Source organism: Pseudomonas sp. DR48 (assembly GCF_019823085.1).
Lineage (GTDB): Bacteria > Pseudomonadota > Gammaproteobacteria > Pseudomonadales > Pseudomonadaceae > Aquipseudomonas.
In genome coordinates this window covers 2,146,270-2,375,759 of the sequence record NZ_CP081946.1, presented here as the reverse complement: position 1 = coordinate 2,375,759, position 229,490 = coordinate 2,146,270, and the positions used below count along the sequence as shown (strand labels likewise).

General features: G+C 58.9%; 210 protein-coding genes, 2 tRNA genes and 5 pseudogenes (1 of these 217 running past the window's edge). 104 read left to right on the top strand and 113 right to left on the bottom strand.

Annotated elements, in window-relative coordinates; all coding sequences use genetic code 11:
* Position 1: 1 nt before the first annotated feature.
* Genes K5K95_RS10870 through K5K95_RS10855 form a run of 4 tightly spaced genes read right to left on the bottom strand, consistent with a single transcriptional unit; the run spans position 2 to position 2,776 of the window.
* Positions 2-529, bottom strand: coding sequence for a pilus assembly protein PilP (locus tag K5K95_RS10870; RefSeq protein WP_222589433.1), 528 nt, complete (start codon positions 527-529; stop codon positions 2-4).
* Entirely contained in the window at positions 526-1,149 is a 624-nt protein-coding gene (pilO, locus tag K5K95_RS10865) for a type 4a pilus biogenesis protein PilO (protein ID WP_222589432.1), read from the bottom strand. Before pilO ends, K5K95_RS10870 begins: the two co-directional genes overlap by 4 nt.
* Positions 1,146-1,712 carry a PilN domain-containing protein gene (locus K5K95_RS10860; protein ID WP_222589431.1) on the bottom strand — a complete coding sequence of 189 codons (567 nt, stop codon included), beginning with the start codon at positions 1,710-1,712 and terminating at the stop codon, positions 1,146-1,148. The genes pilO and K5K95_RS10860 overlap by 4 nt, the downstream gene beginning before the upstream one ends.
* On the bottom strand, positions 1,712-2,776 hold the full coding sequence (locus K5K95_RS10855; RefSeq protein ID WP_222589430.1) for a pilus assembly protein PilM: 1,065 nt from the start codon (positions 2,774-2,776) through the stop codon (positions 1,712-1,714). The genes K5K95_RS10860 and K5K95_RS10855 overlap by 1 nt, the downstream gene beginning before the upstream one ends.
* 217 nt (positions 2,777-2,993) lie before the next feature.
* Here K5K95_RS10855 and K5K95_RS10850 point away from each other — a divergent pair, with 217 nt between their 5' ends.
* Positions 2,994-5,435 carry a penicillin-binding protein 1A gene (locus K5K95_RS10850; RefSeq protein WP_405046075.1) on the top strand — a complete coding sequence of 814 codons (2,442 nt, stop codon included), beginning with the start codon at positions 2,994-2,996 and terminating at the stop codon, positions 5,433-5,435.
* A 259-nt stretch (positions 5,436-5,694) separates the two neighbouring features.
* Here the strand turns inward: K5K95_RS10850 and K5K95_RS10845 are convergent, their stop codons facing one another.
* From K5K95_RS10845 to rpmE, 3 genes are all read right to left on the bottom strand, one after another.
* Positions 5,695-6,963 carry a malic enzyme-like NAD(P)-binding protein gene (locus K5K95_RS10845; protein ID WP_090176589.1) on the bottom strand — a complete coding sequence of 423 codons (1,269 nt, stop codon included), beginning with the start codon at positions 6,961-6,963 and terminating at the stop codon, positions 5,695-5,697.
* Between the two features lie 183 nt (positions 6,964-7,146).
* Positions 7,147-7,947 carry a thermonuclease family protein gene (locus K5K95_RS10840; RefSeq protein WP_222589428.1) on the bottom strand — a complete coding sequence of 267 codons (801 nt, stop codon included), beginning with the start codon at positions 7,945-7,947 and terminating at the stop codon, positions 7,147-7,149.
* A 14-nt stretch (positions 7,948-7,961) separates the two neighbouring features.
* The gene (gene rpmE / locus K5K95_RS10835) at positions 7,962-8,195 is read right to left on the bottom strand and encodes a 50S ribosomal protein L31 (protein ID WP_027922104.1); all 234 of its coding nucleotides are present in this window, start codon (positions 8,193-8,195) and stop codon (positions 7,962-7,964) included.
* A 290-nt stretch (positions 8,196-8,485) separates the two neighbouring features.
* On the opposite strand from rpmE, the gene K5K95_RS10830 reads away from it, so the two are divergent.
* The 10 genes from K5K95_RS10830 to K5K95_RS10785 all read left to right on the top strand — a co-directional run bounded on the left by K5K95_RS10830 (position 8,486) and on the right by K5K95_RS10785 (position 21,429).
* A complete protein-coding gene (locus K5K95_RS10830; RefSeq protein WP_222589427.1) occupies positions 8,486-10,705 on the top strand; it encodes a primosomal protein N' in 2,220 nt (739 codons plus the stop codon).
* A gap of 239 nt (positions 10,706-10,944) precedes the next feature.
* Positions 10,945-12,681 (top strand): arginine--tRNA ligase, encoded by a 1,737-nt coding sequence (argS, locus tag K5K95_RS10825; RefSeq protein WP_222589426.1) that lies wholly within the window; start codon positions 10,945-10,947, stop codon positions 12,679-12,681.
* A 1-nt stretch (position 12,682) separates the two neighbouring features.
* The gene (locus K5K95_RS10820) at positions 12,683-13,390 is read left to right on the top strand and encodes an SPOR domain-containing protein (RefSeq protein ID WP_222589425.1); all 708 of its coding nucleotides are present in this window, start codon (positions 12,683-12,685) and stop codon (positions 13,388-13,390) included.
* A gap of 231 nt (positions 13,391-13,621) precedes the next feature.
* A complete protein-coding gene (gene hslV, locus K5K95_RS10815) occupies positions 13,622-14,152 on the top strand; it encodes an ATP-dependent protease subunit HslV (protein WP_090176604.1) in 531 nt (176 codons plus the stop codon).
* Positions 14,153-14,207: 55 nt separating this feature from the next.
* Positions 14,208-15,548 (top strand): ATP-dependent protease ATPase subunit HslU, encoded by a 1,341-nt coding sequence (gene hslU / locus K5K95_RS10810; protein ID WP_208670444.1) that lies wholly within the window; start codon positions 14,208-14,210, stop codon positions 15,546-15,548.
* A gap of 81 nt (positions 15,549-15,629) precedes the next feature.
* Positions 15,630-16,007 carry a gamma-butyrobetaine hydroxylase-like domain-containing protein gene (locus K5K95_RS10805; RefSeq protein ID WP_222589424.1) on the top strand — a complete coding sequence of 126 codons (378 nt, stop codon included), beginning with the start codon at positions 15,630-15,632 and terminating at the stop codon, positions 16,005-16,007.
* 263 nt (positions 16,008-16,270) lie between these two features.
* Positions 16,271-17,950: a class II poly(R)-hydroxyalkanoic acid synthase gene (gene phaC / locus K5K95_RS10800; protein ID WP_222589423.1), complete on the top strand. Its 1,680-nt coding sequence runs from the start codon at positions 16,271-16,273 to the stop codon at positions 17,948-17,950.
* A gap of 148 nt (positions 17,951-18,098) precedes the next feature.
* Positions 18,099-18,953 (top strand): poly(3-hydroxyalkanoate) depolymerase, encoded by an 855-nt coding sequence (gene phaZ / locus K5K95_RS10795; protein WP_222589422.1) that lies wholly within the window; start codon positions 18,099-18,101, stop codon positions 18,951-18,953.
* A 113-nt stretch (positions 18,954-19,066) separates the two neighbouring features.
* Positions 19,067-20,749: a class II poly(R)-hydroxyalkanoic acid synthase gene (gene phaC / locus K5K95_RS10790; protein WP_222589421.1), complete on the top strand. Its 1,683-nt coding sequence runs from the start codon at positions 19,067-19,069 to the stop codon at positions 20,747-20,749.
* A gap of 59 nt (positions 20,750-20,808) precedes the next feature.
* A complete protein-coding gene (locus K5K95_RS10785) occupies positions 20,809-21,429 on the top strand; it encodes a TetR/AcrR family transcriptional regulator (protein ID WP_140680643.1) in 621 nt (206 codons plus the stop codon).
* A gap of 177 nt (positions 21,430-21,606) precedes the next feature.
* On the opposite strand, the gene K5K95_RS10780 is transcribed toward K5K95_RS10785, so the two are convergent.
* From K5K95_RS10780 to K5K95_RS10770, 3 genes are all read right to left on the bottom strand, one after another.
* A complete protein-coding gene (locus K5K95_RS10780; RefSeq protein ID WP_222589420.1) occupies positions 21,607-22,461 on the bottom strand; it encodes a phasin family protein in 855 nt (284 codons plus the stop codon).
* 10 nt (positions 22,462-22,471) lie between these two features.
* A complete protein-coding gene (locus tag K5K95_RS10775; RefSeq protein ID WP_222589419.1) occupies positions 22,472-22,894 on the bottom strand; it encodes a phasin family protein in 423 nt (140 codons plus the stop codon).
* Between the two features lie 225 nt (positions 22,895-23,119).
* Positions 23,120-23,395 (bottom strand): polyhydroxyalkanoic acid system family protein, encoded by a 276-nt coding sequence (locus tag K5K95_RS10770; protein ID WP_222589418.1) that lies wholly within the window; start codon positions 23,393-23,395, stop codon positions 23,120-23,122.
* A gap of 155 nt (positions 23,396-23,550) precedes the next feature.
* Between K5K95_RS10770 and ubiE the strand changes: the two genes are divergently transcribed.
* The 11 genes and pseudogenes from ubiE to K5K95_RS33550 form a co-directional block, all read left to right on the top strand.
* On the top strand, positions 23,551-24,321 hold the full coding sequence (ubiE, locus tag K5K95_RS10765) for a bifunctional demethylmenaquinone methyltransferase/2-methoxy-6-polyprenyl-1,4-benzoquinol methylase UbiE (RefSeq protein WP_007948968.1): 771 nt from the start codon (positions 23,551-23,553) through the stop codon (positions 24,319-24,321).
* Complete coding sequence (locus tag K5K95_RS10760; protein WP_222589417.1) at positions 24,321-24,944, top strand: SCP2 domain-containing protein; 624 nt, start codon at positions 24,321-24,323, stop codon at positions 24,942-24,944. Before ubiE ends, K5K95_RS10760 begins: the two co-directional genes overlap by 1 nt.
* Entirely contained in the window at positions 24,941-26,545 is a 1,605-nt protein-coding gene (gene ubiB, locus K5K95_RS10755; protein WP_222589416.1) for a ubiquinone biosynthesis regulatory protein kinase UbiB, read from the top strand. Before K5K95_RS10760 ends, ubiB begins: the two co-directional genes overlap by 4 nt.
* 171 nt (positions 26,546-26,716) lie before the next feature.
* Positions 26,717-27,118, top strand: a complete 402-nt coding sequence (gene hisI / locus K5K95_RS10750; protein ID WP_007899278.1) for a phosphoribosyl-AMP cyclohydrolase — start codon at positions 26,717-26,719, stop codon at positions 27,116-27,118.
* Positions 27,111-27,443, top strand: coding sequence for a phosphoribosyl-ATP diphosphatase (locus K5K95_RS10745; protein WP_007899279.1), 333 nt, complete (start codon positions 27,111-27,113; stop codon positions 27,441-27,443). The genes hisI and K5K95_RS10745 overlap by 8 nt, the downstream gene beginning before the upstream one ends.
* A gap of 25 nt (positions 27,444-27,468) precedes the next feature.
* Positions 27,469-27,747, top strand: coding sequence for a twin-arginine translocase TatA/TatE family subunit (locus K5K95_RS10740; protein WP_084322538.1), 279 nt, complete (start codon positions 27,469-27,471; stop codon positions 27,745-27,747).
* Positions 27,748-27,757: 10 nt separating this feature from the next.
* Positions 27,758-28,201: a Sec-independent protein translocase protein TatB gene (tatB, locus tag K5K95_RS10735; protein WP_222589415.1), complete on the top strand. Its 444-nt coding sequence runs from the start codon at positions 27,758-27,760 to the stop codon at positions 28,199-28,201.
* Complete coding sequence (gene tatC, locus K5K95_RS10730) at positions 28,198-28,992, top strand: twin-arginine translocase subunit TatC (RefSeq protein WP_090176639.1); 795 nt, start codon at positions 28,198-28,200, stop codon at positions 28,990-28,992. Before tatB ends, tatC begins: the two co-directional genes overlap by 4 nt.
* A complete protein-coding gene (locus K5K95_RS10725) occupies positions 28,989-29,696 on the top strand; it encodes a 16S rRNA (uracil(1498)-N(3))-methyltransferase (RefSeq protein ID WP_222589414.1) in 708 nt (235 codons plus the stop codon). Before tatC ends, K5K95_RS10725 begins: the two co-directional genes overlap by 4 nt.
* 109 nt (positions 29,697-29,805) lie before the next feature.
* A pseudogene (locus K5K95_RS33555) lies at positions 29,806-30,600 on the top strand (methyl-accepting chemotaxis protein); the annotation flags it as partial.
* Between the two features lie 24 nt (positions 30,601-30,624).
* A pseudogene (locus K5K95_RS33550) lies at positions 30,625-31,722 on the top strand (methyl-accepting chemotaxis protein); the annotation flags it as partial.
* Positions 31,723-31,878: 156 nt separating this feature from the next.
* Here the strand turns inward: K5K95_RS33550 and K5K95_RS10715 are convergent.
* The 20 genes from K5K95_RS10715 to hutC form a co-directional block, all read right to left on the bottom strand.
* On the bottom strand, positions 31,879-32,613 hold the full coding sequence (locus K5K95_RS10715) for an amino acid ABC transporter ATP-binding protein (protein WP_208670455.1): 735 nt from the start codon (positions 32,611-32,613) through the stop codon (positions 31,879-31,881).
* The gene (locus tag K5K95_RS10710) at positions 32,606-33,565 is read right to left on the bottom strand and encodes an amino acid ABC transporter permease (RefSeq protein ID WP_222589412.1); all 960 of its coding nucleotides are present in this window, start codon (positions 33,563-33,565) and stop codon (positions 32,606-32,608) included. The genes K5K95_RS10715 and K5K95_RS10710 overlap by 8 nt, the downstream gene beginning before the upstream one ends.
* A 174-nt stretch (positions 33,566-33,739) precedes the next feature.
* A complete protein-coding gene (locus K5K95_RS10705) occupies positions 33,740-34,537 on the bottom strand; it encodes a transporter substrate-binding domain-containing protein (protein WP_222590325.1) in 798 nt (265 codons plus the stop codon).
* A gap of 190 nt (positions 34,538-34,727) precedes the next feature.
* Entirely contained in the window at positions 34,728-37,298 is a 2,571-nt protein-coding gene (mdoH, locus tag K5K95_RS10700; RefSeq protein ID WP_222589411.1) for a glucans biosynthesis glucosyltransferase MdoH, read from the bottom strand.
* Complete coding sequence (locus tag K5K95_RS10695; protein ID WP_222589410.1) at positions 37,291-39,114, bottom strand: glucan biosynthesis protein; 1,824 nt, start codon at positions 39,112-39,114, stop codon at positions 37,291-37,293. Before K5K95_RS10695 ends, mdoH begins: the two co-directional genes overlap by 8 nt.
* A gap of 321 nt (positions 39,115-39,435) precedes the next feature.
* Positions 39,436-39,873: a D-aminoacyl-tRNA deacylase gene (gene dtd, locus K5K95_RS10690; RefSeq protein WP_090176657.1), complete on the bottom strand. Its 438-nt coding sequence runs from the start codon at positions 39,871-39,873 to the stop codon at positions 39,436-39,438.
* On the bottom strand, positions 39,870-40,841 hold the full coding sequence (gene pip / locus K5K95_RS10685) for a prolyl aminopeptidase (protein WP_208670458.1): 972 nt from the start codon (positions 40,839-40,841) through the stop codon (positions 39,870-39,872). Before pip ends, dtd begins: the two co-directional genes overlap by 4 nt.
* A gap of 104 nt (positions 40,842-40,945) precedes the next feature.
* Positions 40,946-41,863 (bottom strand): alpha/beta hydrolase, encoded by a 918-nt coding sequence (locus K5K95_RS10680; protein ID WP_222589409.1) that lies wholly within the window; start codon positions 41,861-41,863, stop codon positions 40,946-40,948.
* Positions 41,863-42,810: a choline ABC transporter substrate-binding protein gene (locus K5K95_RS10675; RefSeq protein ID WP_222589408.1), complete on the bottom strand. Its 948-nt coding sequence runs from the start codon at positions 42,808-42,810 to the stop codon at positions 41,863-41,865. The genes K5K95_RS10680 and K5K95_RS10675 overlap by 1 nt, the downstream gene beginning before the upstream one ends.
* Positions 42,811-43,034: 224 nt before the next feature.
* Entirely contained in the window at positions 43,035-43,838 is an 804-nt protein-coding gene (hutG, locus tag K5K95_RS10670) for an N-formylglutamate deformylase (protein WP_222589407.1), read from the bottom strand.
* Positions 43,839-43,848: 10 nt separating this feature from the next.
* On the bottom strand, positions 43,849-45,054 hold the full coding sequence (gene hutI, locus K5K95_RS10665; protein WP_222589406.1) for an imidazolonepropionase: 1,206 nt from the start codon (positions 45,052-45,054) through the stop codon (positions 43,849-43,851).
* A gap of 140 nt (positions 45,055-45,194) precedes the next feature.
* Positions 45,195-46,727: a histidine ammonia-lyase gene (gene hutH / locus K5K95_RS10660; protein ID WP_222589405.1), complete on the bottom strand. Its 1,533-nt coding sequence runs from the start codon at positions 46,725-46,727 to the stop codon at positions 45,195-45,197.
* Between the two features lie 118 nt (positions 46,728-46,845).
* The gene (gene hutH / locus K5K95_RS10655; RefSeq protein WP_222589404.1) at positions 46,846-48,369 is read right to left on the bottom strand and encodes a histidine ammonia-lyase; all 1,524 of its coding nucleotides are present in this window, start codon (positions 48,367-48,369) and stop codon (positions 46,846-46,848) included.
* Between the two features lie 173 nt (positions 48,370-48,542).
* Positions 48,543-49,373, bottom strand: coding sequence for a glycine betaine/L-proline ABC transporter ATP-binding protein (locus K5K95_RS10650; RefSeq protein ID WP_109627517.1), 831 nt, complete (start codon positions 49,371-49,373; stop codon positions 48,543-48,545).
* On the bottom strand, positions 49,370-50,221 hold the full coding sequence (locus K5K95_RS10645) for an ABC transporter permease (protein ID WP_010464518.1): 852 nt from the start codon (positions 50,219-50,221) through the stop codon (positions 49,370-49,372). The genes K5K95_RS10650 and K5K95_RS10645 overlap by 4 nt, the downstream gene beginning before the upstream one ends.
* 70 nt (positions 50,222-50,291) lie before the next feature.
* On the bottom strand, positions 50,292-51,260 hold the full coding sequence (locus K5K95_RS10640) for an ABC transporter substrate-binding protein (RefSeq protein WP_090176687.1): 969 nt from the start codon (positions 51,258-51,260) through the stop codon (positions 50,292-50,294).
* A gap of 75 nt (positions 51,261-51,335) precedes the next feature.
* Positions 51,336-52,805: a purine-cytosine permease family protein gene (locus tag K5K95_RS10635; RefSeq protein WP_222589403.1), complete on the bottom strand. Its 1,470-nt coding sequence runs from the start codon at positions 52,803-52,805 to the stop codon at positions 51,336-51,338.
* A 149-nt stretch (positions 52,806-52,954) separates the two neighbouring features.
* Positions 52,955-54,643, bottom strand: a complete 1,689-nt coding sequence (gene hutU, locus K5K95_RS10630; protein ID WP_090176693.1) for a urocanate hydratase — start codon at positions 54,641-54,643, stop codon at positions 52,955-52,957.
* 493 nt (positions 54,644-55,136) lie between these two features.
* On the bottom strand, positions 55,137-55,706 hold the full coding sequence (locus tag K5K95_RS10625; protein WP_222589402.1) for a HutD family protein: 570 nt from the start codon (positions 55,704-55,706) through the stop codon (positions 55,137-55,139).
* 10 nt (positions 55,707-55,716) lie between these two features.
* Complete coding sequence (gene hutC / locus K5K95_RS10620) at positions 55,717-56,427, bottom strand: histidine utilization repressor (RefSeq protein WP_177326944.1); 711 nt, start codon at positions 56,425-56,427, stop codon at positions 55,717-55,719.
* A gap of 146 nt (positions 56,428-56,573) precedes the next feature.
* Here hutC and K5K95_RS10615 point away from each other — a divergent pair, with 146 nt between their 5' ends.
* Positions 56,574-57,938, top strand: a complete 1,365-nt coding sequence (locus K5K95_RS10615; protein WP_222589401.1) for a formimidoylglutamate deiminase — start codon at positions 56,574-56,576, stop codon at positions 57,936-57,938.
* 119 nt (positions 57,939-58,057) lie between these two features.
* Here the strand turns inward: K5K95_RS10615 and K5K95_RS10610 are convergent, their stop codons facing one another.
* Complete coding sequence (locus tag K5K95_RS10610; RefSeq protein WP_222589400.1) at positions 58,058-58,627, bottom strand: lipocalin family protein; 570 nt, start codon at positions 58,625-58,627, stop codon at positions 58,058-58,060.
* A gap of 31 nt (positions 58,628-58,658) precedes the next feature.
* A complete protein-coding gene (locus tag K5K95_RS10605; protein WP_090176709.1) occupies positions 58,659-58,913 on the bottom strand; it encodes a hypothetical protein in 255 nt (84 codons plus the stop codon).
* Here K5K95_RS10605 and K5K95_RS33545 point away from each other — a divergent pair.
* Positions 58,912-60,186, top strand: a pseudogene (locus K5K95_RS33545) (cache domain-containing protein); the annotation flags it as partial. The gene K5K95_RS10605 and the pseudogene K5K95_RS33545 overlap by 2 nt on opposite strands.
* Positions 60,187-60,213: 27 nt before the next feature.
* Positions 60,214-61,092, top strand: a complete 879-nt coding sequence (locus tag K5K95_RS33540) for a methyl-accepting chemotaxis protein (RefSeq protein WP_409999723.1) — start codon at positions 60,214-60,216, stop codon at positions 61,090-61,092.
* Positions 61,093-61,209: 117 nt separating this feature from the next.
* Here K5K95_RS33540 and K5K95_RS10595 read toward each other — a convergent pair whose 3' ends face one another.
* The 5 genes from K5K95_RS10595 to K5K95_RS10575 form a co-directional block, all read right to left on the bottom strand.
* Positions 61,210-61,812, bottom strand: a complete 603-nt coding sequence (locus K5K95_RS10595) for a DUF924 family protein (RefSeq protein ID WP_222589398.1) — start codon at positions 61,810-61,812, stop codon at positions 61,210-61,212.
* A gap of 3 nt (positions 61,813-61,815) precedes the next feature.
* The gene (locus K5K95_RS10590) at positions 61,816-62,826 is read right to left on the bottom strand and encodes a class 1 fructose-bisphosphatase (RefSeq protein WP_090176717.1); all 1,011 of its coding nucleotides are present in this window, start codon (positions 62,824-62,826) and stop codon (positions 61,816-61,818) included.
* Between the two features lie 295 nt (positions 62,827-63,121).
* Positions 63,122-64,495, bottom strand: a complete 1,374-nt coding sequence (locus tag K5K95_RS10585) for a DUF3999 domain-containing protein (protein WP_222589397.1) — start codon at positions 64,493-64,495, stop codon at positions 63,122-63,124.
* A complete protein-coding gene (locus tag K5K95_RS10580; RefSeq protein ID WP_222589396.1) occupies positions 64,492-68,079 on the bottom strand; it encodes a DUF2339 domain-containing protein in 3,588 nt (1,195 codons plus the stop codon). The genes K5K95_RS10585 and K5K95_RS10580 overlap by 4 nt, the downstream gene beginning before the upstream one ends.
* A 221-nt stretch (positions 68,080-68,300) precedes the next feature.
* Positions 68,301-70,751: a glycogen/starch/alpha-glucan phosphorylase gene (locus tag K5K95_RS10575; protein ID WP_222589395.1), complete on the bottom strand. Its 2,451-nt coding sequence runs from the start codon at positions 70,749-70,751 to the stop codon at positions 68,301-68,303.
* A 259-nt stretch (positions 70,752-71,010) separates the two neighbouring features.
* Between K5K95_RS10575 and K5K95_RS10570 the strand changes: the two genes are divergently transcribed.
* Positions 71,011-71,451 carry a YkgJ family cysteine cluster protein gene (locus K5K95_RS10570; RefSeq protein ID WP_090188351.1) on the top strand — a complete coding sequence of 147 codons (441 nt, stop codon included), beginning with the start codon at positions 71,011-71,013 and terminating at the stop codon, positions 71,449-71,451.
* A 213-nt stretch (positions 71,452-71,664) separates the two neighbouring features.
* Here K5K95_RS10570 and typA read toward each other — a convergent pair whose 3' ends face one another.
* Complete coding sequence (typA, locus tag K5K95_RS10565) at positions 71,665-73,485, bottom strand: translational GTPase TypA (RefSeq protein ID WP_007907857.1); 1,821 nt, start codon at positions 73,483-73,485, stop codon at positions 71,665-71,667.
* Between the two features lie 139 nt (positions 73,486-73,624).
* The gene (thiI, locus tag K5K95_RS10560; RefSeq protein WP_222589394.1) at positions 73,625-75,079 is read right to left on the bottom strand and encodes a tRNA uracil 4-sulfurtransferase ThiI; all 1,455 of its coding nucleotides are present in this window, start codon (positions 75,077-75,079) and stop codon (positions 73,625-73,627) included.
* A gap of 330 nt (positions 75,080-75,409) precedes the next feature.
* Between thiI and glnA the strand changes: the two genes are divergently transcribed.
* From glnA to ntrC, 6 genes are all read left to right on the top strand, one after another.
* Positions 75,410-76,816 (top strand): glutamate--ammonia ligase, encoded by a 1,407-nt coding sequence (gene glnA, locus K5K95_RS10555; protein WP_010464555.1) that lies wholly within the window; start codon positions 75,410-75,412, stop codon positions 76,814-76,816.
* A gap of 179 nt (positions 76,817-76,995) precedes the next feature.
* On the top strand, positions 76,996-77,418 hold the full coding sequence (locus K5K95_RS10550) for a cupin domain-containing protein (RefSeq protein WP_222589393.1): 423 nt from the start codon (positions 76,996-76,998) through the stop codon (positions 77,416-77,418).
* A 25-nt stretch (positions 77,419-77,443) separates the two neighbouring features.
* Positions 77,444-77,953 (top strand): DUF4124 domain-containing protein, encoded by a 510-nt coding sequence (locus K5K95_RS10545; RefSeq protein ID WP_222589392.1) that lies wholly within the window; start codon positions 77,444-77,446, stop codon positions 77,951-77,953.
* A complete protein-coding gene (locus K5K95_RS10540; protein ID WP_261398144.1) occupies positions 77,950-78,570 on the top strand; it encodes a DUF4124 domain-containing protein in 621 nt (206 codons plus the stop codon). Before K5K95_RS10545 ends, K5K95_RS10540 begins: the two co-directional genes overlap by 4 nt.
* A gap of 230 nt (positions 78,571-78,800) precedes the next feature.
* The gene (gene glnL / locus K5K95_RS10535) at positions 78,801-79,886 is read left to right on the top strand and encodes a nitrogen regulation protein NR(II) (RefSeq protein WP_222589391.1); all 1,086 of its coding nucleotides are present in this window, start codon (positions 78,801-78,803) and stop codon (positions 79,884-79,886) included.
* Positions 79,883-81,319, top strand: a complete 1,437-nt coding sequence (ntrC, locus tag K5K95_RS10530) for a nitrogen regulation protein NR(I) (RefSeq protein WP_208670482.1) — start codon at positions 79,883-79,885, stop codon at positions 81,317-81,319. Before glnL ends, ntrC begins: the two co-directional genes overlap by 4 nt.
* 541 nt (positions 81,320-81,860) lie before the next feature.
* On the opposite strand, the gene K5K95_RS10525 is transcribed toward ntrC, so the two are convergent.
* A complete protein-coding gene (locus tag K5K95_RS10525) occupies positions 81,861-82,301 on the bottom strand; it encodes a hypothetical protein (protein ID WP_222589390.1) in 441 nt (146 codons plus the stop codon).
* On the opposite strand from K5K95_RS10525, the gene K5K95_RS10520 reads away from it, so the two are divergent.
* Complete coding sequence (locus K5K95_RS10520) at positions 82,300-82,755, top strand: tRNA (cytidine(34)-2'-O)-methyltransferase (RefSeq protein ID WP_008024914.1); 456 nt, start codon at positions 82,300-82,302, stop codon at positions 82,753-82,755. The genes K5K95_RS10525 and K5K95_RS10520 overlap by 2 nt on opposite strands.
* A 129-nt stretch (positions 82,756-82,884) precedes the next feature.
* Here K5K95_RS10520 and secB read toward each other — a convergent pair whose 3' ends face one another.
* The 3 genes from secB to K5K95_RS10505 are packed head-to-tail and all read right to left on the bottom strand — an operon-like array spanning position 82,885 to position 84,081.
* Entirely contained in the window at positions 82,885-83,370 is a 486-nt protein-coding gene (gene secB / locus K5K95_RS10515) for a protein-export chaperone SecB (protein ID WP_150702707.1), read from the bottom strand.
* Between the two features lie 41 nt (positions 83,371-83,411).
* Positions 83,412-83,666, bottom strand: a complete 255-nt coding sequence (gene grxC, locus K5K95_RS10510; RefSeq protein WP_222589389.1) for a glutaredoxin 3 — start codon at positions 83,664-83,666, stop codon at positions 83,412-83,414.
* 1 nt (position 83,667) lies between these two features.
* A complete protein-coding gene (locus K5K95_RS10505) occupies positions 83,668-84,081 on the bottom strand; it encodes a rhodanese-like domain-containing protein (protein ID WP_222589388.1) in 414 nt (137 codons plus the stop codon).
* 153 nt (positions 84,082-84,234) lie between these two features.
* Between K5K95_RS10505 and gpmI the strand changes: the two genes are divergently transcribed.
* The 4 genes from gpmI to K5K95_RS10485 all read left to right on the top strand — a co-directional run bounded on the left by gpmI (position 84,235) and on the right by K5K95_RS10485 (position 89,416).
* Positions 84,235-85,764 (top strand): 2,3-bisphosphoglycerate-independent phosphoglycerate mutase, encoded by a 1,530-nt coding sequence (gene gpmI, locus K5K95_RS10500; RefSeq protein ID WP_090176754.1) that lies wholly within the window; start codon positions 84,235-84,237, stop codon positions 85,762-85,764.
* A gap of 230 nt (positions 85,765-85,994) precedes the next feature.
* The gene (locus tag K5K95_RS10495; protein ID WP_222589387.1) at positions 85,995-87,293 is read left to right on the top strand and encodes a murein hydrolase activator EnvC family protein; all 1,299 of its coding nucleotides are present in this window, start codon (positions 85,995-85,997) and stop codon (positions 87,291-87,293) included.
* Between the two features lie 34 nt (positions 87,294-87,327).
* Entirely contained in the window at positions 87,328-88,647 is a 1,320-nt protein-coding gene (locus K5K95_RS10490; protein WP_222589386.1) for a S41 family peptidase, read from the top strand.
* Position 88,648: 1 nt separating this feature from the next.
* Positions 88,649-89,416, top strand: a complete 768-nt coding sequence (locus tag K5K95_RS10485) for a divergent polysaccharide deacetylase family protein (protein WP_222589385.1) — start codon at positions 88,649-88,651, stop codon at positions 89,414-89,416.
* Between the two features lie 146 nt (positions 89,417-89,562).
* Here the strand turns inward: K5K95_RS10485 and K5K95_RS10480 are convergent, their stop codons facing one another.
* The 7 genes from K5K95_RS10480 to K5K95_RS10450 form a co-directional block, all read right to left on the bottom strand.
* Entirely contained in the window at positions 89,563-90,318 is a 756-nt protein-coding gene (locus tag K5K95_RS10480; protein WP_222589384.1) for a substrate-binding periplasmic protein, read from the bottom strand.
* Positions 90,319-90,684: 366 nt separating this feature from the next.
* On the bottom strand, positions 90,685-91,455 hold the full coding sequence (gene hisF, locus K5K95_RS10475; protein ID WP_007897430.1) for an imidazole glycerol phosphate synthase subunit HisF: 771 nt from the start codon (positions 91,453-91,455) through the stop codon (positions 90,685-90,687).
* Between the two features lie 91 nt (positions 91,456-91,546).
* A complete protein-coding gene (gene hisA, locus K5K95_RS10470; RefSeq protein WP_090176772.1) occupies positions 91,547-92,296 on the bottom strand; it encodes a 1-(5-phosphoribosyl)-5-[(5-phosphoribosylamino)methylideneamino]imidazole-4-carboxamide isomerase in 750 nt (249 codons plus the stop codon).
* Between the two features lie 98 nt (positions 92,297-92,394).
* The gene (locus K5K95_RS10465; protein WP_222589383.1) at positions 92,395-92,649 is read right to left on the bottom strand and encodes a DUF2164 domain-containing protein; all 255 of its coding nucleotides are present in this window, start codon (positions 92,647-92,649) and stop codon (positions 92,395-92,397) included.
* Entirely contained in the window at positions 92,650-93,288 is a 639-nt protein-coding gene (gene hisH, locus K5K95_RS10460; RefSeq protein ID WP_090176778.1) for an imidazole glycerol phosphate synthase subunit HisH, read from the bottom strand.
* Positions 93,288-93,881 carry an imidazoleglycerol-phosphate dehydratase HisB gene (gene hisB, locus K5K95_RS10455; RefSeq protein WP_003218037.1) on the bottom strand — a complete coding sequence of 198 codons (594 nt, stop codon included), beginning with the start codon at positions 93,879-93,881 and terminating at the stop codon, positions 93,288-93,290. The genes hisH and hisB overlap by 1 nt, the downstream gene beginning before the upstream one ends.
* A 271-nt stretch (positions 93,882-94,152) precedes the next feature.
* Positions 94,153-95,817 (bottom strand): OFA family MFS transporter, encoded by a 1,665-nt coding sequence (locus tag K5K95_RS10450; protein ID WP_222589382.1) that lies wholly within the window; start codon positions 95,815-95,817, stop codon positions 94,153-94,155.
* 221 nt (positions 95,818-96,038) lie between these two features.
* On the opposite strand from K5K95_RS10450, the gene K5K95_RS10445 reads away from it, so the two are divergent.
* From K5K95_RS10445 to K5K95_RS10425, 5 genes are all read left to right on the top strand, one after another.
* Positions 96,039-96,443 carry an acetyl-CoA sensor PanZ family protein gene (locus K5K95_RS10445; RefSeq protein ID WP_222589381.1) on the top strand — a complete coding sequence of 135 codons (405 nt, stop codon included), beginning with the start codon at positions 96,039-96,041 and terminating at the stop codon, positions 96,441-96,443.
* Positions 96,444-96,521: 78 nt separating this feature from the next.
* Positions 96,522-98,750, top strand: a complete 2,229-nt coding sequence (locus tag K5K95_RS10440) for an AsmA family protein (RefSeq protein ID WP_222589380.1) — start codon at positions 96,522-96,524, stop codon at positions 98,748-98,750.
* A complete protein-coding gene (mutY, locus tag K5K95_RS10435) occupies positions 98,747-99,814 on the top strand; it encodes an A/G-specific adenine glycosylase (RefSeq protein WP_222589379.1) in 1,068 nt (355 codons plus the stop codon). The genes K5K95_RS10440 and mutY overlap by 4 nt, the downstream gene beginning before the upstream one ends.
* Positions 99,811-100,083, top strand: a complete 273-nt coding sequence (locus tag K5K95_RS10430; RefSeq protein WP_222589378.1) for an oxidative damage protection protein — start codon at positions 99,811-99,813, stop codon at positions 100,081-100,083. Before mutY ends, K5K95_RS10430 begins: the two co-directional genes overlap by 4 nt.
* A 103-nt stretch (positions 100,084-100,186) precedes the next feature.
* Positions 100,187-100,262: transfer RNA gene (locus K5K95_RS10425), tRNA-Phe, on the top strand.
* 174 nt (positions 100,263-100,436) lie between these two features.
* Here K5K95_RS10425 and K5K95_RS10420 read toward each other — a convergent pair.
* Together K5K95_RS10420 and K5K95_RS10415 are read right to left on the bottom strand one after the other, a co-directional pair.
* On the bottom strand, positions 100,437-100,898 hold the full coding sequence (locus K5K95_RS10420) for a carboxypeptidase regulatory-like domain-containing protein (RefSeq protein WP_222589377.1): 462 nt from the start codon (positions 100,896-100,898) through the stop codon (positions 100,437-100,439).
* Between the two features lie 216 nt (positions 100,899-101,114).
* Positions 101,115-101,564 (bottom strand): carboxypeptidase regulatory-like domain-containing protein, encoded by a 450-nt coding sequence (locus tag K5K95_RS10415; RefSeq protein WP_222589376.1) that lies wholly within the window; start codon positions 101,562-101,564, stop codon positions 101,115-101,117.
* Positions 101,565-101,826: 262 nt separating this feature from the next.
* Here K5K95_RS10415 and K5K95_RS10410 point away from each other — a divergent pair, with 262 nt between their 5' ends.
* The 4 genes from K5K95_RS10410 to K5K95_RS10395 all read left to right on the top strand — a co-directional run bounded on the left by K5K95_RS10410 (position 101,827) and on the right by K5K95_RS10395 (position 104,842).
* Complete coding sequence (locus tag K5K95_RS10410; protein WP_222589375.1) at positions 101,827-102,885, top strand: YhcG family protein; 1,059 nt, start codon at positions 101,827-101,829, stop codon at positions 102,883-102,885.
* 69 nt (positions 102,886-102,954) lie between these two features.
* Positions 102,955-103,929, top strand: a complete 975-nt coding sequence (locus tag K5K95_RS10405; RefSeq protein ID WP_222589374.1) for an alpha/beta fold hydrolase — start codon at positions 102,955-102,957, stop codon at positions 103,927-103,929.
* 37 nt (positions 103,930-103,966) lie between these two features.
* The gene (locus K5K95_RS10400) at positions 103,967-104,383 is read left to right on the top strand and encodes a hypothetical protein (RefSeq protein WP_222589373.1); all 417 of its coding nucleotides are present in this window, start codon (positions 103,967-103,969) and stop codon (positions 104,381-104,383) included.
* Positions 104,384-104,389: 6 nt separating this feature from the next.
* The gene (locus tag K5K95_RS10395) at positions 104,390-104,842 is read left to right on the top strand and encodes a hypothetical protein (RefSeq protein WP_090176806.1); all 453 of its coding nucleotides are present in this window, start codon (positions 104,390-104,392) and stop codon (positions 104,840-104,842) included.
* A 92-nt stretch (positions 104,843-104,934) separates the two neighbouring features.
* Here the strand turns inward: K5K95_RS10395 and gabP are convergent, their stop codons facing one another.
* Positions 104,935-106,326 (bottom strand): GABA permease, encoded by a 1,392-nt coding sequence (gene gabP, locus K5K95_RS10390; RefSeq protein WP_222589372.1) that lies wholly within the window; start codon positions 106,324-106,326, stop codon positions 104,935-104,937.
* Between the two features lie 562 nt (positions 106,327-106,888).
* On the opposite strand from gabP, the gene K5K95_RS10385 reads away from it, so the two are divergent.
* The 10 genes from K5K95_RS10385 (at position 106,889) to K5K95_RS33030 (ending at position 116,096) form a co-directional block, all read left to right on the top strand.
* Positions 106,889-107,662: an ABC transporter ATP-binding protein gene (locus K5K95_RS10385; protein ID WP_027922189.1), complete on the top strand. Its 774-nt coding sequence runs from the start codon at positions 106,889-106,891 to the stop codon at positions 107,660-107,662.
* A gap of 13 nt (positions 107,663-107,675) precedes the next feature.
* Positions 107,676-108,422: an ABC transporter substrate-binding protein gene (locus tag K5K95_RS10380; RefSeq protein ID WP_222589371.1), complete on the top strand. Its 747-nt coding sequence runs from the start codon at positions 107,676-107,678 to the stop codon at positions 108,420-108,422.
* 77 nt (positions 108,423-108,499) lie between these two features.
* Positions 108,500-109,195: an ABC transporter permease gene (locus tag K5K95_RS10375; RefSeq protein WP_090176818.1), complete on the top strand. Its 696-nt coding sequence runs from the start codon at positions 108,500-108,502 to the stop codon at positions 109,193-109,195.
* A complete protein-coding gene (locus K5K95_RS10370; RefSeq protein ID WP_222589370.1) occupies positions 109,192-109,881 on the top strand; it encodes an ABC transporter permease in 690 nt (229 codons plus the stop codon). Before K5K95_RS10375 ends, K5K95_RS10370 begins: the two co-directional genes overlap by 4 nt.
* Positions 109,862-111,091 (top strand): methyltransferase, encoded by a 1,230-nt coding sequence (locus tag K5K95_RS10365; protein WP_222589369.1) that lies wholly within the window; start codon positions 109,862-109,864, stop codon positions 111,089-111,091. The genes K5K95_RS10370 and K5K95_RS10365 overlap by 20 nt, the downstream gene beginning before the upstream one ends.
* Before the next feature lie 344 nt (positions 111,092-111,435).
* Positions 111,436-112,260 carry an FkbM family methyltransferase gene (locus tag K5K95_RS10360; protein WP_222589368.1) on the top strand — a complete coding sequence of 275 codons (825 nt, stop codon included), beginning with the start codon at positions 111,436-111,438 and terminating at the stop codon, positions 112,258-112,260.
* A 78-nt stretch (positions 112,261-112,338) separates the two neighbouring features.
* Positions 112,339-112,414, top strand: a tRNA-Thr gene (locus K5K95_RS10355).
* Positions 112,415-112,585: 171 nt separating this feature from the next.
* Positions 112,586-113,908, top strand: a complete 1,323-nt coding sequence (locus K5K95_RS10350; protein ID WP_222589367.1) for a tyrosine-type recombinase/integrase — start codon at positions 112,586-112,588, stop codon at positions 113,906-113,908.
* Between the two features lie 911 nt (positions 113,909-114,819).
* Positions 114,820-115,800, top strand: a complete 981-nt coding sequence (locus K5K95_RS10345; protein ID WP_085654468.1) for an integrase domain-containing protein — start codon at positions 114,820-114,822, stop codon at positions 115,798-115,800.
* The gene (locus K5K95_RS33030; RefSeq protein ID WP_085654470.1) at positions 115,797-116,096 is read left to right on the top strand and encodes a hypothetical protein; all 300 of its coding nucleotides are present in this window, start codon (positions 115,797-115,799) and stop codon (positions 116,094-116,096) included. Before K5K95_RS10345 ends, K5K95_RS33030 begins: the two co-directional genes overlap by 4 nt.
* A gap of 87 nt (positions 116,097-116,183) precedes the next feature.
* On the opposite strand, the gene K5K95_RS10340 is transcribed toward K5K95_RS33030, so the two are convergent.
* The 3 genes from K5K95_RS10340 to K5K95_RS10330 are packed head-to-tail and all read right to left on the bottom strand — an operon-like array spanning position 116,184 to position 120,482.
* Positions 116,184-118,526 (bottom strand): AAA family ATPase, encoded by a 2,343-nt coding sequence (locus K5K95_RS10340; RefSeq protein ID WP_222589366.1) that lies wholly within the window; start codon positions 118,524-118,526, stop codon positions 116,184-116,186.
* Positions 118,510-119,205 (bottom strand): ABC-three component system middle component 1, encoded by a 696-nt coding sequence (locus K5K95_RS10335; protein ID WP_222589365.1) that lies wholly within the window; start codon positions 119,203-119,205, stop codon positions 118,510-118,512. The genes K5K95_RS10340 and K5K95_RS10335 overlap by 17 nt, the downstream gene beginning before the upstream one ends.
* Positions 119,202-120,482, bottom strand: a complete 1,281-nt coding sequence (locus K5K95_RS10330) for an ABC-three component system protein (RefSeq protein WP_139831587.1) — start codon at positions 120,480-120,482, stop codon at positions 119,202-119,204. The genes K5K95_RS10335 and K5K95_RS10330 overlap by 4 nt, the downstream gene beginning before the upstream one ends.
* 779 nt (positions 120,483-121,261) lie before the next feature.
* On the opposite strand from K5K95_RS10330, the gene K5K95_RS10325 reads away from it, so the two are divergent.
* A complete protein-coding gene (locus K5K95_RS10325) occupies positions 121,262-122,071 on the top strand; it encodes a hypothetical protein (protein WP_222589364.1) in 810 nt (269 codons plus the stop codon).
* Between the two features lie 309 nt (positions 122,072-122,380).
* On the opposite strand, the pseudogene K5K95_RS10320 reads toward K5K95_RS10325, so the two are convergent.
* The 4 genes and pseudogenes from K5K95_RS10320 to K5K95_RS10305 form a co-directional block, all read right to left on the bottom strand.
* Positions 122,381-123,222, bottom strand: a pseudogene (locus K5K95_RS10320) (oxidoreductase).
* A 67-nt stretch (positions 123,223-123,289) separates the two neighbouring features.
* Positions 123,290-124,000, bottom strand: a complete 711-nt coding sequence (locus K5K95_RS10315) for an SDR family NAD(P)-dependent oxidoreductase (RefSeq protein WP_222589363.1) — start codon at positions 123,998-124,000, stop codon at positions 123,290-123,292.
* 46 nt (positions 124,001-124,046) lie between these two features.
* Positions 124,047-124,703 carry a DsbA family oxidoreductase gene (locus tag K5K95_RS10310; protein ID WP_222589362.1) on the bottom strand — a complete coding sequence of 219 codons (657 nt, stop codon included), beginning with the start codon at positions 124,701-124,703 and terminating at the stop codon, positions 124,047-124,049.
* Entirely contained in the window at positions 124,700-124,921 is a 222-nt protein-coding gene (locus K5K95_RS10305; protein ID WP_027922199.1) for a tautomerase family protein, read from the bottom strand. Before K5K95_RS10305 ends, K5K95_RS10310 begins: the two co-directional genes overlap by 4 nt.
* 223 nt (positions 124,922-125,144) lie before the next feature.
* Here K5K95_RS10305 and K5K95_RS10300 point away from each other — a divergent pair, with 223 nt between their 5' ends.
* Positions 125,145-125,468, top strand: a complete 324-nt coding sequence (locus K5K95_RS10300) for a helix-turn-helix domain-containing protein (protein WP_222589361.1) — start codon at positions 125,145-125,147, stop codon at positions 125,466-125,468.
* On the opposite strand, the gene K5K95_RS10295 is transcribed toward K5K95_RS10300, so the two are convergent.
* Entirely contained in the window at positions 125,465-125,812 is a 348-nt protein-coding gene (locus K5K95_RS10295) for a type II toxin-antitoxin system RelE/ParE family toxin (RefSeq protein ID WP_222589360.1), read from the bottom strand. The genes K5K95_RS10300 and K5K95_RS10295 overlap by 4 nt on opposite strands.
* An 814-nt stretch (positions 125,813-126,626) precedes the next feature.
* Between K5K95_RS10295 and K5K95_RS10290 the strand changes: the two genes are divergently transcribed.
* The gene (locus tag K5K95_RS10290; RefSeq protein ID WP_222589359.1) at positions 126,627-126,920 is read left to right on the top strand and encodes a DUF3077 domain-containing protein; all 294 of its coding nucleotides are present in this window, start codon (positions 126,627-126,629) and stop codon (positions 126,918-126,920) included.
* Positions 126,921-127,069: 149 nt separating this feature from the next.
* On the opposite strand, the gene K5K95_RS10285 is transcribed toward K5K95_RS10290, so the two are convergent.
* From K5K95_RS10285 to K5K95_RS10260, 6 genes are all read right to left on the bottom strand, one after another.
* Positions 127,070-127,849: a DeoR/GlpR family DNA-binding transcription regulator gene (locus K5K95_RS10285; RefSeq protein WP_222589358.1), complete on the bottom strand. Its 780-nt coding sequence runs from the start codon at positions 127,847-127,849 to the stop codon at positions 127,070-127,072.
* Positions 127,850-127,904: 55 nt separating this feature from the next.
* Complete coding sequence (gene pdxA, locus K5K95_RS10280) at positions 127,905-128,906, bottom strand: 4-hydroxythreonine-4-phosphate dehydrogenase PdxA (RefSeq protein ID WP_222590323.1); 1,002 nt, start codon at positions 128,904-128,906, stop codon at positions 127,905-127,907.
* A gap of 5 nt (positions 128,907-128,911) precedes the next feature.
* Positions 128,912-130,192: a four-carbon acid sugar kinase family protein gene (locus K5K95_RS10275; protein WP_222589357.1), complete on the bottom strand. Its 1,281-nt coding sequence runs from the start codon at positions 130,190-130,192 to the stop codon at positions 128,912-128,914.
* Positions 130,189-131,199, bottom strand: coding sequence for a 2-keto-3-deoxygluconate permease (locus K5K95_RS10270; protein ID WP_310504659.1), 1,011 nt, complete (start codon positions 131,197-131,199; stop codon positions 130,189-130,191). Before K5K95_RS10270 ends, K5K95_RS10275 begins: the two co-directional genes overlap by 4 nt.
* A gap of 448 nt (positions 131,200-131,647) precedes the next feature.
* A complete protein-coding gene (locus K5K95_RS10265) occupies positions 131,648-131,962 on the bottom strand; it encodes a type II toxin-antitoxin system YafQ family toxin (protein ID WP_222590321.1) in 315 nt (104 codons plus the stop codon).
* Complete coding sequence (locus K5K95_RS10260; RefSeq protein ID WP_090176867.1) at positions 131,928-132,218, bottom strand: type II toxin-antitoxin system RelB/DinJ family antitoxin; 291 nt, start codon at positions 132,216-132,218, stop codon at positions 131,928-131,930. Before K5K95_RS10260 ends, K5K95_RS10265 begins: the two co-directional genes overlap by 35 nt.
* Before the next feature lie 458 nt (positions 132,219-132,676).
* Between K5K95_RS10260 and K5K95_RS10255 the strand changes: the two genes are divergently transcribed.
* Positions 132,677-133,603 carry a LysR family transcriptional regulator gene (locus K5K95_RS10255; RefSeq protein WP_090176870.1) on the top strand — a complete coding sequence of 309 codons (927 nt, stop codon included), beginning with the start codon at positions 132,677-132,679 and terminating at the stop codon, positions 133,601-133,603.
* On the opposite strand, the gene K5K95_RS10250 is transcribed toward K5K95_RS10255, so the two are convergent.
* The 9 genes from K5K95_RS10250 to K5K95_RS10210 form a co-directional block, all read right to left on the bottom strand.
* Positions 133,520-133,837, bottom strand: coding sequence for an AzlD domain-containing protein (locus tag K5K95_RS10250; RefSeq protein ID WP_222589356.1), 318 nt, complete (start codon positions 133,835-133,837; stop codon positions 133,520-133,522). The genes K5K95_RS10255 and K5K95_RS10250 overlap by 84 nt on opposite strands.
* Complete coding sequence (locus K5K95_RS10245) at positions 133,816-134,532, bottom strand: AzlC family ABC transporter permease (protein WP_222589355.1); 717 nt, start codon at positions 134,530-134,532, stop codon at positions 133,816-133,818. The genes K5K95_RS10250 and K5K95_RS10245 overlap by 22 nt, the downstream gene beginning before the upstream one ends.
* A complete protein-coding gene (locus tag K5K95_RS10240) occupies positions 134,529-134,942 on the bottom strand; it encodes a GNAT family N-acetyltransferase (RefSeq protein WP_222590320.1) in 414 nt (137 codons plus the stop codon). Before K5K95_RS10240 ends, K5K95_RS10245 begins: the two co-directional genes overlap by 4 nt.
* A 46-nt stretch (positions 134,943-134,988) precedes the next feature.
* On the bottom strand, positions 134,989-135,738 hold the full coding sequence (locus K5K95_RS10235) for a 2OG-Fe dioxygenase family protein (RefSeq protein ID WP_222589354.1): 750 nt from the start codon (positions 135,736-135,738) through the stop codon (positions 134,989-134,991).
* Between the two features lie 226 nt (positions 135,739-135,964).
* A complete protein-coding gene (locus K5K95_RS10230; protein ID WP_222589353.1) occupies positions 135,965-137,251 on the bottom strand; it encodes an OprD family porin in 1,287 nt (428 codons plus the stop codon).
* A gap of 374 nt (positions 137,252-137,625) precedes the next feature.
* Positions 137,626-137,838 (bottom strand): hypothetical protein, encoded by a 213-nt coding sequence (locus K5K95_RS10225; RefSeq protein ID WP_222589352.1) that lies wholly within the window; start codon positions 137,836-137,838, stop codon positions 137,626-137,628.
* A gap of 246 nt (positions 137,839-138,084) precedes the next feature.
* Entirely contained in the window at positions 138,085-139,191 is a 1,107-nt protein-coding gene (gene aguA / locus K5K95_RS10220) for an agmatine deiminase (protein WP_222589351.1), read from the bottom strand.
* A gap of 4 nt (positions 139,192-139,195) precedes the next feature.
* Positions 139,196-140,074 (bottom strand): N-carbamoylputrescine amidase, encoded by an 879-nt coding sequence (gene aguB, locus K5K95_RS10215; protein ID WP_222589350.1) that lies wholly within the window; start codon positions 140,072-140,074, stop codon positions 139,196-139,198.
* A 314-nt stretch (positions 140,075-140,388) separates the two neighbouring features.
* Complete coding sequence (locus K5K95_RS10210; protein ID WP_222589349.1) at positions 140,389-143,301, bottom strand: aminotransferase; 2,913 nt, start codon at positions 143,299-143,301, stop codon at positions 140,389-140,391.
* Positions 143,302-143,446: 145 nt separating this feature from the next.
* Here K5K95_RS10210 and rfbC point away from each other — a divergent pair, with 145 nt between their 5' ends.
* From rfbC to K5K95_RS10190, 4 genes are all read left to right on the top strand, one after another.
* A complete protein-coding gene (rfbC, locus tag K5K95_RS10205; RefSeq protein WP_222589348.1) occupies positions 143,447-143,992 on the top strand; it encodes a dTDP-4-dehydrorhamnose 3,5-epimerase in 546 nt (181 codons plus the stop codon).
* A 105-nt stretch (positions 143,993-144,097) separates the two neighbouring features.
* The gene (locus K5K95_RS10200) at positions 144,098-145,906 is read left to right on the top strand and encodes an ATP-binding protein (protein ID WP_222589347.1); all 1,809 of its coding nucleotides are present in this window, start codon (positions 144,098-144,100) and stop codon (positions 145,904-145,906) included.
* Positions 145,903-147,297: a sigma-54-dependent transcriptional regulator gene (locus K5K95_RS10195; protein ID WP_222589346.1), complete on the top strand. Its 1,395-nt coding sequence runs from the start codon at positions 145,903-145,905 to the stop codon at positions 147,295-147,297. Before K5K95_RS10200 ends, K5K95_RS10195 begins: the two co-directional genes overlap by 4 nt.
* Positions 147,298-147,337: 40 nt before the next feature.
* Complete coding sequence (locus tag K5K95_RS10190; RefSeq protein ID WP_222589345.1) at positions 147,338-147,793, top strand: thioesterase domain-containing protein; 456 nt, start codon at positions 147,338-147,340, stop codon at positions 147,791-147,793.
* Between the two features lie 100 nt (positions 147,794-147,893).
* On the opposite strand, the gene cysQ is transcribed toward K5K95_RS10190, so the two are convergent.
* On the bottom strand, positions 147,894-148,721 hold the full coding sequence (cysQ, locus tag K5K95_RS10185) for a 3'(2'),5'-bisphosphate nucleotidase CysQ (protein WP_222589344.1): 828 nt from the start codon (positions 148,719-148,721) through the stop codon (positions 147,894-147,896).
* Complete coding sequence (gene nudE, locus K5K95_RS10180) at positions 148,718-149,284, bottom strand: ADP compounds hydrolase NudE (RefSeq protein WP_222589343.1); 567 nt, start codon at positions 149,282-149,284, stop codon at positions 148,718-148,720. The genes cysQ and nudE overlap by 4 nt, the downstream gene beginning before the upstream one ends.
* A 91-nt stretch (positions 149,285-149,375) precedes the next feature.
* Here nudE and yrfG point away from each other — a divergent pair, with 91 nt between their 5' ends.
* Positions 149,376-150,038 (top strand): GMP/IMP nucleotidase, encoded by a 663-nt coding sequence (yrfG, locus tag K5K95_RS10175; RefSeq protein ID WP_222589342.1) that lies wholly within the window; start codon positions 149,376-149,378, stop codon positions 150,036-150,038.
* A 126-nt stretch (positions 150,039-150,164) separates the two neighbouring features.
* Here yrfG and lysM read toward each other — a convergent pair whose 3' ends face one another.
* On the bottom strand, positions 150,165-150,605 hold the full coding sequence (lysM, locus tag K5K95_RS10170) for a peptidoglycan-binding protein LysM (RefSeq protein WP_222589341.1): 441 nt from the start codon (positions 150,603-150,605) through the stop codon (positions 150,165-150,167).
* A gap of 136 nt (positions 150,606-150,741) precedes the next feature.
* Between lysM and K5K95_RS10165 the strand changes: the two genes are divergently transcribed.
* From K5K95_RS10165 to K5K95_RS10150, 4 genes are all read left to right on the top strand, one after another.
* Complete coding sequence (locus K5K95_RS10165) at positions 150,742-151,629, top strand: LysR family transcriptional regulator (protein ID WP_222589340.1); 888 nt, start codon at positions 150,742-150,744, stop codon at positions 151,627-151,629.
* Between the two features lie 94 nt (positions 151,630-151,723).
* Positions 151,724-152,563, top strand: a complete 840-nt coding sequence (gene fdhD / locus K5K95_RS10160; RefSeq protein WP_222589339.1) for a formate dehydrogenase accessory sulfurtransferase FdhD — start codon at positions 151,724-151,726, stop codon at positions 152,561-152,563.
* Positions 152,560-154,908, top strand: coding sequence for an FdhF/YdeP family oxidoreductase (locus tag K5K95_RS10155; RefSeq protein ID WP_222589338.1), 2,349 nt, complete (start codon positions 152,560-152,562; stop codon positions 154,906-154,908). Before fdhD ends, K5K95_RS10155 begins: the two co-directional genes overlap by 4 nt.
* 343 nt (positions 154,909-155,251) lie before the next feature.
* On the top strand, positions 155,252-155,734 hold the full coding sequence (locus K5K95_RS10150) for a glycine zipper domain-containing protein (RefSeq protein WP_222589337.1): 483 nt from the start codon (positions 155,252-155,254) through the stop codon (positions 155,732-155,734).
* Between the two features lie 67 nt (positions 155,735-155,801).
* Here the strand turns inward: K5K95_RS10150 and K5K95_RS10145 are convergent, their stop codons facing one another.
* From K5K95_RS10145 to K5K95_RS10135, 3 genes are all read right to left on the bottom strand, one after another.
* Positions 155,802-156,221, bottom strand: a complete 420-nt coding sequence (locus K5K95_RS10145) for an acyl-CoA thioesterase (protein ID WP_222589336.1) — start codon at positions 156,219-156,221, stop codon at positions 155,802-155,804.
* Between the two features lie 172 nt (positions 156,222-156,393).
* Positions 156,394-157,620, bottom strand: coding sequence for a 3-hydroxyacyl-CoA dehydrogenase (locus K5K95_RS10140; RefSeq protein WP_222589335.1), 1,227 nt, complete (start codon positions 157,618-157,620; stop codon positions 156,394-156,396).
* Positions 157,621-157,722: 102 nt separating this feature from the next.
* A complete protein-coding gene (locus tag K5K95_RS10135; protein WP_222589334.1) occupies positions 157,723-159,657 on the bottom strand; it encodes an ATP-dependent DNA helicase RecQ in 1,935 nt (644 codons plus the stop codon).
* A gap of 263 nt (positions 159,658-159,920) precedes the next feature.
* Here K5K95_RS10135 and K5K95_RS10130 point away from each other — a divergent pair, with 263 nt between their 5' ends.
* The 4 genes and pseudogenes from K5K95_RS10130 to K5K95_RS10115 all read left to right on the top strand — a co-directional run bounded on the left by K5K95_RS10130 (position 159,921) and on the right by K5K95_RS10115 (position 161,545).
* The gene (locus tag K5K95_RS10130) at positions 159,921-160,067 is read left to right on the top strand and encodes a hypothetical protein (RefSeq protein WP_222589333.1); all 147 of its coding nucleotides are present in this window, start codon (positions 159,921-159,923) and stop codon (positions 160,065-160,067) included.
* A gap of 436 nt (positions 160,068-160,503) precedes the next feature.
* Positions 160,504-160,800 carry a hypothetical protein gene (locus K5K95_RS10125; protein WP_222589332.1) on the top strand — a complete coding sequence of 99 codons (297 nt, stop codon included), beginning with the start codon at positions 160,504-160,506 and terminating at the stop codon, positions 160,798-160,800.
* A gap of 135 nt (positions 160,801-160,935) precedes the next feature.
* Positions 160,936-161,091: pseudogene (locus K5K95_RS10120) on the top strand (YhfG family protein); the annotation flags it as partial.
* Between the two features lie 88 nt (positions 161,092-161,179).
* Positions 161,180-161,545 (top strand): DUF1493 family protein, encoded by a 366-nt coding sequence (locus K5K95_RS10115; RefSeq protein WP_222589330.1) that lies wholly within the window; start codon positions 161,180-161,182, stop codon positions 161,543-161,545.
* A gap of 131 nt (positions 161,546-161,676) precedes the next feature.
* Here K5K95_RS10115 and K5K95_RS10110 read toward each other — a convergent pair whose 3' ends face one another.
* Entirely contained in the window at positions 161,677-163,218 is a 1,542-nt protein-coding gene (locus K5K95_RS10110; RefSeq protein WP_222589329.1) for a phosphoenolpyruvate carboxykinase, read from the bottom strand.
* Positions 163,219-163,400: 182 nt separating this feature from the next.
* Positions 163,401-164,303 carry an Hsp33 family molecular chaperone HslO gene (hslO, locus tag K5K95_RS10105; protein WP_222589328.1) on the bottom strand — a complete coding sequence of 301 codons (903 nt, stop codon included), beginning with the start codon at positions 164,301-164,303 and terminating at the stop codon, positions 163,401-163,403.
* A gap of 102 nt (positions 164,304-164,405) precedes the next feature.
* On the opposite strand from hslO, the gene K5K95_RS10100 reads away from it, so the two are divergent.
* Positions 164,406-165,206 (top strand): phosphatase PAP2 family protein, encoded by an 801-nt coding sequence (locus tag K5K95_RS10100; RefSeq protein ID WP_222589327.1) that lies wholly within the window; start codon positions 164,406-164,408, stop codon positions 165,204-165,206.
* Positions 165,207-165,254: 48 nt separating this feature from the next.
* On the opposite strand, the gene K5K95_RS10095 is transcribed toward K5K95_RS10100, so the two are convergent.
* Positions 165,255-165,662, bottom strand: coding sequence for an RNA-binding S4 domain-containing protein (locus K5K95_RS10095; RefSeq protein WP_090176956.1), 408 nt, complete (start codon positions 165,660-165,662; stop codon positions 165,255-165,257).
* 116 nt (positions 165,663-165,778) lie between these two features.
* Between K5K95_RS10095 and K5K95_RS10090 the strand changes: the two genes are divergently transcribed.
* From K5K95_RS10090 to rimK, 3 genes are all read left to right on the top strand, one after another.
* Positions 165,779-166,558 (top strand): EAL domain-containing protein, encoded by a 780-nt coding sequence (locus K5K95_RS10090; RefSeq protein WP_222589326.1) that lies wholly within the window; start codon positions 165,779-165,781, stop codon positions 166,556-166,558.
* Between the two features lie 83 nt (positions 166,559-166,641).
* Entirely contained in the window at positions 166,642-167,055 is a 414-nt protein-coding gene (locus tag K5K95_RS10085) for an ATP-dependent zinc protease (protein WP_231997108.1), read from the top strand.
* Positions 167,052-167,957 (top strand): 30S ribosomal protein S6--L-glutamate ligase, encoded by a 906-nt coding sequence (gene rimK / locus K5K95_RS10080; RefSeq protein WP_007949201.1) that lies wholly within the window; start codon positions 167,052-167,054, stop codon positions 167,955-167,957. The genes K5K95_RS10085 and rimK overlap by 4 nt, the downstream gene beginning before the upstream one ends.
* A gap of 199 nt (positions 167,958-168,156) precedes the next feature.
* Here rimK and K5K95_RS10075 read toward each other — a convergent pair whose 3' ends face one another.
* Positions 168,157-169,470, bottom strand: a complete 1,314-nt coding sequence (locus K5K95_RS10075; protein WP_090176964.1) for an ATP-binding protein — start codon at positions 169,468-169,470, stop codon at positions 168,157-168,159.
* A gap of 115 nt (positions 169,471-169,585) precedes the next feature.
* Positions 169,586-170,326, bottom strand: coding sequence for a two-component system response regulator OmpR (gene ompR / locus K5K95_RS10070; protein ID WP_027922237.1), 741 nt, complete (start codon positions 170,324-170,326; stop codon positions 169,586-169,588).
* A 360-nt stretch (positions 170,327-170,686) separates the two neighbouring features.
* On the opposite strand from ompR, the gene K5K95_RS10065 reads away from it, so the two are divergent.
* From K5K95_RS10065 to tauD, 7 genes are all read left to right on the top strand, one after another.
* Positions 170,687-173,011, top strand: coding sequence for a Tex family protein (locus tag K5K95_RS10065; RefSeq protein ID WP_222589325.1), 2,325 nt, complete (start codon positions 170,687-170,689; stop codon positions 173,009-173,011).
* Positions 173,011-173,394, top strand: a complete 384-nt coding sequence (locus K5K95_RS10060; RefSeq protein WP_090176969.1) for a PaaI family thioesterase — start codon at positions 173,011-173,013, stop codon at positions 173,392-173,394. The genes K5K95_RS10065 and K5K95_RS10060 overlap by 1 nt, the downstream gene beginning before the upstream one ends.
* Before the next feature lie 258 nt (positions 173,395-173,652).
* Positions 173,653-175,236: a glutamate--cysteine ligase gene (gene gshA / locus K5K95_RS10055; RefSeq protein WP_222589324.1), complete on the top strand. Its 1,584-nt coding sequence runs from the start codon at positions 173,653-173,655 to the stop codon at positions 175,234-175,236.
* 221 nt (positions 175,237-175,457) lie between these two features.
* The gene (gene tauA, locus K5K95_RS10050) at positions 175,458-176,435 is read left to right on the top strand and encodes a taurine ABC transporter substrate-binding protein (RefSeq protein ID WP_208670555.1); all 978 of its coding nucleotides are present in this window, start codon (positions 175,458-175,460) and stop codon (positions 176,433-176,435) included.
* A 16-nt stretch (positions 176,436-176,451) separates the two neighbouring features.
* Positions 176,452-177,246 (top strand): taurine ABC transporter ATP-binding subunit, encoded by a 795-nt coding sequence (gene tauB, locus K5K95_RS10045; protein ID WP_222589323.1) that lies wholly within the window; start codon positions 176,452-176,454, stop codon positions 177,244-177,246.
* On the top strand, positions 177,243-178,076 hold the full coding sequence (tauC, locus tag K5K95_RS10040) for a taurine ABC transporter permease TauC (protein WP_222589322.1): 834 nt from the start codon (positions 177,243-177,245) through the stop codon (positions 178,074-178,076). Before tauB ends, tauC begins: the two co-directional genes overlap by 4 nt.
* 144 nt (positions 178,077-178,220) lie before the next feature.
* Positions 178,221-179,063, top strand: coding sequence for a taurine dioxygenase (gene tauD / locus K5K95_RS10035; protein ID WP_222589321.1), 843 nt, complete (start codon positions 178,221-178,223; stop codon positions 179,061-179,063).
* Positions 179,064-179,188: 125 nt separating this feature from the next.
* Here tauD and mgrA read toward each other — a convergent pair whose 3' ends face one another.
* Positions 179,189-180,226, bottom strand: coding sequence for an L-glyceraldehyde 3-phosphate reductase (gene mgrA / locus K5K95_RS10030; protein ID WP_222589320.1), 1,038 nt, complete (start codon positions 180,224-180,226; stop codon positions 179,189-179,191).
* A gap of 238 nt (positions 180,227-180,464) precedes the next feature.
* Entirely contained in the window at positions 180,465-181,355 is an 891-nt protein-coding gene (locus K5K95_RS10025; protein WP_222589319.1) for a LysR family transcriptional regulator, read from the bottom strand.
* 127 nt (positions 181,356-181,482) lie between these two features.
* On the opposite strand from K5K95_RS10025, the gene K5K95_RS10020 reads away from it, so the two are divergent.
* Positions 181,483-182,217: an SDR family oxidoreductase gene (locus tag K5K95_RS10020; RefSeq protein ID WP_222589318.1), complete on the top strand. Its 735-nt coding sequence runs from the start codon at positions 181,483-181,485 to the stop codon at positions 182,215-182,217.
* 151 nt (positions 182,218-182,368) lie between these two features.
* Positions 182,369-182,629, top strand: coding sequence for a hypothetical protein (locus tag K5K95_RS10015; RefSeq protein WP_222589317.1), 261 nt, complete (start codon positions 182,369-182,371; stop codon positions 182,627-182,629).
* A gap of 17 nt (positions 182,630-182,646) precedes the next feature.
* Here K5K95_RS10015 and betT read toward each other — a convergent pair whose 3' ends face one another.
* Together betT and epsC are read right to left on the bottom strand one after the other, a co-directional pair.
* The gene (betT, locus tag K5K95_RS10010; protein ID WP_222590319.1) at positions 182,647-184,602 is read right to left on the bottom strand and encodes a choline transporter BetT; all 1,956 of its coding nucleotides are present in this window, start codon (positions 184,600-184,602) and stop codon (positions 182,647-182,649) included.
* Between the two features lie 403 nt (positions 184,603-185,005).
* Positions 185,006-185,932 carry a serine O-acetyltransferase EpsC gene (gene epsC / locus K5K95_RS10005; protein ID WP_222589316.1) on the bottom strand — a complete coding sequence of 309 codons (927 nt, stop codon included), beginning with the start codon at positions 185,930-185,932 and terminating at the stop codon, positions 185,006-185,008.
* Positions 185,933-186,122: 190 nt separating this feature from the next.
* Between epsC and K5K95_RS10000 the strand changes: the two genes are divergently transcribed.
* The 13 genes from K5K95_RS10000 to K5K95_RS09940 all read left to right on the top strand — a co-directional run bounded on the left by K5K95_RS10000 (position 186,123) and on the right by K5K95_RS09940 (position 199,350).
* Positions 186,123-187,115, top strand: a complete 993-nt coding sequence (locus tag K5K95_RS10000; RefSeq protein WP_222589315.1) for a D-cysteine desulfhydrase — start codon at positions 186,123-186,125, stop codon at positions 187,113-187,115.
* Positions 187,116-187,413: 298 nt separating this feature from the next.
* The gene (gene tcyJ, locus K5K95_RS09995; RefSeq protein WP_222589314.1) at positions 187,414-188,214 is read left to right on the top strand and encodes a cystine ABC transporter substrate-binding protein; all 801 of its coding nucleotides are present in this window, start codon (positions 187,414-187,416) and stop codon (positions 188,212-188,214) included.
* Positions 188,214-188,879 (top strand): cystine ABC transporter permease, encoded by a 666-nt coding sequence (tcyL, locus tag K5K95_RS09990; protein ID WP_222589313.1) that lies wholly within the window; start codon positions 188,214-188,216, stop codon positions 188,877-188,879. Before tcyJ ends, tcyL begins: the two co-directional genes overlap by 1 nt.
* 4 nt (positions 188,880-188,883) lie before the next feature.
* The gene (gene tcyN / locus K5K95_RS09985) at positions 188,884-189,639 is read left to right on the top strand and encodes an L-cystine ABC transporter ATP-binding protein TcyN (RefSeq protein ID WP_222589312.1); all 756 of its coding nucleotides are present in this window, start codon (positions 188,884-188,886) and stop codon (positions 189,637-189,639) included.
* Between the two features lie 488 nt (positions 189,640-190,127).
* Positions 190,128-190,892: a hypothetical protein gene (locus tag K5K95_RS09980; protein ID WP_222589311.1), complete on the top strand. Its 765-nt coding sequence runs from the start codon at positions 190,128-190,130 to the stop codon at positions 190,890-190,892.
* Positions 190,893-191,268: 376 nt separating this feature from the next.
* On the top strand, positions 191,269-192,510 hold the full coding sequence (locus tag K5K95_RS09975; protein ID WP_222589310.1) for an SfnB family sulfur acquisition oxidoreductase: 1,242 nt from the start codon (positions 191,269-191,271) through the stop codon (positions 192,508-192,510).
* A 38-nt stretch (positions 192,511-192,548) separates the two neighbouring features.
* Positions 192,549-193,742 (top strand): SfnB family sulfur acquisition oxidoreductase, encoded by a 1,194-nt coding sequence (locus K5K95_RS09970; protein WP_222589309.1) that lies wholly within the window; start codon positions 192,549-192,551, stop codon positions 193,740-193,742.
* On the top strand, positions 193,739-195,097 hold the full coding sequence (locus K5K95_RS09965) for an LLM class flavin-dependent oxidoreductase (RefSeq protein ID WP_222590318.1): 1,359 nt from the start codon (positions 193,739-193,741) through the stop codon (positions 195,095-195,097). The genes K5K95_RS09970 and K5K95_RS09965 overlap by 4 nt, the downstream gene beginning before the upstream one ends.
* Before the next feature lie 129 nt (positions 195,098-195,226).
* Positions 195,227-196,036, top strand: a complete 810-nt coding sequence (locus tag K5K95_RS09960; protein WP_222589308.1) for a MetQ/NlpA family ABC transporter substrate-binding protein — start codon at positions 195,227-195,229, stop codon at positions 196,034-196,036.
* A 2-nt stretch (positions 196,037-196,038) separates the two neighbouring features.
* Positions 196,039-197,160 carry a methionine ABC transporter ATP-binding protein gene (locus K5K95_RS09955; protein ID WP_222589307.1) on the top strand — a complete coding sequence of 374 codons (1,122 nt, stop codon included), beginning with the start codon at positions 196,039-196,041 and terminating at the stop codon, positions 197,158-197,160.
* Positions 197,150-197,794 (top strand): methionine ABC transporter permease, encoded by a 645-nt coding sequence (locus K5K95_RS09950; protein ID WP_222589306.1) that lies wholly within the window; start codon positions 197,150-197,152, stop codon positions 197,792-197,794. Before K5K95_RS09955 ends, K5K95_RS09950 begins: the two co-directional genes overlap by 11 nt.
* Before the next feature lie 372 nt (positions 197,795-198,166).
* A complete protein-coding gene (locus tag K5K95_RS09945; protein ID WP_222589305.1) occupies positions 198,167-198,523 on the top strand; it encodes a DUF6124 family protein in 357 nt (118 codons plus the stop codon).
* Between the two features lie 197 nt (positions 198,524-198,720).
* Positions 198,721-199,350, top strand: a complete 630-nt coding sequence (locus K5K95_RS09940) for a class I SAM-dependent methyltransferase (protein ID WP_222589304.1) — start codon at positions 198,721-198,723, stop codon at positions 199,348-199,350.
* 113 nt (positions 199,351-199,463) lie between these two features.
* Here the strand turns inward: K5K95_RS09940 and K5K95_RS09935 are convergent, their stop codons facing one another.
* From K5K95_RS09935 to K5K95_RS09925, 3 genes are read right to left on the bottom strand one after another with little or no spacing between them, the layout of a single operon-like run.
* The gene (locus K5K95_RS09935) at positions 199,464-202,517 is read right to left on the bottom strand and encodes an efflux RND transporter permease subunit (protein ID WP_222589303.1); all 3,054 of its coding nucleotides are present in this window, start codon (positions 202,515-202,517) and stop codon (positions 199,464-199,466) included.
* Positions 202,514-203,581 (bottom strand): efflux RND transporter periplasmic adaptor subunit, encoded by a 1,068-nt coding sequence (locus K5K95_RS09930; protein ID WP_222589302.1) that lies wholly within the window; start codon positions 203,579-203,581, stop codon positions 202,514-202,516. The genes K5K95_RS09935 and K5K95_RS09930 overlap by 4 nt, the downstream gene beginning before the upstream one ends.
* Positions 203,578-204,681 carry an efflux RND transporter periplasmic adaptor subunit gene (locus tag K5K95_RS09925; RefSeq protein ID WP_222589301.1) on the bottom strand — a complete coding sequence of 368 codons (1,104 nt, stop codon included), beginning with the start codon at positions 204,679-204,681 and terminating at the stop codon, positions 203,578-203,580. Before K5K95_RS09925 ends, K5K95_RS09930 begins: the two co-directional genes overlap by 4 nt.
* Positions 204,682-204,876: 195 nt before the next feature.
* Between K5K95_RS09925 and K5K95_RS09920 the strand changes: the two genes are divergently transcribed.
* Positions 204,877-206,073 (top strand): AAA family ATPase, encoded by a 1,197-nt coding sequence (locus K5K95_RS09920; RefSeq protein ID WP_222589300.1) that lies wholly within the window; start codon positions 204,877-204,879, stop codon positions 206,071-206,073.
* A 135-nt stretch (positions 206,074-206,208) separates the two neighbouring features.
* Here K5K95_RS09920 and K5K95_RS09915 read toward each other — a convergent pair whose 3' ends face one another.
* From K5K95_RS09915 to K5K95_RS09880, 8 genes are all read right to left on the bottom strand, one after another.
* Positions 206,209-207,075 carry a transporter substrate-binding domain-containing protein gene (locus tag K5K95_RS09915; RefSeq protein ID WP_222589299.1) on the bottom strand — a complete coding sequence of 289 codons (867 nt, stop codon included), beginning with the start codon at positions 207,073-207,075 and terminating at the stop codon, positions 206,209-206,211.
* On the bottom strand, positions 207,072-207,854 hold the full coding sequence (locus K5K95_RS09910) for an amino acid ABC transporter ATP-binding protein (RefSeq protein WP_222589298.1): 783 nt from the start codon (positions 207,852-207,854) through the stop codon (positions 207,072-207,074). Before K5K95_RS09910 ends, K5K95_RS09915 begins: the two co-directional genes overlap by 4 nt.
* The gene (locus tag K5K95_RS09905) at positions 207,851-208,510 is read right to left on the bottom strand and encodes an amino acid ABC transporter permease (RefSeq protein ID WP_222589297.1); all 660 of its coding nucleotides are present in this window, start codon (positions 208,508-208,510) and stop codon (positions 207,851-207,853) included. The genes K5K95_RS09910 and K5K95_RS09905 overlap by 4 nt, the downstream gene beginning before the upstream one ends.
* Complete coding sequence (locus K5K95_RS09900) at positions 208,491-209,156, bottom strand: amino acid ABC transporter permease (protein WP_222589296.1); 666 nt, start codon at positions 209,154-209,156, stop codon at positions 208,491-208,493. The genes K5K95_RS09905 and K5K95_RS09900 overlap by 20 nt, the downstream gene beginning before the upstream one ends.
* Before the next feature lie 545 nt (positions 209,157-209,701).
* The gene (locus K5K95_RS09895; RefSeq protein WP_010464830.1) at positions 209,702-210,484 is read right to left on the bottom strand and encodes a MetQ/NlpA family ABC transporter substrate-binding protein; all 783 of its coding nucleotides are present in this window, start codon (positions 210,482-210,484) and stop codon (positions 209,702-209,704) included.
* A 163-nt stretch (positions 210,485-210,647) separates the two neighbouring features.
* Positions 210,648-211,580, bottom strand: a complete 933-nt coding sequence (locus K5K95_RS09890) for a sigma 54-interacting transcriptional regulator (RefSeq protein WP_208670578.1) — start codon at positions 211,578-211,580, stop codon at positions 210,648-210,650.
* 55 nt (positions 211,581-211,635) lie between these two features.
* Positions 211,636-212,217 carry an alpha/beta hydrolase gene (locus tag K5K95_RS09885; RefSeq protein ID WP_222589295.1) on the bottom strand — a complete coding sequence of 194 codons (582 nt, stop codon included), beginning with the start codon at positions 212,215-212,217 and terminating at the stop codon, positions 211,636-211,638.
* Between the two features lie 403 nt (positions 212,218-212,620).
* On the bottom strand, positions 212,621-213,694 hold the full coding sequence (locus K5K95_RS09880; RefSeq protein ID WP_222589294.1) for a fatty acid desaturase: 1,074 nt from the start codon (positions 213,692-213,694) through the stop codon (positions 212,621-212,623).
* 100 nt (positions 213,695-213,794) lie between these two features.
* Here K5K95_RS09880 and K5K95_RS09875 point away from each other — a divergent pair, with 100 nt between their 5' ends.
* Positions 213,795-214,799 carry an AraC family transcriptional regulator gene (locus tag K5K95_RS09875; RefSeq protein ID WP_222589293.1) on the top strand — a complete coding sequence of 335 codons (1,005 nt, stop codon included), beginning with the start codon at positions 213,795-213,797 and terminating at the stop codon, positions 214,797-214,799.
* A gap of 158 nt (positions 214,800-214,957) precedes the next feature.
* On the opposite strand, the gene K5K95_RS09870 is transcribed toward K5K95_RS09875, so the two are convergent.
* Positions 214,958-215,323 carry a response regulator gene (locus K5K95_RS09870; protein WP_222589292.1) on the bottom strand — a complete coding sequence of 122 codons (366 nt, stop codon included), beginning with the start codon at positions 215,321-215,323 and terminating at the stop codon, positions 214,958-214,960.
* Positions 215,324-215,400: 77 nt separating this feature from the next.
* Complete coding sequence (locus K5K95_RS09865; RefSeq protein ID WP_222589291.1) at positions 215,401-216,087, bottom strand: Crp/Fnr family transcriptional regulator; 687 nt, start codon at positions 216,085-216,087, stop codon at positions 215,401-215,403.
* Positions 216,088-216,171: 84 nt separating this feature from the next.
* Between K5K95_RS09865 and K5K95_RS09860 the strand changes: the two genes are divergently transcribed.
* Entirely contained in the window at positions 216,172-216,690 is a 519-nt protein-coding gene (locus tag K5K95_RS09860) for a DUF962 domain-containing protein (protein ID WP_222589290.1), read from the top strand.
* A gap of 81 nt (positions 216,691-216,771) precedes the next feature.
* On the opposite strand, the gene K5K95_RS09855 is transcribed toward K5K95_RS09860, so the two are convergent.
* The 6 genes from K5K95_RS09855 to dibA all read right to left on the bottom strand — a co-directional run bounded on the left by K5K95_RS09855 (position 216,772) and on the right by dibA (position 222,996).
* Positions 216,772-217,761: a sulfate/molybdate ABC transporter ATP-binding protein gene (locus tag K5K95_RS09855; protein ID WP_090177086.1), complete on the bottom strand. Its 990-nt coding sequence runs from the start codon at positions 217,759-217,761 to the stop codon at positions 216,772-216,774.
* 3 nt (positions 217,762-217,764) lie between these two features.
* On the bottom strand, positions 217,765-218,637 hold the full coding sequence (cysW, locus tag K5K95_RS09850; RefSeq protein ID WP_046031356.1) for a sulfate ABC transporter permease subunit CysW: 873 nt from the start codon (positions 218,635-218,637) through the stop codon (positions 217,765-217,767).
* Between the two features lie 13 nt (positions 218,638-218,650).
* Positions 218,651-219,469, bottom strand: a complete 819-nt coding sequence (cysT, locus tag K5K95_RS09845; protein ID WP_208670587.1) for a sulfate ABC transporter permease subunit CysT — start codon at positions 219,467-219,469, stop codon at positions 218,651-218,653.
* A gap of 70 nt (positions 219,470-219,539) precedes the next feature.
* A complete protein-coding gene (locus K5K95_RS09840) occupies positions 219,540-220,553 on the bottom strand; it encodes a sulfate ABC transporter substrate-binding protein (protein ID WP_222589289.1) in 1,014 nt (337 codons plus the stop codon).
* A gap of 69 nt (positions 220,554-220,622) precedes the next feature.
* A complete protein-coding gene (oscA, locus tag K5K95_RS09835; protein WP_007945260.1) occupies positions 220,623-220,805 on the bottom strand; it encodes a sulfur starvation response protein OscA in 183 nt (60 codons plus the stop codon).
* Positions 220,806-221,076: 271 nt separating this feature from the next.
* Positions 221,077-222,996, bottom strand: coding sequence for a phosphodiesterase DibA (gene dibA / locus K5K95_RS09830; RefSeq protein ID WP_222589288.1), 1,920 nt, complete (start codon positions 222,994-222,996; stop codon positions 221,077-221,079).
* Between the two features lie 147 nt (positions 222,997-223,143).
* Between dibA and desA the strand changes: the two genes are divergently transcribed.
* A complete protein-coding gene (gene desA, locus K5K95_RS09825; RefSeq protein ID WP_222589287.1) occupies positions 223,144-224,328 on the top strand; it encodes a delta-9 fatty acid desaturase DesA in 1,185 nt (394 codons plus the stop codon).
* A gap of 150 nt (positions 224,329-224,478) precedes the next feature.
* On the top strand, positions 224,479-225,468 hold the full coding sequence (locus K5K95_RS09820; RefSeq protein WP_222589286.1) for a GGDEF domain-containing protein: 990 nt from the start codon (positions 224,479-224,481) through the stop codon (positions 225,466-225,468).
* 136 nt (positions 225,469-225,604) lie between these two features.
* Here the strand turns inward: K5K95_RS09820 and K5K95_RS09815 are convergent, their stop codons facing one another.
* The 3 genes from K5K95_RS09815 to gabD form a co-directional block, all read right to left on the bottom strand.
* Positions 225,605-226,819 (bottom strand): response regulator, encoded by a 1,215-nt coding sequence (locus tag K5K95_RS09815; RefSeq protein WP_222589285.1) that lies wholly within the window; start codon positions 226,817-226,819, stop codon positions 225,605-225,607.
* 137 nt (positions 226,820-226,956) lie between these two features.
* A complete protein-coding gene (gene gabT / locus K5K95_RS09810) occupies positions 226,957-228,234 on the bottom strand; it encodes a 4-aminobutyrate--2-oxoglutarate transaminase (RefSeq protein ID WP_090177104.1) in 1,278 nt (425 codons plus the stop codon).
* A gap of 197 nt (positions 228,235-228,431) precedes the next feature.
* On the bottom strand, positions 228,432-229,490 hold the 3' portion of the coding sequence (gabD, locus tag K5K95_RS09805; protein WP_054050229.1) for an NADP-dependent succinate-semialdehyde dehydrogenase. Its footprint extends 384 nt past the window's final position; only the last 1,059 of its 1,443 coding nucleotides appear in the window; its start codon lies beyond the right edge, outside the window; it ends in the stop codon at positions 228,432-228,434.

The window sequence follows — 229,490 nt, the reverse complement described above, 5'->3', positions numbered from 1 at the left end:
ACTATGAGTGCTCTTTCAAAGGGATGGTCCGCGGTCGTTCCAGCCAGGCACCTTGGCCGTCGGGCACGATTTCGACCACATCGACTTGTGAGCCGCTGATGGCGACGATCCGTCCATCGTTACGCCCCAGGTAATCGCCGACTTTCAACCGATGCACACCGCCCGCCCCGCGCAACAGCGCAAAGGAGCCGGTCGCATTGGAGATCGTGCCGACCATTTCAAACTGCTCGATGTTGAAACCTTCGAGGTACTGCTTGGTGCGGTTGGGGTCGGGCTTGACGTTGCGCGAGCCATGCTTCTGGCCCGCCAGATCAACCCTGACCTGCCGGGAAAACGGGCTGCGCAGGTTGGCAGCGTTGTACGTGAACGTGGGGTAAGACCTAAAAGTCGGCGTTGGTTCAATCTTGCCGGGCGGCCTGAGGCGTACTTCATTCATGTAGGCATCGAGGTCACTGACGTCATTGGCGTTGCCACAGCCCGCCAGGCCAGCGAACAACATCGCCATCGAGAAACAACGAGCCGGGCTCATTTCTGCAGCCCCTTGTCGTTGTAGCGATAGGTCTTGGCAAGGATACTCATGCGCAGCTTGGGACCACTCTCGGGGTCGACCGGAGCGAGGTCGAAATCATGCAGCGTAACGATCCGCGGCAGCCCGGCCACGCCACTGACAAACGTCGCCAGGTCATGATAGGCACCGGTAACAGTGATCTGGATAGGCAACTCGATGTAGAACTGCTGCGTGACCTCCGGCAGCAATTTGATCTCTTCGAACTCCAGCCCGCTGCCCAACCCTGTACGGGTAATGTCTTCCAGCAGACCAGGCACTTCGGTGTCGCTGGGCAATTGCCGCAACAATACGCCGAATGAGTTCTCCATCTCCGTCATCTGCTGAGTGTACAGCTCGAGGTTCGCCGCCATGCGGGCCTTGGTCGCGAATTGCTCCTTGAGGGTCGATTCCTGTTCGCGCTTGAGTCCCAATTGATCTTCCAGATCGCTGAGGTAAAAGGAATAGCCCAGCGCCAGGACCAGAATCATCAGCAGAATCCCTGCCAGCGCCTTGATCGCTGGAGGCCAGGAGCCGATGTTGTTGGTGTCCAGATCGTTGATATCGATCTTGCGCAGCGCTTCGAACCATCCAGAAGGGTTCATTGACCCACCTCTACAACGGCGGGCTGCGTCTGACGGACGGTCAACAGAAAAACATTGGCCTGATCCAGCTGACCGGCGGTGGTCGCCTTGACCTCTGTGAGGCTGGGTGCGTCGAACCAATCCGAGGCGTCCAGATTGCGCATCAACTCCGACACTCGATTGTTGGACTCCGCCGCGCCGGTGATCGATAAGGTTTTTCCGACCATTTTCACTTCGGTGAAATACACCCCGTCCGGCAGTGTGCGCGCCAGTTGGTCGAAAATCCGTCCGCTGATGGGGCGATTGCCTTGCAGGTCCTGGATGATGCGCATGCGCTCCACCAGTTGCTGGCGACGGGATTTCAGGTCGCTGATCTGTTTGATCCGCTCGTCGACCACGGCAATCTGCTTGTCGATGTAATCGTTACGGGCCACTTGCCGGTCAATCGCACCGCTGATGATCTGGTCTGCAATGAGTACGGCACCCACGGAACCGACCAACACGCCGACCAGCGCCAGCAAAAAGCGTTTGCGGCGTGCTTCGCGCAGCTCCTCGCGCCAGGGTAAAAGGTTGATCCGTGCCATCAGTCGAAACTCCTGAGGGCCAGTCCACAGGCGATCATCAAGGCCGGCGCATCGCTCGCCAGGGCGCCCGCATTGACCTTGCTGCTCAGCGCCATATTGGCGAACGGATTAGCCACCTGGGTCGGCGTACCGAGCCGTTGTTCGATCAACCGGTCAAGCCCCGGGACCGACGCGGTACCACCGGCCAGCAGAATGTGATCGACCGCGTTGTATTGACCGGAGGCGAAGAAGAACTGCAATGAACGGGAAACCTGCTGCACCAGCGCATCGCGAAAAGGCTGCAATACTTCGCTGAGGTAGTCGTCCGGCAATCCACCCTGTTTTTTCGCAAGCCCGGCCTGCTCGAGGGTCAGGCCATAACGGCGCTGGATTTCCTCCGTGAGCTGGCGACCGCCGAACAATTGTTCGCGGGTGTAGATGATCCGCCCGTTATGGAGGACGCTGAGGGTGGTCATGGTGGCGCCAATATCGACCACTGCCACCGTCAAACGCTCCTGAGAGGCCGCCAGATGGGTTGCCAGCAAAGAATAGGAGCGCTCCAGCGCGTAGGCCTCGACGTCCACCACGCGAGCGGTCAGGCCGGCGAGGGCCAGAGCCGCTTCACGCACTTCGACGTTTTCCTTGCGACAGGCCGCCAACAGCACATTGACCCGCTCAGGGTTACGCACCGAAGCGCCCTGGACTTCGAAGTCGATGGCGACCTCATCCAAAGGGTAAGGAATGTACTGATCCGCTTCGATCTTGAGCTGGTTTTCCATCTCGTCGTCGGAAAGACCGGCGTCCATCTCGATGGTCTTGGTGATGACGGCCGAGCCGGCGACGGCCACGGCAACGTTCCGCAGACTGGTCTTGGCCTTTGCCAGCACGCGCGCGAGTGCCTGCCCCACGCCTTCGAGCTCGGCGATATTTTTTTCGACCACGGCGTTGGTGGGCAACGGTTCGACCGCATAGGCTTCAACCCGATAACGGTCGCCTTGGCGACTAAGCTCTAATAGCTTCACCGACGTGGAGCTGATGTCGATCCCCAGAAGCGTATTGGCTTTCTTGTTGAAGAGTCCTAGCACTACCAATTCCCTATGACAATCCGTGTCTTACGGACTCTGTAATATCCATTGCGTTCAAACCACCCGTCTTGACAGCAGCGCAAATGACGCTCTCGACGGAAAAATGCTTATAATGCCGAGCGATTTTTTCCGGTTTTTACTGCAAGCGCGGGTCGTTCCCTGTTTTCTGAACCCTGTTGCCTAATTCATTCTTTGCCCTGGATATCCCAAAGCCTTGATTCGTCTGCTGAAATTTTTCGGTTGGTCCATCGTCGCCGTTTTCTGCGGACTGCTTCTCGGTCTGAGCGGCGCGTATCTTTACCTTAGTCCCGGATTGCCGTCCGTGGAGGCTCTGAGAAGCATCCAGTTGCAGATTCCGTTGCGGGTTTACAGCAGCGACAACAAGTTGATCGCCGAATTTGGCGAAATGCGCCGTACGCCGATCCGTTTCGCCGACATTCCCCCCAATTTCATCAATGCGTTACTAAGTGCTGAAGACGACAATTTTGCCAACCACTATGGCGTCGACCCCAGCAGCCTGATGCGCGCAGCGACCCAACTGGTTAAAAGCGGGCACATCCAGTCCGGCGGCAGCACCATCACCATGCAGGTCGCCAAGAACTTCTTCCTGACCAGCGAACGCAGCTTCTCACGTAAAACCACCGAAATCCTCCTGGCCCTGCAGATCGAGCGGCAGTTGACCAAGGACGAGATCCTCGAGCTGTACGTCAACAAGATCTATCTGGGTAACCGCGCCTACGGCATCGAAGCCGCTGCGCAGGTTTACTACGGCAAGTCGATTCGTGACGTCAGCCTGGCGCAAATGGCGATGATCGCCGGCCTGCCCAAAGCCCCTTCGCGCTTCAACCCGCTGGCCAACCCGGCTCGCAGCAAGGAACGTCGCGACTGGATCCTCGGACGCATGTACAAGCTCGGGAAAATTTCCGAAGCCGACTACACCACCGCGATCAATGAGCCGCTGAACGCCAGCTACCACGTGCCGACCCCTGAAGTGAACGCGCCCTACATCGCTGAAATGGCCCGCGCCGAAATGGTCGGCCGCTATGGCAGCGACGCGTACACCGAAGGTTTCCGCGTCACCACGACGGTGCCGAGCAACTTGCAGGAAATGGCCAACACGGCGGTCCACGAAGGCTTGATGACGTACGACCAGCGTCACGGCTATCGCGGTCCCGAGTCGCGCCTGCCGGGCAAGACTCGCGAAGCCTGGGCAGTCGAGCTGACCAAACAGCGCACCATCAGCACCCTCGAGCCTGCGATCGTCACTCAAGTCGACAAGAACGGCCTGCAAGTAATGACTCGCACCGGTGACGAACACGTCAGCTGGGACAGCATGAAGTGGGCACGTCCGTTCTTGAACACCAACAGCATGGGCGCCAACCCGAAACAACCGTCGGATGTGGCCCAGGTCGGTGATCTGATCCGCGTTCAGCGCCAGCCGGACAACTCACTGAAATTCAGCCAGATCCCGCAAGCGCAAGGTGCCCTGGTGTCGCTCGACCCGCAGAACGGCGCCATCCGCTCGCTGGTCGGTGGTTTTGCCTTCGAGCAGAGCAACTACAACCGTGCCATGCAGGCCAAGCGTCAGCCGGGTTCGAGCTTCAAGCCATTCGTCTACAGCGCCGCGCTGGATAACGGCTACACCGCCGCCAGCCTGGTCAACGATGCGCCGATCGTGTTCGTCGACGAATACCTGGACAAGGTCTGGCGTCCAAAGAACGACACCAATACCTTCCTCGGGCCGATTCGCCTGCGTGAAGGTTTGTACAAGTCGCGCAACCTGGTCTCGATCCGCCTGGTGCAGGCGTTGGGCGTTGATCGCACCATCGACTACATCAGCAAGTTCGGCTTCAACAAGCAGGACCTGCCGCGCAACTTGTCGCTGGCGCTGGGCACCGCGACCCTGACGCCGATGGAAATCGCCACAGGCTGGAGCACTTTCGCCAACGGCGGTTACAAGGTCAGCCCGTACATCATCGATAAAATCGAAAGCCGCAACGGTGACACCCTGTTCGTTGCCAATCCACCGAGCGTGCCTCAGGGGGGCGCAGCCACCAGCGGTATCGCCGCACCGGTCGCCCAGACGTTTACGGTCAACCAGACCCCGGGCGAGGCTGCGGCCGCGCCAGGCACTACGCCACAAACGCCTGCGGTGGCTGAACGCATCATCGATGGCCGCACCACGTACATCCTCAACAGCATGCTTGAGGACGTGATCAAGCTTGGTACCGGCCGTCGCGCCCTGGCCTTGGGCCGCAGCGACATCGCGGGCAAGACCGGGACCACCAACGAATCCAAGGATGCATGGTTCTCGGGCTACAACGCCGACTATGTAACCACCGTCTGGACGGGGTTCGATCAGCCGGAAAGCCTGGGCAAGCGCGAGTTCGGTGGCACCGTGGCGCTGCCGATCTGGATGAACTACATGGCGGCAGCCCTTAAAGACAAGCCGCCTCATACGCAACCAGAGCCAGAAGGCATTCTCAGCCTGCGGGTCGACCCGGTCAGCGGCCGCGCGGCCAGTCCTGGAACGCCAGGGGCCTACTTCGAACTGTTCAAGGCCGAAGACACGCCGCCATCGGTGAATGAGCTGGGTAACGGCACAGCACCGGGCAGCCCGCTGCCAGCGGATGAGTCGGCGCCGATCGATTTGTTCTGATCGCGTAGCGACACCAAAAAGCCTCGCCTTCGAAAGAAGCGCGGGGCTGATCGTTCCCACGCTCCGCGTGGGAATGCAGCCTGGGACGCTCCGCGTCCCTTCCCCAGCCGAACGCGGAGCGTCCGTAGAGGCGTTCCCACGCAGAGCGTGGGAACGATCAAAACGCCATGCGCCCGCTTTCACTTGCAGCTTTTAGCTTGCCACTTGAAGCCCATAAAAAAACCCAGCACTAGGCTGGGTTTTTTTATGGGTGCTGCTGTTATCCGTTGAACACGTCATCCACGCTTTTCAGCGGGTAGTTCTTCGGATACGGCAGGGTCGCCACGCCGGTCTCGATAGCGGCCTTGGCCACGGCATCGGAGATCACGGTGATCAGACGTGCATCCATTGGTTTCGGAATGATGTACTCACGACCGAATTCCAGCTTGATGCCGCCGTAGGCGTCGCACACTTCCTGAGGAACCGGCAGCTTGGCCAGTTCACGCAGGGCGTTGGCCGCTGCCACTTTCATTTCTTCGTTGATGCGTTTGGCGCGAACGTCCAGGGCACCGCGGAAGATGAACGGGAAGCCCAGTACGTTGTTGACCTGGTTCGGGTAGTCCGAACGGCCGGTGGCCATGATCACGTCGTCACGGGTGGCGTGAGCCAGTTCCGGGGCGATTTCCGGATCCGGGTTCGAGCATGCGAACACGATCGGGTTGGCCGCCATGGACTTCAGGCCTTCAGCGCTCAGCAGGTTCGGACCAGACAGGCCGACGAACACGTCAGCACCGGCGAGAGCGTCAGCCAGGGTGCGCTTGTCGGTCGCGTGAGCGAAGACAGCCTTGTACTGGTTCAGGTCGTCACGGCCGGAGTGGATCACGCCGGTACGGTCGACCATGAAGATGTTTTCGATGTTGGCGCCCATGCTCACCAGCAATTTCATGCAGGAGATGGCGGCCGCACCGGCACCCAGGCAGACAATCTTGGCGTCAGCCAAGGTTTTGCCAGCGATTTCCAGGGCGTTGATCATGCCGGCCGCAGTCACGATTGCGGTGCCGTGCTGGTCATCGTGGAACACTGGAATGTCGCACTGCTCGATCAGAGCGCGTTCGATCTCAAAGCACTCAGGCGCCTTGATGTCTTCCAGGTTGATGCCACCGAAGGTGATGGAGATGCGCTTGACGGTGTCGATGAAGGCTTGTGGGCTTTCGGAGTCGACTTCGATGTCGAACACGTCGATGCCGGCGAAGCGCTTGAACAGCACGCCTTTACCTTCCATGACAGGCTTGGAAGCCAGTGGGCCGAGGTTACCCAGACCCAGAATCGCGGTGCCATCGGAAATGACTGCAACCAGGTTGCCTTTGCCGGTGTATTTGTAGGCCAGTTCAGGATCACGAGCGATTTCGCGTACTGGTTCGGCTACGCCGGGGCTGTAGGCCAGCGACAGGTCGCGGGCGGTAGCGGTGGCCTTGGTGAGCTCGACACTCAGCTTACCTGGACGAGGATGGGCGTGATATTCGAGAGCGGCAGTTTTCAGATCAGACATGGGGGCATTCCGCTTTTACTGTTGGACAGACTGGTCAGCGAGGATACGCGCCTCGCAAAATCCCCACAAGACTGACCAGTCACCCCTGTCAAGCGCCCTGCCTTACGACTTTGGGCCAAGAGCCACGGAACACAAGGGATAGACTGTTCACAATCCAATTTAAAAATGTCTACAATTTCTTTTTCAAGGCGTCATCTGCAACATCGACGGATCGGTCAGCGGCAGTAGCCAGCGCGCCTGGCCGGATTTCAAACCACCACGCCGCGACCGATCCACTACCCAGCCACGCGCCTCGATTTGCCTGCCTTTGAGCTTTTCCAGCTGTGCAACATCGAACTGCCCCAACAAATTGGGTGCAACGCGCAATACAACCGAATCCTGCAACTCGATCCAAACCCCGCCGCGATTGCGCTGAACCTTGCTGACACGCCCACTGAGCACGGCGAAGCCCGAGGTGCTGATCTGCTCCGCTTTCAGTACAGGGGATTGCCGCCACAGGCCAAGACCGGCCTGACGGGCACTGCGCTCGGCGGCTTGCTGGCAGCCGACCAAATCGACATTCGGCGCGACCGCGACTTGAAATCCAAGACCTTCGGCAAGCATCTGCGCTTCGAGATTGGCGCCATCGGCACCGTAGACATGAGCCAGCGTGCGACCGTAGTGATCCTTGCTCTCTTTACCCGGCAGCAAACCCACCCGCCCGTCGCTGGCAGCCACCAATGCTTCCAGGCGTTTGCGTGCCGCCACGGCGAACGGCTCGTCGGAACGGCCCTGCTTGCCCAGTTCAGGCGTATTAAGGCCGATCATGCGTACACTGCGGCCATCGCTCAGGCGCAAGGTGTCGCCATCGACCACTCGCTGCACCGCAACGGGTGTAAGCCCACTCGGCACCGGACAGAAGGCGTGGGCGCCGGACAGCCAAATCGCGGACACAAAAAAGGCGCCCACGAGGGACGCCTTTTTTAACAGCAAGGAAAAGCCCATAGGGCCCTTCAACCTTACTCTGCAGCAGCTGGAGCTTTGGTTTTGCCAAAAGCGCCAAAACGGTCTGCGAAGCGCTGTACACGACCGCCAGTATCCAGAGTCTTCTGCTTACCGGTGTAGAACGGGTGGCATTCGTTGCATACGTCGATCGCCAGAGGCTTGGCCAGGTTCGAACGAGTTTCGAACTTGTTGCCACAGCTGCAGGTAACTGCGGTGACTTCGTATGTTGGATGGATATCGGCTTTCATGGTGTCTTCCTCGGGCTAGCGTGCCGCCACTCAACACTATTGTTGAATACCGCACGTAATTAGGCCGCGGATTCTACCAGACATCGCCAATCACGCAAGCTGTCGCTTATACCGACCGTCTGCTAGGCTCCCGACCCAAAGCGCCGTCCCTTGTGGGAGTGAGCCTGCTCGCGATAGCGATCTGTCATTCACGTTTGTGTCGTCTGAAACACCGCTATCGCGAACAGGCTCACTCCTACAAGGTTATGTGCCTGAGCCTTTTTACCGCCTGCTGACCGAGATCCCCCCGCGTGCCCGACGCCATTTTGCGCCTCGCCCTGCCTTCGCCCCTGCGCCGCCTGTTCGATTACCGCGCCCCGGCCGGGGTCCTGCGCGCCCAGTTGCAACCGGGCATGCGCCTGCGGGTGCCCTTCGGCCGACGGGAGATGATCGGGATTCTGGTGGAAGTCACCGACACCAGCGAAGTGCCGGTGGAAAAACTCAAACCGGCGCTGGCGCTGCTCGACGTCACGCCGCCGCTGCCACCGGCGCTGTTCAAGCTGTGCCTGTGGACGTCCCAGTATTACCAGCACAGCCTCGGCGACACGTTGAGCTGGGCACTGCCGGTATTGTTGCGTCAGGGCGAACTGGCCGAAGCACGCCAGGAGCGCTTCTGGTCCGCCGCGCCCGGCGCCAGCCTCGATGACCCGCGCATCGCCCGCGCGCCCCGCCAGCGTGAAGCCCTGGCGACGCTTGCCCAACATCCTCACGGCGTCGCTCATCAATTGCTGAGCAAGCTGATGCTAAGCAAGGACAGCCTCGATTTACTGCTCGCCAAGGATCTGGTGCAGGTGGAAATCCGCAAGCACGCGCCTGGCGCTCGGCACGAACACTGGCTCGCGCAACCCGAGCTGCCGCTCAACCCCGAGCAGCGCGCTGCTTATGAAGCCATTCGCGCCGGGTTCGACAGTTATCACGCCTTCCTGCTGGCCGGCGTCACCGGCAGCGGCAAGACTGAAGTGTATTTGCAGTTGATCCGCGAGACGCTTGAGGCGGGCAAGCAGGCGCTGGTGCTGATCCCGGAGATCAACCTCGGTCCGCAAACCCTTGCGCGCTTCGAGCAGCGCTTCAATGCCCGCATCGCCCTGATCCACTCTGCAGTCAATGACCGCGAGCGCCTCGAAGCCTGGCTCGCCGCCCGGGACGGAGACGCCGACATTATTATCGGCACGCGCTCGGCGCTGTTCACGCCGATGAAAAACCCTGGCCTGATCATCATCGATGAAGAGCACGACGGCTCGTATAAACAGCAGGAAGGCCTGCGCTACCACGCCCGGGATCTGGCACTGGTTCGTGCGCGGCAGGAAAACATTCCAATCGTGCTCGGCTCCGCCACGCCGTCACTGGAAAGCCTGCACAACGCCTACACCGGTCGCTACGGACTCCTGCGTCTGAATGAACGAGCGGGTGGCGCCAAGCAGCCGCGGTTCCTGCGTCTGGATGTGAAAAGCCGTCCGCTGGACAGCGGCATTTCCGGGCCGATGCAACAAGCCATCGGTCAGACACTGGCTGCCGGTCAGCAAGTGTTGGTGTTCCTGAACCGCCGCGGCTTCGCGCCGACGCTGTTGTGTCATGACTGTGGCTGGATGTCCGAGTGCCAGCGCTGCGACGCCCGAATGACCGTGCACCAGCGCTCCGGCGAACTGCGCTGTCACCATTGCGGCTACGTCGAACGAGTACCTCGGCACTGCCCGAAATGCGGCAAGGTCGATTTACGGCCCGTCGGCGCCGGCACCGAGCGCGCCGAGGAGCGCCTGGGCATTTTATTTCCGGACGTCCCGGTGCTGCGGGTCGACCGCGACAGCACTTCGCGCAAGGACGCGATGAATCAGCTGTTCGCCACCATCCAGAAAGGCCATCCGTGCATCCTGGTCGGTACGCAAATGCTTGCCAAAGGGCACCACTTTCCACGGGTGACGCTGGTGTCGATTCTCGACGCCGACGGCGGACTGTTCTCCGGCGACTTCCGCGCCAGCGAGCGCATGGCTCAGTTGATCGTCCAGGTCGCAGGCCGTGCGGGCCGGGCCGAAGAGCCGGGCAAGGTGATTATCCAGACGCATTTGGCCGACCATCCACTGCTGGTGCAATTGACCGAACAGGGGTATTTCGCCTTTGCCGAGCAGGCCTTGAGCGAACGTCGTTCTGCAGGATTGCCACCGTTTGCGCATTTGGCGCTGCTGCGGGCAGAAGCGCATAAACCAGGACAAGCCGAAGGTTTTCTCGATGAGGCGTGCAGTGAGGCCGAGCGTTTGCTGGCTGAGCAGCAATTGACCGGAATCGAGCTGCTTGGGCCGGTGCCGGCCCCAATGGAGCGACGTGCCGGGCGCTATCGTGCGCAATTGTTGTTGCAGGCCACGGCTCGAGCGCCATTGCATCGATTGCTTGCCAGTTGGCTGCTGGTGCTGGAGCAGATGCCGAGCGGGCGAGCGGTGCGTTGGTCGCTCGATGTCGATCCCGTCGATTTGTATTGATATTAAGATCGCCATCGCGAGCAGGCTCGCTCCCACAGGTTTTTGGTAGTGGGCAAATAAAGTATCAACACCGCCGATCCACTGTGGGAGCGAGCCTGCTCGCGATGAGGCCCGAATAGTCACCACATATCCATAACCTGCCCGCTATAGTTGGCAAGCACGTCTGGGCCACGGATAATGCCCAGTTTTTCCACTAGCGCATCCAGGCGCCGCCGCGCTTGCGGTCGAAAGAGAACACCATGAAAGACACCATTCGCCAGCTGATCCAACAAGCCATCACCCAACTCGTCAACGAAGGTGTGTTGCCTGAAGGCCTGTCGCCGGCGATCCAGGTGGAAAACTCCCGTGACAAGAAAAACGGCGACTTCGCCAGCAACATCGCGATGATGCTGGCCAAACCGGCCGGCATGAAGCCGCGTGACCTGGCCGAGAAGATCATCGCTGCGCTGCCGGCTGACGAAAACGTCGCCAAGACCGAGATCGCCGGCCCGGGCTTCCTGAACTTCTTCCAGAATACCGATGCCCTGGCGTCACGCCTGGACGCCGCGCTGGCAGACGAACACATCGGCGTGCGCAAGGCTGGCCCGGTGCAACGCACCGTGGTCGATCTGTCGGCACCGAACCTGGCCAAAGAGATGCACGTCGGCCACTTGCGTTCGACCATCATCGGCGACGGCGTGGCGCGCGTGCTGGAGTTCCTCGGCGACGAGGTGATCCGTCAGAATCACGTTGGCGACTGGGGCACCCAATTCGGCATGCTGATGGCGTACCTCCAGGAAAATCCGATCACCAGCGACGAACTGTCGGACCTGGAGAACTTCTACCGCGCCGCCAAGCAACGCTTCGATGAATCCGAAGAGTTCGCTGACCGTGCCCGCGGCCTGGTGGTCAAGTTGCAGGCCGGTGATCCTGACTGCCTGGCGCTGTGGACCAAGTTCAAAGACATCTCGCTGTCGCACTGCCAGAAAATCTACGAACTGCTGAACGTCAAACTGACCATGGCCGACGTGATGGGCGAAAGCGCCTACAACGACGACCTGATCAACGTGGTCAATGACCTCAAGGCCGCCGGCCTGCTGGTTGAAAGCAACGGCGCGCAATGCGTGTTCCTCGACGAATTCAAGAACGCCGACGGCGACCCGCTGCCGGTGATCATCGTCAAGGCAGACGGCGGCTACCTCTATGCCACCACCGACCTGGCGGCGATACGCTACCGCAGCGGCAAGCTCAAGGCTGATCGCGCGCTGTACTTCGTCGACCAGCGTCAGGCGCTGCACTTCCAGCAAGTGTTCGCGGTCGCCCGCAAGGCCGGTTTCGTGACGCACCCGATGGAAATGGAACACATGGGCTTCGGCACCATGAATGGTAAAGACGGCCGTCCGTTCAAGACCCGTGACGGCGGCACCGTGAAGCTGATCGACCTGCTGACCGAAGCCCAGGAACGCGCCTACACCCTGGTCAAGGACAAGAATCCAGAGCTGGCTGATGACGAATTGCGCAATATCGCCAGGGTCGTCGGCATCGGCGCGGTGAAATATGCCGACCTGTCCAAACACCGCACCAGCGACTACAGCTTCAACTTCGATCTGATGTTGAACTTCGAAGGCAATACCGCGCCTTACCTGCTGTACGCCTACACCCGGGTGGCCGGTGTGTTCCGCAAACTGGGCAAGGACTTCAGCGAAGTCGAAGGCCAGATCGTCCTCGACGCGGCGCACGAACACGAGCTGGCGGCCAAGCTGGCGCAGTTCGGCGAAGTACTGAATAACGTTGGCGAAAAAGGCACACCGCACATCCTGTGCACCTACCTGTACGATGTCGCCGGTCTGTTCTCCAGTTTCTACGAGAACTGCCCGATCCTCAGCGCCGATACCCCGGCGCAAATGCAGAGCCGCCTGCGCCTCGCCGCGCTGACCGGTCGCACTCTCAAGCAAGGCCTGGAACTCTTGGGTCTGGAAACTCTGGAGCGTATGTAAGTTGGCTGCCAAGAAAAAACCTGCACCCAAGCGTGGCGCCAGCCGTTACCAAGCCCCTGCAAAGCAACCGATCCCGGGTTGGCTGTGGATGGCGATCGGCCTGACGGTCGGCGCATTCGTGGTGTTCCTGATGAAGCTGGAGCCGGGCAAGGGCAGCGAAAGCGTCAAGCGCGAGAAAATCGAGCAGCAGAAAGCGACGAAAATCGCCGAGGCCAACAAGACGCCGCCGAGCCCGACGCAACCGGTCAAGCCGAAGTACGACTTCTATACCCTGCTGCCGGAATCGGAAGTGATCGTGCCACCGGACGCCGTGCCGGAGAAAACCCTGCCGTCGCCGCAAGTGCCAGCCGTTCCGACCACGCCGGTCACACCGGAGCAGGCGGCGAAGATCGACACACAGCGAGCTCAGGCCGCATTGGCCGGGATCACACCGCCGCCAGCACCACCGGTGTCGAAGGCGGCGCCAGTGACCAAGTTCTTCTTGCAGGCGGGTTCCTTCCGCAAGCAGGCTGACGCGGACAAGGTTCGGGCGCAGATCATTCTGCTGGGCCAGGCAGTGGCGGTTGAATCCGGCACCGTTAAAGACGAAACCTGGTATCGGGTGTTGGTCGGACCGTTCAGCAACCGCGAACAACTGACCACCGCTCAGAAACAACTGGCCGGCGCCGGCTTCAGCAACCTGTTGTTACAACAACGCCAGAACCGCTGATTCCCTCAAGGTCACCGCGTCATCGTTCATCGCGAGCAGGCTCGCTCCCACAGAATATGCACCAACCCTGTGGGAGCGGGCTTGCCCGCGAAGGCGTCAGAACAAGCACTACCCTTCCGTTTGCGAAAACACCGCTCGTCCCCCGCCAAGTCCTACAGTTGAAATACGCGCCACCACCCCCATATGAGTTTGCATAAGGCATTTTCGCCCCGCTGCGTGGAGACTCTCCCTTTGACCACCATCGTTTCAGTTCGCCGCCACGGCAAAGTCGTCATGGGCGGCGACGGCCAGGTTTCTCTCGGCAATACCGTGATGAAAGGCAACGCGAAGAAAGTTCGCCGCCTGTACCACGGCCAGGTTATCGCCGGTTTTGCCGGGGCCACCGCTGACGCCTTCACGCTCTTCGAGCGTTTCGAAGGCCAGCTTGAGAAACATCAGGGCCACTTGGTTCGCGCCGCTGTCGAACTCGCCAAAGAATGGCGCACTGACCGCTCCCTCAGCCGCCTCGAAGCCATGCTCGCGGTCGCCAACAAAGACGCCTCTCTAATCATCACCGGCAACGGCGACGTGGTTGAGCCCGAGCAAGGCTTGATCGCCATGGGTTCCGGTGGCGGTTACGCCCAGGCTGCCGCCAGCGCCCTGCTGAAGAAAACCGATCTGTCGGCCCGAGAAATCGTCGAAACCGCACTCGGCATCGCCGGCGACATCTGCGTATTCACCAACCACACCTTTACCATTGAGGAGCAGGACCTCGCGGAGTAAGCCTGTTCCGGCCTTAGTGCCACGGCTCACTTTTGCTTGAGGACCGCCAATTACTATGTCCATGACTCCCCGTGAAATCGTCCACGAACTCAATCGCCATATCATCGGCCAGGACGATGCCAAGCGCGCCGTCGCCATCGCGCTGCGTAACCGCTGGCGCCGGATGCAGCTGCCTGAAGAGCTGCGCGTTGAAGTCACACCCAAGAACATCCTGATGATCGGCCCGACTGGTGTCGGTAAAACCGAGATCGCCCGTCGCCTGGCCAAACTCGCCAATGCGCCGTTCATCAAAGTCGAAGCCACCAAGTTCACCGAAGTCGGCTATGTCGGTCGCGACGTCGAATCGATCATTCGTGACCTGGCCGATGCAGCCATCAAACTGCTGCGCGAACAGGAAATGACCAAGGTTCGCCACCGCGCCGAAGACGCCGCCGAAGACCGCATCCTCGACGCCCTGCTGCCACCGGCGCGCATGGGCTTCAGCAATGACGACGCGCCGTCTTCTTCCGATTCCAACACCCGCCAGCTGTTCCGCAAGCGCCTGCGTGAAGGCCAGTTGGATGACAAGGAGATCGAAATCGAAGTCGCCGAAATGGCCGGCGTCGACATCTCCGCGCCACCGGGCATGGAAGAAATGACCAATCAGTTGCAGAGCCTGTTTGCCAATATGGGCAAGGGCAAACGCAAGAGCCGCAAGATCAAGGTCAAGGAAGCGCTGAAACTGGTGCGTGACGAAGAAGCCAGCCGCCTGGTCAACGATGATGAGTTGAAGGCCAAGGCCCTGGAAGCGGTCGAGCAGCACGGCATCGTGTTCATCGACGAAATCGACAAAGTCGCCAAGCGCGGTAACTCCGGCGGCGTCGACGTGTCCCGTGAAGGCGTGCAGCGCGACTTGCTGCCACTGATCGAAGGCTGCACCGTCAACACCAAGCTGGGCATGGTCAAGACCGACCACATCCTGTTCATCGCTTCCGGCGCGTTCCACTTGAGCAAGCCGAGCGACCTGGTGCCTGAGCTGCAAGGTCGTCTGCCGATTCGTGTCGAATTGAAGGCGCTGACGCCTGAAGATTTCGAGCGCATTCTCAGCGAGCCACACGCCTCGCTCACCGAGCAATATTGCGCCTTGCTGAAAACCGAAGGCCTGTCCATCGAGTTCCAGCCGGACGGCATCAAGCGCATCGCCGAGATCGCCTGGCAGGTCAACGAGAAGACCGAGAACATCGGTGCCCGTCGCCTGCACACCTTGCTCGAGCGCCTGCTCGAAGAGGTGTCGTTCAGCGCCGGCGACCTGGCCAGCGCCCACGACGACAAGGTGATCATGATCGACGCCGACTACGTCAACAGCCACTTGGGTGAATTGGCGCAGAACGAAGACCTGTCCCGCTACATTCTGTAAAGCGGCAAGTTGCAAGCCACAAGCTGCAAGTCGGTCACCTACCGCTTGCAGCTTGAAGCTTGAAACTTGTAGGCTGGCTCCATGAGCCAAATCCCTACCGATATCAAGCTGCACAAAGCCTCGAAAACCCTGTCGCTGAAATACGCGTCCGGCGAGGAATATCACCTGCCCGCCGAGTTCCTGCGCGTGCACTCTCCTTCCGCCGAGGTCCAGGGCCACGGCAAACCTATCCTGCAATTTGGCAAGATCGGCGTAGGCCTGACCAAGGTAGAACCGGCCGGTCAGTACGCACTGAAATTGACCTTCGATGACGGCCACGACAGCGGCTTGTTCACCTGGGAATATTTGTACGAACTGGGGCGACGCCAGGACGCGCTCTGGGATGATTATCTTGCCGAGCTCAAAGCGGCCGGGAAAACCCGCGACCCCAACCAGTCCGTCGTCAAGCTGATGCTCTAAGTCAAGCCTCTTGCTCGTTAGAGGGCATTTTCTAATTCCATCTGTTTGAATGCTCCGCTCCTGGGTCGCTGATTGGCCCGCTTGCGAAAAAAATTAAACTCGGGTAACCAATGGAGCTGGCAAGTTCCCTGCAGTGCTCTCTGCGATTGAAAAAAGCAGCGATGCAGAATTAACGGTCACCCGAGCAGTAGTACCTGGCCTTGGCTGTGTGCGACTACACAGCTGGACCCAGGTACTCGTCTCAGGACAATGGAGCGTCGTAGATGAGTAACAAGAATAACGATGACTTGAAGTATCAAGCCTCGGAAAACACCTTGGGGCTGAATCCTGTCGTTGGGCTGCGTGGAAAGGATCTTCTGGCGTCCGCTCGAATGGTGCTCAGGCAGGCCATCAAGCAACCGATTCACAGTGCAAAGCATGTCGCCCATTTCGGCCTTGAACTGAAGAACGTGTTATTCGGAAAATCCGAGCTTCAACCCACTAGCGATGACCGTCGCTTTGCCGATCCGGCCTGGAGCCAGAACCCGCTCTATAAACGTTATTTGCAAACTTACCTGGCGTGGCGCAAGGAACTCCACGCCTGGATCGACGACAGTAACCTGCCGCCCAAAGACGTCAGTCGCGGGCATTTTGTGATCAACCTCATGACCGAAGCCATGGCCCCGACCAACAGTGCGGCCAACCCGGCGGCGGTCAAACGCTTCTTCGAAACCGGCGGTAAAAGCCTGCTCGATGGTCTCTCGCATCTGGCCAAGGACCTGGTGCACAACGGCGGCATGCCGAGCCAGGTCAACATGGGCGCCTTCGAAGTCGGCAAGAGCCTGGGCGTGACCGAAGGTGCGGTGGTGTTCCGCAACGACGTTCTGGAGCTGATCCAGTACCGCCCGATCACCGAGCAGGTGCACGAGCGTCCGCTGTTGGTGGTGCCGCCGCAGATCAACAAGTTCTATGTATTCGACCTGAGCCCGGACAAGAGCCTGGCGCGTTTCTGCCTGCGCAACAATGTGCAGACCTTCATCGTCAGCTGGCGCAACCCGACCAAGGAGCAGCGCGAGTGGGGTCTGTCGACCTACATCGAAGCGCTCAAGGAAGCAGTCGACGTGGTGATGGCGATCACTGGCAGCAAAGACGTGAACATGCTCGGCGCCTGCTCCGGTGGCATCACCTGCACCGCGCTGCTGGGCCACTACGCCGCGATCGGCGAGAAGAAGGTCAACGCCCTGACCTTGCTGGTCAGCGTGCTGGACACGACCCTGGACAGCGACGTAGCACTGTTCGTCGATGAACAAACCCTCGAAGCCGCCAAGCGCCATTCCTACCAGGCCGGCGTGCTGGAAGGCCGCGACATGGCGAAAGTCTTCGCCTGGATGCGCCCCAACGATTTGATCTGGAACTACTGGGTCAACAACTACCTGCTCGGCAACGAGCCACCGGTGTTCGACATCCTGTTCTGGAACAATGACACCACCCGATTGCCCGCCGCATTCCACGGCGACCTGATCGAGATGTTCAAAAACAATCCACTGATCCGCCCCAACGCACTGGAAGTGTGCGGCACCCCCATCGACCTGAAGCAGGTCACCGCCGACATCTTTTCGCTGGCCGGCACCAACGACCACATTACCCCATGGAAGTCCTGCTACAAGTCGGCGCAATTGTTTGGCGGCAAGGTCGAGTTCGTGCTGTCCAGCAGCGGGCATATCCAAAGCATTCTGAACCCGCCTGGCAATCCGAAGTCACGTTATATGACCAGCACCGAAATGCCGGTCAAAGCCGAGGACTGGCAAGAAAACTCCACCAAGCACACCGACTCCTGGTGGCTGCACTGGCAGGCATGGCAAGCCGAGCGCTCGGGCAAACTGAAAAAGACCCCAACAAGCCTAGGCAACAAAACCTACCCGGCAGGCGAGGCAGCGCCAGGCACTTACGTACACGAGCGGTAACCGACACACCCCACCCACTGTGGGAGCGAGCCTGCTCGCGATAGCGTTTGATCATTCGGCATTGATGTCGACTGTTGCGGCGCTTTCGCGAGCAAGCCCGCTCCCACAGGGGAGATCGGGGATGAACTAACCCACAGGGCTTGAAGCCATGCCGCAATCTTTCATATTCCGTACCGTCGACCTGGATGGCCAGACCCTCCGCACGGCAGTACGTCCCGGCAAGCCTCATTTGACGCCCTTGCTTATTTTCAACGGGATCGGCGCCAACCTGGAGCTGGTGTTTCCGTTTGTAGCGGCGCTGGACCCGGACCTGGAAGTCATCGCGTTCGACGTCCCCGGCGTCGGCGGATCATCCACGCCCAATCGGCCATACCGCTTTCCGGGCCTGGCCAAACTCACGGCGCGGATGCTCGACTACCTCGACTACGGGCAAGTCAACGTCATCGGCGTTTCCTGGGGAGGCGCCCTCGCCCAGCAATTCGCCTATGACTATCCCGAACGCTGCAAGAAACTCGTGCTGGCGGCCACTGCGGCCGGCACCGTGATGGTGCCGGGCAAACCGAAAGTGCTGTGGATGATGGCCAGCCCTCGGCGCTACATCCAGCCATCCCATGTGATTCGTATTGCACCGATGATCTACGGCGGCTCGTTCCGGCGCGATCCGACGCTGGCCGCCAGCCATGCGGCGAAGGTGCGTTCGGCAGGCAAGCTCGGTTACTACTGGCAGCTGTTCGCCGGATTCGGCTGGACCAGCATTCACTGGCTGCACAAGATCAACCAGCCAACCCTGGTACTGGCCGGCGATGATGATCCCCTGATCCCGCTGATCAACATGCGCATGCTGGCCTGGCGGATTCCCAATGCCCAGTTGCACATCATCGATGACGGGCATCTGTTTTTGATTACCCGTGCCGAAGCCGTGGCACCGATCATCATGAAATTCCTTGAAGAGGAGCGGCAGCGCGCCGTGATGCACCCGCATCCGTCGCCATTGGGCGGTTAACCGGCCCATTGTCGGGCGGCAGGACGCCGCACCGCGCAACAACCCGTTACAGCGTCTATGGTGTTCTGGTTCGTGTATTTGTTTTTGGCCTGAAGACGAAGGAGTGTTGATTCATGCGCGAAAGACCAGCAAGGGACTTTTTGCCTACGCCCGCCGCGTTCATCAACGCACAGAGTGCAATTACCGGTCTGCGCGGCCGGGATCTTTTATCGACCTTGCGCAGTGTGGCATCCCACGGTTTGCGCCACCCGGTGCATAGCGCCCGCCATGCCTTGAAGCTGGGCGGTCAGTTGGGTCGCGTACTGTTGGGTGAAACCCTGCACCCCATCAACCCGCAGGACAGTCGTTTTGCCGACCCGGCGTGGAGCCTCAACCCTTTTTATCGCCGCAGCTTGCAGGCCTACCTGAGCTGGCAGAAACAGGTCAAAAGCTGGATCGACGAAAGCGGCATGGCGCCCGACGACCTTGCCCGCGCGCACTTTGCCTTTGCCTTGCTCAACGACGCCGTGGCGCCGTCCAACACCTTGCTCAATCCACTGGCGATCAAGGAAATCTTCAATTCCGGCGGCAACAGCCTAGTGCGTGGCCTCGGCCATCTGGTTGACGACTTCCTGCACAACGATGGCCTGCCCAGACAGGTCACCAAGCACTCTTTCGAGGTCGGCAAAACCGTCGCAACCACCACCGGCTCCGTGGTGTTTCGCAATGAACTGCTGGAGCTGATCCAGTACAAGCCAATGAGCGAAAAGCAGTATTCCAAGCCGCTGTTGGTGGTGCCTCCGCAGATCAACAAGTACTACATTTTCGACCTGAGCCCACACAACAGCTTCGTCCAGTTCGCCCTGAAGAACGGCCTGCAGACCTTCATGATCAGCTGGCGCAACCCGGATGTGCGGCATCGCGAGTGGGGCCTGTCGTCCTATGTAGAAGCCGTTGAAGAAGCCATGAATGTCTGCCGGGCGATCACCGGTGCGCGCGAGGTCAACCTGATGGGTGCATGCGCAGGCGGGCTGACCATCGCGGCCCTGCAAGGGCACTTGCAGGCCAAGCGGCAGCTGCGGCGGGTGTCCAGCGCGACGTATCTGGTCAGCCTGCTGGACAGTCAGATGGACTCTCCAGCGACGCTATTCGCCGACGAGCAGACGCTGGAAGCGGCCAAGCGTCGCTCTTATCAGAAAGGCGTGCTCGACGGCCGCGACATGGCCAAGGTGTTCGCCTGGATGCGCCCCAACGATTTGATCTGGAGTTACTTCGTCAACAACTACCTGCTGGGCAAGGAGCCGCCGGCCTTCGACATTCTCTACTGGAACAACGACAACACCCGCCTTCCCGCCGCCTTCCATGGTGATCTGCTGGACTTCTTCAAGCACAACCCGTTGAGTCATCCGGGCGGTCTTGAAGTGTGCGGTACGCCGATCGACTTGCAGAAAGTTACCGTCGACAGTTTCAGCGTGGCCGGCATCAACGACCACATCACGCCATGGGACGCGGTGTATCGCTCGACGCTGTTGCTGGGGGGCGAGCGGCGCTTCGTTCTTTCCAACAGCGGCCACGTGCAGAGCATCCTCAACCCGCCGAGCAACCCCAAAGCCAACTTCGTCGAGAGCGCGAAACTGAGCAGCGACCCAAGGGCCTGGTATTACGACGCCAAACAAGTCGACGGCAGTTGGTGGACGCAGTGGCTGGGCTGGATTCAACAGCGTTCGGGCGCGCTAAAGGAAACCCACATGGCCCTGGGCAACCAGAACTATCCACCGATGGAGGCGGCACCCGGCACCTACGTGCGTGTGCGCTGACGGACCACTCACCACGGCACACGTCTGCCGTGGCATGACTCGACCATTAAGAAGACTGGATGAAAACCCGCGACCGGATCCTCGAATGTGCCCTGCAGTTGTTCAATCAGAAGGGCGAACCCAACGTCTCTACCATGGAAGTTGCCAACGAAATGGGGATCAGCCCAGGCAACCTCTACTACCACTTCCACGGCAAGGAACCGTTGATTCTCGGACTGTTCGAGCGCTTCCAGGCCGAGCTTGCCCCACTGCTTGATCCCCCGGCCGATGTGGAACTGGCCCCGGAGGATTACTGGCTGTTCCTGCACCTGATCGTCGAACGGCTGGCTCACTATCGGTTTTTGTTCCAGGACCTGTCGAACCTGGCCGGGCGCTTGCCGAAACTGGCCAAGGGCATCCGCAATCTGCTCAATGCACTCAAACGCACGCTGGCTTCACTGCTCGCGCGGCTCAAAGCCCAAGGGCAGTTGGTCAGCGACACGCAAGCGTTGGGGCAACTGGTAGAGCAGATCACCATGACGCTGCTGTTCTCACTGGACTATCAGCGGATTCTGGATCGAGAGGGTGAGGTGAGGCTGGTGGTCTACCAGATCATGATGCTGGTGGCGCCGCACTTGCTGCCGCCGATCAAGGTCGCGACGGAGCAGTTGGCTTTGCAGTACCTCGAAGAACACGATTAACCCCTGTGGGAGCGGGCTTGCTCGCGAATGCGGTGTTTCAGTCAACATTATTGTTACTGACACACCGCATTCGCGAGCAAGCCCGCTCCCACAGGGATACTGCGGTGCTTTACGAACCGTGTACAAACAAAAACGCCCGACCTTTGCAGGCCGGGCGTTTTTTTGAGCCCTGAAAAATCAGGACTGACTGGTTGGCGTCGATGGAGCTGGCGCGGCAGTCGGGGTGACAGCAGGGGTCGGTGCGGCAGCCGAGTTCGATGCGCTGACCGGGGCTGCCGGTTTGGCGGCAGCCACTGCTGGTTTCGGTGCAGCCGCTTTAGGCGCTGCCGGTTTTTTTGCTGCGGCAGGTTTTGCCGCTGGCTTGGCCGCCGGTTTCGCTGCTGCGGTTTTTGCTGCAGGCTTGGCAGCCGGTTTAGCAGCTGGTTTAGCGGCGACCGATTTGGCTGCTGGCTTGGCTGCTGCTGGTTTAGCCGCGGCAGTCTTGGTAACGGACTTGGCAGCGGACGCGACTTTCGACGCGGCTTTAGCGACCGGCTTGGCGGCAGCTTTTGCCAGCGGCTTGGCAGCGGTTTTTGCCGCAGGTTTGGCTGCCGCGGTTTTCGCCGCTACAGGCGCAACCTTGGCACCGGTGAGTTTTTCGATTTGCTTGGTCAGGGTATCGACCTTGCTGTGCAGTGCTTTCACTTCATTGCGGCTTGGTACACCCAGGCGCGAAATGGCGCTGTTCAGACGCTTGTCGAAAGCGCCTTCCAGCTCATCCCACTTGCCCAGTGCACGGTCTTTAACGCCGCTGATACGCGACTTGGCCGACGAAGCGGTGTCCTTGGCGGCATCGACTTTCTTGCCGACAGCGCTTTTGGTGAGCTTCTCGGCTTTCTCGCCGTCTTTAACCAATGTATCGAAGAGCTTGCTGCCGTCAGTGTCGATCTTCGAGTACACGCCTAAACCAGCCAGCCAGATTTTGCGGGAGTAGTCTTCGACTTTCCCAATCCACGAGCTGCCTTCTTTTTCGGTGTTCTTTTTGCCAGCCATCCCGTTCTCCTTAAGATTTACGCGCGACGCGTTCGAGCAATGCCGTCAGCTCATCGAGCTTAGCAGAGAGTGTCTCAACGTCATGTTTAGACGGAATGCCGATACGATTCAAGGCACTTGCGACACGCGAGTCAAAAGCCTTCTCGACCTTGTCGAGTTGAAGTTCCACCTTGCCTTTGAAAGTGCTCACTTCACTCTTGGCTTCATCGATCTCTGAGTTAGCGGCTTCAAGTTTCTCGACCACTACTTTTTTGCCTTTCTTTTCAACGATTTGACCAGCCTTGATCAACTCTTGAAAGTATTCGCTGCCCTCGTGGCCGACCTTGGTGTAGGCACCCAGGCCTGCCAGCCAGATCTTGCGGGCATAGGATTTGACGTCGCTCAGAGCGGTTGTCGAAGCGTCGATTTTTTTCTTCAAAATAACTTTGGCCATGGTGCACCTCACGCGCAGAAGGTTTGAGGAACTGCCCGCGAAAGTGTCGGGCTCAGGCACAAAGTAGGGAGAAAAATTAGAAACGGCACCCTAACAACTGACACAAATCGTGTGATGCCTTATGGAAAAGATCGCAGCCTCGTTTCACTCGACAGCTCCTACAAAGGACGGCGGTGTACACCTGTAGGAGCTGTCGAGTGAAACGAGGCTGCGATCTCTTAAGAATCAGGCCAACGCTTTATCGAGGGCCTTTTCGATTTCCGATTTGATGGTGCCGCTCATGGCCGACATCAACAGACCCAGCTCGACATCAACCTTGATCGAATCCTCACCCACATGCACCGCCCCTTTAACACCGGAACGCTTGAGGTTCAGGGTGTCGCCGGACCACAGCGGTTCCAGGCCATATTGCTCGGACAGTTTCTGCGCCAGCTTCTCGGCCTTCTCGCGGGCAGCTTCCTTACCCAGGCCGTGGGCACGTTCAACACTAATACGGGCCATCAAATAACTCCTGCTTTATGAGTACTTTCCTGAAGCATCTTGACCGTCACTGCGGCAAAACGTCCCCGTGGCAGTCCATCTTACCTGCAGCCTTGCCAAGACAAAGCAGGCCACCGGGATTAGAATGTCCCGCATTCTCTTCTGGTGACAGCGATATGACTGATCAGCGCAAAGGCAGCGATGCCGAACCCACCACTCACTTCGGTTTCAAAAACGTTCCGGAAAGCCAAAAAGCGGAAAAAGTCGCTGAGGTTTTCCACTCGGTAGCCGCCAAATACGACTTGATGAACGACCTCCTGTCGGGCGGCATGCACCGTCTGTGGAAGCGTTTCGCGATCGAACTGTCGGGTGTTCGCACCGGTAATCGGGTGCTGGATATCGCCGGTGGCACGGGCGACCTGACCAAGAAGTTCTCGCACCTCGTTGGCCCGACCGGCCAAGTGGTGTTGGCCGACATCAACGAATCCATGCTCAAGGTCGGTCGCGACCGCCTGCTGGATCTGGGTGTGGCCGGCAACGTCGAATTCGTTCAGGCCGATGCTGAAAAACTGCCGTTCCCGGACAACCATTTCGATTGCGTCACCATTGCCTTTGGCCTGCGTAACGTCACCCACAAGGAAGATGCACTGCGCTCGATGCTGCGCGTGCTGAAACCGGGCGGTCGTCTGCTGGTGCTGGAATTCTCCAAACCGACCAACGCGCTGATGTCCAAAGCCTACGACGCCTACTCGTTCGCCTTCATGCCGCTGATGGGCAAGCTGATCACCAACGACTCGGAAAGCTATCGCTACCTGGCCGAATCGATCCGCATGCACCCGAACCAGGAAACCCTGAAGTCGATGATGGTCGAGGCCGGTTTCGACCGCGTGACCTACCACAACATGACCGCAGGCATCGTCGCCCTGCACCGCGGCATCAAACCCTGATGCTGCTGGCCGGCCTGCTCGCCAGCGTTGAACTCGGTCTGAACCGGGTGCTGCGTCTCGACAGCACGGCGCTGCCGCGACTGGCGCATTTGAGTGGCAGGGTGATTGCCGTCGATTGCCGCAGTCCGGCGCTGCAACTGTTCATCCTGCCCAGCGATGAAGGCTTGATGCTCGCCGCCCACTGGGAAACCGGCGCCGATTGCACCTTGCGTGCACCGGCCTCCAGCCTGTTGAAACTGGCGATGAGCAAGGACAAGACCTCGGTCCTGCACGGCCCTGAAGTCGAACTCGACGGCGACAGCGGCGTGCTGCTGGAACTGGCCGCGATCCTTCAGGACCTTGAACTGGACTGGGAGTACGAACTCTCGCGCTGGCTGGGCCCGGTCGCCACGCAACTGGTTGGCGGTCACCTGCGCAGCCGCGCACGCTGGTATCAGCAAGGGTTCGCCAGCCTCAATCAAAACCTGGGCGAATACCTGGCTGAAGAATCGCGCACTCTCGTCGGCCAGCGCGAAGCCGAAGCCCGTTTCAGTGAACTGGACCAGATCAAACTCGATCTGGAACGTCTCGAGGCGCGTTTCGAGCGCCTTTCCCGATCCCTCGACCCAAGCGATAACGCATGAAGCTGCTTGCCGTCCGCCGTTTGTTGCGCATCCAGCGCGTTGTGATTCGCTACCGCCTCGATGACCTGCTGTTCGCCCTGCCACTGCCCTGGTTTCTGCTGGCGCTGCGCTACGTGTTGCCGTGGCGCTGGTTCCCGCGCAAGACGCTGGACCTGAGCCGTGGCGCACGCTTGCGCCTGGCGCTGCAGGACCTGGGGCCGATTTTCATCAAGTTCGGGCAGATACTTTCAACACGCCGCGACCTGCTGCCGGAAGACATCGCCGATGAGCTGATGAAACTTCAGGACCGCGTGCCGCCGTTCGACTCACAGGTGTCGGTCAACCTGATCGAAGAACAGCTCGGCAAAAAGATCAGCGAAGTGTTCAGCCGATTCGATGTTGAGCCGCTTGCCTCGGCCTCGGTGGCGCAGGTGCATGCCGCGCAGCTGAAAACCGGTGAAGAAGTGGTCGTCAAGGTGATCCGCCCGGGCCTCAAACCGATCATCGCCCAGGACCTCGCGTGGCTGTTCATTCTCGCTCGCGCCGCCGAGAAACTCTCGGCCGACGCGCGTCTGCTGCACCCGGTGGACGTGGTCCAGGACTACGAAAAAACCATCTACGACGAACTCGACCTGCTGCGCGAAGCGGCCAACGCCAGCCAGCTGAAGCGCAACTTCGAAGGCTCGCCGCTGCTTTACGTGCCGCAAGTCTATTGGGACTGGTGCCGGCCGAAAGTGCTGGTGATGGAGCGCATCTACGGGATTCAGGTCACTGACCTCGCGACCCTGGCCGACCAGCGCACCGACATGAAAATGCTCGCAGAACGCGGCGTGGAGATCTTCTTCACCCAGGTTTTCCGCGACAGCTTCTTTCACGCCGACATGCACCCGGGCAACATCTTTGTCAGCACCGTGAACCCGTGGAGCCCGCAGTACATTGCGATCGACTGCGGCATCGTCGGCAGCCTCACCCCGGAAGACCAGGATTACCTGGCGCGCAACCTCTTCGCCTTCTTCAAGCGCGATTACCGTCGTGTGGCGCAATTGCACATCGATTCGGGCTGGGTGCCGGCGGAAACCAAACTCAACGAGTTCGAAGCGGCAATCCGTACCGTGTGCGAGCCGATCTTCGAAAAACCGTTAAAAGATATTTCCTTCGGCCAGGTGCTGATGCGCCTGTTCCAGACGGCTCGACGCTTCAACATGGAAGTGCAGCCGCAGCTCGTTTTGCTGCAAAAAACCCTGTTGAACATCGAAGGCCTGGGCCGTCAGCTGTACCCGGAGTTGGACTTGTGGAACACCGCCCAACCGTTCCTCGAACGCTGGATGCGCGAGCGGGTCAGCCCCAAAGCCTTGCTTGGCAACGTACAGAGCCAGTTCGAGCAGCTCCCGCATTTGGCCAACATGGCCCGCGACCTGCTCGAACGGATGTCCCAGCCTCATGCCTATGACCCGCCGCCACCGTGGCACCGGCGCCGGGATGAATGGTTCCTGCGATTGCTCGGCACCGCCCACCTGGCGGGTGGTGCGATACTCGCCATCGGCGGACCGCTGAACGAACTGGCTTACTGGCCGGCCGGAATCATGATGGCCGTCGGCTTGTATCTGGTCGTTCGCCGATAGCCGTATTGAGCTGCAAGCGATAAGCTTCAAGCTCCAAACGATATTCGCAGCGCTCACTTTTGGTTTATGGCTGTAAATTAGCAACGCTGCACAATATGAAAGCACGATACGGATTAGCTTTTACTTGTGGCTTAAAGCTTGAAGCTTGTCGCTGCCCCTCGGGAATCGAAGATGAAAAACTGGCTGGACGAGATCAAGTGGGATGCCGATGGCCTGGTGCCGGCGATCGCACAGGATCACAAGACCGGGCGCGTCCTGATGATGGCCTGGATGAACCGCGAAGCACTGGAATTGACCGCTGCCGAGAACCGCGCCATTTACTGGTCACGTTCGCGCGGCAAGCTGTGGCGCAAGGGCGAAGAGTCCGGTCATGTGCAGACGCTGCATGAGATGCGTCTGGATTGTGATGCCGACGTGATCATCCTGATGGTCGAGCAGATAGGTGACATCGCCTGCCATACCGGCCGCCAGAGTTGCTTCTACCGTGTCTTCGAGAACGGCGACTGGAAAACCGTCGACCCGGTGCTCAAGGACCCGCACGCCATCTATAGCGCAGGACACACCCATGAGTGACACGCTGACCCGTCTGGCCCAGGTACTGGAAGAGCGCAAAGGCGCCGCCGCCGACAGCTCGTATGTCGCCAGCCTGTACCACAAGGGCTTGAACAAGATTCTGGAAAAAGTCGGCGAAGAGTCGGTCGAAACCATCATTGCCGCCAAGGATGCCGCCATCAGCGGCGACTGCAGCGATGTGATCTACGAGACCGCCGATTTGTGGTTCCACAGCATGGTCATGCTCGCCCAATTGGGGCAGCATCCTCAGGCTGTACTCGATGAACTGGACCGTCGTTTCGGTCTGTCCGGACACGCCGAGAAAGCCTCGCGCCCGTCCGCCTGAACAATTATTAGAGAGGAGCAGCAACATGGGCATTTTTGACTGGAAACACTGGATCGTCATCCTGGTTGTTGTCGTACTGGTGTTCGGCACCAAAAAACTGAAAAACCTCGGCACTGACGTGGGCGAGTCGATCAAGGGCTTCAAGAAAGCCATGAGCGACGAAGACAAGCCGGTTGACCCGACTGTGACCCCGGCCCAACCGGTTCCACCGGTTCAGCCACAGACCACGCAGTCCGTGAACCAGCCGCACACCATCGATGTGCAGGCGCAAAAAGTCGAAGAGCCAATCCGCAAAGACGTGTGAGCACTGACTTATGTTTGGTATCAGCTTCTCTGAACTGCTGCTCGTCGGCCTCGTTGCCCTGCTGGTGCTGGGCCCCGAGCGTCTGCCGGGTGCTGCGCGCACCGCCGGCCTGTGGGTCGGCCGCCTGAAGCGCAGCTTCAACGCGATCAAACAGGAAGTTGAACGTGAAATCGGTGCCGACGAGATCCGTCGCCAACTGCACAATGAGCACATTCTGTCGCTGGAACAGGAGGCGCGGAAGATTTTCACGCCGACCCAGCAGGAAGCCACACCGGTCCAGCCGGTTGAGCCCGTGGCAGAGCAGACGATTCAGGCTCCAGCCGCTGCACCTGTTGCAGTGGCCGCCGAACCTGCGCCCGTTGTTGCAGCAACACCGGTTGAACCCGTTACGCCTGCGGCTGCGCCTGTTGCGCCGGCCCCTCATGACCCAACACTGCCGCCGCGAGCCCCATGAGCGATCTCCCTGAAAACGACCAGCACATGCCGCTGGTTTCGCACCTCACCGAGTTGCGTACCCGTCTGCTGCGCTGCGTAGCGGCGATTTTCATCATCTTCGCCGGGCTGTTTGCGTTTACCCAGCAGATCTACACCTTCGTCTCCACGCCACTGCGGGCGTACCTGCCGGCCGGCGCGACGATGATCGCCACCGACGTGTCGTCGCCGTTCCTGACGCCACTGAAGCTGACGATGATGGTCTCGCTGTTCCTGGCGATCCCGGTGATCCTGCATCAGATCTGGGGCTTCATCGCGCCGGGCCTGTACAAGCATGAGAAGCGCATTGCGGTGCCATTGCTGATGTCCAGCATTGTGCTGTTCTACACCGGCATGGCGTTCGCCTATTACCTGGTGTTCCCGCTGATCTTCAAATTCTTCGCCGCCGCCACTCCGGCCGGCGTGGAAATGATGACCGACATCACCAGCTACCTCGATTTCGTCATGACGCTGTTCTTCGCCTTCGGCGTAGCGTTCGAGATCCCGGTGGCCGTGGTCTTGTTGGTATGGATCGGCGTGGTCGACGTCAAATACCTGAAAAAAATCCGCCCATATGTGGTCATCGGCTGCTTCGTGGTCGGCATGATCCTGACGCCGCCGGACATCTTCTCGCAAACCTTGCTGGCGGTGCCGATGTGGCTGCTGTTTGAAATCGGCGTGCTGTTCGGCGGCTTGATCAGCAAACGCGGCGAGCATCCGGACGACCAGCCGGCGGACGATCACAACGACCAGCCGCCAGCGACCCAGCCGTGAACCTGCTGCTCCTCGAAGAGGCCGACTTCATTGCGGCCGACCGGGCGATCCTGCGTGATCGCCGGTTGACGCACATGCAGGAAGTCCATCGCTGCGCCGTCGGCGACAGCATGCGGGTCGGGCGTATCGGCGGGTTGATGGGCTCCGCCGAAGTGCTGCGCCTGGAGGCCGATGAAGCCGAACTGCGCGTCACCCTCGACCAGCCCCCACCGGCCAAGCTGCCGCTGACACTGGTGTTGGCCCTGCCAAGGCCCAAAATGCTGCGCAGGGTGTTTCAGACCGTAGCGGCCATGGGTGTGCCACGAATCATCCTGGTGAACAGCTATCGCGTCGAGAAGAGCTTCTGGCAAACGCCGTTCCTTGAACCCGAGGCGATTCGCGAACAATTGATCCTCGGCCTCGAACAGGCCCGGGACAGCGTATTGCCGGACATCGTTATCGAGAAGCGCTTCAAGCCGTTCGTCGAAGATCGCCTGCCCGCCATCAGCGAGGGCACCCTCGGCCTCGTTGGCCATCCCGGTCACTACCCGCCCTGCCCCCGCGGCCTGGACGAACCGGTGACCCTGGCGATCGGCCCCGAAGGCGGCTGGATCCCCTACGAAATCGACCTGCTCGGCAAGGCCGGCCTGCAACCGGTGCAACTCGGCGACCGCATCCTGCGGGTCGAAACCGCCGTGACCGCCCTCCTCTCACGCTTGTTCTGAATTCCCCCCCGGACGCTTCAGTTCTAGCGCGCCCTGCCGACACAGTGTCGTAACAACAAGAATCTGCGGCCAAGCCCGGCTTTCGTCTGTTCGCGATGGAGTGCTTCACATGTCTCGATGGTTAACCCAGAGAATGGGAAACGTGAGCGTCAGTCTAAAGCTTGGTATGGGATTCGGTCTGGTATTGCTACTGACCCTGCTGATTGCGACCACTGGCTGGATGGGTCTGAGCACCTTGATCGAGCGCGGCGAAAAGTTTGCGGCTATATCGCAGTTAAGTGAGTTGAGTAAAGACCTGCGTATCGCCCGCTTGAGTTTTGAACTGCAGAAAGGTCTTGAAGGCTCCGCTGAAATCGCTCGCATACGGGACAAGCTTGAACAGAGCGCGCAAGAACTTCGCCAGCTTCTGCAAGACCCGAAAGCCCGCGCCATGCTTGATGAAGAGTCTGTCTTGCTACGCGACTACAAAAACGACCTCAACAGCCTGATCGTGGCGATACAGAACCGCGAAACCAGCCGTAGCAACCTTGGCACCAACGCAGACCGCGCCGTCTTGCTGATTGGCGAGCTTGAAAAAACGCTATTGCAGAGCGAAAACATCGCGCAGTACAACAGCGTTATCGAACTGAGCAAACTCATTCAGCAAGCACGCTTCCAGGTTCGTGGCTACACCTACAGCGGCAAGACCGAAGCGGAACAACCAGCCCTGGATGCCATCGATCAGGCCCTGGCCAGCATCTCCAGCTTATCGGGCAAACTGCCGGAGCAATACGGCGCCAACCTGCAACAGGCTGGCGAAGCAATGAAAGCCTATCGTAGCGCCGTCGGCCAATACCACGACGCGCAGCTCAGCAGTACGCAAGCCTTCAAACAGATGGGTGAGAAGGTCATGCGTGTGTTCGAATTGAATACACAAATGAACGCAATACAAACCAGCAAACGCGACAACGAAGCCCAGCAGGCCAAGACCATGCTGAGCATCGCCGTCGCGCTTGCGCTGCTGCTCGGAGTTCTCGCCGCTTGGAGCATTACCCGGCAGATCGTCACTCCGCTGCAGCAGACCCTCCAAGTGGTCGAACGCGTGGCATCCGGCGATCTCAGCCAGAACCTCGACGTCCAGCGTCGCGACGAACTTGGCCAACTGCAACGCGCCATACAACGCATGACCGTCAGCCTGCGGGAGCTGATCGGTGGCATCAGTAACGGCGTCACGCAAATCGCCAATGCTGCCGAAGAGCTGTCGGCAGTCACTGAGCAGACCCGCGCCGGGGTCGACAGCCAAAAAGTCGAGACCGACCAAGTGGCCACCGCCATGAACGAAATGACCGCCACCGTGCAGGAAGTCGCGCGTAACGCTGAAGAAGCGTCCGAAGCCGCCGTCGCCGCCGACCAGCAGGCCCGCGAAGGTGACAAAGTGGTCGGCGAAGCCATCGCCCAGATCGAACGTCTGGCCAAAGAAGTCGGTAACTCCACCGAAGCCATGAGCCATCTCAAGCGCGAAAGCGACAAGATCGGCAGCGTGCTCGATGTAATCAAATCCGTGGCTCAGCAAACCAATCTGTTGGCGCTCAACGCAGCGATTGAGGCCGCCCGTGCCGGTGAGGCCGGACGTGGTTTTGCGGTGGTCGCCGATGAAGTCCGCAGCCTGGCCCAGCGCACCCAGAAGTCCACTGAAGAAATCGAAGAACTGATCGGCGGCCTGCAAAACGGTACCCAGCAAGTCGCCACTATCATGGACAACAGCCGCACCTTGACCGAAAGCAGCGTTGAACTGACCCGCCGCGCCGGAGGTTCGTTGACCAACATCACCCGTACCGTCTCAGCGATTCAGGCGATGAACCAACAAATCGCAGCAGCAGCGGAGCAGCAAAGCGCCGTGGCCGAAGAGATCAACCGCAGCGTGCTTAACGTGCGCGACGTGTCCGAGCAGACCTCGGCAGCCACTAAAGAAACCGCGGCGTCCAGCATTGAGCTGGCACGGTTGGGGACGCATCTGCAGATGCTGGTGGGCAGGTTCAAGGTTTGAGGTGATGCGAAGGCCTCGGTTCACTTTGGGACGAGGTGATGCCATCGCGAGCAAGCCCGCTCCCACAGGGTTCGGCGGTGTAACGCAAGTAGCGCAAACAACGAAATTACTGTGGGAGCGGGCTTGCCCGCGATGGCGGCCGTAAGGTCGCCGAAGTCAGAGAACCTGGCGCAAGAAGGCCTGCGCCCGTGGGTCTTTCGGCGCATCGAAGAACTCGGCCGGCGAAGCATCTTCCAGCAATTTACCGTGATCGAAAAATAACACCCGATCCGCTACTTCCCGCGCAAAACCCATTTCGTGGGTGACGCAGACCATGGTCATGCCTTCCACGGCCAGGGTTTTCATGACGTCCAGCACTTCGCCGACCATCTCCGGGTCGAGTGCCGAGGTCGGTTCATCGAACAGCATCACCTTGGGCTCCATGGCCAACGCACGAGCAATGGCCACACGCTGCTGCTGGCCGCCGGACAGGCGCGATGGAAACTCGTGGGCCTTCTGCGCAATACCGACCTTTTCCAGCAGCACCATGGCCTTGGCCTCGCGCTCTTTCTTGCCGCGCTTGCGCACGACTTTCTGGGCCAGGCAGAGGTTTTCCAGCACGGTCATGTGCGGGAACAGGTTGAAGTGCTGGAACACCATGCCGACTTCGCGGCGATAGGCGTTCACATCGGTTTTCGGATCGGCCAGTTGCAGCCCGTCGATGCTCACCGAGCCCGAGTCGAATGCTTCCAGGCCGTTGAGGCAGCGCAGGAACGTCGACTTGCCGGAACCCGAAGGGCCGATGACCACCAGCACTTCGCCCTTGGCCACCTGCGTGGTGACGTTATCCACCGCGCGAACCACCTGCCCACGGGTGTCGAAGACTTTTACCAGATTGCGGACTTCAATCACTTTGCGCGAGCCTCCGCTCAAGACGGCTGGCGATTTTCGACAGCGGCAGGTTGATCAACAGGTACAGCCCGGCCACGCAGAACAGTATTTCGAAGGGCGAGAACGAGGTGGTGATGACTTCGCGACCGCTTTTGAGCAGCTCGGTAATCGCGATCACCGACACCAGCGAGGTGTCCTTGACCAGGCTGATGAACTGCCCGGCCAACGGCGGCAGCACGCGCTTCAACGCCTGCGGCAGCACTACGTGGCGCATCGACTGGCCAGCGCTCAAACCCAGGGAACGCGCGGCTTCGTTCTGGCCACGGGCGATGGACTGCACGCCGGAACGGATGATCTCCGCCACATAGGCGCCGGTGAACAACGACAGCGCGGCGATCCCGGCGAACTCCCGGGACAGGTTCATCACCGTGCCGATGAAGAAGTAGAAAATGAAGATCTGCACCAGCAACGGCGTACCGCGCACCAGCTCAACGTAGATCGTCGAGAGATCGCGCAACGTCGGGTTATTCGACAGACGACACAGCCCCGTGGCGAGACCGATCAACAGCCCCAGCACGCCGGACACCACCGACAACCACAAGGTGGTCCACAGACCCCACATCAGCGGCCCTGCAGCCCAGTGACGGGTGACACCGATCACATCGCCTTCGGCAACGTCATCGCCTTGGGCAACTTGAAGACTGTTGTCGTCGACGGTCAGGTGCTGTTCATCGCCCGCGTCATTGCGCAGGGTGACTTCGGCTTTATCGCCCTTGCGCACCAGTTCGCTGACGGTAGAGATGTCGGCGGCGCGCTGGGACTCTTCGGCGTGGTAGGCGAAGTATTGCGGCACGCGGTTCCAGCGCCATTCGTAGGACATCAGCGAGGTGGCGTAATACAACGCGCCGGCCAGGCCGATCAGCACCAGCACGGTTAATACGTGCCACGGCCATTGGGCTTTTTTCTGTTTCATTTGCTTTGAAGCTTCCGAATTCTGTGTCGCCAGTGAGGGCCTCATCGCGAGCAAGCTCGCTCCCACAGGGTCTGTGCCGGACACTACAAATGTGTTCACACTGATCAACTGTGGGAGCGAGCTTGCTCGCGATTGCAGCGACGCGGTGTTACTGACACCGCGCCGTCAAAGGCGTTATTCCATGTCCTTGAGCCAAGCGGTGTCTTTGAACCACTTGTCATGGATTCGATCGTAGGTGCCGTCTTCGTGGATCTGGTGCAGGAAGTTGTTGATGAAGTTGATGCTGTCAAAGTCACCCTTCTTCAGACCGAAGGCCAGCGGCTCATAGGTGAACGGCTTGTCGAGGAACACCAGTTTGCCGGCACCGACCTTGTTCACCGCCACTACGTTGTACGGTGCGTCGTAGATGAACGCGTCCGCCTTGCCGTTGACTACATCGAGCACGGCTTCCTGTTCGTTGTCGTAGCCGTGGTACTTGGCTTTGGCGATCAGTTTTTTCGCGACCATCTCACCAGTGGTGCCCAGCTTGGAGGTGATGCGATAGTCAGCGGTATTCAGGTCTTTATAGGACTTGATGGTGCCTTCCAGCTCCTTGCGGATCAGCAGGGTCTGGCCAACCACAATGAAGGGTTCGCTGAAATTCAGGCGCAGGTTGCGTTCCTGAGTCAGGGTCATGCCGCTGCCGATCATGTCGAACTTGTCGGTCAACAGGGCCGGGATGATGCCGTCGTAGCCGGTGGACACCAGCTCCAGCTTGACGCCCATGGCCTTCGACAAGGCTTTGAGGATGTCGACTTCGAAACCGATGATCTCGCCGCGCTTGTTGGTCATTTCGAACGGCATGTAGGTCGGGTCCATGCCGACTTTCAGCGTGCCGCGCTTGACCGCGTCATCGATGGCACCGGCCTGCGCCGCGCCCGCTGCAACCAATGCCGTGACGCCGACCAGCAGCATCGACAGATACTTCTTCATCATCAAGTCCCCAAAACCATTGCGTTGTGAGGCGCGCAAACGGCGGTTTTTCTTTAGAAAACCAGCAGATACGAACAGAAAACTGTCCGGGCGCACCAATTCGGGGACGGATGCTAACCCACTCGGCCATTTGCACAAGGGGTTGGAAACGATCAGGCAAAAAAAAGCCCCGCTTTCGCGGGGCTTGTCATCAGGCCATCTGAGGTTGTGCGCTCAGTGGCTTGAGTGGCAGCAGCGGCGCATGGGGATCGGCTTTCACCGATTTGCGCCAGGCTCCCAGCCACTCAGGGTTACCTTCGTCCCAGACCTGTTCGTGCAAGCGAGCCAATGCCACCGGATCGCTCAGCAAGTACACACGCTCATTGTTGGTCAGCCCGTCAGGACCGACTTTCAATGCATGGCGAACCCGTTCGTTGCGCAGCCATTCGATCGGCTCGGCATGAGCATGACGCGAAGTCGCCAGCGAACACGCCAAGGCGTTCTGCTGTGGATCGACCACCGCGCGCACGAAGCCGTCATTCAGAGCATGCCAACGATTTTCGTGAGTGTACTGATCCGTCGCCAGCAACGCCTGCGGCGGATTGTATTCCTCAGGGATCAGGAACAGGCTCGCGTCGCGAGACTTGAGGCCCAGACCGACACGGCTGGAGATCACGGACACCGGGATCGACAGCATCAACGAACCGACGATCGGCACCAGCCACCACAGGAAACTCGGGTTCAGCCAGACCACCAGCAGCGCCCAGAAGAAACCCAGCAGGGTTTGCGGACCGTGGCGTTTGACCGCCTCGCTCCATGGCGTGGAGTCGTCGTCACGTTGCGGCGAGTTCCAGGTCGCAGCCCAGCCGAGGAACGCGGCGAGCACGAAACGGGTGTGGAAGATCATCCGCACCGGCGCCAGCAGCATGGAGAACAGCATCTCCAGCAGCATCGAGAAGGTCACCTTGAACTTGCCACCGAACTCTTTCGCGCCCTTGGCCCAGATCAGGATGATGCTCAACAGTTTCGGCAGGAACAGCAGCACGATGGTCGTCGAGAACAGCGCCACGGCCTTGTCCGGGTGCCATTGTGGCCACAGCGGATACAGCTGACGCGGCTCCATGAAGTACTGCGGCTCCATCAGCGTGTTGACCGCCAGCAGCGCCGTCGACAGCACGAGGAAGAAGAACCACAGCGGCGCCGACAGGTAAGACATCACGCCGGTCAGGAACACCGCACGGTGTACCGGGTGCATGCCCTTCACAAGGAACAGGCGGAAGTTCATCAGGTTACCGTGGCACCAGCGACGGTCACGCTTGAGTTCGTCCAGCAGGTTCGGTGGCAGCTCTTCGTAGCTGCCCGGCAAGTCGTAGGCGATCCACACGCCCCAGCCGGCACGGCGCATCAGCGCTGCTTCAACGAAGTCGTGAGACAGGATTGCACCGGCAAAAGCACCTTTACCGGGCAACGGCGCCAAAGCGCAATGCTCGATGAATGGCTTCATGCGGATGATCGCGTTGTGGCCCCAGTAGTGGGATTCACCCAACTGCCAGAAGTGCAGACCGGCGGTAAACAGCGGACCGTATACACGAGTCGCAAACTGCTGCATGCGCGCATAAAGGGTGTCCATGCCCGACGCACGTGGCGCGGTCTGGATAATGCCCGCATCCGGGGTCGCTTCCATCAAGCGCACCAGACTGGTCAGGCATTCACCGCTCATTACCGAGTCGGCGTCGAGCACAACCATGTACTTGTAGTCACCGCCCCAACGACGGCAGAAGTCGTCGAGGTTGCCGCTTTTACGTTTCACACGACGGCGACGACGGCGATAGAAGATCTTGCCGAAGCCCTTGGCTTCACGGCAGACGTCCAGCCAGGCTTGCTGCTCGGCAACGCAGATGTCGGCTTCATTACTGTCGCTGAGGACGAAGAAGTCGAAGCGATCCAGGTCACCCGTGGCCGCCACCGACTCGAAGGTCGCCCGCAAACCGGCAAACACCCGTGGCACGTCCTCGTTGCAGATCGGCATCACCAGTGCGGTGCGCGCATCCTTGGCAATCGGCTCGTTGCCGGCACTTTTACCGGAGATGCGGTATTTATCGTGACCGGTGAGCAACTCGAGGAAGCCCATCAATGCGGTCCAGAAACCGGCCGAAACCCAGCAGAACAGAATCCCGAACAGAATCAGGATGCTGGTTTGCAGCGCATACGGCAGTACTTGAGTAGCCGTTTGCAGCAGCGGTTGATGCAGCACTTCGTTCAGGTCGACGAACGACCAGCCCTGGTACGGCATGATGCCTTTCATGTACCAGCCGGCAACGATCGTCTGGCCCAGCATCAGCACCAGCAAAATGTAACGGCGGATCGAACCGACGGTGCGCCAGCGAGCCGCCGGCAACACGCGTTCATCCTTCGGCGGAGCCGGCGGATTGGTGCGACCGGTCAGACGACGCCAGCCACGCACCAGAATATTGGTACGCCACGGCTCCGGCACGACTTTGGTCCGACGGATCGGTGGTGTCGCTTTGAGTACGACACGACCGCTCGCGTCGACCCCCAGCATTTCCGCCTCTTCCAGCTCTTCAGCAGAATTCAGGAGCAGGCGCTTGCCCACCGAGGCTTGTGCAGCCTCGGTCGGCGCGTCGAACGTCGAAGATGACAGACGCTGGTGCAACTCGCTGAAGGACTTGCAGCCCGCGAGTTCCGCGCGCTGCTGGTCGGTCATCGGTAAATGCGCCAGATACTCGGCAAGAGTCTCTGGCTGTACTTGAGAATTACTCATCGGCAGGCAACTGGTAGCTCCAGGTCTCGGTCAGGACTTCTTCAGTCGATGCCGATTCCGGTGTGGCTGGGGCCGCGTCCGCAGCGACAGGCTGCTTGGCGTCTTTGTTGTCCTTGTTCTTGGCATCCGCAACTGGCTTGGCATCGGCCTGTTTGGCGTCAGCTTGCTTGGCGTCCTTGGCTTCCTTGTCCATCTTCTCTTGTTGCTTGGCGGCGACCTTGTCGGCCTTGGCAACAGAAGAATTGGAGGCTGGCAGCGATGTCTTGGCGAGGTCGGCAGGCACGATGTTTTCGACCAGTGCAGCACGCATCTCGGTAGGCTTGCCCGGATCCTTGATCTTCATCCGCAGAGTCAGGCGCCAGCCCTTGGTTTCCGGGTTGTAACGCACGCTGTTCTCGACCAGCTCGGCATTATCGCCAACGCTGACCTGACTGCGAACGTCCGCTGTTTCCGGCAGGGCCGCGAGGGACGGACCTTCAAAGTCCACCAGATAAGCCACGGTGCCGTCCGGCTGACGGATCAGGTTGGACTGTTTCACGTCACCTGTAGAGCGCAGGGTCTGTTGAACCCAGGCACTGTCCGGTGCATGAAGCGCGGCTTCGTCGATAGTCCAGTGCAAGCGATAAGCGACGTCCAGCGGCTGGCCAGGCTCCGGCAGTTTTTCCGGACTCCAGAAAGCAACGATATTGTCGTTGGTTTCGTCGGCAGTCGGAATCTCAACCAGATCAACGGAGCCCTTGCCCCAATCGCCTTTCGGTTCGATCCAGGCGCTTGGGCGCTTGTCGTAGCGGTCGTCGAGGTCTTCATAGTGGCTGAAGTCGCGGCCACGTTGCAGCAAACCGAAACCGCGCGGGTTCTCGATCGAGAAGTTGCTCACGGCCAGGTGTTTTGGGTTGTTCAACGGGCGCCAGATCCACTCGCCGTTGCCGGCATGGATCGACAGACCGCTGGAGTCGTGCAGTTCGCGACGGTAGTTCAGCACTTTCGATGGCTGGTTGGCGCCGAACAGGAACATGCTGGTCAGCGGCGCAACGCCAAGCTTGGTGACCTTGTCACGCAGGAACATCTGGGCCTTGACGTCGACAATGGTGTCGCTGCCCGGACGCAGGGTCAGGCGATAGGCACCCGTGGCACGTGGCGAATCCAGCAGCGCGAAGATGACCAGATGCTTGTCACCCGGCTTTGGCTGTTGAATCCAGAACTCGGTGAAACGCGGGAATTCTTCGCCGGACGGCAATGCGGTATCGATGGCCATGCCGCGAGCGGACAAGCCATAGGTGTGGCCCTTGCCGACAACGCGGAAGTAGCTCGCGCCCAGCATGGTCATGATTTCGTCTTGCTTGTCGGCCTTGTTGATCGGGTAAAGCACACGGAAACCGGCATAACCCAGTTGCTCGGTGGCTTTAGGATCGAACTTGACATCGCCGAAATCGAAACGACTTGGGTCGTATTTGATCTCTTCGACGGTGTTAGCCGTGATTTCGTTGATTTTCACCGGCGTGTCGAAATGCATGCCCTGGTGATAGAACGAAAGCTTGAACGGGGTTTTCTGGTCGGCCCACTCGGCTTTTTCGGTGCGGAAACGAATCTTTTGGTAATCCGCGAATTTCATCTCACGAAATTCGTTCGGCAGGTTACTGCGCGGGGCTTCGTATTTTTGCCCGGCCATCTCTTTTGCCTTGGCCGACACATCATCCAGATTGAACGCCCAAAGCTGGCCGGCGCTGAGCAGGCAAAAGAATGCCGAACCCGCTACAAGAGCGCTTCGCAACCGTTTGGCAGACAATTTTGGTGCATTACAGGGACTAACAATCACGAGCAACCCTCGCCGAAAACAGATCAAAAAACCAACGGCCAGTTAAAGGGCCTGTGAGGAATCCGGCATGAAAAAACCGACCCTACAGACCACTCTTGCCAAGTTGGCGAGCATTGTTCCGACTCCTATGGGGCTAAATGATTCCCCAACAGGTCCCGGACAAGTCTCTACCTAAGTCAAAATGGACCAACGAACGCCGATCCCCGTAGCGCGCGATTATCTAGTAGGCCGCGTTACAACGCATCAGGGCGAACAAAGTATTTATCGCGAAAAGCCCCTGTTTTCAGTCGAAAAGCCCTTAAAAAGGAGTTTCAAGGGCTTTCAGGTCTGTAACAGGAATGTCACCGGGCCATCGTTGACCAGATGCACTTGCATATCCGCGCCGAATCTACCTGATGCCACAGTGCCATGCACCTGTTTCGCTTTGCTTAATAGATAGTCGAAAAGCTCCTCGCCCAGGGCCGGAGGGGCCGCGGTCGAAAAACTCGGGCGCAACCCGCTTTTGGTGTCGGCGGCCAGAGTGAACTGCGAGACCAGCAGCAACCCGCCACCCACCTCCGCCAGGGACAGGTTCATCTTGCCCTCGGCGTCACTGAACACTCGATAGTTAAGCAGCTTATGCAGAAGTTTGTCGGCGCTGACACGAGTATCTTCCGGCTCGACAGCCACCAGCACCAGCAATCCCTGATCGACCGCACCGACCACCTCCCCCGCTACCTCGACTCGCGCGCCACGCACGCGTTGCAGCAGGCCCTTCATGCTTCTTCAGGTGGCAGGTCGAGCAGGCGACGAGCCATCTGGCCGGCGGCGCGTACCAGCGCATCGGTGATGCCCGGTTCGGAAGCGGCGTGGCCGGCGTCGCGGATCACCTGCAGTTCGCTGTTCGGCCAGTTCTGATGCAGTTCCCAAGCGTTGTCCAGCGGGCAGATCACGTCATAACGACCGTGGACGATCACACCCGGCAAATGCGCGATTTTGCCCATGTCGCGAATCAACTGGTTGGGTTCAAGGAACGCGTTGTTGGTGAAGTAGTGGCATTCGATGCGGGCGATGGACAAGGCGCGCTGAGGTTCGGAGAAGCGATCGACCACCAGCGGGTTCGGACGCAGGGTCGCGGTGCGGCCTTCCCAGGTCGACCAGGCCTTGGCGGCATGCATCTGCGCGATCTGATCGTTGCCGATCAGGCGTTTGTGGAAAGCGCTGAGCAAATCGTCGCGCTCGTCCAGTGGAATCGGTGCGACATAGTCCTGCCAGTAATCGGGGAACAGACGGCTGGCGCCACACTGGTAGAACCATTCGATTTCCTGCGGGCGGCAAAGAAAAATCCCGCGCAGGATCAGGCCGTGCACGCGCTCCGGGTGGGTTTGCGCATAGGCCAGGGCCAGTGTCGAGCCCCAGGAACCGCCAAACAGCACCCATTTTTCGATGCCCAGGTGTTTGCGGATCCGCTCAAGGTCGGCGACCAGATCCCAGGTGGTGTTGTTTTCGAGGCTGGCGTGGGGCGTGGAGCGACCGCAACCGCGCTGGTCGAATGTCACGATGCGATACAGGTTCGGATCGAAGTACCGGCGGCTCTGGGCATCACACCCGGCGCCCGGGCCGCCATGGATGAACACCACGGGCAAACCTTCCGGTGAACCGCTTTCGTCGACATACAGGGTATGGGTTTCATCGACAGCCAGATCGTGCCGGGCGTGGGGTTTGATCTGCGGGTACAAAGTCTGCATTGCGCGCTCCGTAAGGGGTCGAGGTCATCCCTGGGGGGACTTCTATTATTCTGCCGTCCGGCATCATAAACCCGAATTACGTCAATGAGCATGCCCTTGCTGAGTCAGAGTTTTGCCGCCAGAAATCCGAGCAGGGTTTCATAGAGCGCATCGACCTCGGCGACCTGGCCGCGCCCCCGCAAACAGCCGTGAACCAGCCCCTCGCCGTAATACAGCGTAGCGGCGACGCCCGCCGCATTCAGTCGCTCGGCGTAGCAGACACCGTCGTCACGCAGCGGGTCGAATTGCGCCACGGCGATCAGCGCCGGAGGTAAGCCAGCCAAATCCCCGGCGAGCAACGGCATCGCATAAGCGCTCGGCTTTCGCGAGCCGCGCAAGTACAGGGCGTGATAGCAATCCACGTCGCTGCTGCTGAGCAAGGGGGCGTCAATGCATTCACTGCGCGACGGCAACTGATGATCGCCCCCCAGCCCCGGGTAGATCAGGACTTGCGCCGCCGGCAATGGCTCGTTCGCATCCCGCAGCGCCAGGCAAAGTGCGGCGGCAAGGTTGCCGCCAGCGCTGTCCCCGGCTACCAGCGTTCGCGCGGGATCAAGCCGGAACGGGCCGCTTCGCAGCGCACGCCAGACACCCAGGCAATCGTTGAAGCCGGCCGGATACGGATGCTCCGGCGCCAAACGGTAATCGACAGCAACCACCAACACGCCAAGCGTGGACGCCAGTTCGCTGCAGATGAAGTCGTGGGAGTCCAGATCCCCCACCACCCAGCCGCCACCGTGCAGATACACAATGCACGGGCAACCGCCGGCAGGTGATGTCACTGACGGTTGATAGGACCGCACCGGCACGCCGGCCAATTCGAAATCGACCACATAAAGCCCGGCGGGACGTGGCGGGGTGAACGCCCGACACATCTCGCTGTAGGCCTGACGCAAACCGGGAAGGCTGGCGTCAGTGCTGTTGAAGCTGACGGTCTTCTCGACGAACGCCGTCATCTGCGCGGATAAAGGATAAGCCGTCATCAGGGTTTCAAACTGGCCTGAACGGTGGCGACGCCGTCCTTGCCATCGAGGCTGGTGACGCCTGACAGCCAGCGCGAAAGATCTTCCGGATGATCACGCAGCCACTGTTTGGCAACATCCTGAGGCGTCTTGCGCTCCATGATCGGCACCATCAACTGGCTTTCCTGGGCGGCGGTGAAGGTCAGGTTTTCCAGCAGTCGATACACGTTAGGGCAGCGCTGGGCATAGTCCGGTGCGGTTACGGTGGAGACGGTCGCAGCGCCTTCATTCGGGCCATAGACGTCTTCGCTGCCGGTCAGGTAAGTGATCTTCATGTTGATGTTCATCGGGTGCGGAGTCCAACCGACGAACACCACGAATTCCTTGCGGTTGACCGCCCGTTGCACGGCGGCAAGCATGCCCGCCTCACCGGACTCGATCAGTTTGAAATCCTTCAAGCCGAAGTGATTGGTCTCGATCATGGTCTTGATCGTGGTGTTGGCGCCGCTGCCCGGTTCGATGCCGTAGATCTTGCCGCCCAGCTTGTCTTTGAATTTGGCGATGTCAGCAAAGGTTCTCAGCCCCGCCGCCGCGACGTAGTCGGGCACAGCGAGGGTTGCCTGGGCGTCGGCCAGGCTCGGCTTGTCCATGACCTTCAACTGATTGGCGGCCACGAACGGGGCGATATTTTTGTCCATCGCCGGCTTCCAGTAGCCCAGAAAGATATCCAGGCGCTTGTCGCGGATGCCGGCGAAGATGATTTGCTGCACAGCACTGGTCTGTTTGCTTTCGTAGCCCAGCCCGTTCAACAGCACATCGGCCATGCCACTGGTGGCGATGACGTCGGTCCAGTTGACCACGCCCATGCGCACAGCCTTGCAGGAGGCGTCGTCGCTGGCCAGGACGCTGGTGCTCAGGAGAGCGGTGCCGCAGAGGATTGAGAGACAGCGGGTGAACAGTCTTTTCATCGGTAGGATCTCGTGCGGCAGATTATTGTGAGGTCGGTGTCTTCATGCACCGTGCCCCGAACATTACGCAGCGTCGAGAGGAGAAAAGCGAACTGTAGCGACCGAGATTTGCACAGTGGCGACTGTTCCATGTGGGAGCGAGCCTGCTCGCGATAGCGGTGGGTCAGACAACACTTGCGTCGACTGACACCCCGCCATCGCGAGCAGGCTCGCTCCCACAGGGGTTATGCGTTGTAGTGCTTCTGGCCCCAGGCCAACAGGCCTTGCAGCAATTCCTTGAGCACCACTTGCGTCGGCTCGGCCAGGTCCGGGCGATAACGGAACGGCTCGAACTCCTCCATGTACGTGCACTGGCCCAGTTCCAGCTGCACCGCATGGATGTTTTCAGCCGGGTTGCCGTAATGACGGGTGATGTGGCCGCCCTTGAAGCGACCATTGAGCACGTGGCTGTAATCGGTGTGCCTGGCGCAAATCGCTTCCAGTTGAGTGGCCAGCTGTGGATCGCAACTGGCGCCGTTGAAGGTGCCCAGGTTGAAGTCCGGCAGCTTGCCGTCGAACAGGTGCGGGATGATCGAACGGATTGAGTGCGCATCGAACAGCAATGCGTAACCGAATTCGGCTTTCAGTCGCGCCAACTCGTTCTGCAGTGTGCTGTGATACGGCGTCCAGACCTGCTCCAGATAGGTCGCACGCTCAGCCGCCGACGGCTCCATGCCCTCGCGGAACAACGGAATGCCGTCGAACAGCGTTGCCGGGTACAGGCCGGTCGTCGCGCCAACATACAAAGGCTTGTCGTCGGACGGCCGGTTCAGGTCGATGACAAACCGCGAGTATTCGGCAGCCAGGGTGCTGGCGCCGAGCTCGGCGGCGAATTCATAAAGCCGCGGGATGTGCCAGTCAGTGTCCGGCAGGCTTTTCGCGTCGGGGATCAACCCGGCTTCGACCGCCGGAGTCAGGCGCAGCCCCGCATGCGGCATGCTGATCAGCAGCGGCACGCGGCCTTGTTTGAAATTCAGAACCTTATCCACAACTGTTCTCCTAAACGCTCGTTTCGACGCCGTGACGCACGACGCGTTTTTCCAGGTCGCCGCCCAGCCAGTACGACAGGTCGGCGGGACGATCTATTTGCCAGGCGACGAAATCCGCGACCTTGCCGACTTCCAGCGAACCGTGAGTGTCGGCCATGCCCAGCGCGGTGGCGGCATGAATGGTTGCGCCGGCCAATGCTTCTTCCGGGGTCATGCGGAAACAGGTGCACGCCATGTTGAGCATCAAGCGCAACGACAGCGCCGGCGAAGTGCCGGGGTTGAGGTCGCTGGCGATGGCGATTTTCACGCCGTGCTTGCGCAGGGCCTCCATCGGCGGCAATTGCGTTTCTCGCAGGAAATAGAACGCACCGGGCAGCAACACCGCAACGGTGCCGGACTTGGCCATGGCGATGGCGTCGTCTTCGGTCATGAACTCCAGGTGATCGGCCGACAAGGCGTGATAACGCGCCGCCAGACTCGAACCATGCAGCGAGGACAACTGCTCGGCATGCAACTTCACTGGCAAACCGAGTTCCTGCGCGGTGATAAACAGCCGCTCGACCTGCGCTGGCGAAAACGCCAGGTATTCACAGAACGCGTCCACAGCGTCCACCAAACCCTCGGCAGCAAGGGCCGGGAGCATTTCAGCGCAGATGTGTTCGATGTAGTCGTCGGCGCGATCCGCATATTCCGGCGGCAAGGCGTGAGCAGCCAGGCAGGTGCTGCGCACGCTGACCGGCAGCTCGGCGCCGAGACGACGCGCGACCCGCAGCATTTTGCGTTCGTTGGTCAGGTCCAGGCCGTAGCCTGACTTGATTTCGACCGTGGTAACACCGTCGCGCATCAGGCTTTTCAGGCGCTTGGCGGCGCTGGCGAACAGTTCGTCTTCCGTGGCAGCACGAGTGGCGCGCACGGTGCTGGCAATGCCACCACCAGCCGCGGCGATTTCCGCGTAGCTGACGCCTTGCAGGCGCTGTTCGAATTCACCGCTGCGGTTACCGCCGAACACCGTGTGGGTGTGGCAGTCGATCAGGCCCGGGGTGACCCAGGCCCCTTTCAAATCGTTGACGGCCGGGTATTCGCCCGCCGGCAATTTATCGCGCGGGCCGACCCACTCAATGTGCGCACCGGACGTCACGATGGCCGCGTCTTCGATGATCGAGTAGACGCCTTGCGCCATGGTTGCGACGTGGCAGTGTTGCCAGAGAGTTTTCATCCCGAATTCCTCGTCTTGTTCAAATGATCGTTCCCACGCTCTGCGTGGGAATGCTTCAAGGGACGCTCCGCGTCCAGTGACGCGGAGCGTCACGGGCTGCATTCCCACGCGGAGCGTGGGAACGATCAGCTGGGGGGGGGTTAGAGGCTAGGCAGCAACTTCGCCGTGACCAGCTCGCTCAGGCAACGCGTGGCCAGCAACTCGGTCGCCGCATTTATGTCCGGCGCAAAGAACCGGTCCTTCTCATAGAACGGCACTTCATTACGCAAAATCGCCCGGGCCTTTTCCAGTTTTGCCGAGGTTTTAAGGCCTTCGCGCAGGTCCAGCCCTTGTGCGGCAGCCAACCATTCCACCGCGAGAACGCCGCGAGTGTTTTCGGCCATTTCCCACAAACGCTTGCCGGCGGCCGGCGCCATCGACACGTGGTCTTCCTGGTTCGCCGACGTCGGCAAGCTGTCCACCGAATGCGGATGGGACAGCGCCTTGTTCTCGCTGGCCAATGCCGCCGCCGTCACCTGGGCGATCATGAAGCCGGAGTTCACGCCGCCATTGGCCACCAGGAACGGCGGCAGTTGCGACATGTGCTTGTCCATCATCAGCGAGATGCGACGCTCGCTCAGGGAACCGATTTCAGCGATCGCCAGCGCCATGTTGTCAGCGGCCATGGCCACGGGCTCGGCGTGGAAGTTACCGCCGGAGATCACGTCGCCTTCAGCGGCGAATACCAGCGGGTTATCGGAAACGGCGTTGGCTTCCACCGCCAGCACTTCGGCGGCCTGGCGGAACTGGGTCAGGCAGGCGCCCATGACTTGCGGCTGGCAGCGCAGGGAGTACGGATCCTGGACCTTTTCGCAGTTCAGGTGCGAATCGGACACTTCACTGCGCTCGCCCAACAGATCGCGGTAAGCAGCAGCGGCGTCAATCTGGCCTTTCTGGCCACGTGCGGCGTGGATGCGTGCGTCAAACGGCGAGCGCGAACCCAAGACTGCTTCAACCGTCAGGGCACCAATAGCCACGGCCCCGGCGAACAGGTCTTCGCCTTCGAACAGGCCACGCAACGCGTAAGCGGTCGACACTTGTGTGCCATTGAGCAGCGCCAGGCCTTCTTTCGCGGCCAGGGTCAGAGGTGTCAGGCCGGCGACTTTCAGCGCTTCGGTCGCTTCCATCCATTCGCCCTTGTAACGGGCCTTGCCTTCGCCCAGCAACACCAGCGACATGTGCGCCAAAGGCGCCAAGTCACCGGATGCACCGACCGAACCCTTCAAAGGAATGTGCGGGTAAACCTCGGCGTTGATCAGCGCGATCAACGCGTCGATCACCACACGACGAATGCCGGAGAAACCACGGCTCAGGCTGTTGACCTTGAGCACCATGACCAGGCGCACCAGGGCGTCACTGATTGGCTCGCCAACACCGGCGGCGTGGGACAGCACCAGCGAGCGCTGCAGGTTTTCCAGGTCTTCGCTGGCAATGCGGGTCGAGGCCAACAGGCCAAAACCGGTGTTAATGCCGTAGGCGGTGCGGTTTTCGGCGAGGATCTGTTCCACGCAGGCAACGCTGGCTTCGATCTGGGCCGAGGCGCTGTGGTCGAGGGTGATTTTGACCGGGTGCTGATAAACATCACGCAGTTGGGCAAGGCTCAGTTGGCCGGGAATCAAATTAAGCGCAGTCACATCATTCTCCTTTTGAGAGCTTTTTATTAACTAACCAGACGCTCCGGAGATGTCCGTTGTCCGTCGCTTCCCATCTTTTTGAGAGGGCTGGCGCCTTGGCACGCTGGTGTTGTGGAAATCAGTTCAGGTTCGGTAAAGCCTTGTGCAGCAAAATCGGGTCTTTCAGCACGCCGGCCGCATCGGCGATATCAGGCGCCAACCAGCGGTCCTGGTCGTAGGCAGGAACCCGCTCGCGCAACAGACGCCACGCGGCATCGGTACCGGCGCCGAAACGTTGTTCCTTGAGGAACTCAAATGCCTGGGCCGCCAGCAGATATTCGATGGCGAGGATCTGCGTGCAGTTTTCCAGCGCGCGATGCAGCTTCAGTGCGGCGTTGGTGCCCAGGCTCAAGTGATCTTCTTGCAGGCCGGAGGTGACGTAGTTGTCGAGCACGGCCGGTTGCGCCAACTGGCGGTTTTCCGCGCACAGAGAAGCGGCCACATACTGGACGATCATCATCCCGGAGTTAACCCCCGGATTGGCCACCAGGAAGGCCGGCAAGCCGCTGACGTGAGGGTTGATCAAGCGGTCGAGGCGGCGTTCGGCGATGGAGCCGATTTCCGCCATGGCAATCGCCAGCAGGTCCGCTGCCAACGCGACCGATTGGCCGTGCGGGTTGGCCTGGGACATGACGCGGAAGTTGTCCGGCGTGCCCAGCAGCAAAGGGTTGTCGGTGCAGCTGTTGAGTTCGGTCTCGATCTGTTGGGTTGCGTGTGCAAGCTGATCGCGAGCGGCGCCGTGCACCTGCGGGATCGAACGAATGCTCAGCGCATCCTGCGTGCGGATGCCTTTGCTCGTTGCAATCACTTCACTGCCATCGAGCAACGCACGCAAATTGATCCCGACTTGCTGCATGCCCGGATGCGGCTTGAGCGCAATGATCTCGGCATCGAACGCCGCGATCTGACCGCGCTGGGCCTCAAAACTCATGGCGCCAATCACGTCGGCCCACTGCACCAGACGCGTGGCGTCGGCCAGTGCCAGGCAGCTCAGACCGGTCATGCACGGTGTGCCGTTGACCAGGCACAGGCCATCTTTGGCGCCGAGCTGGACCGGTTGCAGACCTTCTTCAGCCAGGGCTTGTTGCGCAGAAACGATCTGCCCGCGATAGCTGACATTACCGACACCCAGCAAGGCGATGCTGATGTGGGCCATGTGGGTCAGGTAACCCACCGAGCCCTGAGACGGCACTTGCGGGGTGATGCCGCGGTTGAGCAACGCCAACAGGGCTTCGACCACCCGACGATGAATGCCGGATTTGCCGTGACTGTAGTTGCGGATCGCCGCACACATGATTGCGCGGGTCTGCTCATCGGTCAGTGGAGCACCGACACCACAGGCGTGACTGAGCAGGGTGTTGCGCGACAGTTGGCTGAGTTGTTCGTCCTTGAGCGAGACGTTGCACAAGGCACCGAGGCCGGTGTTGACGCCATAGGCACGCTCGCCGCTGACGACGATGCGCTGGACAATGGCCTGCGCATTGTCGATCCGCGCCCAGGCCTGGGTCGACAGCTCAAGCTGTGCGCCATGACGGGCAACGGCCACCACATCCTGCCAACGCAACGGGGCATCGGCGATAACGATTTTTTCAGCCTGGGACATCATTAACCTCTTGAAGTTGATCGTTCCCACGCTCTGCGTGGGAATGCCGCTTGGGACGCTCCGCGTCCCGTTGTCAGGGCAAGACTCAAGCTCTGCGCATGGGTGACGCGGAGCGTCACGGGATGCATTCCCACGCAGACGGTTCGACGCCTCGACGTGGGAACGATCGACCTTTAAACCACCGCAGCCCGACGCTGCACGAACCGATCGACATACTCATCCGCCGGCGAATGCAGAATCTCTCGTGGGGTGCCGACCTGGATCAGGCGCCCGTCCTTGAGGATCGCAATGCGATTGCCGATGCGCACGGCCTCGTCGAGGTCGTGAGTGATGAAGACGATGGTCTTGTGCAGGGTCTTTTGCAGCTCCAGCAATTGGTCCTGCATCTCGGCGCGAATCAGCGGGTCGAGGGCACTGAACGCTTCGTCCATCAGGATGATATCGGTGTCCGCTGCCAGGGCACGGGCCAGGCCCACACGCTGACGCATGCCGCCCGAGAGCTGATGCGGGTATTTGTTTTCGTAGCCTTTGAGGCCCACGGTGTTGATCCAGTGCAGCGCGCGCTCGGAGCACATTTGCTTGCTCTCGCCACGCACTTTCAAACCATAGGCAACGTTATCCACCACGGTCTTGTGTGGCAGCAGGCCGAAGCTCTGGAACACCATGCTGATCTTGTGCCGGCGAAATTCGCGCAGGGCTTCCATGTCGTATTGCAGGATGTCCACGCCGTCCACCAGGATCGCGCCGCTGGTCGGGTCGATCAGGCGATTGAAGTGCCGCACCAGGGTCGATTTACCGGAACCGGACAGGCCCATGATCACGAAGATCTCACCGGTACCGATGCTCAGCGACAGATCGTTCACACCGACCACGCAGCCGGTTTCGGCCAGCACCTGATCCTTGGTCTTGCCCTGGCCAATCATGCCCAGCGCTTCCTTGGAACGGTTACCGAAAATCTTGAAGACGTTTTTGACTTCGATTTTGCTGATGGCTTCGTTGTTCATTTGCTCACCTCATGCCGTGGCCGACCATACGCCTGAGTAATGCGGTCGATCACCACTGCCAGAATCACGATCGCCAGACCGGCTTCAAGGCCACGTCCGACGTTGAGGGTCTGAATCCCCACCAGTACGTCTTCGCCCAGGCCACGGGCACCGATCATCGAGGCAATGACGACCATCGACAGGGCCATCATGGTGGTCTGGTTGATCCCGGCCATGATGCTCGGCAGGGCCAGCGGCAATTGCACGCCGAACAGTTGCTGCCAACGGTTGGCACCGAAGGCGTTGATCGCTTCCATCACTTCACCGTCAACCTGGCGAATACCCAGGTCGGTCAGGCGAATCAGCGGTGGGGCCGCGTAGATCACCGTGGCGAAAATCGCCGGGACCTTGCCCAGGCCGAACAGCATCAGCACCGGGATCAGGTAAACGAAGCTCGGCATGGTCTGCATGATGTCCAGCAATGGCATCAGCACCGAACGCAGGCGATTGCTGCGTGCCGAGAGGATGCCTAGTGGAATGCCGATCAGCACCGAAATGACCGTCGCCACCATCATCAGGGCCAGGGTCTGCATCAGCTTGTCCCAGAGGCCGACGGCACCCACCAAAAACAGCAGGCCGACAATTACGGCGGTGGTCACGACTTTACGGGTCGCGTGCCAGGCTACGCCTGCCACGATTGCCAGCATCAGCCACCAGGGCGCTGCACGCAGCAAACCTTCAAGATTGACGATGGCCCACAACAGGGTGTCGGAGATGTGCCGGAACACATCGCCATAGTTGGTGACCAGCGAATCGACCCAACCGTTGACCCAGTCGGCGATGGAAAAGGTAAAACTTTCGGGAAACATAAGAGACTCTCAATCAAGGGGTTGCGATTCAGCGTGCGACTGCCGCGTACGACAGTCGCAGAGGCTCAACCTACAAGGCCGCGTCGATTTTCTTGGCTGCGTCTTCGCTCACCCATGCGTGCCAGACTTCAGGATGTTCCTTCAAGAAGATCTTGGCCAGTTTTGGCGACTCGATCCGCTCTTTGGTCATGCGCCCAAGGTTCTGGTTCAGGATGTCGATGGGCACGTTGACCTTTTCCAGCACGGCCACCAGTTCCGGGGCTTGTTCGTGGAAAGTCTTGGACAGGCCGACCTTGATATCCACGGTTTTGTTCACGCCTGGTTTTTCTTCGAGTTTCACTGCGTCGATCTGGCCCATCAGCGGGGTTGGCGACCAGTAGTAGAACAGGATCGGCTCGCCACGCTTGTAGCTCGACAGCACGGCCGCATCCAGCGCCGGGCCGGTGCCTGGGCGGAAGTTGGTGTAGGTGCTTTCCAGGCCGTAGCTTTTCAGCATTTCGCTGTTGTCCAGCTCACAGGTCCAGCCGGCCGGGCAGTTGTAGAAACGGCCTTTGGATGGTTCTTCGGCGTCCTTGAAAATCGCTGAGTATTTGCCCAGATCGGCAATGTTTTTCAGGTCCGGCGCCTTCGCTTCCAGCTTGCGCTTGGCGTCGCCTTCAATCACGTAGCGCGGTACGTACCAGCCTTCGACTGCGCCAACGACTGGAGCACCGACGCCGACGACTTTGCCGGCCTTCTCGGCCTTGTTCCAGACTTCGCTGCGCCCGACCCACTCTTCGGCAAACACTTGAATGTCATTGCTGCTCAGGGCGTTTTCCATGGTGATGGAGTTGCCTGGCAGGCTGTCGGTCTTGCAGTCGTAGCCTTTTTCCAGCACGACTTGCAGCACGTCGGTTAGCAGCATGGCGCTTTCCCAGTTCAGACCGGCAAATTTCACCGGTTTGCCCGACTCACACCAGCCGGCAGCCTGAGTAGCGCCGGCACTGGCCAACAGGCCCATGGAAAGCAGTGTGGTCAGCAGGGTCTTGTTCGATTTCATTGTTGTGACGCTCCTAATCATGAATTGGCTTACGGCAGTCAAGAGGCATCCAGCCCTGTCTACGTCCAATCAGGCCTACGCAGTAGCAGCGCGGCCAGCCCCACTTGTTTTTGGTGCAATGACGCTGTCCTGCTCGATTGGCAGAATCAAGCGATCGGGTACGGCGCTGTGCCATTTTTTTGCGCACACGTAATACACGGCTGCGGGAAGCACCAGGCCGATGATCCAGGAAATATCCACATCGCCCAGGGCCGCCACCAGCGGACCGGTATAGAACTTGGTTGAAATAAACGGCAGCTGTACCAGCACACCGAACACATAGACGCTGATGCCGAGGATATTCCAACGGCCATAGCGACCGTTCGGATCGGCCAGCGCCGGCACGTCATAGCGCTCGCGAGTGATGCAGTAGTAGTCCACCAGGTTGATCGCGCTCCATGGCGTGAAGAACGCCAGCAGGAACAGGATGAAGGACTTGAACGCACCGAGGAACGAGTGCTGACCGAGCAACGCCATCAGGGTCGCAGCACCTACGATGACCAGCACGAAGGCCAGACGCTGCAAGCGCGATACTTTCAGATCACCACGAAAACCGCTGATGATGGTCGCGATGCACATGAAGCTGCCGTAGGAGTTCAGCGTGGAGATGGTGACCTTGCCGAACGCGATACTGAAGTAAAGCAGAGCAGCGGTGGCACCGGTACCGCCCAGGCCGACGATGTAGGCCACTTCATGGCCAGCGAACTGCCCGTTGGACGAAGCGGCGGCAAACACACCGAGGATCATCGCCACTTGTGCACCAATGACCGAACCGGCACCCGCGGCGAAAAAAGTTTTCACCGAGGAAGTCTTGCTCGGCAGGTAGCGAGAGTAGTCAGCCACGTAAGGACCGAAGGCGATCTGCCAGGATGCCGCGAGCGACACCGCCAGCAGGAAGCTGCTCCAGCTGAAGTGGCGAATTTGCAGGAGTGCACCCACGTCAGTCTGGCTCATCAAACGGCTGAACAGATAAACGAAGGCAATCACGCCAATGACACTGGCAACACGGCCGATCCAGTGGATTACCCGATAACCGAGCACTGTCACCAGCACAATGACACTGGCAAAAATAAGGATACCGATGCTGTCGCTGACACCGAACAACTGGCCCAGCGCCTGGCCGGAAAGCACGGTACCCGTCGCGGTGAAGCCGAGGTACATCAAACAGACCAGTACGATCGGGATGGCTGCGCCATACACGCCGAACTGCACGCGACTGGAGATCATCTGCGGCAGGCCAAGCTTGGGCCCTTGCGCCGCATGCAACGCCATCACACCGCCGCCGAGCAGTTGCCCGATCAGCAAACCGATCAACGACCAGAACACATCACCGCCCAGCACGACGGCCAGAGCGCCCGTCACGATGGCGGTGATTTGCAGGTTGGCACCCATCCACAGGGTGAACTGGCTAAACAGACGACCGTGTCTTTCCGCTTCCGGGATGTAGTCGATCGAGCGTTTCTCGATCAACGGTTTACTGCCTGCACGTTCGCTGTTAACAGCCATGATTCAACCTCTATGGATTGTTCCGGGTTTTGTTCTTGTTGTTGGCTTTTGTGGGAGTGAGCCTGCTCGCGATGGCGGTGTGTCAGTCAGCAAAATGCTGAATGTACTGACCACATCGCGAGCAGGCTCACTCCTACAGGTTTTTGCGTTTATTTGCCGGTAATCATCGGCAGGTTCAGACCCTGCTCCTTGGCGCAGTCGATAGCGATCTGGTAGCCCGCATCGGCGTGACGCATGACACCGGTCGCCGGGTCGTTGTGCAGCACGCGAGCAATACGCTCAGCCGCTTCGTCAGTACCGTCGCAGACGATCACCATGCCCGAGTGCTGGGAGAAGCCCATGCCGACGCCGCCGCCGTGGTGCAGGGAAACCCAGGTCGCGCCACTCGCGGTATTGAGCAGGGCGTTGAGCAGAGGCCAGTCGGACACAGCGTCGGAACCGTCCTGCATCGACTCGGTTTCGCGGTTCGGGCTGGCTACCGAACCGGAGTCCAGGTGGTCGCGGCCGATAACGATTGGCGCGGACAATTCACCGCTGCGCACCATTTCGTTGAACGCCAGGCCGAGCTTGGCGCGCAGACCCAGGCCAACCCAGCAGATACGTGCCGGCAGACCCTGGAAGCTGATGCGCTCACGGGCCATGTCCAGCCAGTTGTGCAGGTGGGCGTCGTCAGGGATCAGCTCTTTGACTTTGGCGTCGGTCTTGTAGATGTCCTCAGCGTTGCCCGACAGTGCAGCCCAACGGAACGGGCCGATGCCACGGCAGAACAGTGGACGGATGTAAGCCGGTACGAAGCCTGGGAAATCGAAAGCGTTCTCCACGCCTTCTTCCTGAGCCATCTGACGGATGTTGTTGCCGTAGTCGAAGGTCGGAATGCCCATTTTCTGGAATTCGAGCATCGCTTTTACGTGCACAGCCATCGATTGCTTGGCGGCTTTGACCACGGCAGCAGGCTCGGTCTTGGCGCGAGCGCGGTACTCTTCCCAGGTCCAGCCAGCCGGCAGGTAACCGTTGAGCGGGTCGTGGGCGCTGGTCTGGTCGGTGACCATGTCCGGGCGCACGCCGCGCTTGACCAGTTCCGGCAGGATTTCGGCCGCGTTGCCCAGCAGCGCGATGGAAATCGCCTTGCCTTCTTTGGTGTATTTGGCGATACGGGCCAGTGCGTCGTCGAGATCGGTAGCCTGCTCATCGACATAACGGCTGTTCAGGCGGAAATCGATGCTGACCTGCTGGCATTCGATGTTCAGCGAGCAAGCGCCGGCCAGGGTTGCAGCCAGTGGTTGAGCGCCGCCCATGCCGCCCAGGCCTGCGGTCAGGACCCAACGACCTTTCAGGTCATCGTTGTAGTGCTGGCGACCGGCTTCGACGAAGGTTTCGTAGGTGCCCTGGACGATGCCCTGGCTGCCGATGTAGATCCAGCTGCCGGCAGTCATCTGGCCGTACATGGCCAGGCCTTTGGCGTCCAGTTCGTTGAAGTGTTCCCAGCTCGCCCAGTGTGGCACCAGGTTGGAGTTGGCGATCAGTACGCGCGGGGCGTTGGTGTGGGTCTTGAACACGCCGACCGGCTTGCCGGATTGCACCAACAGGGTCTCGTCGTCGTTCAGGTTGGTCAGGCTTTCGACGATCTTGTCGTAGCATTCCCAGTTACGCGCCGCACGACCGATACCACCGTAAACCACCAGTTCTTTAGGGTTCTCGGCAACTTCCGGGTCGAGGTTGTTCATCAACATGCGCAGCGGCGCTTCAGTCAGCCAGCTCTTGGCGGTCAGCTTGTTACCGCGTGCGGCACGGATTTCTACGTTGCGGTACTTCGTAGGTTTCTGGGTATTGTCAGTCACGAAAAAGACTCCTCAGCGATCAATTCAAACCAACCCTGGCGGTGGGCAAGCCAGCCTGTGCGCGTCAACGCGTCACAAGCGAATCAGTGGACGCTGCGGAGAGTCTCGATCGACTCATACGCATACGTCTTTACTTGTACATACAAGCATATGCAATCAAGCGGCCAACTTGTTGGATGGGTGTTCAAGAAAAATGGCGCAAAGGGCTGTAAACCCTTTAGATCAAGGGTTTTGACGCAGATGATATTTTTCGGTGGGGATGTGCGGGGTCGGGCGTGGGAGTGTGGCGGCTGTTACTTAAGCGTGATTTTGCGCCACGCTGGGGCGTTCGGTAACAAGTTGGTGCGCAGTTTCGAATCAGATGATCGTTCCCACGCTCTGCGTGGTAACGCCTCTACAGACGCTCCGCGTCCGCTTCTTGCGACTGTGACGCGGAGCGTCACGGGATGCATTCCCACGCGGGAGCGTGGGAACGATCAGTGGAGGTGTTGGATCAGCGTGCAGTCAGTTCAATCACACAGCACGGGCCGCTAGTGGAGACTTGCAGCAGGCCAGCATTACCGTCAAGTTGCAGGCAATCGTGACGCCCCAGTTTTTCGTCACTGTTACCGGCCTTCACTTCAAGCAGCTCGGTGACGCTGAACACCAACACCGTCCCCGCTGAACTGAAAAACCGCTGCTCGCCGTCCAGCCATTGCAACCGTGCGTTGTAGCGCTGCGGCGCGTAGATCAGGTTGAAATCGCGAATTGCCCCACCGAGCAACGTGCAGGACACCTGACTCTCACCGCTGAAGGCAAACGGGTCCAGCGGTAACAACGGCCGCGTGTCCTGGCCATCAACGCGCAAGGTCATGCCCTCACCTTGCAGCACGGTAATCACTCGCTCGTAACCGGCGAACGTGGAAAACCCGCCCGACTCGCCAATATCGGCAATCGACAGGCGCCAGCCGAACCCTTCCAGGCCAGTGCCGGCATCACGGGTGATTTCTTCGGTGCTGCCACCGCCGTTTTTCCACGGCATGCGTGGGTAGTCTTTTGCGCGTAGAACCTTCGTTACATTCATTTATGGCTCTCTATTTATGAAACCGACCTTCCAGACGATGACGGGAACCGGGGTGGATCAAACGGGCGGCGGTCACTGGCTGACGGCCGGACCAGGTGCGACGGCGAATCAGCAGGCACGGCTCGCCCTTTTCAATCTGCAGCAACTTGCATTCGGACGCCTCGGCCAGAATCGCCTCAACCACGTGCTCGCCTTCAGTCAGCGGCGCGACCTGGTTCAGGTAGGCGTAGGGCGTTTGCAGGGTGAAATCCTGCTTGAGGTAGTCCGGCGCCACCAGCGCATTGACGAAACGGTCCTCGATTTGCACCGGGATGTCGTTTTCGAAATGCACGATTAGCGAATGGAACACCTTCTGGCCTTCGCGCATGTCCAGGGCCAGTGCGCGCTCCGAGCCGGCCGCCTCTTCTTCAAGGGTAATGACCTTGCACGTGTGACGGTGGCCGCGGGAGGCAATTTCGTCGGCGATGTTGTGCACTTCAAACAGCGCGGACTGGCTTTTCGGCTCGGCGACGAAGGTGCCAACACCCTGCATGCGCACCAACAGACCGTCGGCGGTCATCTCACGCAAGGCGCGGTTGATGGTCATGCGACTGAAGCCCAACTGGTTGACCAGTTCACTTTCCGACGGAACGCGGTAGTGCGGCGGCCAGTTTCCACTGTCGATTTGCTGGGTGATCATCTGTTTGACGCGGGCGTACAAGGGCGCCGGACTGTCGCCCATGTTCGCGGCCAACGGTGACACTGGGGGCGGAGTCGGCACGGTTAATCCTTGATCGTCTGTTAGAGGTTGCTAGCTTGCCGGAGTTTACCGAGCAGGCAAACGTCTGTATATGTATATACAAATAACACACGATGGGGTGCTGAACCATGTCCGCCTTCTTTGCCGAACGCGCGCTGCTGCCTAGTGGATGGGCCAACAATGTACGTCTTGAAGTCAGCGCCGACGGCGTTTTGACTCAAATCCAGGCCGATTCTCATGCAGATGGCGCAGAACGGCTAAGCGGTCCGCTGCTGCCGGGCATGCCCAATCTGCACTCCCACGCGTTCCAGCGGGCGATGGCCGGGCTGGCCGAAGTGGCGGGTAATCCGAACGACAGTTTCTGGACCTGGCGCGATTTGATGTATCGCCTCGTCGGAAAAATCAGCCCGGACCAACTCGGCGTGATCGCCCGTCAGCTGTACATCGAAATGCTCAAGGCCGGTTACACCTCGGTCGCGGAATTTCATTACGTGCACCACGACATCAACGGCCAGCCTTATGCAGATCCGGCCGAACTGGCACTGCGCATCAGCCAGGCCGCGAGTTCTGCCGGTATCGGTTTGACCCTTCTGCCCGTGCTTTACAGCCACTCCGGTTTCGGCGGCCAGGCCCCGAACGATGGCCAGCGGCGCTTTATTAACAGCACCGAAAACTACCTCAAGCTTCAGACGCGTTTGCAACCGATCCTGGCGCAGCAACCGGCGCAATCGCTGGGCCTGTGCTTCCACTCGTTGCGCGCAGTCACACCGCAGCAGATCAGCGAAGTGCTGGCCGCTAGCGACAAGCAATGCCCGGTGCACATTCACATCGCCGAACAGCAGAAGGAAGTCGATGACTGCCTGAGCTGGAGCGGCCGCCGTCCGCTGCAATGGCTGTATGAAAACACCGAAGTCGATCAGCGCTGGTGCCTGGTCCACGCGACCCACGCCAATCCGGAAGAAGTCACGCTGATGGCCAAGAGTCGCGCCATCGCCGGCCTGTGCCTCACCACCGAAGCCAACCTCGGCGACGGGATTTTCCCGGCGGTGGACTTCCTCGCTCAGGGTGGGCGCATGGGCATCGGTTCCGACAGCCATGTCTCATTGAGCGTGGTCGAAGAATTGCGCTGGCTGGAATATGGCCAGCGTCTGCGCGATCAGCGGCGTAATCGTTTGTATGGCGCGGATCAGCCGATGGTTGGGCGCACACTGTTTGACGCAGCGCTGGATGGCGGCGCCCAGGCGTTGGGGCAACCGATTGGTGCGCTGCAAGTGGGCAAGCGCGCGGATTGGCTGGTGCTGGACGGCAACGATCCGTACCTGGCGACCGCCAGTGGCGACGGGATTCTCAATCGTTGGTTGTTTGCTGGCGGTGATCGTCAGGTTCGCGACGTGCTGGTCAATGGCCAGTGGGTTGTGCGGGACGGGCGTCATGCCGGCGAAGAGGAAAGCAATCGCGCGTTCACCCAAGTTCTGCGCGATCTCCTGGGCTGACCCAAACTAAATGTGGGAGCGGGCTTGCTCGCGAAGGGGCCGTCAGATTCAACATCACTGTTGACTGACAGGCCGCCTTCGCGAGCAAGCCCGCTCCCACATGGGTTTTGCGTTAACCGTCAGTTCGAGGTCTTGGCCATCTGCTTATCCGATGCGCGCCAGATCAATCGCGTCGTGTCGTAACCCTGCTGACGCGCCTTGCTCAGCAGTTCTTCACGCACCACACCATTAACCGACGGCGTGCGGGACAACAGCCACAGATACTTGCGGCTTGGGTCACCGACGATGGCGGTCTTGTAATCGTCGCTGACGTACAGCACCCAGTATTCCCCCTTCGCCACGCCTGGCAGCAATCGCGAGAACCAGGTATCAAACTCGACCCACAATTTGTCGGTCTTGCCCGGTACCTGTGGATAAGCCGTGCCCTTGGCCTCTTCCCACTCCCAGTCTGCCGTCAGGCAGCGATTCAACACCTGGATGTTGCCATCAGGCTTGAGTGTGTAATGAGCTTCGGATTGCGCACAGTTGCGCTGAAAGTACATCGGCAGGCGGGCCAACTCGTACCAGGTGCCCTGGTATTTCTTGAGATTGACGCTGTTGACGGTCTTCGGTGCCAGTGAATCTTCGCCAGAAGTGGCGCAGCCGGCCAATACCAGGCCGGCAAAAAGCAGGATCAATAAACGCTTCATTATTTTTCTCCCGTAGGCGTATTGCCCCGGTTTACTTCAGGCCTTGGCCAGAAAACATCAGCACTTTGTCACCGGCATACTGCACGCTGATAAAGCTATTCTTGTCACCCCAGGTGCAACTGGACATGCCGAGCGCGCCCGAGCAATCAGTGGCTTTACCCAGCAAGGCTTCAACTTCTGCCTTGGGCATGCCGGCCGAGAGCTTCGAGTAGTTTTCCTGATTGATCTTGCTGCAAGCGGCCAAAAGCACGCAGAACGAAAGCAAGGCGATAGATCGCAGCGACATGGTGAAACTCCTGGTACGTAGGGGATTGGCACGGCTGCCAAGCAGAAGCTTAGAAGAGAAAACCCCCATCTGGTTCCCCACGCGCCCGGCTATTTATCGGGCCGCTCGTCTGCCGGTTTTTTTGAAAAATCAGCCACTTTCTCTGGCTATTGGGTATTTCGTCGGCTTTCGCAAAAAGACGCCTAATCTTTGGCGCTGGCCAGTCGACATAGAAGCAGCGCCAAGCCTCCTAGTGTGGCAAATTGACGCCCCCTCGCTGACCAGCCCCTCCGCGGTAGTGCATTCAATGACCAGAAACATGAAATTCAGCCACAAGATCCTGCTGGCAGCCGCCCTCGTGGTCGCCGTTGCGTTCGCCTGCTTTATCTTGTTCAACGACTACCGCCAGCGCCAGACCCTGCGCAGCAGCACCGAATCTTCGATGCAGGAACTCGGCAGCCTGACCACCAGTAACATCAAGACCTGGCTCGAAAGCCGTATTCAGTTACTGCAATCGCTGTCCCAGCAGATTGCCGTGGACGGCAGTGCCCAAGCCAACCTCAAACGCGCCATCGACTTGCCGGCCTACACCAGCAACTTCCAGCTCAGCTACTTCGGCGGCACTGATGGCGTGATGTTCTCGGTCCCTGCCGGCAATCGCGCCGCGGATTACGATCCCCGCGCTCGCGGCTGGTACAAGGCCGCCAACAGCGCGCAACAGACCATCGTTACCGAGCCGTACATCGCAGCTTCTTCAGGCAAACTGGTGATCACCGTGGCCACGCCGGTGCAGCATCAGGGCCAGATGATCGGCGTTGCCGGCGCGGACATCGACCTGTCCAGCGTCAGCGCGATCATCAACTCGCTGAACTTCGGTGGTCACGGCCATGCGTTTATCGTCAGCGCCGACGGTAAGATCCTGATCCACCCGGACAGCAAACTGGTGCTCAAAACCCTCGCCGAGGCCTACCCCAACGGTGCGCCGAACGTCAGTCCGGGCATGAAAGAGGTCGAACTCGACGGCAAGACCCAATTCATCTCCTTCACCCACGTCAACGGCGTGCCGTCAGCCGACTGGTACGTGGCGCTGGTGCTGGATCAAGACACTGCATTCTCGATGCTCAGCGAATTCCGCACCTCAGCGATCATCGCCATGGTCATTGCCGTGGTCATCATTATCGCGCTGCTGGGCATGCTCATCAGTTTCCTGATGCAACCGCTGCTGACCATGGGCCGTGCCATGCATGACATCGCCGAGGGTGAAGGCGACCTGACCAAGCGACTGACCATTCATGGCCACGATGAATTTGGCGCGCTGGGCATGTCGTTCAACCGCTTTGTGGAGCGTATTCACACCTCGATCCGCGAAGTCGCTTCGGCCACCGGCCAGGTCAACGAAGTCGCGCTGCGCGTAGTGGCTGCGTCGAACTCGTCGATGTTCAACTCCGATCAACAAGCTTCGCGCACCAGCAGCGTGGCCGCCGCCATCAACGAGCTGGGCGCCGCGGCTCAGGAAATCGCCCAGAACGCCGCCCTCGCCTCCCAGCATTCGAGCGACGCCCGCGAATTGGCTGAAGATGGCCAGCAAGTGGTGGATAAAACCATCGCAGCGATGCAGCAGCTCTCGGCGAAGATCAGCGATTCGTGCGGCAACATCGAAACGCTCAACAGCAATACCGTGAACATCGGGCAGATTCTGGAAGTGATCACCAGCATCTCGCAGCAGACCAACCTGCTGGCGTTGAACGCTGCCATCGAAGCGGCACGCGCCGGTGAAGCCGGCCGTGGCTTTGCCGTAGTGGCGGATGAAGTGCGCAACCTCGCCCACCGCACACAGGATTCGGCGCAGCAAGTGCAGAAGATGATCGAGGAACTGCAAGTCGGCGCCCGCGAGGCGGTCAGCACCATGACCGACAGCCAGCGTCAGAGTGAAAGCAGCGTTGGCATCGCCAATCAGGCGGGCGAGCGCCTGAGCAGCGTGACTCAGCGCATTGGCGAGATCGACGGAATGAACCAGTCGGTGGCCACGGCGACTGAAGAGCAGACCGCTGTCGTGGAGTCGATCAACGTCGACATCACCGAGATCAACACGCTGAACCAGGAAGGTGTGGAGAACCTGCAGGCGACCTTGCGGGCTTGCTCGGATCTTGAGCAGCAGGCGGCGCGGTTGAAGCAGTTGGTGGGTAGTTTCCGGATTTAAGCTGCTTTCACTGGACCCATCGCCAGCAGGCTGGCTCCCACAGGGGATTTGTGAACGACACAAACCAAATGTGGGAGCCAGCCTGCTGGCGATGGCGGCATCAGCTATAGCAGAAAACTAAAAGCGAGACCCAGGCCCCGAAAGAAACTCGATTTCCTCTGCCGTCGACTCCCGCCCCAATACCGCATTGCGATGCGGAAACCGCCCAAACCGCGCAATAACCTGCTGATGCTTCTCGGCATAGTTCAGGTAATCGGTAAACAGCGCTTGATCGGCTTCCGGCTGCTGTACAACAAGGTCGATGTATCGCGAAACCGCCTCGTTCTGCACCGCCAGATTCTCGCAATGCTCAAACACCAGGTAGATAAACACCCGCTGAATCGGCCGCAACTGGCGATCGAAATCCGCAGCAATGCCTTGCGCCACGAGTTTTTGGGCCCGTAGATCACCAGAGAACGATTTGGGAGTATCGCGATAGATCATGCGCGGGAGTTGATCGAGCAGCAGCACCAGGGCCAGCCAACCTTCGGGGCGTTGCGCCCAGTCAGTCAAACCGCCGGCCAGTGCCTGCTCGACCCAGTCCCCGAAACGCTCGCGCGCTTCGAGGTCCTGGCTGTCGCGCTTGCCGAACCATAACCTGCCCTTCTGCGCCGCTATCTCGCTGGGGGATTCGAAGTTTCCGAACCACCAGTCGAGCAACGGCTGCCAGGGCGCAGTCATGGTTTATTCCTTGTGGTAAGCCGTGACGCGTGCAACTTCTTCTTTCGAACCGAGGAACACCGCAACACGCTGGTGCAAGCCATCAGGCTTGATGTCGAGGATGCGCTGATGGCCATCGGTGGAAGCGCCGCCAGCCTGTTCAACCAGGAACGACATCGGGTTGGCTTCGTACATCAAGCGCAGTTTGCCCGGCTTCGAGGGTTCGCGGCTGTCGCGTGGGTACATGAACAGACCGCCACGGGTCAGGATACGGTGCACGTCGGCAACCATCGCGGCGACCCAGCGCATGTTGTAGTTCTTTTTCAGTGGACCTTCATCGCCAGCCAGCAATTCGCTGACGTAGCGCTGTACCGGCGCTTCCCAGTGACGCTGGTTGGACGAGTTGATCGCGAATTCCTGCGTGGATTCCGGGATCGTGATGTCTTCATGGGTCAGCACGAAGCTGCCCATTTCACGGTCGAGGGTGAAGCCTTTCACGCCATTGCCCAGGGTCAGCACCAGCATGGTCTGTGGACCGTAAATCGCGTAACCGGCGGCAACCTGCTGAGTGCCTGGCTGCAGGAAGGCCTTTTCGTTCAAAGGCTCGTTCTGGGTCAGATATTCATTCGGGCAACGCAGTACCGAGAAGATTGTTCCGACCGGCGCGTTGATGTCGATGTTCGACGAACCGTCCAGTGGGTCGAATACCAACAGGTAGGCGCCTTTCGGGTATTTGCCCGGAATCTGGTAGGCATTGTCCATTTCTTCGGACGCCATGCCGGCCAGGTGACCGCCCCATTCGTTGGCTTCGAGCAGGATGTCGTTGGACATCACATCAAGCTTCTTCTGCACTTCGCCTTGGACGTTTTCAGTGCCCATGCTGCCCAGAACACCGCCCAGGGCGCCTTTGGAAACGGCGTGGCTGATTTCCTTGCAAGCACGCGCCACCACTTCGATCAGGAAACGCAGATCGGCAGGGGTGTTGTTGCTACGGGTCTGCTCAATCAAATAGCGACTCAGGGTAACGCGGGACATGGAAGGCTCCGGTGGAATTGGGGGCTAAAAAACCCGCGCAGTTTAACGCGAGTCGAGGCGCATTTCCTCCTATCAGACGTGATCCGCCCAATAGAGTTCATGCGCCCGGTTGAGCGTAGTTCGAAACGGGGGAGATGTGAGTGGAGGAATTGTGGCAGTTCCGGGTTTTTTCTTCGGCTGACAGTCAGTCTTCGCGGGCAAGCCCGCTCCCACATTTGATCGCGTATTGCTGATACAACGCGATCACCTGTGGGAGCGGGCTTGCCCGCGATCTGGTGCGTAGCACCAGCAATCCTCAGGGTTTGACAGGCGGTTTTCGCAGCAAGCTGAACGCCATCGCCGCCAGGAACAAAACGCCCAGCAACAACACCGCCCACAGCCCGAATTTCTTCCAGTTGGTGTCAGTCGTCGCTGCCGCTGTCGCCGTGGAAGTGCTGCTCACCACTGCCGCGCCTTCGACCGAAGCCTTGCCCAACGTGGCAAACTTCGCGGCGCTGTAATCAGGAACAAGCGTCGACAACGGCAGGTTCGCCGCCTTCACCGTGGCGCTGCCCAGCGCCAGCGTGTAAGGGCCGGCGCCACGGGCCAGGAACACCACCTGCGTCGAGCGCACGGCAAACTTCAACGTCGGCGCTTGTGCGCCAAAGCCACCGCCGCGTTCGTCCACGACCAGCTTCAGTTGCTGCACGGTTTGCCCCGACAGCTGCAATTCGTTCTGCACCACGTCCTGACCATTCTGGGTCAGGCGATAGAGCAACCCGCTGCTCAGGGACTGCCACGGCAGGCTGCTCTCGCGCCGTCCGGACAACGTCACCGGCGCCAGGCTGTTGGGCTGACTCAATTCGACCTGCACGCGCTCGACATTCAGCCCCATCGGCAATTGCCAGGTGTATTCACCGCTCTTCACGCTGCTGCCGGCCAACGGTTGCGACCAGACCAACGGCAGCGGCAGGCTGCGCGTGCTGGCGCTTTCCAGTTGCGCCGACGTCAGCGTCGGCGCCGATTGCGATGAATTCCACAGCAAGCGCAGATACCGCGCCGGTTGTCCCGGAAGCCCCACCTCATGTTGCTCGACCCGTTCGTCGGCAAACGTCAGGCGCGCTACCTGCCCTTCGCCCCACGACTGCCAATGCTGCAAGTCGTCGCTGGCCTCAATGCTGAAACGCTGGAAGCCATCGCGCTCGCTGGTCCAGTCAAGGACCAGCTGCTGCAAGGGCGCCTTGATGCCGCTGGCGTCGAGCAACCAGCCACGCAGCACTTCCTCGCCCGCCTCCAGCTCAGTGGAGGGCTGCACTTCGACCAACGTGCCGCTCGCAGTCGATTGCACGCGTATACCCGGCGCGCGCTCCGTGGCGTCCGCGGTGTTGTACAGCGGGAACCATTTCACGTCGGTCAGAACGCGGCTCTCGCGGGTTGACGCTATTTCGCGAGCCAAGGCGTAGGCCTGGGCCTCGCCGGCGGCGTTGAACACACGAACATCGCTGAGATCCGTTTGCCGTGCATTGAGCTGCACGGCCAAGGGCAATTCCAGGCGATACCACGGACCCTCGCCGCTCACCGACAACGGCACTTGCGTGGCGAAGTCCGCCGGTTTTTCCTGGGCGTTGGCCGACAGCGCCACACCCAGCGCAACAGCGCCCAACCAGCCCAGGTTCAGCTTCTGACTCAAGACGACACTCCTTCGGTTTGCGGGGCCGGTTTTTCAGCATCCGGTATAGCCTCGGCGCGCTTGGGCGGCAGCGGAGCGAAGTAGCCCACTACCAACAGCAATACGCCGACGCCGATAAACGACACGATCCGCGCCAGGCCGCCGCGGTTACTCAGTTCGACAAAGAACAGTTTGGCCACCACCACGCCGATCAGCGCGGCGCCGATCAGCCAGACTTCGCGGCGATGCCGCAGATGGCCGCCGATCATCAGGCTCAGCGCCATCAGGGTCCAGACGATCGACAAACCGGCCTGCACCAGCATCGATTCGAGCAAGGCATCCAGCTCAAACGGCACGCCGCCCCAATGGTGAGCGGTGCGCATCACCAGCGCGGTAAAGAAGGCGAACAACGAGACACCGGCGATCAGTTGCGTGGCCTGTTCGGCGTAGTCCTTGCGAATCGCCAGTTGCGCCACGGCACTGCGGGACCAGACATAAACGCCGAACAGCGCAAACAGCAGGCCCAGCTCCAACGGGTTGATCAGCGGCACATAGGGCAGCGGCTCGGCGGTGCCGTCACTGGCGATGTTCGCCAGCCAGAACCAGCCAAGCATCAGCAACGCCAGCGGTGCCGCAGCGTAGACACGATACTCGCGAGCGTACGTCGACACCGGCCATGGCCAATTGCGCGGCGCTGCCATCAGCACCAGATACAGGCTCGGCAGGATCGCCCAACCCAGCCAGCGCCAGGCGTTGTACTGCTCGGACAACAGCAGCAAACCGTAACGCAGCTCCAGCGCCAGCACGCCGATCAACAGCCAGGCGCCGAGCACATGGGCGGTGCTCAAGGCGCGGGCCGGCAGCATTGGCGCCAAGCGTCGCAGGGAGACGAAATGCACGGCAAACACAGCCGTCCACACCAGCCAGCCAAAGTCGGCGGCCGGGTGATAACGCGAATGCCACGCGGCGAGCAACACAAGCGCGGCGGCGGGTATCAGCAAAGTGCAGAGCAGGCCGAGGGACGGCCATTTCAGGCGCAATGCCAACGCCGCCCACAGCGCCACGCTCACGGCCGTGACCGCCAGCAACCACGTCGCTTGCAGATTCAACGGCGCAAAGCGCAGCACTTCGCTGATCCACGCCAGCGCCCACCAACCCGCGCCCCACACCAGCAACACTTCAGATAATCGCTGCAAACTCAGCGCATCGAACGCCGAGCCGTGATTGCCGAGCTGCAAGCGCCAGGCCCCGACCAACGCGGCCAGGCCCAACACCAATGGCGTCCAGAAACCGCTGTGCGCCAGCGGCCTCAGACCTTCGCTGGCCAGCGGGCCAAGCAGGTCCGGCCCGGCCAGCAGAAACGCGCCGCCGCCGATGACCTGCAACAACAGGCCGAAGATGAAACTCACCCGTTGCTTGAGGTACAGACTGAGCCAAATGATGAACAAACCGCTGGCCGCCCACACCGCACTCGCGGTTTGCCAAGGCAGCACGAACAGCACGGCCAGATTGATCAGCACCAGACCGGCCAGCAGCACCACCGACAAGCCACGCAACAGTCGAACGTCGCTGCGCACCATGTCGTCACGCGCGGCGAGCAACATGCCAGCGATCAGCGCCAGGCCAATCAGGGACGCGCTGAGTAACCCGCTCCAGCCCGCACTGAACACGGCGCCGGACTCACCGCCAGCGCCCTGCAATCGCAGCAGGAACAACGCACCGCCGAGCAACTGCACGGCGAATGCGCTGAACAGGAACGTGCGCGATTGCAGGCGCAGGCCGACAAACAAGGTCGCCAGGCCCGCCAATGCCCAACTGATCGCAGTGCCCTGGGTGAAGAAGAACAACGGCGCCAGCAAATAGAGGAACGTCAGACCAAGACACGCCAGGACCGGCAATCCTTTGCGCTCCCAGTCTGACGTATGCTCAGGCAAGGCTTTGCGCAATTGGTAGAAGCTGAACAGCAACGCCGCACCGAGCATCAATGCACCCAGCGGAGCGCCGTCGAGCAGGCTGCTTTCGCCCGTGCGCAGCTCACTGAGAAACGCCAGCGCGGAACCGAGTTGCAGCAGCAAGGCAAACGTCCGGGCCAGCGGTCGTTGCTGACGCAGACCGAGCCAGAAAATCCCCGCACCTTCTACAGCCCAAGCGGCTGACGTCCAGCGAGCGTCGAGCCCCAGCGGAATCGCCAGGCTGGCGAAGATCACGCCCAGCGCCAGACAGGTTTCCGCCAGCAGCAACGCCCGCCCGCCCATCAGCAGACGAGCGAGCCCCATGTAGATCATGCCTAACGCCAATGCGCTGAACGCCGTGGCAAATTCCAGATGCTGAACCAGCGCGAACTGCAGACCGAAGCCCACCAGCGGCGGGCCGAACAACATCGTTGCGTCGACGTAATCGCCTTTAGCCGCCGACCAGCGCAGCAACGCCTCGCGGCTGTCGTCTTCGGGCGCGTCGCTCATTTCCAGCAGCTTGCGCCGGGTGAACAGCAGGCCGATGGCCAGGTACATCAGGAAGAACAGGATCAGGAACGGCTCGGTGCTCCACAGCAGTTCCGGCGTGTAGGAGCGCAGTCCCCAGGCGAAGCCAATGCCGAAGGTGCCGACAAAGCCAATCAGGTTGAGCAGACGCCAGGCCTTGAACCAGGCGATGGCGAGGATGCCGGCATTGAGCAAGGCGAAATAGCTGAACAGCGCGACATGGTTGCCGGTGCCGGTCGACGTCAGGATCGGCGCGGCGAAACCGCCCAGTGCGGCGACACACGCCAGCGCCAGGGAATCCTGGGTGATTGCCAGAATCGCAGAGAACACGGTCACCGCCACCAACAGGCCCAGGGCTGCCGTTGGATCAAGCAGCGGATGCAACCGCATGGCGGCGAACACCGTCAGGTACAACACGGCAATCCCGGTGCCTTGCAGCATCAATGCGTAATTGTTATTGCGATGGCGCAGCCACCAGCCCAACCCGAGCAAGCCCAGCGCAGCCGCTGCCACCCCGGCGTAACGCAGTTCAATCGGCACCACCATGCCTTCAGTGGCATAACGCAGCAAGAAGGCCAGGCCGAGAAACAACAGCACCACGCCGACCCGCAGCACGGTGTTGCCGCCGAACAGCCAGTTACGGGCGCCGCTGATGGCTCGGTCAATGAAATTGGGGCCACGAGGAATGGCGGGTTGTTGCGGCTCGCGAGCGACGGGCTCGGGTTTCCAGACATCGACTGGCAGCGGGCGACTGGTTTCAGTGGCTGCGGCAGTGACCGGTTGGAGTTCGGGTGGGAGATCCCAGATCAGCTCCGGGGCCTCGACGGGGATCTCGTCGAGTGTGAATTCAGGTGTCGGGGCGGGTTCGCTGATCACCGGCTCGCTGGTCTCAGGCGCCTTGAGGCCAGACACTTCGAGCAATGCCAAACGTTGCTGCACGGCATTGAGCGCAACCTGTGCCTGCTCCAGAAGAACGCGCTGCTCGGCGGTTTGTGAACCCAAGCGAGCGATACGGATGGCCTGGCCAATACCCAACCCGAGCAGCGCGCCCAACAGCGCATCGCTGAACGACTCGTCGAGTATCCAGCCCAGCACCAGCCCAATCAGCATGAAAATCCATTGCATGGTCGATATCCCTAAGCGGCCCATTGCCTTGTGGCGCCTACGCTGACGCCATCGCGGGCAAGCCACGCTCCCACAGGTCATATGTCGATCTTGCGACCCATGAAGTCCTGTGGGAGCGTGGCTTGCCCGCGATTGAGCGCGCAGCGCTCACTGAAACTGCTGCTTAGTATATCGATCAGGCCCAACAACCGTCGGGCCTTGCTCGCAATTATTGCTAAAAGTTACTCCAGAGCTTTCCAAATCTCCGTGGCGTACTCGCGAATGGTCCGGTCGGACGAGAACCAGCCCATCCGGGAGGTGTTCAACACTGCCGAACGCCACCAGGCTTGCGAATCGTGCCAATGGGCTTCCACGCGCATCTGCGCGTCCCAATAGGAATCAAAATCGGCGCAGACCAGGAAGCGGTCGTAGTCGATCAGCGAATCGATCAAGCCTGTGTAACGGGCCGGATCATCCGGCGAGAACACCCCGCCACGAATCGCCTGCAGCACGTCATTCAAGCGGTGTGATGCGGCAATGTCCGGCGTCGCATTGAACTCATGGTTCTGCTTGCGCGCTTCAACCTGCTGGGCGCTGAGGCCGAAAATGAACATGTGCTCGGCGCCGATGAATTCGCACATTTCGACGTTGGCGCCATCGAGGGTGCCGATGGTCAGCGCGCCGTTGAGGCCGAATTTCATGTTGCTGGTGCCCGAAGCTTCGAAACCAGCGGTGGAAATCTGCTCCGACAAATCCGCCGCCGGGATGATGCTCTCCGCCAGGCTGACGTTGTAGTTGGGCAGGAACACCACTTTGAGCAAACCACGCACGGTCGGGTCGTTGTTCACCACCCGGGCAATGTCGTTGGTCAGTTTGATAATCAGCTTGGCCTGGTGATAACTGGCCGCTGCCTTGCCGGCGAAAATCTTCACCCGCGGCACCCAGTCGATTTCAGGCTCGGCGCGAATCGCCTGATACAACGCAACGGTGTGCATCAAGTTGAGCAACTGGCGCTTGTATTCGTGAATCCGTTTGACCTGCACGTCGAACATCGCCGCCGGATTGACCGCGATCCCCAGTCGTTCATGAATCAGATACGCCAATGCTTTTTTACTGTGCAGCCGCTGCTCGGCGAAGGCTTTGCGGAACGCAGCTTTCTCGGCGAACGGCTCCAGATCCTGCAGGCGTGCTTCAGGGTTGTCCAGCAGGTCCGGGCCGAGAGCGTCGACCATCATTGACGTCAGCTCGGGGTTAGCCTGATAGAGCCAGCGTCGGAAGGTGATGCCGTTGGTCTTGTTGTTGATCCGCTCTGGATAGAGTTTGTGCAGTTCCGAGAACACGGTTTTGCGCATCAACTGCGTGTGCAGCGCGGACACGCCGTTGACGCTGTGGGAACCGAGGAACGCCAGGTTGCCCATGCGCACGCGGCGGCCATTGTCTTCTTCGATCAGCGACACCGCGCGCAGCACGTCGAAGTCGTGAATGCCTTTGGCGCGCAGCGAGTCGATGTGCTGGGCGTTGATCTGGTAGATGATCTGCATGTGCCGCGGCAGCATGCGCTCCATCAAACCGACCGGCCAGGTTTCCAGCGCTTCGGGCAACAACGTGTGGTTGGTGTACGAGAGCGTGTCGACGGTGACTTGCCATGCCGCATCCCACGCGACGTCGTAGACGTCAACCAGTTGGCGCATCAGCTCGGCCACGGCAATCGAGGGGTGGGTGTCGTTGAGCTGGATCGCTGCGTGATCGCCCAGTGTCAGCACGGAGGTGTGCATGTTGCGGTGGCGGCGCAGCAAGTCCTGCAAGGACGCAGCGACGAAGAAGTATTCCTGGCGCAGACGCAGTTCCTGGCCGGCTTCGGTACTGTCGGCCGGGTAGAGGACGCGCGAGATACTTTCCGCCCGGGCAACTTCGGCTACCGCGCCCAAGTGGTCACCGGCGTTGAAGCGTTCCAGGTGCAAATCTTCCACCGCCCGGGCACGCCACAGGCGCAGCGTGTTGACGCTCGCCCCACGCCAGCCGACCACCGGCGTGTCGTAAGCAATGGCGCGAACGGTTTCCACCGGGGTCCAGACCTGTTTGGTCTTGCCGGCTTCGTCGGTGACGGTTTCGACACTGCCGCCAAAACCGATCGGGTAAACCACCTCTGGTCGTTCAAATTCCCAAGGGTTGCCGAAATCCAGCCAGTGTTCGGTTTGTTCCTGCTGCCAGCCATCGACGATGGCCTGGCGGAACAAACCGTGTTCATAACGAATGCCATAGCCGTGGCCGGCAATGCCCAGGGTCGACATGCTTTCCATAAAGCACGCTGCCAGGCGACCGAGACCGCCGTTGCCCAGGGCCGCGTCGGGCTCCAGCAGGCGAATGCGTTCGAGGTCGACGCCCAGTTCGGTCAGGGCCTCACGGGCGACGTCCAGCAGGCCAAGGTTGCTCAGGCTGTCGTAGAGCAGCCGGCCGATGAGAAATTCCAGGGAGAGGTAGTAAACCCGTTTCTGACCTTTGCGGTAGATCTGCCGGGTGTGATCCATCCAGTGCTCGACCATGTGATCGCGCGCTGCCAATGCAATCGCTTCGAACCAGTCGTGGTCAAACGCGTGATCCGGGTCTTTACCCACCGCGTAGGTGAGTTTGGTCAAGACGGCGTCGCGGAATGCGGCCACCTCTGCTTCGCGAACAAGTGGTTCTTGAGTCATCGATAGGACCTCGAGCGAGCGTGAAGTTGTTGAGCCTAGACGGTCTGACCGGCCGCGGGGGCTCTGGTTCGGCAGTTTTTCCTGATAGTGCGAGATAGGCCGACATTACATTGTCATGTGCCTTAATCAATGCAGGGGCCGTGCCGGATTAACGGCGATATCGGACGGTTGTCGAAAAAAACTGGCGAAAGGTTGTTCAAAAATCCACCAGTCCCGGTATGATCGCGCGCCCTGATGCACACGCTGGTAACAACCGATGATGAAGTCCAACCTGATCGCCGCCGCCGAGATCGATCGCCTCGACACCTGGGCCAAGTATTCTGCGCCAATGTGCGGTTCCTGTGTGTCCAGCTGCTGCACACTGCCGGTCGAGGTCAAGATCAAGGATCTAATCCGTATCGGCATCGTCGACGAGTTCGAGCGCGGCGAACCGGCGAAGAACATCGCCAAGCGCCTGCAGAAGGAAGGGATCGTCGAGCGCTACAACCAGAAGTCCGAAATCTTCACGCTCCAGCGCATGAGCAACAACGATTGCCTGTACCTGGATCGTAAGAGCCGTCTGTGCACTATTTATGAAAAGCGCCCGGATACTTGCCGCAATCACCCCAAGATCGGCCCGCGTCCGGGTTACTGCGCTTACAAGCCCAAGGAAGTGGCGCGTGAGAGCAGCGAGAGCCGTCGCACGCTCGAAAAGTTCTGATCCAGGATCTCGCTGCCTGACCGGGCCTCATCGCGGGCAAGCCCGCTCCCACAGGGTTCGGCGCTGAACACAACTTATGTGAACACCCAAAATCACTGTGGGAGCGGGCTTGCCCGCGATAGGGCCAGCACAAACACTGCACAAACCCCAGACAAACAAAAACGCCCCCGACCTTGCGGTCGGGGGCGTTTTTTTTGCAGCTAACTAAATGACTTAGTTACCAGCTTTTTTCGCAGCGCGGGTACGCTCGCTTTCGCCCAGGATCTTCTTGCGAAGACGGATGGACTTAGGAGTGACTTCGCACAATTCGTCTTCTTGCACGAATTCCAGAGCCTGCTCCAGGGTGAAGCGGATAGGCGGAACCAGAGCGATGGTTTCGTCTTTACCCGAAGCACGCATGTTGTCGAGCTTCTTGCCTTTGGTTGGGTTGACGCCCAGGTCGTTGTCGCGGCTGTTGATGCCGACGATTTGACCTTCGTACACGTCTTCACCGTGACCCAGGAACAGTTTGCCGCGAGCTTGCAGGGTTTCCAGCGAGTAAGTCAGAGCCTTACCGGTAGCAACCGAAACCAGCACGCCGTTCTGACGGCCGGACATGTCGCCGGACTTCATCACGTCGTAACGGTCGAAGATCGAGGTCAGGATGCCTGCACCGGAGGTCAGGGTCAGGAACTCGTTACGGAAACCGATCAAGCCACGAGCCGGGATGTTGTACTCAAGGCGCACACGGCCCTTGCCATCCGGAACCATGTTGGTCAGGTCGCCTTTACGGATACCGATCTGTTCCATGATCGAACCTTGCGATTCTTCCGGCAGGTCGATGGTCACGTTTTCGTACGGTTCGTGCTTGACGCCGTCAACCATGCGGATGATCACTTCCGGACGACCAACACCCATTTCGAAGCCTTCGCGACGCATGGTTTCGATCAGTACCGAGAGGTGCAGCTCACCACGGCCGGAGACTTTGAACTTGTCGGCGGTGTCGCCTTCTTCAACGCGCAGGGCAACGTTGTAGAGCAGTTCCTTGTCCAGACGTTCCTTGATGTTACGGCTGGTGACGAACTTGCCTTCTTTACCGCAGAAAGGCGAGTCGTTTACCTGGAAGGTCATGGAAACGGTTGGTTCGTCAACGGTCAGCGGCTTCATCGCTTCGACGTTCAGTGGGTCGCACAGAGTGTCGGAGATGAACAGCTGGTCGAAGCCGCTGATGCAGACGATGTCGCCGGCAGCAGCTTCTTCAACGTCGATACGGTGCAGACCGTGGTGACCCATCAGCTTCAGGATACGGCCGTTGCGCTTCTTGCCGTCGGCGTCGATAGCGACAACCGGAGTGTTCGGCTTGATGCGACCACGAGCGATACGGCCAACGCCGATAACACCCAGGAAGCTGTTGTAGTCCAGAGCGGAGATCTGCATCTGGAACGGACCGTCACGGTCGACTTTCGGCGCAGGTACGTTGTCGACGATCGACTGGTACAGCGGGGTCATGTCTTCAGCCATGTCGGTGTGTTCCAGACCGGCAATGCCGTTCAGGGCCGAGGCGTAGACGACTTTGAAGTCCAGCTGTTCTTCGGTGGCACCGAGGTTGTCGAACAGGTCGAAGATCTGGTCCAGAACCCAGTCCGGACGCGCGCCTGGACGGTCGACCTTGTTGATGACCACGATTGGACGCAGGCCGGCTTCGAAAGCCTTCTTGGTCACGAAACGGGTTTGCGGCATAGGGCCGTCTTGAGCGTCAACCAGCAGCAGAACGGAGTCGACCATCGACATTACGCGTTCAACTTCGCCGCCGAAGTCGGCGTGGCCCGGGGTGTCCACGATGTTGATGTGGTAGCCGTTCCAGTTGATGGCGGTGTTTTTCGCCAGAATGGTAATACCGCGCTCTTTCTCCTGGTCGTTGGAGTCCATCACGCGCTCGTCGTTGAGCTCGTTGCGCTCCAGGGTGCCGGATTGACGCAAGAGTTTGTCTACCAGGGTGGTTTTACCATGGTCAACGTGAGCAATGATGGCGATGTTGCGTAGATTTTCGATCACTTGTGTATCTCGATCAGAGGATTCGGTGTGCTGACAAGTCTTGGCAGCGATTTACAGTAGAGTCAGGCCTTGCCGTTACAGCTTGACGGCAGAGTCGGGGGGCCGGTGACGCAGGCCACAGGCATACAGCCCCGGGCTCTTAGCTCGGTCGATAAACGCGCACATTGGCATGCCCCTCACTGAGCAAATGGTGGGCATGCAGGCGACTCATCACGCCTTTGTCGCAATACAGCAGGTACTGGCGAGTAGGGTCCAGTTCCTTGAAACGAGCGTTCAATGCATAAAACGGCATCGTTTGTACCTCAATGCCGGCGAGCTCCAGCGGGTCGTCTTCAGCGGCATCCGGATGACGGATGTCGATGATGATTTGCCCCGCCAGCGCTTCGCTGACTTCTTCGATCTGCAAGTCCTGGCCCAATTCGTCGATCACGCGATCGATCGGCACCAGTTTGGCGTTCTCGAGCGCACGCTCAAGGACTGCCATGTCGAACTGTTGTTCTTCGTACTCCACGCGCGGTCGCTTGGCGTGGGTTTTCGGGTTCACCGAAATGACCCCGCAGTATTCCGGCATGTGCTTGGCGAAGTCGGCGGTACCGATTTCGTTGGCCAGATCGATGATGTCCTGCTTGTGACTGGCGATCAGCGGACGCAAGACCAGCTTGTCGGTCACGCAGTCGATCACGGACAGGTTCGGCAACGTCTGGCTCGACACCTGGGAAATCGCTTCGCCGGTGACCAGCGCTTCGATGTCCAGCCGATCTGCAATACGGGAAGCAGCGCGCAACATCATACGCTTCAAAACTACACCCATATGACTGTTATCGACTTTACCGAGAATTTCTCCCAGTACTTCCTCGAATGGCACACTCACAAATAACACGCGTTGGGAGCTGCCGTACTTCTTCCAGATGAAGTGCGCGACTTCCATGACGCCCAGTTCATGGGCACGTCCGCCCAGATTAAAGAAGCAGAAATGGCTCATCAGCCCGCGACGCATGATCTGGTACGCAGCAACGGTGGAATCGAAGCCGCCGGACATCAGTACAAGCGTCTGTTCCAGGGCTCCCAGCGGATAACCGCCGATGCTGTTGTGCTGGCTGTGGATCACGAACAACCGTTTGTCGCGAATTTCGATACGAACTTCGATTTGCGGCTCTTTGAGCGAGATTCCGGCGGCGCCGCACTGTCGACGCAGTTGGCTGCCGACATATTTCTCGACATCCATCGAGCTGAATTCATGCTTGCCGGCCCGCTTGCAGCGCACCGAAAAGATCTTCCCGGCCAGCGCATCACCGAAGTGTTGCTTGCACTTGGCGACGATGTCATCGAAGTCGCCCAGCGGGTATTCATCGACCTGCAGGAAATGCGCGATGCCGGGCATGCAGCTCAGGCGTTCGGTCATCTCCTTCAAGGCCTTGGGCTCGCTGACGCGGGTTTCCAGCTCGAGATTGTCCCACACACCGTTCACCACCACAGCCGGGTCCAGGTCGCGGAGCACGGTACGGATATTTTTGGCCAACTGGCGGATGAAACGCATCCGTACCGGGCGGCTCTTGATGGTGATCTCGGGAAAGACTTTTACGATTAATTTCATGAAAACAGCGCGCGCAGGCCCAGCCGAAAAAGGGGGGCGCGGATTATAGCGGAAATTGCTCAAGGTTTAACCAGTTAATGTGCAGAAGGTTTCGCGCGCACCAAAACGGGTCATTTGCCGATTTAAACGCTACATTACAGGGCGTGATTTTCAGCTTTGCGCCGCTTTGCACCTTTATAAGCGTGAAATTGGGGCAAAAAACCCATGGTGGGGCACTGGCATGCAATTTGCTCCCTTGTGAGGCAGGTTGCCTTGGCAGAGTATTCGCGCCGGCATCACCCACATTCTAAGGGCATCCACTACTAAGCCCGAAGCCACCCGGAGGACACTATGTCGAAGTCGGTTCAACTCATCAAAGATCATGACGTCAAGTGGATTGATCTGCGCTTCACGGACACCAAAGGCACTCAGCACCACGTGACCATGCCGGCTCGCGACGCGCTGGATGAAGCTTTCTTCGAAGAAGGCAAAATGTTCGACGGTTCCTCCATCGCTGGCTGGAAAGGCATCGAAGCTTCCGACATGATCCTGATGCCGGACGACAGCACCGCTGTCCTCGACCCGTTCACCGAAGAGCCAACCCTGATCCTGGTTTGCGACGTGATCGAGCCTTCGACCATGCAAGGCTACGACCGTGACCCACGTGCGATCGCCAAGCGTGCCGAGGAATACCTGAAGTCGACCGGTATCGGCGACACCGTATTTGTTGGCCCGGAGCCAGAATTCTTCATCTTCGACGAAGTGAAGTTCAAGTCCGACATCTCCGGTTCCATGTTCAAGATCTACTCCGAACAAGGTTCCTGGATGTCCGACCAGGACGTGGAAGGCGGCAACAAAGGCCACCGTCCAGGCGTCAAAGGCGGCTACTTCCCGGTTCCACCGTTCGACCACGACCACGAAATCCGTACCTCCATGTGCAACGCCATGGAAGAAATGGGCCTGGTCATCGAAGTTCACCACCACGAAGTGGCGACTGCCGGCCAGAACGAAATCGGTGTGAAGTTCAACACCCTGGTTGCCAAGGCTGACGAAGTTCAGACCCTGAAATACTGCGTACACAACGTTGCTGATGCATACGGCCGCACCGCGACCTTCATGCCTAAGCCGCTGTACGGCGACAACGGTTCGGGTATGCACGTCCACCTGTCCATCGCCAAAGATGGCAAGAACACCTTCGCTGGCGAAGGTTATGCCGGCCTGTCCGACACCGCCCTGTACTTCATTGGCGGCATCATCAAGCACGGTAAGGCCCTGAACGGCTTCACCAACCCGTCGACCAACTCCTACAAGCGTCTGGTCCCAGGTTTCGAAGCTCCAGTAATGCTGGCCTACTCGGCTCGCAACCGTTCCGCTTCGATCCGTATTCCTTACGTGTCCAGCCCTCGCGCTCGCCGTATCGAAGCACGTTTCCCGGATCCAGCAGCCAACCCGTACCTGGGCTTTGCTGCACTGTTGATGGCTGGCCTGGACGGCATCCAGAACAAGATCCACCCTGGCGACGCAGCTGACAAAAACCTGTACGACCTGCCGCCTGAAGAGGCGAAAGAGATCCCACAAGTTTGCGGCAGCCTGAAAGAAGCCCTGGAAGAGCTGGACAAAGGTCGTGCGTTCCTGACCAAAGGCGGCGTTTTCAGCGACGACTTCATCGACGCTTACATCGCTCTGAAAAGCGAAGAAGAAATCAAGGTTCGTACCTTCGTACACCCACTGGAATACGAGCTGTACTACAGCTGCTGATCCGGTAGCGCTGCAACACGCGGCGTGAAAAAGAGAGGCCTCCTTCGGGAGGCCTTTTTTTTGGGGCAATTTCCGACAACGGCTTTCCCCATCTCCCCGGGCATTTACAGCATCGTCCGGCATAAACCTCTTTGAGTTGCTCGTAGCCTTGGGGCTGCTTTCACTCAAAGGATTGGACAATGAACCACCATTCTCTCAAGGCATTACTTCTCGCTCTCGTGCCCCTGGCTCTGCAGGCGTGTACCACTCCCTCCGCACCGACAGGAATAGAACGCAGCCTGCTACTTCAAAGCAGCGCGTCCTGGGACGGCACGCGTTACGCTCACTATCCCGACACCGCACCAGAACTGTCCCTGCTCAAACTCAAGATACCGGCCAACACCGAAATTCAATGGCACACTCACCCCATCCCCAACGCGGCGTACATTCTTGCCGGCGAGCTGACCATTGAAAGCAGGGACAGCGGTCAGACCCGACGCTATAAGCGAGGCGAGGCATTGGCCGAAATGGTCAACATTACCCATCGTGGGAAAACCGGTGACGAGCCGGTCGAACTTATTGTGTTCTATGCTGGCAGCCAGGGTATTCCACTATCGGAGTAATCCTCGCTGCTCACAGGGAGTCTGAATGCGGCCATTTTTAATGTTTATGCTGCTGTCTTTGGCTTTTCCCGTGATGGCCCGGATTTACAAATACACCGATGCCGACGGCAACACCGCCTATAGCAATCAGCCGCCTGATGGCGTCGCGGCGCAGGCGGTCGAGCTGCCACCGCTTAACAGTGTCGAGCCCCAGCCGCCTTCTGCGCCGCCCGGCGAACCCATGAGCCGCGAACAGCCCCATAGCGCTTATGAGGTGCTGGAGCTGACCAACCTGCCTACCACCGAAGCGTTGCGCGCCAACAACGGCACTTTTACCGTCAACGTGCTGATCAAACCCCGCTTGCAAGGCCCCCATTTACTGAGGCTGTTACTGGACAATCAGCCTTACGGCCAAGCGAGCAACGTGCCGATCCTGCAACTGGTCAATATTGATCGCGGCACACACAGCCTCGCAGTGCAGGTCATCGACGGAGAAAACATCGTGCAGCAAAGTTCCAACGTGACCTTCACCGTGCAACGGGTGCACAAGCCGTGAGGCTATGGCTTCTGCTCGCCTGCTTGTGTGCCCTGCCAGCGGCGGCCGAGGTTTTCACCTACATCGACGCCCAAGGCAATCGTGTCTACACCGACCAGCCAGGCTCCGGCAGCGCCAAACGCGTTCCGCTGGCAACAAGCAACCGCATGTCCGCCAAACCCGGCGGCGCAGCACCGGTGATCGCTGGCAAGAAGATGGAAACAACGCCGCTGTTCCACTACGACATGCTCAGAATACTGGTGCCAGAGCCCGACACCACGATTCGCAACAACGCCGGCGAGCTGATCGTCAGCGTCACCAGCGAACCCGGTCTGCAACACGGGCATCGCTACCGTTTGCTGCTCGATGGTCAACCCACCGCCGAACCAGGGCCGAGCCCGGTTTTCGCCCTGAATAAAATCGACCGTGGCAGCCACAATCTCTCCGTGGAAATCCTCGACGAGGACGGTCGCACTGTCGAACGCACCGCCAACCAGCCCTTCCACATGCTGCGTATCTCCCTGGCGCAAAAACGCCAAGTCAAACCTTGCGTCCTCGCCGACTACGGCCAACGACCGGAATGTCCGCTCAAGGACAAACCTGAAGAAGAAAAAAATCCCTTCTTGCGTTTCTTCTAACCTCGTTCAGGTTTGCGCACTATATTGGTGCAATAGATTGCACCGTACTCACATCACATCCCATTTTGGTTCGAAACTACCCGCAAAAGCTGGCAGAACGCCACGCAAACGAGCGTCAAGCGCCCGTTTCAGGCCTTAAACGCTTCTTTTCGGAGCCTTGGTTTGGTTTTTGCATTTTCCTCGTATCGGCGCGTTATTCATGCGCATGCCCTGCTCCAAAAGAGGTCCTGATGACCATTAGCGACGCACTGCATCGACTGCTACTCGACAACCTGACCACCGCCACCATCCTGCTCGACGCCGACCTGCGCCTCGAGTACATGAACCCGGCGGCGGAGATGCTCCTGGCCATCAGCGGCCAGCGTAGCCATGGGCAGTTCATCAGCGAGTTGTTCACCGAATCCACCGAAGCGCTGAATTCCTTGCGCCAGGCGGTGGAGCAGGCGCACCCCTTCACCAAGCGCGAAGCGATGCTCACCGCCCTCACCGGCCAGACACTGACGGTCGACTATGCGGTGACGCCAATCCTCGCCAACGGCGACACCATGCTGCTGCTCGAAGTCCATCCCCGTGACCGCTTGCTGCGGATCACCAAGGAAGAGGCGCAGCTGTCCAAGCAGGAAACCAGCAAGATGCTGGTGCGCGGCCTCGCCCACGAAATCAAGAATCCACTGGGCGGCATTCGCGGGGCAGCGCAACTGCTCGCCCGTGAGCTGCCCGAAGAAAGCCTGCGCGATTACACCAACGTGATCATTGAAGAGGCCGACCGCCTGCGTAATCTCGTTGACCGCATGCTCGGCTCCAACAAGCTGCCGTCGCTGGCCATGTGCAACATCCACGAAGTGCTGGAGCGCGTCTCTCATCTGGTGGAAGCCGAAAGCCAGGGCTGCATCACGCTGGTGCGCGACTACGACCCAAGCATTCCCGACGTATTGATCGATCGCGAACAAATGATCCAGGCGGTCCTGAACATCGTGCGCAACGCGATGCAAGCCATCAGCAGCCAGAACGAGCTGCGTCTGGGCCGCATCAGCTTGCGCACCCGCGCCATGCGCCAGTTCACCATCGGCCACGTGCGCCATCGCCTGGTGACCAAGATCGAAATCATCGACAACGGCCCCGGCATTCCCGCGGACCTGCAAGAAACCATTTTCTTCCCCATGGTCAGCGGCCGCCCGGACGGTACCGGGCTGGGCCTGGCCATTACCCAGAACATCATCAGCCAGCACCAGGGCTTGATCGAGTGTGACAGCCACCCAGGCCACACCACCTTCTCGATCTTTCTGCCACTGGAACAAGGAGCCACATCGACATGAGCCGTAGTGAAACCGTGTGGATCGTCGATGACGACCGTTCTATCCGTTGGGTCCTGGAAAAAGCCTTGCAACAAGAAGGCATGACCACGCAAAGCTTCGACAGCGCCGATGGCGTGATGAGCCGCCTGGCGCGCCAGCAGCCGGACGTGATCATTTCCGACATCCGCATGCCGGGCGCCAGCGGTCTGGACCTTCTGGCACGGATTCGCGAGCAACACCCACGGTTGCCAGTGATCATCATGACCGCGCACTCCGACCTGGACAGCGCTGTCGCGTCCTATCAGGGCGGCGCGTTTGAATACCTGCCAAAGCCATTCGACGTTGACGAAGCAGTCTCCCTGGTCAAGCGCGCCAACCAGCACGCCCAGGAACAGCAAGGCCTGGAAGTCCCGGTCGCCCTGACCCGCACCCCGGAAATCATCGGTGAAGCTCCGGCAATGCAGGAAGTGTTTCGTGCCATCGGGCGCTTGAGCCACTCCAACATCACCGTGCTGATCAACGGCGAGTCCGGGACCGGTAAAGAGCTGGTGGCCCACGCCCTGCACCGCCACAGCCCACGCGCGGCATCGCCTTTTATTGCGCTGAACATGGCGGCGATCCCCAAGGACCTGATGGAGTCCGAGTTGTTCGGCCATGAAAAAGGCGCATTCACCGGTGCAGCGAACCTGCGTCGCGGTCGCTTTGAGCAGGCGGACGGCGGCACCCTGTTCCTCGATGAAATCGGCGACATGCCGGCCGACACCCAGACTCGTTTGCTGCGCGTACTGGCCGATGGCGAGTTCTACCGCGTCGGGGGTCATGTACCGGTGAAGGTCGATGTACGAATCATCGCCGCAACCCACCAGAATCTGGAAACCCTGGTGCACGCCGGGAAATTCCGTGAGGACTTGTTCCACCGCCTCAACGTGATCCGTATTCATATTCCAAGGCTGTCGGACCGTCGCGAAGACATCCCGACCCTCGCCAAGCACTTCCTCAGCCGCGCCGCGCAAGAACTGGCGGTGGAGCCGAAACTGCTCAAAAGCGAAACCGAGGAATACCTGAAGAACCTGCCGTGGGGCGGCAACGTTCGACAGCTGGAAAACACCTGCCGCTGGATCACGGTGATGGCATCGGGTCGCGAAGTGCACATCAGCGATCTGCCACCAGAGCTGTTGAACCTGCCGCAGGATTCGGCGCCAGTGACCAACTGGGAGCAAGCGCTGCGCCAGTGGGCTGACCAGGCGTTGGCTCGCGGTCAATCGAGTCTACTCGACAGCGCCGTGCCGGCGTTCGAGCGAATCATGATCGAAACCGCCCTCAAACACACCGCCGGCCGCCGCCGCGATGCCGCCGTCCTGCTGGGCTGGGGACGCAATACCCTGACGCGCAAGATCAAGGAACTGGGCATGAAGGTCGATGGCGCGGATGAGGATGAGGGAGAAGAGGGTTAACTTTTACCGATCGTTCCCATGCTCTGCGTGGGAATGCAGCCCGGGACGCTCCGCGTCCCTGCCGAAGCGGACGCAGAGCGTCCATTGAGGCATTCCCACGCGGGAGCGTGGGAACGATCAACAGCCTTCCGTGCACCGCCTGAATGCACCGTGAACCGCAATCGAGCACGGCAACCGCCCCTGAATCCCGCCAGCTTTCGCAATCAAACCCGTATGAAATAAACACGAAAGCCCCGTAATACGGGGCTTTCAGCGTTTCAGTGCGGCTTTCTGTTTCAACTTGTTAAAACCTGGCACGCCCCCTGCAATAGTCCATTCAGTGATTCAGTTCACTACCCGGTTTCGGGGACCTTGGTACAGGCAGGCCGGGGATTCCCCTCTTTACATCGGGCTCACACCGCACTTGCGACGAGCCCAAACAGTTTTGGGGCCCTTGATACAGGCAGGTCAGGGGTTCCTTCTTTACACCGGGCTTGCGACGCAATGCGCAAGCCCCGCCGTTTTGGGAACCTTGGTACAGGCAGGCCGGGGATTCCCTCTTTTATTGCTCTCGGAGATGGATCTCCAGCCGCCAGCGGCCATCGACCTCGCTACCGGCCCACTCACCCTGCAGTGGCCGGGCCGCCACCACCGTCAGCAACAACCCTCCATCACTCAAACGCGTACGCCAGTTCACGACCTTGTCGTTGATTTTGAGCTGACCTTTCTGCGCCTTGCCTTCAGCCTCGAACAGCAGCCCGAGGCTGCCATCCACAAACTCACCGTGGGACTTGGGTTCGTTGTTGAACCACACCACCAGCCCATCGCCCGTGACCTCGACCTGTTGCAGTTCGCTGGGGTCGGGCGTCGTCAGACGGCCGATCATCAAACCCACCATCAGTCCGACAATCGCCAGTGAAGCCATCACGCGCGGTAATAGTTTCGAACGTGTATCGGCTGGCGGCGTAGAATGCCGCTCATCTTTACCTTCGGAGCCGTGCATGTTTCACGTCATCCTTTTCCAACCAGAAATTCCGCCGAATACCGGCAACGTTATCAGGCTGTGCGCCAACAGTGGCTGCCACCTGCATTTGATCGAACCGCTGGGCTTCGAGATGGACGACAAGCGTCTGCGCCGGGCCGGCCTCGATTACCACGAGTATGCCACCTTGCAACGCCATGCCGACCTTGCCAGTTGCCTGGAGAGCCTTGGCCATCCTCGCGTGTTCGCGTTCACCACCAAAGGCTCGCGTCCGTTCCACGATGCCAGTTTTGCCGAGGGTGACGCCTTCCTGTTCGGCCCGGAAAGCCGTGGCTTGCCAGCCGAGGTACTCGATGCCCTGCCCGGCGAACAACGCCTGCGCCTGCCGATGCGCGAAGGCTGCCGCAGCCTGAACCTGTCGAACACCGTGGCGGTTGCCGTGTACGAAGGCTGGCGCCAGCTCGGGTTCAAATAACACCGCATAACAAATGTGGGAGCGGGCTTGCTCGCGAAGGGGCCATAACATTCAACATCATCGTTGACTGTTACACCGCTTTCGCGAGCAAGCCCGCTCCCACATTGGACTTGCTTTGACTCAGGACCGTTACTGAACGGTCGGAGTCTCGCCAGCCGCTTGCATGCGTTGCAGTTCTTGTGCGTACAGCGCGTCGAAGTTCACCGGAGCCAGCATCAGGGCCGGGAACGAACCGCGGGTCACCAGGCTGTCCAGGGTCTCGCGAGCGTACGGGAACAGAATGTTCGGGCAGAACGCGCCGAGGGTGTGGCTCATCGAAGCGTCGTCCAGGTTCTTGATCAGGAAGATCCCGGCCTGTTGCACTTCAGCGATGAACGCCACTTCGTCGCCGTTTTTCACGGTCACGGACAAAGTCAGCACCACTTCGTGGAAGTCGCTTTCCAGCGCCTTCTGGCGGGTGTTCAGATCCAGACCGACGCTCGGTTCCCACTGCTGGCGGAAGATTGCCGGGCTTTTCGGGGCTTCGAAGGACAAGTCACGTACGTAGATGCGCTGCAAGGAGAATTGCGGTGCGGTTTCTTCTTCGCTAGCTGCAGTGTTCTGTTGGTCAGTCATCTCAGATCCTTTCTGATCTTGGGGTCTTATAGGGAAGGCGCTCAGGCCTTGAGCATGGCGTCGAGCTTACCGGCGCGCTCAAGCGCAAACAAATCATCACAACCGCCGATGTGGCGTTCGCCGATCCAGATTTGCGGCACGGACGTACGTCCGGCCTTCTGGGCCATGGCGGCACGCACCTGCGGCTTGCCATCGACCTTGATCTCTTCGAAGGCCACGCCTTTGTTCTCGAGCAGGTACTTGGCTCGCGAGCAGTAAGGGCAGTAATCGCTGGAATAGACGATGACGTTGCTCATATCACTTCACCAACGGCAGGTTGTCGCCTTTCCAGCTGGAAATACCGCCGGACAGCTTGGCGGCAGTGAAGCCGGATTTCATCAGTTCGCGGGCGTGGGTGCCGGCGGTCTGGCCCAGGGCGTCGACCAGTATGATGGTCTTGGCCTTGTGCTTTTCCAGTTCGCCGATGCGTGCCGCCAGTTTGTCGTGCGGAATGTTCAACGCGCCAACAATGTGACCGGCGGCGAAATCCTTGACCGAACGAATATCGACCACGATGCCCGCATCCTTGTTGACCAGGCCGGTCAGCTCACCGGTACTCAGGCTGCGGCCGCCGCCTTGCATCTGATAAGCGATCAGCAACGCCAGCAGTACGATGAAGATACCGACGAGCAGATAGTGGTTAGTGGCAAATTCAATCAGGTGAGCAACCATCGAAGGAGGTTCCAGGGCGTTAAAATGTCGGCCAGTATACACAGCCCCTATGGTGGGCCAAACCCCGTCTGGCGGTGACGCCGCAGGAACTTCGCTTTAAACTGCCACTCCCTTTTCCATCGCCCTCTTTTAATTCAGCCACGAGTGGAATCCATGACTACCACGCCTAAACCTTTGGTCCTGATTATTCTCGATGGCTTCGGTCACAGTGAGAGCCCTGAATCCAACGCCGTATTTGCGGCGAAGAAGCCCGTACTGGACCGCTTGTGGGCCACCGTGCCGAACGGCCTGATCTCCGGCAGCGGCATGGACGTCGGCTTGCCGGACGGCCAGATGGGCAACTCCGAAGTCGGCCACATGAACCTCGGCGCCGGCCGCGTGGTGTATCAGGACTTCACACGCGTGACCAAATCGATCCGCGACGGTGAGTTTTTCGAGAACCCGACCATCTGCGCAGCCGTCGATAAAGCCGTCGCCGCCGGTAAAGCCGTGCACTTCATGGGCCTGCTGTCCGATGGCGGCGTTCACAGTCACCAGGACCATCTGGTGGCCATGGCCGAACTGGCTTTCAAGCGCGGGGCTGAAAAAATTTACCTGCACGCCTTCCTCGATGGCCGCGACACGCCGCCGAAAAGCGCGCAGTCGTCCATCGAACTGCTCGACGCGACCTTCCAGGCCCTCGGCAAAGGCCGGATCGCCAGCATCATCGGTCGTTATTTCGCCATGGACCGCGACAACCGCTGGGATCGCGTGGCCCAGGCCTACAACCTGATTGTCGATGGCAACGGTGAATTCAACGCTGCCACCGCACAGGAAGGCCTGCAAGCAGCGTACGAGCGTGGCGAGAGCGACGAATTCGTCAAGGCCACTTCCATCGGCGAACCGGTGAAAGTCGAAGACGGCGACGCCGTGGTGTTCATGAACTTCCGCGCCGACCGCGCCCGCGAGCTGACCCGTGTGTTCGTCGAAGACGACTTCAAGGAATTCGAGCGTGCACGCCAGCCGAAACTGGCCGGCTTCGTCATGCTGACCCAATACGCCGCCAGCATTCCTGCGCCATCGGCCTTCGCGGCGGGCAGCCTGGAAAATGTGCTGGGCGATTACCTGGCGAAGAACGGCAAGACCCAACTGCGCATCGCCGAAACCGAGAAATATGCCCACGTGACCTTCTTCTTCTCCGGCGGTCGTGAAGAACCGTTCCCGGGCGAAGAGCGCATCCTGATCCCGTCGCCAAAAGTCGCCACCTATGACTTGCAGCCCGAGATGAGCGCCCCGGAAGTCACTGACCGCATCGTCGACGCCATTGAAAACCAGCGCTACGACGTGATCGTGGTCAACTACGCCAACGGCGACATGGTCGGCCACAGCGGTGTGTTCGATGCCGCGGTCAAAGCCGTTGAATGCCTGGACCTGTGCGTCGGCCGCATCGTCGAGGCCCTGGAAAAGGTTGGCGGCGAAGCGCTGATCACCGCTGACCACGGCAACGTCGAGCAAATGTCCGACGCCTCCACCGGTCAGGCCCACACCGCCCACACCACCGAGCCGGTGCCGTTCATTTATGTCGGCAAACGTGATTTCAAGGTGCGCGATGGCGGCGTACTGGCGGATGTCGCGCCGACCATGCTGATGTTGATGGGCCTGGAGAAACCGGCGGAAATGACCGGTACATCGATTCTGGTGTAACTCAACCTTCCAAACACCACCAAACCCTGTGGGAGCGGGCTTGCTCGCGAATGCGCAGTGTCAGCTAACATTGCTGTCGACTGACACTGCGCTTTCGCGAGCAAGCCCGCTCCCACATTGGTTTGTGGGTGTTTTTGGGTCCAGTCATCACACAGCCCCAATTGGGCATTTTTTTTGCGGCGCTTGGCGGGCATACTAGGCCGTCCCTTTCCCTGGTATCACCCGCCTCTATGCTTCGCGTCCTGATAGCCCTCGCTCTGACCTGCCTGCTCCAACCGGCCTTTGCTGACGAGCGCGCGCAAACCCAACAACAGTTGGACGCTACGCGTCAGGACATTGCCGAGCTGAAAAAAATGCTGGGCAAGCTGCAGGAAGAAAAATCCGGTGTGCAGAAGGACCTCAAGGGCACCGAGACCGAGATGGGCAAGCTCGAGAAGCAGGTCGAAACCCTGCAAAAAGAGCTGAAGAAAAGTGAATCCGAGCTGCAGCGACTCGATGGTGAGAAAAAAAAACTCCAGAGCGCACGCGTTGAACAGCAACGACTGATCGCCATTCAGGCCCGCGCGGCCTATCAGAACGGCCGACAGGAGTATTTGAAGCTGCTGCTCAACCAGCAGAATCCGGAGAAATTCGCCCGCACCCTCACCTATTACGATTACCTGAGCCAGGCTCGCCTGGAGCAGCTGAAGAATTTCAACGAAACCTTGCGCCAGCTGGCCAATGTCGAAAAGGACATCAACCTGCAGCAGGCGCAATTGCTGGTGCAGAAAAGCAGCCTGGACAGCCAGCGCGATGAACTCGACAAGGTTCGCAAGGAGCGCCAGCAAGTCCTGGCCAAGCTCAGCGATGACGTGAAGGCGCGCGATCAGAAACTCGCCGCCCGCGAGCAAGATCAGGCAGACCTGTCTAAAGTCCTTAAAACCATCGAAGAAACCCTGGCTCGCCAGGCTCGAGAGGCTGAAGAAGCGCGACAAAAAGCGCTGATCGCCCAGCAGGAAGCCGAAAAAAAGCGTTTACGTGAGGCCCAGGCGGCTGCAGACGCAGAGACCACCGACGCCCCACGCAAACCTGTTAAATCGACACCTGGCGCGCTGGTTTCAAGTTCAGGCGAAACCTTTGGCGGCCCTTTTGCGTCCTCCCGGGGAAAACTTCCCTGGCCTGTTGATGGTCGACTGTTGGCACGCTTTGGCGAAACCCGTGGCGACGATTCCCGGACCAAGTGGGACGGCGTGATGATCAGCGCTCCCGCCGGTAGCCAGGTCCATGCCGTGCATGGCGGTCGTGTGGTGTTTGCCGATTGGCTGCGTGGCGCCGGGCTGCTGGTGATCCTCGACCACGGCAACGGTTTTTTGAGTCTTTATGGTCACAACCAGACGCTGCTCAAGTCTGCGGGTGACGTGGTAAAAGCCGGTGAGTCCATCTCCACTGTCGGCAACAGTGGCGGGCAGGACACGCCAGCGCTGTATTTCGCTATTCGTCAGCAGGGTCACCCGAGTGATCCGGCGCAATGGTGCCGCGCGCAAGGATAGGCGTTGAGTCACCTACATTAGGAGTTCGTTCGACATGCTGCATTTGTCCCGCCTTACCTCGCTGGCCCTGACGATCGCCCTGGTGATCGGCGCGCCTCTGGCGTTCGCCGCTCAACCTGCCCCGGCTGTCGCGCCTGCGGGCACCGCTGCGACCACCAAGGCGCCATTGCCTCTGGAAGAGTTGCGCACCTTTGCCGAGGTCATGGATCGGATCAAGGCAGCCTATGTCGAACCGGTGGACGACAAGACCCTGCTGGAAAACGCCATCAAGGGCATGCTCAGCAATCTCGATCCGCACTCCGCCTACCTGGGCCCGGAAGACTTCGCTGAATTGCAGGAAAGCACCAGCGGCGAATTCGGCGGCCTGGGCATCGAAGTCGGCGCCGAAGACGGCTTCATCAAAGTGGTTTCGCCTATCGATGACACCCCGGCCTCCAAGGCTGGCATTCAGGCGGGCGACTTCATCGTCAAGATCAACGGCCAGCCGACCCGCGGCCAGAGCATGACCGAAGCCGTGGACAAGATGCGCGGCAAGATCGGCCAGAAAATCACCCTGACCCTGGTTCGCGACGGTGGCACGCCGTTCGACGTAGTCCTGACTCGCGCGATCATTCAGGTGAAGAGCGTGAAGGCCCAGCTGCTGGAGTCGGGCTACGGCTACATCCGCATCACCCAGTTCCAGGTCAAGACCGGCGAAGAGGTCTCCAAGGCCCTGGCCAAGTTGCGCAAGGAAAACGGCAAGAAGCTCAACGGCATCATTCTCGACCTGCGCAACAACCCGGGCGGCGTCCTGCAAGCGGCGGTGGAAGTGGTCGACCATTTCATCACCAAGGGCCTGATCGTTTACACCAAAGGCCGCATCGCCAACTCCGAGCTGCGCTTCTCCGCCACCGGCAAAGACGAAAGCGAAGCCGTGCCAATGGTTGCGCTGATCAACGGTGGCAGCGCCTCGGCCTCGGAAATTGTTGCCGGCGCCTTGCAGGATCAGAAACGCGCAGTGGTCATGGGCACCACCAGTTTCGGCAAGGGCTCGGTGCAAACCGTACTGCCGCTGAACAACGACCGCGCACTGAAGATCACCACGGCGCTTTACTACACGCCGAATGGCCGCTCGATCCAGGCTCAGGGCATAGTCCCGGACATCGAAGTGCGCAAGGCCAAGATCACCAGCGAACAGGACGGCGAGTACTTCAAGGAAGCCGATCTGCAAGGTCACCTGGGCAATGGCAACGGCGGCGCCGACAAACCGACCGGCTCCGGCAGCAAAGCCAAGGCCATGCCGCAGGATGATGACTACCAACTGGCTCAGGCTTTGAGCCTGCTCAAAGGGCTGAGCATCACCTCCGGCCGCTGAGATGCGCCTGCGGTTGCTGATCGGTCTGTTGTGCTGTCTGGCGGGAGTTGCTTATGCAGCGCCCGCCCCTCAAAAGGCCTACATCACTCTGATCATTGATGACCTGGGGCAGAACCTGCCCCGGGATCGCCGTGTGCTGGCCCTGCCTGGCCCTGTGACCACGGCAATCATGCCCGACACTCCCCACGCCACCGAATTTGCCCGCGAGGCCTATCGCGCCGGCAAGATCGTTATCCTGCACATGCCCATGGACCCGGCCACCGGCCCGTTCGCCTGGCACCCCGACTTACCCGTCGACGAGCTGGAAAAACGCCTGAACGCAGCGTTCAAGGTCGTGCCTTACACCGCTGGCATCAACAACCACATGGGCAGTCGCATGACGGCACAACCGGCGGCCATGGCCTGGCTGATGGCGGATTTGCAGCGCCGGCACAAGTTCTTTGTCGACAGCCGCACCAGCGCGCAGACAGTGGGGGCCGCCGAGGCACAGAAGATCGGATTGGCGAGCGTTTCGCGGGATGTGTTTCTGGACGATGAGCGAACTGAAGCGGCGATCCTGACGCAGTTGCAGACGGCGATCAGTTTGGCGCACAAGCAGGGTTCGGCGGTGATGATCGGGCATCCGTACCCGCAGACGCTGGCCGTGCTGGAGCGCGAGTTGCCAAGGCTGAAGGCTCAAGGGATTGAGTGGATCGACATCAAGCAGATGATCAGCGTGCGCAGCAATCGCGCGACGGCTGCGCATGGAAAGGACGGCGTCTACCGCTAATCCGCAACAACACAAAACCACTGTGGGAGCGGGCTTGCTCGCGAATGCGGTGTGTCAGTCAACATCATTGCTGCCTGATACACCGCATTCGCGAGCAAGCCCGCTCCCACATTTGATTGTGCATGGCACAAATCCAGTGCTGGCCGTTAGAGATACCGCGCCATGATTTCATCCACGACGCCTTCCTTGCGCAGTTGATCCAGTGCCGCCTGTAGCCTGGCGACCACGTCATCCGGTACATCCTTGTTCAAGGCCAGATACAGCTCCGCGCTGTTGAAGCGCAACACCGTCTTGAGGCCGTTAACCCCTTCCTGGCGCGCCAGATAACGACCGGCCGGATCACCCGTCGCCCACAAATCAATCTGGCCACTCTCCAGCTTTTTCGCGTTGTCCTGATCGCGCAGCACCACAATCGGATTCAACCCTTGCTTGGCCAGCGTCTCGGCGATTGCGTCACCCTTGTACGCGCCGATCTTGTATTTGCGCGCCTGTTCGAGCGACTCGATGCTGATCTTGCTGTCGTCCTTGGCCAGCATGATCCAGTCATCGGGGCCAATCGGGCCGACCCACTTGAAGAGCTTTTCGCGATCCGGCAAGCGCGCCATCACGAACACGCCGTAACCGGGTTTTTCGAGGGCGAGTTTGTAGATTCGCTCCCAAGGGAAACGCAGCGTCAAGCTGTAGGAGACTTCGGCGCGCTTGAACATCGCACGGACAATGTCGACGGCGATGCCGTTGATGTTCTCGTCCTGAGCGAAATTCTTGCCGTTCTTCGCCATGTTGTACGGTGGGAAATTTTCCGTCAGCAACACCAGGTCGGTGGCGGGACTTTCTTCGGCGTGCACGCCATTGATGAGCAATAGCGAAGCGCTGGCGAGGGCAAGAAGCAGGCGTTTGATCATGTCAGGCTACCGGAATCCATGGCGTGCCCAAGAGTGCCTTGAGCCTGCGATGATGTCTACTGGCACTTTGATAACACTGCTATCCGAACTGCAGAGCACAAGAGCTTCGCTGAGGTAAATAGTTACCGCCACTCCCCACCCTGCCCCTGATTAATTAGTGATGACCGGCAACAGCCTGGTTTTCCAGTCACGTATTCAGAGGCACCTGGCAAGCAGTCGGTCGCCTGGCAACCAACCTGGGCAACTGCACCGCATCGCTTATGACAAGTCGGGACAAGCGTCCGAACCCAGGATTGACGTGCTCAGCCGCGTGATTGAGGCGCAACAAGCCACATCAGCCGGGGCCGACGCGGCTCGTTGACAACGTTATCGCATGACGATGCCGCGATGCGCCATGTAGGCCTTGGCTTCCTGCACGGTGTATTCGCCGAAGTGGAAAATGCTCGCCGCCAACACCGCGCTGGCGTGGCCTTCGAGAATGCCGTCGGCCAAGTGCTGCAGGTTGCCGACGCCGCCGGAGGCAATCACCGGGATGCCCAGCGCGTCGCTGATGGCGCGGGTGACACCCAGGTCGAAGCCGTTTTTCATGCCGTCCTGGTCCATGCTGGTCAGCAGGATTTCGCCGGCACCGAGGCCTTCCATCTTCTTCGCCCACTCAACGGCATCGAGGCCGGTAGGTTTGCGACCGCCGTGCGTGAAGATCTCCCAGCGCGGGGTTTCACCCGGTCCCGAGACCTTCTTCGCGTCAATGGCGACGACGATGCACTGCGAACCGAAATGCTGGGCAGCCTCGCCAACGAATTCCGGGTTGAACACCGCCGCGGTGTTGATCGAGACCTTGTCCGCGCCGGCATTGAGCAGGTTGCGGATGTCCTGCACAGTGCGTACGCCGCCGCCCACGGTCAGCGGGATGAACACCTGGCTGGCCATGCGCTCGACGGTATGCAGCGTGGTGTCGCGACCGTCGACGCTGGCGGTGATGTCGAGGAAGGTAATCTCGTCGGCACCTTGCTCGTCGTAGCGACGGGCAATTTCCACCGGGTCGCCAGCATCACGAATGTTCTCGAACTTGACGCCCTTGACCACCCGGCCGTTGTCCACGTCCAGGCAAGGGATGATGCGTTTGGCCAGGGCCATGCTTAATCTCCGATTAAGAGTTGCAAGCTTCAAGCTTCAAGCTGCAAGAAAGAGCGGACCGCAGTCACGCTTCTAACTTGCAGCTTGTAGCTTACAGCTTGGAGCTGGTCGCGTAGCTATCGCAGAAAGCCTGAGCTTCTGCCACATCCAGCGTGCCCTCATAAATCGCGCGGCCCGTGATTGCGCCGATGATGCCTGGCGCCTTGGCGTCGAGCAGCGATTTGATGTCACCCAGATTGTGGATACCGCCGGAAGCGATCACCGGAATGCGCGTGGCAGCAGCCAGCGCAGCCGTGAACGGAACGTTGCAGCCCTGCATCATGCCGTCTTTGGCGATGTCGGTATAAACGATCGCGGACACGCCGTCGGCTTCGAATTGCTTGGCCAGGTCGATCACCTGAATGGTGCTGATCTCAGCCCAACCGTCGGTGGCGACAAAGCCGTCCTTGGCGTCCAGGCCAACGATCACTTTGCCCGGGAACGCGCGGCAGGCTTCGGCTACGAAGGCCGGATCTTTCACGGCTTTGGTGCCGATGATGACGTAGCTCACGCCCGCTTTGACGTAGTGCTCGATGGTTTCCAGGGAACGGATACCGCCGCCGATCTGGATCGGCAGGTTCGGGTAGCGCTTGGCAATCGCGGTAACGACTTCGCCGTTGACCGGCTGGCCTTCGAAAGCACCGTTCAGGTCGACCAGATGCAGACGGCGGCAACCGCCTTCCACCCACTTGGCAGCCATGCTCACCGGGTCATCGGAGAACACTGTGGAATCTTCCATGCGGCCCTGGCGCAGACGAACACAGGCACCGTCCTTGAGATCGATAGCGGGAATAATAAGCATGCTTTTCCTTCGTCAAAGAGCTGCAAGTTGCAAGCGACAAGCTGCAAGCGTGCGGCGACCAATTCTTGCAGCTTGAAGCTTTCGGCTTACAGCTGCTTCTATTCTTTCTCGAGCGCCCACAAGTCGCTTTCGATGCTTTCGAACCTCTCTTTGAGGTGCGTCTGCACATCGAAAATCGCCCTGTTGTAATAATGCGGCGCAATTTCACGGGTAAACAGCTCAAGGATTTCAGCCGCTTCGAACGAACCCAGGTCCAGTTCGAAGCGATCTTCCATGAAGCGTTTGATCTTCTGGTTCGCCTCGTTCTCCTGTTCGGGAGTGAGGGTCAGGATTGGTGGCTTCTTCTTGGCCATTTACCAGCGACCATCCCACGCGGCGAAGTTCTGCAGCAATTGCAGGCCATGGGTATGGCTCTTCTCCGGGTGGAACTGCACGGCGAAACGCGAGCCATCGGCCAGCGCTGCGGCGAAATCAACACCATAGTGACCGCCACCCACCACCTGCCGCGCATTGCCGGCGGCGATGTAGTAACTGTGCACGAAGTAGAAACGCGCCAGGTCCGGAATGTTGTGCCACAGCGGGTGACTCACCGTCTGTTTCACTTCGTTCCAGCCCATGTGCGGGACTTTCAGATGTTCGCCGTCTTCATGCAGGTCTTTGCCGAAGAACTTCACCGCGCCCGGGAACAGGCCGATGCAGTCGACGCCATCGTTCTCTTCACTGCTGTCGAGCAAGGCTTGCATGCCGACGCAAATGCCGAGGAACGGACGATCCTGGCTGACTTCGCGCACCAGCGAATCGAAGCCCAGGCGACGGATCTCCGCCATGCAATCGCGAATCGCGCCGACGCCGGGGAAAACCACCCGGTCGGCTTCGCGGATCACATCGGCATCGCTGGTGATCAGGACCTTGCCGGCACCAACGTGCTCGAGGGCCTTGGCCACCGAGTGCAGGTTGCCCATGCCGTAATCGATAACCGCGACCGTCTGCATTACAGAACGCCTTTGGTCGACGGCATCTGACCGGCCATGCGGTCATCGAGCTCGACGGCCATGCGCAGGGCGCGGCCGAAAGCCTTGAACACGGTTTCGATCTGGTGGTGGGTGTTGGTGCCGCGCAGGTTGTCGATGTGCAGGCTGACGAGTGCGTGGTTGACGAAGCCCTGGAAGAATTCCTGGAACAGGTCAACGTCGAAGCCGCCAACGGTGGCGCGGGTGTAGGGAACATGCATCTGCAGGCCTGGACGGCCGGAGAAGTCGATCACTACGCGCGACAGCGCTTCATCGAGCGGCACATAGGCGTGACCGTATCGACGGATGCCTTTTTTGTCGCCGATGGCTTTGGCAAAGGCCTGACCCAGGGTGATACCGACGTCTTCCACGGTGTGGTGGTCGTCGATATGCAGGTCGCCCTTGCTGACAATATCCAGGTCGATCAGCCCGTGACGGGCGATCTGGTCCAGCATGTGCTCAAGAAAAGGAACACCGATATCAAATCGGGCCTTTCCGGTGCCATCCAGGTTGATCGAGGCTTTGATCTGGGTTTCCAGAGTGTCGCGCTCGACTGACGCCTTACGTTCGGCCATCACCAGCTCCGCAAAATCATTGGGCGAAAAAGGCAACCATTATAGGGGCGCGGGCGCGAAACAGAAACACGGCAGGTGATATGACTGACGGAGTGAATTCCGTGCTGTCGGGGATAGACATGTCCATACAAGCCAGCAAAACACGGATTCTGTGTCTGGCGCAGATCAATGTGGGAGCGGGCTTGCCCGCGAAGAGGCCATCACATTCAACATAACCGTCGACTGTAAGACCGCTTTCGCGGGCAAGCCCGCTCCCACGGGGAGTTTTGCATTAGTGGAACAGGACAGCCGTTTTCTGCAGGGTCACCCAAACACCCCAAGCCAACGGAATGCCCACCACCAGCCACGCAGCGATCGCCAGTGGCTTGGTGCCCGGCGCGGCTTTCCATTCAAGAACGGTGGTCGCATCGGCACCTTTGTCGTGACCCAGTGCCTGCTCGACAGCCAGTTCAGCGTCGGTCATGAAGTACTTGTCGGCTACCGGACGCACCATCAGGTTGCACAGGAAACCCAGTACCAGCAGGCCTGCGAGGATGTACAAGGTGATGTCGTAAGCCGCGGCACGTTCAACGCCGATGCTCAGCTGATATTCACGCAGGTAGTTCACCAACACCGGACCCAACACGCCCGCCGCAGCCCACGCGGTCAACAGACGACCGTGGATCGCGCCGACCATTTGCGTACCGAACAGGTCCGCCAGGTAAGCCGGCACCGTCGCAAAACCACCGCCGTACATCGACAGGATGATGCAGAACGCCGCCACGAACAGCGCAACGTTGCCCAGGTGACCGAGGTTCGGGATCAGCGCATACAGCGCGAAACCGAGGGCGAAGAACACGAAGTAGGTGTTTTTGCGACCCAGGTAGTCCGAGAACGAAGCCCAGAAGAACCGACCGCCGATGTTGAACAGGCTCAGCAAACCGGTGAAACCGGCAGCAATCGCCGCAATCGAGGCCAGTTGCGAAGCATCCAGCTGACCGAACGTAAGGTTGTTGCCCAGCAATTTACCGGCAAACACTTCCTGCAACAGCGGCGACGCCATGCCAAGGATGCCGATACCGGCGGATACGTTCAGGCACAGCACCAGCCACACCAGACGGAATTGCGGAGTTTTCCACGCTACATTCACGTGGACGTGACGATGAGTGATCATCGCGTTCGAAGCTTTTTTCGCCGGGGCGGTCCAGCCTTCAGGCTTCCAGCCGGTAGGCGGAACGCGGTACGACAGTGCGCCACCGATCATGAACACGAAGTAGATCGCGGCCATCACCAGGAAGCTCTGCCACACGCCGACGCTGGTTGGCGAAGCGAAGTGGCCCATCAGGGCAGCGGCCAGCGGAGCACCGACCATCGCGCCACCACCAAACCCCATGATCGCCATGCCGGTGGCCATGCCACGCTTGTCCGGGAACCACTTGATCAAGGTCGAGACCGGCGAGATGTAACCCAGGCCCAGGCCGATACCGCCAATGACCCCGGAGCCGATCCACATCAGCCAGATCTGGTGGGTATACACCCCCAGCGCGGATATCAGCAGACCGCCACACCAGCACAGCGCCGACACAACGCCAGCCTTGCGCGGCCCGGCATGTTCCAGCCAACCGCCCCAGATCGCTGCCGAGCAGCCGAGGAAGATGAAAAACAGGGTGTAAATCCAGCCGAGCATCGAGATCGGCCAGTCGCATTGCGACGAGAAAACCTGCGAGATGAAGCTCATGTCCGGCGCGCAAGCCACTGGAGCGGTCACACCCAGGGCTTTGGACAGTGGCAACCAGAACACCGAAAAGCCGTAGGCCATGCCGATGCAGAGGTGGATGGCCAACGCGGCCGGTGGCACCAGCCAACGGTTGAAACCGGGCTTGGCGATGATGCGTTCCTTGGACAGGAACGCGGGCTGATCGGCGCTAAGGCCGTCCGCCGTGATGCTCGTTGTCATTGTGTATCCCCCAATTATTAGTAGAGTTCGCCAGCCATTCTTCCCCCTCAGCCTTTATGCGCACGCATGGCTGTTTTTTAGGGGAAGCTCCCTTTTGGTGCGACATCACGCCGCAGAAGGACGGACGAACTGACAGAGGTTAACATCTGTACGTGACAGAAAAACCAAAGTGATATCACCTTTTGTCTGTCATCTGTTCTCGTACCACTGAAGGAACCACCATGCCGATCATTGTCGAGCCGCTGAACGAAGCCACTTACCAGGATCAGCAAGATCTGCAGAAGATCTATCGCGATGCCCCGGACTGGCTGTTTGCCCCGTTTTCAGGGGACGTGCAGATGATTGAAGGCTGCCTGCGCGACGGTTCGCTGATCGCCGGACGCTTCAATGATCGACTGCTCGGCGCGGCTCGTTTGCAACGGCACCCTGGTGTCTGGCACTTGTCCCAAATATGCGTACGAAAAATCACCCGTCGTCGCGGTGTGGCTGAGCGCCTGGTGAATGAAGCACAGAAAATGGCGGCGCAATCGGGTGCGGTCCTGCGTTTGCTGGCACCGGCGGGGCATCTCGAAGTACAAGCGCTGGCCGCCAAGCTGAAGGTGGCGCTCGATGAATTGCCGGCGTGATCGCTGACCGGTCGTGCGCTTTGGAGCGCTATACTCCCCGGCTAAATTTCGAATTCGACTAAATACAAGGACTCGCCCATGAAAGCGTTCGGCAAAATCCTGGGTCTGGTACTTCTCGGGCTGTTGCTGATCATTGTGGCGCTGGGCTTTGCCCTGACCCACCTCTTCGATCCCAACGACTACAAAGACGAGATTCGCCAGATTGCCCGCGACAAGGCCCACATCGAGCTGACGCTCAATGGCGATATCGGCTGGAGCCTGTTCCCGTGGCTGGGCCTTGAACTGCACGAAGCCAGTGTCGCGACCCTGGCCAAGCCCACCGAGCCGTTCGCTGACCTGCAGATGCTGGGTCTCTCTGTCCGGGTTTTGCCGCTGCTGCGCCGTGAGGTGCAGATGAGCGATGTGCGCGTCGAAGGCCTGAACCTGCGCCTGAACCGCGACAAGGACGGTCATGGCAACTGGGAAGACATCGGCAAGGTCCCTTCCGCCGCACCGGCCACACCACCAGTCACCTCTGACCAACCTGCCCCTGCCCCGCAAACCACCGTCCCGGTAGAAAAGCCGCCGCAGCCGGCGCGCCTGGACATCGACAGCCTGACCGTAAACAACGCCCGCGTTGAATACAACGATGAGAAAACCGGCAAGCAGTTCAGCGCCGAAAGCATCCAGTTGAGCACCGGCCCGGTTCACGACTCGACCAACATCCCGGTCAAGCTCACCGCGTTCCTGGGCACTAACCAGCCGGTCTTGCGGGTCCGTACCGAGCTCAACGGCGAGTTGCGCTTCGAGCGCGCGCTGCAGCGCTACAAATTCGAAGACATGAAGCTCTCTGGCGAAGTCGCTGGCGACCCATTGCAAGGCAAAACCATGACCTTCGCCGCCCAGGGCCAGTTGCTGCTGGACAAAGCCGCGAACGTCGCCGAATGGACCGGCATCAAGATTTCCGCCAACCAGTTGCGAGCGCTTGGTGAATTGAAGGTCAACGACCTCGACAAGACACCGCAGATCAACGGCGCCATCTCGATTGCCCAATTCGACCTGGCAAAATTCGTCGACAGCATCGGCCAGAAACTCCCGGCCATGGCCGAAGGCAGCCTGAGCAAAGTCGAGCTGGTCAGCCGCGTGGCGGGTACGCCGACGAGCGTGTCCTTCGACAATATCAACCTGAAAGTCGATGACAGCAGCTTCAGTGGCCGCATCGCCGTCGAGGATTTCGCCAAGCAATCACTGCGCGCAGTGCTCAAGGCTGACACCTTCAACGCCGACCGCTACCTGCCGCCAAAATCCGCCGAAGCCAACAGCGCGACGCAGGTACGTCAGGCTGAAGTGGCCAACACCGAAGCCAGCGCCATGGCCGGTGCCGGCAGCACGCCGCTGCCCGAGGCACCGACCAAAACAGCGTGGAGCACCGAACGCCTGTTACCGGTAGAACGCTTGAGCAAACTCGACGTGGACGCTGACCTGACCTTCGGCGAGCTGACTCTCGACAAACTGCCGATCCACAACGCAGCACTCAAGGCCACTGGCCAGGGCGGCTTGCTGACGCTGGAGAACCTGCGCGGCGACCTGTACGACGGCAACTTCGAAACCAAGGGCACCCTGGACGTGCGTCAGGAAGTGCCGGCGCTGGCCATGCAGACGCGCATCACCCGAGTGCCGGTGGAACAAATCCTCGAAAGCCAAGGCAAGAAGCCACCGGTCAAGGGCCTGGTGACGCTCAACAGTGCATTGACCGCCAGCGGCAATAGCCAGAAAGCGCTGATCGACAGCCTCAACGGCAACGCCGGTTTTGTCATCAACAATGGCGTGTTGCTCAACGCCAACCTTGAACAACAACTGTGCAAAGGCATCGCCACCCTGAACCGTAAAACCCTCAGCGGCGAGCCGAAGGGCAAGGACACTCCGTTCCAGGAACTCAAAGGCAACCTGACCTTGCATAACGGCGTGGCCAGCAACCCGGACCTGAAAGTGCGCATCCCGGGCATGACCGTCAACGGCAATGGCGACGTCGACCTGCGAGTGCTGGGCATGGATTATCGCGTGGGCATCGTCGTCGAAGGCGACACCAGCGCCATGCCCGATCCGGCCTGCCAGGTGGGCGAGAAGTACATCGGTATCGAGTGGCCGCTGCGCTGCCGTGGCCCGCTGGAACTGGGTGCCAAAGCCTGCCGCGTGGACAACGAACGCATGGGCCAGGTCGCCGCCAAACTGGCGGGCGAAAAGCTCAGTGACAAAATCGACGAGAAGCTTGGCGACAAAGTCAGCCCCGAACTGAAAAACGCGCTGAAGGGGTTGTTCAAGCGATGAAAGCCGAGCAGTTTTCATCGGCGGTGCTGGATTGGTACGACCGCCACGGCCGCCACGATTTGCCCTGGCAACAGGGGATCACGCCGTATCGGGTGTGGGTCTCGGAAATCATGCTGCAGCAAACCCAGGTCAGCACCGTGCTGAACTACTTCGACCGTTTCATGGCTTCGCTGCCAACGGTCGAAGCCCTGGCCGCCGCACCGGAAGACGAAGTGCTGCACCTGTGGACCGGCCTGGGTTATTACACTCGCGCGCGCAATTTGCAGAAGACCGCGAAGATTGTTGTCGCCGAGCATGGTGGCGAGTTTCCGCGCGATGTTGAGAAGCTGGTTGAGCTGCCGGGTATCGGCTTGTCCACGGCGGGCGCGATTGCCAGCCTGAGCATGGGCTTGCGGGCGCCGATCCTCGACGGCAACGTCAAACGGGTGCTGGCGCGCTTTACCGCGCAAGAGGGTTATCCAGGCGAGCCGAAGGTCGCCAAACAGCTATGGGCGAACGCTGAACGCTTCACGCCGCATGATCGGGTCAACGCCTACACCCAGGCGATGATGGACCTGGGCGCCACACTCTGCACCCGCAGCAAACCGAGCTGCCTGCTCTGCCCGCTGCAAAAGGGCTGCGAGGCGCACATGCTCGGCCTGGAAACCCGCTACCCAATCCCCAAACCACGCAAAGCAGTGCCACAGAAGCGCACGCTGATGCCCATGCTTGCCAACGGCGAAGGCGCGATTCTGCTTTACCGTCGCCCTTCCACGGGCTTGTGGGGCGGTCTCTGGAGCTTGCCGGAGCTCGACGACCTCGACGATCTGCAACACCTGGCCTCCCAGCACTCGCTCGAACTGGGCACCCAACAGGCACTGCCAAGCCTGGTGCACACCTTCAGCCATTTTCAGTTATCCATCGAACCCTGGCTGGTTCAGGTCCAGGAGGCCGGCCATCACGTGGCCGAGGCCGACTGGCTCTGGTATAACCTCGCCACCCCGCCGCGCCTGGGCCTTGCCGCCCCGGTCAAAACCTTGCTCGAACGCGCGGCCGCCGTATTGAACGCAGGAGAGTCGTCATGACCCGCACCATCATGTGTCGCAAGTACAAAGAAGAATTGCCCGCTCTGGAGAAAGCCCCCTTCCCGGGCGCAAAAGGTCAGGACATTTTTGACCACGTCTCGGCCAAGGCCTGGGCAGACTGGCAAAAGCACCAGACCCTGCTGATCAACGAAAAACGCCTGAACATGATGAACGCCGAAGACCGCAAATACCTTCAGGGCGAGATGGACAAGTTCTTTTCCGGCGAGGATTACGCCAAGGCTGACGGCTACGTTCCACCTGCTCAATAATTGATCAAAATCCGGGGTCGACACGTAAGCGACGGTAATAATTAAATATTTTTTGAAAACTTGCTTGACGACCCCCTGAAAAACCCGTTTAATGCGCCCCGTTGCCCAGATAGCTCAGTCGGTAGAGCAGGGGATTGAAAATCCCCGTGTCGGCGGTTCGATTCCGTCTCTGGGCACCAAATACCGAAAACCCTGAATCGCAAGATTCAGGGTTTTTTTATGCCCGGGATTTGATGGGGCCCGGGTTTTGCGCCGAGCCGCCATCCCCTGCGGAAATCGGCAGACGCATCTGACACCTACAAAAAAAACCGCTTCCTGCGGTTTTTTTGTATGAATGCATTTTTTTAAAGTTATTAGCCCGAGACATATTGCTGGCCTGTCCAGTGAAGGTTCAGGTCACGGGCTGGACCGCTTCCGATGTCCACGGTATTGCGCCGTTCCTGGCCGTTACGCGTGGTGACTACCGTGTACTTGCCCGGAGGAAGTTGCACGTACACCAAGGGACCGGCCTGATCCAGGCTGAACACAGGATGTCCTTGTGCGTTCTGAACGACCACATTCACGTCGGGCAGAAATTCGTTTGCAGGTCCGATAGAGAAACTCATGTGCAAGTTGTACCCATGAGATTGTTGAACAAAGCGTGCCTCATCCTCACCAATGCCTCCTGACAGGTATCTGATTCCATTCTGCTGTTCTGGCTGAATCTGCACACCGGCTGTGTCGACAGGTCCCGGAGTTATTGCATGAGCCATGGCGGGAAACATCAACACACCGACAGCAGCGATGGGCAGCATCAATGAATGGATGTGTTTCATGATGACGACTCCCGGGTTCTACAGAACCCTTTCGTTACGTCATTTAGATTTCTGACGGGACGCTCAAGTTTTATATCGATTAGTACTGTGATGAGCCGCGAATAGGACTACACGATGTATTCCAAAGGGAACGCGCCTAGAGGCAACTCATGCTGCATGGCCAAACGACGCAAGCCTGATCAACTGGCCAGAGGCAGTCCCGACGGACTGCCACCGTCACTGATCTCCCTTCCAGTTGAACACCAGATTACGCACGTTATCCTTGCCGACATCTGTCGTGTCGCGCTTTGCCTCACCGTGACGGGTAGCAACCACGGTGTACTTGCCAGCAGGTAACTGGACATAAACCAGAGGCCCTGCCTGACTGAGAGTCAGCACTGATTGACCCTGAGTACTCTGGATAACCAATTCCACATCCGGCACATATTTGCCTTCCGGCCCAATAGTAAAGGTCATGTGCAGGTTGTAGCCGGTCGTTTGCTGAATGGCCTTCGCTTCATCCTCGCCAACACCGCCGGACAGATAGGTAATCCCGTTCTGTTCCTGCCGCTGAATTTGCACTCCTGTACTGTCGACGGGCTCGAGGCTGGCGGGCCAAGTCATGGCAGGTAACATCAGCACACCGACGGCGGCGATGGGCAACATGAGGGAATGAATGGACTTCATGATGGCGACTCCCGGGCTCCACGGAACCCAATCGTTAGTCCATTTAGATTTCTTGTCGAATGCTCAAGTTTTAGATTGATTGGTACTTGGGCTCACTGCGAATCGGACTACACGCTGTATTCCTGAATCACGTGCTGCAGTCGGTTGGTTCCTGCAAAACGAATCCGTTAATTCCTTCCGCTTTTCCAGCAGCGCCCTGCATCGCCGACGAGTGCTTACTTGTCATTCTCTTTCGCCTGACTCCCCAGCTGCGGAAGACCTCATGAGCCTCGTCAACCCCGATAACACTCAAGATTCACAACTCACTTCACTGGTGGGCAATCTCGGCGAACTGATACGCCAGGCACGTCTTACGGTGCTGCGAGCGGTTGATACCGCTCAAGTGCACACTTGCTGGCAGATCGGGCGGCATATTGTCGAATTCGAGCAGGAGGGGGCTCGGCGGGCCGAGTACGGCAAGCAGTTACTGCCGACGTTAGCGAAAGTATTGACGGCGGAATTTGGGAAAGGCTTTGACGCATCCAACCTTCGTTACATGCGCCTGTTCTATCAAGCATTCCCAAAGTGTGACGCACTGCGTCACGAATTGAGCTGGACCCACTACCGCAGGCTACTGCGTGTCGATAACGAACACGCACGTCACTGGTACATGAACGAATCAGCCATCCAGAACTGGTCAAGCCGCGCCCTGGAGCGCCAGATCAATACCTTGTATTACGAACGCCTGCTGGCAAGTCGTGATCGCCCCGCCGTCAAACAGGAAGCGGCAACCAACCTTCAAAACATCAACGCGCATCCTCGGGACTTCATTAGGGATCCGGTGATGCTGGAGTTTCTTGGATTACCCAATGCAGGACTGACCCAGGAAACCGATCTCGAACAAGCACTGATCCATCAGCTTCAAGCGTTCCTGCTTGAACTGGGCAAAGGCTTCGCCTTCATTGCCCGCCAACAACGCATCAGCACCGAAAGCAAAGATTTCTACATCGACCTGGTGTTCTACAACTACCTGCTCAAATGCTTCGTCATCTTCGATCTGAAGCGCGGCGAACTGACCCACCAGGATGTAGGGCAGATGGACATGTACGTGCGTATGTACGACGACCTCAAACGCGGGCCGGAGGATGGCCCTACCGTCGGCATCATCCTTTGTGCGCAGAAGGACGACTCCGTGGTGCGGTATTCGGTGCTAGAGGGGAATGAACAGCTGTTCGCCAGCAAATACAAACTGGTGCTACCGAGCGAGGAAGAACTTCGTGCGGAATTGGATCGGGAACGAGCAGCTTTAGAGGAGCGACTGTCGAATCAGAAGCTCCGATGAATACGCGAGAATTGTCCATTAGCGAGGCGAAGGCTATCGTTAGCAGCTACCCGCAAAGGTCCGGAAAAGATGAATTTGCAGGACACGTCCGCACTGCCGTCCCCTCAGATCGAGTCATCATTGCCTACGGCCACTCTCGGCGAACCCTTCAAGGAAGCGGCCGCAGACGGCTTCATCCTCGGCGGTTTCACCTGGCAGCACGCCTCGCCGGACACAACCCGCCCGGTAGTCATCATCAACGCCGCCACCTCCGTGCGTTGCCGTCACTATTCGCGATTCGCCGATTACCTGTTTGCCAATGGCTTCGACGTGATCACGTTTGACTACCGTGGCATCGGTGAATCACGCCCGGCATCGCTCAAGGAGCTCGACGCCTCATGGACCGACTGGGGCGCACTGGACTTTGAAGCGATGCTCAGACGCGCTCAGCGTGAATTCCCCGGGCAACCTATCGATGTCGTCGGCCACAGCTTTGGCGGCTGCGCAGCAGGCCTGGGAGCCTCAGGGCATGTGATCCGGCATTTGGTCACCGTGGGTGCCCAGTTCGCTTACTGGCGCGACTATGCGCCCGCCCATCGCTGGCGAATGTTTGGCAAGTGGCACTTGGTAATGCCACTCGTCACGATGATCTATGGCTATTTCCCCGGCAAACGCCTCGGCTGGCTGGAAGATACGCCCGCTGGCGTCGTCCGTGACTGGAGCACGCCCACCGATCGCTACGAGAAGCGCCCCAGCGGGCGCGTAGCCCACGCAACACACGGCCAACTGCCGTTCGCCAGGGTCAGCGCAAAAACCCTCGCCATCAGCATTAGCGACGATCCTTACGGCACCATTGCGGCCATCGAACGTCTGCTCGGTTACTTCACCCACAGCACAAACACCCACTTGCGAATCGAGCCGCATGACATCGGCGAAGAAGAAGTCGGACATTTCGCCTTTTTTCGCAGCGCATACCAAGCCACACTATGGCCCATTGCATTGTCCTGGCTGCAGACCGGCGAACTGGCCCCCGATACACCCGGGCGGCGAGTGCCACGCAGCTGACGGCTGTGCCCACTCAACGAATTACGGAACGACGCTCATGGCCTCCGCCAACAAGCAGAACAAACGCGCCACCCGCGCCAAAGCCAAGGCCAAGCAGAACCGCACCCAACGGGCTGCCGCACCGGTCGAGCTGGACCCGAACGATGATCGAATCGACTTCGAATCGGTGGACCTGACCGAACTGTTCAAGAAAATGATCGACGCCGAAAAAACCAGCCAGCAAGCGATGTGCGTGGCCTTCCTCGAAGACCCGCTGCTGGAACTGGTGTACGAGCAGGAAGGCGAAGAAGGTGCGATGGACTTCATCCTCGCGGCGCTGATCGAATATCGCCAATGGTCCACCGAAGTCGACGAAGCCGGGGCCCTGGCGTGGATCGAATCACCAGCCTTCCAGGCTGACTACGTGGCGGCGTCCGACGCCATCGCGGCCCAAACCCAACAGAAACCGAACTGAGTTCCCATGGCCTCCCTGAACAAACAGCAAAAACGCGCCAAACGCGCCAAGATCAAAGCCAAGCAAATCAATATCCACGGCCGCAAACCTGCCGCACTGGACGATGACCTGGGGGAAATCGGCGAGCCGATCCCGGAATACACCCTGGCGATGTTCAGCAAAATGCGCGACGCGGAAGCCATCAGCCGTGGCGACATGCTGAAGATCCTGCTGTCGGACCTCGCCGGTATCATCAGCGACCATCCGGAACTGCTGGACATGGAAAACGCCGACAACGAAGCCATGGCCGCCACTCACCTGGCCGCCGACATGCTGATCGACTACCGCATGTGGACCGATGGCATGGACCGCGATACCGCACAGGCCTGGCTGACCGATCCACAATTCATCACCGACTTCGGCGATGCGCTGGACAGCTATCGCCAGGCGCTGGATGCGCAGGAAGAAAAGGCCGAGTAAATAATCGCCTTCACAAACAAAAACGGCCGCTAGTCATCACTGACAGCGGCCGTTTTTGATGTTTCACCCGCATTGGGCCTGTGTCAGATCACTCAGCGAACTACCGCTGCGATCAACTGTTCGTTGCGACGACGACGGGCGACAAACAAGCCCGCAGCCACGACCAGCAAGCTCAGCAGACCGGTCGCGAGGATTTCCACGCGATGGGCTTCCTGGAACAGCATGATGGTCAGTGCGCCAACGATGAACACGATCACCGCGTAGGTCAGGCCCGGGAACAGCCACATGCTGAAGGCGATTTTCTCGCCGCGCGCCATACGCTGCTTGCGCATGCGCAGTTGCGAGAAGGCGATCACCAGGTACACCAGCAGCGCGATTGCGCCGGAGCTGGCCAGCAGGAATTCGAACACGGCAGCCGGGGCCACGTAGTTCGCAAACACGGCCAGGAAGGCTGCGCCGGTGGACAACATGACGGCCCAGTACGGCGTGCCGCTGTTGTTGGTGCGTTGGGAAATGGCCGGTGCATCACCGCGCTTGCCCAGGGAGAACATCATGCGCGATGCGGTGTAGAGCGCCGAGTTCAGGCAGCTGGTCACAGCAACGAGTACGACGATGTCGACGATCAGCTTGGCGTTCGGGATGCCCATGCGCTCAAGCACGGTCTGGTACGAACCGACGCTGGCCAGAATCGGGTCGTTCCATGGCACCAGGGCCACAACGATGAAGATCGACACGAGGTAGAACAAGCCGATCCGCCAGATCACCGAGTTGGTGGCCTTGGATATTTGCTGGCCAGGGTTCTTCGATTCGGCGGCCGCGATGGTCACGATCTCGGTGCCCATGAACGAGAACATGGTCGTCAGGATCGCGCCCAATACCGCGCCCATGCCGTTTGGCAGGAAGCCCTGGGTGTCGAACAAATGCGAAACGCCGCTGACCTGGCTGTTCGGCAGGAAGCCGAAGATCGCCATGATGCCCAGGCCGATGAAACCGATAATCGCGATGACTTTGACCAGGGCGAACCAGAATTCGAACTCACCGTAGTTTTTCACGCTGAACAGGTTGGTCACCGTCAGCAGCAAAGTAATGATCAACGTGAACGCCCAGATGGCCACGTTAGGGAACCAGGCATGCAGGATAGTCGCGGCGGCGTTGGCCTCCAGCGGGATGACCAGGACCCAGAACCACCAGTAGAGCCAGCCAATGGTGAAGCCGGCCCAGTGACCGATCGCGCGATCAGCGTAGGTCGAGAAGGAGCCGGTGTCCGGCGAAGCTACGGCCATTTCGCCGAGCATGCGCATTACCAACACCACCAGGGCACCGGCGGCAGCATAGGCCAACAGCACGGCTGGGCCTGCGGCGGCGATAGCGTGGCCGGAGCCGACGAACAGGCCGGCGCCGATAACCCCGGCGATCGACAACATGGTCACATGACGCGGTTTGAGCCCCTGTTCGAGGCCATTAGAGCTTTGGATACTGCTCATTGAAACTACCTTTGTAAGGGAAAGCGATTTGCATCCATCCCGCTCGGTGATCCTTCTCGTAAAAAGAAACCAACGGGGCGTTTCGAAATCTGCACGCAATATTTGCGCCAAAATGTTTCAAAACCCTCTACCACGGTGATCTCGTCTTGACCGGACAGTCATCGCAAGTCATTGAGAATAATGGCAATTCGCCAGAGCGTTACCCTGCGACCCACTTTAAAGTCGAGTCGGCGCACCGGAAACACACCTGAAAATCTCCTGACGCACAATAAAAGAGCGCAAGAGGAACGTTTGGCCGGTTAGCGCTTCCAACACCCCGCCAAAGCTGGCAACATCGCGCCCTTTTTTGGGACAGCCCCGCCCTTTTTATCGTCAGGCAGGGTTCAAACGGCTGTTCGGTTGATAGCAGCGCGACAGTCTGCTGTACCGATGCGACAACCTGCCACACGCCACCCGTTTACCGCCCGAAGCGCTGTTGGCTGCCATTCAGACGCTATGCTAGCTTGGCCGCCTCGCCAGGAAGGCCACCAACAGCAGGAGCGAAACACTATGAGGAACGCACATGGCTGAGGCCACGCCCGCGCTTGAAATCCGCAACTTGCACAAACGCTACGGACAGCTTGAGGTGCTCAAAGGCATCTCGCTGACCGCCCGCGACGGCGACGTGATCTCGATCCTGGGTTCTTCCGGTTCCGGCAAGTCCACGTTCCTGCGTTGCATCAACCTGCTGGAAAATCCGCATCAGGGCCAGATCCTGGTGGCCGGCGAAGAACTCAAACTCAAAGCCGCCAAGAACGGCGAACTGGTCGCAGCCGACGGCAAGCAGATCAATCGCCTGCGCAGCGAGATCGGTTTTGTATTTCAAAACTTCAATCTCTGGCCGCACATGAGCGTGCTCGACAACATCATCGAAGCGCCGCGCCGCGTACTCGGTCAAAGCAAGGCCGAAGCCATCGAAGTCGCCGAAGCCTTGCTGGCCAAGGTCGGCATCGCTGACAAACGCCACGCCTATCCGGCGCAACTGTCCGGCGGCCAGCAGCAACGCGCCGCCATCGCCCGCACACTGGCGATGCAGCCCAAGGTGATCCTGTTCGACGAACCTACCTCCGCCCTTGACCCGGAAATGGTCCAGGAAGTACTTAATGTCATCCGCGCACTGGCCGAAGAAGGCCGCACCATGCTGCTGGTCACCCATGAAATGGGTTTTGCCCGTCAGGTCTCCAGCGAGGTGGTGTTCCTCCACCAGGGCCTGGTAGAAGAGCAAGGATCGCCACAGCAGGTGTTCGACAACCCGCTTTCGGCGCGCTGCAAACAATTCATGTCCAGCAACCGCTAACGGAGCTACCCGCATGCAGAACTACAAAAAGGTCTTCCTGGCCGCCGCCGTCACCCTGGCCTTCAGCGCCGGTGCCATGGCCGAAACCTTGAAGATGGGCATCGAAGCGGCCTACCCGCCGTTCAACAACAAAGATGCCAGTGGCAATGTCGTCGGCTTCGACAAAGAAATCGGCGACGCCCTGTGCGCCAAGATGAAAGTCGAGTGCACCGTGGTCACGTCTGACTGGGACGGCATCATCCCGGCCCTGAACGCCAAGAAGTTCGATTTCCTGATCTCCTCGATGTCGATCACCGACGAGCGCAAGCAAGCGGTGGACTTCACCGACCCGTACTACTCCAACAAGCTGCAATTCATCGCGCCGAAGGACAAAGAGTTCAAGACAGACAAGGAATCCCTGCAAGGCAAAGTGATCGGCGCACAACGTGCGACCCTCGCCGGCACCTGGATGGAAGACCACATGCCTGGCGTTGAAGTCAAACTCTACGACACCCAGGAAAACGCTTACCTGGACCTGACCTCCGGTCGTCTGGACGGCATCCTGGCGGACAAATACGTCAACTATGAGTGGCTGAAAAGCGACGCGGGTCGTTCGTATGAGTTCAAGGGCGATCCGGTGGAAGAAAGCGACAAGATCGGTATCGCTGTACGCAAAGGCGACACCCTGCGTACGAAGCTGAACCTGGCCCTGAAAGAAATCGTTGAAGACGGCACTTACAAGAAGATCAACGACAAGTACTTCCCGTTCAGCATCTATTGATTCTGACCTGCCGGACCGGCGCCGTACTTTAACGGCGCCAGTCCCCGGCATTGCCTGCCGCGATTGAAAAGAAATCCATGACTATTGATCTCTACGGATTCGGCCCGGCGCTCGCCGCTGGCGCGCTGATGACTGTGAAACTGGCACTCTCGGCCCTGTGCCTGGGGCTGGTGCTCGGTCTGCTCGGCGCCTTGGCCAAGACCTCCCCGTACAAGCCGTTGCAATGGCTTGGCGGCACTTATTCGACATTGGTTCGCGGTATCCCCGAGTTACTTTGGGTGCTGTTGATCTACTTCGGCACGGTCAACCTGATGCGTGCCCTGGGCGAGTTCTTCGGCAATCCCGACCTCGAACTGAATGCCTTCGCCGCTGGCGTGATTGCGCTGGGGCTATGCTTTGGCGCGTACGCCACGGAAGTGTTTCGTGGTGCGATTTTGGCCATTCCCAAAGGCCACCGTGAAGCCGGCGTGGCCCTGGGCTTGTCGAAATTTCGCATCTTCACCCGACTGATCATGCCGCAGATGTGGCGCATCGCCCTGCCGGGTCTCGGCAACCTGTTCATGATCCTGATGAAGGACACCGCGCTGGTGTCGGTGATCGGCCTGGAAGAAATCATGCGTCACGCGCAAATTGGCGTGACCGTGTCCAAGCAACCGTTCACCTTCTATATGGTGGCCGCGTTCATGTACCTGGGCCTGACCGTGCTCGCCATGAGCGGCATGCACCTGATGGAAAAACGCGCCGCTCGCGGCTTCGCGAGGAGCACCCAATGAACTGGGAAATCATCATCAAATGGCTGCCGAAACTGGCCCAAGGTGCAACGCTGACCCTGGAACTGGTGGCCATCGCCGTGATCGCCGGGTTGTTGCTTGCCATTCCACTGGGCATCGCGCGTTCGTCGCGCCTGTGGTGGGTGCGGGCATTTCCCTACGGCTACATCTTCTTTTTCCGTGGCACGCCGTTGCTGGTTCAACTGTTCCTGGTCTACTACGGCCTGGCGCAGTTCGATGCGATCCGTAACAGCTCGATGTGGCCGTACCTGCGCGATCCGTTCTGGTGCGCGACCGCGACCATGACCCTGCACACCGCGGCCTACATCGCCGAGATCCTGCGCGGCGCGATCCAGGCGATTCCACCGGGCGAGATCGAAGCAGCGCGGGCGCTGGGCATGTCCCGGGCCAAAGCGCTGCTCTACATCATCCTGCCGCGTGCTGCGCGCATCGGCCTGCCGGCCTACAGCAACGAAGTGATTCTGATGCTCAAGGCCAGCGCCCTGGCCAGCACCGTGACCCTGCTGGAACTTACCGGCATGGCCCGCACCATCATTGCCCGGACCTACCTGCCGGTGGAGATTTTCTTCGCTGCGGGCATGTTCTATCTGCTGATGGCTTACGTGCTGGTGCGCGGCTTCAAGCTGTTGGAGCGCTGGTTGCGCGTCGATGCCTGCCAAGGGCGCTGATTCCCACGTGCTGACGGGCGAGGCCCTACTCGCCCGTTTCACTGCGCTGGATGCTTTTCTGATTGAGCATCAGGCGTTGTGGAAACCTCGACCGTTTACTTATCTGCACCTTCCTTGGGAAGCGTCCTACCCGGAGTTGGCGCTTTGGCTACGCGGTCGGTCGCTTGAGGACGCGGAAAGCAGTCATAACCAACCTTGTTTGCTCGATGCGCCGCAGCCGTTTGTATCGTTGGCGGCGATGTCCCTTGAGCTGAGTGCGGTGGGGGAACTGCCAGCTCAAACGCTGGAAGCCGCCGGACACCGGTTGAATGTCGATGTGCCGGGCCGTAAGTGGCAGCAGATCGAAGCCTTCGCCAGTCGCCTGTCATTTGCCTCGCCACCTAAGCATTGGCTGGATTGGTGCTCGGGCAAGGGTCACTTGGGCCGACGCCTGCTGCAAACGGGGCAACAACTGACCTGCCTCGAATACGACCCGGCACTGGTATCCAGCGGCGAAGCGCTCAGCCAACGCCATCACCTGCATGCGCTGCACGTCGAACAGGATGTGCTCGCGCCTGACGCGGCTTCTTTATTAAAAGCTGATCACACCCCCGTGGCACTGCATGCCTGTGGGGATCTGCACGTACGGCTGATCCAGCTCGCCAGCGCGGCGGGTTGTAAACAACTGGCCATCGCGCCGTGCTGCTACAACCGGATCAGTCTTGCTGCTTACCAGCCACTTTCCTCGGCCGGTTCGCGATCCGACCTACAACTATCCCTCGACGATCTCTCGTTGCCGATGAGCGAAACCGTCACCGCCGGTGCACGCGTCCGACGTCAGCGCGACACCTCCATGGCCCGGCGCTTGGGTTTCGACCTGCTGCAACGGCAACTGCGCGGCATTGACGAATATCTGCCAACCCCTTCCCTGCCCAGCGCCTGGCTGGATAAATCCTTTGCCGATTACTGCCATCATCTGGCCGCACTCAAAGAGTTATCCACAATCGGCCCGCAAGATTGGTCAGGACTGGAAGCCGCTGGCTGGCAACGCCTGGCCGAAGTGCGCAATCTGGAGCTGTTGCGTGGCCTTTTCCGACGCCCGCTGGAGCTTTGGCTGGTGCTTGATCGGGCACTTTTCCTAAGTGACCAGGGCTATACCGTTCGTCTCGGCACCTTCTGCGAAACCCCGCTCACGCCGCGCAATTTCCTGCTGCTGGCGGAACGTCCTTAAACAGTCTCAGCCTGTGGATAAGTCTGTTGATGAAATTATCGTGGATCCAATATAGCCGCCTGTTTCAAGGCTGAAACGCAACTGTTCAATTTTCGTACACTCGTTAAAAAAACCGAAAAAACAGGTATTTGCGGATAAATGAGAACGGGTCCACAAAAAGCCTAATGAAGGCAGCAAGCCACCGCACCTGTTGTGCATAAGCATTCATTGCAAAGGACATAAGTGCCTAATCCGGGACGTCACTGGCGGAAAATTGCGCCGCTTCCCCACTCTTGTTATACAAACAGCCAACGGCGCCGACAGCGCGGCCACGAACAAGAAAATCCGACCGACAGGATGCGACAGTGACGTTTATTTCCTACGCACAGAATTTCGAAGACATACGCCTGTGGCGCGCCCTCAAAACCGTTGAAAACGGCTTCTATATCGACGTCGGCGCCAACCACCCCACCCACGACTCCGTGACCAAAGCCTTCTACGACCGTGGCTGGACCGGCATCAACGTCGAACCGATGCCCAATTACTACGAAGCCCTGCGCCAGGAACGTCCCAAAGACACCAACCTGCAATGCGTGGCTGGCGCAAGCGCCAACGACCTGACCTTCTACGGCATCGCCGGCACCGGCCTCTCAACGCTCGACCCGACCATTGCGCAAATGCACAGAGACGCCGGCATGGACGTGCGTAGCCAGACCGTCCAGTCCCGCACCCTGACCTCCATCTGCGAAGAACACGCCCAGGGCCGCCCGATCCATTTTCTGAAAATCGACGTCGAAGGCCACGAAGAAACCGTGCTGCGCGGCATGGACTTCACCCAGTGGCGACCGTGGGTCATCCTCATCGAAACTCCGTGGGACCGCGACCAGACCTGGGAAACCCTCGTCACCAGTGCCGGTTACCACTCCATCCTGTTCGACGGCATCAACACCTACTACCTCGCCGAAGAACACCTGAACCTCAAACCCGCCTTCGACATCCCGCCGTGCAACCTGGATGAGTTCCAGTTCTGCAAAGGCCACAACTTCAGCCACCCCGTCAGCGACGCCGAACACCAGCTCGCCGCCGCCCTGCAACGCGCCGAACAGGCCGAAGCACAGCTGCGCGCGATGCAAAATAGCCGGGCCTGGAAAGCCATTCAGAAACTCAAGAAAACCCTGCTTGGCGCCTGACTTGAAGGCTGCGTAAAAATAGTCTGAATTCAGGGGTTTACAGAACCAATCCAATCGCTATAATCGTCGCCCTAACACGCCGGTATAGCTCAGTTGGTAGAGCAACTGACTTGTAATCAGTAGGTCCCGGGTTCGACTCCTGGTGCCGGCACCATACAAGGTTCCATAGAAAGCTTTCAAATTCTCTGGAACCCCCGAAAAACCCGCCTTCTGGCGGGTTTTTTCGTTTTAGCGTTCCATCGGTTTCCGTCAGAAACTGGTGGATTCCAACCGTTTTAGGGGTAGTGTTAGGGGTAAGGTAATTCGATAATGGGGGAGTACCCTTATGTCGCGCACCACTGCTCCACTCTCCGATTCGGCTTGCCGCTCAGCCAAGCCCACCGACCGCGCCTACAAGCTTTTCGACGGCGATGGCCTCTACCTTCTAGTCCAACCCAATGGCCGTAAAGGCTGGCGTCTCAGGTATGTCAAACCTGACGGACGCGAAGGACTGACCTCGTTCGGCAGCTACCCCGTGGTCGGCCTCGCCGATGCGCGCAACAAGCGCCTGGAGGTGAAGCGGATGCTGGCGAAAGGCATCGACCCCATCGAGACCAAACACCAAGCCAAGACGCAGGCCGCAATCAAAGGCCGTACCTTTGAAAGCGCTGCACTGGAATGGCACAACGCGATGTCTGCCAAATGGGCACCGGGTCATGCCAAGACGGTTCTGAGCCGCCTCAAAACCCATGTATTCCCGCTGATCGGCGCTCGCTCTATTGTCGATCTGGACACCCATGACCTGATGCAACCTCTGGAAGCGATCCAGAAACGCGGTACGATTGACGTCGCTTTAAGGGTACAAAACTACCTGCAAAGCATCATGCGCGAGGCGAAGCGTTCTCGGCAGATTACGGCAAACCCTGCCTACGACCTTGAAGGCCTGATCAAAGCCCCAAGAGTGATTCATCGGCCCGCTCTACCCTTATCACGTCTGCCTGAATTGCAGGAGCGTATCGACACCTACAAAGGCCGCGCACTTACCCGGCTGACGGTCATGCTCTCGCTGCATGTGTTCGTACGCTCCAGCGAACTGCGCTTCGCTCGCTGGAGCGAATTCGACCTTAAGCGCGGCACCTGGGAGATACCGGACACTCGACCCGCGTTGGACGGAGTACCTTTTTCAACAAGAGGTACGAAGATGGCCGGGGACATCCACCTTGTACCCTTATCGCCGCAAGCCGTGGCCCTGCTTGAACAGATCCACGCCCTCACCGGCAAATTCGACCTGGTGTTTGCAGGCGATGCCAAGCCCTGGAAGCCCATGTCTGAAAACACGGTAAACAGCGCGCTTCGAAAGATGGGCTACGACACCAAAACCGAAATCTGCGGTCATGGCTTTCGCTCAATGGCCTGTAGCGCACTGATTGAATCAGGACTGTGGTCCGAGACCGCTATTGAAAGGCAGATGAGCCACAAGGAACGCAATAACGTCCGCGCCGCATACATCCACAAGGCTGAGTTCATTGAGGAGCGCAGGCTGATCATGAACTGGTGGAGCCGGTATCTGGAGGCCAACCGGCAGGAGCATGTCACTCCACACGAATTCGCGAACCAGACCGGAGCGAACGTCACTCGCCTAAAAGCAAAACGTGGCGCAACCGAGTAAGCGCTCGGTCTTCAAATCTCAGTGATCCGCTTGTCCACGCGGGTCCATCCAAACAGGGCTGCAAAGCCGCCCTGCTTGGATGGACCTCACTTAAAAAATCTAAAGCCCACGCAACTGTCTGTGGAAAACCACTGATTTCCACCGGTGGATAATTTCATCCACAGCCGCAGAACTCCCGAAAATTCGAGCCTTGACCCAAATTATCCACAGGCGTAGAAAAGATCGGGCAAAGCGCTGTCGTTGACAGCAACCCAGGTAGCCAGAACCTTTGAGGCTACGCCACACCGTGGTGGTTCTCCCAAAGTGCGATTAGCGTCCGGCAGCTCGCACGGTCACAGCAATGTGATGGATGCCTACTTCTACCAGAGTGCCCACTGCGGCAACTCATACCCCTTTATAGCTGCCCTGCAGCAACCTATCCGCTTGGCCATTTCATTGCGCCAACCTGCGCCCGTCTCTTTCTCCCGGAAAGAGACGGGCGCTCCTACCGCTGCTGCAGCCCAACTCGTACAAGGCTTTGCGGCATTCCCCCTCGTGACAATCGGCGTGACAAACACCGAAATCACCAGCAACAGCGATGCAGATGATGGTGCCGCAGCCCACGGAATGGACTGCACCTGACTGACAGTCAGGTATGCCCCGGTCATTGCTTCACTGCCTTCACCCGACTCATGATCTCGCGGCGCCGGTCTCGTCAGCCAGTGCAGCCTCCACCCGCCCACTTCCTCGGAAGTGTTCAGGAGGCCAGATCATGAGATGCCCAAGCTCCCGGTCGTAAAGAGCCGCCAGTCCCGCGTTAGTGGACAACCCTCACAGGTCGCAGGGGCCTTGATCCCTGATAACACTCAACATTCTTGGCGGGATGACGTGGGGAAGGTTTTAAAGGTTTTGGCTTCAAGAGGTGTTCGATCATGGCACTGGTGGGCAGGCGAGATGGACGCAATTTTGGCTATGGTCGGCAGTTGAGCTATGCCGGGCCACAGGCATTGCGCGATCTATTTGGCGGCGGGCATTACGGCACGGTCAAGGCGCACAGTGATCGCTGGCAGGCGTTTGTGCGCTGGTGTCGCTCGGAGGACGGGCCGGGGTTCAACGATGCGCGGAAGATTGATCGGCAGACCTTGTTGGATTATGCCGGACATCTGCGCCAGCAAGTTGAACAAGGTGAGCTCGCCATCGCCACTGCGCAAAACCGACTGTCCAGCGTCAACCGTACCCTGGCCGCGCTTCGCGGTGATCAGTCTGTGAAGGTGCAGAGTCCGAGCAAGGCGCTTGGGATGAAGCGCACCAGCGTCCGCACCATGCCTCCGCAAGGCCAGGACCGCGATCACGTAAAACGTATCGTAGACGTCCTCTCCGAACATCTGCAGCCGCGCGCCGCGGCCATCGCTCAGCTGGCGCGAGCAACCGGCATGCGCCTGCGAGAGGCCATTTTGGCTGATCTTCCTCGACTGCGAAGAGAAGCCGAACGATACGGCAAGATCAACATTCAAGATGGCACCAAAGGTGGCCGCTCGGGTGCGTCGGCGCCTCGTTGGATCTGGGTGGATAATCATATTCGTGAAGCGCTCACGTACGCCGAGCAGGCCTCTCCCGTCGGAAGCGACAACTTGCTTGCACTGAACGAAAGCTACCTAGACTTTCAACAGCGAATCATCCGCCCTGCACGGGACATCCTTCACGCGCACCACCTCAAGGGATTCCACGAATTGCGTGCGGCCTACGCATGCGAACGGTATGAGCAGATTACAAACCAACTTGCGCCAATCAAAGGAGGTAGTTGCTACCAGCTCGACCAACACCTCGATCAGGAGGCACGCGCACAAATCAGCTATGAGCTGGGGCACGGTCGTATCGACGTAGTTTCGGCGTACATCGGTGGCCGAGCATGAGCAAGCCATTCGATATGGAGGTATTCCTCGCGGGAGTCATGAGCGGATCGCAAACGACACGTCAGCGCCACCTACACCAAGCAAAAGCCATCCAAGCAGCTATAGCTGTGCGCTGGCACCGAGACAACCCGTGGACTTGGCAGCGAAAACATCTTGTCTGGTTCTTAAATCAGCACGTGAACCAGCGCGCAGAATCAACGCGCTATTACTATATATTGACCGTAAACTTACTCACTCTTCGCCTAGGAAAGTCTTGGCAATTCCAAATCATTAGCAAAGCCAACCACCCATATTGAGTACCTCACCGTCAATACATAATACGGAGACCATCCAAGATGGTCTCTTTAACAACAGAAGCAGGCACACATAAAAAATCAGGGCCCTTAATTAACCGCAAAGACTTGTTTAAAGTCTAAACCCTCAGCATCCAAATTATACTTTTTGAATTTATATTGCATATAAGCCGACATTTCATCTTCGTGCGTGGAAAGAATTATTTGCCTATCGGAAAACTCAGTCCTTAACAAATCAACAAACCCAGCAACATTTATATCGTCTAGTGTTTGGACAGGATCATCAATTAATAAAATAGCGTTCCTTGCGTACCTCTTATTTAAAGCCAGCGTAAATGAAAGCACCAACGAAGAAAGCTGCCCTGAACTCATAGAGAATATTACATCATGCAATTTTTTAGGGTTTTCTCGAAATGACAGATTTTTACCATCGGTTTCAATAAAAATCCCAAGCCCACTTTGAAAATTCTGCAAAAGCCGCCCTGAATATATATGAAATAGCACTTCAATGCCTTTAGCAATTGACGCTACATAAGAGTTCAAATTCTCATTATAAATATCCCTGAGCTTACTTAGAGCCTTATCCAGATAAATGGCTTTCTTGTAAATATCTTCGGCCGCACTATAGGATTTTTCCTTGTCCTTGATATCGCCATAGATACTTCTAGTATAGGCAGCCTTCACATAGGAAATTTTTCTATCAATCGAATCCAATTCAAGGCTTAAAGCCGCATTATCATCTTCCAAAAATACTTGCTCAAAAATTTCTTGAAAATCCTCATCAATAGCATCATGATCGACAACGCGATACAAAGCACTAACAGCCTCACCAAGCCTGTTAACGCCCAAAGATTCTTGCAAGTCAAAGCTTATACAGTAAAAAGGTCTTACATCAATACCATAAGATAAGTATGCACGCACAAGCTTACGCAAATACGAAACCTGCTCCTCGCGAAGCTCTGTGATTTTCTTCTTATAATCTATAGAGTCTTTCTGAACAGCAGCGTGTTCGCCTATAGCTTTGCGAATAGGACCTAAGACTTTCCTTTCAAACAGTTCTATATTTCGTTTCAGCGCTTCGCCATTAACATCAACAAGGGTCTCTAGAACTAATCTTTGGGATTCCATGTGACGCAGCAACTCGTCGTACGACTTCCAATCATAGCCACATGCAGGACAATTGGCATCATCATGACTTATATGTTCAGAGGAGTACTTGGAAACAAATAGATCTCGAGCAGCCTTCAATTCATTGTAAGCAAGTTCGACGGCGCTTGAGTTCTCCACAATCAATTTTATTTCAGCAACAGCCTGTGAAAAATCATTGTAGTTCAACTCAAAACCAAAACTATCAAACACATCAGAATCAAACTTCAAATCTTCTTTTAACGATGAGGGAATCCCGCTTTCAAATTTACTTAAAAAATCCACACCAAAATCATAAAGAGCGACGTCATTTTTATATACTGCGATCGAATCCAGACGACCACCAAACCTTAGTAGGCTCTCAAGCGCCTCCTGCTTTGGCTTCAGGACCTTATCAATCTTAGAGTTATATTTGGAGTTAATAAAATTATCTACTCCTTCTATAAATTTCCTAAGCCTATTCAATGCCCCTTCATCACCTAACCAGGTAGCTATAATTGAAGACTTGACTACGATATCTTCATGATCCCATGGCTGATGAGTAGCAGAGATTAATCTTTGATAAGGTTCAATTACGTTTTCATCCCCGACATTAACAGATCGATGCAACTGCTCAATCTCTGTTTTTCGCGAATTCAAGTCTTCCCTTTTCGCAGTTGTCTTTAGGCTGGCGATCAACTCTTTCGCACTGTCAATTTTTTTAATTTTTTCTCTGTAATCCCCCACATCAAACAAGTGGTCAATTTTCTGTTGCTTAGTCGACGCTTTGCTCTTTAAAATAGCTGTATTATCTTCTTGCTCGATGTAATGAAAAAGCTTGAAATCTCGTAGATAACCGACCCCAAGTATTGTTCCTAAGAAAGACTCTTCATCCTGAACTAACCGCCCCTCCCCATCTATACTAGTCAACTCATAGAGCTTAAACAGCTTTAATCCAAGCCCCTTCCCTTTATCCAGCTTATCCTTACTCGCGCTTCTTTTTAAATAGAACAGCCCATGACTGGTTTCAATCTCCGCCACAATTGAAATTTCAGCCCCTGCAACCGCTTGGTCATGGACTATTGGGCTTCCTAAGGCTATCGAGCGCTTATCAACTACGGAGTTTTCCAAGTTGTTGTAGCGGCCAATATCGCCGGTCAGAAGAAACTCTACAGCATCAAAAAAAGAAGTTTTCCCAAACCCATTAGGTCCATCCAAGATTGCCAAGTTATAACTACCAATCTCAAATTGATGACCCACAAATGCTTTGAAGTTTTTCAGAACAAGTTTCTTAATATTTAACTTCATGGCCGGCCTCAGCTATTTTATCAACCAAATTTTTCAATAGAGACTCGGCGCTATCAAATCCATCAACATTCAAATCAAGCACACTGGACTCAATAAACGATAAGAGTTCCGGCTGTTTTGTGCTCCTAATTTTTTCGCGATGTCGAATGTAAAGCCCTTCTATATCAGCCGCCTCACCTTCTCCGATATCTATAAATCCAAGCTTTATGACTACCCTATAAATTAATTCCTCCCAGCTTTCAGTGCCCAAAGAGTTTTTATAACTGGAAAAAACATCAGGATTGCTCACCGAGTTTAAAATCAAATCTGCAACATTACCCTCTCCGAGCCTTTCATTGAGGCTAACTATCTCGGCATCTGTATGGTAGAGCACATGTTTCTTGAAAAAAAACAAATCTTCTTCCGTAGCATGAACCTCAGAAATAATTTTATCGGTGATTTTTTCGACAGGCCAAATACAAATTAGGCTCGTATTTTTCTCGATCGCAGGGTTTCGGTATATCTCTCGGCATTTAGTCAGCCAGGAATGCTGGTTCTCAATTACAGTTCGCGGCGAGGACTCTACAACCAGCCAGTAGGCCTCCTTACTAATATCGTCAGGCACGAACAGGCTAAACTCTTCAGTCAACGTCTCTGAATAATTATGTCTAGAGAATAATTCAGCTAAGAATTGCTTCATTTCTTAATCCCGCTTGGCAAATTAGCAATAGACACCAACGCTACATCTTTAAACTTATTAAATTTAGCATGATCATGAAGTGCGCCACCTCGCGGTCCAACATTCGCGACCGAAAATATAGAATCTGCATCTATATCAGTGGTTATCAATGTTCCACTTTCATAGAGAAATTCGACATCATGCTTTAGGGCATTATCGACAATTTTCTTACAAATAGCACCGGCACTCTTCTTTCCTTGGTGAATTGCCGTTGGATAATAACTGTTCCCAGAAAACTCCCAGAAAAAACCTGCATTCCGCGTCCCATCATTGAAGTCAGGCTCAATTAGATCATCGAAAACTCTAAACAATCCATACTGGAGATCATCAGAGTTTACAGACTCATCCTTGTACTCCGCCAAGGAGTTAAACCGTCCTTTTTTACTAGGTAGAATTGAGCGCATAAACACTTTTAGCTTTTCAACATCAAATTTATTAATCCTAGCAACGCACCTTCCTAATTTATCTAAATCCTCACGCGCCAAGTCGTTCTCATCGCAGAAATCGGAATAGTAACTACCAATGTCTTTAATTATTACCGAAAAGAAATAACTCTCACAAAGTATGGCAGAAGTTAACTCGGCAGATAGAATATCGAAAAAATCCAAGAAACTAATTTTCTCTCTATTTGCAATCTGACGCTGAACTGCCCCTTTGGTAAGCTGGATTTCAGCGTGCATAGAGATTATCTTGCTTACTATAATATCCTCTAGAAGATTTCTAGACCATTGTAAATAGTCCGATACAGCTTTATGCTTTGCGCCCGGTTCATACTTACTATAAAACTCGCATATAAGATTTTCCAGTAGCGAGTCAACTTCTGATAGCGCACAGTAACTTTCCGCTTGTGCAACTTTCTTGTAACTATAAAAGACTGCAGGCGAGTAAACACTACTGAAATCAGCAGGGAGGATAATGTCCTTGGAAACATGGAATAAGACCTTGCACCCAGGATATGCCTTTGACTTTGCGACTTGTTCGCTTATCGCCTCAGAATAAGCGGAAAAGTCATCGCTTTTATACGCTTTAACTTGATGCATGGACTGACATACACCATCTAATAAAATGGCAAAATCATCGATACTATCAAGCTGCAATGCTAATTTTTTACTATCAACCGCATTTTCCAACATCAAACTAAGGCAGTGATACAGCGCAATTTTTCCTTGATATATATATCCACCCCAAGTCGCAACCGCTGTATGAGGCAAGCTTGCTTCGACACTATTTTTCGCCATAGTTCTAAACCTTCAACTGCAGATTTAAATATCTGCGGCTTCAAATTGGCATGTAATTATATTCCGGCCTGCGCAACTAGACCGAAACGACGTAGCAAGCATGTGAGAATCCATAATTGCCTACTTGTATTTTTATCTTGGATAGTCTGAATCTGATTTGTACAGCGTGGCTTATATAAAGGATATGGCGACATGCCGGGTTGGCTAAGGGACGTCCAAGGCCGGACCTCAAAAATTGGCCGTAGCATCATCTGGCGACCCAATTCCACTTATAGGATTGATCGAATATATCTTCGGGAAGGACGATTTTACTTTGGCTTTCCATGGCCAGACTCCCACATGAATCGTTGACAGCGCAATGCCACTACTGACACTACCGTTTAGCGCCTAAACCGTAAAGGACCGAAGAAGATAAGGGGTGCTGACGCGCTGAAAAAGGCTTATGAGGCGACTATAGCCCCATTTGAAGCGATGCAGAGGAGGCCCGGAATCCAACCCTTGAGGCGAAAGGGGCCTCAACGCGCAAATTCGCTATGAACGGACAGGGTCGAATTGATGTGTTGTCGCCGGCGACACCAGGAAATGTAGAACTGAGAACAAACTGAGGATATTCCAAGAGGTAGAACTGAACTTGATCGCATGATAACTATATTTAAAACAATGACTTACTTTTCGATTCGACTCCTGGTGCCGCACCATACAAAACGAAGGCTCGCAGAAATGCGGGCCTTTTGTTTGTCTGCTAAACGTAACAAGCGACGTAACAAGGGATGGGCGTGATGAGCTGGAAGTCTCTAGACTGGAAATACCTGGTTATGTTTGCGCTCACGCTCGTCGGCATACTCGCCCCTGTCGTATGGCAATCAGTACAAGAAACACACTCGATTACAGTCAAGCTCCTCGCTTCGACCACCCTTCAGCCTGGGGGGCAAACTGGCATCCAAGACCTGCAAGTATCCCTAAACGGACGCAAAATTGATGACCCCTACCTTTCGTTAATGGAGGTAGTAAATGATGGGTCAAAATCGATCCTGAGCAATGACTTCGAAACACCGATCGAACTGATTCCGCAAGGCGAGAGCTTGATTGTGACTGCTCAAGTCACAAGCACAACTCCAGCGAACATCACTGCAAAGGTTTCGACTGAAGATAAACGGGTAATGATTGCGCCATACTTATCAAACCCCGAAGACTCCATTTTTATTACGGTTATCACGTCGGGAGGACAGCCTAGCTTCACGACACGCGCAAGGATTGCTAGCGTGAAAAACGTCAACTACCTTGATTCCTCTGTGCCGAAAACGAACAACGTGAAGTTCGCCATAAAGATTTTTTCAGCGTTCTGCATGACGATTATGTACTTCGTGTATATGTCGGCTGTAGGCAAACAGATCATCATGTCCAAACCGTTGGCTTACCTAACCGGTCTAGGCTTCGCGACCGGAGGTGGATACACCCTTGTAAGTGCCGCAACGCAAATTGACACCTTGCTGCCAACTACTACAGCCTTTGCCATAGCGTTGTCCCTGATGACGCTGCTTGCTGGATTAGCGGCTTTGCCAGTCTCGAAAAAGCTTATTCCAAGATAGTCTCTCCCATCGCAACTCTGCTTCCCAAGCTGATAAAGAGGGTTCGATTCCCTTCACCCGCTCCACTATTTTCAAGGGTTCCAGACGTGTCAGTTTGAGCGTTAGAGTGTTTGGTCACAGTTTGCGCGTGAGCGAGCTGCTGCAGGGGAGCGAGAACCTGCCGCCACCCCTCCCCTACCCGCCAAGCCTAGGGTGACCCTGTCAGCAAGCTCAAATCGTGCGGGTTTTTTCGGTTCGAAAAAAAGCCCTCGTAAAAATACGAGGGCTTTGTTGTTTCCGGTGTTTTGATTTTCATAAAGCAGGCACCAATCAATCAAACCCCGTAGAAACCGAAAGACTCTCCCAAGCATCAATCTCCCCCTGCAACCGCGCAATCTTTTCCCGCACCAACCTCACCGCATCCTCCCCCAGCAACAAATGAACCGGCGGCTTTTCCGCAGCGACCAAAGTCAGCAACGCCTGCGCCGCCTTGTGCGGATCTCCAGACTGCTTGCCACTCTTCTCCTCCCGAGCCTTGCGCACTGGATCGAACACCGCATCATAGTCACCCAAGGTGCGACCGGAGCGGATCATCGAGCGCCCCGCCCATTCGGTACGAAATGAGCCCGGTGCCAGGGCGGTCACGTGGATGCCAGGCTTTCGACTTCTTTGGCCAGCGCTTCGCTGATGCCTTCCAGGGCGAATTTGCTGCCACTGTAGTAAGCGATGCCCGGTAAGGTGATGAAGCCGGCCATGGAGGTGATGTTGACGATATGACCGCTGCGCCGTTCACGCATGCCGGGCAGCACCGCTTTGATCATTGCCACCGCGCCAAATACGTTGACGTCGAACTGGCGCTGCATTTCGGCCAGTGGCGATTCCTCGAGAATGCCTTCGTGACCATAGCCGGCGTTGTTTACCAGCACGTCTATCTGCCCCACTTCGCGCAGGATGTCAGCCACCAGCGGTTCGATTGCCGGGAAATCGGTGACGTCGAGCACGAACGCTTTAGCTCGATGGGCGTCCAGCGCTTCGAACGCGGCACGCTCGGATTCGCGCCGCACCGTGCCAACCACTGTGTGCCCTGCCGCCAGCGCTGCTTGCGAAAAGGCCAGGCCGAAACCTGAACTGACGCCGGTGATCAGGAAAACCTTGTGAACGTGGTTTTTCATGCTGGGTTCTCCAATAAAAACGCCGTCGATAGTGATCGACGGCGTTGTGGACAAGCTAACTCTGGTCTTAGTGACCGGCGCTCTGACCGCCGTCGACGTGCAGGATTTCGCCGGTGACGAAGTTGGCGTTGTCCAGATACACAACCGCCTGAGCGATGTCGCTGATTTCGCCCATGTGGCCGACCGGGTGCAGATTGCCCAGCGCTTCATGGGTTTCTTCGCCGTGCATCGGGGTCTTGATGATGCCAGGGGAAACCGCGTTTACCCGAATCCCGCGCTTGGCGTACTCAATTGCCAGGGATTTGGTCGCTGCGTTCAAACCACCTTTGGTCAGCGAGGCCAGTACCGACGGCACGCCGTCAATTGCGTGGTCTGTCAGGCTGGTGGTGATGTTGACGACGTGGCCTTTGCCCTGTTTTTCCATCTCGTTGATCGCGAGTTGGGTGATGTAGAAGAAGCCGTTCAGGTTCACCGACAGCACGTTGGCGTAGTCCTCGGCGGTGTACGCGGTGAACGGTTTGGCGATGAAGATACCGGCGTTGTTGACCAGGGTGTCGATGCGGCCAAAACGTGCGATGGCTTCACGGATAACTTGTTGTGCGACTTCCGGGTTGCCGATGTCGCCCGCCACGGTGAGGATGTCCGGGTCGGTGGACGGTTTGATCGAACGCGAAGTGGCGACAACTTTGTAATCCAGCTCGCGGAAGGCTTTGACCATGCCGGCGCCGAGGCCTTGGGATGCGCCAGTGATAACGATGACTTTTTTCGAATTGCTCATGATGAACCTCTACTCATTAATAATGGTTTGAAAAAGTAAGTAAAAATCAGGCTTCGGCGGGGGCCTTGGCCATTTGTCTCAACATTTGCTCGTAGTACTCGACCGACTGCGAACCGGACACCAGGTGGCGACCGTTCAGCACCATGGCCGGGACCGAATTGATGCCGCGCTGGCGGTAAAACTCTTCAAGCTCACGCACTTCTTTGGCAAACGCGCCGGACGCCAACACCTCTTGAGCAGCCGCCGCATCCAATCCCGCTTCAGCCGCCAGACGAACCAGCGTCTCGCGATCGCTCGGGTTCTGGCCGTCGGTGAAGTAAGCGCGGAGCAGGATTTTCTTGAGAGCGACCTGCCGCCCTTCCTGCAACGCCCACAACAGCAGCCGATGCGCATCAAACGTGTTGTAGAAGTGAGTGCGCTTCTCCAGATCGAACTTGAAACCGATGGCCGCGCCACGTTCGATCTGCATCGCTTTGCCGGCGGCAACGTCAGCGGCGGTGCGTCCATATTTGCGCATCAAATGCTCGACCGCTTTCTCACCGACCGCCGGCATGTCCGGGTTCAACTCGAAGGGCTTGTAGGTCAGCTCCACCGAAATTTCGCCAGCCACGTTCTCGATCGCTTGCTCCAGCGCCGTCGCGCCCAATGCGCACCACGGGCACACCACGTCGGAGATGAAATCGATGGAGACGGACGCGGTCATGACTTGCCCTCCGCCTCAGCCAGCTGCTTTCGATACTTGGTGGTGGTGATGCCGGCGTAGCCCCAGTTATCGGTGTCGACTTCTTCGATCACGATGTGGGTCAGGTGCGGATCCTTCTTCAGGACGCGTTCCAGGGTTTCAGTGATTTCGGCGATCACCTGAGCTTTCTGCTCAGAGGTAACGCCATCGCGAGTGATGCGTACGCTTACGAAAGGCATGAGGAATCTCCAAGTGACCTTCCCTTCGGAATGAATGGGTCGGCGTTGGAGCTCAATGTAGGGAGTTCGCTGGAGGGGATAAAGGTGGGGGCGGGAACATCATTAGTTACGTGGTGTAATTGGTGCATCGGCACTGGAACAAAAAAGGTTTGCATCAAAAATGATGAGTCGCTAACCTCCATTTATCGTAAATTTTAGATATCAGCCGAAAAGGTGGATGCTCATGGCAATTCAATTCTTTGACAGCCCGTTCCATGTCACGCATGACGAGGAGGTCGCCAGCAAAATGGCTCTGAAAATGGAGCTGTCGATCTTCATCACTGACTGCATCAAAAAACTGGGTCTCAAACAGAGTGAGGCCGCAGCCAGGTTGAACGTCACCCAGTCACGCGTTTCAGAGCTCACCACTGGCAAGATCGAGAAATTCACGATCGATGCAATGATGGACATGCTGGATAAACTCGGCTTTCGCACCACGTTTACCTTGCCATCCAACGATGCCGACGCGTTACCTCAGATCGTCATTTCACAAGTTCACACCTGCTAGACATTACATCCCATTTTCCGAAGTTCTCTTTTGAGCTCCTTCAACCGATCTTCTGCAACAGCCATTGCGTGACGATCAGTTCGATTCGTCGTTTTCACGAACGAATGAAGGACGAAAATGGTGTCCGCATACTTCGCGATGTAGATGCATCGGAATGCCGGGCTACCATTGATGATCAACTCAATCGCACCCGCCCCGATTGAACTCAGCTGCTTTATTGCCAGCTCTGGATCCCCGCCGTACTGCACGCGCATCAGGTCTTTCCCGAACTCATCCTGAACCCAGCTCGGCAAGTCCCTGTACTCACGAGTCGCAGCTTCACTTACAAAAGCAAATCTCTTCAAATGATGGATTCCTACCTGAAACAGTCGATGCCTTCTCAACGTCCAGTAGACGATTGAAGGGATGCTGTTTAGTAGTTATCGCAGGCCTCTTTTTCCGTAGGACTCAGCCCCTTTTGATGTAGTCCGTTTTGCTACGTGTCGCATTTTTTCAGTTTCTGCGACACGTTATGAGGACGTGTCGTTGGCAACGACATGTGCGAGTCAAAACGCTCCGGCATTGACAGCCTAGCCTCAGCGAAAGGAAGGTCTCCGCTCTCATTCATTTCGCGTACAGATTCCAGCAAATCTTTTTGAAACTGAGCCAATTCAATGTCCATTCCTGATGCCTGCTGCAGCAGGTCGAGTAGGCCTCAGCAAGCCTTTTCCAAAATTATGAAAATTATGGCTGGGCAATAATTATTGCCCAGCCATAAAAATCACTAAAACCTTCAAGCCACGCCACCACCTAGCCACGATTGCGCATCCGCCGCCCTCAAGCTACCTTCAGACCGTCGCTGCCAATTCAGCGACCGGGCCTGATAACCCGAGTAAGATACAGGCGCACAAGCGCCCATAATCACGATTGTTGGCGTTTTTTTGTGCCTGCATTTCCGTGTAATGGCGGCTGTGCGTGGGAGACCTTCGGGTCTGCCGGGTTCCTGTATCTCCGGTTTATCAGCCCGCGCATAGCTGCCACCCATTCGCCTGATAACGAACGTGGTAGCTCTAACTTGATTCAGGAGTTTTTGCTGATGCCCGCTATCGTTCCGTTCAAAACTTGCGCTACGTCTCCCCCGCTCCACGCCCACCACCGCCCAAAAACCGGAGGTGCCCAATGACCAACCCCAAAGACCTCAAAACCATCGGCCTCACTCCCTTCTCCTACCACGCCAACGAACCGCTCTTCCGCATCAACGCCGGCGTCCCGGTGATCGAAGCCCTGTCCCACGCCTCCGATCTGCTCCACGTAGCCAAACTGCTCGCATCAGACGCCGCCATGGTTCGCGACACCGACCGGCATGCCTGGGCATCGCATTATTTGCAGGATATGAGCAAGGCGATCATCGATGATGTGGTGAAGGTGCTCGATGCACCGTGTAACAACCAAGCCACTAACGCCGTAACCTGATCTAAATCGCACGCATAAAAAAGCCCCGAATCAATCGGGGCTTTTTGCATCAATGAGAGGGCGTTGGCATATGCCTTGTGCGCAAAAACGAATCCACGTGCATAAAAACGATCATTAAATGGGCCTTTTGCACAAAAACGATCACAACCTTAAGCGTTATCGACGCTCACCGTTTCCACAGTGATCTGCTTCAGCGCATAAAACGGCGCAAGCGCTGCCTCATCCGCCGTAGCACCGGTAATCAACCGCCACTCCCGCTCAATCGGCGTCCAATGCTGTTGCCTTGCACGCCCCAGCTTGTCAGTGTCAGCAAGCACAACAATCTGCGCCGCTCGCTTGATGATGCATTCCTTGAGATAAGCCTGCTGCGCACTCGCCTCACACAACCCAAACTCCGCCACCACGCCATCTGCACCCAGAAAAGCCTTGTCGACACTCAACCGGCTCAACGTCAGCTCCGCCAACGGCCCCAACGTGCTCATGCTCGAACCGCGCAAATCGCCGCCGATTAATGTCAGGCGCACGCCCGGCGCATTGGCCAGGGTCATTACGGCCAGCAGGTTATTGGTCACCACATGCACGTCTTGTCGCGAGCACAGGTGATGGGCCAGCGCGGCGCACGTGGTGCCGCCGTCGAGCAGGACGGTATCGCCGTCCTGGACGTGTGCCGCCGCCGCCAGGGCGATGGCGTCTTTTTGTTCCCACTGGGACGTTTTGCGTTCTTCGAGCGAGGCTTCCGGCTCATGTACGCCGATCACCGCAGTCGCGCCGCCATAGGTGCGCACCAGGTGCCGTTGTTTGGCGAGCATGGTCAGGTCGCGCCGCACTGTGGCTTCCGAGACTCCGAGCGCCGCGCTCAATTGCTCGACGTTGGCATCGCCAATGCGTACGAGATCGAGGATGGCGCGGTGGCGTTCGGAGGCTTTCATGGCGGGTCTCGTTGTGTGGACGGTGGTCGATCTTACACGACCGCGCCCCTGCGCCTCATCCCCGTCGCGTGGCAAGCTCGGCGCCCTGGCGCAGTGCTTCGAGCAGGCTGCGTTCATCGGCGATGCCTTTGCCGGCGATATCAAATGCAGTGCCGTGGTCGACCGAGGTGCGGATCACGTCCAGACCCACGGTGACGTTTACGCCCGCTTCCAGGCCGAGCACTTTGACCGGACCGTGGCCCTGGTCGTGATACATCGCCACCACCAGATCGAAGTCGCCGCGTCCGGCGCGGAAGAACAGCGTGTCGGCAGGCAATGGGCCGGTGACGTCGAGGCCGCGTTCCTGCAACAGCTTCACCGCCGGGATGATTTTTTCTTCTTCTTCGCCATAACCGAACAAGCCGTTTTCACCGGCATGCGGATTGATCCCGCACACGCCGATGCGCGGCTTGGCGATGCCAGCCTTGATCAGTGTCTCGTTACCGCGCTCGATGGTGCGCTGGACCAGGCCCGGCTCGATCTTGCGGATCGCATCGATGATGCCGATGTGCGTGGTCACGTGAATAACGCGCAGTTGCGGCGCCACGAGCATCATCGAGACTTCGTCGACGTTGGTCAGGTGCGCGAGCATTTCGGTGTGGCCGGGGTATTTGTGGCCGCCAGCGTGCAGCGCTTCCTTGTTCAGCGGCGCGGTGCAGATCGCATCGATCTGGCCAGCCTCGGCCAGTTGCACGGCACGGGCGATGTATTGATAAGCGGCGTCGCCGGCGATGGGCGACAGCACGCCGAACGGCAGGTCGTCGGGAATCAGGTCGAGGTCGATGCAGTCAATGGTGCCGGCTTCGTACAAGGCTTGGGAGGCGTCTTCGATGCGGCGCACTTTGGCGCTGCCGCCGACAATGACGTTGGCTTGTTCGAGGCGACGGGCATCGCCGATCACCAGTGGCCGGCATTGTTGGTAGACGATGTCATGAGTGAGGCTCTTGACGATGATTTCCGGACCGACACCGGTGGCGTCGCCCATGGTGATGCCGATGACAGGCAGGTAGTTAGTCATAGTGTTCATTGGAGTCCTTGGATTCGTGTGCGTGTGGGCGGGGAGCGATCGGCGCAGTCGCTCAAGTGTTGCCATGCCGCATACAAGGCGTGATCGGTGCCAAACGCGCCTGCCTTGGTAACGATGCCGGGACGATGCCCCTGCCGGGAAACGGTCGGGCGGGCGAAGGCGACGCCGGCTTCGATTTCCGTTAGCAGTTGCAGGCTGTCGATGCCGACAGTGGTCAATATTGCTCGCGCGGTTTCGCCGCCGGTGGCGATCAGGCCGCCGACCTTGGCGAAGTGCGGTTCGACCAACACGGCGAGCATGCTCGAAAGTTGCGCCCCCTCTTGGGGATCGAACGCTTCATCGCGGCCGATGCGCAACAGCAGATCACTCCAGCCGTCCAGTTGTTCGCCGATGCGCGATTGCCACATCGACCAATCGCTGTGAGTTGTGCCTTGGCGAAGGACTTCAGGCGGGACAACCAATTCGCTGACGCCGCCACGTTCTTTGAGCAGCGCGCACTGACGCTCGCAGACACCGGAAAGGCTGCCGACGAGAATCAGGATCGGCGCCTGGCTTTTTTCCAGGGCTGCGGGTTCGACGGCCGTGAACCGTGCTTCGGAAAAGTCCGGAAGACTGGCGATTTCCCGTGCCAGGCCACCCGAACCGATCCAGAACAGCGGTTGATCCATCGATGCGGTCAGGCGAGCGAGAGTCAGCAGGTCGTCTTCTGTTTGTGCGTCGACGATCAATGCTTGCGTGCCGCTGCGAGCGACTTCGGCAATGTGGCGGGTCAAGGCGTTTTCATCGCCGCGCAGCGTATCGAGGTTCAGTTTCGCTGTGCTCAGGCCGGCAGCGACCAGCATCGCTTCGACATCGGCCGGACGGTCGGCGTTTTCCAGTTTCCAGGTATCGGTCGTCTCCAGCGGCTGACCGTTCACAAACACCCGGCCACCGAGCAACGTACGTCCGGTAGCAGGAAACGCCGGGGCAACGATAGCCAGGCCCGCCAACGGTTGCAGGGCGGCGACTTCAGCCGCCCAATTGCCGCGCAGCGTCGAATCGATTTTTTTGTACAGCCGTTGCCCGGGTTGATGCAGCACTTTGAACGCGGCGACGGTACGTTCGGCGGCCCGCGCCGGTGAAAGGCGCCGGGTGTCCGTGTCGGCGGCAATCACTTGGGCGTCAGCCTTGTCATTCAAGGGGTCGAGGGTGACGACGGTTTCCATCCCCATGCTGGCAAAGCCGATGGCGCAATCCGCTGCGCCGGACAGATCGTCGGCGATGATCAGCAGCCTCATCGCAAGATCTCCTGCTTTGGTTCGAGCGCGGGATCGGGGATGACGACAGACTTGCGCTGCTGCACGCGCTTGGCGACGGCGGCGGTGAGCAGCGGAGCGAGAATCGCGGTGACCACGACGCAGGCGGCCACCAGAATGGTCGCGCTCTTGGCGGCTTCGGCGTACACCGGATTGGCTGCGGCGATCAGCGCGGGCACGGCGGCCGCGTTCCCGGCGGTAGTGGCTGCGGCAACACCGGCGACGCCCGTGCCACCGGTCAGGCGGTCAGCGAAGAACAGCGGGATACCGGTCACTACGACCACCGCTACGCCCATGCCCAGACCCAGCAAACCGGCCTGCCAGACATTATGCAGATCCAGGCTGGCGCCCAATGCCAGGGCGAAGAACGGAATCATGACCGGAACGGCCTTGGCCAGGAAATCGCGCATGTCACGGTCGAGATTGCCCAACAGCATGCCGAAGGCAAGCGGCAGGATACTGCCCACCAGCGTCGGCCACGGGAACGCCGACAGGCCGGCGATACCCAGGGTGACCATCGTCAGAAAGGGCCCGGACTCCAGCGACATCACCGAATAGGCGCCGACGTCTTCGGATCGACCGTATTGCCCCATCAGCGCCATGTACAAGCCGCCGTTGGTGTCGTTCATCGCGGCAACCACCGCCAGGGTCGATACACCGGCGAAGAGGCCCGACGAAATCGGCTGCTCGCCCAAAAAGTGCCCAAGCACAATACCAATCAGGACGGCGATGCCGACCTTCGTCGCCAACAACGTGCCGCCCTTCTTGAGCAGGTAAGGCGTGGCTTTGATATTGATGCTCGCGCCCATGCAGACATAGAACACCGCGAGGATAGGTAATGCCCCGGTGAACAGTGCATTGGTGAAAGAGCCGAAAAACTTTGGTGTGTCGGGAAGGAAGGTAGCCACCAGCGAACCGATCAGCAGCGGGACAATCATCATGCCGCCAGGGATGCGTTCTATGGTGCGCTTGATAGGGATCTGGGCCACGAGGGTCTCCTTTTATAATTGTTTGGTAAGACGTTTGTCACCTCGAAACTGACTGAACCGATCATTTCATGATTGATTCAGTCAAATTTATCTTAGGCCCTGGTTACAAATTGCGCAAATCAATCATTCAAATGATCGTTTTGATCATTTGTGGAAGGACTGATGTGACAGGCTGCTCATTCCCTCCCTTTATAGGAAGCGCATTGAAACAAGCATCATCGATACAGAGAATCGACCCAAGAGCGCGAAACCGACTGCCTTCAGGTGGCGAAAGTCGGCGTTAGGGACCCCGTTGATGACCTGAATATCAGCGCTAGGGTGAGACCTCTTTGAAAAGCAGCCTTTAGGGCTGCTTTTTTATTGGCGAAAAAAAGCCCCAAATCAGTCGGGGCTTTTTCTGTATGTTGCCAGCGTCATCTACAAGGACGCTGTAAACGCCTGGAGCGCTCTACTTGAATAGCTCTGAATGACTTCCGAGATCAACAAATGTGATCAGGTCGGAACGTGTGTGCTCATAGATCATCAAGAAATCACCGCCAATATGACATTCTCGGAAACCGATCCAATCACCCGTCAAAGCATGGTCAAGGTACTCGGGAGGTAAAGCCTCCCCCAGAAACAGCATGATCATCACTTGCCGGACCTCATTCATATCACGACGTGCAGCTCGCTTGTAACGTTCCCACGACTTCTTAAATACCGATGTTTGTGCACATTGTTTAGGTAGTTCAGCGCGCTTTTGCTTGTTCGCCGGTTTCGCCATCAGCATCCCTCAGCATTTCGTCTATCGAATCGAACTGCTGGCGAATATTTCGTGCTTCCATCATGGCGCGGGCTGTCTTCTCCGACGGGACGCGTACCTCAAAAGGGAGCCCCTGAGTCGCAACAACCTGACGGAGAAAGAGACGCATGGCATCACTGATGCTCAGGCCGCACGCGCTCAAGACTTCAGTTGCACGCATCTTCAAATCCTCATCAATGCGGCAACGCACATCAGTGGTTTTCAGCAATACACCCATAAAACGTCCTCACCGTGATTTTGTAGCTACATTGGCGCTACCTCTGCATTGTGGTCGAGCGTACCGTTTTCGGTCAATGTCGAGTTGATAAGCGGAGTTATAGACTGGATTGTCATGTGCTATTTCAGCTGTTTCCGCAGACGCTAACTATCAGTTCGATCCCCATTTTTTTAGAGATACGTCCGAAGACAACGCAGGAAATAATCCCCAGCGCTGTGAGTTTCGAACCCCAAAAAAAATGCCCAAACCTCTCGGTCCGAGCATTTTTTTGACCCTGATCACCCACCCTTCCCGAAAAACCCCGACTCTATGTCAGCCTCCAGCCATCGGACGCAGAATCATTTCGCTACTAAACTCGGGACAAGCGTGTTCATGTGCAGGATTATAGCCAGCACGTATCGCCCAACCGGCGGTCAGGTACTCAACAATAGCCAGCCCACATTAGAGGGCATTACCCAATGGATAGCAGAACCCTACGCAACCTTATGCGCATTGTTCAAACCGGCTCCTTGTCGGCGGCGGCAGAGCATTCGTGTTTAACCGTGCAGGCATTGGCTGCACAGTTGAACAAGGTCGAAGAACAGTTTGGTTTCAGGTTATTTCGTCGCTCCAACAAGGGATTGACCTTGACCACGCAAGGCACGGAACTCACGCCTTATATGGACAAGGTGTTGGTTGCCACGCGGCAACTTGAGGAAAAAGTGGCGGCGTTGAAGGTGCCTGGGCAGCGCACGCTCAAGGTGGCGCTGAACACCACGCTGTCGGGAGACTTCAATCGACGCATGATCGGACGCCTGATCGAGGTGTTTCCCGACTATCAGCTGGAATTCAGCTACGCCGAGTCGATGGAGAACCTCAGCAAGCTGAAGAACGAAGACTTCGACCTGGCCGTATTGATCGGCCCGCAGCAGCCGGGGTTGCCGAGCATTATCCTGCCCGAGGTCCAAGTGCAGGTTGTCGGTGCGCATTGCGGTCAGGAAAATGACCCGCTGGTCTTGCTTGGCAACAAGTTTCAGGTGCGTCCGGCAGACGATTGTCCGTATTCCCACAGCTTCTTGCGCTTTCTCGACGCCGGTCTTGGCAATTACGAGTCGGGCAAGCGGATGGTCTATTCCTGCAGCGAAACCCTGACATTGTCGTTGATTACGCAAATGGATGGCCTCGGCATGGTCTCGCGTGATGCAGCCCAACGTAACGGCTTGACCATTTTCCCCGGTTTCGAGGATGCCCTCGAAGTTCGGCTGGCGATCAATAACCCTGAGTTGTCGGGCCAGGCCTTGCACGATGTGGTCGACCTGCCGCTACATGAACGAGCCGAGCGCAATGTACGCAGCCGTTCCCAGCGCAACGGAGAGAAAGAGGTTTTTGCTGAAATACGCACATAACAACGTCGGAATCGCGGCATAAAATTCCGGGCGATCGAGCTGCACGTGCTGATCCTTGATCAACAACGGCGTAACGCTGATTGCAGCGACGATCGCCACCGGCAGGTATTCCAGCGCCCGGGCGACGAAGGGCGGCCAATGATCGGTGTTCACTTGCAGCGGCAGTGCGCGTGGCAAGAAGGTCACCGCCATCATCAGCGCGACGACCAGAATCAGGAACGTTTGGTCAGGCATACGCCCACTCCACAGCCGACGAAAGTGGCGGTAAACACGTTAAACGGCGAACTGCCTACCAGGCTCAGCGCGCCCATGCAGGCGACGGAGGCCAGTGCAGCGATGAGTTTGTTGCGCGTATTGCACAGCGATACCAGCACGTAGAGCATCATCGCGGTCAACGCGTAGTCGAGCTGATATTTGATCAAGTGCGCCGCGTACTGTGCGCAAATCGCTCCCAGCAAACCGCCGAGCACCCACGAGGTGTGGCAATACAGATTGAAACCGATCAGGTAACGCACGTTGACCGGCGCGCCCTTGCCCAGTTTGACGCTGTGGAAAGCGAACGATTCATCGGTCAGCCCGCCCGCGTAACACCAGCGCTCAAGCCGGCTGAGCCCCATCGCCTGCAACGCCTTGGCCATGTAGACCGACATCAGCATGTGCCGCGCGTTGATCAGAAACGTGGTGAGGATGATGGTGGTCAGCGAAGCACCACTGGAAATCAGTGCCAGGGCGGCGAACTGCGAAGCGCCGGCGTAGACAAACAGGCACATGGCAACGGGAAGCCACACGGGCAACCCGGCATTCACCGCCATCAAACCGAAGACAAACGACACCGTGAAGTAACCCGCAACCACAGGGCTTGCTTCGGCGAAGGTGCGCGAAGCGTGCGGCTCGACCATCAGCGGCGGGCTGCTGGACGTCTCATTCATAGGTCCCTCTCAAATGTTCTTTCGCCGCGCGGTTCGCAAAAACCCTGGGCACTCCAAAAGCGTTGGCCGGCAAGGTTGGCATCGTCGACAAACAGGAACATGCGCAGCACGCCCACGCGTTTCATGTCGGCCGAGGCGGCTTCGACCAGTCGTTGACCAACGCCCTGGCTGCGATACTCGGGGCTCACTGCCAAGTGATTGATCGTGCCGCGACTGCCGAGCATTCCGCCCAGCACCGCGCCGACGATTTCGCCACTGACATCCAGTGCGATAAATGCGGTGGTGGTCTTCTGCACCAGCACACCGCGCAGGCATTTGGCGTCCTGCCATTCACAGAAAGAGATTTCTTCGAATTGCCGAAAGAAGCGTTCCAGGCGCTGTGCATCCTTTGCCGTGGTGCGCCGCAGCATCACCGGTGCAGGGCACTCGGCGAGGCTGGTCACGGTGTTGTACTGTTCAGCGAACAATGTCGAAAGCGGTCCCGGGCCGCGAGAAAGAGATCGCCAGAATCTGCCGGTACGCCATGTCGTGAGAATGGGTATTGCGGGCAGGGGTCACGTAGTGACGCATGTCGCGATCGAGAAAGTAGGTGGTGTCGAGGATTTCCTGATAAGTCGTCGAGGCCAGGTGCTCTTGATTATCGGTGTCGTACAAACGGCTCTCTGCGCCGTCAACGTTATTGCGTCCCCAGAAGTGCACGCCGCTGAACGGATAACCGTCGCAGTGAATCCCTTCCGGGGTGATTTCCACTTGTTTGCCTGGCTTGATCTCGATGCGGATCTGATGAATCTGGCATTGCCAGATTTCATCGTGCAACTCCGGCGGCAAGACGTTTTTGTACACCTCGAAATCCGTATCGATCAGGCTGCGCATCACCGGCGAATTAATGATTTCTTCGGAGAAGTCCTGGAAGTGCCGAACCATTCCGCCAACGTAGCTGTTGTTGGCTTTGGACTGGATATAGGCGCGGTGCTCAAGTTGCTTCAGGTCGCGGGTGACCGGGTTGTATTCAAAATCGCTGTAGCGGCGATAGCGCATGCCCGCCTCGGACTGACCGTAGTAGCTGTCCGGCTCCATGTTTTCCCAACTTCTGGTCAGTCTGACGAAATCATTGAAATGACCGTAAAGATTGAAGTCAGCACCCCGGACATTGGCATATTTGTCACGCCGTAGAAATTCGCCCACTTCTTTGTTCAAAACGATCATTTTAAAAATCTCCGTGCATTTAGCTGCTTAATCTAGAGAGCACAGGATTTACGTCCATGAGAAAGAATTTGAGGCATATCAAGCGCTGCTTGAAACGGAGCATGACGTTGCTCGAATTCGACTTTTCATGATCGAAAATGGCCGTTTTATGCGTTTTTCGACGGTTCTCAGTCAAAAAAAACCCCGAACCAGTCGGGGTTTTTTGAGTGAAAAACTCAATCGATCATCAGAAGATGTTGATCGGGTAATCCACGAATACACGCACTTCATTACCGCTGACGTTGTACTCGCTGGATTTCTGCGACACGCGCAGGATCGAGCTGCGCAGTTTCACGCTCAGGTCTTTGGCCGGACCGCTCTGAACGACGTACTTGAACTGGTTGAAGATTTCGCGCTCGGTGCCACCGTCGCTGGTGGAGGTGGTGATGTTGTCACCGCGCACGTAGGCGACGTTATAGCTCAACCCTGGAACACCGAAGGTGCCAAAGTCCAGGCCGTAGCCCAGTTGCCAGCTGCGTTCGTCTTCGGCGTTGAAGTCGGACCAGTAGGAGTTCGCCAGCAAGATCGTATTGCCACCGTCGCCGATGCGGCCTTGATCTTTCTGGTAACCGCCATACGGGTAGCCCAGGTTGCTGTCGCCGGTGCTGCGCTGGTGAGCGAGCGTGAACGAGTGCGGGCCGGTGACGAAGGTCGCTGCCAGGCTCCAGATCTTGTTGTCGTCACCGGTCGCGCCGCTCTCGCGGACGTAGGAATCGTCCAGCTTGGTGCGGTAGCCGTTGAAGTCCAGGGTCAGGGATTGATCCTTGTCGATCGGGAACACGTAGTTGGCGTTCACGTATTGCTTCTTCAGCACGTCTTCGACATCGGAGGCGTACAGCGCAGCCTTGAACTGTTCGGTGAACTGGTAGCTGCCGCCCAACACGTTGATCGACTTCAGGCCACCGCTGTCGCGGCCTTCAGCGCTTTTGCGCGATTCGGCGGTGAAGCGACCGGCGTTCAGCTCCAGGCCTTTGATCTCCCGGGAGGTGATCAATGTGCCGGTGTAGCTTTCCGGCAACAGGCGCGAGTTGTCGTAGTTCAGAAGCGGCAGGACCGGCATCTGGTCGCCGTAGGTCAGCGTGGTGCTGGAGAGACGGAATTTGACCGCAGCGCCACCCTTGGACAGGTCGTCAGCGGCGTTACCGCTGTCGCCCTTTTTAAAGAAATCGATACCTTGAGCGCCGGTGCGACCTTTGCCGCCATCCAGGCGCAGCGCGTACAGACCGAAAGCGTCCACACCCACACCGACGGTGCCTTGGGTGAAGCCGGACGAGAACGTGCCGATGGCCGCTTGGCCCCACTCGGCTTTGTCCGCACGACCGTCTTTGTAGTCACGATTGATGTAGGCATTGCGCAGCAGCACATTGAGGCTGCTGTCTTCAACGAAGCCCTTGGATTGGGACTGATTGTCCGCCAAGGCCTGTGTAGCGCTCAACATCCCCAGAGCGATCAGGCTGATTCGCTTGTTCAACATTTTGTTTTTTTTCCTTAAGACCGATTGATACGCGCTGTGTCGAACGGCTGAAACGGCGCTATCGCACTCTTTTTTTACCCCAAAACAAAAAGGCCGCCCACGAGTAAATCGGGGCGGCCTTTTTATTGTTTTGTCAGTCATGGCGGTTAGCCACAGGCGTTGGGCGCGATCGTAGCCGCGCCTCGAACACTGTGTCAATTTGATGAATGGCCTATAGACGGCCACCTGCAGACTCTAAATATCGCTGATCCGGCGCGGCCAGAAATACCGAGTTCACTCCCACAAAGTAATCTGCGGTGATCACTAAAAACCTTCGCCCATAAAAAAGCGCCGCCTTCCCGGCAGCGCTTTTAGCAATCCTTTGTTTATTCTTCTTATCCTTCCATCACATCCCACAACGCGTCCAGTTCTGCCTCGCTGAATAAACCAGCAGGGTAGCGCTCGATCATCATCCGGCGCGGATCAGGTTTTCTGATCTGACGCGTTCCATTGGACTTCAACCAGTGCGCCAGAACCTGGAGCGATTCGCTATTAATTGCCAGGGGATGCAACGCCCGCTCGCTCACTACGTTCATTTCGGCGTTCATTTCAGCGCTCTCTCCTGGTTCGTGAGCGGCTAACTTATCCAAGGTTTATGACAGAACATCGCAGTTCTCCCCCTCCCTGTTTCACATCGTGGGAGATACAAGAGCTGTGCCAATGTTTCTGAGGTGTCGACAAGTGGATACAAAGAAGCCCGCAGTTCCTTTCGGGCTGCGGGCTTGCTGATGAACGCCGTTGCTTAAGCTGTCTGTGAGCGGTTTTTCAATCGACTCAAGCTGTTACAACCCCACTCACTCCTTGTGCGGTGCTGGTTGTTGTTGGGTAAGGCAGTGGATGTTACCGCCGCCCAGTAACAGTTCGCGGCCCGGTACCATCACCACCTCGTGCTGCGGGAACAGCGTCTGCAAGATTTCCTTGGCCGGACCGTCCATCGGATCATCAAAACTCGGCGCGATGATGCCGCCGTTGACGATCAGGAAGTTCACGTAGGAGCCAGCCAGACGGACGCTCGGATTGCGTTCCTGAGTGCCGTCCACCGGATCGACACCGGCGCACTCTTCCTCGGTCGCGTACAGCGGACCCGGAATCGGCATTTTGTGCACCGTAAATGGGCGCCCCTTGGCGTCGGTGCTGCTTTCCAGCACCTTCATCGCGGCCTGGCAGCGCGAGTAGTTCGGGTCTTGCGGGTCATCGGTCCAGGCCAGCAATACTTCGCCTGGGCGCACGTAGCAGCAGAAGTTATCCACATGACCGTCGGTTTCGTCATTGAACAAACCGTCCGGCAGCCAGATGATTTTATCCACAGCCAGATTCGCGCTGAGCACCGCTTCGATCTCTGCACGGTTCATGTGCGGGTTGCGATTGCGGTTGAGCAGGCATTCTTCGGTGGTGATCAAGGTGCCTTCACCGTCGACGTGAATCGAACCGCCTTCGAGCACAAAACCCTCGGTGCGATAGCGCGGGCTGCGTTCGATCTCAAGGATCTTGCCGCCCACTTGCGAGTCGCGATTCCACGGCGAATACAAGCCGCCGTCAAAACCGCCCCACGCGTTGAAGTCCCAGTTCACGCCACGGACTTCGCCACTGTTATTGATGACGAAGGTCGGGCCGGTGTCGCGAACCCAGGCATCGTCGCTGGACATTTCGACCACGCGAATATTCGGCACGTCGAGACGGGCGCGAGCGTTTTCGTACTGGCCGGCGGAAACCGCCACGGTCACCGGCTCGAAGCGCGCGATGGCCTTGGCCACCGCCACGTGAGCGGCTTGCGCGGGTTTGCCACCCAGGCGCCAGTTGTCCGGGCGCTCGGGCCAGACCATCCAGGTCTGGGTTTGCGCTGCCCACTCGGCGGGCATGTAGAAGCCGTCGGCGCGAGGGGTGCTGTTTAAAGTGGTCATGCGGTCAGGACTCCAGGGAACCGTCGAGGGTCTTTAGTGTGCCATACAGGTTCGGGCGACGATCGCGGAACGAACCCCACGCGCTGCGAATGTGCTCCAGTTCGTCAAGGTCGAAGCTCTGAACGAGCACGCCTTCTTCGGTCTTGTCGAGCTCCTGGACTTTCTCGCCGAACTGGTTGGCGATGAACGACGAGCCGTAGAACGTGATGTCGTAGCCGTCTTGCTCTTCATTGCCGATGCGGTTGCTGGCGACCAGCGGCATCAAGTTGGCGCCGGCATGGCCTTGTTGTACACGCTGCCAGTGGTCTCGGGACGAAATGGTCTTGTCGTGTGGCTCGCTGCCGATGGCAGTCGGGTAGAAGAGGATTTCCGCGCCGAGCAAAGCCATGCTGCGGGCGCATTCAGGGAACCACTGGTCCCAGCAGATGCCCACGCCGATTTTCGCGTAACGGGTGTTCCAGACTTTGAAGCCGGTATCGCCCGGGTTGAAATAATATTTCTCGTGATAGCCAGGGCCGTCAGGGATGTGGCTTTTACGATAAATCCCGAGGTTGCTGCCGTCGGCATCGATGATCGCGATGCTGTTGAAACGGGCACGACCGGCCAGCTCATAAAAGCTGATCGGCAGCACGACTTGCAGTTCTTTGGCGACTTTCTGGAAATGCTTGATGGCGACGTTGTCTGCAACCGTGGTGGCCAACTGCAGGTAATCCGGGTTCGGCTTCTGGCAGAAGTACGGGGCCTCGAACAGCTCCTGGATCAGGATGATCTGCGCGCCTTTGGCTGCAGCCTCTCGGACCAGTCTTTCAGCGGTCTCGATGTTGGCTTCGAGGTCCCAGGAACAGGCCATCTGAGTGGCGGCAACGGTAACGATACGACTCATGAATCATCTCCGGGCAAGTGCTTTCAGGTCGAAGGTGACATCGACCAATGACAGAACGGGTAGCACAGGCGTGATGAGTCACGCCGCGAGCAATGGCGACTTTATAGCCGATAAAAATCGACTTTAAAAGCGATAACCACGCCTACCGTCTAAAATTAAGCACTTAAACCCGATAACAATCGATATTTCGTCCTTTCACTGATCGTTCCCACGCTCCGCGTGGGAATGCAGCCGGGGACGCTCCGCGTCCCAAGAGCGGACGCGGAGCGTCCAGTGAGGCATTCCCACGCGGAGCGTGGGAACGATCAATGTGTTTACAGACCTTCGGCGAGCACCTTCGACAAAGTGTCGACAAAGAAATCCACGCTCTGGCGCGAGGTCACCATCGGCGGTTTGATCTTGAGCACGTTCAGGTAATCCCCCGTCGGCTGCATGAAAATCCCCAATTCGCGCAGGCGATCACACAGCGCTGTGGTTTCTTCGGTCGCCGGCTCCAGGGTTTCGCGATTGCGGATCAGCTCCACGCCCAGGTAGAAGCCAGAACCATGCACCGCGCCCACCAGCGGATGAATATCGATCAACGCCTCAAGCCGCTCCTTGAAATACCCGCCCACCACCTGGGCGTTTTCCCAGAGCTTTTCTTCTTCCATTACATCCAGCACTGCCATACCGATCTGGCAACTGACCGGACTGCCGCCAGCCGACGAGAAGAAGTAGCCCTCGGCCTCCAGCGCCTCGGCGATTTCCCGGCGGGTGATCACCGCGCCCAATGGCTGGCCGTTGCCCATGCCTTTGGCCATGGTAATGATGTCCGGCACCACGCCTTGCTCTTCGAAGCCCCAGAAGAAATGGCCCATGCGGCCGTAACCGACCTGCACTTCGTCCGCAATACACACGCCGCCCTGGGCGCGCACCATTGCGTAGACCTGTTTCAGATAACCCGGCGGCAGCGAGATCCCGCCGGCATTGCCGTACACCGGTTCGCAGATGAAACCGGCCAACTGGCGTTTCTGCTCGGCGATTTTCGCCAGGTTGTGTTCAACGCTGCGCACGTAGTCCGGCGCGCTGTCCGGCCCACGGAATTCACCGCGATAGGTGTTCGGTGCGGTCACCGGATGCACCCAATCGGGACGGCTGCTCAAGGCTTGGGGGTTATCGGCAATCGAGGTCGAGACCGCATCCGCGCCCACGGTCCAGCCGTGGTAGGCCTCCAGCACGCTGAGCATGTCGCGACCGCCGCTGTAGGCCCACGCCAGGCGGATCGCCAAGTCATTGGCCTCGCTGCCGCTGTTGACCAGGAACACCCGGTCCATGCCATCCGGCGACAACTTCAGCAGGCGCTCGGAAAACTCGGCGACCGCGGCGTAGTTAAAGCGCGAGTTGGTGTTGAGCAGCGACCACTGACGACTGGCCACCGCGGCCATGCGCGGATGACCGTGACCCAGCACCGCGACGTTGTTGAGCATGTCGAGGTAGGAGCGGCCCTGCATGTCGATCAGGTGATTGCGCCAGCCGCGCTCGATGCGTGGCGGGTCGACGTAATAGTGCTTCTGGGTGCGGGCGAAACTGGCGTCGCGGCGGGCCAGCAACGTTTGCGAATCCAGTTCTTCTTCGGCGTCACACGCCAGCCCCAGCAGCGCCGCCGGTGATGGGCACAACGCTTGCCAGGCCAAGGCGCGAGATGGCGTGCAAAACAGCGGCGCATTCAACAACGCGCCTCGACTCAATTGCACGATCAACGGTCCGCTGACCGAACCCAGCACCTGGCCTTTGACCAGCGCCGCGCCGCTGTGCAGCGACGGGGTCACGCCCCACAAGCGTACGCTCAGTTGCGGGCCGTCGAGTTGCAGCACACCTGCTGCCAACTGATGGACCACGCCGGCAAACGGCGATTCGACAGCCGTGCCATGCGGCACTCGCAACTCCACGTGCAGCGGACACGTTTCGGGCTCGGTCGAGCTATCGGGCCGTGTACGGGACAGCCGATAATGACCATAACGACTGGCCGCCAGGCCATGGGCCACCGCAGCCTCGGTCAACAAACGCTGATCAATCCCTTCCTGCTCCCAGTTACCGGCCTCGAAGTGTGGGCTGAGGACACCGAGATCGATCAAGGCAAACTCGCGCCCCACAAGGCTTGGCAGCAATGGTGCAAAACCTTCGCTACCGATGCTCGGCAACGCCTGGCCAACGCACGTCAGAATCGCCGCTTCCATCAAATCAAGCGGCACGGACATGGCCACCCGGAAGATCTCCCACTCATGGGTCAGGTTGTCGCGGCTGTAATCATTGCCCGGATCAATACTGACCTGATGCTCGCCACTGAGCACTAGCACCGCCGCACGCGCAACGATCAGTGGCCAGAGCGCCTGCAGTTCCTCACGCGTGAGCGGATTGACCGCGTGATAAGCCTGAACTGCCGGCAAGATATAAAACGGGTCGCCATCGGCGTGGTGCAGCAACGCCGCGCACGTCACCGACAAATCGGTAATGCGCCAAGTGCGAATCAAATCGCCGAAATCGATTACACCCTGCAATTGCCACTGGCGTTGCGCATCCCGCTGCCAGACCACGTTGTCATCGGTGATGTCCATGTGAATGGCCTGCACTGGCAGCGTGTTCACCAGCGGCTGCAAATGGCGCTGGGCCAACTCGGCCGCATCGGCGATCAACCGGCGTTGCGCGTCATCCTTGATCACCGGTAACAAATGGCTGATCAACGCGTTGGCGTGGCGGGCATCCCATTGAAGGGTGCGCTCAAGGCCCGGATGCTCGAAGGCCGCCAACGCCAGGTCCATTTCACCGCAGAGTCGACCAAAACCGGCCACCACGGCACCGGGCAGGTGATCAAGGTGTGTGAGCGACTGGCCTTCGATGTAATCGAGCAGGCGCACGTGCACCGCCTGACCACCGACGTCCAGCGTAAGCAGGTCAGCGCCATTTTTCGCGGGGATCACTCGCGGAACGTGAACATTGGACTTCTCACCCAAATGCTTGAGACCGGCATGCTGGGCTTGCAGCTCCAGCGCCGAGTAGTCGCCACGGCAGATCTTGAGAACAAAACGCCCCTGGTCACTGTCGAACCGAAAGTTGAGGTCCTGCTGACTGCCCAGGGCCTGCAACCTGCCGCTCAACCCGTAATGCCCCTCCAGCAGCTCTAGCGCTTGCTCCGCAGTCACTTGCGGGCTGGGCAAACTGGCGCGGTGAATCAACGTGGCGAGCGGCATACAACGACCCCTTAAATGTTATTAGGCGCTTATATCGCCACTGCTTGAGACGTTACGCAACCCCCTTTAAATGCAGTGCCCTCTCGCGCTGGTTTACACTTTGCGGGAGAATGCCGAGCATCAACGCCATTGCTGGAGAAACACCATGAATGTAGTCACCACCGACCTCCCCGGTGTTCTGATCATCGAACCCAAGGTATTTGGTGACGATCGCGGCTTCTTCTACGAAAGCTTCAACGCCAAAGCTTTTGAAGACGCCACTGGCCTGAGCCCCACCTTCGTTCAGGACAACCACTCCCGCTCGCAGAAAGGCGTACTTCGCGGTCTGCATTACCAACTGGAAAACACCCAGGGCAAACTGGTCCGCGTTACGGCCGGTGAAGTGCTGGATGTGGCGGTGGATATTCGTCGCAGCTCGCCGCATTTTGGCAAATGGGTTGCCGTGCGTTTGTCCGCTGACAACCATCGCCAACTTTGGATCCCGGAAGGTTTCGCCCACGGCTTTGTGGTGCTGAGCGATTTTGCCGAATTCCTCTACAAAACCACCGACTACTACACCCCGTCGGCTGAGCGCAGCATCCGTTGGGACGACCCGGACCTGGCCATCGATTGGCAACTGGACGAAGCCCCGCAGTTGTCCGGCAAGGATCAGAACGCCGCTTTCTTCAAGGACGCCGACGTCTTTTCCTGAAATCCGCTCTGAACCTTCGCCACAAGAACGACTTGGCCCAAGGTGCGCAGACTGCGCCGTCAAGCCTAGGCATAATGCGCCTGTACCCACAGGCGCTCGATGCTCATGACTCCGACCCTCCCCCGCAGACCCCGCTGGCGTAGCCTCGCACTGCTTGCGCTGTGCCTGGCGCCGTTGCTGTGGCCGCTGGAACATCTGGCCGAGCGTTATTACCGCAGCGAACTGGCCGGTCAGAACCGTCAGACCCTCGACCTGTACGTCGCCAACCTGTTGGGCACGTTGCACCGTTATGAAGTGTTGCCACAGATTCTCGGTGATCTGCCGGCCTTGCGAGCGGTGCTCGGGGCGCCGGACGACAGCGTCACGCAAGGCAATGCCAATCGCCTGCTGAAAAACATCAGCGCCCAGACCGGCGCCGAAGTCATGTACCTGATGGACACCACCGGCAAGACCCTCGCGGCGTCCAATTGGGACAAGCACGACAGCTTCGTCGGGCGTAATTTTGCCTTTCGGCCGTATTTCAGCGAAGCCATGGCCGGGCGGCTCGGGCGCTTTTTCGGCTTGGGCACAACGTCGGCCAAACGCGGCTATTTCTTCGCCGCCGCCGTACGTAACGGCGAGAAAATCGTCGGCGTGCTGGTGGTCAAGGTCGACCTGGACCACACCGAAAGCCTGTGGGGCAAAACCCCGGAACAATTGCTCCTGACCGACCAAAATGGCGTGGTCATTCTCACCTCGCGCCCTGAATGGCGATTCCGCTCGACCCGCCCCTTGAGCGAAACAGAAAGCAAAGCGATCACCGCGATTCAACCGTACCCGACCCGCGACCCGAAACCCTTGACGCTCAATCCCAACGCCTGGCTGACACAGACGCAACAGATCGCCGAAACCGGCTGGAACGTCAGCATCCTCGCCCCGCGCACCCTGATCGACCGCCCGGTTCGAACGGTTGTCGCCATTGGCGGTGCGACGCTGTTGGTGTTGATGTTGCTGCTCGGCCTGATGATGCAACGGCGCCGCCACTACCTTGAACGTATCGCTTTCGAAGCCAAGGCCCGACGCGAGCTGGAAGGCCGGGTCGCCGAACGGACCAGCGACCTGGAAGGCCTCAACCGGCGCCTGAAACAGGAAGTGCTGGAACGCGAGCACGCCCAGCAAGAACTGGTGCGCGCTCAGGATGATCTGGTCCAGGCCGGCAAGCTGTCGGCACTGGGGACGATGTCGGCGAGCATCAGCCACGAATTGAACCAGCCACTGGCGGCAATCCGCAGCTACGCGGAAAACGCCGAAGTGCTGCTCGACCATCAACGCACCGACGACGCGCGCGGCAACCTCAAGTTGATCAGTGAACTGACCGGCCGCATGGCCTCGATCATCGCTCATCTGCGCGCCTTCGCCCGACGCGATCGCCATGCACCGGAAAGCGTGGCGCTGCAACCGGCGCTGGACGATGCCCTGGCGTTACTGGCCAAGCGCCGGCGCAGCATGGAAGTCGAGCTGATCCGCGATCTGCCTGCCGCCACATTGTGGGTCGAGGCTGGGGAGACCCGTCTGCGTCAGGTGCTCGGCAACTTGCTGGCCAACGCACTGGACGCGCTGACCGAAAAAGGCCCGCCGCGTAAACTCTGGTTGAGTGCCCAATCCACTGCGGACGGCGTCACTTTGTACATTCGCGACAACGGCCCCGGCTTTTGCATGGAAGCCCTTGGCCGCGCCAGCGAACCGTTTTACACCACCAAGACCCGCACGCAGGGCCTTGGCCTGGGTCTGGCGATTTGCGAAACCCTGATGCGCGCCTTCGGTGGTGAACTGTCGTTCGCCAATCACAAGGAAGGTGGCGCCCTGATTACCCTGAAGCTGCGCGCCGGCGCACCGGGCGTGAGCCTGCAACCGTCCGAGGACCGAAGTGCATGACCATCGATAACCGCGTCCAGGTCGTGTTGATCGACGACGATCCCCATCTGCGTCAGGCCTTGAGCCAGACGCTGGATCTGGCGGGGCTGAAAATTCTCCCACTCGCCGAAGCCAAAGGCCTGGCCGCACAACTGGAGCGCGACTGGCCGGGCGTGGTGGTCAGCGACATCCGCATGCCCGGCATGGACGGTCTCGAACTGCTGAGCGAGCTGCATGCCCAGGACCCGGAGCTGCCGGTGCTGCTGATCACCGGCCACGGCGATGTGCCGCTGGCGGTGCAAGCGATGCGCGCCGGCGCTTATGACTTCCTCGAAAAACCGTTCGCCAGCGATGCCCTGCTCGACAGCGTGCGCCGCGCATTGGCCCTGCGTCGTCTGGTGCTGGATAACCGCAGCCTGCGCCTGGCCCTCAGCGACCGCAATGAACTGAGCACCCGACTGGTCGGGCAATCGGCGCCGATGCTGCGCCTGCGCGAACAGATCGGGGCACTGGCGGCGACCAAGGCTGACGTGTTGATCCTCGGTGAAACCGGTGCCGGTAAAGAAGTCGTCGCCCGGGCGCTGCACGATTTATCGAGCCGCCGTAGCGGTCCGTTCGTGGCGATCAATGCCGGGGCACTGGCCGAATCGGTGGTGGAAAGCGAACTGTTCGGGCATGAGCCCGGCGCGTTCACCGGCGCGCAGAAGCGCCGCATCGGCAAATTTGAATTCGCCAACGGCGGCACGCTGTTTCTCGATGAAATCGAAAGCATGAGCCTCGATGTGCAAGTGAAGTTGCTGCGCTTGCTGCAAGAGCGAGTCGTCGAACGTCTGGGCGGCAATCAGTTGATCCCGCTGGACATCCGCATCATCGCCGCAACCAAGGAAGACCTGCGCCAGGCTGCCGATCAGGGACGCTTCCGCGCCGACTTGTATTACCGCCTGAACGTCGCGCCGCTGCGTATTCCGCCGCTGCGCGAGCGCGGTGAAGACGCACTGATGCTGTTCCAGCACTTTGCCGACGAAGCCAGCGCCCGCCACGGCTTGCCACCCCACGAACTGCAACCGGGGCAACGCGCCCTGCTGCTGCGCCATAGCTGGCCAGGTAACGTACGCGAACTGCAAAACGCCGCCGAACGCTTTGCCCTGGGCCTGGAGTTGGCGCTGGACAACAGCGCACCCGAGGGCGCTACTGGCATGACGGTCGACGTGGTCAGTGGCGGTCTGAGCGAGCAAGTGGAAAACTTCGAGAAAAGCCTGATCGCCGCCGAACTGGCGCGCTCTCACAGCTCGGTGCGCAGCCTTGCCGAAGCACTCGGCATTCCGCGCAAAACCTTGCACGACAAACTGCGCAAGCATGGCCTGAATTTCGCCGACGGCGGCGCCAGCAGCCACACCGACGAACTCGATTGAGTTACCGTCCAATCATCATTTTCAAACAAGAGATCAATGCATGAGCCGCGACAGTCGTCACCTGGAATCAGTTCTCCATCACGACATTCCCCTGACGCGGGCCATGGGCATCAAAGTGCTCGACTGGCACGATCAGCAATTGCGCCTGTACTTGCCGCTGGACGCCAACGTCAACCACAAGAGCACCATGTTTGGCGGCAGCCTGTATTGCGGCGCCGTGTTGGCGGGTTGGGGCTGGCTGCATTTGCGGTTGCATGAAGAAGGGATCAAGGACGGGCACATCGTGATTCAGGAAGGGCAAATCGCCTACCCATTGCCGGTGACCATGGACGCAACGGCGATTTGCCAGGCACCGAGCGCGGCAGTGTGGAAGAAGTTTCTGGCAATGTATCAGCGTTATGGACGGGCGCGATTGACGCTGCATTCGCGGATCGTCAATGCGGACAGTGATGACGATGCCGTGACGTTTACCGGGCAATACGTCCTTCACAAATGATCGTTCCCACGCTCTGCGTGGTAACGCCTCAAGGGACGCTCTGCGTCCAGTGACGCGGAGCGTCACGGGCTGCATTCCCACGCAGAGCGTGGGAACGATCTTAACTACGCGCCAACTCCAACAATTTTTCGCGCCAGGCAGCCTTGGCCGGCAGCGCCAAAAAAAACTCATTCAGCAGTGATTCCCGCGCCGGATAACAGAACGGCGCGCCGCTCAGATCCAGCACCTCACCGCCCGCCCCTTCCAAGACCCCTTGAGCGGCAGCCGTGTCCCACTGTGAAGTCGGCGCCAGTCGCGGATAACAATCCGCCGCCCCTTCCGCCAACAGGCAAAACTTCAGCGAACTGCCGATATTGGCCAGTTGCAACTCACCCAGACTGGCGCTCAACCCGGCCAGCAAGCGCTCTTGCTCCGGACTTGAATGACGGCGACTGGCGACCACGGTAAAGGCTTCACCCGCCGCCAGCACTTCGCGAACCTGAATCGGCAGCGGCTCTGCATCTTTATCGCCACGCCAAGCGCCCAAACCGGCGCCACCGACGTAAAAGCGCCCGTTGGTCGGCATCGACACCACGCCGAACACCACCCGGCCCTGTTCGATCAAGGCAATGTTGACGGTGAATTCTTCACTGCCGGAAATGAACTCCTTGGTGCCGTCCAGCGGATCGACCAGCCACCAGCGCTGCCATCCGGCACGCACGCTCTGGGGAATGTTGGCGTCTTCCTCGGACAGCACGGGAATGCTTGGGTCCAGCGCGGTCAGCCCGGCGAGGATCAGATGATGAGCCGCCAGGTCCGCGGCAGTCACCGGCGAGTCGTCAGACTTGGCCGTCACGGCAGTCCCCGTGCGCCAGAACGGCAGAATCGCTTCGCCAGCTTTCAATGCCAGTTCAACGACCGGCGCCATCAATGGATGCGGAAAATTCATGGCAGGAACACCCCGCGCTGGGTCAACAGGTCACGGGTCAGGTACAGCGCCGCCAAGGCCCGGCCCTCCGTGAATCGTGGGTTCTGCGCCAGGGACGACAGTTCACGCAGGTTGATCTTGTCCACACCCATCGGCTCGGGCTCGTCGCCCTCAAGGCGCTCTTCGTACAGATCGGTGGCGAGCACCACCTGGATTTTCTGGCTCATGTAACCGGGTGACAGCGAAAGCTCGGTCAGATGCTCCAGCTGCCGCGCGCCATACCCGGCCTCTTCCTTGAGCTCGCGCTCGGCCGCCGCCAGCACATCTTCGCCCGGCTCGATCAAGCCTTTAGGCAAGGACAGCTCGTATTCATCGGTGCCACCGCAATACTCTTCGACCAAAACGGCGTGATCTGCGTCGAGCATCGCCACGATCATCACCGCGCCATACCCCGCGCCCTTGCCGACCAAACGCTCGTAGGTGCGCTCCACGCCATTGGAAAAGCGCAACTTGAGCTCCTCGACACAGAATAAACGGCTGGTGGCGACGATCTCGCGGGCGAGTATGGTGGGTTTCTGGCGCATGAAAGGCTCCTTGGCGTAAGCGGGTTACTATACCCGGCCTATCCTGATTGTTGACCTCGGATATCTTTTTTACCGTCTGGAGAAGTTTTTTATGTCCCTGCTGCCCTGGCGCGACATCGACACCGTTCTGCTGGATATGGACGGCACGCTGCTGGACCTGCACTACGACAACCATTTCTGGATGGAACACCTGCCACAGCGCTACGCCGAGCTGCACGGGGTAAGCCGGGCCATGGCCGAGATGGAATTACAGCCGCTGTTCGAACGCAATGCTGGCCAGTTGCAGTGGTATTGCCTGGATTTCTGGAGCGCTGAACTGAAGTTGCCGGTGCGCGAACTGAAACTGGAGACCGCGCATCTCATTGCCCTGCGCCCGGACGCGGATACGTTTCTGGCGGCAATCAAAAAGGCCGGCAAGCGTGTGGTGATGATCACCAATGCGCACCGCGACTCGCTGTCATTGAAGCTGGAACGGATTGAACTGGCGCCGTACTTCGAGCGATTGATCAGCTCGCATGATTACGGTTTCCCCAAGGAGCATCCGCAGTTCTGGGAAGCGTTGCAGGCCGATATCGACTTCGATCCGGCCCGCAGTCTGTTTATCGACGATACGTTGCCGATCCTGCGCAGCGCACGCGGCTTTGGCGTGGCGCATCTGTTGGCGGTGAGCGAGCCGGACAGCCGCAAAGGGCCGAAGGACACGGCGGAGTTTGCGGCGGTTGGGGATTATCGGGAGCTGATTACAGGGCTCTGAGACTGGGTCGCCTGCTTCGCGAGCAAGCCCGCTCCCACAGGACTTGTGTCGTACACATACATCGTGACCAACACAAAACCTGTGGGAGCGGGCTTGCTCGCGAAGGCCATCACACGGTCTTGAGGCTTACTCGGGAATCCGCAACGACTGCCCCGGATAGATCTTGTTCACATCCTTGAGCATCGGCTTGTTGGCCTCGAAGATTTTGTTGTACTTGTTGGCATCGCCATAGACGCGCAAGGAAATAGCGCTGAGGGTGTCGCCCTTCACGACCGTGACAAACTTCGCGGCCACTACCACCGGCCCGGTCACGGTAATCTGATCGTCCACGCTGCCAACACCGGCGATATTGCCCACCGCCAGCAGAATCTTTTCCTTCTCTTCCTGACTGCCAACTTCACCGGTGACCGTGACTTTGTCGCCGTCCACCGTAGCCTGCACATTCGGGTTACCCAGGCCGACCTTGCTGATGTGTTCCTTCAACTGCTCACTGGCATTGGCGTTGCCCGGTGTCAGTAGATCGATAAGTTTTTCGCCTGCTTCTTTCACAAAGCTAAAAATACTCATGGTGCACTCTCCTTGGGTTTTGGGTTCCAGACGCAAAAGACTAGACCAAGGCTGCAACACACGGTTCCCACCCGACCAATGACGCCGGTTGCACCCAGGCGCTAGAATCCAGTCCTTCCCGCGCCCTGGAGCGAAGATGGACATCAAGCAGCTGAAATTCCTCATCGCCCTCGACGAAACGCGCCACTTCGGCCAGGCCGCCGCGCGCTGCCACATCACTCAGCCGACCCTGTCCATGCGCCTGCGCAGCCTTGAAGAAGAGCTCGACTTGCCGTTGGTCAATCGCGGCCAGCGCTTCGAAGGTTTCACCGCGCCGGGCGAGCGAGTGCTGGCGTGGGCCCGCACCGTGCTGGCGGCTTACGACGGTTTGCAGGCCGAGGCCGCTGCGTGTCGTGGCAATCTGGTAGGTACGTTGCGACTGGGCGTGGTGCCGCTGTCGAGTTTCGATCCGCTGGCGTTAATGCAACGGCTACACACCCAACACCCGAACCTGCGCTTTGAACTCTCGTCCCTGAGTTCCGAACAGATCCTCGAACAACTGTCGAACAACCGCATCGACCTTGCCGTGTCGTACCTGGAACGCCTGGACGGTGAGCGTTTCGACTCAGTGGCCTTCAGCGAAACCCACATGGGGCTGCTCTACGATCAGCGCTTCTTCAGCTTCGGCGAGGCACCGCTGAGTTGGGAGTCGTTGATTGAGCTGCCCTTGGGCATGCTCACCAGCGGCATGCATTTTCGCCAGTCCATCGACCATAACTTCCACAGCCGTGGCCTGGTGCCGCAACCGTTATTGCAAACCGATGCCGTCCACCAGTTGTTACAAGCGGTACACGGCGGCTTCTGTTGCGCGGTGATGCCGTTGGACGCCGGTCTCGAAAACCTCACCGATCATTTGCGCCTGCAACCCATCGAAAACGCGCAAACCCTTGCCCGGCTTGGGCTGATCATGCGCCGCAGTGCCCCGCGTTCGGCGTTGGCGGAAGCCTGTTTTGCGCTGTATCAGAAATCGCGGACAGACTCTTGATCGACGTCATCTATCGGTAGATCAGTAATAGCGATTAGACGCGACCTATTGACGCGCCTAGGCTTAAAGCTGATCAAACCGTCGGTGATGCCCCATGAACGCCAAGCGCCCTGTCTGCGCGGCGCCCGCCCTTGAAACGCCCGCGCCCGCCGCTAGCCAGACGTACACCTACAGCGACCTTCAATACACTGAATCCGCCAGCACCGCGTTGGCCGAGGAGGTGGCGTTGGCGATCGCCTATAACGGCATCAGCCAGGCAGTGATGCTGGTGACGCCGACCGACCTTGAAGACTTCATCGTCGGCTTCAGCCTCGGCAGCGGCATCATCGAAGACGCCACTGACATCTACGACTTGCAGCTCAGCGGCTCGGGCTCGGCGCAATACGCGCAAGTGACCATCGCCAATCGTGCGTTCTGGAACCTCAAGCAACAGCGTCGGCAACTGGCCGGCACCAGCGGCTGCGGGCTCTGCGGAGTGGAAGCGGTCGAGCAGGCATTGCCGGACCTCAAGGTGTTGCCGGGCGCGCCGTTGCCGCCTGCCGAATGGCTCGATGGGCTACGCCAGCGCATCGGCGCCTTCCAGCCGCTGGGCCAGCATTGCGGCGCGGTGCATGCGGCGATCTTCATGAACGGTCAGGGCGAATTGCTGCTCGGCCGTGAAGACATAGGCCGGCACAACGCCCTCGACAAACTGATTGGCGGGCTGATCCGTCAGAAGATCCCGACCACGGGCGGCCTGGCGATTGTCACCAGCCGTTGCAGCCTCGAACTGATCCAGAAAGTCTTGCGCGCCGGTATCCAGACCCTGGTCAGCCTGTCATCGCCTACCGGCCTTGCCGTGCAATGGGCCCGTCGCCACAACCTCAATCTCATCCATTTGCCACAAAAGAATGCGCCACGGGTCTACAGCCCGGCTTCGGAGAATCAAGCGTGAGCCAACACCAACAAGCCGACCAGAAACCCGTTCCACGTTACAAACCCTATAAAGGCCCCGCCGGTGGCTGGGGCGCACTGGCCAGCGTTGCCCGGGCCTGGCTGACCAGCGACAACGCGTTGAAAAATCTGCGCATGATGCTCAAGACCAACAAAAACGGTGGGTTCGACTGCCCCGGTTGCGCTTGGGGCGATTCCAAGGAAGCCGGCATGGTGGCGTTCTGCGAGAACGGCGCCAAAGCAGTGAACTGGGAAGCGACCAAACGGCGGGTCGATGGCGCGTTTTTCGCCAAGCACAGCGTGAGTTCGTTGCTGGAGCAAAGTGACTATTGGCTTGAGTATCAGGGCCGTTTGACCGAGCCGCTGAGCTACGACGCTGAAACCGATCGCTACAAGCCAATCAGCTGGGATGCTGCGTTCTCCCTGATCGCCAAACACTTGCAGGGTCTGTCGAGCCCCCATCAGGCCGAGTTCTACACCTCGGGCCGTGCGAGCAACGAAGCGGCGTTTCTCTATCAATTGTTCGTGCGCGCCTACGGCACCAACAATTTCCCCGACTGCTCGAACATGTGCCATGAGGCCAGCGGTGTGGCGTTGGCGCAAAGCGTTGGCGTCGGCAAAGGCACCGTGACCTTCGACGACTTCGAACATGCGGATGCGATTTTTGTCTGGGGCCAGAACCCTGGCACCAATCACCCGCGGATGCTCGAACCGCTGCGCGAAGCGGTGAAACGCGGTGCGCAGGTGGTGTGCATCAACCCGCTGAAAGAGCGCGGCCTGGAACGTTTCCAGCACCCGCAACACCCGATCGAAATGCTCACCAACAGCGACAAGCCAACCAACACGGCCTACTTCCGTCCAGCATTGGGCGGCGACATGGCGATCATGCGCGGCATGGCCAAGTTCCTGCTGCAATGGGAGCGCGACGCGCAGAAGGCCGGTGAGCCGGCGGTGTTCGACCACGACTTCCTCAATGAACACAGCGTCAACGTGCTGGAATACCTGGGCACCATCGACGACACCCCGTGGGCGCAGATCGTCGAGCAATCCGGCCTGCCCCTGGTGGAAATCGAACAAGCGGCGCGCATGTATGCCAAGGGCAAGAACGTCATCATGTGCTGGGCGATGGGCATCACCCAGCACCGCCACTCGGTCGCGACCATCCAGGAAATCGCCAACCTGATGTTGCTGCGCGGCAACATCGGCCGGCCGGGCGCCGGCCTGTGCCCGGTGCGTGGTCACAGTAACGTGCAGGGCGACCGGACCATGGGCATCAACGAACGTCCCCCGGCGGCATTCCTCGACGCCCTGGAACGACGCTTCCAGTTCAATGTGCCCCGTGAAAGCGGCCACAACGTGGTCGAGGCGATTCATGCGATGGCCGAAGGCCGCGCCAAGGTCTTCATCGGTCTGGGCGGCAACTTCGCCCAAGCCACGCCGGACAGCCCACGGACCTTCCAGGCCCTGCGCAACTGCGACCTGACCGTGCAGATCAGTACCAAGCTCAACCGCAGTCATTTGACCCACGGTAAAGAGGCGCTGATCCTGCCGTGCCTGGGCCGTACCGACATCGACATCCAGACCGAAGGCCCGCAAGCGGTGACCGTTGAAGACTCGTTCAGCATGGTCCATGCCTCCAACGGTCAATTGCAGTCATTGTCGAACCAGATGCGTTCGGAGCCAGCGATCATCGCCGGCATCGCCGCCGCGACGCTGGGCAGCAAACCGGTGGACTGGAACTGGCTGGTGGCCGATTACAACCGCATCCGCGACTTGATCGCCGACACCGTTCCGGGCTTTCGCGACTTCAACGATAAGATCAAGAACCCGGGCGGGTTCTACCTTGGCAACAGCGCTGGTGCGCGCAAGTGGAATACACCGTCGGGTCGGGCCAACTTCCGTCCCAACGTCCTGCCCAAGGACCTGGTTCACGAACGCACTCGCGCCACGGGTGTGTTGCCGGATCTGATCATGCAATCGATGCGCTCCCACGATCAGTACAACACCACGATTTATGGTCTTGATGACCGTTATCGCGGGGTGAAGGGACAGCGTGACGTGTTGTTTGTGAACGAAGCGGACATCATTCGCCTGGGCTTCAAGCCAGGGCAGAAGGCGGACATCGTTTCGATCTGGGACGATGGTCGTGAGCGTCGCGTGAAGGGCTTTACGCTGCTGGCGTTTGATATTCCTGCGGGGCAGGCAGCGGCTTACTATCCGGAAGTGAATCCGCTGGTGCCTCTGGAAAGCACCGGTGACGGCAGCCATACACCGACGTCGAAGTTTGTCGCGATCCGCCTGGAGGCGGCGAGTGAGACCGGGTTGATCATGGCCAAGTCGGCCTGACGCGCTAGCAGGTATGGCCTCTTCGCGAGCAAGCCCGCTCCCACAGTGATCGCAATGTTCCTGAAAGAACTCGGTCATTGTGGGAGCGGGCTTGCTCGCGAAAGCGCTGAATCATTCAACGAAGATCTCGAAGCCAATACTTTTCCATCGCCCACAAAAAAGGCCGTTTCTGCATGGAAACGGCCTGTCCGAAGTAGTAAAAGACCAGCGAAAAACACTTAAGTTCCGCCTAAAAAACAGTAACTTATAGAAATGTGCTGAAGTCGTGTTACTCGTCGGAATTCGATTGTCACAACCATGACACAGCCTCAGGATCGCGCCGTCATCCCCTTGAGGTTCCTCTATGAAGTTCTCCTCGATTCTCTTGTTGTCCCTTGGCCTGGTCAGTGGCTTCGCTTCTGCCGGAGGCACCACCGAAGCAGGTGTGGGCGGCGCATTGGGCGGGGTTCTTGGCTCGGTCGTCGGTCAGTCCTTAGGCGGCAATACAGGTTCAACCATTGGCGCGGCCCTCGGCGGCGCGGGTGGTAGCGCCGTCGGCGCCGACAAACGCAGCCGTGGCCAAGCCGCCATTGGCGGTGCGCTCGGCGCAGCAGGCGGTAACGTGGTCGGCCGCAGCATGGGCGGCACCACCGGCAGCCTGATCGGCTCCGCAGCAGGCGGCGGTGCCGGTGGCGCGCTGGGTAACTACATGGGCAACCAGAGCAATGACGAAGATGATCGTCGCTCCTATCGTGGCCATGGTGATCGCCGCTATTACCGCGATGACCATCCAGGTCGCGGCCATGCTTATGGCCACCGCAAGCATCACCATCGCTATCACGACTGAGGCTTGATCGCCTCGCTTACGGTAGATGAAAAAATCGCAGCCCAAGGGCTGCGATTTTTTTTGCCGGTCAAACCACCAAACGTTCCAGCGCATCGCGCAACCCGGCAGGAATCGCCAAGGGTTGATTCGAAGCACGATCGACAAATACATGCACGAAGCGCCCGACCGCGCAGGCTTCATCGTCCCCCGCCTTGAACACCGCCAGTTCGTACTGCACCGAGCTGTTGCCCAGCTTGCCCACTCGCAAGCCGATCTCGATGCGATCCGGAAAGACGATAGATGCAAAGTAATCGCAAGACGAACTCACCACAAAACCCACCACCGCGCCGTCGTGGATATCCAGGCCACCGACTTCGATCAGGTAGGTGTTCACTGCCGTGTCGAAAAAACTGTAGTAGGTGACGTTGTTGATGTGGCCGTAGGCGTCGTTGTCATGCCAGCGAGTGGTGATGGGCTGGAGGTGCGGGTAGTCGGTGCGTTGTGGCATCAGTGTCGATTCCTGGAGTTGGATTGCCAGTCTAAGGCGAAAACCGCGTTGTATTCATCGCGAGCAGGCTCGCTCCCACCGGATCTGCTTCGTCAGCAAATTTTGTATTCACCGAAGATTTAATGTGGGAGCGAGCCTGCTCGCGATGAGGCCGGTAAAGGCGCGAACGAAATCACCTGTCAGCAAACCCTTTACCCACCGCCTCCAACTCGCCGATCAAGCGAGCAGGATTCCAGTGATCGCCCTGTCGGGTCTCCAGCGCCCTCAAGCGCTGATGAATATCCGTCAGCCCTTGCTGGTCCGCCCAAGCCATCGGCCCACCTTTGTCCGCCGGAAAACCATAACCGTTGAGGTACACCAGGTCGATGTCGTGGGCCGAGCCGGCGATGCCTTCTTCAAGGATCTTGGCGCCTTCATTGACCAGTGCCAGCAGACAGCGCTCCAGAATCTCCTCAGGTGTTATTTCCCGACGCTGAAACCCGAGCCTTTCGCTGACCTCCAGCACCAGCGCATCGACTTGCGGATCGTGCTCAGCCTGGCGACTGCCAGGTTCGTAGTGGTAATAGCCGTCGCCGCTCTTCTGCCCAAAACGCCCCAGTTCGCACAAGCGGTTATCCACCTGAACCTCCGGCGCATCCTGGCCTTGACCCGCCAGTTCCCGTGCACGCCATCCCAGATCGATGCCGACGACGTCGAACATGCGAAACGGCCCCATGGCAAAACCGAAACCTTGCAGCGCCGCATCCACCTGATAAGGGTAGGCGCCTTCAAGCAGCATCTTGCGCGCTTCAAGGACGTAGGTATTGAGCATCCGATTGCCGATGAAACCCTCGCAATTACCCGCCACCACACTCACCTTGCCCATGCGCTTGCCCAACGCCAGCGCCGCGTCCAGCACCGCCGGCGAAGTCTGGGCACCTCGGACAATTTCCAGCAATTTCATGATGTGCGCCGGGCTGAAGAAATGCAGGCCCAGGACCTGGGGCGCACGGCGTGTAGCCGCGGCGATGGCGTCGATGTCCAGCGCCGACGTGTTGCTGGCCAGGATGGCTTCGGGCTTAAGCAGGCCGTCCAGTTCACGGAAAATCTTTTGCTTGAGCTCCAGATTTTCGTAGACCGCTTCGATAACCAGGTCGACATCGCGGATCGCCGCATAATCAGCCGCCGCCGTGACCCGGGCAATGCGGGCGTCGGCTTCGGCCTGATCGATCCGCCCCTGACGCACATTGTGGGCGTAGGTATCCGCTACGGCGGACAGCGCCTGTTCCAGCATCTGTGGATTGTTATCGACCCACTGCACCGGCAACCCGGCGTTGGCCAGGCACATCACGATGCCACGGCCCATGGTGCCAGCGCCGATCACTGCGGCGCGCTGAATATTGAACGGTGTCTGGCTCATTGTTGTTCTCTTGTTAGCGATCCGAAGACAGTCCTCACCATAGTCAGCCACCGCGAGCTTTTGAAATTTATTCCTGTGATGAGCGACATTCAGCGGATGGATCTACACCGGCAAATGCGCCTGGGCCCACCCGCGCACCTCGGCATACGGGTAATTTTCCAGCGCTGCAAAACCTGGAATCGATCGTGCCTTGAGCTTGGTAAATAGCGGCACGCTGATCCCACACAGGAAACGCGTTACCCGTTCCGCCGAAGGCACATTGCCGGTGTGCTGTTCGTGCCTGTGGATAAAATCTCCGCACAGCGCTTCAAAGTTTTTATCCACAAGCGCCGGCAGCTCAGGTGGTGCTGGCAACCGCGCGACCTGACCATGACAGACCGAACAGTGCCCACATTGCCGAGGCGCATTGTCGTCGCCAAAGTACTCGGCCAAGCGAAAGCCCAGGCAATGATCAGTGGCGAACAAATCCAGCATGGCGTGAATCCGTGCGATCTCTGTGCGTTCGTGATGAGTGAAACAGGCATGCAGTTCGGCGCTCAGTGCCTGACTGTCGACATTTGTATCAAGCAGGCTGTAGACCTCGGTCATCTGCTTGCTTTCCAGCTCGACCCAACCTTTCTCCTGGAAATAATCCAGTGCCTTGACCACCCGGCTTCGCTCGGCCTGATGCTGCTCGTACAGCGCATCGAAATTCACCGTGGCCCAGGTCCGCGCGCGAGTGGAGGTCTGGATGATCGCTGCGACAAAGTCTTTGCGCTCACCCTCGAAACGGGCCAGCAAGTCCTCGGGTTCCTGTAAATACTTGTACCGGTATTCAGCGTAATAGGCGTAGCGCGGGGCAATGATCCGGCGCAGCTCAAGCTGCACCAACAAGGTTTTAAGCGGCAGTTGCCGGATATTGCTCTGATCCCCCAGCGGCCCCAGCAGAAACTCCCATTGCCCTTCGGGCGCGGCAGCTTTCAACTCATCCAGCACGCAGCGGATGCCGTCCAGTTCGGGCGTATCACCGTAGACGAAGTTTTCCAACACATTGAGGCTGTCGCGGTTGGCCAAGACCAGACAGTCGGACGGCAGGCCATCACGCCCGGCGCGACCAATTTCCTGGCTGTAGTTTTCGATGGATTTGGGCAGGTCGAAATGCACCACGTTGCGAATGTCGCTCTTGTCGATGCCCATGCCGAACGCGATGGTGGCAACGATGCAATTGGACTGCCCGCCCATGAAGCGCTTCTGGATGGCTTCGCGTTGCTCGTGGGGCAAGCCGGCATGATAGGCCTCGGCCTGTATGCCGTTGCGGCTCAGGTGTTCGGCGATGTGTTCGGCGGTTTTCTGCAGGGTGACGTAGACGATGCTGGGCTGCTCGGGGCGCTCGCCCATCCATTCGACCAGACGTCGGCGTTTGTCCTGTCCGCGGACAGGCTCGACCAACAGGTTGAGGTTCGGCCGATAAAAACCGGTGGTCACCACATCTTCCGGCGCGATGGAAAATTTGGCCTCCATGTCCGCAATCACCTTGGGCGTCGCGGTGGCCGTCAGCAGCAATGCCTGGGGAATATTGAACTGGCGTTGATAGTCCGGAAGTTTCAGATAATCAGGGCGGAAGTTGTGGCCCCACTCCGAGATGCAGTGCGCCTCATCGACGACCAGCAACGAGATCGGCACCTGCTGCAGGAAATGGCGGAAGCGCTCGTTCTTCAGGCGCTCCACGGAAATCATCAGAATCTTCAGCTCGCCGGACTTGGCCCGGGCCATCACATCGCTGGCGTCATCGCGACTCTGGGCCGAATCGATACTGCCGGCCGCAATGCCGTGGCGCTTCAGGAAGGCCAGTTGGTCCTGCATCAACGCCAGCAACGGCGACACCACCAGCGTCAAGTGCGGCAACAACAGGGCGGGCAGCTGATAGCAAAGGGATTTGCCGGAGCCCGTGGGAAAAATGGCCGCTGCCGAACGCCCGGCCAACACCGCGCTGACCGCCGCTTCCTGGCCGGGCCGAAACTGTGAAAAACCGAAAACCTGTTCCAGGGTGTTGTGCATAAGCTGTCACTCCGTTGACCGCTGCGAAGCCCAAAGCGTAGCCGGCAGATGCAGCGAGTCGAGAAAAGGTCGGGGACCAAAACGATACGGGATGATACAGCGTCGCCCCAACGTCCTTCGCCACAGGATGAAACAAACGAAACACTTTGTAGCTCGCGGCATCGCTCAATCTGGCGTTAAGGTCTTTTCGCGCAACCACCGCCCGCGCACTTCACATCACGGCAGGACGCCTGATGAGCGCGGCATTTGAAGAAGGAACGACCATGCCCCAAAAAACATTTTTTGTACTCGCCCTGATCCTGACAACCTTGCTGTCGAGTGGCTGCAACAGGATTCCCGAAGAGCCACCCTTGCTCGCGACGTGCGACACCCTGGAGTGTTCGGCGCAACAGGCTTGGCGCACATCCTGACGATGGCGGGATAAGTGGCTACAACACCCTCGCACACACCCGTCCACACCAACAGAATCGAGGCCATTCGTAGCCATTTCAAATATGGCTCCCTTTAGGGCGGCAACGAACTGCTCGACATCGCCCGCCAACGCCAGCCGAAAACCACCACCGGTTGAAGCCCCAAGGAAAAATCCCTGCGGGAGCCGGGCTTGCCCGCGATGAACGATAACGCGGTGCACCTGACAGCAAACGAGAGAATTTGCGGCTGGGAATAAGTCCGTAGGCAACGCCCTATCAAAGCTTCGTCCCGGTCCTACAAGAGACGGGGCTTTGTCGCCTATCGCGACGTGGCGGCTCACACCTATAGTCGTGACTGCCGCTGCCAAATCAGCGACTCGGGCTTGGTCACTCGACAAAGAGAATTCACATTTCCAACTAAATAAGGTGTTTCTCAGTGACAACGTTAAATCCTCTTTTTGATCGCTACCGCCCACTCCAAACCAACCTCACCGATTCCACGCCCCTGATCATCGACACAGAGGCCAACCCTCAGGACATTCTCGAAGCCGCCCTCCAGCGCATCCGAGCCTCCAGTGACCTCCTCAAAACCCTGCACTGCGTTTGCTTCAAACACGGCGACGTCGAAGACATCCCCCACATCACTCACGCGCTCTTCCTCTTGGCCCAGGACGGTTGCGACCTGCTGCAAGTCGCACAGCAACGCATGATCGGCTGGAAAGCACCCGCCTGACCCCAATGAAGATCGTTCCCACGCTCTGCGTGGGAATGCCTCTACGGACGCTCCGCGTTCGGCTCTTGGGACGCACAGCGTCCTGGGCTGCACTCCCTCGCGGAGCGAGGAACGATCAAACACGAGACAACTACGATGAGCGAATTAACGTTCAAACAAAAACAAACTCATTACGAAAAGGTCCGTCGTTCAAATTACTTGGCCAGCCTACATCTTTCAGGATTCGACACCTCACAGGCGGACCTCGACAGACCACTTCCTACACGAAAAGAAGCGCTCGCCAAATACCAACAAGCCATTCCGCAACAATCTGTTCCCGCTCTTCCCCCTAAGCCTGGCGGCCAATAAAATCCACCCAAGCCCAACCGGACACCCCGCAATGAACCTCGCCCCCAATTTCCCCGACGACCACACCATGCACCTGCTCATGCAGCTGCTACACGAAGAACTCGGCCTGCCCGAACGCAAAACCATCAGCCTCACCACCTCGATCAATTTCGACCTGGGCTGTAACGGCGCTGATGCGCGGCATTTGATGGAAGCGCTGGAAGAACAGTTCGGGATCGATTTCGTGGACTACGACGCCTATCGCTATTTTCAGCCGGAAGGATTTGATGTGCATCTCAAACGAAGGGCAAAGGGTCGCGGCGACAAAGTTCCGCTGACCATCGGCATGCTTTATCAAGCGGTGAAGGTGCAACGGTGGGATACACAGGGTTTGGAAGGCATGGAGCTCAACGCATAAGTGCCATTATTCTGGTCGTTTAGCGGAAATTCAGCTGGAATATTGGCAGTTGCGCACTCGATGGTTTAAACCGAACACCCACAAAAAAGCCGCCCCAAAAGGGCGGCTTTCTCATTACATCAAACCAAGCCTTACAACTTAGGCCCAGCAGCCTTGATCGCGTCGCTCACTTCAAACTTCTTGAAGTTCTCAACAAACAACCCGGCCAATGCCTTGGCAGCTTCATCGTAAGCAGCCTTGTCAGCCCAGGTATTACGTGGGTTCAACAGGCCAGTCTCAACGCCCGGTACGCTCAACGGCACGTCGAGGTTGATGGTGTCGAGGTGTTCGGTTTCAGCACCGATCAACGCGCCGCTCTGGATCGCTGCGATCACGCCACGAGTGGTCGGGATGTTGAAGCGTTTGCCAACGCCGTAGCCGCCGCCGGTCCAGCCGGTGTTGACCAGGTAGACCTTGGAGCCGAAGCCGCGGATGCGCTTGATCAGCAGTTCTGCGTATTCGCCAGCTGGACGCGGGAAGAACGGTGCGCCGAAGCAGGTGGAGAAAGTCGACTTGATGCCGCTGCCGGAACCCATTTCGGTCGAGCCCACCAGTGCGGTGTAGCCGGACAGGAAGTGGTAGGCCGCTTGTTCTTCGCTGAGGATCGAGACTGGCGGCAGAACGCCGGTCAGGTCGCAGGTCAGGAAGATCACAGCGTTTGGCTCGCCACCGAGGTTTTTCTCGGAACGCTTGGCAACGTGCTCAAGCGGGTAGGCCGCACGGCTGTTCTGGGTCAGGCTGACATCGGAGTAGTCGGCGTGCTTGGCTTCATCGATAACGACGTTTTCCAGGACAGCACCGTGCTTGATCGCTTTCCAGATAACCGGCTCGTTCTTCTCGGAGAGGTCGATGCACTTGGCATAGCAACCGCCTTCGATGTTGAACACCACGCCTTCGCCCCAGCCGTGCTCGTCGTCACCGATCAGGTAACGGCTTTCGTCGGCGGACAGGGTGGTTTTACCGGTGCCCGACAGACCGAAGAACAGGGTCACGTCGCCCGCTTCACCGATGTTTGCAGCGCAGTGCATTGGCAGCACGTCGGCGGCCGGCAGCAGGTAGTTCTGTACCGAGAACATGGCTTTCTTCATTTCACCGGCGTAGCGCATGCCGGCGATCAGCACTTTCTTCTGTGCGAAGTTGAGGATCACGCAACCATCGGAGTTGGTGCCGTCACGCTCAGGAACGCATTCGAAGTTGGCGACGTTGAGAACTTGCCACTCTTCACGACCAGCCGGGTTGTACTGGGCCGGGTTGATGAACAGGCAACGACCGAACAGGTTCTGCCAGGCAGTCTGCGTGGTCATTTTCACGGCCAGGTAGTGATCGGCAGATGCACCTACATGAACGTGGGAAACGAAATGCTCTTGCGCGTTGTTGAACGCTTCTACGCGGTCCCACAGGGCATCGAACTTGTCGGCCGGGAACTTGCGGTTGATCGGACCCCAAGCAATGGAAGCCGAAGTGGATGGCTCGTCAACGATGAAACGATCGACTGGCGAGCGGCCGGTGCGGTGACCGGTGCGAACAACCAGCGCGCCGGTATCGGCAAGCTCGCCCTCACCGCGACTCAGAGCTTCTTTTACCAGATCATCAACACTCAGATCGGTGTACACGGCGTTATTGGCTTGCGTCATGAGATTCCCCGTCGGCCAGTGGCCGAGTGTGCTCCAAACGTTTTGTAGTAGAAAGTCGTGCACTACTACCGCGACAAAAAGTGGGCCGGATTATGCCAGAAAAGCCCAAAAATAGTAGAGCCCTCCGGTCAGAACGGCGTTATTCCGGCGCTATCCAGTGAATTTACCTACGCTGAACCGTTTTAGTGACGGGTATCTGACGGCGTATCGACACCCGCTCCCGCGAACAATTGGGTGATATCCGCGGCATCAAACAGGTAGCGATGGTTGCAGAACTGGCAATCGATCTCGATGTGCCCACCATGTTCGATGACCAGCGCCTGGGCGTCTTCCATACCCAAGCTGACCAGGGCATTGCCTGAACGTTCGCGTGAGCAACTGCAATGAAAGCGCAGTTTCTGCACGTCGAACAGGCGCACCTGCTCTTCGTGGTAGAGGCGATGAAGCACGGTTTCGTTGTCCAGGCTCAGCAATTCATCGGCGGTCAGGGTGCTGGCCAGCGCGGTGATGTGCTGCCAACTGGCGGCGCGTTCTTCTTCGTCTTTCAAGCGGTCGGCGGGCAGTTGCTGCAGCAACAGGCCACGGGCGCGACGGCCATCGGCGTACAACCAGAAACGCGTACCGACCTGCTGGGACATCACAAAGTAATTAGTGAAGCACTCCGACAGGGTTTCGCCATCCAGATCAACAATGCCTTGATAACGCTGACCCTGGTTCGGATCAATGGTGAGCGCCAAGACACCATTAGGCATCAGGTCGGCGAGGGTCGCGCCGGGGGCAATCTGGTCGGCCTCGTAACGGGCCAGGCCACGGATGTCGCGTTCGCTGGAGCACTCGATCATCAGCAGCGGAATGGGGCCATCGGAACGGGCCTGGAGAATCAGCAAGCCATCGAACTTCAACGTGCCGACCAGCAATGAGGCGGCCGCCATCAATTCGCCGAGCAGTTGCGCCACCGGTTCCGGATAGGCGTGTTTGGCGAGCACTTCGGCATAGCTGCGCTCCAGCCCGACCAGTTCGCCGCGAGTGTCGCTGTCATCGAAGATGAAGCGTTGGGTGTAGTCGGTATCCGGTAGATCGGTCATAGGTCTGGGTATCTGAAGTAATGACAATAGGGTTACAAAACATGAAACTCGCGCCTGTGCGGCGCCGTTTTGTGCGCAATGTTCAGCCATGGGAGGCATTTTATGAACAATCCGGGTTTGTTCCAAGCAAGGTGGAACCTCCGCCGGTTGGCTCTGTGCAATTTTTTGCCCTTGGCGCTGCTGGCCTTCTGGTTATGGCCTACCGGCCAGATGCTGTGTGTGATTTTCGACGAGTGGCTTTTTCATCGATTGAATGCACCGCTGGCCAGTCACCCGATATGGCTACACAGTTGGGCGATTGCAAGTCTGCGCCCATTCGATACGGTGGTCGGCGTGATTCTGCTGGCACTAACGATCAAAGGCGACTGGGTATTCGAAAGGGATGAGGTGCGTCAGGCATTTTTGGGCTTTCTCTCGATTCTGCTGGTGCTGGTGTGTATCCGCCTGCTGTTTTCAACGCTTGTCGGGTACATGGACTGGCAGCACAACAGCCCATCGATGGTGATCAAAGGCGCCGTGCGCATGAGCGACTACTTCCCGGACCTTGAGAATCGCTGGGAATTGAAGGACCGGTCGACGCAAAGCTTTCCCGGCGATCACGCTTCAGTGTTGTTGATCTGGGCGCTGTTCATGACCGTGTTCAGCCGAAACTCATGGCAGACCTTGCTGATTTGGTCTTTGACGCTACTGTTCATGATGCCGCGACTGGTCGCCGGCGCAAATTGGGGCCAGGACGATTACATCGGCGGCGTGCTGCTGGCGGTGTGGGCGTTGGGCTGGGGTTACTACACGCCGTTTGCGTATCACGCTTCGGCGTTTTTCCTGAAAGTGACTGCGCCGGTATTTGGATTGTTGGAGAAGTTGCCGGTGGTGTCGCGGATGAGTGTGGTGCGTGGCGTCTGATCGGGCCTGCTTGCGAAAGCGTCAGCCCGGACGACACAAAACACCTGATCACTCGTCGTTGCTGCTACCACGAAACTTGAACAAATCCCGTCGCTGTTTCTTGCTTGGCTTGCCATCCGTGCTCACGCCCAGCGCGCCAGCCTTGCGCATGGCCGCGGCGGCTTCGCGCTTGGCAATGCTGGCTTCGGTTTCCGCGTACAAGGTCTGAGCCTCCGGCGCGCCACGGCGCACTATCGACAACGCCTGAACCACTACTGTACGTTCCTCGAACCCGGCACGAATCTGAAACTCGTCGCCGATCCGCGGCTCCTTGCCCGGTTTGCAGCGCTCGCCCCGGCAATGCACCTTGCCGCTTTCAATCGCAGCCTTGGCCAAAGCACGTGTTTTATAAAAACGCGCGGCCCACAGCCACTTATCGAGACGGACCTTGTCGTCCTCTTCCTGTTTTTGTCCCACTGGAATTCCTCGCTCGGTGAATAGTCGGAACTGTACTACCGTTTCTGTCGGGCGCAAGAACCCGGCAACCCTAGATAGAATGTGATCTTGGCCGGCTCCCGGCATGGAGTGATCGAATGACTATATTCCCTTCCTCATTGACTTCGCCTCAGTCTGGTTGCCAGGGCTGCCGACAAAGCGAGCCTTTGGGCTTTGATTTTGCGTTTGCCTACCAACCGATCGTCGATCTGCGCGACCAATCGATTTTCGCTAACGAAGCATTGGTGCGCGGAGTCAACGGTGAAGGGGCGATGTCGATTCTGGCGCATGTCACTGACGACAATCGCTACCGTTTCGACCAGCTATGCCGCACGCGAGCCATTGAAGGTGCGGCAGATTTAAATATGCAGACACACTTGTCGATCAACTTCATGCCCAACGCTGTGTACCGTCCCGAGCTGTGTATTCGCAGCACTCTGGAGGCGGCGAAAAAGCACAACTTTCCGATCAATCGTCTGATTTTCGAAACACTCGAAAGCCAGCCTGTAGATAACTATCGCCATTTGACCAATATTCTGCGTGAATACCGCGAATTCGGCTTCAAGACCGCCATCGACGATTTCGGCGCGGGTTACTCGGGGCTCAATCTGCTGGCTGATTTCCAACCGGACCTTATCAAACTCGACATGGCGCTGATCCGCGATGTCGATCGCGATCGTGTTCGTCAGGCTATCGTTCGAGGGATTGTCACAATCTGTGCGGAGTTGAACGTTACAGTCATTGCCGAAGGCATCGAAAGCGCCGGAGAACGGGATTTCCTGGCGGACTGTGGAATATTTCTGATGCAGGGTTACTGGTTCGCCAAACCTGCATTCAAAGCGTTGGCCCAGGTCAACCCTGAGGCCTGGACGCGTTAACCGCCGGTTTTTTCCTATTGAAGACATTTGATCATTTGACCGTTGTCGGTCTGCGCGAGTGGGTAGCGCTCCCGGATTTGGGAGTGGCGGGCCTGCGGGCAAAAATCGACACCGGTGCCAGCACCTCTAGCCTGCACGCCACGGACATTGAACCGTTCGAGCGCGATGGTGAACGCTGGGTGCGTTTTACCGCGCACCTGGGGACGGTGGTGCAACTGCGTCACCGACGTTGTGAAGCGCCACTGGTGACGATGAAAACCATTAAAAGCTCCAACGGTCACGCGCAGATGCGCTACGTGGTCAGCACCACGCTGGCTCTGGGTGATCGGGTCTGGCGGGTCGAGTTCACCCTCGCCTGCCGCAAATCCATGCGTTATCGCCTGCTACTCGGTTCCAAAGCCCTGATCGACGGCCAACTGGTGGTCAATCCGGGTATCAAGTACGTACAAGACAAGCCGGTGTTCCCGGTATCTACCTCCTCCACAGGTGTTGCATGAAGATCGCTGTGCTGTCGCGGAACCCGCGTCTGTATTCCACTCGTCGTCTGGTCGAAGCCGGCACCGAGCGTGGCCATGAAATGGTGGTGATCGACACCCTGCGCGCCTACATGAACATCGCCAGCCACAAGCCGCAGATCCACTACCGTGGCAAGCCGCTGGAGGGCTTCGATGCGGTGATCCCGCGGATCGGTGCGTCGGTGACGTTTTATGGCTGCGCGGTGTTGCGTCAGTTCGAAATGATGGGAGTTTTCCCCCTTAACGAATCGGTGGCCATTGCCCGGTCTCGCGACAAACTGCGTTCGCTGCAATTGCTCTCGCGCCGGGGTATCGGTTTGCCGGTCACCGGTTTTGCGCACTCCCCGGATGACATTCCCGACTTGATCGACATGGTCAACGGTGCACCACTGGTGATCAAGGTGCTGGAAGGCACCCAAGGCATTGGCGTGGTGCTGTGTGAAACGGCAACGGCGGCAGAGTCGGTGATTGAAGCGTTCATGGGCCTGAAGCAGAACATCATGGTTCAGGAGTACATCAAGGAAGCCGGCGGCGCAGACATTCGCTGCTTTGTGGTCGGCGACAAGGTGATTGCGGCAATGAAGCGCCAGGCCAAGCCTGGGGAGTTTCGCTCCAACCTGCATCGGGGCGGCAGCGCCAGCCTGATCAAGATCACACCGGAAGAACGCATGACCGCTTTGCGCGCGGCAAAAGTGATGGGGTTGGCGGTGGCGGGGGTCGATATCCTGCGCTCCAATCACGGGCCGCTGGTGATGGAAGTGAACTCCTCGCCGGGTCTGGAAGGGATTGAGACCACCACCGGGAAGAACGTGGCGGGGATCATCATTGAGCACCTTGAGAAGAATGGTGGGCCGAATATGACGCGGACCAAAGGTAAGGGCTAGACGCCCAGCCTTGAGCGGCAAGCTACAAGCCTCAAGTGAAAAGCAACGGCAGTTCCGCGCAGGATTTGCTGATCGTTCCCACGCTCTGCGTGGGAATGCAGCCCGGGACGCTCCGCGTCCCATTCAAAGCCGAACGCGGAGCGCCCGTTGAGGCATTCCCACGTAGACGGTTCGACGCCTCGACGTGGGAACGATCAGGTCAGACAGCATCCCGCGGCAGCATCAACCCAAGCGGCAACCGCACCCGCGCTTCCAGCCCGCCGCCCGAGCGATTGCGCAACTCGACATTCCCGCCATGCATCGAAGCAATGCGCTTGACGATCGCCAGGCCCAACCCGGTGCCCTTGCCACCCCGGGCACGATCGCCTCGAGTGAACGGGTTAAAGATCGCCTCCAGCTCTGACGGATCAATCCCCGCGCCACGGTCCATGACGCTCAGCACTACGTATGGCGCGCTGGTATCCCCGGAGACATACGCTGCCACCTCCACCCCGCTGCCCGCGTGGTGAAGGGCGTTACCAATCAGGTTGTTCAGCAACCGCTTCATTGATACCCGACGCAACGGGAACGGCTGGATCGGTTCCAGGCGCAGACGCACCTTCTCTTCATTCTGGTTATACGGCGCAGCGACTTCGCGAACCAGATCGCTCAGGTCCACTTCCTCAACCGACTCGTCGCGGCCATCGCGGATAAACGCCAGGAACTGGTCGAGAATCGCGTCCATGTCTTCGATGTCGCGCACCATCGCGTCGGTCAGGTCGTTGTGGTCTCCCATCAACTCCAGGGACAGCCGCAAACGGGTCAACGGCGTACGCAAGTCGTGCGACACCCCCGCCAGCATCAGCTCCCGCTCGCGTCCGGCCTGTTCGACGTCCTCGGCCATCTGGTTGAAGGCGCGGTAAACCTCGGTCATCTCACTTGGCGTGTCACTGATCGGCAGGCGCACGCTTCGGCCCTGGCCAAGCTGCCGTGCGGCGTAGACCAGGCGTTTGAGCGGTTGGTTGAGCTGGCTGACGAAAATCCACGCCGAGGCAGTGGAGAGCAGACCGATCGCGAGGAACCAGCCAAGTACGTTCCAGATTTTCTGGCCGCGCAGCGGGTGAGGATAGAGCGGCACTTTCAGCCAGCCATCGCCCAGGCTTGGCGCCCGGACCCACAAGGCCGGTGGCGAGTGCATGCGTAGGCGCACTTCTGTGTCGGCACCCAGCTCCGCCTGCATCTGCCGCTGATAAATCTCGCTGTAAGGCCAATGCTGCTCACCTTCCGGCACCCCGGCGCCCACCACCCGGATCAGGGTCGCGGCATCGGCAATCTTCGCGCGGTTTTCTTCATCGGCGGCCCAATAGGCGCGCAGCGTCAGGGCGACGCCGTGACTGTATTGGCGGTCCACCAGCACATCTTCGTTCATCAACAGATAAACCAGGGTCAGTGCCTTGGAGAACAGGACGACGATCAGCACCAGCCACAGGGTGCGGGAGAAAAAACTCTGGGGGAACCAAACGGGGGTTTTCATGGATAACCGCTACACACTTGCAGGAGCGAGCGATGCTCGCATATTGCGGATCGCGAGTCTGCGGACAACGTCATCTGACCCGTTGACCGCAAGACCCGCTCCTACAAATCGCCGATCACTTGGTGGCGGCGCCATCCGGAACGAACACGTAACCCACGCCCCAGACCGTCTGGATGTAACGCGGCTTGGAAGGATCGGGCTCGATCATGCGGCGCAGTCGGGAGATCTGCACGTCGATCGAACGCTCCAGCGCATCCCATTCACGACCACGGGCCAGGTTCATCAGCTTGTCGCGGGTCAGTGGCTGACGCGCGTTCATGACCAGGGCCTTGAGCACCGCAAACTCGCCGGTGGTGAGCATGTGCACTTCGTCACCGCGCTTCAATTCACGGGTGGCCAGGGACAACTCGTAATCACCAAACGTCACGCTTTCGTCTTCGCTGCCCGGCGCACCCGGCACAGGCGTCGACTGACGTCGCAGGACCGCTTTGACGCGGGCCATCAGCTCATCCGGGTTGAAGGGCTTGGCCAGGTAATCGTCGGCACCCAGCTCCAGGCCCTTGATGCGGCTCAGCTCATCGCCCTTGGCGGTCAGCATGATGATCGGGATCTGATTGTTCGCCGTGCGCAGGCGGCGGCAGGCGGTCAGGCCGTCTTCGCCGGGCAGCATCAGGTCGAGGACGACCAGGTTGAACACTTCGCGCGCCAGCAGGCGATCCATTTGCTCGGTGTTCGGTACGGCACGGGCGCGGTAGCCCTTGCTGACGAAAAAACGTTCCAGCAGGCTGCTCAGCCCTGGATCGTCGTCAACAATAAGAATTTTTTCGCCTTCAGCAATGTTTGCAGTGCTGCTCATTAGATGCTCCTTTTAGCTCGGCGCGCATTATGGCGTAGCTGCCGTTATACGCACCGAGTGCATTGTTAGCAGATTTTTCCTTCACCGTTAGAAATCCGGCCTTGGCGCGACAGCCTGCGATGTCCCTGAATGATAGAACGCTGGTTATAATGCGCGGCCTTTTGTGTCAGGCAACGTCTGATCATTACTGCAGACGGCCGTTTTTTATTTTCATGCCGGCGGCAGTAATTGTTCGATTTCACGGGTCAACGGGATGCCTGTTGATCCAGGTAGCGGCGCACGCCAGGCCGCTCAACCAGACTCGCCGAGCCTTTATTTCTGCGCCTGCGAGCCTGCTTTCACAATTTGTCAGGTGGTTTTATGGACAGCATCAACAGCCGCATCGCCGAGGAACTCGGTGTACGCCCACAACAGGTCGAAGCGGCCGTCGCGCTACTCGATGAAGGCTCTACCGTTCCCTTCATCGCCCGTTACCGGAAAGAAGTGACCGGCAGCCTCGATGACATCCAGTTGCGTCATCTGGAAGAGCGTCTGCGCTACCTGCGAGAACTCGACGAACGGCGCATCAGCATCCTCGCCAGCATCGAAGAGCAAGGCAAGCTGACCCCTGCACTTGAGCGCGACATCAAACTCGCCGATACCAAGACCCGCCTTGAAGACTTGTACCTGCCGTACAAGCAGAAGCGCCGCACCAAGGGCCAGATTGCCCTGGAAGCCGGCCTCGGCGAGCTGGCCGACGGCCTGTTCAACGACCCGACACTGACACCAGACGTTGAAGCCGCACGCTTCATCAACGCCGAAAAAGGCGTGGCTGACGTGAAGGCGGCCCTCGAAGGCGCAAAATACATCCTCATGGAGCGCTTCGCCGAAGACGCCGGCCTGCTGGACAAGTTGCGCAGCTACCTCAAGCAGGAAGCCACCCTCAGTGCCCGCGTGATCGCCGGCAAGGAAGAGGAAGGCGCCAAGTTCCGCGACTACTTCGAACATGACGAACCGCTGAAAAGCATGCCATCGCACCGCGCCCTGGCGATTTTCCGTGGCCGCAACGAAGGCATTCTCAGCTCCGCGTTGAAAGTCGGCGACGAGCTGCCGGGCACCATGCATCCGTGCGAAGGCATGATCGGCCAGCAATTCGGCATCCAGAACCAGAATCGCGCCGCCGACAAATGGCTGGGCGAAGTGGTGCGCTGGACCTGGAAGGTCAAGCTCTATACCCACCTGGAAACCGATCTGCTGGGCGAGCTGCGCGACGGCGCCGAAACCGAAGCGATCAACGTGTTCGCCCACAACCTGCACGACTTGCTGCTGTCGGCTCCGGCCGGCCCGCGCGCCACCCTGGGCCTCGACCCGGGCCTGCGCACCGGCTGCAAAGTCGCCGTGGTCGATGCCACCGGCAAGCTGCTGGATCACGCCACGGTTTACCCGCACGTGCCGCACAACAAGTGGGACCAGACCATCGCGATTCTGGCTGCCCTGTGCGCCAAGCACTCGGTGGACCTGATCGCCATCGGCAACGGCACCGCCAGCCGCGAAACCGACAAGCTGGGCGCTGAGCTGATCAAAAAATACCCAGCGATGAAAATGACCAAGGTCATGGTCTCCGAGGCCGGTGCATCGGTTTACTCGGCGTCGGAACTGGCCTCCAAGGAATTCCCGGACCTCGACGTGTCGATCCGTGGCGCGGTGTCGATTGCCCGTCGCCTGCAGGATCCACTGGCGGAACTGGTGAAGATCGATCCGAAATCCATCGGTGTCGGCCAGTATCAGCACGACGTGTCGCAGCTGAAACTGGCGCGCGGCCTGGACGCTGTGGTCGAGGACTGCGTAAACGCCGTGGGCGTGGACGTGAACACCGCTTCGGTGGCGCTGCTGGCCCGCATCTCCGGCCTCAACGTGACCCTGGCGCAGAACATCGTCAGCCACCGCGACGAGCACGGCGCGTTCAAAACCCGTGCAGCGCTGAAGAAAGTCGCGCGTCTGGGCGAGAAAACCTTCGAGCAGGCTGCCGGTTTCCTGCGCGTGATGAACGGCGACAACCCGCTCGACTCCTCCGCGGTTCACCCGGAAGCCTATCCGCTGGTGCAACGCATCGCCGCTGAAACCGACCGCGACATTCGCTCGCTGATCGGCGACGCCGCGTTCCTCAAGCGCCTCGATCCGAAGAAGTACACCGACGAGACGTTCGGTCTGCCGACGGTCACCGACATCCTGCAAGAGCTGGAAAAACCGGGCCGCGACCCACGCCCCGAGTTCAAGACCGCCGAGTTCCAGGAAGGCGTCGAAGACCTCAAGGACCTCGAACTGGGCATGATCCTCGAAGGTGTCGTCACTAACGTGACCAACTTCGGTGCGTTCGTCGATATCGGCGTGCATCAGGACGGTTTGGTGCACATCTCCGCGCTTTCGGAGAAATTCATCAAAGATCCGCGCGAAGCAGTGAAGGCCGGTGATGTGGTGAAAGTGAAGGTCATGGAAGTCGATATCCCGCGCAAACGCGTGGGCCTGTCGATGCGCATGAGCGACACGCCGGGCGAGAAAATCGACGGTGCTCGCGGTGCACGTCCGGGTTCGGCGCCACGCCAATCCCAGAACAACGCGCCACGTAAAGAAACCACGGCAGCGGCTCCGGCCAACAACGCCATGGCTTCGCTGTTCGCCAACGCCAAGCAATTGAAGAAACGTTGATGGACATTCCTGCCGGGCTGACCGAAAGCGCGTTTTTCAAATTGCTGGGGTGTCGCTTGCACAGCCTGGAAACCGGGGTGGCGCAAGTCGCCCTGGGGCTGGAACCGCAACTGCGCAATCGCGGCGGCAAGCTGCACGGCGGGGCGCTGTTCAGTCTGGTGGACATTGCCATGGGGCTGGCCTGTTCCAGCACCCACGGCTTTGACCAGCAGAGCGCGACCATCGAATGCAAGATCAACTACATTCGCGCTGTTTCAGACGGTGAAGTGATGTGCACGGCACGGGTAATTCACCCGGGCCGGCGCACGCTGGTGGTCGAAGCCGACGTGATGCAGGGCGACAAACTCGTCGCAAAAGCACAAGGCACGTTCGCTGTCCTGTAGATGAATGCCATCGTTTTGAGGTAATTTCGGCGCTGTGACCGCAGCGCCGAAATTTCCTGTGGGAGCGGGCTTGCTCGCGAAGGCGGTGTATCAGGCAATTTATTTGTTGACTGGCACTCCCTCTTCGCGAGCAAGCCCGCTCCCACATTGATTGCGGCTCGTTTCAAAACCAGGCGAAAACGCCAGTTTCAACTTCACCCTTGTAGACCGTCTTGCCCACCCCCATATTGGGGCGACTGACGCGTGAAGGAATCCAACTTGAGCGAACTTCTCAACCGCCGCCTGGCTCTGCTCGGCGAGCGCGCTAACCTCTCTCTGCTCGAACAGTGTCTTCACGGCATCGAACGTGAATGCCTGCGCGTGACCGGCGAAGGTCGCCTGGCGCAAACGCCGCACCCGGAAGAATTGGGTTCCGCGCTGACCAACGAACAAATCACCACCGACTATTCCGAGTCGCTGCTGGAGTTCATCACGCCCGCCCTGCCCGACCCGGCGGATACGCTGACGAGCCTGGACAAGATTCATCGCTTCGCCTACAGCAAGCTCGGCAACGAGTTTCTGTGGAGTCCATCGATGCCGTGCCCGCTGCCGGCCGAGGAAGACATCCCGATCGCCTATTACGGCACGTCCAACATCGGTCAGCTCAAGTACGTCTACCGCAAGGGCCTGGCCCTGCGCTACGGCAAGACCATGCAATGCATCGCCGGGATCCACTACAACTTTTCCCTGCCGGAAAAGCTCTGGCCGTTGCTTAAAGAGGCCGAAGGCTTTGTCGGCACCGACCGCGACTATCAGTCCTCTGCCTATATCGCGCTGATCCGCAACTTCCGGCGCTACAGCTGGCTGTTGATGTACCTGTTCGGTGCCTCACCTGCCCTGGACGCCGGTTTCCTGCGCGGTCGCTCGCACCAGTTGGAACAACTGGACCCGGACACCTTGTACCTGCCTTACGCCACCAGTCTGCGCATGAGCGACCTGGGTTACCAGAGCAACGCCCAGGCTGGTCTGACGCCGTGCTACAACGACCTGGCCAGCTACACCGACAGCCTGCGCAAAGCGGTGGCCACGCCGTATCCGCCGTATGTTGAAGTCGGCACGCATAAGGATGGTGAGTGGGTTCAGCTCAACACCAACATCCTGCAGATCGAAAACGAGTACTACTCCAACATCCGCCCAAAACGCGTGACCTACACCGGCGAACGGCCGATTCAGGCGTTGGTGGCCCGTGGCATTCAGTACGTTGAAGTGCGCTGCCTGGACATCAACCCGTTCCTGCCGATGGGCATCGATCTGCCGGAGTCGCGTTTCCTCGACGCTTTCCTGCTGTATTGCGCGCTGAACGACAGCCCGCTGCTGACCAACACCTCATGCAGCAACGCCACGTCGAACTTCCTCAGCGTGGTCAAGGAAGGTCGTCGTCCGGGTCTGCAACTGCAGCGCGACGGTCAACCGGTGGACATGAAGGAATGGGCCACCGAACTGCTGGAGAAGATCGCTCCGCTCGCCGCGCTGCTCGATCAGAGCCATGGCGGCGATGCGCACAGCAACGCGCTGGACGTGCAGATGGAGAAGGTCAAGGATTCGTCCCGCACACCTTCAGCCCAGGTACTGGCGGCAATGGCCGAGCATAAGGAAAGCTTTGCTCAGTTCTCCCTGCGCCAGAGCCGGGCGCACGCGGAGTACTTCCGCAGTGAGCCGCTTTCAAGCGAAGACCAGGCAAAATTCGAAGAGCGGGCACGTTCCTCGCTGGTTGAGCAAGCTGAGCTGGAACAGAACGAAGTCGGCGACTTCGATGTGTTTGTCGGGTCGTATCAGGCGAGCATTCTGTCGATCAGCAACTAAGCGGCGCCTGCTACAAGATCGCAGCCTCGTTTCACTCGACAGCTCCTACAGGAACCGTGTTTCGGTTGTAGGCGCTGTCGAGTGAAACGAGGCTGCGATTTTTGGATCCTTTAGAATTTTCCGCTCATAAGCTCATTCGAAAAAGTTATTTATTTTCGGATTCTTAGATCATTTAGTCTCCTTTCACGCCGACTCTCGGTCGCCTGACAAGGAGCTTTTCCATGAAACTGACTTTCCCTCTTCGCCTCCTGGCGGCCGCATCGCTGGCTGCGGCGAGTTTCTTTGCCCAGGCGGCTGACGTCACCGTCGCCTATCAGACCACCGTCGACCCGGCGAAAGTTGCCCAGGCCGACGGCGCGTACGAGAAAGCCACCAACGCCAAGATTGATTGGCGAAAATTCGATAACGGTGCCGACATCATCGCGGCCATTGCCTCCGGTGACGTGCAGATCGGTTACCTCGGTTCCAGCCCGCTGACGGCTGCGATCACGCGCAAAGTTCCGGTAGAAACGTTCCTCATCGCCACGCAGATCGGCGCTGCTGAAGCCCTGGTTGCCCGCGACGGGTCCGGGATCAAAACGCCTCAAGACCTGATCGGCAAGAAAATCGCCGTGCCATTCGTGTCCACCGGTCACTACAGCCTGCTGGCTGCGCTGAAGCACTGGAACATCGACCCGTCGAAAGTCACCGTACTCAACCTTGCCCCGCCCGCCATCATTGCCGCCTGGAAACGCGGTGACATCGACGCCACTTACGTCTGGGACCCGGCGCTCGGCGTGGCCAAGGAAAACGGCAAAGTGCTGATCACCTCCGGCGAACTGGCCAAGTTTGGCGCTCCGACCTTCGATGCCTGGATCGTGCGTAAGGATTTCGCCGAGAAGCACCCGGAAATCGTCACCGCCTTCGCCAAAGTGACCCTGGATGCGTACGCCGATTACCGCAAAGACCCGAAAGCCTGGCTCGCCAATCAATCCAACGTAGACAAACTGGTGAAACTCTCCGGCGCCAAGGCCAGCGACATTCCATTACTGCTGCAAGGCAACGTCTACCCGTTGGCGGCTGACCAGGTCATTACCCTCGGCGCACCGACCACCAAGGCCATCACCGACACCGCCGCGTTCCTGAAAGAACAAGGCAAAGTCGAGGCCGTGCTGCCGGACTACGCCCCGTACGTCAGCGCCAAGTACATCACCAACTGATCGGGAGTTAACCGCGATGGCTTTGCTACAGCTGGAGCGCATCAGCGCACAGTACCCCGGCAGTCCGGAACCGGTACTGGCGGATATTTCCCTGAGCCTTGGGCCCCAGCAATTGCTGGTCGCCCTCGGCCCGTCCGGCAGTGGCAAGACTTCGCTGTTGAACCTGATCGCCGGTTTCGTCGAGCCCAGTGCCGGGCGCATCACCCTTGACGGGGTGCCGGTCAAAGGCCCGAGCGCCGAGCGCGGCGTCGTGTTTCAGGACGACGCCCTGCTGCCATGGCAGGACGTGTTGGCCAATGTCGCCTTCGGCCTGGAACTGGCCGGCGTGCCCCGGGACAAACGCGAAATCCGTGCTCGGGAAATGCTCGCGCTGGTGGACCTTACCGGTTTCGAAAATCGCCGCATCTGGCAACTCTCGGGCGGCCAGAAGCAACGTGTCGGCCTCGCTCGCGCGCTCGCCGCCGACCCTCGGGTCTTGCTCATGGACGAGCCCTTCGGCGCCCTCGACGCCTTCACCCGCGAACAGATGCAAGAGCTGCTGCTGCAAGTCTGGCAGCGCACCGCCAAACCGGTGTTCCTGATTACTCACGATATTGAAGAAGCGGTGTTCCTCGCCACGGACCTGATTCTGCTGGCGCCGAATCCTGGTCAAATCGTCGAACGCCTGAGCCTGGATTTCGGTCAGCGTTACGCAGCCGGCGAGTCGGCACGGGCGATCAAATCCGACCCGCGCTTTATCGAAACCCGCGAGCATGTGCTCGCCAAAGTGTTCTCCCAACGCAGCGCCGCCCAGCGGCAGGAGCGCGCATGAGCAGCTATGAAATTCCTGCGGTGACGGTGAAACCGGGCTCGACGGTGATTCCGCTTCGTCGTAGCTTGAGCACACGCTGGATCAGCGTATTGACGCTGGTCGCGCTCGTGACCCTGTGGTGGGCGGTGACCGCTACCGGCATGATCGAACCGCTGTTTCTACCGCCACCGTCCGCCGTGCTGCAAAAAGGCTGGCTGCTGGTGACCACCGGTTACATGGATTCAACCCTGTGGCAGCACCTGGGCGCGAGCCTCAGCCGCATCGGCCTGGGCCTGGGCTTTGCCGTACTGACCGCCGTTCCCGTCGGCATTGCTATTGGCCACAACCGCATTGCTCGCGGCATTCTCGATCCGCTGATCGAGTTCTACCGACCGATTCCGCCATTGGCTTACCTGCCGCTGATCGTGATCTGGTGCGGTATTGGCGAGCTGTCAAAAGTCTTGCTGATCTATCTGGCGATCTTCGCGCCGATTGCCATCGCTACCGCGACCGGCGTACGCACAGTCGACCCGGCGAAATTACGTGCGGCGCAGTCGCTGGGCGCAACTCGGGCGCAGCTGATTCGTCATGTGATTCTGCCGAGCGCCCTGCCGGACATTTTGACCGGCGTGCGGATTGGCTTGGGTGTGGGTTGGTCGACCTTGGTCGCCGCCGAGCTGATTGCCGCCACCAGCGGTTTGGGTTTCATGGTGCAGTCGGCCGCGCAGTTCCTGGTCACCGATGTGGTGGTGCTAGGGATTCTGGTCATCGCACTGATTGCCTTCGCCATGGAAATGGGCCTGCGCGCGCTGCAACGCAAACTGGTGCCGTGGCACGGCCAGGCTCATTGAAAAATTACCATGTGAACAACTCTGTAGGAGTGAGCCTGCTCGCGATGGCGGTGTATCAGCCACAGCCGTGTCGCCTGACACTGCGCTATCGCGAGCAGGCTCACTCCTACAAAAGCTCGGCACCCCGGATTGAAGAGAAACACCATGAATAACCTGAACATCGTCCCCCTCAGCACGGCTCTCGGCGCGCAAATCAGTGGCGTCGACGTCAGCCAGCCACTGAACCTGGAGCAGCGCGACGCCATCGAGCAGGCCCTGCTCAAGCATCAAGTGCTGTTCTTCCGTGACCAGCCGATCACGCCGCAGCAACAGGCGCGATTCGCTGCCTATTTCGGCGACCTGCACATTCACCCGATCTACCCCAACGTGCCGGAACAGCCCGAAGTGCTGATCCTCGACACCGCCGTCACCGATGTGCGCGACAACGCGATCTGGCACACCGACGTGACCTTCCTGCCCACCCCGGCCATGGGCGCGGTGCTCAGCGCCAAGCTGCTGCCGGAGTTTGGTGGCGACACATTGTGGGCCAGCGGGATTGCGGCTTATGAAGCGTTGTCGGCGCCGATGAAGCGCTTGCTCGAAGGCCTGACCGCGACCCACGATTTCACCCGCTCGTTCCCACTGGAGCGTTATGGCAATACGCCTGAGGCCTTGGCGCAATGGGAAGAAGCACGCCACAAGAATCCGCCACTGTCGCACCCGGTGATTCGCACGCACCCGGTGAGCGGACGCCGGTCTTTGTTCGTCAACGAAGGCTTCACATCGAAGATCAACGAACTGTCTGAGACCGAAAGCGAGGCGATTCTGAAGTTTTTGTTTGCCCACACCACACGACCAGAATTCACCGTTCGCTGGCGCTGGCAGAAAGACGACATCGCGTTCTGGGATAACCGCGTGACACAGCATTACGCCGTGGATGATTACCGGCCGGCACGGCGGGTGATGCAGCGGGCGACGGTGCTGGGGGATGCGCCGTTTTTCCGGTGAGCCGATCACCAGATCGTTCCCACGCTCTGCGTGGGAATGCAGCGATGGACGCTCCGCGTCCACTGTGACGCGGAGCGTCACGGGAGGCATTCCCACGCGGAGCGTGGGAACGATCAGTTAGGGTGTTACTCAGCCGTCGAAGGCTTCTCCCAAAGATTGATCCCGCCCTCTTGGGCAAACCGGTCAATCTCCGCCAGCTCCTCTGCGCTGAAGCTCAAATTCTTCAACGCCCCGACGTTTTCGATAATCTGCTCCGGCCGGCTCGCACCGATCAGCGCCGAGGTCACGCGCGGATCGCGCAGGGTCCACGCCAACGCCAGTTGCGCCAGGCTCTGGCCGCGACGCTTGGCGATTTCATTGAGCCCGCGAACATGGGCGATGTTGGCTTCGGACAGATGAGATTCCTGCAGCGAACCACCGCCCGGACGATTGACCCGCGCATCCTTCGGAATACCGTTGAGGTACTTGTCGGTCAACAGCCCCTGCGCCAATGGCGTGAAAGCAATCACACCAGCGCCCAGTTCGTCGGTGACGTCCAGCAGATCCTTTTCAACCCAGCGATTGAGCAGGTTGTACGCCGGCTGGTGAATCAGCAACGGCACTTTCCACTCTTTCAACAGCGCCGCCATCTCACGGGTTTTCACCCCGGAATACGACGAGATACCGATATACAGCGCCTTGCCCTGCTGCACCGCAGTCGCCAGTGCGCTGGCGGTTTCTTCCAGCGGGGTGTCCGGGTCGAAACGGTGCGAATAGAAAATATCCACATAATCCACGCCCAAGCGCTGCAGGCTCTGATCCAGGCTGGCCAGCACGTATTTGCGTGAACCGCCGCCCTGCCCGTAAGGACCGGGCCACATGTCCCAACCGGCCTTGCTGGAGATGATCAACTCGTCGCGATACTGCTTGAAATCCTCACGCAGCAAACGACCAAAATTGATCTCGGCGCTGCCGTACGGAGGACCGTAGTTGTTGGCCAGGTCGAAATGGTTGATGCCCAGATCGAACGCCGTGCGCAACAGCGAGCGCTGAGTGTCGATCGGCGTGCTGTCACCGAAGTTGTGCCACAAGCCCAGCGACAGCGCCGGCAGCACCAGACCGCTGCGGCCTACGCGGCGGTACGGGATGGAGTCATAGCGGTTTTCGGCAGCGGTATAAGTCATCGAATCCTCTCTTGTCTGTCTTGAAATTGGTATCGACTGCTTCGCGAGTTGCCCAGCATACGCCCAGACAAACGCCGATAAACCTCGGACTCGAGAAAATGCTGAAACGTTTCACAGATTTCATCTTTGCCGTCAGCAGATCGTTCCCATGCTCCTCGCTGGATGGGACGCGGAGCGTCCCGGGCTGCATTCCCACGCAGAGCGTGGGAACGATCAACGATAAGAGCCGCGAGCAAGGTCAAACAGCCCCCGCAAACACCTCCCCCAACCAATCCACAAACACCCGAACACGTGGCGACATGTGTCGGTTGTGGGGGTACAGCACTGAAATCGGCATCGTCGGTGGCGGTGTGTCGGTGAGGATTTCCTGCACCAGCCCTTGGGCAATCTGCCTCTCCATTCGGTAATGCGGGCACTGGATCAAGCCGAGCCCGGCAATCGCCGATGCGGCGTAAATTTCCGCGCCGAACACTGAAAGCGCACCTTCAATGGCGACTTCTTTCAGGTGGCCGTCGACCATGAATTCAAACGGAAACTGCTTGGCGGTGGTGCGCGAGACGTAGTTCACGGCGCGGTGATGCTTCAGGTCGTCGAGGCATTTCGGTTCGCCGTATTGGCGCAGATAGGCGGGGCTGGCGCAGGTGATTTGACGCAGGTTGGCGATGCGTTTTCCGATCAGTGCCGAATCACTCAGCGTGCCGGCGCGCAACACACAGTCGACGCCTTCAGCGATCAGGTCGACGAAACGGTCAGTCTCGCTGATGGACAGTTCAATGTCCGGGTAACGCGCCATGAACTGCGGTAATGCCGGAATCACGAAATGCCTGGCCAGCGTGCCGTGCAGGTCGACACGCAACCGGCCTTTGGGGGCGCAGCCACGAAACGCCAACTCGGCCTCTTCCAGCTCCGCCAGCAATTGCACGCAACGCAGGTAGTACGCCTCTCCATCAAGCGTCGGGCGCACCTTGCGCGTACTACGCTCCAGCAACCGAGTGCCGAGCCAGGCTTCAAATTGATTCAGCGTGTGGGTCAGGGTCGCCCGTGGCAGGTTCAGGTCATCAGCCGCCAGGGTGAAGCTGCTGCGCTCATAGATCCGCACAAAAACCTTCATCGCTTTGACTTGATCCACGTTTGGCTCCTGGCGCGCGATTGTTGGCGGTTATTGAACAGTCAAGGCAACTCTCGGGCATTTATCGGCCTGAGTAAACATGTGAATCTGGCTTCACACCAACTCTCCCCCATCAGGAATCAACGCCATGACTACTCAGAAAGTTGCCATCGTGACCGGCGCCTCCCGCGGCATCGGCGCTGTGATCGCCAGACAACTGGCCAGCGAAGGTTTCGCCGTCGTCATCAACTATGCAAGCAGCGCCACAGAAGCCTCCAAGCTGGTGGTGGAGTTGCGTCAGGCAGGCCATCAAGCCATAGCGATCAAGGCTGACGTGGCCAATGCCGATGACGTGCGCCGGATGTTCGACGAGACCGAAACACAACTGGGCAAGGTCGACGTGCTGATCAACAACGCCGGCATTCTCAAAATGATGCCGTTGGCGCAGCACACCGATGAACTGTTCGACCAGACCTTCAACATCCACGCTCGGGGCACCTTCAATACCCTGCGTGAAGCGGCGACGCGGTTGAACAGCGGTGGGCGGATCGTCAACTTTTCCAGCAGCACGGTCGGCATGAACCTGCCAGGGTACGCGGTGTACATCGCCAGCAAAGCAGCGGTGGAATCGCTGACCCAGGTGTTCGCCAAGGAAATGCGCGGACGCAACATCACGGTTAACGCCGTGGCACCGGGTCCGGTCGCTACCGAGTTGTTTTTGCACGGCAAGAGTGAAGAACAGATTCAGACCTTCGCCAAGATGCCGCCGCTGGAGCGTCTGGGTCAGCCGGAAGACATTGCTCGGGTTGTGTCCTTCCTGGTCGGCCCTGACTCGGCTTGGGTCAACGGGCAGATTCTGCGGGTGAATGGCGGGTTGGTTTAACTATGCTCAACTTGAGACCGCAGTCTTGATCGTTCCCACGCTCTGCGTGGGAATGCCTCAAGGGACGCTCTGCGTCCAGTGACGCGGAGCGTCACGGGCTGCATTCCCACGCAGAGCGTGGGAACGATCAGTTACTCAGGAGGACACCCCCATGCACACCACGATCATCATCACCTTCGGCCTGATTCTGCTGGCGCTGATGCTGTTCATCGGCGAGAAAATCGGCTTCAGCCGCCAGACCCTGGCCTACAGCTTTGTGGCGCTGTGGCTGGCGCTGACGCTGATCAACGGCGCAGTCGGCATGGTTCATACCGGCCAACCGTTGAGCACGGAACTGGTGGTCGGCAGCGCCGTGTTCGGTGTACCGGTGGCGGCGCTGGTGCTGTTCATGGTGCTCAGCACTGAAGCGTGAGTGCCACCGGCACTCGATCAACGCACCAAGTGCAAGAACTGCAAATGCCGTTCGTACTGGTCAAGGATGTCGTTGATGATCTGGTCCTTGGTGTAGCCCACCAGATCGTAATCCTGACTGCCCTCGCTCAAATGCACTTCAGCCCGGTAATAACGACGGTTGTTGAGCTCCTTGGAGCCCATGCCGGCACGGGCAAATGATGGTGTGAAGTAACCACGCATCTGCGCCTGATAGATAAACGGATGTTCCTCACCATGACCGATTTCCAGGCTGACGTTGTCGTTGGCCGCATCCGGTTGGGTGACCACGTTCAAACCCTTCTCGACGAACACCGCCGAGACTTCTTCAATGGCCGGACGTACCGTCGTATCGAGGAAGCGATAGACCTCATCGCGAGACGGGAAATGCACCGCCTGAGTCAAGCGCTGACGCCAGCCGCCACGTCGCGAGCCGGACACCGGCGCCAGGGAATGCAGTTGCGCGATCTGCTTCTGCGATTCCAGGTAAAACGCCTTGTGCAGCCCCCACATCATCAGCAGCAAAATCAACGAGAACGGCAACGACGTCAGCACCACCGCTGACTTCAGCGCATCGATGCTGCCGGAAAACAGCAGCGCGCTGGTCACCAGCGCAGTCATCGCGCCCCAGAACACTCGCAGCCATTTCGGCCCGTCTTCGTCAGGATTTCCGCCTTTGGCGGACAGCGTCGACAGCACCACGGTGCCGGAGTCGGCGGAGGTGACGAAGAACACGAAGCTGATGAACACCGTGACCGCGATCACGGTTTTGCTCCACGGGTAGGTTTCCAGCAGCAGGTAAAGCGTCATCGACGGGTTGTCGATAGCCGACATACCAAGCGCGCTCATGCCGTGGTTGAGGACCTGGTCGATAGCGCTGTTGCCGAAGATCGACATCCACGCCAGGGTGAAACCAAGCGGAATCAACAGCACGCCAAAGACGAATTCGCGGATGGTGCGGCCACGGGAAATCCGTGCGATGAACAGGCCCACGAACGGCGACCACGCAATCCACCAAGCCCAATAAAACACCGTCCAGCCGCCGAGCCAGTCACTCGGTTTGTCGTAGGCGTAAAGATCGAAACTCTTCATCGGCAACGCGCCGAGGTAGTCGCCGATATTCTGGATCAACGTGTTGAGCAGGTGCTGAGTCGGGCCGGCAAACAACACGAACAGCAGCAGTGCGCAGGCCAGCAGCATGTTGATGTCGGACATCACCCGCACGCCTTTGTCGACGCCGGAGACCGCGACGATGATCGCCGCGCCCATCATCAGCGTGATCAAGCCAACCTGAATCCACTGGGTGTGAGCGATACCGAACAGGTAGTCGAGCCCTGAGTTGAGGTGCAACACGCCAAAGCCCATGTCGGCGCCGAGACCGAATACCGTGGCGATGATGCCGAAGCCGTCCACCGCATAACCGATGGGGCCATTGATACGTTTGCCGATCAGGGGATAGAGCGCAGAACGCAGGGCCAGCGGCAAGTTGTGACGGTAGGCGAAATAGGCCAGCGCCATGCCAACGAAGGCGAACACGCCCCAGCCATGCAGGCCCCAGTGCAGAAACAGAATCTGCATCGCCTGACGCGCCGCATCCGCCGTACCGGCCTCACCTTGCGGCGGTTGCGCCAGGTGCGTCAGCGGTTCGGACACACAAAAGAAGAACAGCGTGATGCTGATCCCGGCGGCGAACAGCATGCCGGCCCAGGACAGGTAGCTGAACTCGGGCTCGTCGTGGTCGGCACCGAGCTTGATCTTGCCGTAGCCGGACAAGGCGGTGACCACCACGAAGACCAGATACAGCGTCATCGCGAGCATGTAATACCAGCCGACCGTATTGGCCGCCCAGTTTTGCGCTTGCAGAAGCCAGGCGCCGGCCTGTTCAGGCATGGCGATAACGACGATGCCAAATAGCAGGATGAACGTTGCCGCGAAGTAAAATACCGGCGGATTCATGCGGACCTGGCCGCTGGCGGGGGTGGGCGATGCACTCATGAAAGGTGCACCTCAAGGGGGTGAATCAGGGCAATCAATAACGGACTCGGCAAAAGCAAGCCTCCTGTTGTGAGCGGGCAGCAAACCGGCGGTTTAACTTGAATGAGCGTTCAAGTTAAACATAAATAGGGTGCTAAGGACTAATCGCAAGGCTCGGCGGTACGTTTTGTACGCTAGTTCAAGGAGGGGTTTGAGGCAGGGTTATCGCGATCGTTCCCACGCTCTGCGTGGGAATGCAGCCCGTGACGCTCTGCGTCACATCGGTGCCAGACACAGCATCGGCGGCGGCCCTGGAACGCGGAGCGTCCCTTGAGGCGTTCCCACGCGGGAGCGTGGGAACGATCAGTACAGTCGGGTGAAAGGCTTACTTCTGTGTCCCATCATCATGCTGCAGATTCGCCTGCGTCAGGTTGCACCCCGGCGGTACGCTGCGGGTCAGCCAGACGTTGCCGCCAATGGTCGAGCCCTTGCCGATGGTGATGCGCCCCAGAATTGTCGCGCCGGCATAGATCACCACGTCATCTTCGACAATCGGATGCCGCGGGTGGCCCTTCTGCAACTGCCCGTCTTCATCCGACGGGAAACGCTTGGCGCCCAACGTCACGGCCTGATAAATCCGCACCCGCTCACCAATGATCGCGGTCTCGCCGATTACCACGCCCGTCCCGTGATCGATGAAGAAGCTGCGGCCGATCTGCGCGCCCGGGTGAATGTCGATGCCCGTGGCCGAGTGCGCGATTTCTGCACTGATCCGCGCCAGCAACGGCAGCCCCGCGCGGTACAAATGGTGGGCCAGGCGATGGTGAATCACCGCCAGAATCCCCGGGTAGCACAGCAACACTTCATCGACGCTGCGAGCCGCGGGGTCGCCGTGATAGGCCGCCAGCACGTCGGTGTCCAACAGACTGCGCAGGCCTGGAAGCGCGAGGGCAAAGTCCTGAATGATCTGAATGGTCCTGGCCTCGACCTCAGTGTCGGCCTGGGCACTGTGGCGCGCCGCGTAACGCAGTTCGAGCCGGGCCTGGGCCAGCAACGCATTCAATGCGACGTCCAGCGTGTGCCCGACGTAGAAATCTTCACTCTCCTCACGCAAATCCACCGGACCAAGACGCATCGGGAATAGCGCGCCGCACAATGCTTCGAGAATTTCCGCCATGGCCGCTCGGGAAGGCAATTCGCGACCGCCCTGCTCGCCGCTGGCGCGGCCGTTTTGTGCGCGCCACTGGTCGCGCGCTGTGCGCAGTTGGCTGACGATGGTCTGCAATTGCCAATGGCTGGAACGCTCGCTCACGGTTGAAACTCCTCATGGGCGGCCGGACTGTCTGGCCGCGCTGACGGCGATTACTTTACGGCAAGGTCCGGAAGCCGAATTAAGAACCGATTATGCTGTGGTCAGCACTTTTGGATATAAGTGATTGGCAGTTGCCCACGCTTGGGGGCGTGCCTATAGTCCTGAAACCTTTCTCCGCCAGTATGGAACCATGATCAAACAACAGCTCGACCGTTTTGACCGCCTCGATTTGCTCGGCCACCCGACCCCTCTGGAAAAACTCGAACGCCTCTCGACCTGGCTGGGCCGCGACGTGTACGTCAAACGCGACGACCTGACGCCGCTGGCAATGGGCGGCAACAAGCTGCGCAAACTCGAATACCTGGCGGCCGATGCCCTGGCCCAGGGCGCCGACACCTTGATCACCGCTGGCGCGCTGCAGTCCAACCACGTACGCCAGACCGCCGCCATTGCCGCCAAGCTCGGCCTGGGGTGTGTAGCGCTGCTGGAAAACCCGTTGGGCACCGACGACGCCAACTATGTCGGCAACGGCAATCGGCTGTTGCTGGACCTGTTCGATACCAAGGTCGAGCTGGTGGAAAACCTCGACAACGCCGACGAGCAATTGCAGGCCCTGGCCGACCGTCTGCGCAACAACGGCAAGAAGCCGTACCTGGTGCCGATTGGTGGCTCCAATGCGTTGGGCGCCTTGGGTTATGTGCGCGCCGGGCTGGAACTGGCCGAACAGATCAAGGACACCGGCCTGTCATTCGCTGCCGTGGTGCTGGCTTCAGGCAGCGCCGGCACACACAGTGGCCTGGCGCTGGCGTTGAGTGAAGCACTGCCGGATTTGCCAGTGATTGGTGTCACGGTTTCCCGGAGCGATGAGGATCAGCGGCCGAAAGTCCAAGGACTGGCCGAACGCACGGCTGAGCTTTTGGGTGTGAGCCTGCCGGCCAGTTTCAAAATCGAATTGTGGGACGAGTATTTCGGCCCGCGCTACGGCGAACCGAATGCCGGGACGTTGTCAGCGGTGAAACTGTTGGCAAGTCAGGAAGGTCTGTTGCTGGACCCGGTGTATACCGGCAAGGCCATGGCCGGGTTGCTTGACGGTATCGGTCGTCAACGCTTCAACGAAGGCCCGATCATCTTCTTGCACACCGGTGGGGCGCCGGCGTTGTTTGCCTATAAGGATTTTCTGTAGTGATCGTTCCCACGCTCTGCGTGGGAATGCCTCTGGGGACGCTCCGCGTCCAGTGACGCGGAGCGTCACGGGCTGCATTCCCACACAGGAGCGTGGGAACGATCGCTTAGTTCTAAAAAGAATAACAAAAATGATATTTATTATTTTCCTATCTAAAAGCGCCATCATATAGTCACGCCGCAGGCGAATTTGCAGCGAGACGCATACGCTGCTTTAGGGCAGGATATTGCAGTCGTCCAAATCCCGATTTTGCCAACATTCCTAAAAGCGTCTTCATAAGAAAACACAGGGGCTTGTCATGAATTTTTCCGCACTACGTCGAAATCTGCTGGTCGGTTCGCTGGGCCTGGCACTGAGCGCTGGCCTGCTGGGTCAAGCGGTTGCCGGTGAGCAGCTGCAAAAAATCAAGGACGCAGGCGTGATCAACGTCGGTCTGGAAGGCACTTACCCTCCCTTCAGCTTCGTTGACGCCGACGGCAAACTGACCGGTTTCGAAGTCGAGTTCTCCGAAGCCCTGGCCAAAGAGTTGGGCGTGAAGGTCAAACTGCAACCGACCAAATGGGACGGCATCCTCGCGGCGCTGGAATCCAAGCGTCTGGACGCAGTGGTCAACCAGGTGACCATCACCGAAGAGCGCAAGAAGAAGTATGACTTCTCCGAGCCCTACACCGTTTCCGGTATTCAAGCGCTGGTGCTGACCAAGAAGGCTGCGGAGCTGAACATCAAGACTGCTGCCGATCTGGCTGGCAAGAAAGTCGGCGTGGGCCTGGGCACCAACTACGAACAGTGGGTGAAAGCCAACGTGCCGACCGCTGACGTGCGCACCTATGAAGATGACCCAAGCAAGTTCGCAGACCTGCGTAACGGCCGCACCGACGCCATTCTGATCGACCGTCTCGCCGCGCTGGAATACGCCAAGAAGGCCAAGGACACTACCGCCGCAGGCGAAGCGTTCTCCCGTCAGGAAGCCGGCATTGCCCTGCGCAAAGGCGAGCCTGAGCTGCTGGCAGCGGTGAACAAAGCCATCGACAAGCTGCGCGCCGATGGCACGCTGAAAAAGCTTTCGGAAAAATACTTCAGCGCTGACGTCACCAAATAATGGAAGAAGCTTTCCAACTTGCGCTGGACTCCGCGCCCTTCTTGCTGAAGGGCGCGTACTACACGGTCATCTTGAGCCTTGGGGGCATGTTTTTCGGCCTGCTGATGGGGTTTGGCCTGGCGTTGATGCGCCTGTCGCGCTTCAAACTGGTGAGTTGGCTGGCCCGCATCTACGTGTCGTTCTTTCGCGGCACGCCGTTGCTGGTGCAGCTGTTCGTGATCTATTACGGCTTGCCGCAATTGGGCATCGAACTCGATCCATTGCCAGCGGCCCTGATCGGCTTCTCGCTGAACATGGCCGCCTACGCCTGTGAAATCCTGCGTGCCGCGATCAGCTCCATCGAACGTGGCCAGTGGGAAGCTGCCGCGAGTATCGGCATGACCCGTGCGCAGACACTGCGCCGGGCCATCCTGCCGCAAGCGATGCGCACGGCCCTGCCGCCGTTGGGCAACAGCTTCATTTCGCTGGTCAAGGACACCGCGCTGGCCGCCACGATCCAGGTGCCGGAGCTGTTCCGTCAGGCGCAGCTGATTACCGCGCGCACCTTTGAAATTTTCACCATGTATCTTGCCGCCGCGCTGATCTACTGGGTTCTGGCCACGGTGCTCTCGCACCTGCAGAACAAGCTGGAAGAGCGGGTCAATCGGCACGACCAGGAGTCCTGACCCCATGATTGTCGTGGAAAAACTGACAAAGCAGTTCAAGGGTCAAGTCGTGCTTAACGGCATCGATTTGCAGGTGAAGGAAGGCGAGGTGGTAGCGATCATCGGGCCTAGCGGCTCGGGCAAAACCACCTTCCTGCGCTGCCTGAATTTTCTGGAAGAACCCACCAGCGGCCGGATCAAGGTCGGTGACATCGAGATCGATGGCAGCCGTCCACTGAACCAGCAGCAGAGCCTGGTGCGACGCTTGCGTCAGCATGTGGGCTTCGTGTTCCAGAACTTCAACCTGTTCCCGCATCGCACCGCCCTGGAAAACGTCATCGAAGGCCCGATCATCGTGAAGAAGATCCCGCACGCCGAAGCCGTTGCCCTGGGTAAAAAGCTCCTGGCCCGGGTGGGTCTGGCGGGCAAGGAAGACGCTTACCCGCGTCGCCTTTCCGGTGGCCAGCAACAGCGTGTGGCGATTGCCCGCGCACTGGCGATGGAACCGGAAGTGATTCTGTTTGACGAACCCACTTCTGCGCTCGATCCCGAGCTGGTAGGGGAAGTGCTGTCGACCATTCGCAGTCTGGCCGAAGAGAAACGCACCATGGTCATTGTCACCCACGAAATGGGCTTTGCCCGGGACGTGGCGAACCGTGTGGTGTTTTTCGACAAAGGTGTGATCGTCGAGCAAGGCGAAGCCAAGGCGCTGTTTGCCAACCCGAAAGAAGAGCGCACGAAGCAGTTCCTCAGCAAGTTTCTGAATAACGCGCACTCTTGAATCACCGCTTCACTACTTGTTAACTTCCATGGATGGAAGTGACAACTATCCCCACCATCAACTTCCCTCTTGCATACTCCCCCACTGGCACTTTAGATAACCATTCAACGCTTTGTGCGGTACATATATATGTCCTGCAACAAAATCACTTCGCCTAAAATCCGCCAGAATCAACGCAATTCAAAGGGTGACCGTTGGTGATCAGAAGCGCGACAAGCCCCATAAATACAAGGCATGTTCGACAGGGCGGTACAGCTTATTAACTTCAATACGTAGGAAATTTCTGAATAACAGTTAATCAACAACTTAACTAGCAAGTTCTATTGACACCTCTTCAAGCGCACTCTTATCTAGTTGCCAGCAGGCGCCAACCTTTGCACTCAATCATTATTTAACTTGAAAATAATGAGCTGTTTTGTTGCTGGGTAATGCTCGCCTTTTGATCTTTCAGAAACGGAACTTCGCTGCAAGGCTTCAAGGAGAAACCCATGACAAGCACCTCGAATACATCCGGACTTGCGGCCCCTACCCTGGCGCAATCACACAAGGCCGGCATCAATGTCACCTCGGCCGCCTATCTGCTGGTCGACGTGGCGCCCTACCCCGGCATGGACGACGGCGACCTGATCGAACTGTTCTGGGACCGCTGCTACGTGGCCTCCCGTGTGCTGACTGCCGAGGATGTCGGCAAAGCCATCAGTCTGCGTGTACCGCAGAGCTTTATCGCCAACGGCGCCTCGCGCATCCACTACCGCGTCATGCAAGTCGGCCAAGGGCCGGCGGTGTCGCTTGCCGCTCAAGTAGAGATCAAGCTCGATTGCCCGGGCGGTCAAACGCTCACTCCGTGCGGTCACGAAAACGAACATCTGGCGCCAGTGGGCCTTCCCGAAACCATTCGCCGCCAGGGGGTCAATCCGAACCAGATCAAGCGCGGCGTTCCACTGACCATCGAGCCCTACCTGAACATGGCCACCGACGACGAAATCACCCTGCGCTGGGGCGATGCGCGCATGGATTTGCCACGGATCAAGGCGGGCGATGTGGGCCAGCCCATTCAGGTCTGGGTACCGCCGGCGATCATTCTCGAAGCCGGCGAAGACCTGCGTCTGGAAGTGACGTATTGCATCCTCGATCGGGTCGGCAACAACTCCGGTTGGGCGCCGCCGCGCAGGCTGAGGATTGGTTGCGCCAATCCTTATTTGAAGGTTCGGCCCAAGGAAATACTCATGGCCGCAGAGACCGGCAAGAAGTAAATCCTCCGTTTCCCCTGTGGGAGCGAGCCTGCTCGCGATAGCTGAATATCAGACAACGACGGAGTCGTCTGAAACGACGCTATCGCATTCAGACTCGCTCCCGCAGTGCTTTTTCCAGCGGCTGCAAGAGCAAGTGTTGCTCCATAAACAAGTGTTGCGCTACGAACAGGCCCTCTTCTATTCATATTCCAAAAAGTTAGTTTATTTAATTTTTATACACGCTTAGGGTATATACACCGGACCACCGGACATTCTTGTTTTTCGTTCGCCGCACAGAGAGCGGCGACCCCATGAGATGTGAGGTAGGTATGGTCCGGAACACAATCACCCCAGTGCAGATCGCCAGGGCATTGCGTGCAGCCAAGGAGCGGCACTGATGTCCAGTCTGGCAGATGCAATCGTTCAGAGTGATCTGGACATCGCCCCGTTGTTGTTGCCCGCGCAGGTTTTGCGCAACGACGCACAAGCCATCAAGGCCGCCCATGAGCTGGCGCAAGTCGCCCGCCTGCAAGCCGCCAAACGTGACCGCCAGCGCAAGTTGCCGTGGTCGGAAATCGAACAGTTCACCCGCAGCGGATTAGGCAGCATCGCCATCCCGCGCGAGTACGGTGGCCCGCAGGTTTCATTCGTCACCCTGGCGGAGGTCTTCGCGATCATTTCCGCGGCCGACCCGGCGCTGGGACAGATCCCGCAGAACCAGTTCGGCATTCTCAACCTGGTGCTCGGCAGTGCCACCGAGGCGCAGAAAAAACAGCTGTTCAAAAGCGTGCTCGAAGGCTGGCGCATCGGCAATGCCGGGCCGGAACGGGGCACCAAGAACACCCTTGAACTCAAGGCACGCATCACCGCTGACGGTGATGGTTTTGTCATCAACGGCCAGAAGTTTTACTCCACCGGTGCCCTGTTCGCCCACTGGGTGGCGGTCAAGGCGCTGAACGACGACGGCAAGCAAGTGCTGGCCTTCGTCCGTCGCGGCACGCCGGGATTGCGCATCGTTGATGATTGGTCGGGCTTCGGTCAGCGCACCACCGCCAGCGGCACGATTCTGCTCAACAACGTACGCGTCGATGCCGAGCTGGTGGTGGATAACTGGAAGATCAACGATCAACCAAACATTCAAGGTGCCGTGTCACAGCTGATCCAAGCAGCCATCGACGCCGGCATCGCTCGTGGCGCCATCGACGACGCCATCGAGTTCGTGAAAACCCGCGCCCGGCCGTGGATCGACGCCAATGTCGAACGGGCCAGCGATGACCTGTATGTGATCGCTGATATCGGCAAACTGAAAATCGAACTGCACGCCGCCGAAGCGCTGCTGCGCAAGGCCGGGCAAGTGCTCGATCAGGTCAACGCAGCACCACTCACCGCCGAATCCGCGGCTCGCGCCTCGATTGCCGTGGCCGAGGCCAAAGTGCTGACCACCGAGATCTCGCTGCTGGCCAGCGAAAAGCTCTTCGAGCTAGCGGGCAGCCGCGCCACCCTCGCCGAATTCAACCTCGACCGTCACTGGCGCAACGCCCGCGTGCACACCCTGCACGACCCCGTTCGCTGGAAATATCACGCGGTCGGCACCTATCACTTGAACGGTACTTTGCCCGCTCGCCATTCCTGGATCTAACGACCACAACACTTTTGACCAGATCTCTGGAGAAACACATGACTCTTTCTCACCACGTCGCGGTCATAACCAGCGATGAGCAAGCCCTGATTGTCGCCACTGACCTGGCCGAAGACTTCAAGCGTGACAGCGCCCTGCGCGACCGCGAACGCCGATTGCCGCACCCGGAACTGGAGGTGTTTTCCCGTTCGGGTCTCTGGGGCATCAGCGTGCCAAAAGAATACGGCGGCGCTGGCGTTTCCAACGTCACCCTGGCCAAGGTGATTGCGCTGATCGCCCAGGCAGACGGCTCCCTCGGCCAGATCCCACAAAACCATTTTTACGCCCTCGAAGTGCTGCGAGTGAACGGCAGCGAAGAGCAGAAAAAACGTTTGTACGCTGAAGTGCTCGCCGGGCAACGCTTCGGCAATGCCTTGGCGGAACTGGGCACCAAAACCGCCCATGACCGCGTCACCCGTCTGACCCGCGACAGTAACGGCTACCGCATCAACGGCCGCAAGTTCTACGCCACCGGCGCGATTTACGCTCAGCGCATCCCCACCTCGGTGGTGGATGAAAACGGCGTGCAGCAACTGGCGTTCGTGCCTCGCGACAGCAAAGGCCTGACGGTCATCGACGACTGGAGCGGTTTTGGCCAGCGCACCACCGGCAGCGGTTCGGTGGTGTTCGAAGACGTCTACGTCGCCGCCGAAGACGTGATCCCGTTTCAAACCGCCTTCGAGCGTCCAACCCCGGTCGGCCCGTTGGCGCAGATTCTTCACGCCGCCATCGACACCGGTATCGCCCGCGCCGCTTATGAAGATGCGCTGCATTTCGTGCGCACCAAAACCCGGCCCTGGATTGACGCCACACACGAAAAAGCCACCGACGATCCGCTGACCCTCAAGAGCTTCGGTCACTTGAGCATTCGCCTGCACGCCGCTGAAGCCTTGCTGGAACGCTCCGGCGAATTCCTCGACAAGGCTCAGGCCGAGACCAACGCCGAGACGGTCGCTGCCGCCTCGATTGCCGTCGCGGAAGCTCGCGCCCTGAGCACTGAAATCTCCCTCGCCGCCGGCAGCACGCTGTTTGAACTGGCCGGCAGCCAGGCGACGCTGATCGAACACGGCCTGGATCGCCACTGGCGCAACGCACGGGTACACACGCTGCACGATCCTGTGCGCTGGAAGTATCACGCCGTCGGCAATTACTACCTCAACGATGAAAACCCTCCGTTGCGAGGGACCATCTGATGGTCGCGAAAAAGAAGATCCTGCTCAACGCGTTCAACATGAACTGCATCGGGCACATCAACCATGGCCTGTGGACGCATCCCCGGGACACCTCCACTCAATACAAGACGATTGAATACTGGACCGAACTGGCACAGCTGCTGGAGCGCGGGCTGTTCGACGGTTTGTTTATCGCCGACATCGTCGGCGTTTACGACGTCTACCAGAACTCGGTGGATGTGCCGCTCAAAGAGTCGATCCAGCTGCCGGTCAACGATCCACTGCTGCTCGTTTCCGCGATGGCCGCGGTCACCAAAAACCTGGGGTTCGGCCTGACCGCCAACCTGACCTACGAACCGCCGTATCTGTTCGCCCGGCGCATGTCGACGCTCGATCATTTAAGCCGTGGTCGGGTCGGCTGGAACATCGTCACCGGCTACCTCGACAGCGCCGCCAAGGCCATGGGCCTGAGTGAACAAGTCGAGCACGACCGGCGTTACGACCAGGCCGATGAATACCTGGAGGTGCTCTACAAACTCTGGGAGGGCAGCTGGGAAAACGGCGCGGTGCTCAATGACCCGCGGCAACGGATCTACGCCCAACCCGAGAAAGTGCACAAGGTCGAGCACAAGGGTGAGTTCTACCAGGTCGAGGGTTATCACCTCTGCGAACCGTCACCGCAACGCACGCCGGTGCTGTTCCAGGCCGGCAGTTCGGATCGCGGTTTGCTGTTCGCCGGGCGTCATGCCGAATGCGTGTTCATCAGCGGCCAGAACAAACCATCGACCAAGATTCAGGTGGACAAGGTTCGCGCCAGCGCCGTCGGGGCTGGGCGCAATCCCGAGGACATCAAGGTGTTCATGGGATTGAACGTGATTGTCGGCGCCACTGAAGAGCTGGCCTGGGCCAAGCACGCCGAGTACCTGAGCTACGCCAGCGCCGAGGCCGGCGTCGCGCATTTCTCGGCGTCGACCGGAATCGATTTTTCCGAGTACGAGATCGATGAACCGATCCAGTACGTGAAGAGCAACGCGATCCAGTCGGCCACCAAAAACCTGCAAAACAACGACTGGACCCGGCGCAAATTGCTCGAACAACACGCCCTTGGTGGCCGCTACATCACGGTAGTCGGTTCGCCTGAGCAAGTGGCTGATGAACTGGAATCGTGGATAGCTGAAACCGGGCTCGATGGCTTCAACCTGACACGGATTGTCACGCCGGAAAGCTATGTGGATTTCATTGAGCTGGTGATTCCGGAGCTGCAGTGCCGAGGGTCGTACAAGACGGCTTATGACACGGGCAGCCTGCGGGAAAAGCTGTTTCATGCAGAGGCGCATTTGCCTGAGCAACATACTGGATCAGCGTTTCGACGCTAAAAGCATCGCGAGCAAGCTCGCTCCCACATTGGATCTCGGGTGTTCACACTTCACCCTGTGGGAGCGAGCTTGCTCGCGATGAGGTCCGACCAAACACCACACAACTATGCACTGACTGGAGAATCAATCATGAAAAAGACCCGCCTCTCTCACCCAGTCAAAGCACTGGCCCTGGCCCTCGGCCTCTTCAGCTCCGTCACCTTCGCCGCCGACGCGGCGCTGAAAGTCGGCACCACCGCCGCTTTCGCCATCCCGCTGGAAGCCGCCGTCGAAGAAGCCAAGAAACAAGGCCTGCAAGTCGACCTGGTGGAGTTCAGCGACTGGATCGCCCCCAACGTCAGCCTCGCGGCCGGCGACATCGACGTGAACTATTTCCAGCACGTCCCGTTCCTGGAAAACGCCAAAGCCGCCGCCGGTTTTGATCTGGTGCCATTCGCCCCCGGGATCATCAACAACGTCGGCCTCTACTCGAAGAAATACAAAAGCTTCGACGAACTGCCAGAGGGCGCCAGCGTCGCCATCGCCAACGACCCGATCAACAGCGGGCGCGGCCTGCAACTCTTGGCCAAGGCGGGCCTGATCACCCTCAAACCGGGAGTCGGCTACAAAGCCACCGAAGAAGACATCATTGCCAACCCGAAGAAAATCAAAATCCTTCAGGTTGAAGCCGTGCAACTGGTGCGCGCCTATGACGACGCCGACCTGGTCCAGGGCTACCCGGCCTACATTCGTCTGTCGAAGACCTTCGACGCCAGCTCTGCCCTGCTGTTCGACGGCCTCGATCACAAGGAATACGTGATTCAGTTCGTGATCCAGCCAAAGAGCAAAAACGATCCGCGCCTGATCAAGTTCGTTGATATCTACCAGCACTCGCCGGCCGTTCGTGCAGCTCTGGACAAGGCCCACGGCAAGCTCTACCAAGCCGGCTGGGAAAGCTGAGGATGACGGCGGCCACCCAATGGCGACTGGAAATTCCAGAGCCTCAAAAAGCTGCACAGACCGAACTGCACCCGGACCTCAATCGCGCCCACGTGCGCTTTATCGGCCTGGGTAAAACCTACAACGGCCAGCAAGGTCCGGTGGCGGCGCTGCACGGCATCGACCTGGCGATCCAGCGCGGTGAAGTGTTCGGCATCATCGGTCGCAGCGGCGCCGGCAAGTCGTCGCTGATCCGCACCATCAACCGCCTCGAACAGCCGAGCACCGGTCGGGTGCTGATCGATCAAGTGGACATCGGCGAGTTTGATGAGGATCGTCTGGTGGCGCTGCGCCGTCGGATCGGCATGATCTTCCAGCACTTCAATTTGATGTCGGCCAAGACGGTTTGGCAGAACGTCGAGTTGCCACTGAAAGTTGCCGGCGTGCCCAAGGAAAAACGCGAGCAAAAGGTCCGTCAATTGCTCGAACTGGTCGGGCTGCAAGGCAAGCACAAGGCCTATCCGGCGCAGCTCTCCGGTGGGCAGAAACAACGTGTCGGCATCGCCCGCGCGTTGGTGCACGACCCGGCGATTCTGTTGTGCGACGAAGCCACTTCCGCGCTGGACCCGGAGACCACGCAATCGATCCTTGGCCTGCTGCGCGAGATCAATCAGCGCCTGGGTTTGACCATCGTGTTGATCACCCACGAGATGGCCGTGATTCGCGATATCTGCGACCGCGTCGTGGTGCTGGAACATGGTCGAATCGTCGAGCAAGGACCGGTCTGGGAAGTCTTCGGCAACCCGCAACATGAGGTCAGCAAGACCTTGCTCGCACCGTTGCAACATGGCTTGCCGGAAGAACTGCAAAGCCGCTTGCGCCCTCAGCCACAATCCTCGGACGCTGCCGTGGTGCTGCGCTTGCAATTCACCGGCAGCGCGAGCGATGAACCGGATCTGGCGGCGCTGTTTACCGCACTCGGCGGTCGTGTGCGCTTGCTGCAAGGTGGCGTGGAACGGATTCAGGGCCATGCACTGGGGCAACTGCTGCTGGCAGTGACCGGCTCGTCCCACGGCGCAGAGCAATTGCGCCAGCGCGCCAGTGATTGGGCGCAACAGGTGGAGGTGCTGGGTTATGTGGTTTGATCGCTTGCTGCAAGGCTTCATCGACACGTTTTTGATGGTCGGTGTCTCGTCGCTGATTGCGCTGCTGGCGGGCATACCGTTGGCGGTGATCCTGGTCACCAGCTCCAAGGGCGGGATCTATGAAGCGCCTGGGCTGAACCGTGCATTGGGCGCATTCGTGAACCTGTTTCGCTCGATTCCGTTTTTGATCCTGATGGTGGCGCTGATTCCGTTTACCCGACTGATCGTCGGCACCACGTATGGTGTCTGGGCTGCCGTGGTGCCACTGACCATTGCCGCCACACCGTTCTTTGCGCGCATTGCCGAAGTCAGTTTGCGCGAGGTCGATCACGGGTTGATCGAAGCGGCGCAGGCAATGGGTTGCCGGCGCTGGCACATTGTCTGGCATGTGTTGTTGCCAGAGGCACTGCCGGGGATTGTCGGCGGTTTCACTATCACGTTGGTGACGATGATCAACTCGTCGGCCATGGCCGGGGCGATTGGCGCCGGTGGGCTTGGGGACATTGCGTACCGATATGGTTATCAGCGCTTTGATAGCCAGATCATGCTGACGGTGATTGTGCTGCTGGTGGTGTTGGTGGCGGTGATTCAGTTGGGCGGAGATCGTTTGGCGCGGGGGTTGAACAAGCGCTAAGTGGGGTGTCTGCCTTCAGAAGCGGGGAACATTTCCCACAGGAAAATCAGTGCGCCTACAGGCCTGATCCCTTCCACTTGCAGGACATTTCCTAGATCATTCCGCTCGCTTGCGCCTGCCAATTTCGGTGGCTAGTCTCGGTCCGTCACTGCTCATCAGTGATCGGGTTTAGTAGCCCGGAACAATAGGCGTATGGCGGTTCCATGCTCATGCCCGGTGTTTCTTGCCGCGTGCAGAAAATGGTGGCTGTGCGTGGGGCACCCTCGGGTGCACCGGTTTTCCTATTGACCGGCCTACTACCTGCGCACAGCTGCCACCCACCGCTTAGTAGGCGAAGGTGTCAGCTCCCATGCAGCAATAGGAGCAACACCGATGAAAAGATCCGTCCCCGATCCGCCTCCCGAAACATCCACCCAAGGCAATCCCACCGACGATCCGCCAAGAGACCGTTCCGCCCTATATCGTGCAATCGATTTCTACCTCACAGGAGAACAGCCATCAGCGCCCGATGAGCTGCGGTTCTACAACGTCAGTGAAGACGTGAGCTTTGAAGACACCCAACTCTATGTTGCGGATCTACTGCGTTGTGCCTCGGTCACGGCATATCAGTGTGGCGATCACCTCAAAGGGGCGGATCGGGCCATGGTGTTCTCGGTTTGGCATTTGCTGGAGATCGCCAAGGCCATGGTTGATCGATCCATTGATTGTTTGGGGATGAAGCAGGCCTGAGTCTGGCCGGAGTCTTCAGTCGCCAGTGTTACCGCTTTCGCGAGCAAGCCCGCTCCCACATTGGATCTGTACCGTACACAAAATTTGTGTTCGCTGGAGATCAACTGTGGGAGCGGGCTTGCTCGCGAATGGCTGCGAAGCAGCCCCATGTGTGATGGCGTATATTCGGCAAATCCCCATTGCCTGCGCAGCCGACCATGAAACAGACCCCCGCCGACCTCGAGCAGATCACCTCCACCACCCTGGGCCATTACAACTCAGTGGCCGAAGGTTTTCGCGAAGGGACTCGCGATCATGATGTGAGCCAGAACATCGATGCCCTGCTGCGGCATATTCAGGGCGAGGCGCCGTTCAGCATTCTGGATTTTGGCTGCGGTCCGGGGCGAGATCTGAAAACCTTCACGCGCATGGGCCACACCGCCGTCGGGCTGGATGGTTCAGAGAAGTTTACGCAAATGGCGCGCGAAGACAGTGGTTGCGAGGTGTGGCAGCAGGATTTTCTGAAGCTGGACCTGCCGGCTGAGCGCTTCGACGGGATTTTTGCCAATGCGGTGCTGTTTCACATCCCGCGCCAGGAATTGCCTCGGGTGTTGAAGGAGTTGCGCGGGGCGTTGAAACCGGGTGGCGTGTTGTTCAGTTCCAATCCGCGTGGCGAGAATCAGGAAGGCTGGAACGGGCCGCGGTATGGGGCGTATCACGACCTGGCGGCATGGCAGCAATTGCTGACAGAAGCCGGGTTTGTCGAGCTGGAGCATTATTACCGGCCGGCGGGGCTGCCGCGCGAGCAGCAGCCTTGGCTGGCTAGCGTCTGGCGTAAGCCCGCGTAGCTGGACAGGACGCCATCGCGAGCAGGCTCGCTCCCACAGGGGACTGAGTTTTCCGAAACAACTCGGTCAACTGTGGGAGCGAGCCTGCTCGCGATGAGCGCGAAGCGCTGGCCTTACCGCAGCTCTTTCTTCGGTTCGCGGATTTTGTACCAGGCCACATAAAGCGCCGGCAAAAACAGCAACGTCAGCAACGTGGCGATGATGATCCCGCCGATCATCGCGTACGCCATCGGTCCCCAGAACACTTCCCGGGCAATCGGGATCATCCCCAGGCTCGCTGCCGCAGCGGTCAACAGAATCGGTCGACGACGATGTTCCGTGGCCTGCGCCACGGCATCCCACGGTAAATAGCCTTCCTTCTCCAGCGCGTTGATCTGAGTCACCAGAATCACCGAGTTGCGGATGATGATGCCGATCAGCGCCAGAATCCCCAGAATCGCCACGAAGCCCATCGGCGTTCCCGTCGGAACCAACGCCAGCACCACGCCGATCAACCCGAGGGGCGCGACACTCGCCACCAGGAACAGCTTCTGCACGCTGTGCAACTGGATCATCAGGAAGGTCGCCATCAGGAACAACATCAACGGCACCACCTTGGCAATCGGCCCTTGAGCCTTGCCGCTTTCCTCTACCGTACCGCCGGTGGCAACCGAGTAACCCACCGGCAAACCGGCGGCGAATTTGTCGATGTCCGGCTTGAGCTGTTTCACCAGGTCGGTCGGCTGTATCTCGTCGCGCATCGCGGCCTTGACCGTGATAGTCGGCTTGCGGTCGCGGCGCCAGACCAGCGGCTGCTCCAGGTCATAGCGCACGGTGGCAAACGCCAGCAGCGGTATGGAGGTGCCGCCCGGTGTCACGATCTGCAAGTTCTGCAGGGTTTCCGGCGTGCCGCGTTCCGCGTCTTCAGCACGGCCCACGACGTTGATCAGATAGATATCGTCATCGACCTGGGTGATCGGCGCCCCGACGACGATGCTGTTCATCAGGTTGGCCACGTCTTCCGACGAAAGCCCCAACTGCCGCGCCTTGTCTTGGGCGATGTCGATACGCAGGACTTTGCCCGGCTCGTTCCAGTCGTAAATGATCTCGCCAATGTGCGAGTTTTTGTCCAGTACGGTGGCCAGGGCGATCGCCTGCTTGCGCACCTGATCGATGTCCTTGCCGCTGACCCGGTATTGAATCGGACGGCCGACCGGCGGGCCCATTTCCAGCGCCTGGACGTAGCTGCCAATGCCGACGAAATCTTTGCGCAACCTTTCACGCAGGCGCTGGCTGAGGGCAATACGCGATTCCAGGTCTTTGCTGACGATGACCAATTGCGCGTAGTACGGGTTCTGCAGTTGCTGGTCGAGCGGCAGGTAGAAACGAATCGCACCCTCGCCGATGTACGTGCTCCAGCGCACGATGTCCGGATCGTCCTTGAGTGTTGCTTCAAGTTTGTCCACAGCCTTGCGGGTTTCACCGATGGAGGCGTTTTGCGGCAGGTTCAAGTCGACGAGGATTTCCGGGCGGTCCGAGGACGGGAAGAATTGGTTTTGCACGAACTGCATGCAAAATACCGACGCCACGAACAGCGCAATGGTGATGCCGATGGCCCACCAGCGATTGCGCATCGCCCACAGCATGCCGTAATTGAACGCACGACCGATGCGCCCGGGCTCGGCGTCATGGGGTTTCACATTGGCGCTGAGGATGTGCACGCCGATCACCGGGGCGAACAGCACCGCGACGATCCACGACACCAGCATCGCCACGGCGATCACCGCGAACAGGGTGAAGGTGTACTCGCCGGCCGAACTGGCGTTGAGGCCAATCGGCACGAAACCGGCGACGGTCACCAGCGTGCCGGTGAGCATCGGGAACGCGGTCGAGGTGTAGGCGAAGGTCGCCGCCTGCTCCTTGGTCTCGCCCATTTCCAGGCGCGTGACCATCATCTCCACCGTGATCATCGCATCGTCCACCAGCAGGCCGAGGGCGATGATCAGCGCACCGAGGGAAATCCGCTGCATGGTGATGCCGCTGTATTCCATGAACACAAAGACCATCGCCAGCACCAGCGGGATCGAGCACGCCACTACAAGCCCGGCGCGTACGCCAAGGCTGACGAAACTCACGATCAGCACGATCACTACCGCTTCGAACAATGCACTGGTGAAACCGCCGACGGCTTTTTCCACCACTTCGGCCTGGTCGGACACGGTGTGAACACCGACGCCCACCGGCAAGTCCGCGGTCAGGTCGGTCATGCGCTGGTGCAGTGCCTTGCCGAACACCTGGATGTTGCCGCCCTTCTTCATCGCAATGGCGAGGCCGATGGCCGGGTGGCCGTTGAAGCGAAACTCCGGTGTCGCCGGGTCAACGTAACCACGGCTGATGTCAGCGATGTCGGCCAAACGGTAGAAGCGATCATTGAGTCGCAAGTTGACGTTGGCCAGATCCTTCTCGGATTCGAACTGCCCCGAGGTGCGCACCGAAATGCGCTCCGGTCCCGCTTCGATCACCCCGGCCGGCGTCACCGCGTTCTGGCCTTGCAGGCTCTGCACCACCTGGCGCTGATCAATGCCCAGCGCCGCCAGTTTGCGCGTGGAGAAATTCAGGTAGAGGACTTCGTCCTGCTCACCGATCATCTCGACCTTGCCCAACCCCGGCACTTCACGAATTTCAGCGCGCACTTGCTCGACGTAATCGCGCAACTGGCGCATCGACAAGCCGTCAGCGGTAAAGGCGTACACCGAACCAAACACGTCACCGAATTCGTCGTTGAACCCCGGCCCTTGCAGGCCCTGAGGGAAATCGCCGCGAATATCGTTGATCTTCTTGCGCACCTGGTACCAGATTTCCGGGATGTCCTTGGCACTGGTGGTGTCGCGCAGGTTGACGAACACGGTGGATTCGCCGGGACGGGTGTAGCTTTTCACGTAGTCGAGGGAGTCGAGCTCTTCGAGTTTTTTCTCGATGCGGTCAGTGACCTGCTTGAGGGTTTCTTCCTGGGTCGCGCCAGGCCAGCGGGTCTGGATCACCATGGTTTTGATGGTGAAGGACGGGTCTTCCTCGCGGCCGAGGTTCATGTACGAGAACACGCCCATCAACAGCGCGACGAACATCAAATACCAGACAAACGACTGATGCTTGAGGGCCCATTCGGATAAGTTGAAACTCCCTTTCATTGCGGGCTGTCCTCATCGATTTTGACTTTTTGCCCAGGTTTCAGGCTGTTCACACCGGCACTGACTACCCGCTCGCCGGACTTCACACCATCGGCCAGGATCATCGTCGAATCGGTTCGGCTGATCAGGCTGACGTCACGTGGGGCCACGGTCTGGGCCTGCGCATCGATGACCCAGATGCGGGTTTTGCCATCCACTTCCTGCAGCGCGCTCAAGGGCAGCTCGATCCGCGGTTTGATCGCCGAGCTGAGGGTCACGCTGATCGCGGTGCCCAGGCGAAAACCGGGGGGTGTTTCAGTCAGGGTCAGGCGGGCGCGACGGGTACGGGTCGCGCTTTGGGCCTGGGGTTCGATTTCGCGAATGGTCGCCGTCGTGGTGATGCTCGGGTCCAGTTGCGCCGCGACCTGGAAAACCACGTCCGCCGGCAACTGGTCGACCAGGGTATCGGGCAGGTCGATCACGGCTTCCTTGATGTCCGGTTGCGCCAGGGTCACCACTTGCTGGCCTGCGCTGACAACCTGCCCGGCTTCGGCATTCCAGGCGGTGACGATGGCCTTGTGGTCGGCGTGCAGTTCGACGTAGTTGAGTTGATCCTTGGCCTGGTCGACCGCAGCCTTGGCCTGATCGAGAGAAGCCTGGGTGGTCTTCAGGTCAGTCTGTGCGATGTCGAGTTGCGCCTGGGCGCCCACGCCGCGATCGAACAACTCCTGCTGCCGGCGGGCATTGGCCTGGGCGTTGATGAATTGGGCCTGGACACTGGCCAGATTACCTTGCGCGGAACGCAGCTGGTTCTGCTGATCGGTGGGGTCCAGCGTGGCGAGCAACGCTCCCTTCTCGACTTCGGCACCGACATCGACCTGACGGCTGGCAATGCGTCCTGGCACGCGGAAGCCGACGTTGCTTTCATAACGAGCCTGGATGCTCCCGGCGAAGCGTCCGAGATTTTCTTCGTCCAGCGCCTCGACCTTGATCGACAGCACCGGACGCACGGGCTCCGGCGGTGGTTCTTTTTTCGAGCAGGCAACCAGTAGCACCGCGGTGCAGACCAACAACAGGCGCTTCATGGCTGGGCTTCCACGGTTAAATCCTTATAAGTATTTTCGGCGATCTCAACTTTCACGCCGGGGTGCAGCAACTGGCCGCCCGCGATAATGACTTTCTCGCCACCGTCCAGGCCGGCGCTGATGATCACTTTGCCGGTCAGGTAGCGTCCGACCGTGACGGTGTGCAATTGCGCCTTGCCCTCGCCGTCGACCAGCCAGACAGCCGGTTCGCTGATATTTTTGGTCAGCGCCGACCAGGGCAGTTCAACCGCCGCCTTACCCGGCAATTTGGCCGTGGCGCTGACCACCGAGCCCAGTTGCATGCCTTCGGGCAGGCTGCCCAGGCTGACTTTGACCTGCACCGTGCCGGTCTGCGCCGAAACGGCCGGAGTGACTTCGCGCACGGTGCCGGTGGTTTTGATCGCCGGGTTGTCGAGCAGACTGACCTCCAGGGTTTTGCCTTCAGGCCGCTCCGTCAGCAGTGATTCGTAGACGTTGAACACCGCGTCACGCTCGCCATCACGGGCCAGGCTGAAAATCGGCACCGTCGCCTGCACCACCTGTCCAACCTCGGCCTGACGCGCTGTAATCACGCCCGGAGCGTCGGCTATCAACGCGGTGTAGCTGAGTTGTTCGCGCGCGTTGGCCAGCTGCGCCTGCGCGGCCGTGAGCGCGCTCTGACTGCTGCGCAATGCCGCTTGCGCGGAGTCGTATTCGCTTTGGCTGGTGTAGCCCTTGGGCAGGAGTTTTTGCTGGCGAACGAAGGCAGCGGAAGTCTGTGTGACCCGCGCTTGCTCGGCGACCACTTGAGCCTGGGCCGAGTTGAGGTTGGTCTGCAGGTCCTTGGGATCGAGTTTAGCCAGCACTTGTTTGGCCGAAACCCGGTCACCGACATCGACCATGCGCTGCACGATCTTGCCGCCTACGCGGAACGACAGTTCGGTCTGGACCCTGGCCTGAACATCACCGGTGAGTGTCACCGACGCAGCGTAATCCGCGGCTTTTACCTCTTGGACGAAGACCCGTGGGCGGTCCTTCTCAACGGGCTTTTTATCGCCACACGCGGTCAGCAGGACAAGAAGACTCAAGCCAACCGCTGTTTTCAATCCGGGACCAGCCATGCAAACTCCTTTGCGTTGTACGGACGTGCCAATGGCGATACGACTGTGAGCTTAGAACAGGGTTCCACAGGCGCATCTGGCGGCTTCAAATAAAGGGATCCTGTCACAAATCTTGTAACCGTGGCGAAGCCCTGTGGGATCACGGTGTTCCTGGCAATAGGGCAAACTGGCCAACTACACAGCAGGAAGCTTCCCATGCTTAAGACCCTCGCGGTGGCCAATTACCGCTCGATCAACAAATTGGTGATTCCGCTGGGCCGGTTGAACCTGATCACCGGCCCCAACGGAAGCGGCAAATCCAACCTCTACCGCGCGCTGCGCCTGCTGGCGGAAACCGCCCAGGGTGGAGTGGTCAATGCCTTGGCGCGCGAGGGTGGGCTGGACTCGACGTTCTGGGCCGGGCCGGAAAACATTACCCGGCGCATGCGTAATGGTGAGGTGCCGATCGAAGCGACCGTGCGCCACGGTGCCAAGCGCCTGCGCCTGGGCTTTGCCGGTGAAGACTTCGGTTACTCGATCAGCCTGGGGTTGCCCGAATCCAATGGCCATTTCATGTTGCCTGGAAACAGTTCGCCCATCGCGTCGCGTTTCAGCCTCGACCCGCAAATCAAGCGTGAATGTCTTTGGGCCGGGGCATTTTATCGTCAAGCGAGCCTGCTGGTGGATCGCGATGGCCCGATGATCCGCACCCGAGCCAACCGCAACTGGGAAGTGCAGGCGCAACATACGCCGAATTTCGACAGCCTGTTCGATCAGGTTGGCAGCCTGCGTACCTCGCCGGAGGTTCTGGAGATGCGCGAGTTCATCCGCCGCTGGCGCTTCTACGATCACTTTCGCAGCGACGCCGATGCACCGGTGCGTCAACCACAACTGGGCACCCGTACGCCGGTTTTGCATCACGACGGCAGGGATCTGGCGGCGGCGTTACAGACCATTATCGAGATTGGCGACCCCGAAGCACTGTGGAATGCAATCAGCGACGCGTTCCCCGGTGCACGATTGAACATCGCGCCGTTGCCGGGCGGGCGGTTTGCGATTGAGTTTTATCAGGAAGGATTATTGCGACCATTGTCCGCGGCCGAGTTGTCGGACGGAACACTGCGGTATTTGTTGCTGGTGGCTGCACTGCTGACGCCTCGGCCACCGACGCTGATGGTGCTGAACGAGCCGGAAACCAGCTTGCACCCGGACCTGTTGCCAGCGTTGGCGCGATTGATTATCCGCGCCTCCGAGCAATGTCAGGTGTGGGTCGTGTCGCATGCCCGACGGTTGATTTCGGCGCTGCAGGAAGATCCCGAATGCAATTGCATTGTGCTGGAGAAAACGTTGGGCCAGACCGGGATTGTCGGGCAGGGGATGCTGGATGAACCGGCGTGGTATTGGCCGGATTGATCATCGCCTGAAATACCGCCTTCGCGGGCAAGCCCGCTCCCACATTCAGACCGCGTCCGCCGAGACAACTCGGTCTACTGTGGGAGCGAGCTTGCTCGCGATGACGGCCGAGAGAGCACCGCAAAGGTCAGTGCATCACCCCTGCCACTTCCCACCCTCGACAATCACGCTTTCAGGCTTGGTGTCATCGCTCAGCTCTTTGCGCACGTATTGGTCATACAGCTTGAGCAGGTACTTCTCTTCACCCAGCTTCGCCAACTCGGCATTCACCCAGTCACGCAGTTCGATATTGCCCTTCTTCACCGCTGGTGCAATCGGCGCTTCGGCACCCAGCGTCTGGGTCAGCACGCGGTAGCCCGGGTTCTGCTTGGCCCAGCTGAACAGCACCAGATTGTCCTGCGCATAGGCATCACCACGACCATTGGCCAAGGCTTGCAGCGACTCGGAGTTTTTTTCGAACTTCAGCAGCTTCCAGTCCGGGTGATTCTTGGTCAGCCAGATATCCGCCGTGGTGCCTGTGGTCACGATGGTGGTGCGCGTCGCCAGGTCATCGAGGTTTTTCACCGAACTCGACTGAGGCACCAACGCCTGCACCGCCACCTTGAGGTTCGGGTTGGTGAACTCCACGGCTTCCTTGCGCTCCGGGGTAACCGTCATGTTGGCCAGGATCAGATCGACCTTGTCGCTTTGCAGGAATGGAATCCGGCTGGCAGGTTCCACCGCGACGAACTCGACTTTGTTCTCGTCGCCCAGCAGGTCCTTGGCGAATTGACGGCCGATGTCGGTATCGAACCCCACATAACGCCCGGCCTCATTGACGAACCCGAACGGCGGCTTGTCAGTGAAGACGCCGACGATCAGTTTGTCCCGCTCCTTGATTTTTTCAAGATAGCTGGTGCTGGTAGTCGCAGGTTTGGCAGGCGCTTCGGTTTTGTTGCAACCGGCCAGCAACGCTAGGCCGAACAGCGGGAGTAGCAGCAGTGAAGCCTTGGCAGTTTTCATAGCAGTTCCAGGTCCTTTGTTTGAGTCGTTTTGGGTAATGCGGCGACGTAGGAGAACTTCTCCAGGAACTGCTGCGCTCGTGCGGTTTGCGGGTTCGTAAAGAAAATCTCGGGAGGGTTTTGTTCGAGGATTCGCCCGGCATCCATGAACACAATCCGGTCAGCCACGGCACGGGCAAACGCCATTTCGTGGGTGACGATCAGCAGGGTCATGCCCTCGCGGGCCAGACCTTGAATGACTTCCAGCACTTCCTTGACCATTTCCGGGTCGAGGGCGGCGGTGACTTCGTCGAAGAGCATGACTTTGGGGTTCATGCACAGCGAACGGACGATGGCAATGCGTTGTTGCTGGCCACCGGAGAGCTGACGCGGGAAGGCGTCGCGCTTATCCAGAAGACCCACTCGCGCCAGCAGGGCTTCAGCCTGGTCGCGGGCTTCACGGCGGTCGCGCTTCTGCACTTTGACCGGGCCGAGCAGCAAGTTATCGAGCACGCTCATGTGCGGAAACAGGTGATAACTCTGGAACACCATGCCGATCTGTTGTCGCACGTCTCGCCAGTCGGTGCCCTTGTCCAGCAACTCGCGGCCGGCAAAATTCAAGCTGCCGCTGTGGGCGACTTCAAGACCGTTAAGGCAACGCAACAAGGTGCTTTTTCCGCAGCCGCTGGGGCCGAGTATTACGATGACTTCGCCCGGATTCACCTGGAGGTCGATGCCAACGAGCACCTGTTGCTCGCCGAAAAACTTGTTGAAACCCTTGAACTCGATCAGTGCGCTCATGCTTGCGTCCAGCGCCGCTCCAACACGCGCGAGGCGGCTGACAGCGGGTAGCAGATGAAAAAGAAAAACAGGAACAGTGCGCCGTAGATCAGCACTGATTCGTAGGTGCGTTCGATGATTTGCTGGCCGACCTTGATCACGTCCACCACACCAATCAGTACGGCCAGGGAACTGGTCTTGATGATCCGCGTGTAGACGTTGATGGTCGGCGGCGTCATGCGCTTCAGCGCCTGGGGCAGCAGCACGTAGCCGTAGAGTTGCGGTCCGCTCAGGCCAATCGACAACCCTGCCTCACGCTGCCCGCGTGGCAACGAATGCAATGCGCCGCGCACCACTTCGCCCACCTCGCTGACGCCCCACAACGACAGCACCAACACCGCGCACCAAAAGCTCGGAATGCTCAGGCCGAAGAAAATCGGCAGGCCAAAAAACAGCAGGTACAACCACACCAACACCGGGATCGCCCGGAACAATTCCAGGTAGACCCGCAGGATCGCGTTCAGCCATTTCGAATTCAGCGTGCGCAACACGCCGTAGAGCACACCGCCGACGGTACTGATGGCGATGCTCAGGAAAGAGATAGACAAGGTTTGCGCCGCGCCCTTGCCCAGTTGCGGCAACGACACCCACAGCAACTCAAGTCCCGAACTGGCCATGCTGGAGCCTCCTTTCCAGGCGGCTGAGCAGCAGCGACAGCGGCAAAAACAGCAGCACGCAAATCAGCGTCAGCACGGCGAGCATTTCGTAGGTTTTGTAATAGAGCGCGATGTAGCTTTTGGTGGTGTAGAGAATCTCTGGCACCGCCACGGCCGAGACCACGGTGGTTTCCTTGAGCAGGAAAATGAAATTGGCAAACAGCGATGGCAAGCTGAGTATTCCGGCTTGCGGCAGGATCACGTAGCGCAGCAATTGTCCGTGCGAGAGGCCGATGGAGCGACCGGATTCGAGCTGTGCCTGGGGCACAGCGTCCACGCCGGCACGCAGCACCTCGGTGAGGTAAGCGCCACCGAGGAAGGTCATGGTGATGATCGCCGCCGCAAAGCCCGATACCTTGATACCCAGCGCTGGCAAAGCGAAGTAAACGAAGAACAGTTGAATGAGCAGCGGTGTGTTGCGCGCCAGCTCTACATAGAGCCCGACTAGCCGTTGCAAGTAGGGCGTGCGGAACACCAGAATCGTTGCATTGATCAGGGCCACCAGCAGCGAAGTGCCGATGGCGATAAAGCCGACCTGGAGCGTCACGCCCACGGCGCTGAGAAACGCCGGCAGTGTGCTGAGGATAAAAGCGTAATCGAAGTTCATTGAACATCCTGGACGTCGCGGGGTAAGCGACGGTGGCGCAGTCCATGGGGCGTGGATAACGACCCGGCAGGCACCGACTTTAAAGGTATAAAAAGAAGAATTTAAATACCGTTAAAGCATATTGATATCACGCAAAAAACTATCCTGCGGATTTGCCGAGGCTGGGGAAGACGACTATTTTCCTTTGCGCTGTAGGAGGGATCTTTTTTTCAAAAAGCCTCTCCAAGGACGCACAGCTTTTGGCCAGACTCCCCCGGCCGAACTATCACAAGGAAGAGAAAATGGCAGACGTAAAAGTGCCGCAGCGGCTGGACCCGCAGGAAATCGTGAAGTTGTTGGTGGCGTTGCGCAGGGCGCTGGAGGCCAGGGCGGCCTAGGAGATGTGGATCGTTCCCACGCTCTGCGTGGGAATGCAGCCCGTGACGCTCCGCGTCACTGGACGCGGAGCGTCCCTTGAGGCATTCCCACGCGGAGCGTGGGAACGATCACGCCGACGCTATACCAGCCGTCGACGTTCGAAACCTTAAAGGGGTTTACCTCGCGAATCAGAACGCCGGCAGTACCGCGCCGCTGTACTTCTTCTCGATGAAGGCTTTCACTTCCGGGCTGGTCAAGGCTTTGGCCAGTTTCTGGATGGCAACGCTGTCCTTGTTGTCCGGACGAGCCACCAGGAAGTTCACGTAAGGCGAATCGGCACCTTCGATCACCAGCGCGTCTTTAGCCGGGTTCAGACCTGCTTCCAGCGCATAGTTGGTGTTGATCATGTCCAGGTCAACCTGGTCCAGAACGCGCGGCAGCATGGCCGATTCGAGTTCCTTGAACTTGAAGTTGTGCGGGTTCTTGGCGATGTCTTTCGGGGTAGCCAAGGCGTTTTTCGGGTCTTTCAACTCGATCAGGCCAGCCTTCTGCAACAGAATCAGGGCACGGCCGCTGTTGCTGCCTTCGTTCGGGATGGCAATGGTCGCGCCGTCCTTCAGTTCAGCCAGGGTTTTGACTTTCTTCGAGTAGCCACCGAACGGTTCGACGTGGACGCCAATCACGGTTACCAGGTTAGTGCCTTTGCCTTCGTTGAAGCTTTTCAGGTACGGCAGGGTCTGGAAGTAGTTGGCGTCCAGACGCTTCTGGTCGACCTGCACGTTCGGCTGAACGTAATCGGTGAACACTTTGATTTCCAGGTCCACGCCTTCTTTGGCGAGGGTTGGCTTGATCAGTTCCAGAATCTCGGCGTGTGGGACGGGGGTCGCCGCAACCACCAGTTTCTCGCCAGCCTGGGCCAGGCCCGCGGTCAGGGCAGCCGCCAGTGCGGTGAACAACAGAACCTTTTTCATGCAGTGTCCTTATCGAAAATCACGGTCGTCATCGACGACGGCTTGTTTAGTACGAGTGCCAGTGAAGTGCTATCGCTGGCGTGAAGCGGACAATACCGGGATTTTTTATTCCCGAACAATATCTTTTATTCACCTTCATATTCCATTTTGTTCATACAGGCCGCTACAGCGTTTGCGCCAGGCTATCCAGCAGGCTCTTCAGCGCTGAACGCTCGGCAGCCGTGCCGTTTTTAACGGTATGAGCTACTTGCTGCTCGATCTGCAGCAATGACACAGGCGCCTCTGGCAGATTCAAATGCTCCGGCAAAATCTCGTCGCCGGTGCTGACCAGCAGCGCAAAGTGAATGACGTTTTCCAGCTCCCGGGTATTGCCCGGCCAACTGTGTCGCTCCAGCACAAGCTGCGCTGCCTCGCTGATCAGCGGCACCGGCAGGTCAAGGCGCTGACTGTAGATGCCGAGGAAATACTCGGACAGCGACAGAATATCGCCGACCCGATCACGCAGCGCCGGCAGTTCGAGCTGACCTTCGCTGAGGTAGTGATAAAGCCGCTCATGAAATTTTCCGGCGGCCACTGCTTGCGCCAGGTCGATGCTGGTGGCGGCCACCAGACGTACGTCGACCGGGCTCGGTTGATGAGCGCCAACGCGCGTCACCTCGTGGTTTTCCAGCGCAGCAAGCAACTTGATCTGGATCGGCAACGGCAGGTCGCCGATTTCATCCAGGTACAGGGTTCCACCATTGGCCGAGCCGAACCAGCCTGCGCGACTGCTGGCCGAGCCGGTGTAACTGCCTGCGGCGTAACCGAACAGTTCAGCGTCGGCATAGGTCGGGCTGATCGCGCCGCAATTCACCGAGACAAACAGCCCGCCACGATCACTGGCGCGATGGATGTGCCGCGCGAGCAATTCTTTACCGCTGCCGGTTTCGCCACGAATCAATACCGAGATCGAGCGCGGTGCCAGTTGTTCCAGTTCCTGGCGCAACTGGCGAGAACGTGGATCGACAAACACCAGGGCCTTGGCGCGGATGCTCAGCGGGCTTTTTTCGGCGTCGGGAAAGGTCAGCAATGGCTGGCCAAAGGTTTCAAAACTCATGGCAGACTCCCGCCCAACACCGCCGGGAAACGGGGGGCGATTAACAATAAAAAGTTTAAGCACGTCGCAGGGCGTGGTGTTCCATTCGGTTTTGCAGGCGATAGAGATAGGCAAACCCCTGCTCCCAGCGCTGATGGCCGGACTTCACATTGATGTGACCGGCACCGGACAAAATCCCCGCCTCGGCGCCCCAGTTGCGGGCAAGCTCAAGGGCTCTGGCCGCACTCACGGCGCTGTCGTTGTCGGAGCTGACGACCTGGCTCGGGAAGGGCAGCAAGTGGCTCGGAATCGGCGCGAAGTTACGCAATGCCGGTGAGCAGGCCGGACGCTCGACATCCGCGGGTGCGACCAGCAAGGCACCGCGCACCTGACGCAAAAAATGCAGTGGCGCAGTGGCGGCCCAATGGGCGACGGTAATGCAGCCCAGGCTATGGGCGATCAAGATAACGGGGGTGCTGTCAGCGGCAATCGCCTCGGCCAGCGCGGCGACCCAGTCTTCACGACGCGGCGTCAGCCAATCGGCTTGCTCCACCCGCGCGCTGTTCGGCAGGCTGTTCTGCCAATGGCTTTGCCAATGATCTTCCGGCGATCCTTGCCAGCCCGGCACAATCAGGTAGCGAATTGATTCGTTGCGCATGGGGGAACTCTCCTGCTGCGTGTCTGTTCCTGGTCGAGTATAGGGAGGAGAGTTATATTCGTTAAGGAATAAGAAGCTATTTATTAAGACCTGTATCGAATATACAGACCCAGTCTCCCACAAGGGTTTGTGTTTGCCTGAAACAAAAAAGGGGCCGCACCCTGCCAAGGAGACGGCCCCGGAAACTCAAAATGTGTGAGCGCTGTTCGACAGCCCTGAGGCCCATGATTGGCGAAAGCAGTTATCTAATAAAGGAATATTTAATTACTTTATTAGGCCTGAATCGCATATACCAATCACCTTCAACAACCGCCGAACCATCGCTGCTTGCGTCACAACTTAGCGTCGCTTTGGGTCAATTTGATGACGGGCGTTTTCGCCTTTGAGTTTCCGCAGTTATTGCTCAGACCTGAGCTGCACGCACACGCCGGGTCTCTGTTGCATCCTTGCGCACAAATCGGTTCGCCCGTGTAAACGTACCGAAATCATTGAACCGCACCCCCATCTCGCGCATCACCTTGTGGGCCACTGGCACGGTCATCTGGCGGATGTAAAACGGCTCCTTCACCACAAAATGGTGAATCCCGTGACTGCTGCCGAAGTTGAAGCAGAACGCCTGCAAAGGCCACATCCACCAGGGGTTCAACACCTGGGTTTGCTGGATCACATTGCCCGGCTCCACATCACCGTAGTAATGCATGTTCGAGCTGACAAAATGCAGGCAGAACGTGCGCAATACGTTCGGTCCGATGATCACCACCGCCGCGATATCGATCACCTGCATCACCGACAACGTAGTCGCCGACCATTCAATTGGCGCCCCCAACAGATGGGCGATGCCATTGGCCGCATGGAAACCGAGAAACACGTACCACGCGCCCCAATGCACCAGCGCCAACGGCGCATAAACCTTCAACGTGCGCTTGATGATGCTGAATTTATGCGTCCAGGTTTTGGCCCGAAGCATGCGGATAAACGCCGACATCACGTTGTCGCCCACCATCAGCAACCGCGCAAAACCCCAAGGCTCGCCGTTGGTGATCGCACGTTCTTCCATGTCTGTTTCGGTGCCGGAAACCTTGTGGTGATTGAGGTGCAGATGGCGGCGAATCCACGGATTGATCGTGCTCGGCCGTGCCAGCCACACCAGGCCCATCATCAGGTTGTGCGGCACGCGTTGCTTGCGAAAGTACATGCTATGAATCAGGTCGTGTTCCAGCTCGTGGGTCAGCGAGGCGAAAAACGCGTTGAGCAACAGGCACGCCCACCAAGCCATGTGCCCGGTGATATAGAGCGCCGCCGAGCCAATCATTGCGGCCAGCGCGAAGGCCAGAATGCCGGCGCCCAAGGCGTCCTGATGGTTGAGAATCGGGTAGCGCTTGCGCAGCTCGACCCCTCTGGCCAGCACCACTTCGCGAATATGTGCTGATCGTTGAGCTGCATTCAGTCGCTGGGGACTTGCAGAAGTACGGTCCATGCTTCCATCCTCTGGTTATTGATGTTCGCATCCTGCCTTGTGAACCCTCGCAAGATGGTAGCCGTGAACGCCAACCTGTTGACCGGAAGCGCCAATCAGCATGACTGAACCGACCTCCCTCGCCAGCTGGACCCGCGCCCTGCGCAAGCAACTCGATGCGCTGGGCCTCGACAGCACCGCCCTGTGCCACCAGGCGGGGCTCGACCCGCAATTGATGGACGACCCGAACGCCCGTTACCCGTTGTCCGGCACCACGCGCCTGTGGGAAATCGCGGTGCAGGTCAGCGGCGACCCGGCGATCGGCCTTCGGGTATCGCGCTTTGTCAGCCCGACAACGTTTCATGCACTCGGCTATGCGCTGGTGGCCAGCGGCAGTCTGCGGGAAGTGTTTGAGCGCATCGTGCGTTATCACCAAGTGGTCAGTGATGCATTGGAGCTGGAACTGACCCGCGCCGAGGATCGCTACCGCTTCCGCCTGAAAATCCCGGTCGGCAACCCTGCCCCCGCGTTCGAAGCCATCGACGCCTTCACGGCCATCTACGTGCGCACCTGTCGCAATCGCCTGGGTCGCGAATACGCACCAATGGCGGTTTACCTGCGCCGCCCCGAACCTGCCGATCCGCATCAATGGCACAAAGTGTTCCGCTCACCGGTGTATTTCGCCGCCGACGAGGACCGACTGGAGTTCTCCCTCGTGGACTTCGACAGTCATCTGGACGACGCCAACCCGGAACTGGCCGAACACAATGAAGCGGTGCTCAAGCGCACCCTGGCGCAACTCAAACCACTGACCTGGGAACGCAAAGTCCGCGACGCCATAGAAGAGCAATTGCCCGAAGGCGAACCCTCGGCCGAACGCATCGCCCAGGCCTTGCACCTGAGTTTGCGCAGCCTGCAACGGCACCTGGCCGACGAAGGTTGTCGCTTCGACACGCTGCTCAACGAGAGTCGCGAAAACCTGGCGCTGCTGCACCTGCGCGACCCGCAATGCTCGTTGAGTGAGATCAGTTATTTACTGGGATTCGCCGATACCAGCAGCTTCAATCGCGCCTTCAAGCGCTGGACCGGGATGACGCCGGGGCAGTTTCGGGATGGGTTGCGGTGATCAGGTCCGCATGTCGGCTGGATTGACCGGCCTCATCGCGAGCAGGCTCACTCCCACAGGGGTTCTGCGTTGTTGACGGGTTTTGTGTCCACCGAGGAGCAAGTGTGGGAGCGAGCCTGCTCGCGATGAGGCCAGACTGTACACCACACAGAAATGCCTCAGCGGCCCCGATCCCGCCGCAACAACTTGCGCACCCGCGCCACCAGCTCACTCACGGCAAACGGCTTGAGCAGGTAATCATCCTCATGCAATTCCAACCCGCGCAGGCGATCTTCGATGCCGTCTTTGGTGGTCAAGAAAAGTACCGGCGTGTCGCCGAGCTTGCGGATCTGTTGTTGCAGCTGCCAGCCATTAAGACCCGGCAGCATCACGTCGAGGATGATCAGTGCGTATTCGCCGGACTCGATGTAGCGGCGGCCGTCCATGCCGTTGAGCGCCACGTCTACCGCATAACTCGCTTCGTTCAGGCCGTTGGCCAGACGTTTGGCGTCTTCGGGTTCGTCTTCCACTAACAGGACACGCATGGCACACCTCGATTATTCAGGAGTACAGGCTAGGCGCGTTCGGGCCGATTGCCCATCACAAACTTCAATACATGCCGCTAGGTGGTGACCAGGGCCCGCAAACGCTCAGCGTCCAGAATCTCGATCTCGCCATAGCCCAAACCGATAATCCCCTGCCCCTGCAAGTCCTTGAGGATCTGGTTGGTGGTCTGGCGCGACAGCGAGAGCATCGACGCCAACTGCTCCTGCGGCAGTTGCAGCACGCGGCGTGGCGGATCGATTTCGCCGTATCCTCCGGCGATCATCAGCAAGCGATGCGCCAGTCGGGTCGGGGCGGGCATCAGGCTCAGTTGTTCGAGGTTGATGAAGGTCAGGCGCAGTTTGTGGCTCATCAGCAATGCCAATTGCCGCCAGTACACCGGTTGTTCGTCGAGCAACTTGAGCAAGGTCGCCTGCGGGATGTGCAACAGGGTGCACTGGCCAACGGCGAAGGCATCGTGGGTGCGTGGCTGGTTGTCGAACAGACAGATTTCGCCGAACCAGTGCGGCGGTTCCACCAGGCTCAGCAGCGCTTCCTTGCCCTGCTCGCTGACGGCACCGATGCGTATGGCGCCTTCGAGCACCGCATACAACCCGCACGGCGGATCGCCGCGCTTGAACAACAGTTGCCCCATCGACAGGCGCCGAACCCTGGCCGCTGCCAGCAAACTATCCTGTAAGGAAACAGGGAGATGACTGAACCACTGCCCCATCATCAGGCACGAACGCCAAGCCTGCATATCCATGGAATCTCCTAAAGATTGTCGCCTGCCTGACAGAGCGAAAACAGAACACGGGGCATGATCAATCACCCTACAGGAGGAATAACAATGAAAAGCCTCGTTGACCATCTCAGTCAATACGCCGCATACCATCGCGACCCGCGCAACATTGCCAGCCACTTTATCGGTATCCCGCTGATCGTGGTGGCAGTGGCGGTGTTGCTGTCCCGTCCACAATGGGCAGGGGGCTGGCTTTCGCCGGCGGTGCTGGTGGCATTGGCGTCAGCCTGGTTTTACCTGCGCCTGGAGCTGCGCCTCGGGGTATTGATGAGCGTGTTGCTCGGCCTGTGCATTTGGGCGGGACAGGTTCTTGCACAGCAAAGCACGCTGGTGTGGCTGGCGAGCGGCATCGGGATGTTTGTGGTGGGCTGGGCGATCCAGTTTGTTGGTCACCACTATGAAGGGCGCAAACCGGCGTTCGTCGATGACGTGACCGGGTTGATTGTCGGGCCGTTGTTCGTGGTGGTCGAGCTGGCGTTTTTGCTGGGATTGCGTCGGGATCTGAAAGAGCAGATCGAGGCGCGAGTGGGTGGGGTGCGGGTCAATCCGAATCGCGCTGCGGCGTAGGACGTCATCGCGAGCAGGCTCGCTCCCACAATGATGCTTGATCGCTCCCACGCAGAGCGTGGGAACGATCAGCCAGGAAGGTTAAATATTGGCGAGTTTTTGCCAGACCTTGGGCTTGAAGAACAGCGTCTCGCCCTTTGCCAGACCGATCAGGCTGTCGTGGTCCTTCACCACTTCAGCTTCGATCAGTTCGCTCTGGCCTTCGACTTTCAATGTCACCCGCGTCGTTGCACCCAACGGACGAATATCACGCACTTCGGCCGCATGGTGATCCTCCAGTTCATGGCGCGACAGCGACACTTCGTGCGGGCGGAACAGCACGTGGTTGTCTTCACCCAGATGCAGCCGGTTCGAGTCACCCAGGAAGTGGTAAACGAAATCGCTGGCCGGGTTCTCGTAAACGTCGCCCGGTGAGCCGATCTGTTCGATCACGCCTTTGTTCATCACCACGATCCGGTCGGCCACTTCCATGGCTTCTTCCTGGTCGTGGGTCACGAATACCGATGTCAGGTTGATGTCTTCGTGCAACCGCGCCAACCAGCGGCGCAGCTCCTTGCGCACCTTGGCGTCGAGGGCGCCGAAGGGTTCGTCGAGCAGCAGGACTTTCGGTTCCACCGCCAAGGCACGCGCCAGAGCAATACGCTGGCGCTGACCGCCGGAGAGTTGTTCCGGGTAGCGATCCGACAGCCAATCGAGCTGCACCATGTTGAGCAGCTCATGAACCTTTACCGCAATCTGGCTCTCGCTCGGGCGCTGGTTCTTCGGTTTCATGCGCAGGCCGAATGCGACGTTGTCGAACACCGTCATGTGGCGGAACAACGCGTAGTGCTGGAACACGAAGCCGACGTTGCGATCACGCACGTCATGGCCGGAAACGTCTTCGCCGTGGAAAACGATGCTGCCCTGATCCGGCGTTTCCAGGCCGGCGATGATCCGCAGCAGCGTGGTCTTGCCGCAACCGGACGGGCCGAGCAGCGCCACGAGCTCGCCGCTTTGAATGTCCAGGCTGATGTTGTCCAGCGCCTTGAACGCGTTGAAATTCTTGCTGACGTTACGCACTTCGATCGACATGAATTATTCCTCCGCGGCGCTGGCGCGCAGGCGGTTAATACGGTTTTCGCTCCACTGCTTGAGCAGCAGGATGAAGAGCGCCAGGATCAGCAACAGGCTCGCCACAGCGAACGCGGCCACGTGGTTGTATTCGTTGTAGAGGATCTCGACGTGCAGCGGCAAGGTGTTGGTCACCCCGCGAATGTGCCCGGAAACCACCGACACCGCACCGAACTCACCCATCGCCCGCGCGGTACACAGCACCACGCCGTAAATCAGGCCCCATTTGATATTGGGCACAGTGACGTGCCAGAACATCTGCCAACCATTGGCACCCAGCAGGCGCGCGGCCTCTTCTTCCTGCGTGCCTTGTTCCTGCATCAACGGGATCAGCTCGCGGGCCACGAATGGCACAGTGACAAAAATCGTCGCCAGCACGATGCCCGGCAAGGCGAAGACGATCTGGATGTCGTGATCCTGCAACCACGGACCGAACAGGCCCTGGGCGCCGAACATCAGCACGTAGACCAGACCGGCAATCACCGGCGAGACCGAGAACGGCAGGTCGATCAGCGTCACCAGCATGCTTTTGCCACGGAACGAGTACTTGCTCACGCACCACGCCGCGCTGACGCCAAACACCAGGTTCAGCGGCACCGAAATCAGCACGGCGATCACCGTGAGTTTCAGGGCTGACAAAGCATCCGGCTCAAAGATCGCGGTGAAAAACGCGCCCAAGCCAAGCTTCAGGCCCTGGGACACCACGATGAACAGCGGCAATAACAAAAACAGCGCAAAAATCAGCCAGCCGAGGCCGATCAGGATTCGCCGCGAAGTGGCACTGCCACGGCGGGCGGCATTGGCCGAGGAAGCGGCCGCAATAGACGATTGGGACATTGTTCGCGCCTCCTTATGGGGTTTCGATGCGGCGTTGCAGCAAGTTGATCAGCAGCAACAGGACGAAGGAAACCACTAGCATCAGTACACCAATGGAGGTGGCGCCGGTGTAATCGTACTGGTCGAGCTTGACCATGATCAGCAGCGGCAGGATCTCGGTTTTCATCGGCATGTTACCGGCGATGAAAATCACCGAACCGTACTCGCCGACCCCACGGGCAAAGGCCAACGCGAACCCGGTGAGCCAGGCTGGAAGCAGTGCCGGCACCAGGATATGGCGGAAAACCTGCAACGGTTTTGCACCCAGGCACGCGGCCGCTTCTTCCACTTCCCGGGGGATATCGGCCAATACTGGCTGTACGGTACGTACTACGAATGGAAGCGTCACAAAAGTGAGGGCAAGGGTGATGCCGAGGGGGGTATACGCAATCTTGAAACCCAGGTCCGCTGCAAACTGACCAACCAAACCGGTGGGGGTGTACAGCGCGGTCAGCGCGATACCCGCCACGGCAGTGGGCAATGCGAAGGGCAAGTCGATCATCGCGTCGATGATCTTGCGACCGGGGAACGTGTAACGCACCAGCACCCACGCCAGCAGCGTGCCGATGATGCCGTTGATGATCGCGGCATAGAGCGCGGTGCCGAAGCTCAGCTTCAACGCCGCCAGCACCCGTGGCGCCGAGATAATCGCCCAGAACTGCTCCCAGGTGAGTTGAGCGGCATGCACGAACATCGCCGCCAGTGGAATGAGCACAATCAGGCTGAGGTACACCAAGGTGTAGCCCAGCGTCAGCCCGAAGCCGGGTATGACGGGGGAGATACGACGCGACATAAAAGTCCTTGGTTGAGAATGCGCAAAGCCCCGACGCATGAATCGGGGCTCGTTGATGGCTTATTTCAGGTTACTGCGCCTGATAAATCTGGTCGAAAACGCCACCGTCATTGAAGAATTTCGGCTGTGCGGTTTTCCACCCGCCGAAGTCCTTGTCGATGGTCACCAGGTCCAGTGTCGGGAACTGCTTGCTGTACTTGGCGGCCACTTCCTTGTCACGTGGACGATAGAAGTTTTTCGCCGCAATTTCCTGGCCTGCCGGGCTGTACAGGTGCTTGAGGTACGCTTCGGCGATCTCGGTGTTGCCTTTTTTCTCAGCGTTTTTATCGACCAAGGCAACCGGCGGTTCGGCCAGGATCGACAGGGAAGGCACAACGATTTCGAATTTGTCGGCGCCACCATCTTCTTTCAACGCCAGAAACGCTTCGTTTTCCCAGGCCAACAACACGTCACCCTGACCGTTGTTGACGAAGGTAATGGTCGAACCGCGAGCGCCGGTGTCCAGCACAGGCACGTGCTTGAACAGGGTTTGCACGTATTCCTTGGCTTTGGCTTCGTTACCGCCGTTGGCTTTCAGGCCATAGGCCCAGGCTGCGAGGAAGTTCCAGCGCGCACCGCCCGAGGTTTTCGGATTCGGGGTGATGACCGACACGTCGTTCTTGACCAGATCGCCCCAGTCCTTGATGCCTTTAGGGTTGCCCTTGCGTACCAGGAACACGATGGTCGAGGTGTAAGGCGTGCTCGCCTCGGGAAGACGCTTCTGCCAGTCGACCGGCAGGGTCTTGCCGAGCTTGGCGATTTCGTCGATGTCACCGGCCAGGGCCAGCGTCACTACGTCGGCGCGCAGACCGTCGATCACAGCACGGCCTTGCTTGCCCGAGCCGCCGTGGGATTGCTGGATTTTCACCGAGTCGCCAGCGTGATCTTTCTGCCAGAACTTGACGAATTCGGCGTTGTAATCCTGGTACAGCTCACGGGTCGGGTCATACGACACGTTGAGCAATTCGTAATCCTTGGCAACCGCGGAACCAGCAAAAAGGGCACTGGCCAAGGCGGCCAAAGCGAATTGACGAATCGACGACATGGTGAAAGCTCCTGGAATTCTGATTGTGTTGGCTTTTTTATGGTGTGCTGGAATCGGGTTGCCGGTGGTTTAGCTCGGTTTGTTGCTCGGATTCTGCAAACGGAATTTCTCTTTGCGTTCGATCTGGACTACCTGTGCGTTGTGCACGGTAATTTCCACGGCGCCAAAGCGCAGATCGCGCAGTGCACTCTGGATCTCACGCAAGATGGTGGCTTCGTCTTGACCGTCAACGCTACGTAGGGATGCGCTCATGGTGCTGCTCCTTAGACTGAGAGATTGCCTGGCAGCGGGGGCACTGCTTGCGGCGTGAGAGCAATAGTAGAGACGCGCGGATATTCTTAAAAAGACTATTTAAGAATGTTTATATAACCAGAAACGATTTTCTGACAGGACAAGGGCTTGGGAACGATTGGTTGCTTGAAAAGCAAAAGATCGCAGCCTCGTTTCACTCGACAGGTCCTACTGGAGTACGGATTTCCATGTAGGAGCTGTCGAGTGAAACGAGGCTGCGATCTTTTTCGGCTTAACGAATTTCCGGCGCGTGAGCCCAATCCAGTTGTTGGTCCGGCACCGGACGCCCAAACCAGTAGCCCTGACCCAGAGTGCAGTCCTGTTCGAGCAGGAAGCGCGCCTGCTCGACCTGCTCGATCCCCTCGGCATGCACCTGCATCCCCATGCTTCGCGCCAGCGCGATAATCACCCGCACGATGGCCGCGTCATCCTCATCCCACGGCAGACCGGCGACAAAGCCCTGATCGATCTTGAGCTTCTGCACCGGTAAACGCTTGAGTCGCAACAACGACGAATAGCCGGTGCCGAAGTCATCGATGGCTAACCGCACACCCAATTCGCGCAAGCGATGCATCTGCTCCAGGGCCACTTCAGGATCGTCCATCACTGCGCTTTCAGTGACTTCCAGCTCCAGATACGCCGGATCCAGCCCAGTCTCGCGCAGCACCTGAGCCACCTGTTGATACAACTCACGACGGGCAAACAAACGGGATGAAACATTCACCGCGACAAATGACAACGCCACACCCGCGGCTTGCCAGCGGCACATCTGCTCACAGGCCTGACGCATGACCCAGGCATCGATCGCGGCAATCAGCCCGGTGCGCTCGGCAATGGGGATGAACTCTGCCGGCGACACCAACCCGCGCTGCGGATGTTGCCAGCGAACCAGCGCCTCGACGCCGATCAGGCGACTGGACTTGAGGTCGTGCACCGGCTGGTAGTAAACCCGTAGCTCTTGCTGCTCCAGGGCGCGGCGCAGCTCGAAACCGATTTCCACTCGCTGCTGGGCGTGCGCGGTCAATTCTTCGGTGTACAAGGCGTAGCCATCGCGACCCGCGCTCTTGGCCTTGAACAGCGCTGAATCGGCGTTTCGCAATAGCTGCTCGGCGCTCAAGGCATCACTGGGAAACAGGCTGATGCCAATGCTGGCGTTGACAAAGAGCCGATGCCCCTCGATATGAAGCGGCTCACGAAGTTCATCGATGATGCGCTGGGCCAGCGACCCGGCGTGCACCAGTTGTGGACAACTCTCGGCGAGCACGGCGAACTCGTCTCCGCCCAGGCGTGCCAGGGTAATGCCCGGGTCGAGCAGGGCTTTCAAGCGTTCGGCCACAGCCTTGAGTAATTGGTCGCCGATCGTGTGCCCGAGGCCGTCGTTGATCATCTTGAAATGATCCAGATCGATCAGTAGCAACGCGCAGCCGCGTTTGTGCAGTTGCGCCGACGCCAGCGCCTGCTCGGCGCGGTCGGTGAAAAGCAAACGGTTCGGCAGCGTGGTCAGCGGATCGTGGCTGGCCAGGTACTTGAGCTCATGCTCGGAATTCTTGATCGCACTGATGTCTGAAAACACAGCGACGTATTGGCTGAGTTGGCGCTGCTCGTCGCGAATGATGCGGATGGTCTGCCATTGCGGGTAAATCTCGCCGCTTTTACGACGGTTCCAGATTTCCCCGCTCCACTCACCGGTGCCGTCCAGGGTGGCAAACATCTGCTGATAGAACGCTGGCGGGTGATGACCAGACTTGAACATGTTCGGGCGCTGGCCCAGCACTTCTTCGCGCTGATAGCCGGTAATTTCCATGAACGCCCGGTTCACGTGGACGATCAGGCCTTTGCTGTCAGTGACAAGCACACCTTCGCGGGTGCAATCGAACACCGCAGCCGCCTGACGCAAGCGCTCGCGGTCTTCACTGCGCTCGCGCAATTTGGCGCCGATCCCCAGGCAGCGGAACAAACGCGCTCGGGCAATGAAGATCAGCCCCGCACTGAACGCCACCCAGAGGTAACCGTTGATCAGTTGCCATCGCAGTAACTCAGTGGAGTTATCGAAGAAACTGTTCAATAGCTGGCCGCTAAACTGGAGCCAGACGACGGAAAGCACCAGGTAAAGCAGCGCAGCACGCAAGGCATCGCGATATGTGGCAGACATTCGACTGTCCATGTCCCTACAAATTGGTTGGAATTATATGCCAAAGAAACATCCCGCCACTCTTATCTGAAAGGGCGACTGGTTTTATCTGTGGGCTTAGTGATAATGCAACGGCTGTTTTTTTCTTTATCGAGGGCCCTATAGCCTATGTGGTACGAAGGTTTTCTCGGCTTGTCGCCCTGGTCACTGGTGGCAGTCACCCTGCTGATGACCCATGTCACGATTGTCGGCGTCACGGTCTATCTGCATCGTTATTCAGCCCATCGCTCGCTCGAGCTCAATGCTGGCCTGAAACATTTCTTCCGCTTCTGGCTGTGGCTGACCACGGCGCAGAACACCCGCGAGTGGACGGCTATCCACCGCAAGCATCACGCCAAATGCGAAACTGTCGATGACCCGCACAGTCCGGTCATCAAGGGCCTGTCCACGGTTCTGCGCAAAGGTGCCGAACTGTACCGCGCCGAAGCGGAAAACCCTGAGACCCTGCGCATCTACGGCAAGAACTGCCCCGAAGACTGGATCGAACGCAACCTTTACAGCCGCTACCCGCTGCTGGGCGTTGGGATTATGGCGCTCATCGACCTCATGCTGTTCGGCACCATCGGCATCACCATCTGGGCGATCCAGATGATGTGGATCCCGGTGTGGGCCGCCGGCGTGGTCAACGGTTTGGGTCATGCCATCGGCTATCGCAACTTCGAATGCCGCGACGCGGCGACCAATCTGGTGCCATGGGGCATCCTGATCGGCGGCGAAGAACTGCATAACAATCATCACACCTATCCTAATTCGGCAAAATTGTCGGTGAAGAAGTGGGAATTCGACCTAGGCTGGGCCTGGATCCAGGTTTTCAGCTTCTTCCGCCTGGCCAAGGTCCAGCGGGTTGCGCCGATCGCCCACCGTGTGGAAGGTAAAGGAAGCCTGGACATGGACACTGCCATGGCCATCCTCAACAACCGTTTCCAGATCATGGCCCAGTACCGCAAGCTGGTCATCGCGCCGCTGGTCAAGCAAGAACTGGAAAAGGTCGATCACTCGGTCCGCCACCAGTTCCACCGCGCCAAGCGCCTGCTTTCGCGGGAAACCAGCCTGCTGGATGAAAAACACCACGTGCGCATCCAGAACATGCTCGAGCACAGTCAGGCGCTGAAGGTAATTTACGAGAAACGCCTGGCCTTGCAGCAGATCTGGGTCAAGACCAGCTCAAATGGTCACGACATGCTGGCCGCCATCAAGGACTGGGTTCACGAGGCTGAAGCCAGCGGGATTCAGTCCCTGCGCGACTTCGCCGACCAGTTGAAGACCTACTCCCTGCGCCCCGCCGCTGCCTGACGCCGTTGATCGGTGCGCCCCGTTCGCGGGCGCACCCTCAGGAACTTCGTTCCAAATCGCCTATCTCAAAGACACTTCGCCACCCCCGGCGGGCTTCGTTGTCGCCGCGTTCGAACCTCGAGCGGCCCATGCCCTTTGAGATTTGTCCCAATGGTCCCTAAAAACCTGCACGACTCATCGCTCACACAATCACCCGACACCGCGCAAACCCTGATGGCGCTGATGCATGCCCAGGGCGAAGTCGCCAGACTGAGTGAACGCGAACAGCTGTTCAGCTCACTGCTGGTGAGCGTCAACGCGGTGCTTTGGGCCTTCAATTGGGAAACCCGCCAGGTGCTCTATGTCAGCCCGGCCTATGAGCGCCTTTTCGGCCGTTCCGCTGGCCTGTTGCTGTCCGATTACAACCAATGGCGCGACAGTATTTACCCTGATGATCTGGAGTACGCCGAGCGCAGCCTGGCCGAAGTACTGGAGAAAGGGGCCGTTGAAGACCGCGAGTACCGCATCATCGCCGCCGACGGCCAGGTGCGCTGGATCAGCGACAAGTGCTTCATCAATCGCCAGGCTGAACCGGGCCAACCGGTGATCATCGTCGGCATCGCCGAGGACATCACGGAAAAGAAACGTATGGAGGCGGAATTGCAGCGACTGGCCACCACCGATGTGCTGACTCAAAGCAGCAACCGACGCCACTTCTTCGAATGCGCTCAGCACGAGTTTGCGCAAGCGTGCAAGCAAGGCGCGCCGATGGCGTTCCTGCTGCTCGACATTGATGATTTCAAATTAGTGAACGACACCTACGGCCATCAAACCGGCGACATAGTGCTGCAACGAATCGCCGAGAGTGGTCGTGCCGCATTACGCCGGGGCGATCTGTTCGGGCGAATCGGTGGGGAGGAGTTCGCCGCTGTCTTCCCGGGCTGCGCCCCTGACATGGCCATGCAAGTGGCCGAACGCCTGCAGCGGATGATTCAACAGTTGAGCTTCAGTCATGACGACAAGACGTTCGGTATCACTGTCAGCCAGGGCCTGACCAGCCTGACCGCAGAAGACCAAAGCCTCGACGGTCTTTACGCCCGCGCGGATGCCGCGATGTATGAAGCCAAGCGCCAGGGCAAGAACCGCATCATCTCCGGCTGATCCCAACCTCAGGCGAAACACAAGACCAATGGTGGGAGCGAGCTTGCTCGCGATGAGGGAGTCACACCCAACATTGATGTTGGCTGATAGTCCGCTATCGCGAGCAGGCTCGCTCCCACAGGGTTATGTGTAGTGCTTATTTTTTGCGCAAGCGCATCAACTCCGGCAGCCCGATCTTGAGTAGCCGCGCCGTTCGGCTCTTGGCCAACGCCTCGATGCCCTCATGCTCAGTCAGACGCGCCAATTGCGCCGCCATGTTCATCACCAAGGCCTCGCGGGAGTAAACCCCGCCACCGAGCTGGTAGACCGCTGCAATCAGCTCTCGCAACTCCAGCGGCAGACGCCAGCGCGTGCGCAAGGCCGAACCGTACGCTGCGCCGAACTCGGCCAGGGCATCCCCAACCTCCTCCCACTCATCCAGCTCACCGCCGGCCTGCTTCCATTCCTGCAGACACCTCAACAGCGCCAGATCGCCGAGGCAGTGCAATATGCCCGCGCAGTAACAACGTTCCTGATCCAGATCGAGCAAGCGCGCCAGCGTCCGCGCGTATTCAGCGGTGTGCAGCGACAGGTCCCAATAACGCTCGGCGTAGTCGGCCAGAAATGGATCGCTGAGCCGGGCGCTGCGTTTGAGCGCCAGCCCCAGTATCAGGTTCATGCTTTGCGCGGTGCCCAAGCGGTGCAACGCCTGGCCCAAGGTCTGGACCGGATCGCCAAGGTGCTGCGCCGCGCTGTTGGCTGCCGCGATCAGCACCGCGGTGATCTGTGGGTCGGTGCGGATTTCGCCTTCCAGGCGGTTAAGGTCCAAGCCATTGGGATTGAGGCTGCGGTTAACCGCCACCTGCACGTCGGTCATCAGCGGCGCACCCTCGGCCAGTTCACGACGCCGCTCCAGGTACACCGACAAAGTCATGCCTGGCGCCAGCGTTTGCACCTCACAGGCCACCTCCTCCCCAGCATTCACCAGCAAATCCTGCAGGCGATGGGTCAGGCTTTCCATGTTCAGGGGTTTGGTCAGGTACGCCGCAGGCGCCAGGGGCAGTGCTTCACGCACGCTGGCGCTGTCGTTGCGACTGCTCATCAGGATGAAGGGCAGCGGTGGATTGCGCTTGCGTTGGCGCACGTTGCGCAAGACATTCAGGCCATCGATACCAGGCAGCTCCCAATCGACGATCACCAGATCGTAGGGATTGTCCGCCAGGAGGCGCAACGCTTCCTGGCCATCGGCGCACAGGTCCAACCGTGCGTCGCAGCGCACATTCAACAACACATGCTTGAGCAGATCCCGAGACCAGGGGTCGGCCTCGGCAATCAGCACACGCGGTACAGCCGGTAATACCACAGCGGTCATCTGCACGCTCCCTTGCGATGCTTGTACCTTAGTCGACGCGGATTATTTGAAACGAGGCGTCTATTTTGAGGGACAAAAAAACCCGCCGAAGCGGGTTTTTTGTCGATCAGCTCACATTTTCATGTAAGCACTTTAGATCAAAGCTCAGAGAAGCACTCTTCAATGATGGCCAGACCTTTGTCCAATTGCTCGTCCGGCGAAGTCAGCGGTACCAGGACGCGCAGAACGTTGCCGTAGGTGCCGCAGGACAGCAGGATCAGACCCTTGTCACGCGCCTTGGCGACAACAGCGGCGACCGCTGGAGCGTTCGGCTTGTGGCTGTCGCCGTCAACGAACAGCTCGACCGCGATCATCGCGCCCAGGGCACGGACTTCACCGATCACCGGGTACTTGGCCTGAATGGCCTTGAGGCCAGTCACCAGACGCTCGCCGACAGCCTTGCAACGGTCCAGCAGGTGCTCTTCTTCGAACACTTCCATCACGGCCAAGGCCGCGGCGCAAGCAATCGGGCTACCAGCGTAGGTGCCGCCCAGGCCGCCTGGAGCAATGGCGTCCATGTATTCGGCTTTACCGCACACACCGGCCAGCGGGAAGCCGCCAGCGATGGATTTGGCGAAGGTGGTCAGGTCGGCAGCAACGCCCATCTGTTCCATGGCGAAGAAAGTGCCGGTACGGCCAGCGCCAGTCTGCACTTCGTCAGCGATCAACAGGATGCCGTGCTGGTCGCACAGGGCACGCAGACGCTTCATGAACTCTTTCGGCGCGACGTAGAAACCGCCTTCGCCCTGAACCGGCTCGATGATGATGGCGGCGATGTCACGCGGCTCGGCGTCGTTCTTGAAGATGCGTTCAATGCTGGCGATCGAATCGTCGATGCTCACACCGTGCAGCTCGTTCGGGTACAGCGCGCGGAAGATGCCGCCTGGCATCAGGCCCATGCCGGCCGAGTAAGGCACGACTTTACCGGTCAGGCCCAGGGTCATCATGGTACGACCGTGGTAAGCGCCGGTGAAGGCGATCACGCCGGCACGGCCAGTGGCAGCACGGGCGATCTTCACGGCGTTTTCAACGGCTTCGGAACCGGTGGTCACCAGCAGGGTTTTCTTGGCGAAATCACCTGGAACCTTGGCGTTGATTTTTTCGCACACTTCTACGTACGGCTCGTAAGCCAGTACCTGGAAGCAAGTGTGGGTCAGCTTGTTCAGCTGCTCGGTCACGGCGGCGATGATTTTCGGGTGCACGTGGCCGGTGTTCAGCACAGCGATACCGCCGGCGAAGTCGATGAACTCGCGACCTTCAACGTCAGTCACGGTGGCGTTCTTCGCGGACTCGGCGAAGATCGGGTGAATCTGGCCAACACCGCGTGGTACAGCGGCTTCGCGGCGTTTCATCAGGGATGCGTTAGTCTTGCTCATAAAGTCCTCATTCACCGCTCATCGGGCGGCGTGGTTCAAGGAAAATGCGGCGGGGAGGCACCTACGGCAGCATGCGATGATCGACTGCCATAGCGTTCCCGGCCACAGAGAAAATTCCATTTGAAGCACGCAAAGGGACAGCGCTCTCGTGCCCTTTGCGTTTAAAGCAATGCCTTGCCGGTTCTTGTCTTGCGAGCTTAGATGCCCAGGCAGAGGTATTTGATTTCCAGGTAATCTTCGATGCCGTACTTGGAGCCCTCACGGCCCAGGCCCGACGCCTTGATGCCGCCGAACGGCGCGACTTCGTTGGAGATCAACCCGGTGTTGACGCCGACCATGCCGTATTCCAGGGCTTCAGCCACACGGAACACACGGCCCAGGTCGCGAGCATAGAAGTACGACGCCAGACCGAATTCGGTGTCGTTGGACATCGCGATCACTTCGGCTTCGTCTTTGAAGCGGAACAGCGGCGCCAATGGACCGAAGGTTTCTTCCTTGGCCACGGCTGCGTTCTTCGGCACGTTGGTCAGGATGGTCGGCTCGAAGAAGTTGCCTTCCATGACCTTGCCACCGGCCAGCACGGTTGCGCCTTTGCTGATCGCGTCAGCAATGTGCTCTTGAACCTTGGCCACGGCTTTTTCGTCGATCAACGGGCCAGTGGTGGTGCCTTCTTCCAGACCGTTGCCGATCTTGAGTTTGGCCACGGCCACTTTCAGCTTCTCGGCGAACGCGTCGTAGACCGAATCCTGAATGTACAGACGGTTGGCGCAGACGCAGGTCTGGCCGTTGTTGCGGTACTTGGAAATGATCGCGCCTTCGACGGCCTTATCCAGGTCCGCGTCGTCGAACACGATGAACGGCGCGTTGCCGCCCAGTTCCAGGGAAACCTTTTTGATGTCCTTGGCGCATTCAGCCATCAGCTGACGACCGATTTCGGTCGAGCCAGTGAAGGACAATTTACGCACGATCGGGTTGCTGGTCAGCTCGCTGCCGATGTCGCCGGCGCTGCCGGACACAACGCTGAACACACCATTCGGAATGCCGGCACGCTGGGCCAGTTCAGCCAAAGCAAACGCCGAGAACGGGGTTTGCGAAGCAGGCTTGAGCACCATGGTGCAACCGGCGGCCAGGGCCGGGCCGGCTTTACGGGTGATCATTGCAGCCGGGAAGTTCCACGGGGTGATTGCAGCGGTCACGCCGATTGGCTGCTTGATCACGATCAAGCGCTTGTCTGGCTGGTGGCCCGGAATCACGTC

Coding starts and splice junctions, on each gene's coding strand:
- K5K95_RS10520 (WP_008024914.1), top strand. CDS start 82,300: ATGTTTCACGTCATCCTTTTCCAACCAGAAATTCCGCCGAATACCGGC.
- K5K95_RS10745 (WP_007899279.1), top strand. CDS start 27,111: ATGAGTGACACGCTGACCCGTCTGGCCCAGGTACTGGAAGAGCGCAAA.
- K5K95_RS09855 (WP_090177086.1), bottom strand. CDS start 217,761: ATGTCGATCGAAGTGCGTAACGTCAGCAAGAATTTCAACGCGTTCAAG.
- K5K95_RS10760 (WP_222589417.1), top strand. CDS start 24,321: ATGCTGCTGGCCGGCCTGCTCGCCAGCGTTGAACTCGGTCTGAACCGG.
- hslO (WP_222589328.1), bottom strand. CDS start 164,303: ATGACCGATCTACCGGATACCGACTACACCCAACGCTTCATCTTCGAT.
- K5K95_RS10420 (WP_222589377.1), bottom strand. CDS start 100,898: ATGAAACACATCCATTCATTGATGCTGCCCATCGCTGCTGTCGGTGTG.
- pip (WP_208670458.1), bottom strand. CDS start 40,841: ATGCAGACTTTGTACCCGCAGATCAAACCCCACGCCCGGCACGATCTG.
- K5K95_RS10395 (WP_090176806.1), top strand. CDS start 104,390: ATGGCCTCCCTGAACAAACAGCAAAAACGCGCCAAACGCGCCAAGATC.
- tcyL (WP_222589313.1), top strand. CDS start 188,214: ATGGAAGAAGCTTTCCAACTTGCGCTGGACTCCGCGCCCTTCTTGCTG.
- K5K95_RS10290 (WP_222589359.1), top strand. CDS start 126,627: ATGACCAACCCCAAAGACCTCAAAACCATCGGCCTCACTCCCTTCTCC.
- K5K95_RS10870 (WP_222589433.1), bottom strand. CDS start 529: ATGAGCCCGGCTCGTTGTTTCTCGATGGCGATGTTGTTCGCTGGCCTG.
- K5K95_RS09940 (WP_222589304.1), top strand. CDS start 198,721: ATGAAACAGACCCCCGCCGACCTCGAGCAGATCACCTCCACCACCCTG.
- K5K95_RS10775 (WP_222589419.1), bottom strand. CDS start 22,894: ATGGCCAAAGTTATTTTGAAGAAAAAAATCGACGCTTCGACAACCGCT.
- K5K95_RS10680 (WP_222589409.1), bottom strand. CDS start 41,863: ATGACGGCTTATCCTTTATCCGCGCAGATGACGGCGTTCGTCGAGAAG.
- ubiB (WP_222589416.1), top strand. CDS start 24,941: ATGAAGCTGCTTGCCGTCCGCCGTTTGTTGCGCATCCAGCGCGTTGTG.
- K5K95_RS09970 (WP_222589309.1), top strand. CDS start 192,549: ATGACTCTTTCTCACCACGTCGCGGTCATAACCAGCGATGAGCAAGCC.
- phaC (WP_222589421.1), top strand. CDS start 19,067: ATGCGCGAAAGACCAGCAAGGGACTTTTTGCCTACGCCCGCCGCGTTC.
- K5K95_RS09880 (WP_222589294.1), bottom strand. CDS start 213,694: ATGGACCGTACTTCTGCAAGTCCCCAGCGACTGAATGCAGCTCAACGA.
- K5K95_RS10265 (WP_222590321.1), bottom strand. CDS start 131,962: ATGGCGAAACCGGCGAACAAGCAAAAGCGCGCTGAACTACCTAAACAA.
- K5K95_RS09980 (WP_222589311.1), top strand. CDS start 190,128: ATGACAAGCACCTCGAATACATCCGGACTTGCGGCCCCTACCCTGGCG.
- thiI (WP_222589394.1), bottom strand. CDS start 75,079: ATGAAATTAATCGTAAAAGTCTTTCCCGAGATCACCATCAAGAGCCGC.
- cysW (WP_046031356.1), bottom strand. CDS start 218,637: ATGTCCCAATCGTCTATTGCGGCCGCTTCCTCGGCCAATGCCGCCCGC.
- K5K95_RS10440 (WP_222589380.1), top strand. CDS start 96,522: ATGAAAGCGTTCGGCAAAATCCTGGGTCTGGTACTTCTCGGGCTGTTG.
- K5K95_RS10410 (WP_222589375.1), top strand. CDS start 101,827: ATGAGCCTCGTCAACCCCGATAACACTCAAGATTCACAACTCACTTCA.
- K5K95_RS10405 (WP_222589374.1), top strand. CDS start 102,955: ATGAATTTGCAGGACACGTCCGCACTGCCGTCCCCTCAGATCGAGTCA.
- K5K95_RS10250 (WP_222589356.1), bottom strand. CDS start 133,837: ATGCCTGACCAAACGTTCCTGATTCTGGTCGTCGCGCTGATGATGGCG.
- K5K95_RS10860 (WP_222589431.1), bottom strand. CDS start 1,712: ATGGCACGGATCAACCTTTTACCCTGGCGCGAGGAGCTGCGCGAAGCA.
- K5K95_RS10595 (WP_222589398.1), bottom strand. CDS start 61,812: ATGACTGCGCCCTGGCAGCCGTTGCTCGACTGGTGGTTCGGAAACTTC.
- K5K95_RS10845 (WP_090176589.1), bottom strand. CDS start 6,963: ATGTCTGATCTGAAAACTGCCGCTCTCGAATATCACGCCCATCCTCGT.
- K5K95_RS10165 (WP_222589340.1), top strand. CDS start 150,742: ATGGACATCAAGCAGCTGAAATTCCTCATCGCCCTCGACGAAACGCGC.
- ubiE (WP_007948968.1), top strand. CDS start 23,551: ATGACTGATCAGCGCAAAGGCAGCGATGCCGAACCCACCACTCACTTC.
- K5K95_RS10200 (WP_222589347.1), top strand. CDS start 144,098: ATGACTCCGACCCTCCCCCGCAGACCCCGCTGGCGTAGCCTCGCACTG.
- K5K95_RS10065 (WP_222589325.1), top strand. CDS start 170,687: ATGGACAGCATCAACAGCCGCATCGCCGAGGAACTCGGTGTACGCCCA.
- K5K95_RS10130 (WP_222589333.1), top strand. CDS start 159,921: ATGCCCCAAAAAACATTTTTTGTACTCGCCCTGATCCTGACAACCTTG.
- K5K95_RS09925 (WP_222589301.1), bottom strand. CDS start 204,681: ATGGCTGGTCCCGGATTGAAAACAGCGGTTGGCTTGAGTCTTCTTGTC.
- K5K95_RS10675 (WP_222589408.1), bottom strand. CDS start 42,810: ATGAAAAGACTGTTCACCCGCTGTCTCTCAATCCTCTGCGGCACCGCT.
- K5K95_RS10485 (WP_222589385.1), top strand. CDS start 88,649: ATGCGCCTGCGGTTGCTGATCGGTCTGTTGTGCTGTCTGGCGGGAGTT.
- phaZ (WP_222589422.1), top strand. CDS start 18,099: ATGCCGCAATCTTTCATATTCCGTACCGTCGACCTGGATGGCCAGACC.
- K5K95_RS33540 (WP_409999723.1), top strand. CDS start 60,214: ATGTCGTTCAACCGCTTTGTGGAGCGTATTCACACCTCGATCCGCGAA.
- K5K95_RS33030 (WP_085654470.1), top strand. CDS start 115,797: ATGAGCAAGCCATTCGATATGGAGGTATTCCTCGCGGGAGTCATGAGC.
- K5K95_RS10610 (WP_222589400.1), bottom strand. CDS start 58,627: ATGAAGCGTTTATTGATCCTGCTTTTTGCCGGCCTGGTATTGGCCGGC.
- K5K95_RS10315 (WP_222589363.1), bottom strand. CDS start 124,000: ATGAGCAATTCGAAAAAAGTCATCGTTATCACTGGCGCATCCCAAGGC.
- K5K95_RS10140 (WP_222589335.1), bottom strand. CDS start 157,620: ATGAGCCAGACACCGTTCAATATTCAGCGCGCCGCAGTGATCGGCGCT.
- K5K95_RS10330 (WP_139831587.1), bottom strand. CDS start 120,482: ATGGCGAAAAATAGTGTCGAAGCAAGCTTGCCTCATACAGCGGTTGCG.
- K5K95_RS09915 (WP_222589299.1), bottom strand. CDS start 207,075: ATGAAAACTGCCAAGGCTTCACTGCTGCTACTCCCGCTGTTCGGCCTA.
- gabT (WP_090177104.1), bottom strand. CDS start 228,234: ATGAGCAAGACTAACGCATCCCTGATGAAACGCCGCGAAGCCGCTGTA.
- K5K95_RS10325 (WP_222589364.1), top strand. CDS start 121,262: ATGAGCTGGAAGTCTCTAGACTGGAAATACCTGGTTATGTTTGCGCTC.
- argS (WP_222589426.1), top strand. CDS start 10,945: ATGAAAGACACCATTCGCCAGCTGATCCAACAAGCCATCACCCAACTC.
- K5K95_RS10495 (WP_222589387.1), top strand. CDS start 85,995: ATGCTTCGCGTCCTGATAGCCCTCGCTCTGACCTGCCTGCTCCAACCG.
- K5K95_RS10000 (WP_222589315.1), top strand. CDS start 186,123: ATGATCAAACAACAGCTCGACCGTTTTGACCGCCTCGATTTGCTCGGC.
- K5K95_RS10310 (WP_222589362.1), bottom strand. CDS start 124,703: ATGACCGCGTCCGTCTCCATCGATTTCATCTCCGACGTGGTGTGCCCG.
- K5K95_RS10285 (WP_222589358.1), bottom strand. CDS start 127,849: ATGAAAGCCTCCGAACGCCACCGCGCCATCCTCGATCTCGTACGCATT.
- gabP (WP_222589372.1), bottom strand. CDS start 106,326: ATGAGCAGTATCCAAAGCTCTAATGGCCTCGAACAGGGGCTCAAACCG.
- K5K95_RS10365 (WP_222589369.1), top strand. CDS start 109,862: ATGCCTGCCAAGGGCGCTGATTCCCACGTGCTGACGGGCGAGGCCCTA.
- K5K95_RS10645 (WP_010464518.1), bottom strand. CDS start 50,221: ATGTTTCCCGAAAGTTTTACCTTTTCCATCGCCGACTGGGTCAACGGT.
- K5K95_RS10255 (WP_090176870.1), top strand. CDS start 132,677: ATGGATAGCAGAACCCTACGCAACCTTATGCGCATTGTTCAAACCGGC.
- desA (WP_222589287.1), top strand. CDS start 223,144: ATGTGGTACGAAGGTTTTCTCGGCTTGTCGCCCTGGTCACTGGTGGCA.
- K5K95_RS09900 (WP_222589296.1), bottom strand. CDS start 209,156: ATGAACTTCGATTACGCTTTTATCCTCAGCACACTGCCGGCGTTTCTC.
- K5K95_RS10780 (WP_222589420.1), bottom strand. CDS start 22,461: ATGGCTGGCAAAAAGAACACCGAAAAAGAAGGCAGCTCGTGGATTGGG.
- K5K95_RS10245 (WP_222589355.1), bottom strand. CDS start 134,532: ATGAATGAGACGTCCAGCAGCCCGCCGCTGATGGTCGAGCCGCACGCT.
- K5K95_RS10625 (WP_222589402.1), bottom strand. CDS start 55,706: ATGAATGTAACGAAGGTTCTACGCGCAAAAGACTACCCACGCATGCCG.
- gpmI (WP_090176754.1), top strand. CDS start 84,235: ATGACTACCACGCCTAAACCTTTGGTCCTGATTATTCTCGATGGCTTC.
- tauB (WP_222589323.1), top strand. CDS start 176,452: ATGGCTTTGCTACAGCTGGAGCGCATCAGCGCACAGTACCCCGGCAGT.
- K5K95_RS10190 (WP_222589345.1), top strand. CDS start 147,338: ATGAGCCGCGACAGTCGTCACCTGGAATCAGTTCTCCATCACGACATT.
- K5K95_RS10100 (WP_222589327.1), top strand. CDS start 164,406: ATGAACAATCCGGGTTTGTTCCAAGCAAGGTGGAACCTCCGCCGGTTG.
- K5K95_RS10210 (WP_222589349.1), bottom strand. CDS start 143,301: ATGCCGCTCGCCACGTTGATTCACCGCGCCAGTTTGCCCAGCCCGCAA.
- mgrA (WP_222589320.1), bottom strand. CDS start 180,226: ATGACTTATACCGCTGCCGAAAACCGCTATGACTCCATCCCGTACCGC.
- K5K95_RS10570 (WP_090188351.1), top strand. CDS start 71,011: ATGAAGTCCAACCTGATCGCCGCCGCCGAGATCGATCGCCTCGACACC.
- K5K95_RS10305 (WP_027922199.1), bottom strand. CDS start 124,921: ATGCCTTTCGTAAGCGTACGCATCACTCGCGATGGCGTTACCTCTGAG.
- pilO (WP_222589432.1), bottom strand. CDS start 1,149: ATGAACCCTTCTGGATGGTTCGAAGCGCTGCGCAAGATCGATATCAAC.
- K5K95_RS10145 (WP_222589336.1), bottom strand. CDS start 156,221: ATGCCACAACGCACCGACTACCCGCACCTCCAGCCCATCACCACTCGC.
- hutI (WP_222589406.1), bottom strand. CDS start 45,054: ATGAAAACTCTCTGGCAACACTGCCACGTCGCAACCATGGCGCAAGGC.
- K5K95_RS10400 (WP_222589373.1), top strand. CDS start 103,967: ATGGCCTCCGCCAACAAGCAGAACAAACGCGCCACCCGCGCCAAAGCC.
- K5K95_RS09920 (WP_222589300.1), top strand. CDS start 204,877: ATGCTTAAGACCCTCGCGGTGGCCAATTACCGCTCGATCAACAAATTG.
- K5K95_RS09975 (WP_222589310.1), top strand. CDS start 191,269: ATGTCCAGTCTGGCAGATGCAATCGTTCAGAGTGATCTGGACATCGCC.
- K5K95_RS09945 (WP_222589305.1), top strand. CDS start 198,167: ATGAAAAGATCCGTCCCCGATCCGCCTCCCGAAACATCCACCCAAGGC.
- K5K95_RS09960 (WP_222589308.1), top strand. CDS start 195,227: ATGAAAAAGACCCGCCTCTCTCACCCAGTCAAAGCACTGGCCCTGGCC.
- K5K95_RS10740 (WP_084322538.1), top strand. CDS start 27,469: ATGGGCATTTTTGACTGGAAACACTGGATCGTCATCCTGGTTGTTGTC.
- K5K95_RS09950 (WP_222589306.1), top strand. CDS start 197,150: ATGTGGTTTGATCGCTTGCTGCAAGGCTTCATCGACACGTTTTTGATG.
- K5K95_RS10575 (WP_222589395.1), bottom strand. CDS start 70,751: ATGACTCAAGAACCACTTGTTCGCGAAGCAGAGGTGGCCGCATTCCGC.
- K5K95_RS10705 (WP_222590325.1), bottom strand. CDS start 34,537: ATGAAGAAGTATCTGTCGATGCTGCTGGTCGGCGTCACGGCATTGGTT.
- K5K95_RS09885 (WP_222589295.1), bottom strand. CDS start 212,217: ATGCGCAACGAATCAATTCGCTACCTGATTGTGCCGGGCTGGCAAGGA.
- K5K95_RS10075 (WP_090176964.1), bottom strand. CDS start 169,470: ATGAAAACCCCCGTTTGGTTCCCCCAGAGTTTTTTCTCCCGCACCCTG.
- K5K95_RS10710 (WP_222589412.1), bottom strand. CDS start 33,565: ATGAAACAGAAAAAAGCCCAATGGCCGTGGCACGTATTAACCGTGCTG.
- K5K95_RS10505 (WP_222589388.1), bottom strand. CDS start 84,081: ATGGTTGCTCACCTGATTGAATTTGCCACTAACCACTATCTGCTCGTC.
- tcyJ (WP_222589314.1), top strand. CDS start 187,414: ATGAATTTTTCCGCACTACGTCGAAATCTGCTGGTCGGTTCGCTGGGC.
- K5K95_RS10590 (WP_090176717.1), bottom strand. CDS start 62,826: ATGTCCCGCGTTACCCTGAGTCGCTATTTGATTGAGCAGACCCGTAGC.
- dtd (WP_090176657.1), bottom strand. CDS start 39,873: ATGAAGGGCCTGCTGCAACGCGTGCGTGGCGCGCGAGTCGAGGTAGCG.
- K5K95_RS10340 (WP_222589366.1), bottom strand. CDS start 118,526: ATGAAGTTAAATATTAAGAAACTTGTTCTGAAAAACTTCAAAGCATTT.
- aguA (WP_222589351.1), bottom strand. CDS start 139,191: ATGACCACTTTAAACAGCACCCCTCGCGCCGACGGCTTCTACATGCCC.
- mutY (WP_222589379.1), top strand. CDS start 98,747: ATGAAAGCCGAGCAGTTTTCATCGGCGGTGCTGGATTGGTACGACCGC.
- K5K95_RS10545 (WP_222589392.1), top strand. CDS start 77,444: ATGCGGCCATTTTTAATGTTTATGCTGCTGTCTTTGGCTTTTCCCGTG.
- pdxA (WP_222590323.1), bottom strand. CDS start 128,906: ATGACTAACTACCTGCCTGTCATCGGCATCACCATGGGCGACGCCACC.
- K5K95_RS10150 (WP_222589337.1), top strand. CDS start 155,252: ATGAAGTTCTCCTCGATTCTCTTGTTGTCCCTTGGCCTGGTCAGTGGC.
- K5K95_RS09890 (WP_208670578.1), bottom strand. CDS start 211,580: ATGAGTTTTGAAACCTTTGGCCAGCCATTGCTGACCTTTCCCGACGCC.
- betT (WP_222590319.1), bottom strand. CDS start 184,602: ATGAATCCGCCGGTATTTTACTTCGCGGCAACGTTCATCCTGCTATTT.
- hisF (WP_007897430.1), bottom strand. CDS start 91,455: ATGGCCCTGGCCAAACGCATCATCCCTTGCCTGGACGTGGACAACGGC.
- K5K95_RS10195 (WP_222589346.1), top strand. CDS start 145,903: ATGACCATCGATAACCGCGTCCAGGTCGTGTTGATCGACGACGATCCC.
- K5K95_RS10370 (WP_222589370.1), top strand. CDS start 109,192: ATGAACTGGGAAATCATCATCAAATGGCTGCCGAAACTGGCCCAAGGT.
- K5K95_RS10490 (WP_222589386.1), top strand. CDS start 87,328: ATGCTGCATTTGTCCCGCCTTACCTCGCTGGCCCTGACGATCGCCCTG.
- tcyN (WP_222589312.1), top strand. CDS start 188,884: ATGATTGTCGTGGAAAAACTGACAAAGCAGTTCAAGGGTCAAGTCGTG.
- hutH (WP_222589404.1), bottom strand. CDS start 48,369: ATGTCCCAGGCTGAAAAAATCGTTATCGCCGATGCCCCGTTGCGTTGG.
- fdhD (WP_222589339.1), top strand. CDS start 151,724: ATGAACGCCAAGCGCCCTGTCTGCGCGGCGCCCGCCCTTGAAACGCCC.
- K5K95_RS09895 (WP_010464830.1), bottom strand. CDS start 210,484: ATGAAAAAGGTTCTGTTGTTCACCGCACTGGCGGCTGCCCTGACCGCG.
- K5K95_RS10450 (WP_222589382.1), bottom strand. CDS start 95,817: ATGACAACGAGCATCACGGCGGACGGCCTTAGCGCCGATCAGCCCGCG.
- K5K95_RS09860 (WP_222589290.1), top strand. CDS start 216,172: ATGAAAAGCCTCGTTGACCATCTCAGTCAATACGCCGCATACCATCGC.
- K5K95_RS10115 (WP_222589330.1), top strand. CDS start 161,180: ATGAACCTCGCCCCCAATTTCCCCGACGACCACACCATGCACCTGCTC.
- K5K95_RS10640 (WP_090176687.1), bottom strand. CDS start 51,260: ATGAAATCGAACAAGACCCTGCTGACCACACTGCTTTCCATGGGCCTG.
- K5K95_RS10650 (WP_109627517.1), bottom strand. CDS start 49,373: ATGAACAACGAAGCCATCAGCAAAATCGAAGTCAAAAACGTCTTCAAG.
- grxC (WP_222589389.1), bottom strand. CDS start 83,666: ATGAGCAACGTCATCGTCTATTCCAGCGATTACTGCCCTTACTGCTCG.
- rfbC (WP_222589348.1), top strand. CDS start 143,447: ATGAATGTAGTCACCACCGACCTCCCCGGTGTTCTGATCATCGAACCC.
- K5K95_RS09905 (WP_222589297.1), bottom strand. CDS start 208,510: ATGGCCAGTTCGGGACTTGAGTTGCTGTGGGTGTCGTTGCCGCAACTG.
- phaC (WP_222589423.1), top strand. CDS start 16,271: ATGAGTAACAAGAATAACGATGACTTGAAGTATCAAGCCTCGGAAAAC.
- K5K95_RS10260 (WP_090176867.1), bottom strand. CDS start 132,218: ATGGGTGTATTGCTGAAAACCACTGATGTGCGTTGCCGCATTGATGAG.
- K5K95_RS10015 (WP_222589317.1), top strand. CDS start 182,369: ATGCACACCACGATCATCATCACCTTCGGCCTGATTCTGCTGGCGCTG.
- K5K95_RS09815 (WP_222589285.1), bottom strand. CDS start 226,819: ATGACCGCTGTGGTATTACCGGCTGTACCGCGTGTGCTGATTGCCGAG.
- secB (WP_150702707.1), bottom strand. CDS start 83,370: ATGACTGACCAACAGAACACTGCAGCTAGCGAAGAAGAAACCGCACCG.
- yrfG (WP_222589342.1), top strand. CDS start 149,376: ATGTCCCTGCTGCCCTGGCGCGACATCGACACCGTTCTGCTGGATATG.
- K5K95_RS10635 (WP_222589403.1), bottom strand. CDS start 52,805: ATGGCTGTTAACAGCGAACGTGCAGGCAGTAAACCGTTGATCGAGAAA.
- K5K95_RS09865 (WP_222589291.1), bottom strand. CDS start 216,087: ATGGATATGCAGGCTTGGCGTTCGTGCCTGATGATGGGGCAGTGGTTC.
- K5K95_RS09910 (WP_222589298.1), bottom strand. CDS start 207,854: ATGAGCGCACTGATCGAGTTCAAGGGTTTCAACAAGTTTTTCGGCGAG.
- K5K95_RS10770 (WP_222589418.1), bottom strand. CDS start 23,395: ATGGCCCGTATTAGTGTTGAACGTGCCCACGGCCTGGGTAAGGAAGCT.
- K5K95_RS10445 (WP_222589381.1), top strand. CDS start 96,039: ATGCCGATCATTGTCGAGCCGCTGAACGAAGCCACTTACCAGGATCAG.
- K5K95_RS10605 (WP_090176709.1), bottom strand. CDS start 58,913: ATGTCGCTGCGATCTATCGCCTTGCTTTCGTTCTGCGTGCTTTTGGCC.
- aguB (WP_222589350.1), bottom strand. CDS start 140,074: ATGAGTCGTATCGTTACCGTTGCCGCCACTCAGATGGCCTGTTCCTGG.
- K5K95_RS10225 (WP_222589352.1), bottom strand. CDS start 137,838: ATGAACGCCGAAATGAACGTAGTGAGCGAGCGGGCGTTGCATCCCCTG.
- K5K95_RS10235 (WP_222589354.1), bottom strand. CDS start 135,738: ATGATCGTTTTGAACAAAGAAGTGGGCGAATTTCTACGGCGTGACAAA.
- hisB (WP_003218037.1), bottom strand. CDS start 93,881: ATGGCCGAACGTAAGGCGTCAGTCGAGCGCGACACTCTGGAAACCCAG.
- K5K95_RS10090 (WP_222589326.1), top strand. CDS start 165,779: ATGACTATATTCCCTTCCTCATTGACTTCGCCTCAGTCTGGTTGCCAG.
- oscA (WP_007945260.1), bottom strand. CDS start 220,805: ATGAGCGCATCCCTACGTAGCGTTGACGGTCAAGACGAAGCCACCATC.
- lysM (WP_222589341.1), bottom strand. CDS start 150,605: ATGAGTATTTTTAGCTTTGTGAAAGAAGCAGGCGAAAAACTTATCGAT.
- ompR (WP_027922237.1), bottom strand. CDS start 170,326: ATGAGCAGCACTGCAAACATTGCTGAAGGCGAAAAAATTCTTATTGTT.
- hisI (WP_007899278.1), top strand. CDS start 26,717: ATGAAAAACTGGCTGGACGAGATCAAGTGGGATGCCGATGGCCTGGTG.
- K5K95_RS10840 (WP_222589428.1), bottom strand. CDS start 7,947: ATGGGCTTTTCCTTGCTGTTAAAAAAGGCGTCCCTCGTGGGCGCCTTT.
- glnA (WP_010464555.1), top strand. CDS start 75,410: ATGTCGAAGTCGGTTCAACTCATCAAAGATCATGACGTCAAGTGGATT.
- K5K95_RS10480 (WP_222589384.1), bottom strand. CDS start 90,318: ATGATCAAACGCCTGCTTCTTGCCCTCGCCAGCGCTTCGCTATTGCTC.
- K5K95_RS10135 (WP_222589334.1), bottom strand. CDS start 159,657: ATGCACAACACCCTGGAACAGGTTTTCGGTTTTTCACAGTTTCGGCCC.
- K5K95_RS09955 (WP_222589307.1), top strand. CDS start 196,039: ATGACGGCGGCCACCCAATGGCGACTGGAAATTCCAGAGCCTCAAAAA.
- rpmE (WP_027922104.1), bottom strand. CDS start 8,195: ATGAAAGCCGATATCCATCCAACATACGAAGTCACCGCAGTTACCTGC.
- K5K95_RS09875 (WP_222589293.1), top strand. CDS start 213,795: ATGACTGAACCGACCTCCCTCGCCAGCTGGACCCGCGCCCTGCGCAAG.
- K5K95_RS09840 (WP_222589289.1), bottom strand. CDS start 220,553: ATGTCGTCGATTCGTCAATTCGCTTTGGCCGCCTTGGCCAGTGCCCTT.
- K5K95_RS10345 (WP_085654468.1), top strand. CDS start 114,820: ATGGCACTGGTGGGCAGGCGAGATGGACGCAATTTTGGCTATGGTCGG.
- hutC (WP_177326944.1), bottom strand. CDS start 56,427: ATGGGCGACAGTCCGGCGCCCTTGTACGCCCGCGTCAAACAGATGATC.
- tauC (WP_222589322.1), top strand. CDS start 177,243: ATGAGCAGCTATGAAATTCCTGCGGTGACGGTGAAACCGGGCTCGACG.
- K5K95_RS09935 (WP_222589303.1), bottom strand. CDS start 202,517: ATGAAAGGGAGTTTCAACTTATCCGAATGGGCCCTCAAGCATCAGTCG.
- rimK (WP_007949201.1), top strand. CDS start 167,052: ATGAAGATCGCTGTGCTGTCGCGGAACCCGCGTCTGTATTCCACTCGT.
- K5K95_RS10020 (WP_222589318.1), top strand. CDS start 181,483: ATGACTACTCAGAAAGTTGCCATCGTGACCGGCGCCTCCCGCGGCATC.
- cysQ (WP_222589344.1), bottom strand. CDS start 148,721: ATGAATTTTCCGCATCCATTGATGGCGCCGGTCGTTGAACTGGCATTG.
- K5K95_RS09930 (WP_222589302.1), bottom strand. CDS start 203,581: ATGAAGCGCCTGTTGTTGGTCTGCACCGCGGTGCTACTGGTTGCCTGC.
- K5K95_RS10375 (WP_090176818.1), top strand. CDS start 108,500: ATGACTATTGATCTCTACGGATTCGGCCCGGCGCTCGCCGCTGGCGCG.
- K5K95_RS10380 (WP_222589371.1), top strand. CDS start 107,676: ATGCAGAACTACAAAAAGGTCTTCCTGGCCGCCGCCGTCACCCTGGCC.
- K5K95_RS10230 (WP_222589353.1), bottom strand. CDS start 137,251: ATGTTGAACAAGCGAATCAGCCTGATCGCTCTGGGGATGTTGAGCGCT.
- tauD (WP_222589321.1), top strand. CDS start 178,221: ATGAATAACCTGAACATCGTCCCCCTCAGCACGGCTCTCGGCGCGCAA.
- K5K95_RS10350 (WP_222589367.1), top strand. CDS start 112,586: ATGTCGCGCACCACTGCTCCACTCTCCGATTCGGCTTGCCGCTCAGCC.
- K5K95_RS10805 (WP_222589424.1), top strand. CDS start 15,630: ATGAGCCAAATCCCTACCGATATCAAGCTGCACAAAGCCTCGAAAACC.
- K5K95_RS10275 (WP_222589357.1), bottom strand. CDS start 130,192: ATGAGGCTGCTGATCATCGCCGACGATCTGTCCGGCGCAGCGGATTGC.
- K5K95_RS10580 (WP_222589396.1), bottom strand. CDS start 68,079: ATGCAATGGATTTTCATGCTGATTGGGCTGGTGCTGGGCTGGATACTC.
- dibA (WP_222589288.1), bottom strand. CDS start 222,996: ATGTCTGCCACATATCGCGATGCCTTGCGTGCTGCGCTGCTTTACCTG.
- K5K95_RS10060 (WP_090176969.1), top strand. CDS start 173,011: ATGGACATTCCTGCCGGGCTGACCGAAAGCGCGTTTTTCAAATTGCTG.
- K5K95_RS10465 (WP_222589383.1), bottom strand. CDS start 92,649: ATGGCCAAGAAGAAGCCACCAATCCTGACCCTCACTCCCGAACAGGAG.
- ntrC (WP_208670482.1), top strand. CDS start 79,883: ATGAGCCGTAGTGAAACCGTGTGGATCGTCGATGACGACCGTTCTATC.
- nudE (WP_222589343.1), bottom strand. CDS start 149,284: ATGCGCCAGAAACCCACCATACTCGCCCGCGAGATCGTCGCCACCAGC.
- K5K95_RS10300 (WP_222589361.1), top strand. CDS start 125,145: ATGGCAATTCAATTCTTTGACAGCCCGTTCCATGTCACGCATGACGAG.
- tatC (WP_090176639.1), top strand. CDS start 28,198: ATGAGCGATCTCCCTGAAAACGACCAGCACATGCCGCTGGTTTCGCAC.
- glnL (WP_222589391.1), top strand. CDS start 78,801: ATGACCATTAGCGACGCACTGCATCGACTGCTACTCGACAACCTGACC.
- K5K95_RS10615 (WP_222589401.1), top strand. CDS start 56,574: ATGTCCGCCTTCTTTGCCGAACGCGCGCTGCTGCCTAGTGGATGGGCC.
- tauA (WP_208670555.1), top strand. CDS start 175,458: ATGAAACTGACTTTCCCTCTTCGCCTCCTGGCGGCCGCATCGCTGGCT.
- K5K95_RS09820 (WP_222589286.1), top strand. CDS start 224,479: ATGGTCCCTAAAAACCTGCACGACTCATCGCTCACACAATCACCCGAC.
- K5K95_RS10240 (WP_222590320.1), bottom strand. CDS start 134,942: ATGCTGCGGCGCACCACGGCAAAGGATGCACAGCGCCTGGAACGCTTC.
- hisH (WP_090176778.1), bottom strand. CDS start 93,288: ATGCAGACGGTCGCGGTTATCGATTACGGCATGGGCAACCTGCACTCG.
- tatB (WP_222589415.1), top strand. CDS start 27,758: ATGTTTGGTATCAGCTTCTCTGAACTGCTGCTCGTCGGCCTCGTTGCC.
- hisA (WP_090176772.1), bottom strand. CDS start 92,296: ATGCTTATTATTCCCGCTATCGATCTCAAGGACGGTGCCTGTGTTCGT.
- K5K95_RS10415 (WP_222589376.1), bottom strand. CDS start 101,564: ATGAAGTCCATTCATTCCCTCATGTTGCCCATCGCCGCCGTCGGTGTG.
- K5K95_RS10525 (WP_222589390.1), bottom strand. CDS start 82,301: ATGCACGGCTCCGAAGGTAAAGATGAGCGGCATTCTACGCCGCCAGCC.
- K5K95_RS10110 (WP_222589329.1), bottom strand. CDS start 163,218: ATGACGCAAGCCAATAACGCCGTGTACACCGATCTGAGTGTTGATGAT.
- K5K95_RS10785 (WP_140680643.1), top strand. CDS start 20,809: ATGAAAACCCGCGACCGGATCCTCGAATGTGCCCTGCAGTTGTTCAAT.
- K5K95_RS09870 (WP_222589292.1), bottom strand. CDS start 215,323: ATGCGTGTCCTGTTAGTGGAAGACGAACCCGAAGACGCCAAACGTCTG.
- K5K95_RS10385 (WP_027922189.1), top strand. CDS start 106,889: ATGGCTGAGGCCACGCCCGCGCTTGAAATCCGCAACTTGCACAAACGC.
- mdoH (WP_222589411.1), bottom strand. CDS start 37,298: ATGAGTAATTCTCAAGTACAGCCAGAGACTCTTGCCGAGTATCTGGCG.
- K5K95_RS10335 (WP_222589365.1), bottom strand. CDS start 119,205: ATGAAGCAATTCTTAGCTGAATTATTCTCTAGACATAATTATTCAGAG.
- cysT (WP_208670587.1), bottom strand. CDS start 219,469: ATGTCGCGTCGTATCTCCCCCGTCATACCCGGCTTCGGGCTGACGCTG.
- hslU (WP_208670444.1), top strand. CDS start 14,208: ATGTCCATGACTCCCCGTGAAATCGTCCACGAACTCAATCGCCATATC.
- K5K95_RS10550 (WP_222589393.1), top strand. CDS start 76,996: ATGAACCACCATTCTCTCAAGGCATTACTTCTCGCTCTCGTGCCCCTG.
- K5K95_RS10430 (WP_222589378.1), top strand. CDS start 99,811: ATGACCCGCACCATCATGTGTCGCAAGTACAAAGAAGAATTGCCCGCT.